This window comes from Paenibacillus sp. S28, from assembly GCF_016624415.1.
Taxonomy (GTDB): domain Bacteria; phylum Bacillota; class Bacilli; order Paenibacillales; family Paenibacillaceae; genus Paenibacillus_AQ; species Paenibacillus_AQ favisporus.
Genome location: NZ_JACVTM010000004.1, coordinates 1 through 230686, shown reverse-complemented (window position 1 = coordinate 230686; position 230686 = coordinate 1). Strand labels below are relative to the sequence as shown.

At 48.8% G+C, this 230686-nt stretch carries 216 protein-coding genes, 1 rRNA gene, 3 pseudogenes and 1 riboswitch (1 of these 221 cut by a window edge); of the genes and pseudogenes, 34 read left to right on the top strand and 186 right to left on the bottom strand.

Annotation, left to right across the window (positions count from 1 at the left end; all coding sequences use genetic code 11):
• The 7 genes from IAE55_RS12480 to IAE55_RS12450 form a co-directional block, all read right to left on the bottom strand.
• Positions 1-1142, bottom strand: partial view of an N-acetylmuramoyl-L-alanine amidase family protein gene (locus tag IAE55_RS12480; RefSeq protein ID WP_145164860.1) — the 5' portion only. The gene continues 277 nt to the left of window position 1, outside the view; only the first 1142 of its 1419 coding nucleotides appear in the window; its start codon is at positions 1140-1142; the stop codon falls past the left edge of the window.
• 177 nt (positions 1143-1319) lie between these two features.
• Positions 1320-2141, bottom strand: a complete 822-nt coding sequence (locus IAE55_RS12475; protein ID WP_186382127.1) for a copper amine oxidase N-terminal domain-containing protein — start codon at positions 2139-2141, stop codon at positions 1320-1322.
• Positions 2142-2192: 51 nt separating this feature from the next.
• The gene (locus IAE55_RS12470; RefSeq protein WP_145164864.1) at positions 2193-2708 is read right to left on the bottom strand and encodes a DUF4241 domain-containing protein; all 516 of its coding nucleotides are present in this window, start codon (positions 2706-2708) and stop codon (positions 2193-2195) included.
• Between the two features lie 62 nt (positions 2709-2770).
• Positions 2771-3370, bottom strand: coding sequence for a zeta toxin family protein (locus tag IAE55_RS12465; protein ID WP_145164866.1), 600 nt, complete (start codon positions 3368-3370; stop codon positions 2771-2773).
• Positions 3363-3542, bottom strand: a complete 180-nt coding sequence (locus IAE55_RS12460; protein WP_116233705.1) for a hypothetical protein — start codon at positions 3540-3542, stop codon at positions 3363-3365. The genes IAE55_RS12465 and IAE55_RS12460 overlap by 8 nt, the downstream gene beginning before the upstream one ends.
• A 285-nt stretch (positions 3543-3827) precedes the next feature.
• On the bottom strand, positions 3828-4712 hold the full coding sequence (locus IAE55_RS12455) for an SDR family oxidoreductase (protein ID WP_200632557.1): 885 nt from the start codon (positions 4710-4712) through the stop codon (positions 3828-3830).
• A gap of 89 nt (positions 4713-4801) precedes the next feature.
• Positions 4802-5560: a glucose 1-dehydrogenase gene (locus IAE55_RS12450; RefSeq protein ID WP_200632550.1), complete on the bottom strand. Its 759-nt coding sequence runs from the start codon at positions 5558-5560 to the stop codon at positions 4802-4804.
• A gap of 184 nt (positions 5561-5744) precedes the next feature.
• Here IAE55_RS12450 and IAE55_RS12445 point away from each other — a divergent pair, with 184 nt between their 5' ends.
• Positions 5745-6383, top strand: a complete 639-nt coding sequence (locus IAE55_RS12445; protein WP_200632548.1) for a TetR/AcrR family transcriptional regulator — start codon at positions 5745-5747, stop codon at positions 6381-6383.
• Positions 6384-6542: 159 nt separating this feature from the next.
• Here IAE55_RS12445 and sigJ read toward each other — a convergent pair whose 3' ends face one another.
• The 8 genes from sigJ to IAE55_RS12405 form a co-directional block, all read right to left on the bottom strand.
• Positions 6543-7448 carry an RNA polymerase sigma factor SigJ gene (sigJ, locus tag IAE55_RS12440; protein ID WP_200632547.1) on the bottom strand — a complete coding sequence of 302 codons (906 nt, stop codon included), beginning with the start codon at positions 7446-7448 and terminating at the stop codon, positions 6543-6545.
• Positions 7426-8733 (bottom strand): phytoene desaturase family protein, encoded by a 1308-nt coding sequence (locus IAE55_RS12435; protein WP_442793331.1) that lies wholly within the window; start codon positions 8731-8733, stop codon positions 7426-7428. Before IAE55_RS12435 ends, sigJ begins: the two co-directional genes overlap by 23 nt.
• A 205-nt stretch (positions 8734-8938) precedes the next feature.
• Complete coding sequence (locus tag IAE55_RS12430) at positions 8939-9631, bottom strand: aspartate/glutamate racemase family protein (RefSeq protein WP_200632542.1); 693 nt, start codon at positions 9629-9631, stop codon at positions 8939-8941.
• Between the two features lie 197 nt (positions 9632-9828).
• Positions 9829-11550, bottom strand: coding sequence for an outer membrane protein assembly factor BamB family protein (locus tag IAE55_RS12425; protein ID WP_200632540.1), 1722 nt, complete (start codon positions 11548-11550; stop codon positions 9829-9831).
• A 175-nt stretch (positions 11551-11725) separates the two neighbouring features.
• Entirely contained in the window at positions 11726-12559 is an 834-nt protein-coding gene (locus IAE55_RS12420) for a carbohydrate ABC transporter permease (RefSeq protein ID WP_145028565.1), read from the bottom strand.
• 3 nt (positions 12560-12562) lie between these two features.
• A complete protein-coding gene (locus IAE55_RS12415; protein ID WP_200632538.1) occupies positions 12563-13513 on the bottom strand; it encodes a carbohydrate ABC transporter permease in 951 nt (316 codons plus the stop codon).
• Between the two features lie 76 nt (positions 13514-13589).
• Positions 13590-14903 (bottom strand): ABC transporter substrate-binding protein, encoded by a 1314-nt coding sequence (locus tag IAE55_RS12410; protein ID WP_200632536.1) that lies wholly within the window; start codon positions 14901-14903, stop codon positions 13590-13592.
• Positions 14904-15036: 133 nt separating this feature from the next.
• A complete protein-coding gene (locus IAE55_RS12405; protein WP_145164882.1) occupies positions 15037-15963 on the bottom strand; it encodes a helix-turn-helix transcriptional regulator in 927 nt (308 codons plus the stop codon).
• Positions 15964-16059: 96 nt separating this feature from the next.
• On the opposite strand from IAE55_RS12405, the gene IAE55_RS12400 reads away from it, so the two are divergent.
• Complete coding sequence (locus IAE55_RS12400; RefSeq protein WP_200632534.1) at positions 16060-17256, top strand: acyltransferase family protein; 1197 nt, start codon at positions 16060-16062, stop codon at positions 17254-17256.
• Between the two features lie 189 nt (positions 17257-17445).
• Here the strand turns inward: IAE55_RS12400 and IAE55_RS12395 are convergent, their stop codons facing one another.
• The 5 genes from IAE55_RS12395 to IAE55_RS12375 all read right to left on the bottom strand — a co-directional run bounded on the left by IAE55_RS12395 (position 17446) and on the right by IAE55_RS12375 (position 20852).
• Positions 17446-18291 (bottom strand): hypothetical protein, encoded by an 846-nt coding sequence (locus tag IAE55_RS12395; protein WP_200632532.1) that lies wholly within the window; start codon positions 18289-18291, stop codon positions 17446-17448.
• Positions 18288-19370, bottom strand: a complete 1083-nt coding sequence (locus tag IAE55_RS12390) for a Gfo/Idh/MocA family protein (protein ID WP_200632530.1) — start codon at positions 19368-19370, stop codon at positions 18288-18290. The genes IAE55_RS12395 and IAE55_RS12390 overlap by 4 nt, the downstream gene beginning before the upstream one ends.
• 216 nt (positions 19371-19586) lie before the next feature.
• The gene (locus tag IAE55_RS12385) at positions 19587-19970 is read right to left on the bottom strand and encodes a DUF302 domain-containing protein (protein WP_145164890.1); all 384 of its coding nucleotides are present in this window, start codon (positions 19968-19970) and stop codon (positions 19587-19589) included.
• Between the two features lie 64 nt (positions 19971-20034).
• Positions 20035-20424 (bottom strand): rhodanese-like domain-containing protein, encoded by a 390-nt coding sequence (locus tag IAE55_RS12380; protein WP_200632528.1) that lies wholly within the window; start codon positions 20422-20424, stop codon positions 20035-20037.
• Between the two features lie 116 nt (positions 20425-20540).
• Entirely contained in the window at positions 20541-20852 is a 312-nt protein-coding gene (locus tag IAE55_RS12375; protein ID WP_200632525.1) for a rhodanese-like domain-containing protein, read from the bottom strand.
• A 281-nt stretch (positions 20853-21133) separates the two neighbouring features.
• Here IAE55_RS12375 and IAE55_RS12370 point away from each other — a divergent pair, with 281 nt between their 5' ends.
• Positions 21134-21979 (top strand): alpha/beta hydrolase, encoded by an 846-nt coding sequence (locus IAE55_RS12370; RefSeq protein WP_200632523.1) that lies wholly within the window; start codon positions 21134-21136, stop codon positions 21977-21979.
• A gap of 130 nt (positions 21980-22109) precedes the next feature.
• Here IAE55_RS12370 and IAE55_RS12365 read toward each other — a convergent pair whose 3' ends face one another.
• Entirely contained in the window at positions 22110-23087 is a 978-nt protein-coding gene (locus IAE55_RS12365; RefSeq protein WP_325168632.1) for an AraC family transcriptional regulator, read from the bottom strand.
• 207 nt (positions 23088-23294) lie between these two features.
• On the opposite strand from IAE55_RS12365, the gene IAE55_RS12360 reads away from it, so the two are divergent.
• Positions 23295-24248 carry an SDR family NAD(P)-dependent oxidoreductase gene (locus tag IAE55_RS12360; RefSeq protein WP_200632521.1) on the top strand — a complete coding sequence of 318 codons (954 nt, stop codon included), beginning with the start codon at positions 23295-23297 and terminating at the stop codon, positions 24246-24248.
• A 73-nt stretch (positions 24249-24321) separates the two neighbouring features.
• Here the strand turns inward: IAE55_RS12360 and IAE55_RS12355 are convergent, their stop codons facing one another.
• The 7 genes from IAE55_RS12355 to IAE55_RS12325 form a co-directional block, all read right to left on the bottom strand.
• Positions 24322-25224 carry an AraC family transcriptional regulator gene (locus IAE55_RS12355; protein WP_200632513.1) on the bottom strand — a complete coding sequence of 301 codons (903 nt, stop codon included), beginning with the start codon at positions 25222-25224 and terminating at the stop codon, positions 24322-24324.
• Between the two features lie 198 nt (positions 25225-25422).
• Positions 25423-26370: an aminoglycoside phosphotransferase family protein gene (locus IAE55_RS12350; RefSeq protein WP_200632511.1), complete on the bottom strand. Its 948-nt coding sequence runs from the start codon at positions 26368-26370 to the stop codon at positions 25423-25425.
• A 377-nt stretch (positions 26371-26747) separates the two neighbouring features.
• Positions 26748-27968 (bottom strand): multidrug effflux MFS transporter, encoded by a 1221-nt coding sequence (locus IAE55_RS12345; protein ID WP_200632509.1) that lies wholly within the window; start codon positions 27966-27968, stop codon positions 26748-26750.
• Positions 27969-28216: 248 nt separating this feature from the next.
• The gene (locus IAE55_RS12340; RefSeq protein WP_186382128.1) at positions 28217-28591 is read right to left on the bottom strand and encodes a chromosome partitioning protein ParB; all 375 of its coding nucleotides are present in this window, start codon (positions 28589-28591) and stop codon (positions 28217-28219) included.
• Positions 28592-28669: 78 nt separating this feature from the next.
• Entirely contained in the window at positions 28670-29455 is a 786-nt protein-coding gene (locus IAE55_RS12335) for a copper amine oxidase N-terminal domain-containing protein (RefSeq protein ID WP_200632507.1), read from the bottom strand.
• 189 nt (positions 29456-29644) lie between these two features.
• Positions 29645-30565 (bottom strand): GNAT family N-acetyltransferase, encoded by a 921-nt coding sequence (locus IAE55_RS12330; RefSeq protein WP_200632506.1) that lies wholly within the window; start codon positions 30563-30565, stop codon positions 29645-29647.
• Positions 30566-30650: 85 nt separating this feature from the next.
• Positions 30651-30995 carry a winged helix-turn-helix transcriptional regulator gene (locus IAE55_RS12325; RefSeq protein ID WP_105444161.1) on the bottom strand — a complete coding sequence of 115 codons (345 nt, stop codon included), beginning with the start codon at positions 30993-30995 and terminating at the stop codon, positions 30651-30653.
• A 105-nt stretch (positions 30996-31100) separates the two neighbouring features.
• Here IAE55_RS12325 and IAE55_RS12320 point away from each other — a divergent pair.
• Positions 31101-31482 (top strand): annotated as a pseudogene (locus IAE55_RS12320) (RidA family protein).
• Positions 31483-31749: 267 nt separating this feature from the next.
• Here IAE55_RS12320 and IAE55_RS12315 read toward each other — a convergent pair.
• The 17 genes from IAE55_RS12315 to IAE55_RS12235 all read right to left on the bottom strand — a co-directional run bounded on the left by IAE55_RS12315 (position 31750) and on the right by IAE55_RS12235 (position 55066).
• On the bottom strand, positions 31750-32796 hold the full coding sequence (locus tag IAE55_RS12315; RefSeq protein WP_200632503.1) for an N-acetylglucosamine kinase: 1047 nt from the start codon (positions 32794-32796) through the stop codon (positions 31750-31752).
• On the bottom strand, positions 32793-34304 hold the full coding sequence (gene argH, locus IAE55_RS12310; protein WP_145164919.1) for an argininosuccinate lyase: 1512 nt from the start codon (positions 34302-34304) through the stop codon (positions 32793-32795). Before argH ends, IAE55_RS12315 begins: the two co-directional genes overlap by 4 nt.
• Before the next feature lie 158 nt (positions 34305-34462).
• Positions 34463-37000 (bottom strand): NEW3 domain-containing protein, encoded by a 2538-nt coding sequence (locus IAE55_RS12305; RefSeq protein WP_234489530.1) that lies wholly within the window; start codon positions 36998-37000, stop codon positions 34463-34465.
• 211 nt (positions 37001-37211) lie between these two features.
• Complete coding sequence (locus IAE55_RS12300; protein WP_200632501.1) at positions 37212-38954, bottom strand: ABC transporter permease; 1743 nt, start codon at positions 38952-38954, stop codon at positions 37212-37214.
• A gap of 16 nt (positions 38955-38970) precedes the next feature.
• Positions 38971-40053 carry an ABC transporter ATP-binding protein gene (locus tag IAE55_RS12295; RefSeq protein ID WP_200632928.1) on the bottom strand — a complete coding sequence of 361 codons (1083 nt, stop codon included), beginning with the start codon at positions 40051-40053 and terminating at the stop codon, positions 38971-38973.
• A gap of 329 nt (positions 40054-40382) precedes the next feature.
• Positions 40383-41462 carry an extracellular solute-binding protein gene (locus tag IAE55_RS12290; protein WP_183585929.1) on the bottom strand — a complete coding sequence of 360 codons (1080 nt, stop codon included), beginning with the start codon at positions 41460-41462 and terminating at the stop codon, positions 40383-40385.
• A gap of 297 nt (positions 41463-41759) precedes the next feature.
• Positions 41760-42929 carry an ROK family transcriptional regulator gene (locus IAE55_RS12285; protein WP_200632499.1) on the bottom strand — a complete coding sequence of 390 codons (1170 nt, stop codon included), beginning with the start codon at positions 42927-42929 and terminating at the stop codon, positions 41760-41762.
• Between the two features lie 530 nt (positions 42930-43459).
• Positions 43460-45973: an Ig-like domain-containing protein gene (locus IAE55_RS12280; protein ID WP_200632497.1), complete on the bottom strand. Its 2514-nt coding sequence runs from the start codon at positions 45971-45973 to the stop codon at positions 43460-43462.
• 334 nt (positions 45974-46307) lie between these two features.
• Positions 46308-46739, bottom strand: coding sequence for a universal stress protein (locus IAE55_RS12275; protein ID WP_200632490.1), 432 nt, complete (start codon positions 46737-46739; stop codon positions 46308-46310).
• A gap of 5 nt (positions 46740-46744) precedes the next feature.
• The gene (locus tag IAE55_RS12270) at positions 46745-47974 is read right to left on the bottom strand and encodes a CynX/NimT family MFS transporter (RefSeq protein WP_200632488.1); all 1230 of its coding nucleotides are present in this window, start codon (positions 47972-47974) and stop codon (positions 46745-46747) included.
• Positions 47975-48203: 229 nt separating this feature from the next.
• Positions 48204-48764, bottom strand: a complete 561-nt coding sequence (locus IAE55_RS12265; RefSeq protein WP_200632486.1) for a helix-turn-helix domain-containing protein — start codon at positions 48762-48764, stop codon at positions 48204-48206.
• Positions 48765-48978: 214 nt separating this feature from the next.
• Positions 48979-50142, bottom strand: coding sequence for an epoxide hydrolase family protein (locus IAE55_RS12260; RefSeq protein ID WP_200632484.1), 1164 nt, complete (start codon positions 50140-50142; stop codon positions 48979-48981).
• 177 nt (positions 50143-50319) lie between these two features.
• On the bottom strand, positions 50320-52251 hold the full coding sequence (locus IAE55_RS12255) for a fructose-1,6-bisphosphatase (protein WP_200632482.1): 1932 nt from the start codon (positions 52249-52251) through the stop codon (positions 50320-50322).
• A gap of 287 nt (positions 52252-52538) precedes the next feature.
• Positions 52539-53429: an alpha/beta fold hydrolase gene (locus tag IAE55_RS12250; RefSeq protein ID WP_200632926.1), complete on the bottom strand. Its 891-nt coding sequence runs from the start codon at positions 53427-53429 to the stop codon at positions 52539-52541.
• A gap of 32 nt (positions 53430-53461) precedes the next feature.
• A complete protein-coding gene (locus IAE55_RS12245; protein WP_200632480.1) occupies positions 53462-54076 on the bottom strand; it encodes a DUF2239 family protein in 615 nt (204 codons plus the stop codon).
• 169 nt (positions 54077-54245) lie between these two features.
• A complete protein-coding gene (locus IAE55_RS12240; protein WP_200632478.1) occupies positions 54246-54521 on the bottom strand; it encodes a hypothetical protein in 276 nt (91 codons plus the stop codon).
• 95 nt (positions 54522-54616) lie between these two features.
• A complete protein-coding gene (locus IAE55_RS12235; RefSeq protein WP_200632476.1) occupies positions 54617-55066 on the bottom strand; it encodes a MerR family transcriptional regulator in 450 nt (149 codons plus the stop codon).
• Between the two features lie 173 nt (positions 55067-55239).
• On the opposite strand from IAE55_RS12235, the gene IAE55_RS12230 reads away from it, so the two are divergent.
• Entirely contained in the window at positions 55240-56091 is an 852-nt protein-coding gene (locus IAE55_RS12230; RefSeq protein WP_200632474.1) for an aldo/keto reductase, read from the top strand.
• A 414-nt stretch (positions 56092-56505) separates the two neighbouring features.
• Here IAE55_RS12230 and IAE55_RS12225 read toward each other — a convergent pair whose 3' ends face one another.
• Both IAE55_RS12225 and IAE55_RS12220 read right to left on the bottom strand, forming a co-directional pair.
• Positions 56506-56994, bottom strand: a complete 489-nt coding sequence (locus IAE55_RS12225) for a GNAT family N-acetyltransferase (protein ID WP_200632472.1) — start codon at positions 56992-56994, stop codon at positions 56506-56508.
• Positions 56995-57239: 245 nt separating this feature from the next.
• Positions 57240-58163: a DMT family transporter gene (locus tag IAE55_RS12220; protein WP_200632470.1), complete on the bottom strand. Its 924-nt coding sequence runs from the start codon at positions 58161-58163 to the stop codon at positions 57240-57242.
• 117 nt (positions 58164-58280) lie between these two features.
• Here IAE55_RS12220 and IAE55_RS12215 point away from each other — a divergent pair, with 117 nt between their 5' ends.
• Complete coding sequence (locus IAE55_RS12215) at positions 58281-59180, top strand: LysR family transcriptional regulator (protein ID WP_200632468.1); 900 nt, start codon at positions 58281-58283, stop codon at positions 59178-59180.
• A 173-nt stretch (positions 59181-59353) separates the two neighbouring features.
• Positions 59354-59758, top strand: a complete 405-nt coding sequence (locus tag IAE55_RS12210; RefSeq protein ID WP_200632467.1) for a VOC family protein — start codon at positions 59354-59356, stop codon at positions 59756-59758.
• 78 nt (positions 59759-59836) lie between these two features.
• On the opposite strand, the gene IAE55_RS12205 is transcribed toward IAE55_RS12210, so the two are convergent.
• From IAE55_RS12205 to IAE55_RS12160, 10 genes are all read right to left on the bottom strand, one after another.
• The gene (locus tag IAE55_RS12205) at positions 59837-62077 is read right to left on the bottom strand and encodes a helix-turn-helix transcriptional regulator (protein ID WP_200632458.1); all 2241 of its coding nucleotides are present in this window, start codon (positions 62075-62077) and stop codon (positions 59837-59839) included.
• A 104-nt stretch (positions 62078-62181) separates the two neighbouring features.
• A complete protein-coding gene (locus IAE55_RS12200) occupies positions 62182-63816 on the bottom strand; it encodes an extracellular solute-binding protein (RefSeq protein ID WP_200632455.1) in 1635 nt (544 codons plus the stop codon).
• 29 nt (positions 63817-63845) lie between these two features.
• Positions 63846-64757 (bottom strand): carbohydrate ABC transporter permease, encoded by a 912-nt coding sequence (locus IAE55_RS12195; RefSeq protein ID WP_200632445.1) that lies wholly within the window; start codon positions 64755-64757, stop codon positions 63846-63848.
• Positions 64758-64768: 11 nt separating this feature from the next.
• Positions 64769-65701, bottom strand: a complete 933-nt coding sequence (locus IAE55_RS12190) for an ABC transporter permease (protein ID WP_076176627.1) — start codon at positions 65699-65701, stop codon at positions 64769-64771.
• Positions 65702-66148: 447 nt separating this feature from the next.
• Positions 66149-66664 carry a hypothetical protein gene (locus IAE55_RS12185; RefSeq protein WP_200632444.1) on the bottom strand — a complete coding sequence of 172 codons (516 nt, stop codon included), beginning with the start codon at positions 66662-66664 and terminating at the stop codon, positions 66149-66151.
• 121 nt (positions 66665-66785) lie between these two features.
• Positions 66786-67307, bottom strand: a complete 522-nt coding sequence (locus IAE55_RS12180; RefSeq protein WP_200632443.1) for a hypothetical protein — start codon at positions 67305-67307, stop codon at positions 66786-66788.
• Between the two features lie 52 nt (positions 67308-67359).
• Positions 67360-67863, bottom strand: coding sequence for a hypothetical protein (locus IAE55_RS12175; protein WP_200632442.1), 504 nt, complete (start codon positions 67861-67863; stop codon positions 67360-67362).
• Positions 67818-68264 carry a copper amine oxidase N-terminal domain-containing protein gene (locus IAE55_RS12170; RefSeq protein ID WP_200632441.1) on the bottom strand — a complete coding sequence of 149 codons (447 nt, stop codon included), beginning with the start codon at positions 68262-68264 and terminating at the stop codon, positions 67818-67820. Before IAE55_RS12170 ends, IAE55_RS12175 begins: the two co-directional genes overlap by 46 nt.
• 138 nt (positions 68265-68402) lie before the next feature.
• Positions 68403-68927: a hypothetical protein gene (locus IAE55_RS12165; RefSeq protein ID WP_200632439.1), complete on the bottom strand. Its 525-nt coding sequence runs from the start codon at positions 68925-68927 to the stop codon at positions 68403-68405.
• A 370-nt stretch (positions 68928-69297) separates the two neighbouring features.
• Complete coding sequence (locus tag IAE55_RS12160) at positions 69298-69492, bottom strand: hypothetical protein (RefSeq protein ID WP_200632437.1); 195 nt, start codon at positions 69490-69492, stop codon at positions 69298-69300.
• Between the two features lie 587 nt (positions 69493-70079).
• Here IAE55_RS12160 and IAE55_RS12155 point away from each other — a divergent pair.
• Both IAE55_RS12155 and IAE55_RS12150 read left to right on the top strand, forming a co-directional pair.
• Entirely contained in the window at positions 70080-70556 is a 477-nt protein-coding gene (locus tag IAE55_RS12155) for a hypothetical protein (protein ID WP_145948512.1), read from the top strand.
• A gap of 50 nt (positions 70557-70606) precedes the next feature.
• Positions 70607-71269: a hypothetical protein gene (locus IAE55_RS12150; protein WP_200632435.1), complete on the top strand. Its 663-nt coding sequence runs from the start codon at positions 70607-70609 to the stop codon at positions 71267-71269.
• A gap of 576 nt (positions 71270-71845) precedes the next feature.
• On the opposite strand, the gene IAE55_RS12145 is transcribed toward IAE55_RS12150, so the two are convergent.
• The 7 genes from IAE55_RS12145 to IAE55_RS12115 form a co-directional block, all read right to left on the bottom strand.
• Positions 71846-72448, bottom strand: a complete 603-nt coding sequence (locus IAE55_RS12145; RefSeq protein ID WP_325168631.1) for a hypothetical protein — start codon at positions 72446-72448, stop codon at positions 71846-71848.
• Positions 72429-72716 carry a hypothetical protein gene (locus IAE55_RS33800; protein WP_234489498.1) on the bottom strand — a complete coding sequence of 96 codons (288 nt, stop codon included), beginning with the start codon at positions 72714-72716 and terminating at the stop codon, positions 72429-72431. Before IAE55_RS33800 ends, IAE55_RS12145 begins: the two co-directional genes overlap by 20 nt.
• Positions 72717-73845: 1129 nt before the next feature.
• Complete coding sequence (locus IAE55_RS12135) at positions 73846-74442, bottom strand: hypothetical protein (RefSeq protein ID WP_200632433.1); 597 nt, start codon at positions 74440-74442, stop codon at positions 73846-73848.
• A 209-nt stretch (positions 74443-74651) separates the two neighbouring features.
• Positions 74652-75491 (bottom strand): hypothetical protein, encoded by an 840-nt coding sequence (locus IAE55_RS12130; RefSeq protein ID WP_200632432.1) that lies wholly within the window; start codon positions 75489-75491, stop codon positions 74652-74654.
• 193 nt (positions 75492-75684) lie between these two features.
• The gene (locus IAE55_RS12125; RefSeq protein ID WP_200632430.1) at positions 75685-76572 is read right to left on the bottom strand and encodes a type I restriction enzyme HsdR N-terminal domain-containing protein; all 888 of its coding nucleotides are present in this window, start codon (positions 76570-76572) and stop codon (positions 75685-75687) included.
• Positions 76573-76705: 133 nt separating this feature from the next.
• Complete coding sequence (locus IAE55_RS12120; RefSeq protein ID WP_200632421.1) at positions 76706-77422, bottom strand: nuclease-related domain-containing protein; 717 nt, start codon at positions 77420-77422, stop codon at positions 76706-76708.
• Positions 77423-77452: 30 nt separating this feature from the next.
• Positions 77453-77848, bottom strand: coding sequence for a restriction endonuclease (locus IAE55_RS12115; protein ID WP_234489497.1), 396 nt, complete (start codon positions 77846-77848; stop codon positions 77453-77455).
• Positions 77849-79027: 1179 nt separating this feature from the next.
• Here IAE55_RS12115 and IAE55_RS34120 point away from each other — a divergent pair.
• Positions 79028-79183, top strand: coding sequence for a helix-turn-helix domain-containing protein (locus tag IAE55_RS34120; RefSeq protein ID WP_267918278.1), 156 nt, complete (start codon positions 79028-79030; stop codon positions 79181-79183).
• 674 nt (positions 79184-79857) lie between these two features.
• Here the strand turns inward: IAE55_RS34120 and IAE55_RS33795 are convergent.
• The 22 genes from IAE55_RS33795 to IAE55_RS12005 all read right to left on the bottom strand — a co-directional run bounded on the left by IAE55_RS33795 (position 79858) and on the right by IAE55_RS12005 (position 106148).
• Positions 79858-80346, bottom strand: a complete 489-nt coding sequence (locus IAE55_RS33795) for a hypothetical protein (protein ID WP_234489496.1) — start codon at positions 80344-80346, stop codon at positions 79858-79860.
• Positions 80347-80372: 26 nt separating this feature from the next.
• Positions 80373-82283, bottom strand: a complete 1911-nt coding sequence (locus IAE55_RS12105) for a DUF2357 domain-containing protein (RefSeq protein WP_234489495.1) — start codon at positions 82281-82283, stop codon at positions 80373-80375.
• Positions 82252-84399 (bottom strand): McrB family protein, encoded by a 2148-nt coding sequence (locus tag IAE55_RS12100; RefSeq protein WP_200632419.1) that lies wholly within the window; start codon positions 84397-84399, stop codon positions 82252-82254. The genes IAE55_RS12105 and IAE55_RS12100 overlap by 32 nt, the downstream gene beginning before the upstream one ends.
• A gap of 854 nt (positions 84400-85253) precedes the next feature.
• A complete protein-coding gene (locus tag IAE55_RS33790; protein ID WP_325168630.1) occupies positions 85254-85343 on the bottom strand; it encodes a hypothetical protein in 90 nt (29 codons plus the stop codon).
• Positions 85344-86547: 1204 nt separating this feature from the next.
• Entirely contained in the window at positions 86548-87153 is a 606-nt protein-coding gene (locus IAE55_RS12090; protein WP_200632410.1) for an HNH endonuclease, read from the bottom strand.
• Between the two features lie 4 nt (positions 87154-87157).
• Positions 87158-87826: a hypothetical protein gene (locus tag IAE55_RS12085; RefSeq protein ID WP_200632403.1), complete on the bottom strand. Its 669-nt coding sequence runs from the start codon at positions 87824-87826 to the stop codon at positions 87158-87160.
• Positions 87827-87840: 14 nt separating this feature from the next.
• The gene (locus tag IAE55_RS12080; RefSeq protein ID WP_200632401.1) at positions 87841-90135 is read right to left on the bottom strand and encodes an ATP-binding protein; all 2295 of its coding nucleotides are present in this window, start codon (positions 90133-90135) and stop codon (positions 87841-87843) included.
• Between the two features lie 9 nt (positions 90136-90144).
• Positions 90145-91578 carry an Eco57I restriction-modification methylase domain-containing protein gene (locus tag IAE55_RS12075; RefSeq protein WP_200632399.1) on the bottom strand — a complete coding sequence of 478 codons (1434 nt, stop codon included), beginning with the start codon at positions 91576-91578 and terminating at the stop codon, positions 90145-90147.
• 24 nt (positions 91579-91602) lie between these two features.
• Positions 91603-91806 carry a hypothetical protein gene (locus IAE55_RS12070; RefSeq protein ID WP_200632393.1) on the bottom strand — a complete coding sequence of 68 codons (204 nt, stop codon included), beginning with the start codon at positions 91804-91806 and terminating at the stop codon, positions 91603-91605.
• 944 nt (positions 91807-92750) lie between these two features.
• Positions 92751-94025: an alpha-L-fucosidase gene (locus tag IAE55_RS12065; protein ID WP_200632392.1), complete on the bottom strand. Its 1275-nt coding sequence runs from the start codon at positions 94023-94025 to the stop codon at positions 92751-92753.
• Between the two features lie 45 nt (positions 94026-94070).
• A complete protein-coding gene (locus IAE55_RS12060; RefSeq protein WP_200632391.1) occupies positions 94071-95168 on the bottom strand; it encodes a mandelate racemase/muconate lactonizing enzyme family protein in 1098 nt (365 codons plus the stop codon).
• Positions 95169-95198: 30 nt separating this feature from the next.
• Positions 95199-95960: an SDR family NAD(P)-dependent oxidoreductase gene (locus tag IAE55_RS12055; protein WP_200632390.1), complete on the bottom strand. Its 762-nt coding sequence runs from the start codon at positions 95958-95960 to the stop codon at positions 95199-95201.
• A 45-nt stretch (positions 95961-96005) separates the two neighbouring features.
• Positions 96006-97175 carry an ABC transporter substrate-binding protein gene (locus IAE55_RS12050; protein WP_200632388.1) on the bottom strand — a complete coding sequence of 390 codons (1170 nt, stop codon included), beginning with the start codon at positions 97173-97175 and terminating at the stop codon, positions 96006-96008.
• 22 nt (positions 97176-97197) lie between these two features.
• Positions 97198-98868, bottom strand: a complete 1671-nt coding sequence (locus IAE55_RS12045; RefSeq protein WP_200632380.1) for an extracellular solute-binding protein — start codon at positions 98866-98868, stop codon at positions 97198-97200.
• Between the two features lie 51 nt (positions 98869-98919).
• A complete protein-coding gene (locus IAE55_RS12040) occupies positions 98920-99822 on the bottom strand; it encodes a carbohydrate ABC transporter permease (protein WP_200632371.1) in 903 nt (300 codons plus the stop codon).
• Positions 99823-99836: 14 nt separating this feature from the next.
• Entirely contained in the window at positions 99837-100760 is a 924-nt protein-coding gene (locus IAE55_RS12035; RefSeq protein ID WP_094597065.1) for an ABC transporter permease, read from the bottom strand.
• Between the two features lie 110 nt (positions 100761-100870).
• The gene (locus IAE55_RS12030; protein WP_234489494.1) at positions 100871-101524 is read right to left on the bottom strand and encodes a GntR family transcriptional regulator; all 654 of its coding nucleotides are present in this window, start codon (positions 101522-101524) and stop codon (positions 100871-100873) included.
• A 175-nt stretch (positions 101525-101699) separates the two neighbouring features.
• A complete protein-coding gene (locus tag IAE55_RS12025; protein ID WP_200632369.1) occupies positions 101700-102605 on the bottom strand; it encodes a fumarylacetoacetate hydrolase family protein in 906 nt (301 codons plus the stop codon).
• A gap of 23 nt (positions 102606-102628) precedes the next feature.
• Entirely contained in the window at positions 102629-103402 is a 774-nt protein-coding gene (locus tag IAE55_RS12020; RefSeq protein ID WP_200632367.1) for an SDR family NAD(P)-dependent oxidoreductase, read from the bottom strand.
• Positions 103403-103861: 459 nt separating this feature from the next.
• The gene (locus IAE55_RS12015) at positions 103862-105043 is read right to left on the bottom strand and encodes a DUF4317 domain-containing protein (RefSeq protein ID WP_163880824.1); all 1182 of its coding nucleotides are present in this window, start codon (positions 105041-105043) and stop codon (positions 103862-103864) included.
• 194 nt (positions 105044-105237) lie between these two features.
• Positions 105238-105807 (bottom strand): SF0329 family protein, encoded by a 570-nt coding sequence (locus IAE55_RS12010; protein WP_200632366.1) that lies wholly within the window; start codon positions 105805-105807, stop codon positions 105238-105240.
• 71 nt (positions 105808-105878) lie between these two features.
• Positions 105879-106148 carry a hypothetical protein gene (locus IAE55_RS12005; RefSeq protein ID WP_200632364.1) on the bottom strand — a complete coding sequence of 90 codons (270 nt, stop codon included), beginning with the start codon at positions 106146-106148 and terminating at the stop codon, positions 105879-105881.
• Between the two features lie 134 nt (positions 106149-106282).
• Here IAE55_RS12005 and hcp point away from each other — a divergent pair, with 134 nt between their 5' ends.
• Positions 106283-107971: a hydroxylamine reductase gene (gene hcp, locus IAE55_RS12000; protein ID WP_234489493.1), complete on the top strand. Its 1689-nt coding sequence runs from the start codon at positions 106283-106285 to the stop codon at positions 107969-107971.
• A 649-nt stretch (positions 107972-108620) separates the two neighbouring features.
• Here the strand turns inward: hcp and IAE55_RS11995 are convergent.
• Complete coding sequence (locus IAE55_RS11995) at positions 108621-109376, bottom strand: SDR family NAD(P)-dependent oxidoreductase (protein ID WP_200632362.1); 756 nt, start codon at positions 109374-109376, stop codon at positions 108621-108623.
• A gap of 217 nt (positions 109377-109593) precedes the next feature.
• Between IAE55_RS11995 and IAE55_RS11990 the strand changes: the two genes are divergently transcribed.
• A complete protein-coding gene (locus IAE55_RS11990; protein ID WP_145948539.1) occupies positions 109594-110481 on the top strand; it encodes an AraC family transcriptional regulator in 888 nt (295 codons plus the stop codon).
• Between the two features lie 266 nt (positions 110482-110747).
• Here IAE55_RS11990 and IAE55_RS11985 read toward each other — a convergent pair whose 3' ends face one another.
• The 4 genes from IAE55_RS11985 to IAE55_RS11970 all read right to left on the bottom strand — a co-directional run bounded on the left by IAE55_RS11985 (position 110748) and on the right by IAE55_RS11970 (position 115850).
• Complete coding sequence (locus IAE55_RS11985) at positions 110748-112784, bottom strand: DUF5054 domain-containing protein (RefSeq protein ID WP_200632360.1); 2037 nt, start codon at positions 112782-112784, stop codon at positions 110748-110750.
• Positions 112785-113218: 434 nt separating this feature from the next.
• Positions 113219-113905: a hypothetical protein gene (locus IAE55_RS11980; RefSeq protein ID WP_200632359.1), complete on the bottom strand. Its 687-nt coding sequence runs from the start codon at positions 113903-113905 to the stop codon at positions 113219-113221.
• Positions 113906-114467: 562 nt separating this feature from the next.
• A complete protein-coding gene (locus tag IAE55_RS11975) occupies positions 114468-114842 on the bottom strand; it encodes a MerR family transcriptional regulator (protein ID WP_200632357.1) in 375 nt (124 codons plus the stop codon).
• Between the two features lie 27 nt (positions 114843-114869).
• Entirely contained in the window at positions 114870-115850 is a 981-nt protein-coding gene (locus IAE55_RS11970) for an aldo/keto reductase (RefSeq protein WP_200632356.1), read from the bottom strand.
• Positions 115851-116200: 350 nt separating this feature from the next.
• Between IAE55_RS11970 and IAE55_RS34255 the strand changes: the two are divergent.
• Both IAE55_RS34255 and IAE55_RS11965 read left to right on the top strand, forming a co-directional pair.
• Positions 116201-116428 (top strand): annotated as a pseudogene (locus tag IAE55_RS34255) (hypothetical protein); the annotation flags it as partial.
• Positions 116402-117127, top strand: a complete 726-nt coding sequence (locus IAE55_RS11965) for a cyclase family protein (RefSeq protein ID WP_325168638.1) — start codon at positions 116402-116404, stop codon at positions 117125-117127. The pseudogene IAE55_RS34255 and the gene IAE55_RS11965, both read left to right, overlap by 27 nt.
• Here IAE55_RS11965 and IAE55_RS11960 read toward each other — a convergent pair whose 3' ends face one another.
• The 6 genes from IAE55_RS11960 to IAE55_RS11935 form a co-directional block, all read right to left on the bottom strand.
• Positions 117128-118030, bottom strand: coding sequence for a LysR family transcriptional regulator (locus IAE55_RS11960; protein WP_200632352.1), 903 nt, complete (start codon positions 118028-118030; stop codon positions 117128-117130).
• A gap of 415 nt (positions 118031-118445) precedes the next feature.
• The gene (locus IAE55_RS11955; protein ID WP_200632350.1) at positions 118446-118985 is read right to left on the bottom strand and encodes a GNAT family N-acetyltransferase; all 540 of its coding nucleotides are present in this window, start codon (positions 118983-118985) and stop codon (positions 118446-118448) included.
• A 365-nt stretch (positions 118986-119350) separates the two neighbouring features.
• Positions 119351-119887 carry a hypothetical protein gene (locus tag IAE55_RS11950; RefSeq protein ID WP_200632348.1) on the bottom strand — a complete coding sequence of 179 codons (537 nt, stop codon included), beginning with the start codon at positions 119885-119887 and terminating at the stop codon, positions 119351-119353.
• 663 nt (positions 119888-120550) lie between these two features.
• Positions 120551-120976, bottom strand: a complete 426-nt coding sequence (locus tag IAE55_RS11945; RefSeq protein ID WP_200632346.1) for a hypothetical protein — start codon at positions 120974-120976, stop codon at positions 120551-120553.
• A 294-nt stretch (positions 120977-121270) separates the two neighbouring features.
• Positions 121271-122536: a stalk domain-containing protein gene (locus IAE55_RS11940; RefSeq protein ID WP_200632344.1), complete on the bottom strand. Its 1266-nt coding sequence runs from the start codon at positions 122534-122536 to the stop codon at positions 121271-121273.
• Between the two features lie 285 nt (positions 122537-122821).
• Complete coding sequence (locus IAE55_RS11935; protein ID WP_200632342.1) at positions 122822-123721, bottom strand: LysR family transcriptional regulator; 900 nt, start codon at positions 123719-123721, stop codon at positions 122822-122824.
• Positions 123722-123917: 196 nt separating this feature from the next.
• Here IAE55_RS11935 and IAE55_RS11930 point away from each other — a divergent pair, with 196 nt between their 5' ends.
• Complete coding sequence (locus IAE55_RS11930) at positions 123918-124385, top strand: DinB family protein (protein ID WP_200632340.1); 468 nt, start codon at positions 123918-123920, stop codon at positions 124383-124385.
• 287 nt (positions 124386-124672) lie between these two features.
• On the opposite strand, the gene IAE55_RS11925 is transcribed toward IAE55_RS11930, so the two are convergent.
• From IAE55_RS11925 to IAE55_RS11870, 12 genes are all read right to left on the bottom strand, one after another.
• Positions 124673-125209, bottom strand: a complete 537-nt coding sequence (locus IAE55_RS11925) for a dihydrofolate reductase family protein (protein WP_200632338.1) — start codon at positions 125207-125209, stop codon at positions 124673-124675.
• Positions 125210-125382: 173 nt separating this feature from the next.
• Positions 125383-126051 carry a Type 1 glutamine amidotransferase-like domain-containing protein gene (locus tag IAE55_RS11920; protein WP_200632336.1) on the bottom strand — a complete coding sequence of 223 codons (669 nt, stop codon included), beginning with the start codon at positions 126049-126051 and terminating at the stop codon, positions 125383-125385.
• A gap of 24 nt (positions 126052-126075) precedes the next feature.
• Positions 126076-126717, bottom strand: a complete 642-nt coding sequence (locus IAE55_RS11915; RefSeq protein WP_200632327.1) for a dihydrofolate reductase family protein — start codon at positions 126715-126717, stop codon at positions 126076-126078.
• A 189-nt stretch (positions 126718-126906) separates the two neighbouring features.
• On the bottom strand, positions 126907-127521 hold the full coding sequence (locus tag IAE55_RS11910; RefSeq protein ID WP_200632325.1) for a YdcF family protein: 615 nt from the start codon (positions 127519-127521) through the stop codon (positions 126907-126909).
• A gap of 198 nt (positions 127522-127719) precedes the next feature.
• Positions 127720-128712, bottom strand: coding sequence for a hypothetical protein (locus IAE55_RS11905; protein ID WP_200632318.1), 993 nt, complete (start codon positions 128710-128712; stop codon positions 127720-127722).
• Positions 128713-128731: 19 nt separating this feature from the next.
• Complete coding sequence (locus IAE55_RS11900; protein ID WP_145164597.1) at positions 128732-129433, bottom strand: RNA polymerase sigma factor; 702 nt, start codon at positions 129431-129433, stop codon at positions 128732-128734.
• A gap of 249 nt (positions 129434-129682) precedes the next feature.
• Positions 129683-130138: a ParB N-terminal domain-containing protein gene (locus IAE55_RS11895; protein ID WP_200632316.1), complete on the bottom strand. Its 456-nt coding sequence runs from the start codon at positions 130136-130138 to the stop codon at positions 129683-129685.
• A 106-nt stretch (positions 130139-130244) separates the two neighbouring features.
• Positions 130245-130742 (bottom strand): AAA family ATPase, encoded by a 498-nt coding sequence (locus IAE55_RS11890; RefSeq protein ID WP_200632315.1) that lies wholly within the window; start codon positions 130740-130742, stop codon positions 130245-130247.
• A 199-nt stretch (positions 130743-130941) separates the two neighbouring features.
• Positions 130942-131193, bottom strand: a complete 252-nt coding sequence (locus IAE55_RS11885) for an amidase domain-containing protein (protein ID WP_200632308.1) — start codon at positions 131191-131193, stop codon at positions 130942-130944.
• 318 nt (positions 131194-131511) lie between these two features.
• Entirely contained in the window at positions 131512-132504 is a 993-nt protein-coding gene (locus IAE55_RS11880) for an NADP-dependent oxidoreductase (protein WP_234489491.1), read from the bottom strand.
• Between the two features lie 39 nt (positions 132505-132543).
• Positions 132544-133443: an oxidoreductase gene (locus tag IAE55_RS11875; RefSeq protein ID WP_200632306.1), complete on the bottom strand. Its 900-nt coding sequence runs from the start codon at positions 133441-133443 to the stop codon at positions 132544-132546.
• Between the two features lie 93 nt (positions 133444-133536).
• On the bottom strand, positions 133537-134295 hold the full coding sequence (locus IAE55_RS11870) for a glucose 1-dehydrogenase (protein ID WP_200632297.1): 759 nt from the start codon (positions 134293-134295) through the stop codon (positions 133537-133539).
• Between the two features lie 220 nt (positions 134296-134515).
• On the opposite strand from IAE55_RS11870, the gene IAE55_RS11865 reads away from it, so the two are divergent.
• Positions 134516-135100 carry a TetR/AcrR family transcriptional regulator gene (locus tag IAE55_RS11865; RefSeq protein WP_200632296.1) on the top strand — a complete coding sequence of 195 codons (585 nt, stop codon included), beginning with the start codon at positions 134516-134518 and terminating at the stop codon, positions 135098-135100.
• A gap of 252 nt (positions 135101-135352) precedes the next feature.
• Here IAE55_RS11865 and IAE55_RS11860 read toward each other — a convergent pair whose 3' ends face one another.
• The 15 genes from IAE55_RS11860 to IAE55_RS11790 all read right to left on the bottom strand — a co-directional run bounded on the left by IAE55_RS11860 (position 135353) and on the right by IAE55_RS11790 (position 150563).
• On the bottom strand, positions 135353-136153 hold the full coding sequence (locus tag IAE55_RS11860) for an SDR family NAD(P)-dependent oxidoreductase (RefSeq protein WP_145164609.1): 801 nt from the start codon (positions 136151-136153) through the stop codon (positions 135353-135355).
• Between the two features lie 94 nt (positions 136154-136247).
• Positions 136248-136580: a chaperone CsaA gene (gene csaA, locus IAE55_RS11855; protein ID WP_076176553.1), complete on the bottom strand. Its 333-nt coding sequence runs from the start codon at positions 136578-136580 to the stop codon at positions 136248-136250.
• Positions 136581-136625: 45 nt separating this feature from the next.
• Entirely contained in the window at positions 136626-136949 is a 324-nt protein-coding gene (locus tag IAE55_RS11850; RefSeq protein WP_076177137.1) for a putative quinol monooxygenase, read from the bottom strand.
• 117 nt (positions 136950-137066) lie between these two features.
• Positions 137067-138161, bottom strand: coding sequence for an FAD-dependent monooxygenase (locus tag IAE55_RS11845; protein WP_145164611.1), 1095 nt, complete (start codon positions 138159-138161; stop codon positions 137067-137069).
• 11 nt (positions 138162-138172) lie between these two features.
• Positions 138173-139024 carry an SDR family NAD(P)-dependent oxidoreductase gene (locus IAE55_RS11840; RefSeq protein ID WP_200632294.1) on the bottom strand — a complete coding sequence of 284 codons (852 nt, stop codon included), beginning with the start codon at positions 139022-139024 and terminating at the stop codon, positions 138173-138175.
• Between the two features lie 343 nt (positions 139025-139367).
• Entirely contained in the window at positions 139368-139943 is a 576-nt protein-coding gene (locus IAE55_RS11835; protein WP_145164615.1) for a TetR/AcrR family transcriptional regulator, read from the bottom strand.
• A 192-nt stretch (positions 139944-140135) separates the two neighbouring features.
• A complete protein-coding gene (locus IAE55_RS11830) occupies positions 140136-140705 on the bottom strand; it encodes a dihydrofolate reductase family protein (protein ID WP_076177072.1) in 570 nt (189 codons plus the stop codon).
• Between the two features lie 242 nt (positions 140706-140947).
• Entirely contained in the window at positions 140948-141649 is a 702-nt protein-coding gene (locus IAE55_RS11825) for an SDR family NAD(P)-dependent oxidoreductase (RefSeq protein ID WP_200632287.1), read from the bottom strand.
• 155 nt (positions 141650-141804) lie between these two features.
• The gene (locus IAE55_RS11820; RefSeq protein ID WP_200632278.1) at positions 141805-142590 is read right to left on the bottom strand and encodes a sugar phosphate isomerase/epimerase family protein; all 786 of its coding nucleotides are present in this window, start codon (positions 142588-142590) and stop codon (positions 141805-141807) included.
• Between the two features lie 512 nt (positions 142591-143102).
• Positions 143103-143465, bottom strand: a complete 363-nt coding sequence (locus IAE55_RS11815; protein ID WP_105444790.1) for a Rieske (2Fe-2S) protein — start codon at positions 143463-143465, stop codon at positions 143103-143105.
• Positions 143462-144556 carry an amidohydrolase family protein gene (locus IAE55_RS11810; RefSeq protein WP_200632276.1) on the bottom strand — a complete coding sequence of 365 codons (1095 nt, stop codon included), beginning with the start codon at positions 144554-144556 and terminating at the stop codon, positions 143462-143464. Before IAE55_RS11810 ends, IAE55_RS11815 begins: the two co-directional genes overlap by 4 nt.
• Before the next feature lie 32 nt (positions 144557-144588).
• Entirely contained in the window at positions 144589-146151 is a 1563-nt protein-coding gene (locus IAE55_RS11805) for an extracellular solute-binding protein (protein ID WP_325168629.1), read from the bottom strand.
• Between the two features lie 63 nt (positions 146152-146214).
• Positions 146215-147075 carry a carbohydrate ABC transporter permease gene (locus IAE55_RS11800; RefSeq protein WP_200632274.1) on the bottom strand — a complete coding sequence of 287 codons (861 nt, stop codon included), beginning with the start codon at positions 147073-147075 and terminating at the stop codon, positions 146215-146217.
• Between the two features lie 13 nt (positions 147076-147088).
• The gene (locus tag IAE55_RS11795; RefSeq protein WP_084204339.1) at positions 147089-147946 is read right to left on the bottom strand and encodes an ABC transporter permease; all 858 of its coding nucleotides are present in this window, start codon (positions 147944-147946) and stop codon (positions 147089-147091) included.
• Positions 147947-148241: 295 nt separating this feature from the next.
• A complete protein-coding gene (locus IAE55_RS11790; RefSeq protein WP_200632272.1) occupies positions 148242-150563 on the bottom strand; it encodes a helix-turn-helix domain-containing protein in 2322 nt (773 codons plus the stop codon).
• Between the two features lie 682 nt (positions 150564-151245).
• Between IAE55_RS11790 and IAE55_RS11785 the strand changes: the two genes are divergently transcribed.
• On the top strand, positions 151246-152088 hold the full coding sequence (locus IAE55_RS11785; RefSeq protein WP_200632270.1) for an oxidoreductase: 843 nt from the start codon (positions 151246-151248) through the stop codon (positions 152086-152088).
• 252 nt (positions 152089-152340) lie between these two features.
• Here the strand turns inward: IAE55_RS11785 and IAE55_RS11780 are convergent, their stop codons facing one another.
• A complete protein-coding gene (locus IAE55_RS11780) occupies positions 152341-153192 on the bottom strand; it encodes a helix-turn-helix transcriptional regulator (protein WP_200632256.1) in 852 nt (283 codons plus the stop codon).
• 148 nt (positions 153193-153340) lie between these two features.
• Here IAE55_RS11780 and IAE55_RS11775 point away from each other — a divergent pair, with 148 nt between their 5' ends.
• On the top strand, positions 153341-154135 hold the full coding sequence (locus IAE55_RS11775) for an SDR family NAD(P)-dependent oxidoreductase (protein ID WP_234489490.1): 795 nt from the start codon (positions 153341-153343) through the stop codon (positions 154133-154135).
• Positions 154136-154253: 118 nt separating this feature from the next.
• Here the strand turns inward: IAE55_RS11775 and IAE55_RS11770 are convergent, their stop codons facing one another.
• The 5 genes from IAE55_RS11770 to yidC all read right to left on the bottom strand — a co-directional run bounded on the left by IAE55_RS11770 (position 154254) and on the right by yidC (position 158457).
• Positions 154254-154706 carry an NUDIX domain-containing protein gene (locus tag IAE55_RS11770; RefSeq protein WP_200632255.1) on the bottom strand — a complete coding sequence of 151 codons (453 nt, stop codon included), beginning with the start codon at positions 154704-154706 and terminating at the stop codon, positions 154254-154256.
• 170 nt (positions 154707-154876) lie between these two features.
• Positions 154877-155452, bottom strand: coding sequence for a GNAT family N-acetyltransferase (locus IAE55_RS11765; protein ID WP_200632254.1), 576 nt, complete (start codon positions 155450-155452; stop codon positions 154877-154879).
• 301 nt (positions 155453-155753) lie between these two features.
• A complete protein-coding gene (locus IAE55_RS11760; RefSeq protein ID WP_200632253.1) occupies positions 155754-156257 on the bottom strand; it encodes a hypothetical protein in 504 nt (167 codons plus the stop codon).
• 93 nt (positions 156258-156350) lie between these two features.
• On the bottom strand, positions 156351-157286 hold the full coding sequence (locus tag IAE55_RS11755; protein WP_200632252.1) for a phosphotransferase: 936 nt from the start codon (positions 157284-157286) through the stop codon (positions 156351-156353).
• 328 nt (positions 157287-157614) lie between these two features.
• The gene (yidC, locus tag IAE55_RS11750) at positions 157615-158457 is read right to left on the bottom strand and encodes a membrane protein insertase YidC (RefSeq protein ID WP_200632251.1); all 843 of its coding nucleotides are present in this window, start codon (positions 158455-158457) and stop codon (positions 157615-157617) included.
• 830 nt (positions 158458-159287) lie between these two features.
• Here yidC and IAE55_RS11745 point away from each other — a divergent pair.
• Together IAE55_RS11745 and IAE55_RS11740 are read left to right on the top strand one after the other, a co-directional pair.
• Complete coding sequence (locus IAE55_RS11745; protein WP_234489489.1) at positions 159288-160235, top strand: helix-turn-helix domain-containing protein; 948 nt, start codon at positions 159288-159290, stop codon at positions 160233-160235.
• Between the two features lie 209 nt (positions 160236-160444).
• Positions 160445-161395 carry an aldo/keto reductase gene (locus IAE55_RS11740; protein WP_200632250.1) on the top strand — a complete coding sequence of 317 codons (951 nt, stop codon included), beginning with the start codon at positions 160445-160447 and terminating at the stop codon, positions 161393-161395.
• A 59-nt stretch (positions 161396-161454) separates the two neighbouring features.
• On the opposite strand, the gene IAE55_RS11735 is transcribed toward IAE55_RS11740, so the two are convergent.
• From IAE55_RS11735 to IAE55_RS11660, 16 genes are all read right to left on the bottom strand, one after another.
• Positions 161455-162096 (bottom strand): HAD family hydrolase, encoded by a 642-nt coding sequence (locus IAE55_RS11735; RefSeq protein WP_145028370.1) that lies wholly within the window; start codon positions 162094-162096, stop codon positions 161455-161457.
• A gap of 325 nt (positions 162097-162421) precedes the next feature.
• Positions 162422-163606, bottom strand: a complete 1185-nt coding sequence (locus tag IAE55_RS11730) for a serine hydrolase domain-containing protein (protein WP_200632249.1) — start codon at positions 163604-163606, stop codon at positions 162422-162424.
• Positions 163607-163816: 210 nt separating this feature from the next.
• Positions 163817-164494 carry a pentapeptide repeat-containing protein gene (locus IAE55_RS11725; protein ID WP_234489488.1) on the bottom strand — a complete coding sequence of 226 codons (678 nt, stop codon included), beginning with the start codon at positions 164492-164494 and terminating at the stop codon, positions 163817-163819.
• Positions 164495-164608: 114 nt separating this feature from the next.
• Positions 164609-165274, bottom strand: coding sequence for a TetR/AcrR family transcriptional regulator (locus tag IAE55_RS11720; RefSeq protein ID WP_145164658.1), 666 nt, complete (start codon positions 165272-165274; stop codon positions 164609-164611).
• 238 nt (positions 165275-165512) lie between these two features.
• The gene (locus IAE55_RS11715; protein ID WP_200632248.1) at positions 165513-166046 is read right to left on the bottom strand and encodes a GNAT family N-acetyltransferase; all 534 of its coding nucleotides are present in this window, start codon (positions 166044-166046) and stop codon (positions 165513-165515) included.
• Positions 166047-166158: 112 nt separating this feature from the next.
• Positions 166159-166881, bottom strand: coding sequence for a nucleotidyltransferase domain-containing protein (locus tag IAE55_RS11710; protein ID WP_145164664.1), 723 nt, complete (start codon positions 166879-166881; stop codon positions 166159-166161).
• A 69-nt stretch (positions 166882-166950) separates the two neighbouring features.
• Complete coding sequence (locus IAE55_RS11705; protein ID WP_105444906.1) at positions 166951-167226, bottom strand: hypothetical protein; 276 nt, start codon at positions 167224-167226, stop codon at positions 166951-166953.
• Between the two features lie 154 nt (positions 167227-167380).
• Positions 167381-168364, bottom strand: a complete 984-nt coding sequence (locus tag IAE55_RS11700) for a tRNA dihydrouridine synthase (RefSeq protein WP_105444907.1) — start codon at positions 168362-168364, stop codon at positions 167381-167383.
• A gap of 410 nt (positions 168365-168774) precedes the next feature.
• Positions 168775-169416 (bottom strand): peroxiredoxin-like family protein, encoded by a 642-nt coding sequence (locus IAE55_RS11695; protein ID WP_200632246.1) that lies wholly within the window; start codon positions 169414-169416, stop codon positions 168775-168777.
• Between the two features lie 100 nt (positions 169417-169516).
• Positions 169517-170032, bottom strand: coding sequence for a hypothetical protein (locus IAE55_RS11690; RefSeq protein WP_200632244.1), 516 nt, complete (start codon positions 170030-170032; stop codon positions 169517-169519).
• 515 nt (positions 170033-170547) lie between these two features.
• Entirely contained in the window at positions 170548-171126 is a 579-nt protein-coding gene (locus IAE55_RS11685) for a TetR/AcrR family transcriptional regulator (protein WP_105442496.1), read from the bottom strand.
• A 310-nt stretch (positions 171127-171436) separates the two neighbouring features.
• Positions 171437-172975, bottom strand: a complete 1539-nt coding sequence (gene rlmD / locus IAE55_RS11680) for a 23S rRNA (uracil(1939)-C(5))-methyltransferase RlmD (protein ID WP_200632243.1) — start codon at positions 172973-172975, stop codon at positions 171437-171439.
• A 418-nt stretch (positions 172976-173393) separates the two neighbouring features.
• Positions 173394-174275 (bottom strand): diacylglycerol kinase, encoded by an 882-nt coding sequence (locus tag IAE55_RS11675; protein ID WP_076176778.1) that lies wholly within the window; start codon positions 174273-174275, stop codon positions 173394-173396.
• A 48-nt stretch (positions 174276-174323) separates the two neighbouring features.
• Positions 174324-175103, bottom strand: coding sequence for a sirohydrochlorin chelatase (locus tag IAE55_RS11670; protein WP_200632242.1), 780 nt, complete (start codon positions 175101-175103; stop codon positions 174324-174326).
• A gap of 1 nt (position 175104) precedes the next feature.
• The gene (locus IAE55_RS11665; RefSeq protein ID WP_076176780.1) at positions 175105-175395 is read right to left on the bottom strand and encodes a YerC/YecD family TrpR-related protein; all 291 of its coding nucleotides are present in this window, start codon (positions 175393-175395) and stop codon (positions 175105-175107) included.
• 567 nt (positions 175396-175962) lie between these two features.
• The gene (locus IAE55_RS11660; protein WP_105442491.1) at positions 175963-176199 is read right to left on the bottom strand and encodes a hypothetical protein; all 237 of its coding nucleotides are present in this window, start codon (positions 176197-176199) and stop codon (positions 175963-175965) included.
• 238 nt (positions 176200-176437) lie between these two features.
• On the opposite strand from IAE55_RS11660, the gene IAE55_RS11655 reads away from it, so the two are divergent.
• Positions 176438-177031 (top strand): hypothetical protein, encoded by a 594-nt coding sequence (locus IAE55_RS11655; protein WP_105442490.1) that lies wholly within the window; start codon positions 176438-176440, stop codon positions 177029-177031.
• Positions 177032-177456: 425 nt separating this feature from the next.
• On the opposite strand, the gene corA is transcribed toward IAE55_RS11655, so the two are convergent.
• The 4 genes from corA to IAE55_RS11635 form a co-directional block, all read right to left on the bottom strand.
• Complete coding sequence (gene corA, locus IAE55_RS11650) at positions 177457-178416, bottom strand: magnesium/cobalt transporter CorA (RefSeq protein ID WP_105442489.1); 960 nt, start codon at positions 178414-178416, stop codon at positions 177457-177459.
• Positions 178417-178635: 219 nt separating this feature from the next.
• Positions 178636-179625: an inorganic phosphate transporter gene (locus IAE55_RS11645; RefSeq protein WP_105442488.1), complete on the bottom strand. Its 990-nt coding sequence runs from the start codon at positions 179623-179625 to the stop codon at positions 178636-178638.
• A 16-nt stretch (positions 179626-179641) separates the two neighbouring features.
• Complete coding sequence (locus IAE55_RS11640; RefSeq protein WP_076176785.1) at positions 179642-180256, bottom strand: DUF47 domain-containing protein; 615 nt, start codon at positions 180254-180256, stop codon at positions 179642-179644.
• 229 nt (positions 180257-180485) lie between these two features.
• Positions 180486-181598 (bottom strand): DUF3048 domain-containing protein, encoded by a 1113-nt coding sequence (locus tag IAE55_RS11635; RefSeq protein WP_145164670.1) that lies wholly within the window; start codon positions 181596-181598, stop codon positions 180486-180488.
• Positions 181599-182075: 477 nt separating this feature from the next.
• On the opposite strand from IAE55_RS11635, the gene IAE55_RS11630 reads away from it, so the two are divergent.
• The gene (locus tag IAE55_RS11630; RefSeq protein ID WP_200632241.1) at positions 182076-182621 is read left to right on the top strand and encodes a DoxX family protein; all 546 of its coding nucleotides are present in this window, start codon (positions 182076-182078) and stop codon (positions 182619-182621) included.
• A gap of 242 nt (positions 182622-182863) precedes the next feature.
• Here IAE55_RS11630 and IAE55_RS11625 read toward each other — a convergent pair whose 3' ends face one another.
• The 3 genes from IAE55_RS11625 to IAE55_RS11615 all read right to left on the bottom strand — a co-directional run bounded on the left by IAE55_RS11625 (position 182864) and on the right by IAE55_RS11615 (position 185259).
• Complete coding sequence (locus IAE55_RS11625; RefSeq protein WP_145164672.1) at positions 182864-183646, bottom strand: DODA-type extradiol aromatic ring-opening family dioxygenase; 783 nt, start codon at positions 183644-183646, stop codon at positions 182864-182866.
• A 184-nt stretch (positions 183647-183830) separates the two neighbouring features.
• Entirely contained in the window at positions 183831-184661 is an 831-nt protein-coding gene (locus tag IAE55_RS11620) for an alpha/beta hydrolase (protein WP_200632914.1), read from the bottom strand.
• A gap of 121 nt (positions 184662-184782) precedes the next feature.
• A complete protein-coding gene (locus IAE55_RS11615; RefSeq protein WP_200632240.1) occupies positions 184783-185259 on the bottom strand; it encodes a hypothetical protein in 477 nt (158 codons plus the stop codon).
• A 244-nt stretch (positions 185260-185503) separates the two neighbouring features.
• Between IAE55_RS11615 and IAE55_RS34115 the strand changes: the two genes are divergently transcribed.
• A complete protein-coding gene (locus tag IAE55_RS34115; protein WP_256992987.1) occupies positions 185504-185626 on the top strand; it encodes a hypothetical protein in 123 nt (40 codons plus the stop codon).
• Positions 185627-185706: 80 nt separating this feature from the next.
• Entirely contained in the window at positions 185707-186372 is a 666-nt protein-coding gene (locus tag IAE55_RS11610; RefSeq protein ID WP_200632239.1) for a DUF1129 family protein, read from the top strand.
• A gap of 168 nt (positions 186373-186540) precedes the next feature.
• Here IAE55_RS11610 and IAE55_RS11605 read toward each other — a convergent pair whose 3' ends face one another.
• Positions 186541-187752, bottom strand: coding sequence for a chromate transporter (locus IAE55_RS11605; RefSeq protein ID WP_200632238.1), 1212 nt, complete (start codon positions 187750-187752; stop codon positions 186541-186543).
• A gap of 278 nt (positions 187753-188030) precedes the next feature.
• Between IAE55_RS11605 and IAE55_RS11600 the strand changes: the two genes are divergently transcribed.
• Positions 188031-188972, top strand: a complete 942-nt coding sequence (locus IAE55_RS11600) for a hypothetical protein (protein ID WP_200632236.1) — start codon at positions 188031-188033, stop codon at positions 188970-188972.
• Positions 188973-189220: 248 nt separating this feature from the next.
• On the opposite strand, the gene ilvA is transcribed toward IAE55_RS11600, so the two are convergent.
• From ilvA to IAE55_RS11555, 9 genes and pseudogenes are all read right to left on the bottom strand, one after another.
• Positions 189221-190453, bottom strand: a complete 1233-nt coding sequence (gene ilvA / locus IAE55_RS11595) for a threonine ammonia-lyase IlvA (protein ID WP_234489521.1) — start codon at positions 190451-190453, stop codon at positions 189221-189223.
• Positions 190454-190886: 433 nt separating this feature from the next.
• Positions 190887-192374: a PH domain-containing protein gene (locus tag IAE55_RS11590; protein WP_200632231.1), complete on the bottom strand. Its 1488-nt coding sequence runs from the start codon at positions 192372-192374 to the stop codon at positions 190887-190889.
• A complete protein-coding gene (locus IAE55_RS11585; RefSeq protein WP_200632229.1) occupies positions 192364-192828 on the bottom strand; it encodes a PH domain-containing protein in 465 nt (154 codons plus the stop codon). The genes IAE55_RS11590 and IAE55_RS11585 overlap by 11 nt, the downstream gene beginning before the upstream one ends.
• Positions 192825-193457, bottom strand: a complete 633-nt coding sequence (locus IAE55_RS11580) for a TetR/AcrR family transcriptional regulator (protein WP_200632227.1) — start codon at positions 193455-193457, stop codon at positions 192825-192827. Before IAE55_RS11580 ends, IAE55_RS11585 begins: the two co-directional genes overlap by 4 nt.
• Before the next feature lie 565 nt (positions 193458-194022).
• Positions 194023-194580, bottom strand: coding sequence for a flavodoxin family protein (locus IAE55_RS11575; RefSeq protein WP_200632225.1), 558 nt, complete (start codon positions 194578-194580; stop codon positions 194023-194025).
• Positions 194581-194618: 38 nt separating this feature from the next.
• Positions 194619-195722 carry a GerAB/ArcD/ProY family transporter gene (locus IAE55_RS11570; protein ID WP_105442480.1) on the bottom strand — a complete coding sequence of 368 codons (1104 nt, stop codon included), beginning with the start codon at positions 195720-195722 and terminating at the stop codon, positions 194619-194621.
• A gap of 18 nt (positions 195723-195740) precedes the next feature.
• A complete protein-coding gene (locus IAE55_RS34250) occupies positions 195741-196016 on the bottom strand; it encodes a Ger(x)C family spore germination C-terminal domain-containing protein (protein ID WP_325168637.1) in 276 nt (91 codons plus the stop codon).
• The gene (locus IAE55_RS34245; RefSeq protein ID WP_200632223.1) at positions 196013-196894 is read right to left on the bottom strand and encodes a Ger(x)C family spore germination protein; all 882 of its coding nucleotides are present in this window, start codon (positions 196892-196894) and stop codon (positions 196013-196015) included. The genes IAE55_RS34250 and IAE55_RS34245 overlap by 4 nt, the downstream gene beginning before the upstream one ends.
• Before the next feature lie 9 nt (positions 196895-196903).
• Positions 196904-198333, bottom strand: a pseudogene (locus IAE55_RS11555) (spore germination protein).
• Positions 198334-198501: 168 nt separating this feature from the next.
• Here IAE55_RS11555 and IAE55_RS11550 point away from each other — a divergent pair.
• Entirely contained in the window at positions 198502-198927 is a 426-nt protein-coding gene (locus IAE55_RS11550; RefSeq protein ID WP_105442477.1) for a VOC family protein, read from the top strand.
• 81 nt (positions 198928-199008) lie between these two features.
• Here IAE55_RS11550 and IAE55_RS11545 read toward each other — a convergent pair whose 3' ends face one another.
• The 20 genes from IAE55_RS11545 to IAE55_RS11450 form a co-directional block, all read right to left on the bottom strand.
• Positions 199009-199632, bottom strand: a complete 624-nt coding sequence (locus IAE55_RS11545) for an alpha/beta hydrolase (protein ID WP_145164696.1) — start codon at positions 199630-199632, stop codon at positions 199009-199011.
• A complete protein-coding gene (locus IAE55_RS11540; RefSeq protein WP_200632221.1) occupies positions 199632-200576 on the bottom strand; it encodes a ring-cleaving dioxygenase in 945 nt (314 codons plus the stop codon). Before IAE55_RS11540 ends, IAE55_RS11545 begins: the two co-directional genes overlap by 1 nt.
• Before the next feature lie 271 nt (positions 200577-200847).
• Positions 200848-202131 carry a phosphoribosylamine--glycine ligase gene (purD, locus tag IAE55_RS11535; RefSeq protein WP_200632219.1) on the bottom strand — a complete coding sequence of 428 codons (1284 nt, stop codon included), beginning with the start codon at positions 202129-202131 and terminating at the stop codon, positions 200848-200850.
• Positions 202132-202448: 317 nt separating this feature from the next.
• Positions 202449-203996: a bifunctional phosphoribosylaminoimidazolecarboxamide formyltransferase/IMP cyclohydrolase gene (gene purH / locus IAE55_RS11530; protein WP_116233584.1), complete on the bottom strand. Its 1548-nt coding sequence runs from the start codon at positions 203994-203996 to the stop codon at positions 202449-202451.
• A gap of 510 nt (positions 203997-204506) precedes the next feature.
• Complete coding sequence (gene purN, locus IAE55_RS11525; protein ID WP_200632216.1) at positions 204507-205124, bottom strand: phosphoribosylglycinamide formyltransferase; 618 nt, start codon at positions 205122-205124, stop codon at positions 204507-204509.
• Entirely contained in the window at positions 205124-206164 is a 1041-nt protein-coding gene (purM, locus tag IAE55_RS11520; protein ID WP_200632215.1) for a phosphoribosylformylglycinamidine cyclo-ligase, read from the bottom strand. Before purM ends, purN begins: the two co-directional genes overlap by 1 nt.
• Positions 206165-206312: 148 nt before the next feature.
• Positions 206313-207794 carry an amidophosphoribosyltransferase gene (purF, locus tag IAE55_RS11515; RefSeq protein ID WP_105442469.1) on the bottom strand — a complete coding sequence of 494 codons (1482 nt, stop codon included), beginning with the start codon at positions 207792-207794 and terminating at the stop codon, positions 206313-206315.
• Positions 207779-210022 (bottom strand): phosphoribosylformylglycinamidine synthase subunit PurL, encoded by a 2244-nt coding sequence (purL, locus tag IAE55_RS11510; protein ID WP_200632214.1) that lies wholly within the window; start codon positions 210020-210022, stop codon positions 207779-207781. Before purL ends, purF begins: the two co-directional genes overlap by 16 nt.
• Entirely contained in the window at positions 210000-210689 is a 690-nt protein-coding gene (gene purQ / locus IAE55_RS11505) for a phosphoribosylformylglycinamidine synthase subunit PurQ (protein ID WP_200632213.1), read from the bottom strand. Before purQ ends, purL begins: the two co-directional genes overlap by 23 nt.
• A 5-nt stretch (positions 210690-210694) precedes the next feature.
• On the bottom strand, positions 210695-210940 hold the full coding sequence (purS, locus tag IAE55_RS11500; protein WP_076176812.1) for a phosphoribosylformylglycinamidine synthase subunit PurS: 246 nt from the start codon (positions 210938-210940) through the stop codon (positions 210695-210697).
• Between the two features lie 110 nt (positions 210941-211050).
• Positions 211051-211938, bottom strand: a complete 888-nt coding sequence (locus IAE55_RS11495; RefSeq protein ID WP_200632212.1) for a phosphoribosylaminoimidazolesuccinocarboxamide synthase — start codon at positions 211936-211938, stop codon at positions 211051-211053.
• Positions 211939-211961: 23 nt separating this feature from the next.
• Entirely contained in the window at positions 211962-212159 is a 198-nt protein-coding gene (locus IAE55_RS11490; protein ID WP_200632210.1) for a hypothetical protein, read from the bottom strand.
• Positions 212160-212228: 69 nt separating this feature from the next.
• Positions 212229-213524: an adenylosuccinate lyase gene (purB, locus tag IAE55_RS11485; protein WP_076176814.1), complete on the bottom strand. Its 1296-nt coding sequence runs from the start codon at positions 213522-213524 to the stop codon at positions 212229-212231.
• 3 nt (positions 213525-213527) lie between these two features.
• The gene (gene purK / locus IAE55_RS11480; protein WP_200632209.1) at positions 213528-214700 is read right to left on the bottom strand and encodes a 5-(carboxyamino)imidazole ribonucleotide synthase; all 1173 of its coding nucleotides are present in this window, start codon (positions 214698-214700) and stop codon (positions 213528-213530) included.
• Complete coding sequence (gene purE / locus IAE55_RS11475; RefSeq protein ID WP_076176816.1) at positions 214697-215182, bottom strand: 5-(carboxyamino)imidazole ribonucleotide mutase; 486 nt, start codon at positions 215180-215182, stop codon at positions 214697-214699. The genes purK and purE overlap by 4 nt, the downstream gene beginning before the upstream one ends.
• 164 nt (positions 215183-215346) lie before the next feature.
• Positions 215347-215448, bottom strand: a riboswitch (purine riboswitch).
• A 219-nt stretch (positions 215449-215667) separates the two neighbouring features.
• On the bottom strand, positions 215668-216102 hold the full coding sequence (locus IAE55_RS11470; RefSeq protein ID WP_076176817.1) for a universal stress protein: 435 nt from the start codon (positions 216100-216102) through the stop codon (positions 215668-215670).
• Between the two features lie 99 nt (positions 216103-216201).
• A complete protein-coding gene (locus tag IAE55_RS11465; protein ID WP_076176818.1) occupies positions 216202-216465 on the bottom strand; it encodes a DUF1294 domain-containing protein in 264 nt (87 codons plus the stop codon).
• A 311-nt stretch (positions 216466-216776) separates the two neighbouring features.
• Complete coding sequence (locus tag IAE55_RS11460) at positions 216777-218915, bottom strand: DNA topoisomerase III (protein WP_200632208.1); 2139 nt, start codon at positions 218913-218915, stop codon at positions 216777-216779.
• 168 nt (positions 218916-219083) lie between these two features.
• Positions 219084-219224: a hypothetical protein gene (locus tag IAE55_RS11455; RefSeq protein ID WP_163880674.1), complete on the bottom strand. Its 141-nt coding sequence runs from the start codon at positions 219222-219224 to the stop codon at positions 219084-219086.
• Positions 219225-219303: 79 nt separating this feature from the next.
• On the bottom strand, positions 219304-220047 hold the full coding sequence (locus tag IAE55_RS11450) for an acyl-[acyl-carrier-protein] thioesterase (protein ID WP_145164708.1): 744 nt from the start codon (positions 220045-220047) through the stop codon (positions 219304-219306).
• A gap of 275 nt (positions 220048-220322) precedes the next feature.
• Here IAE55_RS11450 and IAE55_RS11445 point away from each other — a divergent pair, with 275 nt between their 5' ends.
• The 7 genes from IAE55_RS11445 to IAE55_RS11415 all read left to right on the top strand — a co-directional run bounded on the left by IAE55_RS11445 (position 220323) and on the right by IAE55_RS11415 (position 227384).
• Positions 220323-221030 carry a response regulator transcription factor gene (locus IAE55_RS11445; RefSeq protein WP_200632207.1) on the top strand — a complete coding sequence of 236 codons (708 nt, stop codon included), beginning with the start codon at positions 220323-220325 and terminating at the stop codon, positions 221028-221030.
• A gap of 6 nt (positions 221031-221036) precedes the next feature.
• Positions 221037-222266 carry a sensor histidine kinase gene (locus IAE55_RS11440; RefSeq protein WP_145164709.1) on the top strand — a complete coding sequence of 410 codons (1230 nt, stop codon included), beginning with the start codon at positions 221037-221039 and terminating at the stop codon, positions 222264-222266.
• A 255-nt stretch (positions 222267-222521) separates the two neighbouring features.
• Positions 222522-223796, top strand: coding sequence for an ArnT family glycosyltransferase (locus IAE55_RS11435; RefSeq protein WP_200632206.1), 1275 nt, complete (start codon positions 222522-222524; stop codon positions 223794-223796).
• Positions 223771-224523, top strand: a complete 753-nt coding sequence (locus tag IAE55_RS11430) for a glycosyltransferase family 2 protein (RefSeq protein ID WP_200632205.1) — start codon at positions 223771-223773, stop codon at positions 224521-224523. The genes IAE55_RS11435 and IAE55_RS11430 overlap by 26 nt, the downstream gene beginning before the upstream one ends.
• Positions 224513-225181 carry a DUF2304 domain-containing protein gene (locus tag IAE55_RS33775; protein WP_234489486.1) on the top strand — a complete coding sequence of 223 codons (669 nt, stop codon included), beginning with the start codon at positions 224513-224515 and terminating at the stop codon, positions 225179-225181. The genes IAE55_RS11430 and IAE55_RS33775 overlap by 11 nt, the downstream gene beginning before the upstream one ends.
• A 1-nt stretch (position 225182) precedes the next feature.
• Positions 225183-225527, top strand: a complete 345-nt coding sequence (locus IAE55_RS11420) for an EamA family transporter (RefSeq protein WP_105442455.1) — start codon at positions 225183-225185, stop codon at positions 225525-225527.
• A gap of 51 nt (positions 225528-225578) precedes the next feature.
• Positions 225579-227384, top strand: a complete 1806-nt coding sequence (locus IAE55_RS11415; protein WP_200632204.1) for a copper amine oxidase N-terminal domain-containing protein — start codon at positions 225579-225581, stop codon at positions 227382-227384.
• Between the two features lie 71 nt (positions 227385-227455).
• On the opposite strand, the gene IAE55_RS11410 is transcribed toward IAE55_RS11415, so the two are convergent.
• From IAE55_RS11410 to rrf, 3 genes are all read right to left on the bottom strand, one after another.
• Positions 227456-228652, bottom strand: a complete 1197-nt coding sequence (locus IAE55_RS11410) for an MFS transporter (protein ID WP_325168628.1) — start codon at positions 228650-228652, stop codon at positions 227456-227458.
• Positions 228653-228961: 309 nt separating this feature from the next.
• The gene (locus IAE55_RS11405) at positions 228962-230059 is read right to left on the bottom strand and encodes a DUF3626 domain-containing protein (protein WP_234489485.1); all 1098 of its coding nucleotides are present in this window, start codon (positions 230057-230059) and stop codon (positions 228962-228964) included.
• A gap of 360 nt (positions 230060-230419) precedes the next feature.
• Positions 230420-230536 (bottom strand): 5S ribosomal RNA (gene rrf, locus IAE55_RS11400).
• Between the last annotated feature and the right edge of the window lie 150 nt (positions 230537-230686).

Genomic DNA, 230686 nt, shown 5'->3' with positions numbered 1-230686 from the left:
GCTTGCGGCGATTCCAGTACGCTGTTGCCATGGATCGATACAAAAACGTCCGCATTTAATGAATTGGCCAGCTGCACGCGTTCTGTCCGGGTAGGGTACACGTCGCTGTCACGGGTCATGATGACTTCAATTTCGGGTTCCTTAAGAAGAAGTTCCTGCACTTTCAGAGCAAGCGCGAGGTTAAAGTCTTTTTCGTGTTTGTTGCTGATGCTCGTCGTTCCCGGATCGCTGCCACCGTGTCCCGCATCAATGACTACGATTTTTCTTTCATTCTCGTCGCCTGAAGACACTGGAGTCTGGGGATCGCTGCCCGTCCCAGATAGATCTATAATGAGCTGTTCGCCGATAAACTCCTGGTGATAGGAAGCCGGGTTACCCTGGCTTAACTCCACCACGACCCGGACTTGCTCGGGGTCCCTGCTAAATAGAGAATATCTGACTTCGGATACATCCGGCTGTCCGCTCACGTCCAATTTCCCCATCATGGCCGAATCCAGCGGCTGAGTCAGAGCCCCGAAGGTCGTATTAGGTAAGTCAACAACGATTCGGGCGGGGTTGGCTAAAGTTGAAATCTTGGGTGTCACTTGGCCATCCATACTAATAACGAGCTGTCGGTTTAAATAATTGATCTGACTCACATGCGTCAACGGCTCTGTATTGTCTGCTTCGGATTCGGAGTTCGGATCTTTGCTTTGATCCGGGTTTTGAGGCGGGCTTGTCAGGTATACCGTTTTACTGCGGTTGTCCCAATTGACAGCCAGTCCCATTTGTTCGGTGACGAACCGGATCGGAACGACCACGCTTTGATTCATATTCCGGGGAGCCGTATCCAGCCGTACTAGCTGGTCCGCGACCTTCGCCTCTTTTTTGCCGACGGTTAACAACATGGCTTTGGCGTTTTGCTGGATTGTAACGCTGTGGGACCGTTGATCCCAGTTCACCTGAAACTTTAAATTTTCCGCCACCACCCGAAGTGGAATCATCATGGATTGATCAATGATCGAGACCTTCACATCAGCCGGCAGGACCAGTTCCTGGCCGTCTAATACAATTTTGGATGGCTTGGATGCGGCACTGATTGAATTGGGGAGCAGGATCAGCAGAAACAAAGACAGGAACAGCAAAGACAAAAATTTCTTCATTGGGCACCTCTGTTATCGTTTGAACTTTCTATCGGATTCTAGTAAAAGCGACAAAATACCATTTACAATATATAACAATAAAAACGGAAGATAGTTGCGCTTGAAGTGAAAATGAAGTGAGTTCCTTCTATAGAATAAAAAAAAGATGACCCTCGAGAGAGTCATCTACCTGTAAATCTATTTAAAAACTCTAGCAACCGTAATGATATATTCGACATCCCGTAAAGGGAAGTTTTGCTGTATGGTAACATCCTCCCCAGCTTTCACTCCTGGAATAGCAGGGAATGCTGGGCGGCTGTAGGAATCGGTAGCAAAACCGCCATACATTTTTCCGTAAGAAACGAGCGGATGAATATCTGCTTTTCCCTTCGGAATATCCTTCCCTGATTTATTATTAGCTGTAATTTTCAGAGCAAAGGTATCATACTTGGACTTTTCAATCGAATAACTTTTGATTTGGAATACGTTGTCTATGTTTGTACTCTTCAAATCATTCCCATTAAAATCAGTAAACGGCTCGCCCACAAGAATACGCTCATCATCCAGAGCCAGCACCTGAAGTTTATTATCCCAATGATAATTGAGGTCTGTTTCGTCTAGAAACAAGCGGATAGGCAATGAAATTGCTCCATTCTTCATCACTGGCTTCGTATCCATGACGTAACTTTTACCATCAATCTCTGCAAGATTGGAGCCTACAACAAATTTAAATTGATGCTGCAGCCATTCGACCTGAGCGGTTTTGCTCTCGGGTAAGTATGAAACGCTCCCTCCAAATAATTCTTCGAATGATCGAAGAGGAACGAGAAGCCGATTGTTTGAATCTATATAAGGAGCAGTAGGATGAGTATATAAAATATAAAACGGGCCTGCCTTTAAATACACGTGAGCGCTTGAAGGAAGAGGCGGTGCAGCAGATTCAGCCGACACTTGATTTACTGGGGTAACAAAGATCAATGAAATCGCACTTAGAACAAGTAAAAAGGTTTTCTTCAGCACAGAATTCGCCTCACCTTCGAGATCTTTCTCGTACAAAAACCAGCCTTTAAACTAGCCCTTAATAAACACAATCTTCACGCCAACTACCTGATTGTCCGCATTTACAGCCTTGTACACTCCATACGCCCCGTCACCCATGCCTGTCCGTGATACGACGCCGCCATCCATGACACCTGCTTCCTCCCCGCTCTCGGTGAGATCGCAGCAGGCGAAATACCATTTGGTATCTTGGTCCTGTTTACCGTCAGGGGCATCCGCATCCGGAAGCCGGTGCTTGTCGATATCAAAAATCCCTGCCTGCCCGCTGTCCACCCCCGCCACAAAAGAGCACTTGATCCATTCCAGCGACGCTGCCAGTTCCGCCACGGAATGGTGGTAAGCCGTCAGCTTGGCGTTGGCTTCGCCCCAGTCGCGAACCTCGACCTTCTCCACTTCTCCTACCCATGTGCCAGCTAAGGCGGATTCCAATACGCCCATAATAATCGTATCCCGATCCAATTCGTAACAAGGATCCGCTACGACCAATTGCCCGGAATTCACTTCAAAATTGCCTAGTTGAATGACCACTGAGGATACCTCCAATAACTGTGATGATTTGGGTTTATTGTAACATGTGTGGTGGTGGGAGATTAAATCGAGGCAAACTTGTTGATAGTTTCTTTGATGCTTTTAGCCCAAGCTGGAAGATGAGAAACTTCATGAGTGATAACGTTGTTTTTGGCCTGTAACACAATTTCTCCAGACGCTTCGCTATTGTCTATGACAATCAAATAATCGATCAATACAAGATTTAAATGCAGATTCTTCATAGAAGTTGAGTGCCTTCTTATAATGTCTTCTGTAGGAATATGATGTCCCCCATTTCGGACTCTTGCAGCCACACGCTCAATATTGAGACGATAATCCCCAAGTCCAACATAAAACATGGTGACCTCAAATCCCTTATTTTTGGCTTCCTTCATAAGACGTATTGCATTTCCACCAGCCAGCGTTGTCTCAACAGAGAAATCCCTCTTATTTTCTATACAATCTCTAGCAAGCTTAATCGCTTCTTTACCCGCCGAAATTTTTCGACTTTCCGGTTGATCGGCATCAATACTGCGTGCTAATGCATCCGGATCAATATTTACGCTAATGCCTAGTCGATCTATGATCAAATTACGTATCGTACTTTTACCGCTTCCATTGTTTCCAGCGAATACATATATGATTGGAGAAAGTTCATTCATTGGAAGGGGATCCCGGGTTGGTTACTGTCTGAATATCACCATTTGCGAATTCTTTAACAATCCGGCCGCTGTCCGTCTTATATACAATATAAGTCCCATTCGCTTTAGCATCTAATTTTGCACGATCACCTGTAAGCTTAATTAACTTTTGAAGGTCCTGGAAAATATCCATGGTATATCTCCTTTGCGTTAGTCATTTATCTAATCGATATTATATCACACCAACGAATTCAAGACCTTTCTTCCTCATCTCCCCCACCGATCTGTAGTAACAGAATTTCCACCGGCTGGCTTAAACTAATCGTTTCCCTACCAACAAAAGTCTTGACCTGTGCCCGATACTTCCATGAAGGAGGTACAGAGTCACAAGCCAAGACATTTTTACTCTATGTTACCGTCAGGCGATTTCATTAGATAACCTTCAGAAAAACCTCTTCATTCACCCAATCCATCAATTTTAGCGGTTAAAGTAGTGCCCCTGTTCCAGATCCGCGATTAAACCAGGGTTCACGGGCTGCCATCCCAGGCGTTCCTGGGTCAGGGCGCTCGACGCCAGATTGTCGGTCGACGCGGCGAAGGCGAGCCAACCGAAGTAAGCCTCTGCCTCTTCGCGGGAAATGCTGCGCACCGGCAGGTTCAGGTGGCGGCCGATGACCTCAGCGATCTCCCGGAAGGGCACGCCCTCATCGCCGACCCCGTGATACACGGCACCTGCGGCCCCTTTTTCCAACGCCAGTCTGAACAGGCGCGCCGCATCAAGCTGGTGAACCGCCGGCCAGTGGTTAAGCCCCTCATCCACGTACGCCGCAAAACCTTTCTCCCGCGCGATGCCAATCAAGGTCGGAACAAAACCCTGCTCACCCGGGCCATGCACGGACGGTGACAGGCGGACGACCGAAGCTCTCACTCCGCGTCCAGCCAGCGCGAGCGCAGCCTCCTCGGAGCGGCGCGGCGTAGACTGTGTCGACGCCTCTTCTTCCGTCCCGAGCCGCCCCGGCGTAAGCATCAGCGTTCCCGAGGTCGCCACGAATGGCTTTCCAGTACCCTCAAGTGCCGCCCCGATCGCCTCGATCGCCTTGATGTCCGCCTCGGCGGCTGCCGCAAAATCCGCGAAGTCGTGTTTAAAAGCCAGGTGAATCACGCCGTCCGCTGCGGCGGCGCCTTCCTGCAGGCTGGTAAGGTCGTCCAAGGAACCGCGCTGCACCTCAGCCCCGGCAGCCGTCAGCGATGCGGCAGACTTATCCGAGCGGGCGAGCCCGACGACTTGATGTCCTGCGGCAATGAGTTCGCGAACAACAGCGGAGCCGACAAACCCCGTTGCGCCTGTTACAAAGACTCGCATATTTTTTGCATTTTCCATATTGATTACTATCCCTTCCTTGGTTCGTTTATTAAAATCGGATGGTCAGCAAACGGCGGTTTTAGACGTACTTAGATTTGCGAGCCGCCTCCGTCTACGGGGAACTCAGCCCCCGTGGTATAGGTCGCATCGAAAGCGAGGAACAGGACGGCTTGGGCCACCTCGCGGGGCTCCCCAAAACGCAGCATTGGGATCTGCTGTCTCATCTCCGCCTTGGTCTGTTCCGCAGCTTCCTTCGGCATCGATCTGTCCAGAATGCCTGTGTCGATCGGACCGGGGCTGACCGCATTCACACGGATCTTCCGAGGCAGCAGCTCGCGGGCGAGGCTGCGCGTCATGGAGCGGAGCGCTGCCTTGCTGGCAGCGTACGCGCTGATCATCGGAATTCCAAGCACGTTCGCGACCGAAGTCGTGAGAACCACGCCGCTCCCCTCGTTAAGCAGAGGGACGAGCTTTTGCACGGTAAAATACGGCCCCTTGGTATTGATGGCGAGAACTTCGTCGTACACCTCTTCGGTAACGGACTCAAAAGGAACGAAACGCGTCACGCCAGCGTTTACGAACAAGGCGTCGATCGTGCCAAACTCGGCCTTCACCCGGTCTGCCAGGGCGTTGATATCACTCAACGAGGAGGCGTCACTTACGACGGCGACCGCATTGTTCCCCAATTGGTTCAGAGCCGAATCGAGCGTGGACTGGGTGCGGCCAGTAATCAAAACGCGCGCTCCTTCATCCACCAGCTGCTTCGCCGTCTCCAGGCCAAACCCGCTGCTGCCTCCCGTAATGACGACCCGCTTGCCTTCGTATTTTCCTTTTTCCACAGTACTCATCTTTTATTTCCTCCCTTCGCTTAGAAGTTCATTTCCCTTTTGCAAAACCGATTATAACTCGACAAATTAATAAAGTAAACAAAATTAATAAAAATAGTTAATTTATTAATTTTAGTAAAAATCGTTTGTGATCACAGCAAATTCGTTATAATATGTTGTATAAGCACAAAGGAGGCTTCATTTCGTGAGAAAAGCGGTAAGCGCCGATCATTACATCGAGAAAATAAAACCGGTCATCCGAAAGAACAAATTCAGCCAACTTAAAATAGACGATATCGCCAGATATATGGACATCAGCAAAGTGACGCTGTATAAGCATTTTTCATCCAAAGATGACATCATTCAGCAGGTTGTAGAGTATGAGATGAACTACTTGCAGCAGGCCGATGCTGTGGTGAACGACGAAACCGTCTCTTATATCAAGCGTTTTCAGCAAACGTTCCTGCAATCGCTGATCTGCGTCATTTTTATATCCGATTTGTTCCTGGAGGACCTCAAGGAATTCTATCCGCGGTTGTTTGAAAGTCTGGTTATTGCCCAGCAGAATCGGAATAAAAATCTGGAGAGTTTTTTTGAAGCCGGGATGGATCAGGGAATTTTCAACCGGATGAATGCAGTGCTGTCTTTGGTTCAAGACGACGCTACGCTGCGGCGGATCATGGAACCGACGTACAGCATCCAGTGGTACGACCTCACCTTGAAACAAGCCGTTATAGAATTTTACCGTATGAAAAAATATCAAATGATTCGCCCTGAGCATTGGGACAAGGTTGATGAATCCCAGATTGAGGATGATGTCGTTAGAATTTTGCAAACCATATAATTAATCATCTTGTTCATCGTTCCAGCACGACCTGATCCATGAACACCAAAAACCCCGCTGGCTCGCGCCGGCAGGGTCTTTTTCACACTTTCTTCTATTGTTCCTCTAGGTTAACGATAATCGCGGTTGAGTCATCGTTTAGTTTGTTATCCGTGACTGTCACGGCGTGCCAAGTTCATCATCCCGCTGCTCGAATGCTGGCAGGTGCCTTATTTTCTCCGGATTTCCTACGGCATAGATCGATTGAATCTTGTCATCCTTAAAAGAAAAAGAATAAACGTACTGATCCCCATTATCCATCGCAAGCCGGAAGCCCGGTATGCCGTTGACAGAAACGAACGAATACGCAAATTTACCCTCATGCATTTTGAGCAGATTAAGCAGCAGTTTGGTAACCTGCTCGAATCCAATGACAGGCACACGTGCCGCCTTGACCTTGCCGCCGCCGTCGGAGATCATGACAGCGCCCTCGCTGACCAGTTCCAGTAATCGGCTTGTATTTCCTTGCAGAAGGGAACTGACGAAATCCCTCAGCTTCTCTTCGGCTATGTGAACCGGCAGGCTTTGCTCAGGATCTACCTGGATACTCTTTTTGGCCCGGTGGAAAATTTGCCGGCAGTTTGCGGTGCTTTTGCCAACCATCCCGGCAATCTCGTCGAACGAGTAATGAAAAATTTCGCGGAGGAGAAAAACGGCTCTTTCGACGGCACTCAGCTGCTGCAGGAGCAAAAGGTATGCCGTTGATATGGATTCGCGCCGCATATAGATCTCGGACGGGTCGGCCTCGGCGGCATCCAGCAAACCCATCAGAGGCTCAGGAAGCCAGGGACCGACATAGAGCTCCCGTTTCTTCGCCGAGGAACGGAGCAGATCCAGACATCGGTTAGTGACGATTTTGTACAAAAAGGATCGCTCATTCCGTATCGCATCAGGCTCCTCCAGCCGGCCATAGCTTATAAAGGCCTCTTGCACGATATCCTCCGCGTCCATAACGCTGCCAAGCATCCGGTAGGCATAGGATATCAGCGGTTTTCTATAGGCTTCATACAATTCTTCTATGCTCATGGGTCGCCCTTTCCTCGCTCTCCAGGGAGAGGATGTGCCGAACGGCTCTTTTCGCGCTCGCTGTCGCGGCGTCGGTTAGTAATTCCCCGTGCGAAGCCCAATCTCCTGCCACATACAGCCCCTTGATTTCCGGGACGGCGGGCCCCGGGTTCTCCTGACGGTTCAGGTGCATAAAATCTTGGCAAACCGTAATCTTCGGCAAATACTGCCGGACGACCAGCTCATCCCTCCAGCCTGGTTGCACGAGATCCAGCGTTTGTTCGAGGTCTTGCAAATCCCGTTGGGGATCGCTTTCCAGCCCCTTGTATTTCATCACGGAAACGACCTGGTATCCATCGTCGCTAAGATCAGCGGCACGCGACTGGTTGGAAAGAAAGACCGTCCGGTCGATGCCGTACACGAATTGCTGATCCGGCTTCGGCAGACGGCGGAGGGCGACATCCAGGCACGCAGCCGTAATTTCGACCGCCTGCTCCTTCCAGGTATGAAGGGCGGTCGTTTCAGCCCCGGGCACCAGCTGGTGAGCGATCGTGGGCGATGCGGCTACGATGACGGCATTCGCCTTGATTGTCGTTCCATCTTCGCAGAGCACATGCCGTACGGAGCCTTCAGCGTGCCCAATGGACACGGCATTGCTCTTCGAGAGCAGCTTCACACCGTTATCCTCAGCCAGCTTGCCTAACTCGTCGACCATCGCGCCCCAGCCCCGGTCAAGATACAGCACGCCCTTCAGGGAGTTCTGCAGCTGCCGCAGTACTGGACCCGCCGCCTGCAGATCCGGCGCTACCACGTAGCTTGCCGTGCGAAAAAGCGAATAAAATAAATGTCGCAGCATGGGGTCCTTGATATTCCCCTCCAGCCATTCCCGGAGACTGACCCGCTCGTAACGAAGCGTATCCATTTTGCCAAGCTTCGCCAGCCAGGAGGCCAGCTCCACCTTCCCTTTCCAGGACAGCAGCGGCGTGGTAAAGAGCGATTTGACCCCCATCGGCATGGTCACCAGCTTCCCGTTCCAAATGCCGAGCGCATCGGTGGAAGGCTGACCTCCCTGCAAACTTAGTCCCAGCTCGCGGAAGGTCGCAAACGCATCGCCGTGATACAGGGCATGCCCGCCCAGATTGAAGTATGCTCCCTTCTTTTTCACCGTGATGGCTCGCCCGCCGAGGCGCTCCTGCTTCTCGATAAGGACCGTCCGCTTCCCCGCCTTCGCCGCGTAGACCGCCGCCGTCAGACCTGCTATGCCCCCGCCAACTACCGCTACATCGTAATCGTATTCCATCTCCATCTCGATCATCCCTTTCGGTGATTTTACCCGTATGACGGGGAGGGAGGAGGGGATGTGACAACATCGGCCGGGAAATTTCTTTAAATATTTTTTGGCTGTACTGGCATACTCCAAATCCTATATCACATTAAAAAACGCGCCCTGGCGGGCGCGCTGTCGATGAACTCCTATTTTAATTGGTCCGTACGGGATTCAGCTCCAAGTTTCACGCTTTCAAAGACATATTTACAGCCTCGCAAGCATGGATGTAGGTTGTGTCAAACAGAGGAACTTCTGCGTCTTCCGGCTTCACCAGTAGTCCAATTTCTGTACAGCCTAATATAATCCCTTCGGCTCCGGATTCGATTAAGCCCTGAATCACCTTTTTATAATAATCTCTAGATTCATGATGAATCTTGCCTAGGCATAACTCTTCGTAGATGATCTGGTTTACAGCCTCTCTGTCATCCCGATTGGGAACGATCACTTGAATCCCGTTCAGCTCCAGGCGTGATTTATAAAAGTCCTGTTCCATAGTGTACTTCGTGCCAAGCAGCCCAACTGTCTGAATCTGGCTTTCCTTGATTTGGGCTGCTGTAGCATCCGCTATATGCAAAATGGGGATGTTGATCTTGGACTGAATTTCATCGACAACTTTATGCATCGTATTGGTGCAAATGACGATAAAGTCAGCACCCCCTTTTTCCAAAGCGCGTGCGGTTTGGCCTAACACTTCCCCCGCCTTATCCCAGGCTCCTTCCGCTTGGTAACGTTCAATTTCTTCAAAATCAACACTATATAACAGGCATTTCGCAGAGTGCAGTCCGCCTAGCCTACTTCTTACTTCTTCATTGATCATTCGATAGTACAAAGCAGAAGATTCCCAGCTCATTCCGCCAATAAGACCGATTACTTTCATTTTATGCTCATCTCCATTGTCCTTGGTTTGTCTTCAAAAATCAGCTCCGATTAGCCTTCAATTCTGTAAAGTGAATGTGGAAAAACGGCGGTCATCCCGCCGTTTTCAGTATACATTAGGCTGCTTAAGGACAATAGGAATTTTTCCATTCGTTCTGTGTTCCTTACTCCTGCTCTAACCGCAAGGATTCGCCAGCCTTATTTCGCGGCGGCCTCCTTAGTTACCTCCACCGTACGCTTGCCGGCGTTCCATTTCACCTGCACACCCAGCAGATCGCCGAAGTCCTTGATCGGCACGTAGAGCGAGCCGTTCAGCGTCGCCGGGGAGTAAGACAGTGCGGCTTGCTTTCCTTCTATGAGAGCAAAAGGGGAGCCGTCGGCGATCGAGAAAACGCGCGTTCCGTAGGTCACGGTCGTCCGCTTCGTCTTGGCGTCGTAAGCAACCTTGGCTCCGAGCGCTTCCGTCAGCGACCGGAACGGGATGAACATCCGGTTGTCTGCCGACATGACGCCCGCTCCAACCCGCAGCGGAAGTTCCTTCCCATCCAGCGTGACCTTGGCATCCGACTTCGCGAAGGCGCCCGCCGCGCTGCCCCCAGCAGCGGGCGTCGCCAATTCGGAAGGCAGCGGGTACGCATACAACTGGCTCTCCGCCTGGACGAGCAGCATGCCGCCCTCAACCTGAAAAGCTCCGTAACTGCGCGCCTTCGTCTGCGCACGGAACAAAGCCTTACCTGTCGAGACGTTCAGCGCATAGACGGTACCGTCACTCTGCCCTACGTACAAGCCGGATTGGATCATATCGACGCGGCTGGCCGGATTGTCGGGGCCGTTATAATTCACATACGATCGATCCACGATTTTGCGCGCATGAATCCCGCGGCTGTCATCATCGAGGAAAAACAGCTTGCCGTTATAGGGGCCCGCGATATACTCACCCCGATCCGCTATCAATTCCGGCTTCACAACAGTGGGATCGGCGTCGTAATTAAAGCGGAAGACACCCTCGCCGGCAACGGCCGCATAGACGTCATTGCCATTCATCACCACTTTATATGGGGGATAGACCGGGTTATCGTCAGCCTTTAAAGCAACAAACTTCTTGCTTGCCGTAATCTTGCCGGTCTTCACATCCACCTCGTCGATTTTCGCCGCAGTCTCCACATAATCAGCATCCGGCCACTGGTCCTGGAAGTAAAGGATATTCCCTTCCGACTTGAGAAGCCCCGTATGATCACCCGGCAGCCGCCACAGCGTTTTGCCTGTGGCTGGATCGATCCCGTAAGTTGTATAGACGGTAATCGCTCCCGATTCCACGGCGCCCGAGAGCAGCGTTCCGCCGACGCGCTGAGGCAGGGACTTACCGTCCTGATTTCGCCATTTCTCCTTGCCTGTAGCAGGATCGACCGAGATGAGTGAACCGCCGGCAAAGACGTACAAGGTTCCACCGTCCACGGATATCTCGGGCGCATGCCCCGATGGAGTACGGTAGATGCGTGTGCCCTTGCCGGTCGCCTTATCGACCCGGTAAACCGAGCCGTCTTTGGCACCGACGTAGAGTTTCGTTTCGTCGGTACTCGTGAGGGTTGCATTGCCAAGTCCCGTCCCGAACGACCACAGCGTCTTCCCGGTGGCGGCCTCCTTCGCGATCAGCTTGCCGCCCGCGATGTAGTAGACCTTCCCCTGCCCCGCTATAACTACGGAAGGATTGGAGGCGGACGAGTCCTTCGGCGCGTCAAGCGCCGCCGTCCATTTCGGCTTGGCGAGCGGTATCGGATTCGTCAAATAAAATTCCGAGCCCGGGCTCGAATAACTTGCGTTCGGTCCGGAGGTTTGAGCCCACGCGGACGTGCCTGTCCAGGCACTCCCGAGCGTCCCGGCGAGCAGCAGCCCGGCAGCGGCCATAGTCCATTTTCGCATAATCGATATCCTCCCAGCTTTTAACGAAATTTACCTACTGTCTTATGGACGCTGTCAGCCGCGGCAAAGTTACAAGGTTGAACAACCGAAAAAAGGCTGATTGGGGTTTCCAACCAGCCTTTATATATGGGGCACAAACTTGCCTTCCCTTTGAGATCGCCAAGAGGTGCATGAATCATTTGAACCCCGTAAAAGCAGATCCGGATTGCATATAGTACTTCTGCCCGAAAAAATAGAGCAAAATCATCGGAATCGCCATGATCGTCGACGCGGCCATCAGCTTTTCCCATTGCGCCCCGTGATCCTGCTGGAATCCCTGCAGACCGAGCGTCAGCGTCCACTTGGCGGCATCGTTCAAGTAAATGAGCGGTCCCATAAAGTCCGTATAAGCACCCACGAAGGTAAACAACGCCACCGTCGCCAGCGCCGGCTTCAAGGTCGGCATAATAATTTGCGAGTAGATGCGGAACTCTGAGGCCCCATCCATTTTCGCGGCTTCGGACAGCTCCTTGGGGATGCCTAAGAGAAATTGCCTCAGTAAGAAAATGTAGAATGGTGCGCCGAAAAAGGCCCCGATCGTCAGGGGCAGGATGGTGTTGACCCAGCCCAGCTTGGCGAAAATGATGTACTGCGGAATCAGCTGCACCTGTGAGGGCAGGATCATTGTTGCCAGGACGATCGCGAAAATGATCTTGCTCCCCACCCACGGAATCCGGGAGATCGAATAGGCCACCAGCGGGGAGGCAAACAATTGCCCGATAATGCAAACGACGCAGATAACCAGGGTGTTCAGCATATAGTGCCCGAACGGCACCGTTTCGAACGCAGCCTTGTAATTCGACCATTGAAACGATTCCGGCAGGATGCGCGGTGGCAGTTCAAAAATTTCGTTCGACGACTTAAGCGAAGTGAACACGAGCCAAACGAACGGAAAGAGAAAAAAGAATGCGAACAAAATCAGCATCGTATGAGGAAAAATTTTCGTGCGAAACAGCTTGCCAGCGCTCATCCGCTATTCACCTCCGTAGTAGACCCAGCGTTTGGACGTTTTGAGGACCAGCAGCGTAATCAACATGACGATCACGAACAGGATCCAGGCCAGCGCCGAGGCGTATCCCATTTTCAGATTGATAAAGGCTTCCTGGTACAAATTGACGGCATAGAACAATAACGACTGACCCGGCCCGCCGAGAGCGCCGCCGCTTGACTTGCCACCCGCCAGAATGTAGGATTCCGTGAAAATTTGAAAAGCCCCGATGAGTCCCATAATCAGCTGGAACAAAATGATCGGCGACAGCGCCGGTACCGTGATTCTCCAGAACCGGTGCCACCAGTTGGCGCCATCGACCTGAGCCGCTTCGTAGTAGGTTTGCGGAACCCCTTGCAGCGCCGCGAGAAAAATGAGCGCCCCCGCGCCGGAGCCCCATAGTCCCATCAGGATCAGGGAAGGCTTGGTGAACCGGGGATCAAGCAGCCAGGCCGGATCGGGAAGATGCACCCAGCGCAAAAAAATGTTGACCAGGCCGAAGTCCGGATTCAGCATCCAGGTCCAGAGCAGTGCGCTCGCCACGCCGGGAATAACGGCCGGAAGATAAAAGATTGTGCGGTAGTAACGGATGCCCTTCACCTTGAAGTTCAGCAGCAGCGCAATGAGCAGCGAGCTAAACAGCGTTACAGGAACGGATATGAACGCCATGAACAGCGTGTTGCTGATCGATTTATAGAAGCTCCGGTCTTTCATGATCGCCGCGTAATTGTCCACGCCCACCCATTTTGGCGGATTGAACAGATCGTATTCCGTCAGGCTGAAATAGAGGGAGCTGAAGAAAGGATACACGGTAAAAATCAGAAACCCGATGATCCATGGGGAAGCGAAGATCAGCCCCAGCCAAAAATAATGCCACTCCTTCCTCGTCCAGCCCCTTCTCCGCCTAGGCGCCGCTGAGGATATCGTTTCAATCATCTGCACGTCCTCCTCGTGATTGTTAGAATGCGGGCCCGGCCCAAGAGCGGACCGAGCCCGGATGTAAAGAACCGGATTATTTGACTAAGGGCTGGATCTTGTCCTTCACCCGTTTCAACCCCTCGTCCAAGCCGACTTCCCCGCGCAGGATTGCGTTATACTGGTTCGAGAATTCGGTCATGTACTCCGTCGAAAAGGACGTGGCCGGGAAGGAATGCAGGTTCGGGCTGGAGGAATACTGTAAGAACTCCTGGAAGCCCGGCACTTCCTTGTAAATTTCATGTGTCTGCAGTGAGGTTCGGGTCGGCAGATTGCCGATGGCCGCAGTGAACTCCGCCATCTGCTCCGGCTCGGTCATCCATTTCAGGAACTGCCACGATTCTTCCGGATGCTTCACGCCTTTCGGAATGTAAAATACGCTGGTCGAGACGTTGCCCGGGTCCTTCAGGCTCGGGTTGCTCTCATCGTACGGAATGGGCGCAATGCCGTATTTCAGGTTCGGGGCGTACTGCTTAATGAACGTCGGCAGCCATTCGCCGTCGATCGTCATCGCGTATTTGCCTGTAAAGAATGGATTCTGCGGCGACATGTACTGCCCCAAGCCGGACGCAAAGCGATCGAGCTCTTTCGATCCGAATTGGTCCCAGATTTCTTTTCCGAATTCCACGGCCTTCTTGACCCCCGCATCGTCGGGCGTGACCTGCTTCTTGTCCGCATCGTAATAGGATCCGCCGTAAGCGTAGCTGAACGTATAGGCATCGACGCCCGGCCACAGGCCCAGCTGCTGCAGCTTGCCTCCATCCTCTTTGACGCTCAGCTTCGCGATGTATTCCTTGAGCTGGCCCATCGTCTCCGGTGGACCGCTAAAGCCTGCCTTCTCGAGCAGCTCCTTGTTATAGAAAAGCATGGAGACGTGCATCGCAATCGGTAAAGCGTACGTTTTTCCATTCGACTGGGAAGAGCTCAGTGCAGCAGGCACGAAGTCGCCGAGGTCGACGTTATCCTTCTTGATAAAATCGTCCAGCGGCATCATGGCCCCGCGTTCGCCCCACGGCACGACATCCTGACCGAAGTTAGACGCGACGTCCGGCGGATTGCCACCGGTAATCGCCGTCAGCTGCTTCTGGTAATCGCTCTGGGACAGCCCCTTTACCTGAATGTCCGGATTGGCGTCATTCCATTTCTTGATCAATTTCTCGAGGGCTTCCGCCTCCATGCCGGTCCAGCCGTACCAGAAGCTCAGCTGCACTTTTTCTTTCGGGGCATCGCCGCCCTTCGCTTCGCCGCCTTCCTGGCTACCCGTCGCCGCATCTTTGCCGCCGCAGCCTGACAGGACGGCGACCAGCAGGAAAACCATCATGAGCCCCCATGTACTCCCTTTTCGCATCATGTCTCTTCCCTCCTTAATCTTGGGGCGGCAACGCTGCCAATGCGCCTTGCCGCCGTCAACTACCCACATGTTATCATGTAAGCGTTTTAGTTAATTTCACTATTGTCTCTAGTAATTGGATTATCGTTAAAACTTAAAATGGCTTGCCCATCACCTGTTTTCGGAACTGGTTCGGGGAAATGCCCGTGTATTTTTTGAAAATCCGGCAAAAATACGCGAGCTCGTTGAACCCCGTGGCATAGCATACGTCCGTGATGGACATGGATGGCCGCTGCAGCAGGACGAGCGCGTTGGATATCCGTAAATCGACGAGATAGCGGTTGAAGGTCTTGCCCGTCCACTCCTTGAACAGCCGGCAAATCGTCGGCTTCGACATGTTGGATATGGCGCAGATATGCTCCAGCTTGATGTCCTCATGCGCATTCCGGTCGATGTATTCGACGACCTTGTTCATCGTGTCGCGGTACCTTTCGATTTTTTGGAATCCGGCCTTCACCAGCTCCCCGTTCACCTGGCGGATGATGATCGACAGCAGCTGCAGGAGGCTGGCCTTCAGCACGATTTCAAAAAAGGGCGTCCGCTCCTCGTATTCCCCGAGCATATCCTGAAGCAGGCCGCGGATTCTGCCGTCCGTGACGCCGTCGAAGGCGATCTGCGAATGCGGTGTGCAGTCCGACTGTGAGAAATGCTTCAAATACTCAGCGTCGAAAAATCTCCGCTCTCCTGAAGGATCCGCGAAGCGCTCGTTAATGAAGGCCGGCATAAATTCGCAGCCGAGGATCTCCCCTTCTGTCTCGAAGGCCTGCACGCGGTGCAGCGTAAAGGGGGGAACGAGGAACAAATCGCCTTGCCGGATCCGGTACTGCCGATTGGAGATCGTGTGCACGAACTCGCCTTTCGATACGTACCAGATCTGATAATAGTCATGGAAATGGGTGGACAAGCTGACGAGGGTGTTCATCCGGTACATCTTGCAGTGCAGATTCTCCAGCATTTCGAGCTTCGAGTTGAAATAGATGACTCCGGCGCGGGTCAATCGATCGATATCGAGCTTTTTCATTCGGCACGACTCCTCTCATTTGATACGGAAGTACAATCTTTCCCCTCGCGAATCGCCTAGAATGGGATTCAAAAATCGAGGGAGGCTTGCACTTGCATGAAGACTAAAATTGCTTATTTGGATGGTTTAAGAGGACTGGCGGCCTGCGTAGTCGTGGTGTCCCATTTTTTTCAGGTCTTCGCGCCGTCTGTCTTCGAAGGAAAACCGGAAATCGCCCACTTTCCCTTTGAAGGCTTGGCCGCGCGAACGCCGCTGAACCTGATGTTCAACGGCAACTTCTCGGTTTGTGTCTTTTTCGTGCTGAGCGGATACGTGCTGAGCTGGCGCTATTTTCTCACGAAGGACAAAATGCATATTTACGCATCCGCGCTGCGCAGGTTTTTCCGGCTCGCCATTCCGGCTTCGCTGTCCGTACTCCTCGCTTTCGCGGTTATGCGGCTGGGCTGGGGATTTTATGACGACATCCGCCAAACGACCCAATCGTCGATGCCCGATCCGTTCACTGCCAGCCCCCGTGTACTCGACATGATCCGGGAGGCGCTGTACCATACCTTCTTCACTTATGGATCCGCTTACAATCCCGTGTTATGGACCATGACCTACGAGCTGCTTGGTTCCTTCCTTATTTTCGGGTTTCTGCTGACCCTCGGCCGCTTCAGGCTGCGGATCATCGGTTACGCCGCTCTTGCGGTGCTTCTCGCCGATTCCTATTACCTCGGGTTTGTGCTCGGCATGGCACTCAGCGACTTGACGTACAGCGGACGCAACCGGCTGACCGCCGTACTTCCGCCTTGGAGCGCTCCCCTGTTTCTGGGGGCCGGACTGTATCTCGGCTCTTTCCCATACGTGGGGACCGAGAACACCATCTACTCCATCCTGGTATGGAAAGGCTCGTCCACCTTTGCGTTCTTCGTGTTCTACCATACGCTGGGCGCTTGCCTGACCTTAACGGCCCTGCTCATCTCGCCCCGCCTCAAGTCACTGTTCGGCCGGCAGCCCTTCCTCTACCTCGGCACGATATCCTTCTCTTTATACTTGGTTCACTTCACCATCATTTGCTCGCTGGGTTCCTATCTGTTCTATCAGTTCCACCTCCTGTTCTCTTACGGCCTTAGCACAGTCCTCACCGTTATCCTAACAACTCCTTTTATCTTTGCATTAGCCCATCTTTTCTGCCGGTTCGTCGATGCTCCCACGCTGGCAACACTTAGTCCGTGGAGCAGGCGGGTCATGGATCGGCTGGTTCGGAAAAAGCCCGGCGGCATGCCGGTTGAAAAATCGAAGGGGATTTAGCATATGGCTACTGGCGAACCCATTCCAATGCAAAAAAATCTCCGGAGACTCGTTTCCAGCGCCATCGTGCGCTGAGGGGCGAGTCTCCATGGAGATTAAATACCGCGCCCTTTATGAATGTTCAGGCGCAACGCAAAGCAGCCATTCCCGTTCTCCGCGATAATGGCTGCTTTGTTCTGTTCCTGCCGCTTACCGGCTCTCCGGCAGATCGATCCAGCGATACGGCTGTTTGGCGGCGATTTGGCCGTTTTCGATGATCGACATAATGGCGACCGTCTCGGCAGGCGGCACGCTCACTTGTCCGGTCTCGAAAAACGCCACCAAATCCTGAATGAAGCGCTGAAAATAATCCGATGCCGGCTGCATGACGCGGCAGGCACCCGAATCGTAGTTGACGACCATCATGAACGGGCAGCCCTGACCCGGCTGCTGAATTGTGGCCTGCCGGCCGCCCGTGAACTCGATCAACAGTGCCGGCACAGCCTTCGTGCCGACGAACATAACGCGCTTCGCGTCCGTTCCCATGAGCGCGACGATCGGCTCAATCTGGTGAATCGAATAGTTCTCGAACGAGCCCGGACCAAGGCTCGAAATCACCCGAATCCCCGCGCGCTCAATCTCCCCGTATTCGTCGGCATAACGCAGCGCGGACGAGGAATACAGCGGTGTGTGATGCTGCCTGGCCCGCTCGAACAGGCGCAAGGCGGCTGCCCGGTCCGGGGCAAACGTCTTGTCCACGTACGTCGGTTTCCCCGAGGCTAGCGGCAGCTCCGCCAGCGCCTCATGCTGCTCCGGGTTGTCAGGCGACAGCACGATCAAGTAGTCGCTTTGGGCGATCACCTCTTCGATCGTGTCGCACCACGTCACGCCGTGCTTTGCGCACCATTCCCGATTGGTCATCCCATGCTCCGCGTCCTTGACCGCATACGCAAAGGCGACCTCCATCGCCCCGCCCGAGGCGTCCTTGATCCATCCGGGATATTGGTTGGCATGCCATTCGTCCAGGTAATAGTCAATAAAGCCGATTTTCTTCATGCCTGCGCCACTCCAGCTTCCGTTAAGGAAATCTCGCAGCTTTCTTCAGAGGATTGGTAAATGGCCTCGATCATTTGCGCAGTCAAAATCACTGTGTCAATGTGCGACGGCAGCTTTTCACCGGAATGGATACCCGCGATAAAGCCGTCGATCTCCTCCTGGAACGCATTGGTCTTCGGATAGTTCGGCGTGCTTTCAATCAATGCGCCGTGCTTCGCCGAATACAGCTTAAACTCTTGACCATACTGAAGGCGAATGCCCGCCTTGTCACCGAGGAAATCAATGTACGTTTCTTCCACGCCGATGTTTTGCGCCCAGGCGCCGTTGACCGAAATCGACGGGCCTTCAGTCCGAATCATCGCCGTCACGAAGTCGTCGACGTCATAGCTGCCCTCATAGTTTGGAGGACCCGCCCACATGTTCAGGTAAGCGTAATTCTGCATGTCTTTGCCCAGCTTGGAGTACGCCTGCCCCGTCACCGTCTTCGGCCGCGGATCGCCCGCGCAGTACATGACGATATCCAGATAATGAACGCCCCAGTCGATCAGCGCCCCGCCGCCGGCGACCGCCTTGGTCGTAAAATCACCGCCGAGCCCGGGAATAGAGCGATGGGCGCGGAAGCTGACCACGACGTGGTACAGCTCGCCGAGCTCGCCGCTTTCAATCATCTGCTTGATGATGTTGACGCCTTTATTGAAGCGGTTGACGACGCCGATGTTCAGCGTCATACCGGTTTCGTGCTGTACCTTCTGCATCTCCATCGCCTCCCGGTACGTCCGCGCCGCCGGCTTTTCGCACAGCACATGCTTGCCTGCGCGCATGCAGTCGATCGCGATCTGAGCATGAACGTTGTTCGGCGTGCAGATCGATACCGCCACCACGTCTGGGTCCTCCAAAATGACCTGATAATCCTCCACCGCCATGCCGCAAGCGTACTGCTCGACGGCTTTCTCAGCCCGCTCCTTGCGAATGTCGCAGAAATACTTGATCTCGGCATCCTTGATCGCCATGTACGCCGGGATGTGCGCATTGTTGGCAATGGTCCCGCAGCCGATCACGGCTACAATCGTTTTTGACATAATCTGTTCCCTCCGATGGTCCTGAACCCGGTTAGGCAGATCCGGATTGCAGAGAATAGTTTGACCGATATACGATTAATAAAAAAATGCCATCAGCCTTCTCAGCTGACAGCATTTCATTTGTCTATCGTTCACGGCCAACTTACCGACATGTTATCATGTAAGCGGTTTAGTTGATTTTACTATCGTATGGGAAAATAGGATTATCGTATCCGTTTATATACTCTTATCCACACATGCCGTCAGGCGCTTTTCGATATCCGATGCAATGCTCATCAAGGCGTCATTCTCTGCCAACCCGATCAATGCCGTTGGTTTCGGCATGCCGATCTTGGTTGTTCCGTTCTCCACGTACACAGCCAGCTTGCACGGCAGGAAATATCCGACCAATGCATCTTCAGACAATACCCGTTTAGCTTCAACCGGATTACAAACCTCCAGGATCTCATACGGCATATCGAACTCAACACCCTTTTCGTGAAGCTTCGCCTTCATGTCCAACTGCCAAAGGACGCCGAACTTCTCCGCCTTCAGGTTTTCCGTCAGAGCTTCAATCGCTTGTTCAATCGTTTTGTTCGTTTCAACCGTGTAATGAAACATCGCATGTCAGCCTCCCGTTTTTATCTCACCATTAGGTTAACTTAACCAAACATAATCATGGATATTACTTACGCGACAGTTTTCCGTTCCAGGCACCCAGACCGCCCTGTAGATGCCCCAGTTCCTTGTGCCCGTTTTTGAGCAGCATCTTCGCCGCGTTTTTACTGCGCATACCGCTGCGGCAGTAGAGGAGCACCGGTTGATCCTTCGGAATTTCAGTGAGCAATCCGGGCAGTTGGGACAATGGCATGTTTTGCGCCCCGGCAATAAATCCTCCCTTAAATTCACCCGGTTCACGGACATCGATCAGCAGGGGTTTAACCGGCTTTTTCATTTCGTCACTAAACTCCTGTGCGTTCAGGCTCCGGAGTCCCTTAACTGGTTTTAACCTCGTAAATACAAACCATCCAAACAGTACGATGATAACGAAGTTGATGATTGTTCCCATTTGCATAGTTTTCACATCCTTTAGCTTTCGCTTGTTTCAGAAAAGTATGAGCTTGTACCGTACAGTCTGCCGGAACCCACACTTATGCTGAACACGGGCTATTTATATGGTTTTGCCGGAGATCAGCGGACAACATCATTCCAGTCGTTCATGCCTCCCGTCATATTCACCACGTCGAATCCTTTTTCACTCAGCAATTCACACGCAAGGCCGCTGCGATTGCCGCTGCGGCAAATCACGATAATCTCCTTCGACTTATCAAGCTCATGCAGACGTCCAGTAAGCTGCCCAAGCGGAATATGCTTGGCGCCTTCTAAGTGACCCGCAGCCCATTCCTCGGGCTCCCGAACATCCAGCATATACAACTTCTCCCCATGATTCAGTCTTGATGCCACTTCCTGCGGTGTCGTTGCTTTTGGAAATTTGAATGCCATGCTGTTTCACTCCTTATCGATGTTATACACATACCCCTATGGGTATATTAATTGTGATTTTCACCTTTGTCAACTTTGGTCCCTCCCTATGAAGGAATTACCAGTGTTTAGAAAGCAAAATCAAGGCCAGCTCATCAATGAGCTGGCCTTTTTAAGGGGAACCATACGTTTATCAGTAAGGTGTTATCAAGTCCTGTACCTATGACCAATTCATCCATTGGGTTGGATTCATATTCAGTTCATAAAGCTGCTTTATGATCTTCCTACAAGGAGGAGATGAAATGAGTAGGATAAAGACGGATATGTTAACTGTGCCTGGAGCAAGTATCCACTATGAGGTGCGCGGGGAGGGACCTATACTTCTTATGATTCATGGGGGATGCGGTGATGCCGATGTATTTCTGGAGGTTGCGGACCAGCTTGCCAATCAGTATACGGTCGTCACTTACGACCGCCGGGGCCATTCCCGCAGCAAACTCACCAATCCGGCTGAAGATTACCGGATCGAGACGCACAGTGACGATGCTCACCGCCTCTTGGCCGCTTTAACCGATGAGCCGGCATACGTTTTCGGAAGCAGTTCCGGGGCAGTCATTGGACTTGATCTGACGATGCGCTATCCCGGACAAGTGCGTGTGTTGATTCCGCATGAACCGCCTTTGCTGGATCTTTTACGCGGCGATGAACGATTACAGGCCAAGACGATTATGGAGGACCTGATCGCAGATCACCGCAAGTTAGGCTTATTTCCGGCTTTTTTCAAGTTCACTTCATCCATTGGACTTCGAAATGATGACGGCCCCAGCCCTTCTTCGCTGCCGAGCGATGAGCAAAAGGAACGCATGATTGCAAATATGGAGTACTTCATGGCGAAGGAAGCTCCGGGCGTGCTCGGATATGCTTTCAAGCTGGAGCAGCTCCAAACTGCGCTATCTCATTCTACGGCACAAATCCGCCCCGCTGTAGGCAGTACTTCCAGACATTATTTTCCCGCCCGCTCCGCCGAAGGATTGGCAGAACGATTGGAGGTAGACATTGCCGAGTTCCCGGAAAATCACATTGGCTACCAAGTACAGCCAAAACCGTTTGCCGAGCGGCTGAAAGACGTTTTGAGCTCGCTTGGGTAGTGTACGAGAACTTATTTTAAAGCCCGCCCTCTATCGCCACTACGCAAGAAAAGCCAAGAAGGTGATGTTCTCCCTCTTGGCTTTTTCCCATATCTCATAAAAACAGATAAATGTCAGTGAAGAAATATACCTAACGACGAAACCTGTCCTTTTCTATTTCCTCTACACCGGGGCTATTCCTGAAAGCTTTGATATCTTTAGATGGTGAAGATCCAAAAAGCCTGCGATATTCCCGGCTAAATTGCGATACATTTTCATAACCAACTTCCATAGCTGCTGCAGTCACATGAATTGCGCCACCCAGCATAAGACGCCTGGCTTCATAGAGCCGAAGCTGCTTTTGATATTGTATAGGTCCTAATGTTGTTACGGCCTTAAATTTATGATGCAGCCCGGATACGCTCATGTTCGATAATTTTGCTAGTTCCTTTATGGTAATCGATTGAGCATAATTCTCTTTGATCCATGCGATGGCTTTGCCGATCCCCTCGTCTTGCTGATCCATCATGACTTGTTGAAAAAAAATATGCCCTGAATCCCCAGAGAGCAGCCGAAAGATCATCTCGCGTTTCATCAGAGAAGACAAGTAACGATTCGCATCCGGTTTCCCGATTAGCTTAAGCAGACGGTAAAAAGTTTCCACCAAACCTTCGTCGGCTGTCCCGACGTATGCTCCGGTATTCAACTTTTTATTTCTTGGTTTAAAATCAAGACCAGCCTCCATGACCACAGAAGCGATCTCTTCCATCGTAAATTCAACGCGCAGACCGAAATAGGGTGATTGCTCGGTAGCCCCAATAATTTCTGCGGATGCCGGAATATCAATAACAGATACCAAGTAATCCCCAGCATGATAATCGATGACCTCATGGCCAAGATGAAGTTTCTTGGCACCCTGTAGAATCAGACAAATCGAAGGAGTCAAAACACCAGAAATTTCCGAAGTCTGCCGACTATACCGCATCGTCGTTAGAAACGGAATCATCGTCTGGGTACGACCCTCAACAAGGGTAATCTGTTTCGCAATTTCCAGCATTTGATCCAAATACATTTTGGATTGGGGGCTTTCCGTATATAAATGGTAGTACTTGATTTGCCGCTCTCCCACAATACTCACCAACTTTACTTTGATCGTTCCTCAGATGCTCGTTGGAAACCTTTCTTGTAATCGTAACTTAATTTTGGATAAAGGCAAAGAACGGTTTCTATCATTTGCAGTTTTGAGCAAGTTTTAAGCAGAAACAAACTATTTCCATATATCCATTTAAGTCACAATGACCTTGAGATTAGAAAATCAAGAAAGAAGGAAATCACAATGTCGGAGTCCTCATTGATTACAACCCCGTTTCATTCCGAATCGACAGCAAGCGAGGTCGTTGCAGGGATCCATCTTGCGGGTCGCAGAGCTGTCGTGACGGGAGCCACATCCGGAATCGGCCTGGAAACGGCCCGGGCTTTGGCTGAAGCGGGCGCCGAAGTGACACTAGCTGTTCGCAATCTCAATGCGGGAAAGCTCGCAGCCGAAGATATTGCTGTAACCACGGGTAATCCACTTGTTAAGGTGATGCCATTAAATCTTGCCGATCGATCCTCGATAGCCTCATTCGTTGCTTCATGGAGAGGGCCGCTGCACATCTTGATCAACAACGCGGGTATCATGGCAACGCCCGAGACGCGAACTCCTGAAGGATGGGAGCTTCAATTCGCTACCAATCATTTGGGACATTTCGCTCTTGCCACTGGACTCCATGATGCTCTGGCCGCGGCAGACGGCGCCCGTGTGGTCTCAGTTAGTTCCGCGGGGCATCTCCGCTCGCCGGTGGTGTTCGATGATATTCACTTCCTGCGCCGTCCCTATGACCCGTTCCTTGCCTACGGACAATCCAAAACAGCTAATATACTATTCGCCGTGGAAGCTTCAAAACGTTGGATCAATGAGGGGATCACAGCAAATGCTTTGATGCCTGGCGGTGTGCGAACTCCGGGAGTTGACCGTATACAGATCACTCCCGAGCAGATCGAAAAGCTAAACGAGACTAGAACAGGATATCCGGAAATCACCTGGAAGACCCCTCAACAGGGAGCCGCTACTTCCGCGCTATTGGCAACGTCTCCCTTGTTAAACGGTATCGGCGGCCGATATTTTGAAAACTGCAACGAGGTCGGACCTCGTGTTGGAGAGACTCAGTCGGGGCTCGCCTCTTACGCAATCGATCAAGGCGCGGCTGATGAATTGTGGAATGTGTCTATGGAATGGATGAATAGCTAATGAGTCATTAGCCTATTTCATACAAAAAGACCCCTTTACGAGGGGTCTTACGTTACGTTATTACATAATCCGGCTATACCTTTTTTACCGGCCGCAGCACAGCATAACCATATCCTTCAGGGAAATGCCGTTGGTAGTCTTGTTTGATCCCTTCATCCCACTCGTATCCCATACCTGTGGGGTCGAAGTTCCACGCCACTTCTTCAACGGTTCTCATCACAGCGCCATTATCCTTCAAATAGTCGAAAGGCGGGTGAAAAAAGACCAAATACTCCGATTCCGGAATTTCCCTGCACTCCATCCCTTCCGGAATGGGCCCCTCGTACTCCAGTGAAACAGGGATTCCATATAGGTACCCCTTTTGACCATCTTGGTAAAACCATCCCGCCGTCTGCCCCAGTTGTCCAGGGAGGGTGTGATTGGACATGCTCTCCAGCGTGCCGCTGATCTCGTCACAAGAATGTCCCTTTTCCCAGAAGTCCCCATAGTTTGCTGCGGAAAGGTCCCAGATCCCGATAAATTTATGCGCCGGAATGAACTCAACTTTGATCTCCGCTGGTTGCAAATGCACCTTGCTCATCTTATCCCGCTCCTTGATCAAATAATGGTAAGGCGAGAATACCTCCTGACGAATAGCCAGCTTAATAGGGCGGGGAGCTTTTTGGTAGGCTGCGGGGGTGAGTTGAAAAGCTTTGTTGAACGCACGTGTGAACGCCTCTTGGGATGAGAACCCGTACTTTAAAGCAATATCCAGGACCCGCTGGTCCGTGTCACGGAGCTCCAAGGCGGCTCGACTGATTCTTCGAGTCCAGACGTAATCCCTTAATGTTATCCCGGTCAATTGGTTGAATTGCCTGGAACAATAGTAAGGGGAATACCCTAACTGCTCCGACATCTTCAATAAAGACGAGCTCTCCGTTAAATTGGCTTCGATCCAATCCACCATAAGCTGGACCATTTCGTTCCATTCGTACATGGAAGTCCTCCCTCCTTTCCCTTCGATCATAGCACCGGCGATCTTCGCATATTTGATTCGAGTTGCACAATAAAAGCCTGGCGTTACTTGTGATAAGGTTCATCGCGCTGTCTGTAACGGCAAGTTTTTAAGGCCATCCTTTTTCGGGATGGCCCTTTCTTAAAACTATTTGGTACTACTCTTGGTCAAATTACCCAGTCATACATTAACTTGGTACTGACTGTACCACTTAGGGACAGTTAACTCAAAGTTGTTATGATCATCCATTACTTGGTGGATCTTCATCAACATTGAATCTAACTCATCCGGTTTTACCTTCAAGATCCATACGACGGATGAGATCAAAGTCATGGCTAGATAGAGTGAATAAAGTTGCCAGAACTCATCGTCAGGTTCATTGTAATTATTGTATCCCTGGATTTGACCGACTGAAAAAGGCACACTAACTTCTGCACTAAAAATTCCGACTTTCACAAACTCATGAATTGGATCTCCCCAGTCGTACCTGTTGAAATCAATGATACCTGAAAGCTCCCCGTCCTTAACGATAAGATTTCCAATATGGTAATCATCATGTTGGAAAATATTGGGCCTACCCTTCATTAAGTACAGTTTGTCATCAATAAAGGATAACAACTTCTCTTCGTTATTTATTGCAACTCCGCATTTGGTATACTCCATTCGGTATCGATGATGCTTGGCGGCCATTCTTTCATCCCAAGACTTAATGTTATCAGGACAGATAACCTGATGAATCTTCTTTAATTCGAAGCCCGATTGAATACCAATGTTGAATTGCTCTTCTTTCGTTAAAAGTAGTAACTCTTCTGATGCTTCATTTCCCTCAATGAATGAGACGATCATGTAACCGAGTTCTTGTTCAGGTAGGACCCCAATTTCAATAGGTCTAGAGCATTTCACATCATGCTTTTCCATCATCTTCAGTCTGCTAAATTCCAATTTCTTGTTTTCATCCTGATCTATGTTGTAGGTTCTTAATATGTATTGGGGGTGGCCATTGCTATCATGTACGATGTATTTACCATCACTTGAGTATCCCTTGTGAATTTGTTCAAGCTTTGTACTGTTTCTTAGTAAAGGAATGGAGTTGCGAAATCGTTCATACTGATTTATGGAATCACTCATGCTTAACCCTTCTTTCTCTAATTTATCTAACCGAATCAAGTCCAAAATCAGATATATATCATATTCGTGACCTAATGCCAAGGCCCCTTGTTCGAGGGGGCATTTTCATTTTCAGGAGGGATATACAAATGAGGATCATAAAGACACATCAAGACTTCCAATTCCTGCGTCGAGCCGGGGCACTCACAGAGGCACTCCTTGATCAGATCGAGGACTATTTTCTGCAATTAAGGAATGAGCTAGAAGACGATGCTGATAAGGTTCTCCGCGGTTGGTCTTAAAGTACAAATACAGCAGCCGGCTAATTGCCGGCTGCTGTTGGTTGTTTGTGAGCTATTGTTCTCCATAAGCTTTACTAACTCAGTCAGATCTAAAAATCAGGCTCGGATTTGAGCTTGTTGTGATGCACGCGGAGCTTTTCTTACCAGTCCGAAATAAGCGAGCATGGCTGCAGTGCTCGTCGCTAAAATAATCAGGCCTAGCGGAACGGCGGTGTTTTCACCGGCGATCCCAACCATAGGAGCAACCACCGCACCAAGCAGAAAAGGGATAACCCCCAGGAGTGCTGCAGCACTTCCCGCCATATTGGCCTGTCTCTCCATGGCAAGCGGAAAGGCCGCAGTGGATGTAATGCCGATGGAGCAAACAAAGAAAAATAGCGGGATGACCAAGGCGAACAGCGGACCATGGAATACAGCGACCACTAAAACGACGATGCTTGCCGATAAGGCTACCCATAGGCCAAACAGCAGAAAAGTCTGTTCGGATATGCGGTGCGCCATCCGTCCCACTAATTGCGATCCTATAATCAAGCTGATGCCATTCGATCCGAAAAGCAAGGCGAAAACGGCCGGTGTGACGCCATAAATATTTTGATAGATAAAAGGCGTTCCTGAAACATAAGCAAAGACACCGGCGATCATAATTCCCTGTGCCAGCATGTACCCGACGAACTGGCGGTCACGCAAAAGATGTCCGTAGCTGCGCAGCTGGTTTGCAAAGTTGGGTTTCTCGCGTCTTTCCGTGGGGAGTGTCTCCTGCAAACGCCATTTTGTCATTGCCCACAAGTAAATGCCCAGCAGGGAAAGCGCGATAAACACGCCGATCCACGTCGTGAACGAAAGAATGCCGCTGCCTGCAATCGGTGCAGCAAGTGGACCCAAATTACCTACAAGTAACAGCAAAGAGAAGAATTTAGTGAGTTCGTGACCGCTGTACAGGTCGCGGGCTATGGCTCGCGAGATGACGATTCCTGCAGAAGCGGCAAACCCTTGGGCAAACCGGAATAGGATGAGCAATCCAATATTGGGTGCGAATGCGCAAGCCAACGAGGAGATGATATACACGGCCATGGAGATCAGCAGCGGATTCCGCCGGCCATACACATCGCTTAGCGAGCCCATAACGAGCTGACCTATGCCTAATCCAAGCAAACAAGCCGTCAGGCTAAACTGGACGAGTGATGCGCTCGTATTGAAATTCTGTGCGATTTCAGGAAATGCCGGTAAATACATATCAATCGTAAACGGGCCTAACGTCGAAAATAAACCCAGCAATAAAGCCAGGCCGAAAACATTCCCTGCATTATTTTTGCTCATTATGAGTTGAATCTCCAATTCTAGTATGGTTTCTATTTACTGAAAATACATTTTTCAAACATGCTATGTTTTCTCCAATCTCCTTTCCTAGTCTTTGTTAGATTTACTGCGATTCCTTGATGTTTAGTTGAAGTATAAGGCCTAGAGTTAACTGTAAGTCAAGGATTATTGTTTATAAGCATAAAAAAACCTCCTATTAGAGCTTTATTGCTAGCTTGCTTCTAATAGAAGGTTTTAGACATAATTCCTCATTGAATCACATCCGCCGTCGGCAATGTAATATATACGGCATCAATTTCACTTTTTTCATCCATTAATGCTTTTGCAATTCGATGTCCCCCATCAATTAATTGTCCATCTGAACATAATAATATGGGGTACTCCATGTTGGCGTTGATAATCCGCTGACAATGAAGCACAACATTGCGTATCGTTGGAATGGGTGTCCTCCTGCTATCTGCAAACCAACAATCCTGATCCAGTTCCTTTATTGAATCGATACTGATTTTATGAACGGGTAGGTTTTTGGATAACTCCCATAGTTTCTCTACATCCCAGAAATGTCGCCTTCCGTCAATCATCCTTCCGTGAATATGTTTCATTCGTGAAAGTAACTCTTCCACAATAATCACCTCGGTTTTTCATCATATCAATAGACGATAGGGATGTTTAGTTCGTTCAGAACAGGCAAACATACCTCATTATGGCCCAATTATTTGCCTGCCCACATTCACATCGTCTACCTTCCATTGGTTATCAACCAATTTATAGAATACATAACGATCAACGAGCTCGAGATTGATAGGACTACTTTCAAAGTAAGCAGATTGGTGCATTCTCGCAGTTGTAGTGCTGTCGTAGGTAATATTGGCCATTTTTGTAAGTATAGCGTTATTTTTAATGCCATTGCTGTAAATAATCTTGTTTATAAACGAGTCCGTGAAATACGGGCTGAAATAGGTTCGAATTTGCGAAAAGCTTGAGAGATCGGTGGCTTCATTTATCTTTGCATTAAGTACGTTTATTCTCTCCTGACTCATTCTCCAAGGCTTTAGCGGCTCTGTATGGATAAAGACCTGCTGCAGACCGATCGTAATGGTTGCTTGTCGTTCTTGTTCGGACCACAGCGCGGTTCCGCCAAAGGCTTCAGCAAAAACACGTGCTGGAATATAGGTTGTTCCATTATCAATTCTTGCTGGCACATCAAGGCTGAGAGCAGCGTTATTTAATAAAGCCGTACGAGAATTAACATGCAGCAATAGCTCTCGTTTGCCACGAATAATCGTAATGCTTTTTTTGGCCTGGTTCCAAGTCACTTCTGAATTGAATTTCTCTGAAACAGCACGTAGTGGAATCAGCATTCGTCCATTTTCAATTTTCCCATTGTCAACCGTATTTGAAAAATTATTGGCGAAGCTTATCGCTGAATTACCGATTAGTAAGGTACACACTAATGAAAGTGTTAGTGCGATTTTTGTTTTTTTCATAGATGATTACTCCCACGGTTCTATTATACTTTGGACCCTAGCTCCATTCTGTAGTCCAAACTTCTTTGCGATATACTCTCTTCAGTTAGGTAAACGCAATCCAAATGGATAATGTTGCGGATGATCATTAGAAATATACCAACTGTATCATATTCCGCAATACCAAGCCTGCCGAAATAGGGTAATCTGCTAAGGCGAGAAGATCGCTTCATAATGAATTCTTTTATATTCCTCTTGAAAACCAAATTTTGTATAGAGCCGCTTAGCCGCGTCATTTTTACTTTCTACGCTTAACCGCACATCTACCGCACCTGAATGCTGAAGTCTCTGTAATATTTCGGATAACATCGCTTCCCCAATACCACGTCTGTGCCATTCACGCTTTACTGCAATTGTCGGTATTCTAGCATGAGTTCCTCTCAGTGTAGAGCAGAGGAGGCCAACCGCTTTCCCTGTTTCATGTGCACATAGCATATAAAGATTTTGGGAAAAGCCCGTTCCCTGAAATTCGTGAATGACACTCTCAACCGTTTTGTTACCACCGAATGCATTGTTATAAATCTCTGCCCAAATTGGAGCATCCTCTAGCGTAGGGGGACGGAATTTAAATTCTAATGGAGGGCTCGAAACTTTGATGTGGTTTAGGTCGTTTAAGCACAAAATACCCAGGCTGTTTTGCTCCTGCATGCCAAAATTGGCACCAAGAGCGGTTTCTCCAGAAATACTCGTGAGTGCACGATGAATAAAGTGAATTGGATTCCCCTCTTGCCTTGCGATGTCTTCCAGTCGTGTGAAAATGAACTTGAACATTGCCGTACCAATGCCTCGCCTGCGCCAATCCACGTCCACCGTCCCGTAACAATACACGGAAATGTGTGTAATCCGTTCAACGAAACATAAAGAAAAATAACCGACGTTTGTCTGTCCAAGCTCAACAACGAACGTGTTATCCCGGATTCGTTCCCCGGGTTCATCTAAATCCTGCTCAAACGCTTCGGCCGTTAGCCCGTTCAACATATGCAATGGGTCACGATTAATCATGGTTACAATGTTTGCTGTATCTGACCGTTCATGCAGGCGAATTACCAAGTCATCATCCGAAAGCTTCATTCCGTATTTTGCCTCCAATGCATATTTACGATTTATAACAATGCTGCCGGCGTTGAACTAACGTTTCCCGTTAATTAAAAGCCGCTCATGTCTTCGGTTGGTTTTTTACTCCCCACTCGCATAACCCTTCCAAAACGGGTAAGAGTGTCTCCGCTTTCTCTGTAAGACTGTACTCGACTTTTGGAGGAACTTGAGGATACTCTTTCCGTTTCACCATCCCATCCGCTTCCAATTCTTTAAGTTGTGAACTCAATGTTTTAAAAGTAATAGCCCCGATCTGTCTCTTCAGATCATTAAAGCGAACCGTTTGATTTTCTGCCAGGAGGTAGATAATCACCATTTTCCATTTGCCGCCAATAACGGATAATGTGTATCCAAAAGGTGTATCCTGAACATTTTTAACTTTGCCTTTATACTCAGCCATGCTCATATTTGCACTACCCTTTCTGATAGTACCTATCAATAAAGTGCGTACTATATTTTTATTTTTTCTCATCTTATACTTGCCTTACTTTGAAGTAAAGGAGAGAAAAAAATGACTACAGTGAAAACCTACAATCACGATCTTTGGGATCACGGCATCACCCAGGGCTATAGCGTCAACGGCACCATTTACATTTCGGGACAATTTTCCCACGATACAGAGGGAGCGTTTGTTGGCGAGGGAGATATCGAGGCACAGACCCGGCAGACGCTGGAAAATCTGGATCGAGTACTGGCGGGATTTGGTGTCACAAAGTCGAACCTGGCTTATGTTGAGATCTATCTGACAAACGCGCAAGAGCATTTTCGAGCCTTGCATTCGGCTGTTCAAGGAATACATCGGACAACACAGGCCGGCCGGCAGCTGCATCGGCGTAACATACCTGGCGTCTCCCGAGCAGCTGATCGAAATCAGAGCCGTCGCACACACGTAACTCGGTTAACGTGGTTGGCCTGACTGCAAGGGCGCAGCATTTACGAAAAAAGACTGAACGCTCTATTCCGGGCTTCAGTCTTTTATTGACGATCGACAAAGTATTGATTTGCAGTAAGATTTATTAGAGAGGCCAGCGGAGCGCCGGTGAACTAGAGAACGGAGAAAAAGCGCCCTCTATGCTAACAGTAACTGCATTAGCAAAGGCGCTTCAAGCTAAGCCATTGGTTTTTATTAAAGGGTATGGGACAGATCGTTCCTCGGCTCTCTAGAGCAGCCGCATCCCCTGCGCAATCACCCCATAGATCGGCTCCATCTTTGCCTCGTCCACGCTGGCCAGAGGCGAGATGGAACGGATTCGTTCCGCCAATCGGCTTCGCACAAGCGGAATATTCTGCAGCACGCCTCCCTGCAAAATCAGGGTAAATGGCTCTTCCGCTTCAGCCAATCCGATTCTTTCGATCACGGCCCGGGCCCCTAGAAACAACTCGTCGGCAGCAGCCTCGAGAATCATACGCGCAGACGCGTCTCCCTCCTGTTCCGCTTCACTCACGAGTTTGCTGAGCCCGGCTGTTTTCTCCACGCTGTATGCCGCGGAGTAGGCCCAGTTGAACAGTTCCTCTTCCGTGCGCAGCTTCAGATGATGCAGCAGCTTACCCGTTAGCGCCGTGGCACCGCTCCTTCCGTCATATCCACGCAATGCGGCGATGATGGCCTGCTTACCGATCCAATAGCCGCTGCCTTCATCGCCGACACGGTGGCCCCAGCCGCCGGCACGAGCGCTTTCACCGCTCGCGTTAATCCCGTACACGATTGAGCCGGTACCGGCGATGACCAGAATGCCGGGGGCACCGCCCGTGGCACCGAGTAGAGCAGCCACGCCGTCATTCTCCACGATGATGCGGTCGGCCTGCACCTGCGTGTTTCGAAGCGCTTCATGGACAAGCTCCTCAATCACCTGACGGTCATAATCGGTATCCAGGCCGGCGAGGCCGAACACCGCGCAGGTCACATGCAGCGGTGACTCTACTGTTACGGCAGGTGAAGGATCTACGGCCTGAGAAGCGAGAGGAGCAGCATCTCCGTCAAACGCAGACCGCGTATTCCCTTGAACATCCAGATCCGCCAGCTGCCTCTTGGCTTCCTCGATCGCACGCGTAAGCTCAAGCGCCGCGGCTTCGCGCCCTACTCCCTGGTAGTTGCATGATCCCGCACGCCCGCTCGCCAGCACCCGGCCCTCGGCATTCGCAAGCACGGCCAGACACTTCGTCCCCCCGCCGTCTACGGCCAGCAGAGGAATTGTTGCCATGTTCATCGGCTGCCGCTCCAGCCGGCCAAGATGTCATCCAGGTTCTTCAAGGCTCCCTCCGCCTGTTTGCGGGCTGCGTCCAGCCATTGCTCCTGAGTCTGCTGGGCCCCTTTCCGCTTCGCGATCACGCTTTGAATTTCCGAAGGAGCAGGCCCGCCGGGTAGCGTACGGATATCCACAAAATGAACCGGATCCAGCGCCATTCGCAGCTGCTCCTCCGTCAGCGCAAGCTTCCGGCCGATGACCTGCAGCGCGATCTCATTGACCAGCTCCAGCGTAATTTGGTTAGCGGCAAGTCCATCGGCGACGGCACGCTTCACGAGACGGCTTACGATATGATGGGAGCTGCGGAACGACAAACGGTCGGAGCGCACCAGCGTATCTGCAAGCTCGGTCACCGTGGCAAAGCTGCCCTCGGTCCGCTTCCGCAGCACTTCCTTATTGACGTCCACGGTCCCGATGACGCAGGAGAGCAGACGATACATTCGTTCCAGCACCTTTAGCGCCTTCCAGGCATAAGGCTGCATGTCGTCTTCCGTATCGACGATATCGCCGAATGGCGTGTTGTGCATCATGGTCAGCACGGTTTGGGTATTGCCGACGCAGCTGGAGAGCAGCGCGCGCATATGCTCGAACGATACCGGATTTCTCTTCTGCGGCATGATCGAGCTGATCTGCACGTAAGGATCGGCCACGCGCAGCATGCCGAATTCCTGTGTGCACCACAGCAGGAAGTCCTGCGACGACCTGCCCAGGTTAATCGCGGCCAGCTGCACGGCTGTCATCATCTCGCCAACGTAATCGGCACCGCCAATCGCGTCGTAGGAGTTATAGATCAGCTCGTCGAAGCCCAGCAGCTCCTTCACCCGCTCCCTGCTGATGGCGAAGCCGGATGTGGTCAGTGCAGCCGCTCCCATGCTGCTTCGGTTGCAGTTGGCATAAGCCGCCTGCAGCCGGCGGATGTCGCGATCCAGTGAATCGGCCATCGCCAAAATATAGTGGGCCAACGTCGTCGGCTGCGCCTGCTGCGTATGCGTATACCCGATCATGATCGTGCCTTTATGCTCCTCTGCAAACGAAAGCAGTTGACTCTTGAGTGCAAGGGCTCCGCGAAGCGTTACGAGCAGCTTCTCCCGCAGCACGATCCGGTAAATCGCGATGCCCATATCGTTACGGCTGCGGGCGAGATGCAAATTGTCGGCAATGTCTCCGGCCGCTGCATGCAGCTCATGCTCAACCTGAAAGAACAGGTCCTCGAACTGTCCCGTATATTCCGCTTGGCGCAGCCCCTCCAGGTCAAGGCCGCGGATGGCCGACGCGATTTGGAGGGCTTCTTCCCCGCTTACGAGTCCCTGCTCCTTCAACATAATCAAATGCGCTTTGTTGATCGCCATCATCGCCCCGAGCAGGCTGTTCTTCGCTTCATCGAAAGCAGGCTCGAGCACGGCTTCCGTGTAGGTACGTCCCGGAAAATGTCCGCCTTCCCGTTCCAAAATCTGTTCCCGATTCCTCATGTTGCCCAGTCCCCTCCATGGATTGTTTTATGTACGTAAGCCAAAGTCTTTATCCGTTTGAAAAATCCAGGGTCCGGCGCGAAGCCTATCGCTCCGCGCCATCCCCTTTCAAGCTAAATCCTTCAACGATTCATCCTACATTCCGGCCCGATCATCCATTACTTTTGGGGAGTGGTTCCGGTGGAAACCGTCCCTTCTTGCTTCAGGCTGATCATGTTCACGAACATGCGAATCGAGCCTGGAACAAGGCTAGGCATTTCGCGGTACCAGACAATGGAGCTGTACGTGTAATTCCCTTTCCCATAAGGGGCTGTGAGGAACGTGCCCGTAAACTCTTTCTCACCCGGGTCGCCGTTCGAGATCAGCTCCGTGTACTCCTTGCCCCATTCGGATGGGTTGTAAGCCGAACGGTCCTGAATCCAGTTCTCCCAGTCGGCCGATGTTATTTTATTCGGCGTGTTAAAGATCGGATGATCCGGCGCAAGCATCGTCACCTTGGAATTTTCGTCCGTGACGCGCCATTCGATCAGCGGCGCGCCAATCTTGATCGGATACGGAGCGAGATCCGGCGACCATTTGTCTTCCGGTTTGTGATACTGGACTACGAGGTTGCCGCCATTTTTGGCGTAATCGAGCAGACGCTGATTGCTAGGAATCAGTTCCGGCCGGAACGCATAGGCCCGAATGCCGAGCACAATCGTATCGTACTGCGACAGATCGCCGAACTGAATCGTTTTAGCATCCAGATTCGTCACATTGATGCCCACCTGGCGCAGCACCTGATCGATGTTATCAAACCCGCTGGACACATAGCCGACCTTCAATCCCTCCGGCACCTTCAGATCGAACGCTTGAATGGCCAGGTTGGCCGGCTTAACATAATAGGTTTTGCCGATATGCGGATACTGAATAACCTGTACCGTTCTGCTGCTGTCCAGCGTTCCATCGCTCGATACAGCAGACAAGCTGTAGCTTCCCGCCTTCACGCCCTCAGGCGCCTTGACCGTAAATTCAGCCGTCTTGGTTTCGTATTTGGCCGCGAAGCTCAATTCCTGCACCGCGGGCTCTACCGTCCATCCCTCCGGCGTTTTCAGCGAAACTTTCGTCTTCTCCGCGCCTGGCGCATAATTCGTCGCGGTCACCTTGACCGGTACAGCGTCTCCCGGTTTCAGCGTATTCAGAACCGCCGCTTCCGGACTTAGGGACAGCGCAACCGGCGGCAGCACGGCTACCGCATTATCCGGAACCGCATGCAGCGTTGCCGCCGTTCCGAACGCCTCATACCCGATATCCGCGGAAATCAGCGGAAGCGCATAAGGATTGAAGTCCTCCACCTGTTTCGGCACGGTAACCTCAAATTCGGTTTGGACCGTCTTGTTTTTGTCCAGCTTGGCGAAGGTCGCCGCTCCTGACGCTTTCGCATTCCAGCCTTCGGGAACATTCAGCTTCAGGCTGACCTTGCCGACATTCACGTCTCCGCCGTTAAAGGCCGTTACCGTCACCTTCGTCGTTTGCCCTGGAATAAGCTCTCCGGTCTCCGGCTTCACCTTGACGACGACGGAAGTCGCCTCCTGGCTGGCTTTATTGAGCTGTCTTTCCTTCACGTCCAAGCGATGCAGCAGATCATTTTTCGCCGATGAATCTAAAGATGATGACTTGACAAGCTCCACAGCGGTTTGAACGTCCGCTTTCATTTCGTGAACTTCGCGGGCGACTTCCGCAAATGCGGGATAAGCCGCAATCACTTCGTTGGCGTCCTTTTGCAGCGTGTTCAGCTGCTTGGCGACTTTGTTGTCCTTTCCTTTGACATCTATTTCTTTGGCCAGATCGTCGAACGTAAAGGCGATTCCGCCGAACAACGACGCAGCCGGCTTCTCGTCCGCCTTCTTGCCGTCCGCCGATGCCTGCAGTGTGTAATAGGCCGTTCCTTGGCCTTCGTCCACTTGTCTGCCCATGCCCTGGCTCTTATGCATATAGCGGGATTCTTCTCCGAGCTGGGCATAGGAAGCGCCGTACAGCTCATTGTATTCATTGACCGGCAAAGAGACATCGTATGCCTTATCCGTTGCTGGTACAAAAAGCTTCTTCGGCTGCCAAGGCTGCAGCCCTTCCTTCAGTTGCTCCGGGAACACCTGCGGGTTGCCCGCATCCTTGAAGGCACGTACGGTCAGCACGTTGATCGCGCGATGATGCCCGTGCGTCGAAGGCTCGTTCAGGAACGCCGGAATCAGCACATCCGGACGTTTCTCCCGGATTTGACGGATCAGACGTTCATAAGCGACGTCCTCGCCCCATTTTTCCAACGTTTCGTCAGGGCTTTTGGAGAATCCGAAGTCATAGATCGGATCGTCCAGCTTCTGGCTCAGGTTCGCCAGCGTCACATTCGTAATCTTCGACGCTTCCTGCAGCTCCCGCGTGCGGATGATTCCGAGAGCGTTGCCCAGCTCGCTGCCGATTTCATTCTGCCCGCCTTCCCCGCGGTTGGCGATGACACTGTATGTATCCACGCCGAGTCCGAGCGAAAGATACGCAAGTGTCGCACTGTGCTCATCATCCGGGTGAGCACCCGTATTCATCGCGCTGGCAATAGTGGTGAGGGGTTTGATGGCTTTCCATAAATCGACCACCCCCCTGTCAGCAGATGCCTTTCCAGGACCGGCCTGAAAAGCAAGCGTTCCTGCCATCACCAGGCTCATCGATGCCGCCATCCATTTTTTTGCCCTGCGTTTCTTACTCAGTTCACGTTGACTCAAGTTACTTCTCCTCCTTCAAGCGTGAGTGTTGGCCTGCATCGGCAAATGCCGCTGCCTGCCTGTATCATTATCGCAATCGGCTTGTATTGGACAGGTCGCCGCGTAATGAAAAAAAGGTGTTCTTTTACCGCTTCAGGTTCAGGAAAATGGATCGTCAAATCGCGGAGCCGGCATTGCCGCCGGTCAGCCTCCGGGAAACGTAAAGCACGAGAATAATCATGACGATTTGCAGCACGCCGTACGCGCAGGCGGTTCCGAATTCAAAGGCGTACATCCGCTGAAAAATCTCGACTGAGATCGGCGTCGTCTTGTTGGTATACAGCAGAATCGAGGCGACGAACTCGCCGATGCCTTCCACAAGCGCCAGCAGCGTGCCCGCCAGGATGCCGCTCAGCGCCATCGGAAACACGACGCGGCGGAAGGTGTACCACCAGGACGCCCCCAAATTTCGTGCCGCTTCCTCCACCGAGCGGTCGGTTTGCATCAGCGTGGACGAGGTCGAGCGGAAGATTAGCGGCAGATGCCGGACGAAATAAGCCAGCGGCAGGATCCAGAAGCTGCCGATCAGCACCTGTCCAAAGGAGAACGCATTAGGCTCGCTGAACGCCGTAATGAGGTTTACGGCCACGACCGTGCCCGGAAGCGCCCAAGGCAGCATGATCAGAATATCGAGCAGCGTCTTCCCTTTAAAGTTCATGCGCACGATGGCATAGGCGGCTGCGACGCCGAACAACAGGTTGCCGATCGTCGCCGCGATGCTGATTTTGAAGCTGTTGGCGATGGGACGCCATGTTTTGCTGTCGGTAAAGAGATCCTTGAAATGGTCCAGTGTATAAGACGGCGGCAGCACCTGGGTCGTCCACTTCCCGTCTTCGGAAAAAGCGAGCAGCACAATCACGAGAATCGGCAGCATCAGCTCGAGCACCCCGAGAAAAGACAGCACCATTGCGGTGTTTCTGCCCGCTTTGTTTTTCACCTCGGTCCGGTGAACGCTGACGCCTTTGCTCATGTTTTGATAGTTCCGCGCGCCTTGGTACCAACGCATCAGAATAAGAAACAGAATGGACACGACGGACAGCAGCGTCGATTGCGTCGCCGCCATATCCAAGTCGCCGTTGGTGCGGGACAGATAAATCTGCATCGTCATCGTCCGTTCAATGCCGAAGATGAGCGGCGCGGTGTACGACGCCATCGAGATCATAAAAACCAGCAGCGATGCCGCAACGATGGCCGGCGTCAGCATGGGCAGAATCACCCGCCGCCAGATGGTGAACCGGTTCGCCCCCAGATTCGATGCGGCCTCCTCAAGCGACGGATCAAGCCCCTTGATCGCCGAAGACGCCGTCATATAGAAATAGGTGTACATCGTAAACGTATGGACCACCAGCACGCCCCAAATCCCTTTCAGCGTAAAAGGCGGCTTGTCCAGATGAAGCAGATGCTGCAGCCCCCGCGGAATAATCCCGCTGGAACCGTACAAAAATTCAAAGGATAACACCCCGATCAATGGCGGCAGCGCCATCGGCACGAGGACAAGCACCGACAAGATCTTGCGCCCGGGGAACTCGTACCTTTCGAGCAGGAATGCCATGGCCACCCCCACGATGCCGCAGGTGATCACGCTGAGTACCGAAATGTATACGCTCGTCCACAGGGCCTCCAGATTCGCCGTATGTTCCAGGCTGAAGAAACGGGAGTAGTTTTGGAGCGAAAAGCCGCCGTCCAACTGCAAACTCTGCCGGAACGTCTGAAAGAACGGATAGATGACATATGCCAATAGGATAAGAAATAACGGCGCAATCAGCACATATACAAAATGCGGCGATCTCGTCAGCGAATTCCAGCGGCTGCTTGGGCGAATAGACGGCGGTGCCAATTGAGGCTGAGGTTTGTTCATCGCTTCGGGTCACCCCCTATTCCAAAAAATAAATGCTGTCCGGCGCCACGTTAAACAACACTTCCTCGTCCCGCTCCCTCATCCGGTGCCCCTGCCCGACAAACATCGCCTTCACGGACAACGGGCCAGCTTTCGCGATATAATTCACGCTGATCCCGGTGAACTCCGACAGCAGTACCTTCGCAGCCATCGTGTTGTTCTCGCCGCGTTCGGACGCAGCGGCCTCCCGGACCGCTTCCGGGCGTACCGACAATGTGACCTTCCGCCCCACCGCCAGCTTGCATTCGGGCGAGGCATTGTTGGCGAGGCCGGTCAGCCGCAAATCCGGTGCAAGCCGCACGTCCACCATACCGCCTTCCAACCGCTCCACTGTGCCTTCCCACAGATTGGACTCCCCGATAAACGAAGCGACGAAGCGGTTGACCGGACGGTTGTAAATTTCATGCGGCGTGCCGATCTGCTGCACGACGCCATCCTTCATAACCATGATCCGGTCCGACATGGACATCGCTTCCGATTGATCATGTGTGACGTAAATCGTGGTAATGCCCAGCTCCAGCTGAAGCCGCTTGATTTCCTGCCTTGTCTCTTCCCGCAGCTTCGCATCGAGGTTGGACAAGGGCTCATCGAGCAGGAGAATATTCGGTTCGATCACTAGTGCACGAGCGAGTGCAACCCGCTGCTGCTGCCCGCCGGACAGTTGATCGATGCGGCGCTGCCCGTAGCCGTCCAGATGTACCAGCTTTTGGGCGCGCGTGACCTTCTCGTTAATTTCAGCCTTCCCCTGTTTCCGGACTTGAAGACCGAAAGCGATATTCTCGAATACGGTCATGTGCGGAAATAAAGCGTAGTTTTGAAATACCATGCCCGTGTTGCGCTTATTGGGCGGCATGTTGGTGACATTATGCTCACCGAACAAGATTCGTCCGTCGCTGGGGTAATAGAAACCGGCGATCATGCGCAAAGTGGTCGTTTTGCCGCAGCCGCTCGGACCCAGAAAGGTAAAAAACTCGCCTGGATTGATATGTACGTCAACTTCCTCCACACCCTTGGCCCCACCGAATGTTTTGCTGACGCGGTCCAGCGTGACTCCGATCATCATTCGTCCTCCTTCAAGTCCATTCACGTATAGATGCAAGCTTAATTGCCTTCGTGCAACAAGTATTTTTCTTAACCATTCGAAAGGCAGACAACCTAGTAGATATATAAGTTCAAACATTGAAATGGATGATGGGGCAAGTACGTAAACTGTTCCTATGATCGCTCTTGTTTTCGGATTTCTTGATTGTATTGACCTTTAAGGTAGAAATCCGAAAGCCAAATGCGACCGCTCCGCTTCTTCGGAATCATTTTACTCCCTTGCCTGCATCGTATTCTTTGATTTAACTTATATGGTTGCAGAACTTTGCCCATCAAGCCGCAATCCCGTTATTTGCCGCCCTTGCCTTTGATATTCTCATCCCAATACTGCATCCATTCCTTCTCTTTATCCGCAAGAACCGTCCAATCCAGGTCCAGTGGCTTGGTATCGAGGTTTTTGTACCAGTCCGGGAACTGGCTTTTATCGATATCGGTCCGGGTTGGAATCTGGAACAGCTTGTCCGCCTTTTCCTTAAGCTGGCCTTCATCAAAAATAAAATCAAAGAACTTCTTCGCCGCGTCCAGATTTTTGGCACCCTTGATAATGCCGACACCATCCACCAGAATCGGTGCACCGCTGGTCGGATAGATGTAGTCAAACGGCTGCTTCTGCAGCTCCTTCTGGATCAGAATGTCCTGCAGGTTCCACAGCGACAGCTTTCCTTCCTGACGGGCCAGCTTCAAGTACAATTGGGTCGGGTCCTGCGTATACTCTTTCGTGTTGGCATCGAGCTTTTTCAGCCACTCGTAGCCTTTTTCCGGATTCGCGGGATCTTGGCGGTATATCATGGCATCATAGATCGTTCTCATCGTGCCGGACGCCATGACGCCGCGGATCAGAATTTGATCCTTCCATTTCGGATCGAGCAAATCATCCCAATCCTTCGGCGCATCCTCTTTCTTCACTGCCTCGGAGTTGTACATGATGACCTCGGGCAGCAGCATCTCCCCGTACCAGCGGTCCTGCTCGTCTTTGTATTCGGCCGGAATGCTGTCCGCATAGCTCGGCTTATACGATTCCAGCAGCCCTTCATTCGCCGCCGTGATAAAAGAGGACTGCGTGCCGCCCCACCAGAAGTCAGCCTGCGGGTTGGCCTTCTCGCCGCGCACCCGCTCCATGATCTGCTGGGCGCCCATCGTCATCACTTCGACGTCGATATCCGGGTTCAGCTCCTCGAACTTCGGCAGAATCTGCTCAACGACGTTTTTGTCGCGGGCGGTGTAGATGACCAGCTTCTGTGATCCTTTGTCCCCGCTGGCTTCACCAGAGGCTGCCTGTTCCTTGTCTCCGCCGCCGCAAGCGGTCAGACCAACCGTCATTGTCAGAGCGATGGACATCATGCCGAGCTTGAACCATTTCTTTGCCATTGGTAATCCCCCTAATTTTAGGCTCAACATTGAAATGATTAGTTCTTAGTATGGTGCAGGGTGGCCGCTGCGGTTCCGGATCGTTCTTCCGATCGCTGTTGTTCCCAAATTTCTTGATTCACCTTCCCAGCAAGGTAGAAATTCGGTCACAGCTATGCTTCCGGAGCCAGCTTTCCTTCGGAAAGCTTTTAGGCGACCGCTGCCGCTTCTCCAGATCGATTCCGGCCCCTCCGCTACTCTGCTCATGATTAAGTACTAAATTAGGATGTTGAGCTAATTTATAATTCAAAATGTTAACTACCTGGAAGCGAACGAATGCGCTTCAAGCACGCTGTGCACCGCACCCATGAGCCCCGCGCGCTCTCGCAGCGCCGCCAAGCGGATTTCCGGCATCACCGGCACCCAATCCAGCAGCAGCTCGCGGATCCGGTTCAGTCCGGCTTCGTTCAAATGGACCATCTCGCCGCTCAAGACCAACATCTCGGGATCGAGCACGCTGACCGTATTGGCGATTCCCGAAGCCCAGCCGTGATACACGTCATTCAGCAGTCCCTCCGCCTGCGAGCTGCCTTCCTCGCTCAGCTGGATTAACTGCCGGAGAATGCTCGTCTCTGCGTCGACCTCAAGCCCAAGCGCCTTCGCTTTACTGTGTATGCCGTTCACCGAGAAATTTTTCTCGAACACACCGAATTCGCCTTTGCGTCTTCCCGGCGAGTCACCGATCCGCATATACCCGATTTCTCCGGAGGCCTCCTTGCTTCCGCGGTACAGTTGCTTGTCAAGGATAATGCCGGCGCCGATCCCGGTTCCGACGTACATATACACCAGGCTGGATACGCCAGACCCGGCCCCGCCGAAAAATTCGCCCTGCGTCATCATGTTGACGTCATTATCCAGCACCACCGGCAGCTGAAGGCGCTCTTCAATCTCCTTGCCTACGGGGAGGTCCATCCAGCCCGTGCTTGGAGCGTGGCTGACGGTGCCGCTTCGGCGCTGCGTAATGCCCGGAAGCCCAACGCCGATTCCGATCACCCGGCCCCGGTCCGTCCCGCTCGCATCCAGCAGACGCTCCAGCGTCTCTTCCAGCGCCTGAAGCGCGGATTCCCCATCCACCGGCTTCTTCAAACGGGTATGCATTTGGGCGATCAGCTCGCCCTTCATATCGGCTACCGCCATTTCAAGCTCGCTGCCTTCAAACACGGCGCCTACGACCGCATACGCCTGCACATTGTATTCCAACAGGATCGGCCTGCGCCCCCCTCTGGATTCTCCTGTACCCACCTCACGAATGAGCCCTTCATGAATCATCTCTTCCACCAAGGCCGAGACACAAGGACGGCTAAGCTTCGTTTTTACTGCCAGTTCGGCTCGTGACAAGCGGGGCTCCTGCCGGAGCTGATGCAATATGCCTTCCCGGTTCATCTGCTTGACGAATTTGGCGTTCCCGGTTTTCCCCCTACCGATCACGATGTCATCCACCACCTTACTTTGTTAAAATAACTAACAAATCCAAATTTAGGCTCAAGTATATGAATGCGCTTTTAATCAGTCAATGCAGTTTCCCGAAAATGAGGAATCATGCCTAGTCGTCGAAAAAACTCGAAACTCATGCTCACCTACTCCTCTTTCCAAACGTACAAATTCTCGCCTGCCCCGAAATGATGCGCCTTTTCCAGTCTCCACCATCTGTGGAATATCCCTTTTCTTAGGATCGAATCAGAGTTAAACCGTTTTTGTGGGATATGACTTTCTTCCCGCACCCTTTTTTCCTATGTTGAAATTAAATTCCCACTAAATAACGAGAATAAGCCGGGCGAAAATCAGGCGTAAATACCTGGGTATCGACCGGCTCCTCTTCGGGTAACTCTTACAAACTTTTATCACGAATACCTTCTGATAGAAAATCATTTTTCAAATCGTCACAAAAAAAGGCCCCCAGCGTTTTATGCCAGAAGCCTTCTTTATGACATCAATCGTTCATAGGGTTAAAATTTCATCTACCCTCGAAGTGCAAACATATTCAGCAGGACCGTCACAGCCTCAGCTCTTGTAGCAGCTTCTTGGGGAGCGAATCGGTTGCCGTCTTTCCCAAGCATAACTCCGTTTTGTTTCAGAAATTCGGCGCTGCCTTTGGCCCAATCTGGAATTTCGCTGTCATCCGCGAACCCTGCTTCCGGAGTGTCCTTGCTGATCTGGCCCACAACATTGGTAATGGTGACGGCTATCTCCGCGCGGGTGATTTCTGCTTTGGGACGGAAAGTACCGTTTTCGTATTCTTTCATCATGCCTAGCTGCACCACTTGTGCGACCGCATGGTGTGCCCAGGCACCGATACTGGCTGAATCGATAAAGGTCAGCTCAGCTCCTGGCTTTTTGAGGCCTAGCGTATTTATGAGCATTACTGCGAACTCTGCGCGGGTGACCGTCTTGCCCGGTTTAAACGTGCCGTCAGGATAACCGGTGACGATTCCGGTGCTTGCCGCCTGCTTGATGCTGGCTTCTGCCCAGTGTCCGGAGATATCGGCAAATTCCGCCGGGTTGCTGATGACGGTTAACCCGGTTACCTGATCAATGGCGAGTACTGCAAACTTTGTGAAGTGATCGACAGTAACAGCAATGCGGTTTTCCTGTACCCTGCCGGCCGGAACCATGATCCAAATTTTCTTCGCTTCATCATAATAAAAAACAGCCGCCGTTTGATTGCTTTTCAAACTTGCCGGGTCAAATGCAAAAGTTAATGTTATCGGTTTATCGAAGTATGCCGGTACATTTTTTGAAAGCTCAAATACCGGGCTAAGGAAAACTTCATGATGAGTTATAAATTGATGCGTGTCCGGTACTTTTTGGATCGCTAATTTCAGCTCTTGCTTTGTCGCACATGCTGGAACAGAGATCGTGATGGCATCTCCTAATCGAACCTCTCCGGCTTTACCTGGAGGAAGGATTAATTGACCATCCGTAGAGATTATTTTGTTATGGCTCGGGATTACCGGTGTTGTTGAACAGCCGCTGCTTACACTGCCACTGCCACCGTTTCTGCCGCTACCACTGCTACCATTGTCGCTGCTCCCGCCCTCATTTGTCTCGCGATTAGCACGTGTCACGGAGATCGTGTAGGTCTTGGTCGAAAGATCCTCAGCTAATACAACCACTTTAATGGGGTTTACACCTACGTTTAATGAAATATCCTGACTTGGTTGCCCGCTGGCTACCGGACTTCCGTTCACGGTCATCGTGGCGCTGTTATCCTTCATTGTCGCGTTTACTTTTATGCTGGATACAGCATAAGGAACATTGGCGGTATAGCTTGTCGTTTCGGGTACAAAAGCAGGGCTTAATGTGCCGCTCGATATGGTCAAATGGCTCAATGCCGCAGATGGCAGCACCGTATCGACAGTATAGGGATTGGATTTTGTCACTCCCTCCCCCAATGAATTGCCTGCCGCATTATGCACCATGCCGTTGTCGAGCGTAACGAAATTATCAGCCGCATTAACGTTGGCGTTAGGCGTCAGCGTAACGTTCCAAGTCGTTCTCCCGTCCACCGAAATGAGATTGCTTAGTGTCCCGTTACTCGCCGTCAGGCTGGATAAGTTGAAGTCTGGCACCGCCTCCGAGAAAGTGATGGTCACAAGTGAAGTTTCGCCTGTCTTTAGCTCATTGTCGGCAACCACAATGGTGACCGTTGGGCGTACAGTATCAATCTCGTAGTTGGCGGAATTGATAGTTCCTTCACCCGCATTGCCGGCGAGATCCTTCACTCTTGTATTATCTAGCGTGATGATATTGGTGTTATCCTGTATACCCGAAGCCGGCGTCAGGGTCGCCGCCCACGTCTTGCCGCCGTCACTCGAACTGAGGTTACTTAATGTGCCATTAGCCACCGTCAGGTCAGATAAGTCGAAACCCGTTACTGCTTCCGAGAACGTAAACGTCACGGTTGTAGTCTGGCCGGCCATCAGTTTGGAATTGGCAATCGCAATCGTGGCCGTTGGCCGCTCTGTATCAATCTCGTAGTTATTCGAATCGATAGTTCCTGTTCCTTTGAGTCCTCCGGCATAAGTTACCCCTGCTAAGTTAAGCGTTATGACGTTATTCTTGGCATTGATGATCGCAGTGGGCGTCAGGGTCGCCGTGTACGTGATGTTGTCTGAAGTGCCGAGGCCACTTAAAGTGCCGTTCTGCGGAGTCATGTCGGACAGATCGAAACCGGTCACTGCTTCCGAAAATGTGATCGTTACCGTTGTTGAAGTCTGATCGATCCCCAGCTTATCATCGTCCACCACAACGGTAGCCTTTAGCGGTTCCGTGTCAGATTCGCTCGTTCCCTGAGAGGGGGATTCGGCTAAACTAGCCGCTTCGTCGCTGGGTGGTGTGTTCGCGTTCCCCGCCATCTGGGCAGCAGTTACCTCATCACTGGCGGAAGCTTTATTGATTGTTGTTAAAGGAAGTGCGCCCGCAATAATGATCAAACACAGAAATAACCTCCATATTTTTTTCACATGGTACACATAAACCTCTCCTTGTTTTTCGATTCATCTATCAAACTGTTATTTTATTCCTTCTATATCACTCTCCATTATAGGTTTAGGCAACGAATCTAACAATCTACTTACCTGGAATCTAAAAAATAATATTTTGATAGAATCGCCTCGGGCAGTCCCATGACTGCACCAAAAAAGCCAAGAAGGTGATGTTCACCCTCTTGGCTTTTCCCATATCCCCTGCTGACAGATGACATTAACCGACGTTTCATAACCAATGGCTTCATAAGAGCTACTTGCCCTTCGGGTTGCAAGAGCAATCCATTTGGTGTCACGTTTCTTCCCTGCATCTTCAATTGAGTTAATGCATAATGAGGACTGGACAATTGGATAGCTGTGAAACCTTATGGCTGACGCTTCCAAGCATCATTTCTTTGATGCCCCTTAGACCACGGCTTCCGATAATAATAAGTTGCTGCTCGGTATCCCTTGCATAATTTAATATTTCATGTGCAGGATCACCCTTAAGATGAACGGTTTCCGGGTTAATCCCCGCAGATTTCAATTTAGATTTGGCTTGCTGCAGCTGTTCCAAACCTGCTTTCTCCATTTCGTTCAATATTTCTTCCAAGAAATTTTCTGGTACATATGTCATGCCATTCGACACATATTCCTGGCTGACATGAACCAAGGTAACTTGCGTTTGTTTGTTTTGGGCTATTTCAACGGTTGCATCAAGGAGCTTGTTCGTTATTTCAGCTTGATCAATGGCCACCATCATTTTGTCAAACATTCTAATCATCCTTTCCGTGGCATCTCGTAACGATTTCGGCTACCTACATAACGGTTTTTTGCTGCGCCTAAACCGACTAAAAGGAGTAAGACCGAAGCGCCAAGCAGAATGAAAAGCGGCAGGTTCCAACTATTTGTCGTATCATGCAGATATCCGATAAGGGCAGGACCGATTGCGGCAAGCAGATATCCGATCGATTGTGCCATGCCGGACAGTTCCGCTGCCTGATGCGCATTTTCAGTACGTAACCCGAAAAACATCATGGACAAACTAAAGGCGAAGCCTCCACCAATTCCGAGTAAGATGATCCACAACAGAATGATATCGGAGCTACCGTAAAGGATCCCGAGCGTTCCCGTCAAAAGCAAAATGGTTGTGATGACTACTAACAAACGTTGGCTAGACATGCGCCCAGCAATAACGGGGACAATAAAGGTAAATGGAAGCATAGCCAACTGCATGATCGAGAGGTACCATCCGGATTGGCTGGAGTCAATTCCTTGCTGCTTTAAAATTTCAGGCAACCATGCGATCAACACATAGAAAACCATGGACTGTATCCCCATAAACAAGGTTACTTGCCAGGCAAGCGGGGATCTCCAAACATTCACCTCGTTGCCGGCCACCTGTTGACTCGTCGTGGCAGTTTGCTTCGTTTGATTTCTTAATTGGGGTAACCAACAGAGGACCGAAACAAAGCTTAGCATCCCCCATATTCCCAATGCTCCCTGCCATTTTAGACCTGCGTTCACGGCTACCGGTACACTGATTCCCGATGCGATTGCTCCACATAAACTCATTGAAATGGAGTAAACACCTGTCATGGAGCCAATTTTATTCGGGAAATCCCTTTTGATTATACTTGGCAATAATACATTACACACGGCAATGGCGAATCCAAGAATGGCTGTTCCAATAAACAGATCAACTGCGCCAGACAAAGAACGTATTACAATACCAACTGTCAGGAAGATGAGGGCCATCAAAATGATACGTTCAACCCCATATTTTCGTCCTAATTTCGGTACTAGAGGAGATAATAAAGCAAACGCAAGCAAGGGTACCGTTGTGATCAGGCCCGCTAATGTATTTGAAATATGAACGTCATCCCTTATGAGACTCACTAAAGGACCGACAGAGGTTAAGGGAGTACGTAAATTAGCTGCAATAACAATAATGCCGAGAATGATCAGCCCTATAGAGGATGGTACCCCTTTTATATTTTGTTTCGGCATTCTTCAATTCTCCTTCCTGAATTCATGCCTATGATTTGTTTCCTATCGATTGAAAAAAATGAAAAAACGATGCAATAACATTCGCGCGAACAACAAAAGTATATTATAGTATACTATTTTTAACAAGAAGTATTTTATAGTAAATCAAAGCTCATCTAAAAACAAAAATACAACTCTGAATCCCATCATGGAATTCGGAGTTGTATTTAATAAGAGGAATTTTCGATTTTTAGAAACCATACTTTAAGGATATATGGAGTACGGTTTCACTATTCGTATGATTCGTATAAGAGTGAGCATAATCTGCACGAAAACTCATCGTATCGTATTGATTCAATGTGTAAGTCTCTCCGTTGACTTGTATTTCAATGGAACCCGTCATGACTGTCGCAATTTCCGTTGTATTCACATGATGACCTTCAGGGTAATACGAGCTATTTGGCTGTAAGTATGCCCGACACATTTCAATATCGTTGCTTTTAAAAACAGGTTCAATGATCCAATTTTTTTGACCATTAGAAAATCGCAGTCCTTCCCCAGCTCGATACAAACTAACAGGTTCTTCTGATTTGAACAAAGCCAATAGCGGTAAAGATATGCCTTTTGAAATTTTCCATATCATCCCCAAAGTTGGATTTGTCTCGCCACGTTCGATATTCCCCAGAGTAAGTTTGCTGACGCCCGTTAACTCCGCTAAGTCGTCTAAGCTCATATTTTTTTCTTTTCTGTACTTTTTCAAGGCACCGCCGATTTGTAATACAATTTGTTTTGAATCATCGATTTCTTCCATTTGATATTCACCTCAATAAAAAACAGTTATAGTGATATAGATCTATGACATTCATTTCTTTAGTTCATTCTATACAGTATATTGTTTATCTGGATTCTTTTCCATACGGCTAACTGGAGCAGCCCAAGCTGTTTGCCGAGCAGCTGAATGTCGTTTGATGAAAAAGCCAAGAAGGCGATCATCCCCCTCTTGGCTTTTTCCCATATCCCTGATATCAGCGGTATCGGCTGAAAAATGACCGGATGTCGGGAATCAGAAGATCCGGCGCATCCATAGCCGCAAAGTGGGTGCCGCGCTCAAACTCCGACCACTGCACAATATTGGTATTGTCGCGTTCGGCAAACCGTTTTATCGATTTGAAATCATCTCCGAACACGGCCACTCCTGTCGGAGTCGTATTCGGTCCTTGCGGCTCCTGCTGCTGATGCGCGTTCTCGTAATATAACCGGGCGGACGATTCCGCCGTATTGGTCAACCAGTACAGAGTGACATTCGTCAGGAGTGCATCCTTGTCAATAAAATCCACATGATCGCCGAATCCGTTAAATAACTCCGCTATCCAAGAGAGCTGACCTGCCGGCGAATCCGCAAGCCCATAGGAGAGCGTCTGTGGCCGGGTGGATTGGATCGAATTAAAGCCCGCCCGTTCATGAAAGTTCGCCAGAAATTGAAGCCGCTTCTGATCATCTTCCGATAAACCCGCCATCTCGGCAGGATCTCCAGAAGGGAAGGAAAATAACTGCAGCACGTGTATGCCGCGAAGACCTTCCGGCTTTTGTATACCAAGCTCTCTGGACACGAGTGCACCACAGTCGCTGCCGTGTGCTCCGTACTCGGTATATCCCAAACGCTTCATTAACGTATCCCACGCCCTTGCAATGCGGGCAATATTCCAACCGGAGCCGAGCGTCGGACCCGAGAAGCCGAATCCGGGAACGGAAGGGATGACGAGATGGAATGCGTTCGCCGGATCGCCGCCGTGGCTGCGCGGATCGCTTAGCGGTCCGATCAATTCCAGGAATTCGACAATCGAGCTGGGCCAAGCGTGGGTAAGCAGTAAAGGAAATGCATCTGGCTCCGGTGAGCGAACATGCATGAAATGGATCTGGGCTCCATCGATCGTCGATGTAAACTGCGGATACTCATTCAATTGCGCCTCATATTTCCGCCAATCGTACTCATTCTGCCAGTAGGACGCCAACTCTTTGATGTACTCGAGCGAAACGCCGTATTTCCAGCCGGCCCCATTCATCGTTTCAGGCCACCGCGTCCGGGATAAACGATACCGAAGATCATCAAGATCATCCTGTGGCACGGCGATATGGAAAGGATGGATCGCTTCACTTACCTCGTAACAATTCGGGTTAACTGTGGTCATTTTATTTTCCTCCTCGAATGGGTTGGCGTTTGTGTTGCTTACATTATTAATATTAGACCACCTACCTTGACAGCATTATGTCAGGGTGAAGCAGGAGGCAAAACATTTTCAAAAATAGAAAAGCCGCCCTCGGGCGGCCCATTAATATTTAGCAGTCGGTTCGTTTTAGCAGCAATTTCATTTCATATAGCGATATTCCAGGAGATTCTTCAAATTGGATATTTTCTGCTGCAGCTTCTCCCCGACATTGGTTTCCCTCACCAGCTTCCGCTCCAGTTCTTTGTCCACCAGTCTTTTTACAGACAATACGTCCGTTCCGTTACATAACACATCTTCTCTGGAATTGAATTTCTGATGGGCGACAAGCTGCATGCCAAAAGAATTATACAGCAAAGTATACCCGGCAATGCCCGTTGTAGACTGATAAGCTTTGGAAAATCCGCCGTCGATGACGACCATTTTCCCGCCTGCTTTAACCGGGTTCTCTCCACGAATTTCTCTAACTGGCGTGTGCCCGTTAATGATATGTCCATGATCCGGATTCAGTCCGAAATCCAATAGGATTTTCCGGCAAATCTCCTCATGTTCACGTAAATGGTAATAAGGGTTCTTTCTCTCCTTATGGGTTTCTTTATCTTGGATAAAGTAGCGTTCAAAGGTGGTCATTTCTCTTTTTCCAAAGAGCGAGGAGCATTCCCCTGACCAGATGTACCATACCATATCCGTAGCCAGATCGTCCGTCTCTTCCGGATGCGCAAAGGCGTAACGTAAATAATATTCAAAAACATCGAGCAGCTGACGGCCTGAATACAGTTGGTCTTCGATCTGCATTTCTTCCATGTTTCCTTCTTCGTCCAGAGGAATACAGCCGTGGATTAACAAATTCCCGTTGTATTTTAAATAAAGGCTGCCCTTTTTCATCAGAAAATTCATATGTCTCGCCAGCTTTTCGGAATGCTGAACGGAGAACAGCAGCTTCTCCAGCACCTGCTGCTCTTCCTCTAACAATTGTTCAGGCTGCTCCGGGTTTACGGTAGCGAAACAGGTGTTTTCCAGAGGGTAAGTTTTCCCGCCAATGTTAATTTCATTCTTCTCGTAATCGATCTTCTCCAGCAAAAGCCTCTCAGACATATTAAAGTAAGGGCGTCTCTTAATAATCGGGATTTCAAGCTTAAACTGGATCATGGCAATGGCTTGATGAATTTTGGTAATCTGCAGAATTTCCGACTCCGATACGTTGTGGCCCGCTTGCAGCTTCGGTCTGAAGGCCGGATTGTCATCATAGTACTTTTCCGCCAAATTCAGCAGTGGGCGAAGATTGATCCCGTATACGTCCTCGATGATGTCCAGATTGTCGTATCTGGCGCAGATCCGGATAATATTCGCAAGGCAGACCAGGGAACCCGAATAGGCGCCGATCCATAAGGCATCATGGTTCCCCCACTGGATGTCTACTGAATGGTAGTTGATCAGGGTGTCCATAATTTTATCCGGTTCCGGCCCGCGGTCATAAATATCTCCGACCACATGAAGATGGTCAACCACCAGGCGCTGGGTCGTATAAGCAAGGCCGATAATGAGCTTGTCCGCCTGCCCCAAGGAGATAATTTGCCGGTATATTTCCTCATAATAAGGATCCTTATTGTGGGTCAAATCCGTTTTGTACAGAAGCTCTTCGACAATATATACAAACCGCTCCGGCAGAGCTTTACGCAATTTCGAGCGCGTGTATTTGGAAGAAGCATAAGAAATGAGCTTAAGCATGTGTTCAATCGTTTGTCGATACCACCGGTTCAAGGCTTGTTTATTGCACAGGTCTCCTTTAACCAGCTGTATTTTTTCTTCCGGATAATATACTAACGCCGCAAAATCACTGATTTCTTGATCCGTCCATTCCTCACGAAACAAATCTTTGATTTTCTCTTTGACGGTACCCGAACCGTTTCTGAGCACATGCTGAAAAGCCTGGAACTCTCCATGCAAATCACTGACAAAATGCTCGGTTCCTTTGGGGAGGTTGGAGATCGCTTCAAGGTTGATGATCTCGGTGATCACTTTTTCTTCCGTATCATATTGCTGGGCCAATAAATCTAGAAACTGCGCATCCAAAACAGATGTCCCCCTTCAAGGAAAGATGGTGATGTATAAGTTTTTTAAGCTAGTGGCGTACCGTTATGCTTAGTGTAGACAATAAAAGGAAAAACATGACGTTTCCTTGTTCCCTTGGTATTATGCTAACAGCTTCGCCTTTGGTGAATCAAATTTGCATTAAAAAGAAATAGACCGCCCCCTGCAAAGGTTTACGGTCTATCTCTTGTGATCAGCACTGCGTCCCTGAGCCTGCACAGCCCTCTGGGCACCGCCGACTCCGGTTGGTCGCTCTTCAGAAACGCGTGTCAATTGCGGCGAGCCGTCCGCTCTATGCCATCAGCGATTTCTTCGTACAGTTGATGCGGCAAGTCGTGTCCCATGCCGTCAACCAACATGAGTTCGGCGCCAGGGATGGCCGAAGCCGTATCCTCGCCACACGCCGGCACGAACATGGGATCGTCCACCCCATGAATGACAAGTGCGGGTGCTTTGATCGTTGCCAGCCGCGGACGACGGTCACCGGAGACAGCGATCGCAGCAATTTGTCGTCCGACACTGCCTGGATCGTAGGCTCGCCGGACTTCCTCCAGAATAAGCGCCCGATAAGCGTCCTCTTCAAACGGATAGCCTGTGCCGGCAATGCGTTTGGCAAAAGAGAGGCTGTGCGCCAAAAATCCTGCTTCATCCTCAAAGGGGTTCGGCGCCGGTTGAGTCATCATCGCCATGACATCCGGGGAAGTTGGCGGAAGGGCGGGATTACCGGAACTGGACATGATGGAAGTGAGTGATAAAACCCGTTCAGGGTACTCACTGGCAGCAACCTGGGCGATCATTCCGCCCATCGACCGACCAACGAAATGGGCCCGGTCAATGGAAAGGGCGTCGAGCAGTCCGACAGCGTCGTTGGCCATGTCGTCGAGAGTGTAAGGGATGTCCGGCCGCCGTCCCGACATGAGAGCAGCCGCCAGCGCGTCAAAATCCAGCGTCTGGTAATGGCTAAAGTGTGTCGAGCAACCAACGTCGCGATTGTCAAAGCGGATCACGCGAAAGCCCCGTGCTGCCAATAGTTCACAAAACGGAACCGTCCACCGGATCATCTGGGTTCCAAGCCCGGCGATTAAGATGATCGCCTCGTCATTTTCGTTGCCAAAACTGTCATAGGCCAAATCAATGCCATTGACTGTCAAAGTGTTCATCATCATGTTCTCCTCCATCCACATGCTTTCATTCAGAAGCTCTCTTCAGGGAATGCATTAGCGGATAATTTTTTGATATGGTCTCTGATATCAGGTGCCCAGTCATCGATAAAGTGGTAAAAACGATCCACATCACCAGCATACATTGCCCGCAGAGCTTCCTCGTAATGATGAAAGTTCCCGGCCATGGCTGTCATAAAGTGATATGCCGCTTCTTGGGACTCTCGTCTTTTGCTCTGTTCTCCGCCAGCATGGCGAGCCTCATCAATGAGTTTTCGTAATGTTACCGAAGCCCCTCCAGGTTGACTCTTGAGCCATTCCCAATGCCGCGGCAATAACGTAACCTCACCGGATACAACCCCCAGCTTGGGTCGACCGACCCGCCGTGCAGGCTGATGATCCACTTCCGTATCGGGAGGCAGGTCACCGAACTGTTCTCCTAATCGATTGAGCACGTCGTCTGTCTTCCCGCGAAAATCAACATCGATTTGCTTCCCCGAGGTATCGTCAAATATAAGCAGCTGTGTGAGGTCCCTGTCATCCAGAGTATCCTTTACCGTAGAAACAACGTGCTGTAGCGAACCACTGGCGACGACTCTCACTCCCAAAAATGCCGTGCAGTAAAGTCGCGTTAGGTCATTTCCCATGCCTGTATCTCCTTCTCTGATTTCTCCACTAATTATACCCGGGTAAAAATAGATAAGTCAATATTACCCGGGTAAAATAAATTTTGCCGCTCGCCCTGGTCGTATATCCAAACACGAAGAAGCCAAGAAAGGTCAAACTCCCTTCTTGGCTTTATCCATTTTTTAAGCATTATCTGGTTTCAGATTTCAACTTATCAATATATTCTTTACCTTCTAACAGGGAAAGGCCTAAAGTTTCTCTTGCTTTTTTAATGGCTTTTACGTCTTCACCCTCTTTTATCAACAGACGAAGTTCATCATTTATTGGATGTTCAGGCAGTCCCGATTGTTGGGTTAACTGGTTTATGGTATATTGCATTCCTTTTATGCGACCTTCTAATTTACTCACCTTAGCCCATAAATTTATGATGATCAGGAGAGATATGATGATTAGAATGTATTCCACTTCCTAAATTAAACCTCCAAACTTTATGGTTTATTTGTAGAACTGACAACGTTTTGCCCCTCCGCTAAAGTCTTTGACCCGCTCACGAATATCTCTTACGCCTTCCGAACCGAAGGAGAGTAGAATACGTCGCCATGCATATGGTGAATGTTGTCCCAGTTGCCCGGATTGGTCGTGTCTGGAGAGCAGTGCTCCAAAATGGCCTGATAGAGTTCCGTTTTTTGTTCCAAATGGGCAATGTGCCGCTGGGCTTCTTCGAGCTTAACACGCGCGGCTTCTTTATGTTCCATGATGAGTTTGTAGCGCTGCGGAATAGACGAGTCCCCTTCGAGACAGAGATCGATGTACGTTTTGATGACTTCAATCGGCATCCCGGATTGCTTAAGGCATTTGACGCCAAGCAGCCAGTTGATCGATTCTTCGTCGAACATCCGGATGTTATTTTTATCGCGCTGTACGCTCGGCACTAGGCCTTTATCCGTGTAAAAGCGCACAGCGTGCTCGGTAAGTCCCGTGATCAAGGCGGCTTCTTTGACCGTATGCATGGTAATCCCCCTTGGAAAATAAATTTTTGATAGAGGCTTGCCTTCGTGTTACACGAAGGTAGTAGGCTTATTGTAAAGCAAACCGGCCGTAAGCGGAAGCCCCGCTGAGGTGCCCGATTCCAGGGATTCGCGGCCGTTTGCCGTTTTACACTTAAACCATGGGAGGAATTACAATGCAAACCGTGACTTTAAATAACGGAGTACAAATGCCGATCATCGGCTTCGGTGTCTATCAAATTCCCGATGCAGAAGAATGCGAGAATGCGGTATATGAAGCGCTGATGGCCGGTTACCGCCTGATCGATACCGCCGCCGGTTACTTGAATGAGGAAGCTGTCGGACGCGCGATCAAGCGCAGCGGCGTACCGCGTGAGAAGCTGTTCATCACGACCAAGCTCTGGGTTCAGGATGCCAACTACGAGAGCGCCAAGCTGGCGTTTGCCAAATCCTTGAGGAAGCTGCAGCTCGACTATCTCGATCTGTACCTGATTCACCAGCCTTTTGGCGATTATTACGGCGCTTGGCGTGCGATGGAAGACCTGTACCGCGAGGGCAAAATCAAAGCGATCGGGGTCAGCAACTTCCAGCCCGATCGTCTAATGGACCTTATCGTGCATAACGAAATCGTGCCCGCCGTCAACCAGGTCGAAACGCACCCGTTCTACCAGCAAATCGAGAACGCCGCTTTTATGAAAGAGCAGGGAGTGCAGCACCAGTCATGGGGGCCGTTCGCTGAAGGACGCAACAACTTGTTCGGCAACGAAGTGCTAGCCTCGATCGCGGAAAAACACAATAAGTCCGTCGCCCAGGTCGTGCTGCGCTGGCTTGTTCAGCGTGAAGTCGTTGCCATTCCCAAATCGGTGCGCAAGGAACGGATCGTCGAGAACTTCGACATTTTCGATTTTGAGCTGAGCGCGGACGATATCGAACAAATTTCCACCCTCGATACACGGGAAAGTCTTTTCTTATCCTACCACGATCCGGAAGTCGCCAAGATGATGGGCAACTGGGTAGTCGATCTGTAAACCTTTTTTCAAGGCCCCCTCTACCGCCACTACACCACAAAAGCCAAGAAGGTGATGTTCACCCTCTTGGCTTTTCCCATTCCTCTTACGGACTCCCAGTCAATTGTCAAATCAACCTGCTGCTCAAGTATTCAGTGATTGATCAATTTCCACAAAAATTATTTTTGCCTTAAAGGGGGAGTACCCCATGCCTTTCAAGCTAAGGAAAATACTACACCCACAACGATGTAAAGAAGCACTTTAGCTTGAGTTTGGCCCGACTGTCCAGAAGCATTTTTTGAACCGGCCCCTTCCGCCAAGACCCCGGCAATCTTTTACATGCAAACGTCTACTGCCCGTTAACGTAACGACGGCAGCCGATTTGGCCGGCTGCCGTCGTGTCATGATTGAGCTATCGTTCCCGTTAGTTCAAAGTCATTTATCAGCTAGGACTAATTCAAAAATTAGTGAATCTCTATCAGGGTAATCATATTGAATTGGCAAATCCTCTTTAGCAATTTCCTTAAATCCAACCTTCTTGTAAAAACTGTGTGACCTAGTGGCTTTGGAAGGAGTGTCCAAAATCACCTTAGAAAACCGATGTTTCTGCGCAAAATCAAGCAAAGCTTCGTAGAGTCCTGTTCCTATCCCAAGCTCTTTACCACGGTAATCTTTATAAACAAAAAATTTCTTTAGTACGGCAACCTCGCTGGTTTTCTTTTGCAAACCGATAGAGCCTACAACCTCGCCGTTATCGTTTAACGCTACCCAAAAGTTACCCCCATCCTTAATATAATTCGATTGAATATCTAGTATATCTGGTTGTTCTTCGACACTAATCCCTACACCATATTCAACATTCTGTACATGCAATATCAGTTTAATGACTTCTTCTTTATACTTATCAGCATAAATCGTAATCATTTTAATAACTCCTTCAAGTGTTTTTATAACAGAATACTACTTTAGTTTTATAAATGAAACTATGAGCTAAACTGCCCGTTAGCTTAATGGCAAGCTAATAGAAATTCAATAATTGTTGCGCAGTCTTGTCCCATTTGCTTAATAAAAAAAAATGGAGCAGCTGCGGCAGATTGCTCCACGAATTCTTTAATTAGCGTTCTCCGTTAGTGCTGCTTTGAGTGCTGCCCTTCACCTTGTACAAATTTTTAAACCACGCTTGTACGCTGCTCGCCCACCGGTTTCGTTCCGGCTTTTCCCGATCGGATGAGGTTAGCGGACAGCAGCATCCCCGCAATCACGATAACACCGCCAACCATCTGGGAGACCAGTAATGCCTGGCCTGTCATCACAGACAGGATCGCCGTGAAAATCGGCATCAGATTCATCGTAATCCCGGCTTTGCCCGGTCCAAGCACCTTGACTCCCTGGTTCCAGAACAGGAACGAACCGATGGAGGGACATAGACCCAGATAGATGACCCCGGTAATGCCGATTGCAGTAATATGCCCGGTTTGCAAAGGCTGCATAAACAGCAGCGGAACCATACAAATAACGCCGATCAAGGCTGTAAAGGCTACAAAAGTAATCGGGGGCAGATGCTGCGCCCTTTTGTTGACGATGGAATAGATGGCCCACAGGAACACGGCTATGAGCAAAATGCCGTCTCCTTGATTATAATGCGTGCTGAACACGCCAAGGAGGTGCCCCTTCGTCAATACCGTTAATACGCCCAGGAAAGATAAGACGAGTCCCACTCCCTGCCACACCGAGATCTTGTCCTTCAGGAACAACAGCGACAACACGATCATAACTGCCGGAGTCAAGCTGTTGATCAAACTGCCGTTTGTCGATGAAGTATGCTGAAGTGCTGTATAGGTAAGGAGCGTGTAGAACACAACGCCTACTAGCGAAAAGAATAATAGAAGACCCCAGTTATTTTTCCACACCTTCAGCCAATTGGGTTTCTCCACCAGCTGGGCCATCGGGATTAATACGACAGCTGCAATCGCCCAGCGCAGGAAGGAAGCCCAGACCGGTGGGAAATCGGCTGTAACCGCTTTGCCGAAGATCAAATTCCCTGCCCAGAACAGATTAGCCAATACTAGAAAAAGCCATGCTTTAGCTTTCATTACTAAACACCTCTCCCCACTCTATTCCAAGTCTTTCTCTTGTTCTATAGTCATGTTACAATAAACCATATCATAAATAAAATGAATATAAATCATGAGGAAGATATCAAATTTGGTATGAACAAATCACTTCTTCAATTGATTGTTGCGATCTCGGAGACCCGAAGCTTTACGTCCGCCGGGGAAAAGATGAATATGACACAGCCTGCCGTCAGCCGTGCGGTCACCGCTCTGGAACGCGAGCTTGGGGTAACGCTGCTGATTAGAGACCGGCGTCTCGGCGTTGCCCTCACACCCGTTGGAGAACGAATCGTGCGGATCTTCCGGGAGATTCTTCAAGGGTTTGATAAGGTTGACCAGGAAATCGCCAGCGAAAAAGGAATGGAAACCGGCAGCGTCCGAATCGGCGCATTTCCGGTTGCCGCTTCTTATTTTGTTCCGAAGATCATCAGCCATATCAAACAACAATATCCAAAGCTCGAATTCAGCATTCTTGAAGGGACCATTGTGGACATACAGGAATGGCTGGATAACCGGGTCATCGATGTCGGGTTTCTGATCCCTTCGGATAAAACGACTCACTCTCATCCACTATATCGGGAAGGCATTTATGCCGTTATGAGAGATGATCACCCTTTAAGCGAAAAGTCCATCATCAGCCCGGAAGATTTGCGGGAGGAGCCTATGCTGATCTGCAAAGCCGGTTACGAGCCTCCTGTCCTGCAATGGTTTGACAGTGCCGGGGAAGAGCCTAATATTAAGTACATTCTCTACAACTACAGAACGGCTCTTCAAATGATTGCTGCAGGCGAAGGCTTGGCCGTCATGTCTGAGCTGTCCCTGTTGGACCTGCCTCCTGGCCTTATCCTCAAACGCATCTCACCAGCGGCCTACCGGGATATTCACATCGTCTCGGGTCCTGTGGAGGACTGTACTATTGCGGTAAAAACCTTTATCGAGACCGCTCAGAAGTTGTTTCCCATCCAAGCTGAGCATGATCCCTTGATTAAACTATAGTTAACCTGCCCGTTAGTTCTAGCAAAAACGAATGTTAAAACGCTACTGACATACTGTTGTCAGTAGCGTTTCTTTATACTCGGAGTATGTAACCGTGAATGAATGCGAAGTATTTTGACCCAAAATGATAATATACGGTACTGTATCATGGATTATAGGAAGGATGGTTTTTCATGAATTTTGCTTCTGTACGCATCATTACCGACGACGTGGATCGTCTTGTCGGGTTTTATGAGAAAGTCATGGGTGTATCGGCGGAACGCCCCGCGCCCGTCTTCGCTGAAATCGTTGGGTCATCGTGCACCCTGGCGATCGGCCACTCCCAGACAGTGCAGCTGTTCGGTGCTGGTTCCGCCGTGGCGGCCGACAATCACACGGTCATCCTCGAGTTCCGTGTCGACGATGTCGATGCCGAATACGAGCGCTTGAAGCCGTTTGTCACCGAGTGGGTCAAGGAACCAACCACGATGCCGTGGGGGAACCGTGCTGTGCTGTTTCGGGATCCCGACGGCAACCTGATTAACCTCTTCACGCCGGTGACGGAGGAAGCGATCAAACGGTTCAGCGGCAGGTCATAAACGGATAGTTGAAGTGAGTGAGGCAGCAAAGACCATAGCAATGAGCTATGGTCTCTTTATTTTATCTAGGTATATTGTTCACCGGCATTCCGCCGACTCCGCGTACTCATCAGGCTTGATCCCTTCATATCGCGCAAAAGCGCGTTTGAAGGAGTACACATTTTCGTAGCCCACTGTGCGTGCGACATGATCGATGCCACAACTTCTCTCCCGGAGCAGCTCTTTCGCCTTCTCCATGCGCAGACGGCATACATAATCATAGAAGTTGATACCGGTCACCTCTTTGAATATTTTGGACACCTTCGATAGGGACATATGGTACATCTCCGCCAGCTGCTTTAACGAAATGTCCGCGCTCGAATAGTTGTCGTTCACATATTGCAGCAGCTCGCTGCCGGTCGACATAGCCGAGGACGTATTGGCATACCGCTTCCGCTCGCAAATGAGCGTGCCGACCTCAAACATATAGCTCCACATCTCTTCGATGTTCGCCGCTTTGGCCCGGCTGCAAAATTGCTTCGTGTAGATATCCGTATCCAGATTCAGCTCATGCAGCACCCGCAGCATCGTTTCCATCAGCAAGGAGAGCAGCCGGCTCACACTGGCCTCGGCCAGCTCGCGCTTTTCGTTCTCGGCATGGATTTCATGCAGAATTTGCAGGGACGTATCCAGGTTCCCGATCTTGAGGTTATTGATGAGCTGCACTTCCCAATCCGTCGGATAATAGTAATCGACACTGGCCTGCATCGTCTCCTCCTGCAGCACCTGAAAATGCTCACGCGAGAATATGGTGTAACGCAATCTTTCATTGGCCGTATAATACGATTTACTGATGCCGACCAGCCCTTGCTCAACCCCTCCGTATAAAATATCGGGATGAAATCCGCTCAGCCGCTCGATTTCGCCCGCCATTTCAGCAGCGATACGCTCGAGCATATCATCGTCCCCAAACGGCTGCCCGGAGGACACGATCATCGCCTTGTCCGCATTCGTGACCTCGAACAGCGCATAGTCCAGCCCGTAACGGCTCATCGCTTTCTCCACGATCACCATCATCAGCATTTCGATCTTCCGGATTTTCTCAAAGTCGGAAAAATCGCGAATGGCGTGGAAGCTGACCAGCATCGTGCAGTAATACATCTCCTCGGTATAACCGATCCCCAATTTCCCCAGCTCGTTCTTCTGCTGATCGTCCATAAAGTATCCCTTGAGCAGACGAAGATACAAATTCGACTTGGCGGCATTTTCGTAATCCTGCATCGACTGCTGAAGCTTGCGGTTTTCGTGCAGCAGCCGGTCGAATGATTTTTCGATAAAATTGTATTCGGAACCCGTCACCTTGCCGTTTCGGGAATCCTCAACCCGCGCCGCGGCGCTCAGCTTGCTCAGCAGAGCTCCGAGAGGACGGTAACTGATTTTAGCCAGCAGATAAGCCATTAACGCGCCGATAACGATGGAGATCAGGATGGCTGCCAGCGAGCTGAACAAATTGCCGATGCCGATGACGCTGCTGTCCGCATAGGAGATCGCATACTGCACATCACTGGCCTCCGAAGACAAATGAATGGGGTAGGAAGCCGCGCCGCTGCGAGCTGCCGGGGCATTCCGGGCTTGGCTATAAATCAGCGCATCCCGGGACGTCATGACGATCTCCTGCGATTCAATCCCTCCAAACCGGTGCATATACTCTGAAAAGTAAGCGCTATCAATAAACAATACCAAAACCGCGCGCGGATGATTCACCACCTCCAGGCTTTGCAGCACAGGGATCACGCGCTTGTCGCTGCCCCACAGCTTCATGCTGGCCGGCGGCAGGATGGTAAAATACTGCTGCTGCGCAAAGGAGCTCTGCAGCTGCTGTTCGGCAGCTTCGTCAAATGCGACAATCGATTGGAAAAATTCCTTCAGCGGGAACATCCCCCATGAAGTCATCGCCTTCTGCTGCTCCGGGAACACCACCATGCCAAAAGAAAGAATCCCCTGCGAACTCACGCTATTGCCAAGACTGGTGCGAATGTCCAGCATCTTGGTAATATCGAATTCCTGCTCGTATACGTTCGTATCCTGCATCAGCTTCTTCACCCAGGATTCATTGCTCAGCGTTTTGCCCAAGGTTTTGAGCTCATTCAGTTTATTGTCGACCAGATCGGCGATCCGCTTGGCGTCCAAAGCATGTGCCTCATGCTGCCGGCGCTTCTCCTCGACGATGTTCCGCTGCACGTTTAATGCACTGAACACAATAATCGGGATGATCAAAATCGCGGTATAAGACAACAGAATTTTACGAAACGTGCCGCTTCCGAAGCTGCCATTGCGCACAGACTACCCCTCCCCCATTAGATAAGCAAAAACAGGAAAACAGCAGAGCCTCCAAAGCGAAATGGAGCCTGCCATTTTCCAAAGTCATACGGTTACAGTCAACGTTACTGGATGCTGTTGTATCTGTCGAGCAATTGCTGGTCGATTTCCAGAAGCTGGTCCAGCCCCAGCTTTTTCAGATCAGCCATATATTGATCCCAGTTGTCGAGCGATTTTTGCCCCAAAGCCAGCTTGGTTGCAAGCTCCGTGGAGTACGTGTTCAGGTTGGTCAAAATCTTCGTTTTCGCTTCCAGCTGCTGATCGTCCGGAATCGCCAAATAGTTGTCATTCATATTAACGAAATACGGCTTGTATTTCAGAATATTGAGCTCGTTGTCGGCTTTGTATTTCGGTACGCCGGACAGCTCAAACTCGAGGTTGGCGAACTGAACCCGCGGGAACACCGTATCGCCGAACAGGCGGAGTCCGGGAACCTGGCCCGTTTTCGCCAGTTCTTCGTCCGAGGCGTTGTTGATGAATACATTCGCGCCGCTCTCATCCTTTTTATAGGTTTGTCCTTCAATGCCCCAATACAGAAGCTCCGCATACTTATCCGAATAGATCGTGTCAAAATACTTGATCGCCGCTTCTACGTTTTTGCTGTCTTTCGTAATCGCGTATTTCTGCCACACCAGAAACGGCGGCTCAATTTGGGCTGCTGGGGCAATACCGTCTACCGCTTGGAGCGGCATGAGCGGAAGATATTCCCCGCCCCCCTTGATCGTCGGCTCCAGATACGTCTCCAGATTGTAATCTCCTGTTGAAGCAACCTGGTTCTCCGTCATCTTCTGCTGCTTCTGCTCCCCTGTCGCCCCGATCAGGCTGGTGTCGAGCACGCCTTCCTTCACCAGCTGCTGCAGGTAGCGGAAGTAATCCTTGATGCCGTCCTGGTACCACGGGGATACGACCTTCTTGTTCTCCACATCCACGGAAGAAATGCTTGTCCCGAGCCCGAACCACTGCGCGATCGGTCCCGAGAAGGAACCCGGATCGTAGACAAGCACCTCATCCTTTTGCCCGTTGCCGTTGGCGTCTTTATCGCGCATCGTCTTCAGCGTTTGCAAGTATTCCTCCGCACTTGTCGGAACCGGAAGGCTCAGCTTATCGAGCCAGTCCTTGCGGAGCAGCATCGTTAAGGAGACCGGGGCCGGATCGGTACCTTTGTACGTTTTTTTATGCAGATCGCTGAACCAGTACATTTTCCCATCCGACGTCGTTGTCGTCTTTTTCGCATACGGGAACTCCTGCTCATACATCTTCTTGATGTTGCCGTTGCTGTACTTCTCGATCAGCGGATTCAGGTCCAGCAGTACGCCCTGCTTCGCCAGATTGAGCACCGTCGTATTGTCCAGCGCCGAAATGTTGACGATATCCGGAAGGTTGGAGCCCGACGCCATGCGCGTTTTGATGACCACGTTGTACTGCTCGTTCGGAACGAGCTCGTAATCGAGCTGCAGGTTCGCATCGGTCAGCATCTTGTCGACTTCCTTCCAGACCGGGTACTTCTCCCTTTCATCGAATTTGATAAACTTGTTCGAACCGGTCGGCCCGAGAAGCTTCAGCTTGGCGGACTGCTGTCCGGCCGGAGCTTTGCTGTCGGCTTCCTCCGGTTTGCCGTCTCCACCGCTGCAAGCGGTTACAGAAGCAATGAGAACAACGGCGACAATGGCGGACATGAACGGTTTTTTCCTTTTTTTCATACAACTCTTCCCCCTTTGGATGGCCTAGCCTATTCCTTTAATGAACCCAGCAGCGCTCCCTTGATGAAATACTTCTGAAAGAACGGATATGTAAAAATGACGGGTAACGTCGTAAAGACGATAATGGCATATTTCAGCTGAATGTTTGAGAGCATGTTGGCGACCGCATTTTTCGCATCCTCCATCGACAGCATCTTCAAATCGACCGACTGCTGGACCACGACCCGGTACAGGTACATTTGCAGCGGATGCAGCTTCTCATTCGGCAAATACACGAGCGCGTCGAACCAGCTGTTCCAGATCCCGACGACCGAATAAATGGCGATGACCGCCAGGATCGGCTTGGATATCGGGATAATGACCCGGAACAGCAGCTGCAAATGGGAAGCGCCGTCGATAAAGGCCGACTCCTTCAGCCCGTCCGGAATGTTGGCAAAGAACGTTCGCACCAGGATGATATTCCAAATGCTGACCATCCCCGGAATGATGACCGCGAACATCGTGTCATACAGTCCGAGCTTGTTCACCAGCAGGTAAGACGGAATGAGGCCGCCTCCAAAATACATCGGGATCAGCAGGTATGACACGACCCACTTCCTGCCCATCAGATTGCGAACGGTGAGCGGATAGGCGCCGAGCACGGCCGTCAGACAGTTTAAAATCGTACCCGCACTCACATAGATCAACGTATTGGAATAAGCCCACCACATTTTCGTATCGCTGACGATCAGCTTGTACGAATCGAGGAACAATCCTTTCGGGTACCAGAACACATTCATGGCCGCGACTTCCGTCGGATTGCTGATGGACATAATGATCACGAAATAAAAAGGATACAGCGTAATTAAGCAAAGGGCGAGCGCCAGCGCGTACAATATCACGTCGACGACAACCGAGCCTTGCTTGATGGTGTTCGGATTTCTTTTGACCAAGGCGGCCATGGGACTCCCCCTTACCATAAGGCGTAATCGGAATATTTACGGCTGAGCGTATTGGCTGTATACAGCAGCGTGAAATTGATGATCGAGATAAACAATCCCACGGCCGTCCCTGCGCTGAAATTGCCGCCCAGCAGACCGTCGCGGTACAAGTACGTGCCAATAACGTCGGCCGTCTCATACACCATCGGGTTATAGATGAGCAAAATAAACTCGCTGTTGGCCGATAGCAAATTGCCGATCGCAAAAATCAGCAGGATAAAAATCGTCGGCCGAATGGCCGGCAGCGTAATATGAAGCATTTGCTTGAAGCGGTTGGCCCCGTCCATCTTCGCGGCTTCGTACTGATGCGGGTCCACGGAAGACATGGCGGCCAAATATAAAATGCTGCTCCACCCAAACGACTTCCAGATGCTCGTAATCGTATAAATCGCCGGAAAATACCCCGGCTCCGTGTTCAGCGCCACCGGCGTGCCGCCGAACAGCTTGACGATGGCGTTCACGATGCCGTCCGTATTGATAAAGGACAACACCATCCCCGCCACGACGACGTTCGAAATAAAATGGGGCAAATAGCTTGCCGTCTGCACGTATTTTTTAAATACGCCGCTTTTGAGTTCATTCAGCAGCAGCGCAAACAGGATCGGCACCCAGAAGCCAAACACCAGAAAATAAAAGCTGAGCAAAAACGTGTTCCGCATCAATCGCCCAAAATACGGGCCGTTAAAAAAGTCGATGAAATGCTGAAAGCCGACCCAATCCGTTCCGTGAAGGGATAGAAAGGGTTTGCCCGGGTAGTAATTCTGAAACGCGATCAGAATCCCGTACATCGGAATATAGCTGAAAATAAAAATGTGAACCAGAACGGGAAGCATTATTAAGTACAGCTGGAGGTTGTCACGCACTCGAAAAGATTTTCGCTGATTCGGCTGACGGATGGCTCTCATGATCTTCCCCTTCCCTGATGATCTCGACGGAACTTGCAGGCCCGCTTCCGCATGGACTCATGATATGCCGAGCCCCGGATTTCAGGCAAGCAACATTTTTTGATGGGGTGCGCAATATTTTCGGGGGTGGGGGAAGATGGGTGGTGGGTAAGGGAAAGGGTGTCTTGGGGCGGGGGGAGGCCAGGATGTGAATGGGCTTTCAGGGAAGCGTAAAAATTGGATTACAAGTAAGGCGCATTATTTGATTGGTTGCGCAATGTTTGCTGGTGGATTGAAGAGGAGGGTCTAGGTTAAATCATGAATAGGTATTACTTCAATTACAAATTTGAGGATTGGTTTAGGGGGATTGGAAGTTGTTCCGAAAGAACGTGAAGCGAGAATCTTTACATAAAATTCTTAAAAAAGACCATGCCAGCACATAGCCAGCAGGGCCCTTTAATCTGCGAATTAGAGATCGCTATTAATTATAGCAGACACTCCCAAAGCTTCACCGCTCAAAATGTTCCCGTCAGCTCGGTATGTAACAACATAATCCCCACTGTAGACACCCTGTGGGTTATCAGTAAAACTTCTCCAATCTAAAGGTGCTGCACCTGGAGCTATAGTCGTGGCAAGATAAATTCTGCCTGTTTCTCTATGCTGTACACTAACTGAGATGGTTGATGACCCAGTGTTTTTTACGTATATTTTTATATGACCATATCCCTTGTTAACAGTAAAATTAGAGGTTGCATTTGTTCCAGCAAGAACAGTGCTAAATAAAGGATCAACTGCAAATGGAGTGATTATAGGATCGTCAATATCGTTACCTCCATCCCTTGTTTGCACGCTATTGTCATTTACCGTAGCTTTCACACTTGGAGATTCTTTATTACTTGGAGAAGCTGGCGCAGCTGACGCTGCCAGAGCTGCTAATAAAACTAGCGAGAGAGATAATACGGAAATTAGAGCAAGTTTGTTCATACATAGCACGTCCTTTTAGGAAAATTTCAAAATAACGATACTTGGTTTAAGCAGCAGTAATTAATGTGAGTATTGATGAGCTAAATGAATCCGTTCATTTCCTTATATCCCATACATTTTGTTAACCTTGAAAAACTTTAACTCCATCGACATACCAGGATTTCGAGTTATTTCCTTTAGATTTTAAATCCATGACAACATAAGAACCATTGGCCTTCTCCCAATAAACTAAAGCTCGTGACTTTTCTGGATTTATCAGTAATGCCGACATATAATCGCCTACGTCAAGATTAGCTCTCCGCTCCTCACTATAAAAAGCCTCTAGAAAAGAAGAACGTTTTTGCATAGAAAAAGTAGCCAACATATCATAAAATTGATCAGAATCGATAAACGTCCATTTTGACAAATCTTCGTTTTTGCTGTTGATTCCAAATGCCCTTCCCTCACTGCTCAGTATGATCTCACGACCTTGGGTCCACGATTGAGTTAAACGATCTTGAACGGCTTGCGCAAGAGCCTCCTCTTCGGGACTTACATTTGGAAAAAGAGAAGGAAGAGCATCGCTTGCATATACACTTGTCCCTGTGATCAAAACAAGAACAGCAAATGTAAGGATTATAAATCTTCTATTTATTTTTCTCATGATTAGCCCCTTTACTTAAAAATATGAACTCGCCATCAATTCAGATAGCCATTTAATGTTTCATATAGTTCTTTTCCTCAGGGATATCTATGATTACCCCCTTGTTACCGTCTGCTTCACCTAGCTGTATGGCCTTCCCTTGCTCATTGATAATGCCATAAAATACAGCTGCGATAGCTCCAAAGTTTTTATAATATACAAAAGGCCCCTTCACGCTTGGCCGCTCCCCTATTTCTTGAACAATTTTATACGGAAAGAAAGGAAGACTCTTATTCTCAACAATATCGTTAGTTGTTTTAGCAGCCCATATCTGAACCGCTTTTCCTTGCTTCACTTTATAATAATCAATTCGGCGTTCCTCTTTCACAAAATACTCATCCGCTCTTCCTACAGGGAAATAGCAGACCACCGTCATTAATCCACCCGCATTAATCTGTTCCTTTAAGCTCACACGATGTAGAGAGAGGACCCGGATTCGCTCCAAGGTTAGAGCACTTTTAGCATGACTACTTACCGTTGAACTCCCAACGGTACCGTTTGAGTCTTTGCATCCCATGCCACCGGCTCACCCAACGCCTCTCCAACGAATCTTACAGGAACCATAACCCTTCCATGCTTCATCTGGGCTGGCTGCGCTAATGGAATCCTCTCATCCCCGATAATCCCATATTTTTCGTTAACCTTGACCGTGATCATTACTTTTCGATATGAGATCCTAACCTGTTTGCGGGTATTGTCCCAAGACATATTGAGATTGCTTAGACCAAAATTTCCAATGATATTGATCGGTACCAGCACTGTGCCCTTCTTTAAGTAAGGTGCAACTTCAGAGGAAATGGGGCCGTTCTTCCCGACCACCTTGATGCTAGAAGCCAATGCCTGATTATGCCCACAAAAGACCATGGAAATACCCAGTGCTGCAGTTGCGAATAGTGTTAGTGTCTTAAACTTTCTCATTACGCTCTCTCCTTTCCTAGCCGAGTCCTTGTGAAATTACCTCTCATTTTACCAACACCGCTTCATATGGATACACGATCCATTTCAGGTATGCTGCCTGTTCGGCTGCGGGATGGTGCCAAGCCATTCTCAACCTATTTATTTAGGCACAAAGTTTATCCCGAATTTCTCCCTCATCATTTTTTGCATATTAATAGCTTGTTCATAATTAGATTTAGTGACGATAAATACATTTTCATCCCTTTTGGTGTCCCCCCATGGAGTCGTAGGCCAGATGTTGATATTTTCAAACTCATTATCAAACCAAATTAATGCTTGCTCAGTACCGAGAAAATTTGGGGTTGTTTGTTGATAAAATAAATTCCCCATACGGATCCCATGAGTTTTCTGAGTAACATATATTTCAACGCTTGAATCCACCTTTGTAAATGGATATGAGTCAACAATGACTTTACCTACAAACTTTTCTTGATGAAAGATCGGCCTATAAAGAGTGCCCTTTATCATTACCTTAGTATTAATAGATGGAGAAGGGTTATCTTTAGTGAAGATTACCGCAGCACGATCAACATTGATCTGTTTTGGAAAGTCATAAAAATAAAGAAACAAACCAATACAAAGTAAAAACACCAAACTCAGGGCAATAGTTGATTTAATTCTCATCTTGATCTCCACCTTTATGGCACAAGCAAAAGTTTCGGAGAATAAATCTTCCTCGTTATATAGAACGTTTGTCCAGAATGGATGGTTACTCTATTTTTATAAATAGAATTGCTGAAGAATGGAGACCGAAGGCTACCACGCTTCCTCATCAACATGACCGTCTGGGATAAAAATCCCCTCTGCACACGCTTCGTGCAACCTCCACTGTTGGAATAGTTCATCGAGCTGGCTGTGTCCATCATTCATACTTCCCTCTATGTTTTCAAATCTATCATTCTTCTTCAAACTGAAAATGTTCCGTAAGACGTTCAATCGTAAACTGGTTTCTCAACTTACATGCAGAATTCTGGAACGCAAACATGCCTTTCTCCTAGACGGCCTCCTGCTTAGGAACCGTCTTGAGCCATTCTACGCGTACGACGTATTCACACAGATCGGGATCATCGACGTCCTTATCCATTTTGACATGTAAGTCCGTTTCCAGCAGCGGCACGCTTTCGCCATCGATCTCGACCTGAAAATCCTTGATCGGCACGACTTCATCTGTAACGATACCAACGCCCACATAACCCACCTTGGGAATACACACATAAACTCTGGCGCCTGGCATCAGGAGGTTCAGCGTATTGCTTTACCACTTCCCTTGCCCTGCCGATATAAAGCCATATTTTCTGCAATCCCCCCAGTTACGGTGAATACCGTCTCCTAAGGACACATAATAATCTTTGCCGTTCCTTGGGGCTTTTCCCGTTTTCCGAGTGGTCACGCTGGAAGACTTAGCCTCCACTTTGTGGGGATCAATGAGCCAATTCCTGGCCAACAGGACAGCGTACGGCATTATTCACTATATAAGATATGGATAATTCATAGAGGGTAGAATTGAACAGCTGATAATACCTGTTGGTACGACGAACGTAATCAGCTTTTATAAGACGACAAGAATATAACCGCCTAATAGCCCGTAACTGGCGGCTTTTTATGTTTTAAAGAAACTATTGCAACGCTCCAAGTTAAGAAAGGTTACAGAAAAAACCAAAATAAATTTATATTTATTTTGGTTAATTCTGTATAATTCATCTCATATGTGTGATATATTTTTCCATGGTTGGCCAACCAATATAAATCAAATCTTCTAGAAAGTGGGATAAATAATTGATTAAGAAAAAGCATTTTATACTATCGTCTTTAATAATTGCTTCTTCTCTCTTTATTTCAGCAACAAGTTTCGCTGAATCTAATCTAAATTCCACAGAATCCAGTAGAGTTGAAGTTTCAGACTCCATAATCACTCCCCAAGTAGTGGCAGGCTATTGGGGTGACACTAGGTATGATATTGACGGAAGTGTGGGTACACTTTGTGAATTTACAATCACAACTAAATCTACTGTTTCAATAACAGGTAGCCAACAATCGACAAGTAATCTTTCGGATTTTATTTACACACTTGTTAGCACTAAGGGAACTACATTTGGTGATGATGCAGTCTTTAGGGGGAATAATTCCTCTATTCAAAAATCTTGGTACAATGTCCCACCGGGTACATATAGAATAAGAGGTCAAGCCAAGATATTTGATGATTATGGCATTATGATTACAAGAGGTAATGCTTACACTACTTCTTCTAATTAATTTTAATTATTTTTCGTTTTAGTGAAATACAACAAAAAAGGAGTTTTAATATGAAAAAAGTTTATTCATTGTTTATTGCTATGACACTTATCTTTGCTTTTGCAGTGTCAGCTTCAGCTAATGGCTCTGATGCTCTCTCTGCTTCTGCACAGGGGAACTCGGAGGGAGGCTTTGACTTAAAGGGGCTGTCTAGTATCGGCAACAATTCCGATTTTGAAATGAGTGATGTTTTAACCTTTGACGAAATTGCCCAAGTTTATGCTGATGACCATAATATCACTCTAACAGAAGCAAAAGAAGTTTTTAATAGAGGGAATTCTTCACAAAAATCCTTAGCTTTAGCTACTTATAGAACATTTACCGGTTATTTGGGAGACTATGGCGGTTTTAAACCAATCTTGAGATATTATTGCAGCACAACAGAAGGTGGAGGGTATATAGCCATTCTTAAGATTGAAACTTGGGAATTGGTTAGATCAGATGGTAATGTGACTAAACAATTTGTTGGAACAGTAAAATCCTATTTGGAAAATGCTTCTAAAATCCATTATATCGTAAATGGAGATTGGTATAATAATGGTGCTACAACAACTGAAGTTGGTGCTAGCATAAATGTTGGGGGTTTTGCGACAATAACCTATAAAAATATATCATCAGATGAACATTATTGGTATGGATATTATGAGGGTAATGTAATATTATCTCGGCAATAATAAACAACAGTTAATTTCTTAATATAGCCCCTTTATCTTCCCTAAGTGATGATAAAGGGGCTTTGTCTTAAATTGTAATTAATGTACTATATATATTGGAGGTGATTATCAATGGATAAATCTAGTTATAAATATGGCATCTTGTTTAGGGTAATAGTAGCTGTTTTAATAATTTTTTCTCCTGCAATAATTACTGGAAGGTTCAGTATTGATTCCCTATCTGGGAACCTGTTAATCACTGAATTTATTATTCGGACTGTCGCATTAATCATAGGCTTATTGTTAATATATTTTGAAGTAAAGAATTATATTGATAAATGAATCAATTTCATAATTCATAAGCCTTAATTAAATAAGGTTCTTCAAGTTATCGTCACATCAGATAACCCGCGTACGGAGAATCCTGAACAAATCTTGAAGGATATTGGGGAGGGTGACACACAAGAAATACGAACTCATAGAAGATCGAAGGCATCTGATGATCTGAAGATCAGCTGCCGTCTTTATTGATGAGGAGCTTTTATTCTCTGTTGATTGATAAGAGGTATGCAGATGGTATATGACAAAAATGAATATTTAGTAACTCAAGGTCGCCAAAAGGCGGCTTATTTTTTTTGGGAAAGGAGAAATGAAATGGAATGGAAGAAAAAGTGAAGAGTGATGCCAACTAAACCAAAATCCAAACCGTAAAAATCCATCACCCGTGCGTGCAGCCTCTATTGCTTGCATAAACGAACCATCTCTTCGTACAAATCGACGGTCGTCATATTCAGGCCTTGCTCGCACTTGCTCGTACTCCTCTGCCTTCCAACCTTCCAGTTCGGATGAATTTCTATGGTCTGCATGATTATCGTAGGACTGCGCGAGGATGGTTTTGATATCTGAAGCCCCCGTATTATCGGCATCCGATCTGGGGCTCGAAAGTTCTTCCTTATCCATTAACCTATTAACGAATGAGACATCTGCCGGCGCGAATGTATATTCATCAAGCTCATCCTGCTTCACCCAACTCGCTTCGTCGTGATCGGCCAGCTTGATGAATGCCGCTGATACAACGGCCTTGTATGCGATTAACCGGATATGCTTCTCACCATAACAATGGTCGTTTGTTCTGAAGTATGCGTAAGGTTCAATGGCGATTTGCATCTCCTCACGCAGCTTACGCTTCAAGCATTCCACCGGGGTTTCGCCCTCCTCCAACTACCTCCCGGAAGGAAATTCCCACTGTCCGGCCTGCGGCTTTCCTCCCTTTTTTCGGGCCGTCCATCTTTGCAGCTTCGTACTGATGCAGGTTCATGGAGGACATGGCGGCCAAATATAAAATGCTGCTCCACCCAAACGACTTCCAGATGCTCGTGATCGTATAAATCGCCGGAAAATACCCCGGCTCCGTATTCAGCGCCACCGGTGTGCAGCCGAACAGCCCCTCCAATCCACTTTCTCCCATGTATCTAAAATTACTCTCTCTATTTATTTTTTCTTTTTATGGATTCTGAATTATTTTGCATTTTTTCAGCCAATTCTTTAGAAATGCTATTAACTTCATATAACGATATCCATATAGTAAAAAGAGCCATTTTAAGTCTCCCTCCTATATCAGTAACTGATTCTCCCCCCAAATATGATACATATTCAGTACGCTGTTTAGCTGAAAAGGAATCTATCAATTTATCCAAGTGATCTTCAGAAAAGTCATATTCCAACTTATGTGCAAATGCATTTGATGAAAGATCGGCCTATAAAGCGTACCTTTATCTTTACCTTAGTATTAATAGATGAAGAAGGGTTATCTTTAGTGAAGATTACCGCTGCACGATCAACATTGATCTATTTTGGAAAGTCATAAAAATAAAGAAACAAACCAATACAAAGTAAAAACACCAAACTCAGGGCAATAGTTTATTTAATTCTCATCTTGATCTCCACCTTTATAGCACAAGCAAAAATTTCGGAGAATAAATCTTTCTCGTTATATAGAACGTTTGTCCAGAATGGATGGTTACTATATTTTTACAAATAGAATTGCTAAAGAATGGAGACCGAAGGCTTTATTTTTCAAAAACAAAATGGTATGTTTCAGGGGGTAAGTGAAGTCGATGCGACAAGCTCATAAAATTTATTTTAACTATCCAATAAGGGGTTATAACCTGGCCAATCATAGTGAGAAATCCATAAAATTGCTTGCATTCGGCAGAGCTCTGCGTAAAATCCGCAAAGAAAAAAGCTCACTCAAGATGAGTTGAGCGTCTATTCCCGCGTCGACCGGTCTTATATTAGTGAGCTGGGGAACGGAGACAGCATTAGCAAGGGCGCTCTTCAGGTAAGGTGGATTTTCAGGCAAGCAACGTTTTTTGATGGGGTTCCCAATTTTCAGGGGTGCGGGAAGAGGGGTTGGGGATAGGCAGGGAGGGGGAAGTACTAGGATGCCAGAACTGTACCATCGGTGCGGGGAGGTTTTGAGGTGGTGGGAATAGAATAGAACCCTGAAAATAGGGTCCTCCGGCTGTCGACTTTATTAGTTACGTCATCTGTCTTTCTGTTCATTTTCACTCGGCAATCCTAACTAAGAAAAAGCCTTATACAACATTAAACATTCGATCGAATTTTTCTCTCATTTCATAATTATTCTCATCTTTTAAATCCAGCATGTAATTTTTAAAATCCTGTCGGATTATTTTTAAAAATAGTTCCTGATTAATTTTGATTGTATTGGAATCAATAAATTGTATTGGACTATCAAAATGTGAGCTAATGATAACCTTGGTTCCACTCATGCCGTTATGAAATAAACCACATCTTACTTCTTTGTAAAACTCATTCAAATCATTATCGCTTAAATTTAATGAAAAAATCCGATTTAAACCTTGTATAAACACTTGCCTACTTTGATTCCTGCTATCACGCCCATTAATATATTGTTGAACACCTTCTATATAGGAAATACATATCATTAACACAATAAATCCATTATTTTTACCTTGTAAGAGTCTAGATGCACGGCCCAGAAACCACTCATTGACTTGTCTACTATAGATTTCAATCTTATGATCAACTAAGTAGGGATCAAGCTCTCGCTGTGATATTTCATCATATATCTTTGGGTATCCACGGTCTAAATAACCAGAGATATTCGGGGCAATATAAATTGGGTAGTTTCTTAACTTTTTTGGCATTATATCTTCCTCCAAACATAATTACGAAGTAAAAAGAGATTATTAGTTTTTAGATGTTACTTTTTGAAGATTTCAGTTAACGTTCTTTGTATTTACGACCCCGAGAGACTTAAGGAAGTGCATTCGACCGCGTCTGACAGACTTGGCCACGCAGGGTTGTGAGCTGATTCAACTTCCGATGCGTGAATATAATGTTAGGCTATATAAGGTTATTCTGGACTAACTCTCTTTTTATCCAAATAATTTAATACTACATTCCTGGATATTTCCTCGCAAATAATCAATTGTTCATTAGTTATAGGAACAAACTCTACTTTCCCATGAGCAACATTATTTCTAAGATCGGGTAACGCACTAATTTGTTCTTCATATTCTTTCAGTTCTAATTTCCTTAATACAATGCTTAACTTTCTTTTAGCTTCAATAAAACCTAGACTATATATTTGCTTAATCAGATTATTAATCTTTTTTTGCTGCATATTTAATATAGCTTTCTCAAGTTTTTCAATTAGCTCATGTAATGTTTCTTGAACTTCTATCGCTTTTTCTTCTTTAGCTTCATCTATATATTCATTAGAAATTAGTTCAATTGACTTAAAAAAATTAATGAAAGACTCATTATTATGCTCTTTGATGCCAAAACCATCTATAAAAAAATCAAATGCAGCTTTTCCTATGCGATCTGCATTATCATACTTATCTAGAATTAAATTAATCTCTTCTAAACTACTTACCGGAAAATCTTTTACAACAGCGAGTGTAGCCTCAATTTCTGTAAATCCTTCTTTCAGCGTGTTGCCTTCTGTAGTCTCGTTAAGCGAATGTATAGAACATTCAAATTCTGATTTCAGCACAAATTTCATAGCCTTTAATATAGAACATACTTTCTCTAATGCAATTTTCTCAGCAAATTCTAAGCAAGAAGATTCGAAATCCAGAACTGCGTAATTTTGATTATCTTCTCGAAAAAACCTGACATCTTGTATTACTACTTCCTCCACAAATTTATAGTAAGCATGAACTAGAATTTTAGCTTGCCATGTTTTCACTTTAAGTCCCTCTTTCGCTTTTAATTTTGCCTAACGTTCTAGTATTCACGAAGCCTGGCAAGTGCCATCCGGCCATCTCTGCCGCCCCGAAATTATCCTTCCGGACCGAGGGCGTATGCCAGATGCGTGAATCTAATGTTATCGTAAGTTATTGTCTTCTTTGAATTTCCTCAAAATAATTTCTTTTTGAACGTCACAAGAATTTATTAATAACAAGCGGTAGAAAAATTTCTTCATTATTTTCCTCCATATTTTCACCTAGGCCACAGCTTACATTCACAAAATATCGCATATCAGGAAACCTAATATTTATCATCGAATCTGTTAAAGGTTCTGCAAGTTTAGCATAAGCCTCGTCCGGGATCTTCCCCTTCAATTCCAAGAATACTGTATGGTTGAAGTCAAAAGAAACACAATAAGCATCTTCTTCTTTAATATTTGTTGCAAATGTATATAGATCATCTTTTAATTTCGCAATAAATGTAATAGGGACTTCTAAAAAATGAAGGCCATTGAATGTGTCAAACCCTAAACGCTTAAGATGCAGTCCAAAGTCTTTATTTAAGGGATTAAACTGATTGCAGTTATTTAATAATTGAGTAGGAGACAAGAACCGCATTAAGTCTTCCCAGTAAAATGGCAACTGTTTGATATCAAAATGTAATAAAGGTTTATACTCGCTAACATGATATAAAACAAACTCTTTTCCATTACATAAGGCGTAATACCAAGCTTTAATTTCACTATGCATAGCATATGAATAAGCTTGTTCTAAGTACTTAGAATCCAGTATATTCTTCTTTGGCCCTTTTGCTTCCATAATCCAACACGGTCGACCATCTATCTCCATCACATAATCTGGAATAATATTAATTTTCTTTTGTTGACTGCCAATTGAAACAAATGGATGCACTAGATTACGACTACGAATTAGTTTATTTTCCCCATACGAACTATATCCAAGTGACTTAATAATCGGAAATATAATTTCTTCACGAACTGAATCCTCACCAAATTCCGAATCTTCGAGAGCATTATAATTAAAGTCTTTAAGTGGATTAAAAAGTTCCTGTTTATCCATAAGTCACTTTCACCATCATTTCTATCATTTTTGAATTTTTAACATTTTTGAAAGGCTCTCTTCTTTAATCAAATCAAATGTTTATTCATAATAACTCGAATATTCGAATCCATAGGAGTGTGCATTTTACTCCTTACTCCCTATTCCCCTTCCCCATACTTTCGGCCTTCTCCACATGCTCAGCCCGCATTCTCGGATCGCTAATATTCGCATCATTCAACGCTTGATAAATCTTCTGAATATCCGAATCCAGCAGAACCAAATCGTTCTTCTCCGCTTGAATCCGATTTATTTTACGCTGGATATATTCGGACAATTCAACATCATACACAATCAGCTCATCTGACTGGATTTTTCTCAACTCAGAATCCACGCTGAACCGGCAACGCATCGTAAAGGAAACTAGCGAGATGTATCGGCTGCTTTGGTAGTCGGGGAGGAAGCTTTTAATCGCTTGAATATGACCGTAATTTTGCATAAAAGGATTGTACATTTTAAATCGATTGCTCACCGTCCAAGACTTATTCTCGCGCGTTCCCTTAATCTCTCCAGTGTAGTTCTTGGTCTCGATGACAAATAAACCTTGCGGAGTGACGACCACGTGGTCGATCTGCGAATACCCCGTGCGCGATTTTGGATTGCTCACCAATAAATCACTCAAATACTTGCATCCTTTAGGGAGTTGATCTAGCTGAATATTAATTTTATGTTCGCCGAGCTCTCCAATTCGAGTCGGTTGAACTTTAGGCTTCGTGCCGCTTCCAGATGGTTTGGGGTTACTCTTTGCTTGCGCTGGTTTCTTCTTTGGCGCCTCAGAGGGTTTGAACATGGATATTAATTTCTTCAACATACGAAAGCCCCATCCTTATGTAATGTGGTTTTACTGAACTCGCTTTTTCTTCTTCCAAGCATCAAGTTTATTATCAAGTGCAATCCCGTTAATCAATTGAACGTTTAATCGCTCTGCGTCTCTTCTAGCATCCCTTGTAAAATTACTCGTCGTGACGATCCATGCGTCATAACATCCATGCACTTGCTTTCCTGCTTTTAATCTAAGAACCGTATTGTTGCCAACATCCTTCTTCCAACGCTTGCACTGAACCGCGATCTTGTATCCCTCTTTACCTAGAAGTATAAGATCTACCTCACTATCGCCTGAGCCACCCACACGCTCAACAGAATACCCTTGATCTTTGTAGTACAACTCCATCAATCGTTCAAAATCCGTTCCAGATAGACTATGAATATCCGCTGTAATCAGCTGAGCATCTGTCAATTTCCCTGAAATCTTTGCCGCGATTTGCTGTATTTTATTACTTTTTGTAGCTGGTGCACTCCGAGTGACAGTACTTTGTTTGCCCCCGGAGTTCTTCTAGGCTCTCTTTTTTGACCCATTTTTCCCCTACCCAAGGACCAATAAACAGACCTGCGACAAAAACGCCAACAAAAACTCCACAATGCATTTTGTGGAATAACAGAAATAAAGACAGTGCAATAATTGCGAACAAAGCCCTCAAACCAGTTGCGATTTGTTGCCCTTCCGTTTTATAAGTTTTTGCCATAACCTTTTGAAGTTCTCGGCGCGGTCATCCTTGCTCATAAAACCGGTTACCAACATTTCCCTTAAATATTATATCATTAAAAATTGCACTTGAGAGAATTGATCTAGTCCTAATGTTACAGATCAACCTTTATGAGTGGATCCACAGCCCTACTTTATTTATCGAAAACAGAATGGTATGTTTCAGAGGGTAAGTGAAGTCGATGTGATAGTCGAAGAAGCAGGTCATCCGCTCGCTTGATTAGGTTCATGAGATGGGTTGGCTGCATTTTGCTGATCAACAGCCTCTCTTGCGTTAAATAGGATACAGACTGAATAAAAGTGATGGATTCCATATCCATCTCATCCGAAAGGCCCAGAAGGATATCGTTCAACAGCATAGTTGTAGTATGCAGTCGGTTCTGCTGGTTGATATGAATTGCATGTAACATGCACTCCAGTGCCCTGTTGCAAAGTAATAAGCTGACATGAAGTAAGCTTTCTTCCAAAAAATGCACGGATAATTGCATATATTCTTGAGCGCTGCTATTCAGACGATGGATCGTTCCCTGGTAAATGAAGCCAGCCCGGCTTCTCCTGCTTATGTGACGTTTGCCTAGTAACTTCGGTTTCACTATTCGCGATCGATTTCATGATTAGCTGCAGCTCCCATTTGATCTAAGAATACATGCTGGTTCTCCTGTTTCATATTTTCCAGTATCTGTATTATATCATTCACATCAATTTGTAGGCAGTAGCCTACAAAAATTCCCTTATAGAACCGCATAAGATTATTTTAACTATCCAATAAGGGGTTATAACGTGGCCAATCATAGTGAGAAATCCATAGAATTACTTGCCTTCGGCAAAGCTCTACGTAAAATCCGCAAAGAAAAAAAGCTCACTCAAGATTAGTTGAGCGTCTATTCCTGCGTCGACCGATCTTATATTAGTGAGCTGGAGAACGGAGAAAAAGCGCCCTCTTTGCTCACGATTACTGCATTAGCAAGGGCGCTTCAGGTTAAGGCTTCGGTTTTGGTTGAGGGGTATGAGAGGGAGTTGGAGGAATAGTTAAGCTGCCCCGTATTTTCTGGTTCAGAGAAGCTTCTGAATTTCTTTCATCAGTTAAGTGTAAGACATCGCTCTAGGAAAATAGGTGTTTGGGTGATGATAACGAACAGACATGCCTGCGCGTCTTCCAACCAAATATAGTCCAGTCCTTCGTATTTCCAAGATCCCGTCTCTTTTAGTACCTTTGGACACGATAGAAAATCACATCTCCACTGCATCGGACTATATGTGGATTCAGGATCCTGATTTGTTGAAGGAGGAGCGGCCCGGTCGGCTGGATATGACTTTCGATATCCGTGTGTACCGCTTGCGAACCACCCGCAATCTTCTTCACGTTGGCAAAATAAACCTAACGTAAGAATTGATCCGCCTCTTCCTTAATATTCGCATAACGATTTTCAACTTCGAGGAATTCAGGATACCCATGCAGGATCCCTTACGTCCACCGAATGAGCGTCGGCCAAGTGCTGCTTTCCTTGAGAAATCCCTTTTCTCTAATAAGCCGCTGCAAATTCCATTCTGCGTCAGAGGAGTTTACTTCTTTCAGTAATACCATCAGTTTGAGTCGAGAATCGGACCACGCTTCCTCGTCCACATTACCATCGGGGATAAAAATCCCCTCCACACACGCTTCGTACAACCTCCACAGTTGAAATAGTTCATCAAGTTGGTTATCAAGCATCCTTCTCTTTCACACCCATTACAATCGCATCGTCTATATGCACACGATCTAACTTCACCTCTACACGACCTCTTCGACGTGTTTCGCGCCATAAAAGCAGCTCTTCTTCACCCTCTAGTTTTAATTCGGCTATTTCTCTTGCCCGATCGAAAATATATTTCGACGAGAAAGTAATGCTTCTAACACCATGTCCCCCGGGGAGAATAACTTGGTCTCTTATTTTCCATTCCTCGATATCGAATACAACATACAGTTTATCCGGAGGGTTATGCTTGGAAGGAATCACGGTAATTTCTCCACGCTTTACAATCTTCCAATCTTTTATTTTTCCGAAGTATTTGACACCGACGATCTCGTGTGTTTTTTCAAAGAATTTTTTCGATTGATAGAGAGCCACGTACTCTAGCTGTGTTAGCAGCTTATGATCAGTAATGTTCTCAAGTGGCGTGTGATAAAAATGATGTTCTAGCGCAATATCCAACTGCTCGGCTCGACTCATGCAGCCAACTAATATGTTTTTGCCGTTATATTTATTATCGTAATACTCTTTAACTCTTTAGATCCTTTCGGCCGAACCGCCCGTTCATATGCATTTTCAGGGCTATCCAAAATAATTTCGTTAAGGAACTCTTCTAATAAATTCGTAGAACCCGGTAGGAACGGAAATGCTCCTACATTAACAGCCTTAATGCTCTTGTAAAATCGATGCTCCTTAAACGCCTCTTCATTCGGATAAGGAAATAATACGTATGCTCCAAACATCGTTCGTTCGAATTCCTCCGAATCCTTTTCTGCGTAAACGATAGCATCTCGGTAACGGTGCATCGTGTTAATGTCGCCTTCTTCCGGCCCTGGTAGTCCATCATAGGTTCTGTAATAAGGTGTACCTGGCTCTGCAGGATTCAAGCGATATTTTGCATCAAATACGTATTTATACTCCGTAGATGTCTCTACTTTTTTCAGAGTCAGAACGTTATCTGGCTTTTGTGTAAGCGTCGGACCTCGAAGGGTCTGATTGTAATACAATTTAAATACTTCACCGTTCATAGGATTTCGATAGGTTACTGTCGAAGCGGCAGATTTCTTTAATTTCACGAAGATCCCACTATAATCTAGCTTGATGATATCCTGCCTTACTAACTCGTATTTCTTGCTGAGCAGTTGATGTATCTTGAGAAAACACCAATATTCATATAAGGTGGCTAAATCCTTCAAAGATAAATGAAATAAATCCTCTTGAGTAGCAAGGCCTTTCATTAACATCAAATGATGCTTATAGATTTCTCGATATCCCGGGGCCATTTGCATGACCAACGAAACGGACATATGTTTCATGACTCCAACTTGTAAAAAATCGAGCTTCAGTACTCTTCGAGCTTCTCTTTCCATATGCGCTATTATCTGACTTAATATGGGATCTAGGCGTTTATTTGGAGCTTTTAACAATGCCTTTAATCCTTTTAGTTTCCGTTCAATGTTGAGTAGCACCCAACGAACGAATCGATTTTCCTGCGTATCGTAATTCAAGATCCTTCTCGTATCCAACACATGCGTAGGAGATAACCGTTCACCTTTAACTTGTAACATCCCATTCACATGATCCCTGTTTAGTAACTGCGAGTTTTTACTCAAAAACTGCAAAGTGTTGTGATTTATTTTCTTTGCTTTCTCTGCAGGAACAATACGAGACTTTTGATGCATTTTAGTATGTGGAGAAGCTTGAATTCGCTCGACAGCTTTTATCAATTGGTCAAAAAGGGATCTAAGAATAGTAAAGTATTCGGTCATGCTTTGTTGGTTCGTCTCTCTTATACCAGTGAATTGGTATGTCTTTCGCATAAAATCAAAAGTCAGATTATGAAGTTGCCGATTAACATCTTGTAGAATGGCATGATAATCCCTTTTGTAATCTATTTTCACAGGAAAAACTTCTAGACGAATCTTTAAGATAGTTGAACTGCTTGAACGGAGCTCAAGTTCCGTAAGACCAATCTCATTTTGAAAATTAAGATTACCTGACAAGATACGCTTTCCCTTCGGCATTACCGCTTCTCGTAGCGCATAATTATCGTGGTAAAAGGTGAGATTGAGTTCCTTACCCTTTTTCTTTTCAATCAATAGCTCATAGGTTCGCGTCTCATAGAAAATGGGAAAGCTAGCTTGTTTATTTTGCCAAGGCTCAAGCTTCCCAGTTGTGGGATTAAAGACTTCTATCGCGAGAATTTCCATTTGATCCGAATATGAAGACACATGAAGATCAGCTTGTTCCCATTCCTTTTCATCTGTTCGATGTAACTGAAGGATATCCACCGTTGGATGAAACGGCTTGCCTTCAAGGTACAAATCAAACAAATTCGATTCTATTCGGAGAAGAATGACACTTTTCTTAAGACACCCAGAATGAAGTAAATCCATCATTATCGAGCCTCCGTAGCATTTCGATTAGCTTTCTAGCCGATTGAGGATACTTTAATTTGTTGTCCTTTTGGTACTTTTCCCAATCCTTAAACATATCCTTTTCCCCATCTATATAATCTTTGCTATTAGAAGTAGACTGTCCCACAGACAATAGTAAGAGCTTCATAATTACATTTCTAATTTCAAAATTATTTCCTTGGATACGCGGTAAAATTTTTTGCATGATTTGTAAGTCCATTGCTTCTGCTTCCTTCATAAGAGAAAACCGATTGTTATATATCATATAGAAGCAGAACAAATCTCTAACTCGAAATCCGACATGCGCATGGACACTTTCTAAAATCTGATTGATTTCAACAAGCTTAGCAACCGTTTTTTGGACAATATCTTTATAAGCAATATAGGCATCCTTCAATTGTATATAGTTGCTAATCAAAAAACTTGCAGCAGGATATTGCGACTCTATCTCTTCATCGCTCTGCTCTTCCAATTCTTCAAAACCGGTAAAATTATCGAGCTCTATATGGTTAAATTCGATGGTATTTGCTCTGTCCAGTACCTTCTTGCTAAACGGATGCGTAGTTTCGTCCATATTTACCGTGCCAATAAAGAACACATTTTCGGGAATTCCGACATTTCGTCCAACCTGTTCTTCAGCCACTACCGCATCAGTCACAATATGCCCGTCCTGCCATCGCTGAGTTTCCAAGAGGCTAAGCAAATCGCTAAAATAATGCTCCACTCTTGCAAGATTCATCTCGTCCAAACATATAAAATATGGCTTCTGGCGATTCTCTGGCGCAGATGCACTTTCTAGCACATAAGTTAATTTGCCTCTTCGGAATGTTCCACCAAGATCCTTATATCCAATTAAATCGGATGGATCATTCCAATCTGGGCGAACCGGAATAAGCGTAAATTGTCCGTTGCCCTCTGTCGCTCCTAATGCTTCGGCAAATTTCTGAATCAATTTCGTTTTGCCTGTGCCGGATATTCCAGCCAGGATAACGAAAGGTTTGGTCTTTAATGATAGAAACAAATTCTCAATCATGAGCGAAGGATAAGTAAAACCTTGTTGCTGAATATAATCCTTAACTGTTTGAAGCCTCTCACTTATCTGCTCATCATTTAGTGTCACGAGCTCGACTTCCTGTCCTAATTCTTCAACCTCAGAAAGCAGCGTATATTCCGGCCATGGTATGTCCTTCGATTTATTCTGGACAATACTTAATCCTTGCGGCGTGAAAGGGAATAGATAACCCTGATTAACCCCGCCCTTTTTGTTAATTGGCCCTTTCGTAATATGCAACTGAAGCAAATCCTGAGAGATTGCTTCTAGCAAAATGGGCGGATTCAGTTCATGATACTCTGTAACGATCAGGCGTCCTTCTTCCTCCCACGGTTGATCCGACAAGCTTGTCGGTTTAGGCATCTCGATAGCCGCTTGTTGAACCTGACTAACAGCGCGTATAGCTCCTGTAGAATAATGAAGGATTAGATCGTTTACTTTTACATCCTTCATTGTCTCCCAGTGATGCTGCGTTGCTCCTCTAGTATTTTTAAGCGGTGCCCATAGGACTCCCTCTTGTTTTTGAGCTTGATAAGATGTCCCTTGGCATACCCACCAGATTGATGGTTGATCCTGAGGAATAGGGGTATCATTCGTAATGAATTCCACCTCATAGATGAAAGGCTTGTCTGTGGCATAAAAATCTAAGTATTCTGCAAATTGCTCCGGAACAGTAATCGGTACTTTGGTGCTTTCCGCAATGCTTCGCTTATGAGACAAATAATGATATGTAGCGTTAAATTTAGCAATCATGTAATCTTTAAGTTCTTTGTGCGTGTCGTACCTAATCTGTAATGCCTCTCTATTTTGTTTCTTTTGATTAATTCGGCTAAGATTACATTCAAATTGTTTACCTTTGTCAATAAGGATGATTTTATGGCTTTGGCCTAGAGGAATTTCAATATTATGATTCGCTTTAGCAAAATCCTCATGAAACTCCAACGGGATATGAGTTCCATATTCAAAAATAGACCAATCTATTTGCTTGCGTCCTATGAGGTTAGGGATGTTGTCATCTCTCCACCAGCTGCGCTTTATTCTTTTCATTGGGTACCCACCTAGAATTTAGTAATAATTGAATATCTAATAAATCAACTGTAGTTTTACATCTACACCTCTAAATAATCGTTCCGTCATTTCTACATATTCCTCGGAACGTAGTGCCTCTCCCATTGTTAAAGAATATTTATGATAACTACACTATACATACCTTTTTACATATAATAGGAGATATTAACTCAAACGCTTATGGGTAATTCTACCTAATATAATACCAGAAAGAATAATCCAAAGAATGAGGAAAATGATATTGTTAGTTGTAATAATTAGTATCGTACTCTTATCATCAGCTTGTAGTAATTCACAAGGCCAATCAAATGTATCCCAATCGCCGGTGATTCTTTGATCGATGAATGCATTTGGGTATACCTCCTTTACAACGGTTGGGGACTTAAAAAAGAATCCTATTAAGCACGGGCTTGCAATTACCGGGCAGTCATATATAGAGCTTGATAGTAAGGAACTCTTAGTCCCATACGGATCACTAGGGTTATTCGACTCTTATAAATATGTAGATAAACAGTTTATGCAACCCGTATATTAAAGTTTAATTTATTATTGTAATAGTCAAAGACCTGATATATCTATCGCACCTCTTCGAAATATCTAGATTCGGATATCCGGAAGATTTATCAGGCTTTGGGTGATGTGAATATTACTGATCCAAAAGTTCGGGCGGGGAGTGCGGTAACCACAAGAAAATAAATAGCAAAAGCCATGACTTGGCGCTTTACCATTAAAGGATGGTAAAGCGGCATTTCTAAGAAACGCACCAACCTTCTCCGCTTGAATCCTGATCATTTTACGCTGGATATACTCAGATAGCACCATATCATACATAATCAGCTCGTCCGAATGGATTTTCGCGCACCTTTAATCTCCCAAGTATACTTCTTGGTCTCGATAATAAATAAGCCTTGCGGATTGATCACCACATGGTCGATCTGTGTTTAACTCTGCGCGCGATTTTGAATTGGTCACCAATAAATGTTATGCTTACTACTGTCACCTTTATAAAGTAAAAAGGAATTTCTGATGAAAACTTCATTGGAGATAGGTGTATACAAAGTGCCCTCCAAGATTTATAGAAACCTTTCGCAATTTCCCAAGTAAGGAAGGACTTCTTCGCCGTCAGTATCATGAGGCGATAAATAGTCAATCAGCTTCTGGCAGGCATCTTTATCAGTTATATACCTATTCACATTCCAAGTCGTGTTCCAGGAGGGGCAAATACTAACACCTACGTGTTTTGAACTTTTGTAACACGCATAATATGGGTATTATAGTCGTCATATTGTTCATGTTAAATTGCATGTTTTCAGTAAATTATTTGATTTGATCATGGTTATAAAAAGACGACCTATGCTAAATACGACTAACTTGACGAGTTTAGCAACCTTGCCTCAAATATTTAAAAGCCTAATTCTCTTATCTGAGAATTAGGCTTTTGCATCATATGCGGGAAATTATGAGGTTTGATCGAAATTTTGTTAATTGGTTATTACAGGGGTTTAACCATGTCAATTTGTGCGTTTTTTTGCTTGTTGACGCTGTTCGTCAACAAGTCTGTAAAGGTACTCAAAAACAAAAATCCCTCCTCCATGCTTGTTGAACAATTTGTGGAAGAGTCCTGTGTATCTATCAGATACTACAGGACTCATGATATTTTAGCATTGAATGCCGAGGATGGGAATCACGCACGGTGGTCATCCACTGCAGGTTTTAAGTCCTGAAGTAGTCCCTCTGTATCTTTTATAAGACTTGGAAAACTCTAGCATAAATCTTTTAACCATGCGAATTAAAGGCACTTTTGCTCTCTTCACCCTCTGCTTCTGAGATTTAAATATGCAGCCATGTTAGCATGAATGTTAGCAAAATTATAAAACGTACATTGGGCCATATCCTAATTTATTTAATACTTTTAGTTAGGAATACCTATCTAATTAAACCTTTATGTGTTGAATAAATCATAGGAGCACTTTCCTTTCGCTCTTAAGTCATCAAAACTTAGTAACAAGCCTGCTGCTCTGACACCTAAATAAAAATTAAAATATGGATTTACGGGGATCGAATGCTTGTATTAAAGTAGTGCTTTACAAAATGGGGCCTTAATAAAAAGTATTAATAATTTTACAATCAGCACTCATCATCCATCAAAAAAAGCTCATAATAATCACAAAGAACCACAGAAAGCATATCACTTATTTTTTTTAAATGGTTTACATTCTCTCCTCTCTGAGTTTTCTCATTTATCTTGGCTTTTAAGGCAATTCGTCTCATCCTTAGTTGATCTAAATTGTAAATAATGGAGTGCCTTTTTAAATAAAATTTAAGCTCAAAATATATATACTTGCCTAGAGGAGTCTGATATCTGATATTTCCGAAATCATCTCTCGTAAAATGCTCATAATAATCATCAGTACAAGGGTCAATAAATCCCTCATTGCCGACTATGCATTCATCTGCAGTTGTACCCACCCATTTATCGGATTTCGATATATTACAATAAGGACAACTATATAATAAGTTATCGTATGTATGCCTTAAATGGTTGAATCTTTCCTTAGGAGCAAAATGTTCAACATGATAAGCATTATATCCTCCGCTATAACGGTCCCAATCGTCACAGTAACCGCACCTATTCTCAAAATCTTTCGCTAGGTATTTTTTATTTGTGGTATTAGTAATCCACTTTTCACCAGTATAGCTTCTAACGGGCTTCTTTATCTTAATTGCTTTCAACTTCTTACTCCTTCTCTAAAATTTCATCAATTTTAGCAAGTAGATCTGATATTTTATTAGATGATAAGTCTTTTCGTATACCTTCGGGGAGTGCATTTACTCCATCTATGGATCTTTCCAGTTTTGAGTCCAATTCTAAGATTTTTGAATCGATATAATCAGACTCCCCTGCCTGTGGCAATAGACGCTTCAACTCTTCTTCCCATTGCTCTTTTTGTTTCACCGTTTTTAAAATCTGCTCAATAATTTTAAAGTGAAGTTCGACTCTTTCAGGATCTTCGTTTTGATATCTATCAAAATCAAATACTTGATAGGCATTATATATTTCATTTGTAAACAGATCGTCGTCGTAAGATGTTAAGACAAAAATAGGAAACTCAAAAAGTGCTTCCTCTAATGCTTTTGCCAATTCCACACCACTGTAATCAACATTCTGATAAGACGAAAGCTTATAGTCTACAAGAAGACAATCGAGTTTATTCTTAATAATTTCTTGAACCATAACAGTTAAATCCTCACTAAGTTCAATTTCAATCGGTTCAAAGCGGTATTGTGAATACTTCTGTTTTTTCTCTGGAGAGGCACCTTCGATTCCTTGCATTAATCTAGTCATAATTTGCGTTACTTTTCCAGTGTCATCATCCACAATTCCTATTTTGAATTTTCTCGTCACAGAAGTGCATCCTTTCACAACGGAAATTTGATGTCTAAACCAAAACCATTATTTGTTTCTGTAATAATACATTGTGCGTTGTATTCCCTTGCAGTTGAAGCGACTATATACATCCCTAAACCTGTACCAATAGCCTCGTTGTCTTTATCATATTTACTCGTAGAACCAAACTTAAAAATATCGTATGGGTTCTTGAATTTTTCCCCAAGGCCACATCCATTATCTCTATAATGTATCGTAAAGTCCTTGTCGGTTGTTAGAAATAATGAGATAGTTCTTTCGGAGACTTTCGATCTTTCAAAGGCTTCTATTGAATTGATTATTAGGTTATAAATTATACTCTCAAAATCTGTAACAAATATTTTTTTATGAACTTGTTTTTCATCGGCATTAAACATAATGGTAATTTTTTTTTGGTCAGTAATAGGCTCCATTACCAATATAATGTCTTCGATCATTTGATATAAATCATGCTTTAATCTTTTTCTTTTATCTTTCTTGATTTGATTTGTAATAACTGTTATCCACGACTTTAAAAATGTGTCGCTCTTCTGAAGATCATCTAAATGACGGGGTATCATTCTTTCCTGCTGATTATCAATAACATATTTTAAAGTATCGACTCGATTAACAAGTCTTGCATTTATACCTTTCAGGTCATGAACGATTGAAGTTGTAATTAATCCATTCGTAGCCAATGATCGTAGAAGTTTAATTTCGCTTATAAGTTCCTCTCTTTCTTCTTCAAGATACTGAACTGTCTTAGCTAGTTTTTTCACCTCTTCTGTATTAGGAGGAGATGTATTTACGGTACCTTCCGCCTCCTCCTTCTCATCAAGTATTTTATTAGCAATTTCCTTCCCCTCTTGCTTGGTGGATTCTCTTTCATTTGTAATATCAGCATAATCTTTCATAGCTTTGCCTATATAAGCTCGATCTCGCTCGAAGACTGCAATAATATTTTTTATTACATTTCGAAAAACAGAAAAGTGTTCATTTTCTATTATTCCTTCTCGACTAGATTTGTCCAGTATGCAAGAGTTAGTCACCCTTGAAATTAAAACAGTTCCTTGTCCTTGTCTATTCCGAACATGCCAATTTCCACTTTGATGTGAAATCGCAGCTGGGTTTGTTGCACGTCTTGCATCTAAGCCTAACCAATCATAAGCCTCCGCATTGGGGTCTCCATAAGGCCTAACTAAAAAATGATCCCGGTAGATTTTAACTCCACCGTGACTGTCTAACCATAACCTCCTTTTCTTACTTATTTCTTTATAAAAAAATGTTTCTTTAGAATCTTCTTGTAAGGTCAGTTTCATAAATGTGTAATTGAATTTAAATTCACCAAGTTCTTTGACATACTTAATAGTTTGGGGTTGTTCTGTGTTCATTAATTGAGGAATTGTGAAGGTAAATTCGAAATTCCCTTTCTTAAAATCCTCGTATCGATATGGAAATTTTTTGAATTCATTCATTTCGAAAACTTCAGATGGTATTTTATTCAAATCAAATTCGTTGCGATCTAAAGTAACCGTAAACTTATTATCTCCATCAAAACTTGCATTAATTTTATAATCATATTCTTCAGAAATCTCATTTTCTATAATCATGTACTGCTCTTCAAGAGACTTTTTTATGCAAATAACATAATCCTTTTGCTCAGCAGGTGGAATAAGAAAGCCCATAGAGTTTGTAATGTTATTAATTTCTCTTGTTGTCCAACGATCTCTTAAACCGCTTATTTTTAAAAATGTACCTGTCTTAATCAGTAATTCTTCATTCAAAACATCTTTCTTATTAAGGTCTTCTATATCTGATAAAATATTTTTTGGAATGATATCTCTTAACTGACTATTTAAATATCCTAAGCGAGCATTAATTTGGTCGAGAGTTTTTCCGGTTTGTTCGAATTTTTTCCAATCAGTTTCCCAATAAATAAGGCTATCACTATCTCTGCTTTTAGTATACATTTCACATTTACTGCCTAATCTGTCAAGAGCAAATCTCCCAATGCCCTTTTCTCCGGATTTAATTCGATCTCGCTTTGATTGATATTCACTTCTTTTATTATCAGTACCAATTAACATCCAATAGTTTTCAATAGTTTCCCTTGTCATCCCAGTACCATTATCCAATATATAGATACAATCGTGTTTTATATCAAAACAAATAAAGCACATCAAGGCGTCAGCATCGTAAGTGTTTTTTACAAGCTCAATCACAGCGCCATCAACTTTTGATACGCTTTCTCTACCTAATAAAATAGTTGCTCGAGAAGAAATTTTGTAACTCAGTTCTTCAAATTCCATAATAAATGTTCACACCTCCTCTAAATTAAAAACATAATTATTTATATCTTTTGCAGTTATTCTTAATGAAGAACCATTAGCATTTATACCAATCCCAGTGGCATATTCAAAAAAATCCTTGCTTTCCAATATTCTTACAGCAAAATCCAAATCCAAATTTGAATTTTTAGTAATGTATATTCCTGAATATGGAATTATCTCTTTGTCAAGTTTATAAACATTCACTTGATTAGTGACAACTGTAGAAACTAGCAGCTTCTCTTGGTTAAGATGTGCAAGAGCTTGTGTTCTTCCATATTCAAACCACCTGACACTTTTATCTGAGTCCCTCTTCTGCAATTTATTATAAAAAGATTTTAAATATTGAGTCCCTCGAGGAAAGTATTCTTCAAACTCTTTTGTACTGTATCTCTCCAAAAGTCCATTTTTGTATGAATAGGGAAAAATAATCAATTCCTTCTTATTATATCCCAACGATCTTGGACTTACAGCTTCTTTTAATAAACCTCTTTCAATTAAGAATGAATTTGCTTTAACATATTTTTTCCCGTCTTCTAATTCAAGTAGTTCTGAATATTTTTTCAAAATAAAAGCTTCATTAAGCAAAGTCGCAATTGTAATAGCCGCATTAAAATAATCGCCAAATTTGAATAGTTTAGCTTTATTTTGATTTACAGTAAAATTCCATTTCCCTGTTAAACTGGTCTTTTCTATTTGATATGAACTTTTTTTATCCAGGTTAATGTAATCTATTTTTTCAAGCATACTTCCTCTATCACATACTATAATTGCTGAGGAAGTGAGTACGTTAAATAATTTAATTGTTTGATAATCGTAGATTTGTGTTAATGATGGCAATAAATAATTTCGAAGATTATTCGCAAATACATTTTTAAAAATACTACTTGGAATCAAATAAGAAAGTTTACCGGTACTACTTAACAACTTAATGCTCGCTTCAATAAAAGCATAACAGTAATCAAATTTCCCTTCCCTGCAAACTTCAAATTTCCCCTTAACAAAATTTCTAGTTTCTATATCTAAATCTTTATATGTAATGTAAGGAGGGTTCCCAACAACAAAATCAAACTTGATTTGCAGGCTCTCTTTTAGAATATCTACATTTAAGATATTCCACGTTACATTAACAATTTTATATTGCTTCGCTATTTCGTCTAAATTAAGGATACATTGTTTATAGTGACCTTCATCGATCTCCGCCCCATATATATCTCTTTCCAAACCCTCCTTAATCATTTCAATACTATATCCTTGATTAATGCAATCGATTATATACCGTTCAACAACTACGGTAAGTATATTACCATCTCCGCAGGCGTTCTCAATAACTTTTTTCCCATATAAATCATTTGTATATCCTACGACATCTAAAAGTTTAATAACAGCATCTTCAGGAGTAAAAACTTGGCATTTTTCAATCATTGAATCAATCCTCTTTTGACTTATTTATATTTGCTTCTTATGATTCTGAAAATCCTTCAGTTGATTTTTTTCATATTCCTCAAACTTATCAAACGTCATTAATACAAACTTGGGTTTGCTGTTTTTCAATATAGTGAGTATTCCATGGAGTTCTGTTAGTCGTGAAGCTTCTGAAAAATTTTGATTCACTTTCGAAATACTAATCATCTTATCAATATCAACTTTCATTTTATTAAATCCTCCATTCTCGAGGTTACACAATACCTCTATTACGAATATTGTATTTCTGCACATAGTGAGTATATCCCTAAATTAGCTAAAATCCAAGCTATTATATATCTATAATGTGCACTTGAAATGAAGCTTTAAAGATACGGAGCATCTCTAAAATTTATAGCTTTTTAGCAAGCCTCTAATGCTTAAAGAATCCCTATGAATTTTAATCTTAACAGTAGCATTTTGCTCAGCAGGGCGAAGGCTTACTATAACATCCTAGAGAATTTTTTTATGAAACTATTTTCTACTCTGCGCCTTGCTATAAAGCTCGTTATACATCGAAATCGAATATAATAAAAACTCTTTCATCGAGCTACTATATTTCTCAACCTGTTCCTCATAACCGGCATTATCAATATTTAAAACTCCTGCCCACTTTTTTGGCGCGACAGAAACTATAGGTGCCGAATGAGTGGGTAAGTCGCAACATAAAAATGCTCTCTTCACGCTAGACAGGTCAAATCAATCCCGACTTCGTTAGGGGAGCATCTCTCTAAACTACTAGTATGAAATATAAAAAACCCGGATCTCCCGTCTGTATAGCTTGGTGAAGCAGCACCTTCGAAGGGTCTTCCGCTTCCTCCTGAAATTTGAGCTCGAACAGCTTATGATCCAATTCATTCCCATTCCAACAAGACAGCCTCAACCGTTATTCCGCCAGTATCTAGGTGTATCAGTCCCAAATGGATGATTCAACGTTACCGGCTTCATGGAGCCGTAGAAAAAATGACCACCCGGGATATTCCCGATTGGTCATAACTTGCTTTGGATCTTGGTTATTAAGATCGAGCTCATTTCATTAAAGATCTCGAAACCATTACAATAAATTAAGATTATAACTTTGCTTAAACGATAAACTCCCCTCCGTATTAAACCATGAAGGGGAGTTTTTCACCCTATTTGCGCACAGGCCAAATGGGTTCTTGATCAAATTCCACAGCAATGACCGTGTTCCATTCGTCGCAGAATTCGGCGGGGACATCGATCCGGATCCGATTTACGCTATACCTTCCTTCTGTCCCGCTCAAGTGCCCGGATATTTCTTCTACTTCGTAAGCGAGTTCTTCTCCCGTCTTCAGCAGCTTCACAGACTTCACTTGGCCTCCCAGTTCACGCACTTCCACGGGGAATCTCGGAATCTCTCTTACATGCAAATAAATCGTATTTCCCTTTCGGGTCATAGGTCCATAAAAACAAGGAGGATAATGTTCTACAACGCGTTTGGTTCCATAAATACTGTCACCCGAGTGGCCAAGCCACGCTCCGATTTGCTGTAATCGTTCGATCCCTTCTTTGGGCCAGGTGCCATCGGGCCCGGGACCTACATTTAACAGCAGGTTCCCCCCTTTGCTTGACACTTCGAGCAATGTATCTAGTAGTCGTACTTCGCTTTTATAGGTTGAAGCATCGGAATGATAAGCCCATTGATGATTCATGGTCATGCAGGTCTCCCACCATCCATCCGGCGGATGTGTCGGTACGAATTGTTCTGGCGTCTCATAGTCACCCACGTCCGGCAGCCGATCGTTAATGACGAGATGCGGCTGCAAGTTCAACATCATTTGCTTCACTTCACTGCTCCGCCAGCGATCCGCGCCAAATCCCGGAACATCGAACCATATCAGATCAATTCGACCGTAATGGGTTAGTAATTCACGCAGTTGTTCCATAAAGCGCTTATGGAATTGCCACCATCTCGCAGGATCATATGTATTCGGCTTGGGCGATTGAATCCCCTTGCTAATGGGGATGGTAGCGAAGTCAGGATCATGCCAGTCAATGGTCGTAAAATACAACCCCACTTTTAACCCTGCTTCTCTCACAGCCTCGACGTAAGGCGCGATCAAATCTTGCTGCGGTCCTCTCTTCGTTGCGCAATAGTCGGTCGTTGCCGTGTCGAAGAGGCAGAATCCATCATGATGCTTCGCGGTGAGCACCACGTATTTCGCACCGGCTTCTTTCGCATGCTGAGCCCATTCTCTAGGATTATAGTTCGTAGGATGGAACTCATCCGCCAGACTTTCATAGGTTTCAACATCCAGATGCTGACTGCTATGGGGCATTAAAGGCCAAGAAGCCTCAATTTCGCGTAATGCATACGGACCCCAATGAATAAAAACGCCGAATCGAGCTTCATCGAACCATTGGGCTTCGGTATGAACTGCTTTCATGTACATTCAACTCCTCTTGATTTATTCGTGAAAATAGCATGCATGCTACTGAACTCGGTATTCATCAAAATAACGCGGAATGATTTCGGTCGATGCTCCCGGCATCTGCGGCAGCACATAGAACCCGTCCTTTACCGTTGCTGGCTCTTCGAAAATATGACGAATCCAAGGAATATACTCTAACAGAACCGCATTCGGTGTGGATGCAACCAGATGCTGATGAATTTGCCCCATATCGCCGACATGCGGACATATCGGTAAATCGTATGCGGCGGCTAATCCGGCAATTTGCAGCCATTCGGTAATACCCGCAACACGCGTGACATCCACCTGCACATATTCGACTGCCCCCTGATGGATGTAATCACGAAACGCATATTTGGAATACACATGCTCGCCGAGTGCAATCGGAACGTTCAGCTCATCTGCTAATTTCCGGTGACTCATGATGTCATCCGGATTCAGCGGTTCCTCGAGCCAGAGAAGGTCGAACTGTTCCAATTTCTTGCCCCACGTCATCGCAGTCGTGATGTTCCATTGCTGGTTCACGTCAATCATCAATCCGGCTTGATCCCCGATCGCGCGGCGTACCGCCTGTACCCGCGTAAAGTCCTCACGTGGATCTGGCTTGCCGACTTTCATCTTGACTGCGGTAAATCCCTCTTCAAGAATGCTGGTCATATCGGCAATGAGCCGATCCTGACTCCAATTCAACCAACCGCCATTCGTATTATAAGCTTTAATCTTCTGTGATTTATGTCCGCCGAGGAGCTGCCACAACGGTTTGTTCAAAGACTTCGCCATGATATCCCATAAGGCAATGTCTACTGCGGCCAAGGCCATATGCGTGACCCCTGCGCGACCAATCCAATGCATCTCTCCATATCGCAGCTCATCCCAAATTTGCTTCACCATGAACGGGTCCTTGCCGATCAGCTTCTTTGCATAATAGCGATCAATGGTCGCTGCGATCATCTCGTCTCCTTGTGCGCATGTGCCTGTATAGCCGTAACCCGTTATTCCTTCATCCGTATAGATGCGAATGCCTGTCACGCCCCAATGCGTAGCGACATTAATCGCATCTGTAATCGGCGGAGTAATGGGAACGTGCAAAATAAAGCTCTCTGCCTTTATGATCTTCATGATTCAATCTCCCCTGTTCCCTCGATGTCTTCAATAGCCTAACGATGCGCCGCCATCTACCGGCAAGGCAATGCCTGTTATGAACTGCGATGATTCCGAAGCCAGAAATACGACGGCATCAGCAATTTCCTCTGCACGTGCCGGTCTGCCAAGTGCATGCATCTCATTAAGTGAGGTGCGTACCTGCTCTGGATCGGCCTGCTCCATCGTCCATTTCTCAAGAAGCGGCGTCATCACGCCTGCTGGGCAGATACAGTTCACCCGTACCCTGGCAGGGGCATAATCGATTGCAAGAGCTTTCGTCATGGCAATAATGGCGCCTTTGGTCGCGACGTAGACGGCATTCTGCTTCTGTCCAACCAAACCATTCAACGAGGCCATATTGACGATACTCCCACACGTGTTCCTTAAATAAGGTATCGTATATTTAATCATCAGATATACGCTCTTCAGGTTAATGTCGATTACCCTTGTCCATTCGTGTTCCATTACCTCTTCCAATGGTTTAGGCAAGATGGTTGCGGCATTATTGAATAAGACATCGATCCGGCCGAATTGCCTGACAACATCCGTGACAAGCGCTTGAACCGCCAAACCATCGGATACGTCCGTCTGTATAGCCACTGCTGATCCGTTATTGCGAATGATCTCATGTACGACCCTTCGCGCCTCTTCTTCATTAACATCTGCAATGACCACGATTGCGCCTTCGGAGGCGAATCTTCTGGCTGTCACTTCACCGATACCGGATCCGCCACCCGTTACAATGCATACTTTCCCTTCAAAAGACAACGCACTTCCTCCTCTCACCCCTTATCATGAATGCTTGCTTCTTGCCTAAGAACGGATAAGCTCTTGAATTTGCTCCGATGCGAGGGCTAACGCTTGATGTTCCGACAATTCACCTATGATGCATCTGCGAAGCGCTTGCCATAGAATGTCCTCAGCCATAGGGTACGTTGGAAACTTGGGGGGTATAATGACGCTCGTAGCGATTGTCTCCTCTAGTAGAGACCAGCGTCTAGCGGCAATGGAATTCGGTAGAGCCTCCCGTTTCAGGCGTTTCATGATCGATTGTCTTACAGGAACATGACCTTGATCCGCATCCATGGCTTGCGCTTCCGGCGAAGTTATAAATTTCAGCAATAAAAGTGCCTCTTCCACATGCTCGCTGGACGCTGGAATCGCGAACGAATGACTTCCGCAGTAGACCGCACGACGGCCGCTTGCCGATTTCGGGGTCAACGCAAGATCGAATACGTTAGCGACGGGTGATTCGGAGAGTAAGCCGAAATAACCTGGCCAATCGGTAACCATCGTACTCTCCCCCTGTCGAAAGGATGCCGATACTTCATCATAATGCATATCCGGCAGCCCTTTCGGTGTCCACCCCCATTGATACCATTGTCTGAGCTTCTGAAGGGCTTCGACTCCCGCTTCACTGGCAAACATAGGCTGTAATTGTTCATCGAATAGCTGTCCGCCGCCACTGATCAATAATTCGAAGAAGGTCCCGAATAACCCGGATTCCATCCCGGGGAATACGAATCCCGTGTAGCCGGCTTCAGTTACACTGGACGCAACATGAGCTAGCTCCTCCCAGGTCTCCGGAACGGATAACCCCAGCTCCTCCAATCGATCGCGACGGTAGAACAGCAGCCTAGCATCAAAATTACGCGGAATACTCATCAATTTACCTTGCACGCGAGCAAGATCCAGAAGAACGGGAGAGAAATCCTCCAGCTCTTCTGCGGTGAATTCTTGATCTAATTCATATAAATAACGGGCTTGCGAGGGAGCATATTTCGTATGCGTCGATATCAGATCATAGGATGGTAAGCCGTTCTCCATACATTCTTGTACATGGCGATTCAGCTCAGGATGTGTTCCCTTGAACCCAATATCCACTTGAATCCCGAACTGCTGACTGAATTGCGGCAAACATGCGTATAGCGGTGCATAGGCAGGACCGTCAATGAGCGCAACCCGAAGCGTCTTGGAATTCATGTCGTACGTACACCTCCGTGGTTTATTTCAGGGATGACAAGAACTCAACCGTCTTCGGATCGGACTGGAATGCGGATGTATCGAACGGCTCGGTCATCGCTTTCTGTGCCATCTCCAGATACTGCGTCAAGCCTAATTTCTGCAAGTCGTCCACATAAGTCTGCCAGTCGTTCTCGATAGATTTCGTTCCATTAATAAATTGGGCCATGGATTGTTTGACATACTGTTCAATATTCGTCTTCAGCAAGGCGAAGTTCTGGTACTCCTGTGGTTGAATCCAAATCACCCCTGGATACACTTGCTTCGGTTGATGACCGGCATAATTCTTCATCGTCTCCAGCATCAGGAGAGATTCCAATCCATCTGCCGAAAATGGCGCTTTCGCTTCTACAAATCCGTTTCTCCACGTCGTATTTTGGAAAATGGGCCCCATTTGGTTCCAGCCTTCATTCTGCTTCGCGCCAGCAGAGTAGAATTTGTCAGACTGCGTAATGAACAGCGCTTGTTCTCCGCTCAGCCCCTTGACCCCGTCTCCTGCTTTGGTCCAATACTTCCCTTCCTGCCCGAAATTCATCATTTGGGTGCCTTCAGGCGTATAGATGAAATCGACGAGTTTGATCATTCGTACAATTTGCTCTTCCGTAGCGTTTTTCGTAACGACGAACGTCAGGGATTTAGGCGTATTACCGCTGAATGCTGCATATTGGGTACCATCCGGCCCTTTCAAAGGGGGTACAGTACTCCAGTTCGGATAATTGGGGTTCGCGGTATCAATGAATCCCGCGCTGTACAAATACGGTACGACGCCTACTTTGTTCTGCGCAGCCAGCTGCTTGATGACCTCACCCTTTTGGCTGAAAGCTTGCTTATCAAGGAGTCCTTTCGCATACAAATCACGGATATAGGTAAGGCCCTTCTTCCATCCTTCTTGTACAGGCGCATAGCTCACTTTCCCATCCTCTACGTTGAAGAAATCGGAGCCATTGTCATAGATGAAGGCGTTCATGAGGAAGATTGTCGGATCAAACCCGTCAGAGGTGCCGGACAACGGTATGAGCCCATGATCTTTAAAGGTCTGCAGGACATTCGTCAGCTCATCCGTCGTCGTCGGCATGGACAAACCGAATTTATTCAGAGCATCGGTATTAATCCAGAATTTCTGTCCCCAATAGCAATGAATGCATGAATTATAGCTTGGGACGCCATAAATATTCCCGTCCGGTGCGGTCATCGCTTGCTTCAGACCAGGTGCGGTCTCCATCGCTTTCGTCAAATTAGGAGCATACTTCTCGATATAAGCGTTGAGCGGGACGATGATTCCTTGCTTTGAATATTTCAGAATATCTGACGGTGAAAAGCTGCCCGACCAGAAGGCATCCGGATAGTTGCCGCTGGACAGCAGAAGGGATTGCTTTGCTAAATAATCACTGGATGGTGCGATATTCCATTGGATGTTCAGTTTGAAGGTTTCTTTCACATAACCGGTGAACCAGTTCGTTTTGAGGTCTATGACATCGGAAGAAGGAACCGCGAAGAAAGAAACATCGACCACTTTGTTCTCGTCAACCGCTCCATTGCTATTCGTCGATGCATTCTTGTTCGTAGGTTCTGTCGAATTGCCTGAGCAAGCGGATAATATGATCATGATGGATGCCATCATGACCGCCAACACCGTTCGATTGATACGAATCATGCATACCCCTCCAAAATTCGAAATGAAAATCACCCGAATGCCCCTCCGTGCTCATTCCTTGATGGAACCCACCATCACCCCTTTGACGAAATATTTTTGAATGAAAGGATACAGGATCAACACCGGAATGCTAGCAATTACAATCACGGAATATTTCAGGAGTGTCTTCATATCTTCGAACTGCTTGAGTTGTTCCGGAGATAACGTAATCGAGTTCGTCGAGACATTGTTTAAGACCAGAATCTCGCGCAAGATGAGCTGCAGCGGGTAGAGATGCTCACTGTTCAGGAAGATCAGCGCGTTAAAATAGGAGTTCCAATTGCTCACGGCAGCCCAGAGCAGCAATACCGCAATAACAGGCTTGGATAGCGGGAGAACGATTCGTGTTAAGAACTTCGTATCATTGCAGCCATCGAGCTGAGCAGCTTCATACAAATCATTTGGGATCGAGCTTTGGAAGAATGTTTTGGCGACAATAATCGAGAAGATGTTAAGCGCGCCTGGAAGGATCATCGCCCAACGTGTATCGAGCAGATGAAGAGATTTAATCACGAGATAGTAAGGAATTAATCCCCCGCTGAACAGCATCGCGAACAACAGCGCCCACATGAGGACTTTCCTGCCCATAAACGTCTTACGTGATAAGGGATAGGCCATCATGATGGTTAGAGCAACGCTAATGATCGACCCCGATACGGTATAGATGACGGAATTGATGTAACCCGTCCAGATTTGCTGATATTGGAACACGGCTTGGTACCCGTACCACGTAGGTTCTACCGGGAACAACCATACTTTACCGGACATGACGGCAGCCGATGAACTGAACGATGAGCTAACAATATAGATGAGAGGGTACGCGACGCATAATAGAATGATACTTAGAAAGATATAAATAACGACGATGCTCACCCGGTCGCTCCAAGGCTCGCGAATGTGTTTGGCTTTCTCCATGGCTATCCCCCTCATCAGAACAGACTCGAATCCGAAAATTTTCTAGCGAGCACATTCGTTGTGAAGATCAGAATGAACCCAACAACGGAGTTGAACAAGCCGACGGCGACCCCGAAGCTGTAGTTGGTGTTCACTAACCCAATTTTGTACACATACGTGGATATGACTTCGGACGTGCTCAGGTTCAACATGTTCTGAAGCAGAAAGACTTTCTCGAATCCTACGCTCATCAGCCCGCCAACGGCTAAAATGAATAGCACGATGATCGTTGGGCGAATCGCAGGCAAATCGATGTGAATGATTTTCTGAATGCGGGATGCACCGTCAATTTTAGAGGCTTCATAGAGCTCTGGGTTCACGTTCGCTAATGCTGCAAGATAAATGACGGCGCCATAACCCGTCTCCTGCCAAACGCCTGACCAGACATACAGAGATGAGAATGCTTTCGATTCGCCTAGAATATCATAGACATTTTCTACGCCGAAGAGATGGGATAATTGACCGTAAAGTCCTGTTGTGGGGGATAAAATAATGTTAATCATGCCGACTAACACCACGGTGGAAATAAAGTATGGGGCATACGTAAACATTTGCACGATTTTCTTAAAACGTTGATTTTTCACTTCATTGAGCGCAAGTGCGAGTAGGATGGCGGCAGGTGTTCCGATACATAATGCGTAGATACTAAGAAGGAGGGTGTTTTTGATAATTGGCCAGAAGTAAGGTGAACTGAAGAACATCTCGAACTGCTCCCCCCCGACCCATGGACTGTGCCATATGCCTTGTGTGGGGTTGAACTCTTTAAATGCAATCTGGATGCCGATCATCGGGACGTAATTAAACGTGATGAGGAATAGAACGGGTAATGCCACGATACAATAAAGCTGCCAATGCCGATAAATGTTTTTCCTCCACAAACTCACTGTGCGAACAAACATGATTATCGTCCCCTCCGCTATTATGTAACCGCATTCAAAACTATAAATCGTGTATGATTTATTTTGAATAATATCATACACGATTTATGGTGTAAAGCGGAATATGGAAGTTACTTAAAGTTGTCTCGCAACCGTTGATATGCCTGGTGTAGATGGATTCTGGAAGCTTCTACGGCTTTTTCTGTATCCTTCTCGAGCAGAGCTAACACGATTCTTCGATGTTCTGCGATCTCCGCGCTCATGTCGATCTTGTAATGGGCCAAGTTCAAGTAGCGGTGAACCCGTTCGATTAAAGCCGTGACCATCTGTTTCAGGTTCTCATTGCCTGCATAAGCAAGTATCGTTCCATGCAGATCATGGTTCATCTTGGAGATGATATTCTCTTCGTGGCTCGCTTCCCACATTTGTTCTACAGCATCGAGCTCTTGCAGAATTTGTTCGAGTCGAAACTTGGGGATATGCGGAGCAGCCTTTCGAACCGAAAGTTCTTCTAACGCATAACGAATTTCGAAGATCTCGTCGATATCCGTCATGTTCATTTCTGCGACATACATCCCTTTAAACGGTACGACTTTGACAAATCCATCGGAAGCCAAGCGGAACAACGCCTCTCGAATTGGGATATTGCTGACGCCCAAATCTCTCGCTAATTGATCGATATTGATTTTGTTTCCTGCGGATATGTCATGGGACAGGATTTTTTTCTTCAACAAATCGTAGAGTTCATCCGTTAATACATGGCGGCTCAATCGTTTATCTGCCAAAGGGCTCATCTCCATTTTTACGAGTTGCCTCAAGTATATCATGTATCATATATGAAATGTACGATAGGAATGGCAAATTAACCCAATACTTGATTCAAACGTTTAAAAAACGACATCGGAAGCATGAGCTCCGGTGCTGAAACCGACCTTTTTAAGCACGAACCTTTACGGATATTTACGACTCGGCTACCATCGTATTGGTGATGGATCCCAGCTTTTCGATTTGTATGGTGACTTGATCGCCGTCTTTCAGATACACCTGCTGCTCTGGGGGATAACCGAGCACAACCCCTTCTGGCGTTCCAGTCAAGATAATATCGCCGGGAACAAGGGTCATATGCTGGGAAATATAGCTGACGATCTCATCGCAGTAAAAGATCATATCCGACGTATTGGAATGCTGACGCACTTCTCCATTGACAAGGCATTGAATATCCAGATCATTCGGATTGCCGACTTCATCCGCCGTGACCAAATACGGCCCCAAAGGCGAAAACTTATCGCAGGATTTGCCGAGCAGCCACTGATGGGTGCGAAGCTGCAAATCACGAGCGGATAAATCGTTCACATTGCAGTACCCGAATACATGGGAAAGTGCGTTTTCTTTGGAAACATACTTGGCCGTTTTGCCCATGACGATAACCAGTTCTGCCTCATAATCTACTTTCTGTGAAACTTTCGGAAGCGGAATCGGTTCGCCGGCTCCTGCCAGAGTGTTGTTAAATTTATTAAAAAGAATCGGGTATTCCGGAATCGGTGCATTCGTTTCTTCCGCATGCTTCCGGTAATTCAAGCCCACACAGATGATTTTATTCGGATGGGTCACACAGGGCCCAAGCGTTAGTGACGACTCCTGAAGCATAGAAGTGCGGATTACATCATCGGATTGCAGCACATAATCCACATATTCGCCAAGGGCAGCCAGTGCTATATCTCCGCCATCCAGCACCTCATGGATCGTTGTCGGAATCGCCTTTCCAGATGGGATCAAGGATAGCGCCCCTAGGACATCCAGGACTCCATCATCCGTTTTCACTCCAAGCCGATATTGGTCATTATGAATAAACGTTAGTAATTTCAAGAGATCATCCTCCTATTCAAATGTTAAGCATTCTTGCCGAATACGACGCCACCATCGATATACAGCGGAGAGCCCATCATAAACTTCGATTCATCCGAGGCAAGGAACAAAGCCGCTTTAGCGACATCTTCCGGTCTGCCCAGTTCGCCGCTAAGCTGGCGTTTTTTAAGGGACTCAATCGCAGCTTCGGGATTCTCGTAACTGTTATTTAAATAATTCTCCACAAATGGTGTCAGAATGGTTCCGGGGAGCAGTGCATTGACACGAATATCATAAGGCGCATAGTCTACCTGCATCGATTTCGTCAGTGCCAAAACAGCACCTTTCGTCGCCGAATAGGAAGCGCGCTTCGCCAAACCGATTTCCGCGATGCACGATGACATATTAATGATAGAACCCGATTTGCGCTGCATCATATGAGGCAGAGCATATTTGCTTGGCAAGTAAACGCCGCGAATATTCACGCTCATCACCCGGTCCCATACATCCGGTTCAACCTCATGCAAAGCGCCGACCCCGCTAATTCCGGCATTATTGAACAGAACATCGATATGGCCGAAAGCAGCAATAGTCTGCTCCACCATCGCTTGGACTGAGGCCGGATCCGTCACATCCGCTTGTATGAACATCCCTTTACTACCCATTTCAACGATCTCCTGTACGGTTTCTTCTCCCTTCTGCGCATCCAGGTCGTTGACAATCACCGTTGCCCCTTCTTGGGCAAAGAGCAGTGCGGCAGCTTTTCCGATTCCGGATCCGGAACCCGTAATAAGCGCTATTTTTCCTGCCAGTCTCATTTTGACTCCTCCTATTCAATTTTCTTTGCCTAAAACAATCGCAGACCCGGGAATAAGCTGGATGGATGACTCTGATGAAGGATGATCCGATAAGAAAAACGCCTATCGACGTACTTTCAAAGAAGACAGACCGCGTTTAAAGGAAGTTTTTCTTGCAATATCAGGAAGCAATGGCTCTGGTGTTTATACTTTCTGATATTATAAAAAAGTTATTCCTTTCTTATCATCAGAATCTAATATCACGTTCTCTATTTCAGTACTCCAATCCTTCTCTTCTTAGAAAAAAATTACACTGTTCAATGCGAATTGACCTGGAACGATTTGCTTCGGTCAAACATAAAAAACGCTCCCCTCACGGCAGACAGGTGAAATCATAAAACCTGTCTCCGTGAGGGGAGCATCTTTACTAAGTTTCTGATGTGACGTATGCGATGTCCAATGCAAAGACTGTTACTCGCTTCATTCTGCCTTTTCCAACAACGTCTCTGTGGTGAGCGTAAAGCCCTCAATAACAGCATCTTCGTCAACCTCAATCATGATGCAGCGTTTGCCTTGAAAGCTCACCTGTTTGATATACCTTAAATCCTGCGGACTGATGGTAATCGTGGCTACCTTGGTATCGATCTTGATCGATTTGGACGTGAATTTCGGGATCACGCTGTTCGCCTTCAGTTCATAGTTCTTATCGTCAACGATGGTCTCAAATGCCCGTTCCACGGCTTCCTTGGTCACGTTATCCACGCCGCTTGCGGTCAGCACGCGTTCCACATCGGTATAATCCAGCTTCGCCGGTTCTTCCTCATCCTGGTGGGATTCAATCACTTGGTGGATCTCCTCGTACACATGTGCGATCGTGGCTGAGTCCAGCTGTTCGCCTGCCACTTCCTTCACGATGTCTTCAAAGATCTCTCGCTCTTCCATGGCCGTCACAGAGCGTTCCGCATTCAACACATCAGAGATAAAACGCTCATTCGGATCGTTCGATTTCCCCGTAGCATAGAGAACCCGGTTCACGTCGGAATAATTGTCCGTCACACTGGGATAGAAGAACCCTTGCTCCGGTGTGCTGAGCTTGATAATCGGATCGACAATGACATTGTACTTAAACTCTCTCTCCACATAGTCGAACAAGAGCGCCTTCCGCTGCTTCTCCGTAGAGTTCACGCTGCATAGAATGAACGGATGCCCGAACACTTCGTCGTTCCCGGTCTCCTCCGCTGCATCATTCCTCGCCTTGGTCGGCCGGTAGTATTGTCCGCGTACGAACGTGATGACCGTATCCCGTTCATACGTCGTGTCCGCCAACATTTTGTTCACGAGCAGCATCATCAGATCCTGCCACTCCTCCGGATCTCCCGTCTGGATCGCTTGGTGAAGCAGCACCTTCGAAGGGTCCTCCGCTTCCTCCTGAAACTTAAGCTCGAACAGCTTATGATCCAATTCACCGGTCAGCAGCTTCTTGAAATTGCCCATGTACAGCTCCTGCTTCTCCCGGTCCACTAACTCAAAGGGATTCCGCTCCCAGTGATAAACCTCGTTCGTTTCTTTCATAATGTACACGTTCAGAATATCGAAAATCTTCATCAATTCATTATCCATCTTAAACTGCTTGCGGATGTGCGCGATTTCTTTCTTGTTCATAGTTCGTCAGACAACTCCTAGAAAGTAAAATTGGCTATATCAGTATAAACGAAACAAAAACCCTTCGCTATATCGAATGAACTAAAGCCATGTTATAGTCCGCGATCGGGCGATTATAACAGGAAGTTCGATGCCAAACTCTAGTTCAAATCGATATAGACGGGGTTTTCGTCAAATACGAAAGTTATAGATTCTCAACATGTGCTGCGCCGCAGCTCATAAAAATACTGCACAATAGGATGCTTTAACTTCATTTTCTCGGACATGTTCAAAATCCGCTTTTTCCCAACGCGTCTATCTACCAAAGCCAGAATATTCAATAAAATATCTTTGCTCTCGATGTTTTCTTCTATAGAAGTAGATAAAAATTGATTAGCTAGAGCGACAAAATTGGATTTACTTAATGAAGCCTGTGCTGACATAAGCTCCTTGGCATATCCTGTTATTTTTCGGTTTCTGGCAATAACTTTTAGGCGATCCTCCGGAACGGTTCCTTTGGTCTCCTTTCGGACCGCTTCCATTTCTTCATCGCTGATCGGAATCTGGATATCGGGATCATTCTTAATTTCCAGCTCCGTCTGATACCACCGGATTGGACTCGCTTTATCATTCATCCGGAGGACGTCCTTTTTATCTACCGAAATATAACAAAGCCCTGCTTTATCCGGTAAATAACGATAACCTGTTGCACGGTATTCAACCCTTCCAACTAACGCAGGACTGAGAAAACTCTCCAGCTGCTGCTTCAATTTACTCCAGGACATGGTTCCTCCTCTATTCTCAAACCAAGCTATCTTTCATTTAAAAATAACCTCTCGTTTCATTGCGCCTCTGTTCAGTATGAATAACCCCCTGCTAAAAAACAACCCACAAAGTCTGCACTTTCATTCTCCGTCGTTTCGGTACCAGACTTTTTCCGTACGAACTGGAACAAATCATTGAGTCCCTCGTTTTCAAAATCAGCCAACGCCGCTCTCCACTTCTTTTTCAAACTCGCCAAGCATTTCTTTATTTTCTTCCTTAAGCAGGGGTCTTGATTGCCCGTATATTTCGGCCAGTCGCCGATCGGTAGCCGTTTGTTCTTCGCCTCCGGGTCGTATGTCATGTTCGTTTGTCCCTTAGTGATGTTCATCACTTTTTCGGTGATCGCAGCGGAGTATACTGTTCCTGACAGTCCAATGACAACGCGGAGGTATGTTGACCTTAGGCGACAAATCACTCACGAAACGGGGGAGAATCATGAATAACAACGCGACAGAGCCGTCCTTGAATCATCAGTCGTCCATGTTCTGCTTTCAATGCCAGGAAGCATCCAAAGGAACCGGCTGCACCCTTGTCGGCGTATGCGGCAAACCGCATGACGTGGCGAACCTGCAGGATTTGGTGATATATCTGCTGAAAGGGATCTCTTATCTCAGTCTGGATGTCCGGCTGCCGGCAGTGCTGGAACAGCGCGTATCGCTGTTTATTATGGACTCCTTGTTTGCCACCATTACGAACGCCAACTTTGACCGCGAGGTTTTTGTGGGGAGAATCCGGGAAGCGATCGCGCTCCGCGGCGAAGTGCGTGCCTTTTATAACGAACAATATCCGGAAGGATCGGCTCATCTCCCTGATGCAGCCGTCTGGGAAGCGGATCATGAAGCCGCAATGGATGAAAAAGCTCGTACGGTTGGTGTCCTCTCCACCCGCAACGAAGACATCCGCTCGCTGCGCGAATTGATTACGTACGGCTTGAAGGGGATGGCTGCTTATACGTACCATGCGCTTCATCTGGAGCGAGATGACATCGAATTGAACCGGTTTATGCGCCGCGCGCTTGCGGCTACGCTGGACGACAACCTTGAGGTGCAGGATCTGGTCGCTTTGACGATGGAGACCGGCAAATACGGTGTAACCGCCATGGCGATGCTGGACGAAGCGAACACATCCGTGTACGGACATCCGGAAATCACGAAGGTTAATATCGGGGTTCGAAACCGGCCCGGCATTCTCATCAGCGGCCACGACCTGAAGGATTTGGAGGAGCTGCTGAAGCAGACGGAAGGAACCGGCGTGGACGTGTACACGCACAGTGAAATGCTGCCTGCCCACTATTATCCGGCTTTCAAGAAATATGAGCATTTTGTAGGCAATTACGGAAACGCCTGGTGGAAGCAGAACAGTGAATTCGCCTCTTTTAACGGACCGATTCTGATGACGACCAACTGTATCATTCCGCCGAAAGACAGTTATAAGGACCGTATTTATACGACGGGCAACACTGGCTTTCCTGGTGTCCGCCATATCCAGGAAGGGACAGACGGCGCTGCCAAGGACTTCTCCGCACTGATCGAGCAGGCGAAAGGATGCCCGGCCCCAACGGAGCTTGAAACCGGCGAGATCATCGGCGGCTTCGCCCATGCCGCTGTGATGAACGTGGCTGATCAAGTCGTCGATGCCGTGAAATCCGGCGCGATCCGCCGATTCTTCGTGATGGCCGGCTGCGATGGACGGATGAAATCCCGGAATTATTACACCGATTTTGCGGCTCAGCTTCCGAAGGATACGGTCATCCTGACTGCAGGCTGTGCCAAATACAAATACAATAAGCTTGCCTTAGGCGACATCGGCGGAATTCCGCGGGTTCTGGACGCCGGGCAGTGCAACGATTCCTACTCCCTGGTCGTCATTGCATTGAAGCTGAAGGAAGTATTCGGCCTTGAGGATATCAACGAACTGCCGATTTCCTACAACATTGCCTGGTACGAGCAAAAAGCGGTGATCGTGCTGCTTGCCCTGCTTTATCTTGGCGTCAAAAATATCCACCTGGGCCCTACGCTTCCTGCATTCCTGTCGCCTAACGTGGCCCAAGTCCTCGTGGACAACTTCGGGATCGGCGGCATTACCAATGTGGAAGATGACATGAACATGTTCCTGGGTGCCTGATTTCTGCAATCTGAGGACCCAGGTTCTCCTGGGTCCATTATTCTAGTCTCTAATGAAACTTTTTTCCTCAGGTATGTCTACAATTACATCGGCTCTCGAGAAAATAATCACCTTCAGAGGTACATATACCAGATGTTTATACCAACAGCAATGGCTCCCTCCCCAAGAATCTTGTTGTATTTGATAGCATGCTTTTTAAACACAAAAAAACCTTACTTCAGACGAAGCAAGGAGAGCCTTTGCAATCAAACCATTAAACATAATCTTCCCTAGATTCTTCTTAGGGAACCCCTATTTACATACAACCCAACCATGAATTAGATAAAATACACTATCATTAAAGTTCCAGATCCACTGTTTTGAGAGCAATCGATTGTTTACAGGAATATATTTTTCAATCATTTCATTTGTTATTCGACCATCATCAACGTCATTCATCGACGTAATCGACTGCTCACCATTTTGATTTGGATTTTTATTACGCTGGGATTGGTTTCCAATCTATCGGCCGAAGGCCCTGGCGACTCTGCCAGAGCATTGCTTATCACCGGCGGGTTGATGGGCGCCTCCTTACTGTGCTGTACGTTAAAAAATGGCTTCCCCAGTTGTTTATCTCTACTGATCCTTATTGCTCAAATGAACAACCTTCTTAAAGCAAATGTCCGCCAGACACTTCAATGTCCTGGGCTGTAACCCAGCTGAAATCATCGGACAATAAGTTCACAATGACCTTCCCAATATCTTCGGGTTGGCCGATTCTGCCAAATACAGATTGCTCAGCCAGCGGCTTAATGAATTCAGGATGTTTATCGAATGCTCCATCACCAAAATTGCTGTGCGTAGGACCAGGAGAAACGGCATTAACCCGAATTTGGCGAGGGGCAAGTTCTTTGGCGATGTAGCGAGTCCAAGTTGAGAATGCTGCTTTTAACGATCCGTAGGCAGAGTAGCCTGGAAATGATTGGTTCTTTGATGAACTTGTAGTATTTACAATGGCTCCAGCATCATCCATGAATCTGACAAGCTGTTGTGTTAAAAAAATCGGTCCTTTAAAGTTCGTATTAAGAATCTTGTCGAAATATTCTTCGCTCATCTCAGAGAACATCATTGGCCCGCCAATACCGCCATTATTAACTAAGTAATCAAAAGTCGTTCTGTTCCAAATTTCTTTGAGGCTCTTTTTCACTTCTAGAACGAAACCCTCGAATGAAGATAGTTGAGTCAGATCCAACTTCAGTGCTACTGCCCGAACTCCACTATTCTTCTCAATTTCCTTAACGACAGCTTCCGCCCGGTCCTTATAGGAATTGTATGTGAGAATGACGCTAATTCCGCGCTGGCCAAGCCCAAGAGCCGTCGCTTTTCCAATGCCATTACTTCCGCCTGTTACAATTGCAATTTTCATAAGTTCACTCCTTTTTTGTGTTCGATCTGGATTTAATTTTAGTCGTATCTGCTGAGATAATATAGATCTAATCATGCCTTCTTATTGCCTAAAAACACCATGGACCTGTTCGAACAACCTCGATTATCCCTAATATTTATCATAAGGAGAGCCTAAAAGTGCCGAATCATTTCAGAGTGGTGTTGAGGAATAAGAAGTCGTGTAATAAAATAAGTGTATGAATAAAATCCTTGATGAAATAATTGATCTAATGAAAAGTGCAGGCACTCGGCCAATTGAAAGCGGAGTACCCGGGCTAAGTATGATTAAGGGAGATATTCCCGCACATCAGCTTGCAGCGCTTTACGAGCCGATGATTGGTTTTACGGTTCAAGGAACAAAGATTCTTTCCATCGGGGAGCGTTGCACTGACCTCAAAGGGCCATCCTATTACGTGTTACCGGTACATGTTCCTGCAACGGCGAGTGTACACCCAGATCATGAAGGCCGTCCTTACATGTCCCTTGGTCTTAGGTTAAATCAGGATGTCCTTCAGAGTTTATTAAGAGATCTGCCTGAGAATCTAATCCCAACTGCTTCCGAGCATTTCGCAGCTTGTGAAATAGACATTGAATTTATGGCGGCATGGCTGCGCTTATTGCGATTATCGAAGACACCAAAAGATATTCCAGCTCTTGCACCAGCTTATGAGCGCGAAATCCTTTATCGCGTTCTGATGGGACCACAAGGATGGAATCTGAGGCAATTTGGTCTTCAGGAAAGTAATTTATCTAAGATTTCCCAGATTGTAAAATGGTTTCGCGCAAATTTTATGAGGCCAATAGACATTGGTGATCTGGCATCAAAATCTGGTATGGCTGTAAATACCTTTCACCGTCAGTTTAAAAGGGCAACCGGTTTAAGTCCTATTCAATTTCAAAAGCAATTAAGGCTTTTGGAGGCTAGAAACCTCATTGCATTTGAGGGCTATTCAGTAACCAGTGCCGCATTTCATGTTGGCTATCAGAGTCCTTCACAGTTTAATCGAGAGTACTCCCGCTTCTTCGGTTCATCTCCAGCCCGGGACACGGAGAAACTAAGACGAATCGAAAGCACGAGGGATTAGATCATTGGGTCTTTTTTGTACATAAATATTTCAAACGATAGCAACCACAGATTATCATGTGGCTTTAAAACAAATAAAGTGCTCAAACTTGCTACATAGCAAGGTTAGGCACTTTTATTTGTGTGACCTGTTGCCGTCATGTAGTCGTTGTACTAACGTCTCCATTTTAATGGCACATACCGAAATCACCAATGTTTTTCCATGGTCGAGAACTTTCACGACAGCCTGCACAGGAGGATCCTGTTGTCTTCTTTTCTTTTGGATTTTTAACCCAGCACTAACTCAAAACGAGCGAAAATATCTTCTTCATACCACATCGTGAAATTCGTTCCCCATGTTGTGTTCAATAGTGTAAACGTAAATTTATGGTTGTCTGGATGGTATTTGTTGTTATAACTTAGATTGTTATTTGTTCCGATTCCCAACAGAGGGGCATCCATAGGTTTAATATTGATTTTTTTATCGCTGCCATCGTAAATTAACTCTTCAATCATGTGCTGCAGCTTGTTTCCGTGACCTACCACTGCAAAAGGTGAAATCACGGTATCCATTTTACGAATCTTCGTTAAGTATGGCGAATTCAAACGTGGTGTCATGTCAAAAGAATAAATTTCCGGATAACGAATGGCATCTTTATCCTGTAATAAAAGTGCAATTTCAACTTTATCTCCAAATTGATATTTAACCTTTACTACTCTTGGAGCACCATACTCCTCCACAGCTCTTTGGCTATACTTTAAAGTGGCAATTATCGAATCATTTTCCTTAACTAATTTAATAACATATGGTGTGAAATGTTCATTCAATTGAATGCGTTTTTGAATCTCCATTCCTGGCTTTAAGAAGTCAATGGCCCACCAATTATGTTGCAATTCACGCAAATAGTTGTAACGCAGGTTATCATAGTCATTTTGCCCGGCAATGGTATAGCTCAGCACCCCGAGTTTGTTGTCCTGATCAAAGTAAAGGATTCCATCCTTTTCTAAGTGATTGATAGAACCATCGCTGGCAAACATCACTTGATACCCGTTGATCGAAATCAATTCTTCCAAACCACATTCAATCCCTTGGTTTTCAAAGATATGATAGGGAACTTCGATCCGTTTTTTAATGTGATGTTGATCTTCAGGCTCCAAACAAGCGATTGCACGATCAATGTTCTTGCGTTGTTCTTTCCATGAAGACTCATAAAATTTGTACGAACGATCCGTCCACTCATTATAAGTGAATTTCATTTCGCCAACCGTTGCATCTTTAACAATGCCATAAGCGTAGGTTAAATCAGCGTCGGTAATTTGGTCTAAACTGCGCGCTCGCTGGAAGTCTTTCTTTTCATAATTCATATAGTCACTGAAATAGCGTTTGATATCCATTCCCCAAGTATGCTCTGGAACTAACATCGCATAGAAATTAGCATCGTCATTTTCTATTTGTTGATCAGACATGTAATTCGTTAAAATCCGGTAATCACGAATGATTTTCGGATCAGACATCGTTCCGTGAATCCATGTGTCCCCAATCTCCTCTGTGATCACTGGCAATTGGTCACGTACTTCCCAAAGTTCATTGGCAAACTGATCCATGGAAGTCATTTCAAGCTCATAGTCTGGATACTCATTCGCCATTTTTGACAAATACGCGTTAATTTTCTCTTGAGTTCCTGGACCACTATTATCATGCGTATGCATAAACGCCAGCTTGTTATCCAGGCAATCCACTCCGATGACGCCGCCATAGTCGTCTGAATAAGACACAATGATCTCACTTTCGCCATGCTTCCATAGAAATGTATCTGGAACTTCTGGAATGGAGCTCGAGCCATTTACACCAATGTGCAGGAATTTAACTCCTTGACGATATAACTCATCAACAATCCCGATCGTATGTCCTGGGACGTCCGTCATTTTTGCGCTTGTTGTTGTGTATCCATAACGAGCATCTAACTTCTTTGAGATGGAAATGATGTAATGTAACGTTTGAGGTGTCATCGCTTCAGAGTGAAACGTACACGGGATGGCGTGCCAGCGTATGTAACCTTTCTTTATGGCGTCGTCCAGCTTTTTACAAGCTTCTTCATCCATGGTTTTGAAATAATATTCAATAATAAAGCTGCCTGTTGTCCAAACAAAGTCTTTGCCCTCTTTTCTTAAGTCTTCCGCTAAAGTGATTGCGTTTTGAATGTAATCATGGCAATACTTGTGCAGGACATTTTCTGCCAAATCGGTAAAACCAATGTCCAAATGAGTTTTGTTGACCACATAGATTTTTTTCATTGCTATCATCACGCCTTTCTTAGTCATCATACGTCGTGAATATCTACTAACGAGAAAATGAATTTGGATCGTGTTATCTGATATGATAAACGCCCAAACGTCATCATTCTTTGAACGAACGAGACAACATTTTGTATGGTGTGGACATGATGATGAATAAAGGATCATCGTAATGGCGATTTGCTCCGCATATGCTGCCCGTTTACTTTAATTAAAAAAAGGAACAGCTGCCGGCCCACGGCATGCTGCTCCCTTATGTTGAATTATCGTTTCCTGTTAGCGCAATGAACCAGCTATTTATCTTGTCCTCCAGGAGAAAAAGTGTTTCCTCAACTCTTCCATTCGGTTTATATCCAGGAGCCAATGTCCTCCGATGATCTTTACCATTCGCCGCCTGGTTCGTCAATAGCCCCCATACACCGCTCGGTGGATGGGCGGCAGCCGGCGCAACGGTCCACATGCGCCTAATAAGCTTTGAAAGCGACGAAAATCGAACCGATCATCACGACAATGCCGCCGACCTTGCTAATGAAATAATAGAAGTCACTCGGTTCGGGGTTCTCGTACATGAGCCGCTGTGGAGATAGACGGAACATTAAATTCTGGAAGGCTTGGTACCGGAAGCTGCACCAACCAAAGATCAACAAGCCGAGGGCAAGAACCAGAAACCCTGGCATGCCTCGTTTGACATGATAATCGGAGTAAGCCGCGCTTACGAGCGCCGACGGCGGAAAATCTTCTTCCCCTTCCTCCTTGATCCGCTCGCCGTTGACGTACGTCTGAATAACCATGACGATATCGCCTTTGTCATCGTAGCTCAAGAGCATGCCGTTATTATCCTCGACGCTGTAGACATGGCCGTTCGGATAGGTCACGCGGAACTTGGTCGAGTATGGGACGCTTTTATCCGCAATCGCATAGGACTGCTCGCCGATGATCAAAGTGCGGTGCAACTCGTCATCGGTGCGTACTTGGATGGGACCGGCTGTGCTGCTATGATAGGTGACTAGACTGTCTTGCTCCCTTGAGAATTTGTATGTATCCCCATTCAGGTAGAAAACGCGGTCCGTGAAATAGGGTCTAGAAAAGAAGCCCGTCAAGACGGACACGAGGAGCACGGAGACGAAGAAAATAGAACTAGGTGTTATCATTTTTCGGAATAAAACCGCTCGGGTAGAAATATGCGCTCATCCTTTCTGCTTTATCCCTTTTACGTCCTAATAAGAGAGGCGGTTGCAAGCATTTATGCAAGGATATAACGTGCTTACGTTTTACAATCAAGCTTACGGCAGCTGACCATCATGCCAGCTGCCATCTTAAACAAATGTCTCCTGATAGCGTAACATAAAGGGTTATGGCAACTGACAACTAATTGTTCTGCTTGCCTTTGTATAACTTATTAATGAGTATCATCACAATATGTATTATTGTGATGATTGCGGAAAACTGAATGGATTTTACAAAACTCATATCCACAAAGTAATAACTCATCAGAAATATCGCACAAAAATAAATACCCAAACTAAGAATCGGTTTCATTACTCGACTCAGCATCCTTCTAAACAAATTTTACCATTAACCTCAACTTCTGTATTCGGCATAACTGCCCGTTAGCTTAATAAAGCTGCCGATCAGCACCGGCAGCTTCTCAAATGTTTGTTTATTCAACTATCGTTTCCCGTTAGTTCAATCATCACTTTCTTGCTAAGAATCTTATTCACGAATGTGCACGCTCATCATTGACTCATATATTAACAGTTTTTTGTTTACAACCTCGTTCGCTCTGTCCAACTCTACTTGTTTTCTTTGAAGTTCAAGCTTGTGTTTTTCCAATATTGCTTTTCTCTCCGGTATCGTTACATCGCCTTTAACGGTTAGATCAACCATCTTCCTTACAGTTACAACGGACATGCCAGTTGCGCGCAGACGCATCATGATGTCTATCCAATCCACATCCTTTTGTTCAAACATCCGGTTCCCATTAGGGTCTCGTTGAATATTAGGAAGTAATCCTTCTTTCTCATAATAGCGGATCGTGTGAGGAGGAATCCCGAGCCGTTCTGAAACTTCTTTTATTGAAAAATTCAATATCAACACCTTCTTATGGTCGCTATGCTATAGGTTTACGCTACTCATATCAGGATAACGGGTTCCGAAGGCCGCTCCTTTGGGAGCTGCTTCATCGATACGCGCCAAATCCTCTTTCGTCAGTTCGATCGCAATAGCGCCGATATTCTCCTCCAGGTACTCTCTGCGTTTCGTTCCCGGAATTGGTACAATGTCGTTTCCTTGTGCCAATAACCAAGCTAAAGCCAACTGGGAAGGCATTACGCCTTTCTCGGCGGCTATTTCTTCCACTCGTCTAACGAGTTCCAAATTCTTGATGAAATTATCTCCTTGAAACCGGGGTGAGAACCGTCGATAATCATCATCCGCCAAGTCTTCAAACTTTTGGATTTGACCAGTAAGGAATCCGCGTCCGAGCGGACTGTATGGCACAAAGCCAATACCGAGTTCGCGACAAACCGGCAAAATCTCATCCTCCACATCGCGGCTCCAGAGTGAATACTCCGTCTGCAGCGCCGTGATCGGGTGTACGGCGTGCGCTCGCCGAATAGTCGTTTCAGCGGCTTCGGATAACCCGAGATAGCGGACTTTGCCTTCACTCACCAGTTCGGACATAGCGCCGACCGTTTCTTCGATCGGCGTAAGAGGGTCTACCCTGTGCTGATAGTACAGATCGATATAATCAACGCCAAGACGGCGAAGACTGGCGTCACACGCTGCTTTTACATATTCCGGTCGGCCGTTGACGCCCAGGAATTTACCATCTTCACTTCGCATATTACCGAATTTCGTTGCCAGAATGACTTCGCTGCGGCGCCCTTTTACGGCTCTGCCGATAAGCTCTTCGTTTTTTCCTACGCCATACATATCGGCCGTGTCCAATAAAGTAACTCCAAATTCTATTGCTCTGTGTATGGTCCGGATGGCCTCTTCTTCATCACGCCCGCTGTAAAAGTCGGACATGCCCATGCATCCGAGTCCAAGTGCCGATACTTCTAAGCTGCTGTTGCCTAACGATCTTGATTTCAATGTCACCCACACCTTTCTATCCAATAATTGGTCAAATAAATATTTATGTATTCGGCCCGTTTTCATCATACATCTTAAAGTATACTTTAAGGCAAGCGTTATTTATCTTCCGCTCTCTTGACATGATTTACGGCGAGAAATGAAAACGGCAGCCGAGTTCATCTGACTAGCTGCCGTCTTGTCACGATTAAGCTATCGTGTCCCGTTAGCGTAACAAATTGCATCGAGAGTCCATTTCATACAATTCATTTATTCCGAATAGGAAATTCGGAATATTCGTACGAAAATGATTCCTGCTTAATCTATGATAGAAACATATCCTGCATAACTTTTGAAAGGAAGAATCGGCTATGACAGAAACTGAATATGTGAACGATAAGAGGGTACAGTTCGATTTCGAAGTGGACTTCACCAATGGAGGGGGCATTCAAGGTCAAGGCTTTCGACTTGACATCGATGGCGACGATATTTCGGATCTCGAGTTGGCCGAATATATCATTAAGGATCTGCGCTTGCTCATGGTGGGAGAGGTGCGGATTATCAACAAGAAAATCATCCATGAGCGTCATAAGCGCAAATCGACTATTACAAGCAATACTGGAATCAAATCCACTCTTATTGATCTCAGCCATTTGATCGTGAACGACATGGAGACCTATCCGGGCTTTCCGAAACCGCAAGTCTCCGATTATCTGACCTATGAGGAGTCTGAAGGTCGTTACGCCCCCGGTGTGACCTTTCACATCAGCCGAGTCGATATGGTGGCGAATACCGGTACGGCCATTGACAGTCCTGCTCACCGTTATGCCGGTAAACCGGATATTTCGGAACTGTCTATCGATTCGGTTGCCGACCTTGACGGAGTCGTCATCCGGCTTGAAGGCATGAATGGAATAGCGGTTTCCAGACAAGCGTTAAGCGCGTATAATGTCCGTGGCCGAGCCGTACTTATCGAAACCGGACATGCGAAATTGTGGGGCACACCTGCTTACTTTACAGCCCACCCTTATCTGGCTCGAGATGCTGCGGAATACCTACGTGACGAGGGAGCAAGTCTAGTAGCCATTGATAGTCTTAATATCGACGACACTGATGATCCGCATCGTCCAGCGCATTCGGTTCTTCTGGAAGCGGGAATTCCGGTCGTAGAGAACCTCTGCAATTTGGATCAGCTTCCGACCGAAGGGTTCCGATTCTCAGCGGTTCCGATGAAGCTTCAAGGCATGAGCGCTTTTCCTGTTCGCGCATGGGCTCGATTAGTCTTATCCTCTAATTAGTTAGAATTCGCTCAGAGCAGTTTGGGAAAAGAACTTTGTAGTAACGTCAATAAATGCTTGGACGGCCGGAGACTTCCACTTCCGCTTATGCCATACCAATTGGGTAAATAGCTGATGCTTAGAGAAATCCATATTTAAAGCAACCAACCGGCCATCTGAAAGTTCTTCCAGAACAGCCATCTCGGGAAGAACGGCAATTCCCAACTTATTGATCGCGCATTGCTTGATCGCTTCGATGCTGGAAAGCTCAATTCGTTTGGAAACAGAATTAAGGCTGAGATCGGCGATCGATTGCTCAAACACTTTGCGATATCTGCATGTGGGCTCGGTCAACAGGAAGGTTTCTTTTTCAAGAGCTGCAAGGTCCAAGTCGGTACGCGCCAGCATATGCCCAGGATGGGTAAGCAGGAGCACCTTTTCCTTAAGCAATGGCATTGCATTCAAGCTATTTGAATAAATCCGAACATCAGTTATTATTGCTAGATCGAGATCCTCCAATAGAGCGCGATGCAGATCCGAATAGGTACTTGGTTTTAATTGAGCCTCAACTTCAGGGTACATGTCATGAAATTGCTTCAATACAAGCGGAAACCGGTAGATGCTCAAGCTTTCTAGCATCCCGACTCTAATGATTCCGGATGAATCGTTCATCCCAAGAGCAGCAGATTTTGCTTCGTTCATCAAGCTCAATATCTGATAAGCAAACGGAAGAAACCTCTCGCCGGGACCGGTCAAGCCTACGGTTCTTCCGTTTCGTTCAAACAGGGTAGCCCCCACCTCTTTCTCAAGATGTTGAATCTGTGCAGTAACGCTTGATTGGGCGTAATTCAGCTTTTCAGCAGCTTTAAGAAAACTTGATTCTTGAGCAACCGTGCAGAAGGTTTCAAGGTATTTAAAGTTCATATATGACTAACCCCACTACGCTCTAGTTTTATTTTTTTAATTTCAACATTATATTTAATTATACTTTTTCAACTACACTCCTCATAGTTAATAAAATGATGGAGTAGCTGCCGCGGCATGCTGCTCCACTATCTTTGTCGTCGGGTTTTGACAAGAACATATATCGTTTAAACAAAAGAAGCCGCAGCTACGCGGCAGTTAAGCATATATGATGAAATAACATGCAAGCTAGTAATTACAGCTATGTGAGGGCTGGTGATACGAGAAAGTTTAAAGGGCCTGAAGAATACGAACATTGATTTCCTTTTTGGGAGGGTTTTTATTTACTTTCAATAACTGATATCAAAGCCTTTTTAGTTTTGATTGGACACAACAAATCGCTTATGACTGATTGGGAGCCATCGGAAACAAATGCTTATTTTCTGTAGCTTCTGTAATAAAAGTAACTATCATTTTCCATATAAAATTGGTTATCCCCTATAGGCGTTCGTCTTTCAAGCAATTTAAATCCACATTTTTCAGCCAATTTGTTCGAGGGAACATTGGCACAATTAATTGTCAGGATTAAATACTTAACATCAGATACCTCAAAGCACCATTCTGCCAAGGCACTTATCGCTTCTCTGGTATATCCGTTCCTTTGATGTTTTTCCGACATGAAATATCCCAGTTCGATTTCATTTAGCTTCTCTTTAAGCCCCACTCCTATGCTACCAATCATCTCATCGGTATTTGGCAAGGCAATCGCGTAGGAACGGCCAATGGAAATATCCGTATTATCCGATTGCTTTTGATACTGATCAATCAACTCATAATAATCCTTCGGATGTGCGCGTCCGTCAGCCCAATCTGGCATATAACGGTATACAGCCGATTCCCTGGCAATTGAATAAAATCTTTTAGCATCTTTTTTTTCCAATGTTCTTATAACAACATTTTGAGTTTCTATGCGCATGGCAGATACTCCTCCTAATACAAATTTTGTTCGCTGCTCATTTGTTTACCTATTAACATACACACAATTGACAGGGGGACACGTTACATTCACTAACGGCTTTCGTCTTCAAGTCCCTTCGCCAATTCTTGTTTCAATTCTGCTGGACTCATGTGAAGTAAAGAAAAGAGCTTCTCATCGTTTAAAACGTCATCCGCAGTATAGTCAGGCTTGTGCTTCAAACAGTTTATCACACACTTTTTTGGAAAGTACGTTTATAACTAAACTATACTGCCCGTTAGCTTAATGACATGAGCAGGCTGCTACAGCCTGCTCAACATTAAGTTTTATTCAACTAACGTTTCCCGTTATTCAACATGTGACATTTATTTTTTAGTTTTTCCATGATAGTATTTTCCATCATAAACCCCATCTTTCCATACGATATCACCATTACCTGCTAAAGCCTCAATTTTTAGGTGGTCTGAGGATTCTTCCAAATTATCGAAATAGGTAAACCAAAATCGTCCTTGATCTGTTGAAACAATTTTTGCTTGTTGATTTACTGTCGTTTGTCTTACGATCACATTTTGTATTTCGTCATCGATAATCAACCCTGCGAATGTCAGTTTTGGAATGTTAGGGTCATTTGTCATTCCCCAAGTAAAACCATCTATTGGGTTTAGCTCGGCGTTTCCACTTATATTCCAGTATTTTGTTTTATTAGAAAAGTAAGCATGCCGGAATCCCGATTCGTCTTTATACAAGACAATCATTCCATTTTCTACTTCTTCTTGATACAGTAACTCAAATGGTTTACCTGTCTTCTCTAATAATTTGTCAATTTTATCCTCAGTCGATGAGCAACCTGTAATAAGAATCATTAGTAAAATAAACAAAAAAATCCTTCTCACCAAAATCACCACCATACCTTCTTATGAAGTACAAATTCCAATAAACAAACTTCACCTGCATGTTTTATGTATTTAGACGTTATCAAATGATTAAAGTTCCATATTTTAACAAAACACCAAAGCTACCCTTATTACACTAACCTGCCGGTTAGCTTAAGGCGATAATGCCAAATAAATTAATGCCTTACCTTCAACCCTTCAGTTTCTGCTCTTGCCCTTCCTGACTCGCCTGCCCTCTATGACTCGTCGGTATAAAGTTGTCCTTTTCATTTCGATCTGTCGCATAGCCTCGGTTGCAGTTATCAGTCCGCCTTCCACTCCTGATACACCCGAAGAAAACGATCATCGATCTCCTTCTGTTTGTGCAACCTCAATACCTTCCGCCTGTCATTGCCAGTTTTTCTTACGCTCCTGTTAAGCTACATATGCCAAGAGGCTTAAAACTGATCCTCTATCCTCTAACCGAAGTCACCCATTATTTTAAAATTCCGTCTGTCGAACAAGATTTCATTATCCAGGCAGACAATGTCCGCCAACAAGAACTTAAATGAAGCAACAGATGGAATGGGTGGACAAATATCAATTGAGTCTGATTATGTTACTTATGTTACTCATGAAAAAATAAGCCATTGTTTTGCCGGATCGAGGCAATAACAATGACTTATTATATTATTATTTCGTTTCATTGATATATTCTTGAACAAAACTGTTAATCTGTTTTTTGGTAACTAGTAAACATAATGCCGGTCCAGTTTCAGTAGCTATACATTGATTTATTTCTCCTGCATCTAGTACAAATATTAGCCTAAAGAGAACATCATCTATACCGTTTCTTGGTGATTCAGGAGTGTAATATATAGATAGGCCAGGATCTTGTGTTGTAAATACCTTTGGAGTGATTGTATCTATATTTTTCATATCCAAAAAAGCAGATATTAGCTCCTTCTGTAAACAAGAAATATCGGCTTTCAATTCTGGAAAGCTGGTACCAAAACGAAAAAAGACGGTGCTGATTATCCCTTCTTCTTCTTTTTCTTTTAATATAATCTCAAATTCACAACCATTAAATTGGTACGCTGCATCCTTTAAGATTGCCATACTTCTCCTCTTCTCTCGATAAATTTACCAACTTCAATTACTAAGTTGCCAAACTACCGTTTGGAGCGTTTTGAAAGTATACAGTCGAAATATATAAACCCGTAGATTATGGAATAGTTTTATTTTTATTAAAAAAGTATAGTCTTTTGCTTTGGCTTCTGCCTTTGCCAACCTCCATACAAATCCAAAAGCCTTTTAAATTGCTCAAAATCCTGTTCGCCAAAAGATCTGACGACCACTGCACGGGCTTATATGAGTTAAAAAAAAATACGTGATTAAAAGTAACTTTGGTTATCAATTGTCTGTTTTATTTTCCAAGATGCCTGTCCAAATATCCACCGAACGAGTGGTAGGATTATATTCTACCTCATAGCCAAACGTTTCCGATATAAAGCGAAGTGGAACATAGGTGGTATAAACAAAGAGGTGCGGTGGACTTTCTAATTGCACAACCTGTCCATTGATATAAGCTATGGGGCTGTCGATGGTCATTTTCAGGGATAGCTCATCCTTAAAAGCTGTGATGGTTTGGGTGGCTTGGTCCCATTCAACTCTCGCCCCAAAAAGTTCAAATAGATAACGCATCGGCACTACCGATCGATCATTAATAACATTCAGTTGCGGTGCCTTTACAAGCGGCATATCGTCGATGTTCAATTCATACAAGAACGGCGATGTCCTGAATGTCCACTGCTTTGTTAATGTTAAGCCGCCAGATTGGAAGGAGACCTCTGCCATGTACTCCCGGTCGCCTCTTAGCTGCCTCAGTGCGGTCAGCACATAGCCGTATCCTGAGTTCAGCCTTTTCACGCCAAGTGGAATACTAATATCGCGATTACCTGCCTTAGTAGTTAGTGATGCCTTCATGTCGGACACATCCGGTAAATTGCTAAAGATCGTAAGAGTCATACCTTCTCCCTGAACTAGCTTCTGCGCATTCACAGATTCAATGTAACCAGGCCATGTCTCTTTCATCCCATCGTAAGGATATACACTTACAGCTGCTGGCTCGGCAGCTTCTCCCAGCACAGCTCCCACAATAACGGTAGCCTTTCCAACTCTCGCAATCCCGAGCTCGGTTACCGTTGGAGTCAACATAACCTCCCTTCGATTATCGACTAGAGACAGTTCTCGAATTTCTTCCGACATATCGAATTCATCGTAAGCCCGTTCCTTCATATATACCGTTTCCAGTATTTCTTTCCCTCCCTTATACCCTGTCGCAGCAACCCGTCCATCAGGTGTAGATGCTGTATAATATTCCTTGCCTTTCACTTCGGTGGAGAGATTGCCTTCCGTCCCTATCGTATAATGAGCATTGGCATAATTGGCGTGGTTGATCGCGGCTTTGACTAGAGTAGGATCAAGCTTTACTTCGGTCAAGCCCATTTGTTTGCGGAGATTGTTAATAGAGGTCAGTGCTTTCTGCTGTTCAGCACTGCTTGTCCCATCATATGATACCGGACCGGCATGAGCCTTTGGACTTGCGGTGATTAGGGAAAAGCATACAAAGAGAGCACAGGTTATGAATAACAGTCTTTTAAGCAATCTTGGTTCCATATTTCACCTCCAAGAAATAAAATTATATAGCAAATATCCTCCAATTTATTGAGCTATCCTGCCCGCTAGCTTAATGAAAAAAGCAGCCGATCAGAAAGCCTACTGCCTTGAAATATCCTCATTGAGTTAACGTCTCCATAAGCTAAATTTCTGATTTTGCCAATTCAATAATTGATTTAATAAATGGAGCCTCTAACTTAAAGATATTATCTACTATTAAGGGCTTTCGATAACCTCAGGTGGGCTATTCATCGTAGGCCGGATCAGGTCAAACCCTATGTTGCATTAGGACTTCGAATCATTGATAGCCGTCTCGATGTAGGCTCTCAAAGTCTTGATAAACGTGCGCATGGCGTATCCGACATATCGGTCGTTGCGGTAAATCAGACAAAAGTCCTGAGATGGCGTAGGATGCCTCAGGTCCAAGACTTTGATGTCTGAATTGTGCAGATTGTCCAGCAGCATTTTCGGCAAAACACAGGAGCCAACTCCGCTCTGCACCATCTGGAGTAGGGAGGATAATGTTGTCGTCACCATATGCGGCTGCAAAGTAAACCCTTGGTCCATGCAAAAGCGGTCAATCAGCATGCGGTATTGATGATCGGGCGGGAACATGACCATCTTCAAGGTCTGTAGTTTGTTTAAGGGGATGAAGCACTCCGTGGCAAGAGGATCATTCATGCTTACCGCCAATGAGAACTCCTCGTGATACAGGGGAATAGACGTGATACGTGTATCGATAACAGGGCCAACGGTTACGCCGAAATCGATGCTTCGGTCCAGAACTTGTTCTGTTATTTTCATTGTTTCCAGAAGGGACAGTGAGATGGTGGGATAGGTCTGATGGAAGTTCAGTATAAAGGCTTTAAACATGAATTCCGCGTCACCGGGTAAGACGCCGATGGATAACGATCCGCCTTGCATATGCTTCAAATCAACAATAGCGTCGGTCGCTTGTTGTAGATGCCCGAACATGGCAGCAGCATGTTTTTGAAGAATCGCTCCGGCTTCAGTTAGTACTATTTTTTTCCCCACGCGATCGAATAATAGCACCCCTAACTCTTCTTCCAATCTCCTGATCTGCTGGCTGATGTTGGGTGGGCTGACTCCCATCTTTTCGGCTGCTCTCGTAAAGTGAAGCTCCTCACAAATCGCCATAAAATACTGTAGCTGTTTTAACTCCATGGCTAACACCCGCTCTCACATTGCATGGCTGAATGAATGTTCAATGATTATTGTCATGCCATCTTATTTGTCTGTCAATGAATAATCGTTAACTCATACTTAACGTTTCGCTAATGCCCACTGCATTGATGGTAAGCTCCGTGAGACCTACACTTGGAACGTATCAATCGTTCTCATTATAAAGGAGGGAATCAACGTGTCTGAAATGATTATCAACACGGCAAAAACCGGACGTCAATTGGTGCTGCAGCAGGTAACAGCTATCTCTGAGGAATTGTTCGACATTCAAGCGGCAGGTTTCAACAATACAATCCGTTGGAATCTCGGCCATATGATTTATTGGATGGATAAGTATTCTCCTTTAATTTATGGCTCCCCATCGGCCATACCGGACTCGTATGAAGCGCTGTTTAACACAGGAACAAAACCCTCGGACTGGACGTTTGATCCTCCATCGAAGGAAGAGCTGGTCGAAATGTTAACAGCGCAGCTGTCCCGCATATCTGATCTGGTACCTGAAATGCTGGGCGAGAAGCTTTCTAATCCGTTTTCCTTGGGGCCGTTCCAATTCAGCACCCCAGGCGAGCTGTTAAACTTCACTCTGATTCACGAAGCTTTTCACCTTGGAACGATATCAAGCCAGTTAAAGGTCCTGTCGCGCTAACCAAGGAATTTTTCCGTCATTGGTATCCCGACTTTTGGAACCCCTCTATCTTTGCTAACCTATAGGTTGTTGAACAAAAAATGTAAGGAGCACTTCACCGTAGCGAAATGCTCCTTACTGATTGAACTATCGTTTCTCGTTAGGTCAATCGTCAATTCCTTAAATAACTATGTCATTTCGCATAACTGAACAAATTTTAAAGAATAAAGGATCCTCTGACTGCCTCTACAGCCGGAGAATCCCTATTAAAGTAACGTGCCCTTTAGGCCGCTGGGCCAACCTCACAACTAAACTGGAACGTAGGTCAACCTGATCACGTTCTCGCCAATTCGATCGCTTGCCACGAGGCGCAGCGGCGGACGCGGACCGGCGAAGAATGGCTTGCCGCGACCCAGCACGACTGGATGGAGATAGAGTCGATACTCATCAACGAGACCGAGCTCCGTTAGACTGTGGGCCAACTCCGGCCCGGCAACTTCAATCTCCCCTTCATGCTGAGCCTTCAGCCCACGTATGGCCGCTGCGAGGTCGCCCTCGATCAGAGAAGCGTTCGGGCCGACGGTTTTTAATGTCCTCGACACCACCCACTTCGGTTTGCTTTGCCACGCCGCTGCGTATTCCCGTTCCGGCGCATCCCATTCAAAATGGTCTCCGTCCCAATACCGCATGGTCTCGTACATGCGGCGCCCGTACAAGCAGCCCGCCAGGCCGCTTACGTCGTCAATGAAATGACGGAATAGCACGGGGTCGGGCTGAAATGCCGGGTGGTCGTGGTCGACGAATCCGTCCAGAGACTGGTTCAATGCGAAAACGATCTTTGCCATGCGACTGACTCTCCTCCCTGGTTTTCTCGCACATTCATCATCAAGATTACACGTTCCATATGCAGCCACCTTTATGTCTGCATTTTATCATCCAACAGCATGTCCAGTTTCTCATGGATTGCTAATGTGCACAGTCCTGGCCTGACCGAATACAAATTTAATTTAATGAAGGATCAGGGTGAAAACAGCTTCCAATGCCCTTCGGAGACAACTTCGACTGCTCCGTCAATCACTTTGATGGCTGTCTGGTCATCCATCGCGTATGCTGGCCCTTGCATCCCGGCGGCCCATCTCTCAGCAGCAGCCATGGTGTTGCCCGGCAGCATCTCGTGATCCAAGTGCGGAAACATGGAAAAATCAACCAGTCCCAGCGTTTCATCACCACCGTTGGGTGGGGTCCAGCCAACGAAGTCTTCCCCAATGTTAGGGGCCATCACCATGCTCCCCGCACTCATTCCCACATAAACTGCGTGCAGCGACGGCAAGAGGTCTGCCAGCCCGGATTGCCGCATCCAGTGGCAAAGGTAGAGGGCGTCGCCGCCCGCAACCAGAAGTACGTCCGTCTCCCGGACCAGCGGCACCCAGCGGTCTTCGGCGATGCTTGGCAGCGCTGTGAGCTCCAGCACGCCGACGGACTTCCAGCCCAGGTCGACCAAGGGATTCTCGGAATTCCCGCTGATGAACTGCCAGGCTTTCACACCTGGGCCCACCCAAGGGTGTCCGTACATTGCGGTGGGGATGCACAGGGCATTGGAGTCGGCGATCGGCTTGCCCAGCATGTCAACCAGCGCGTCCTGTATGCTTTTATTATTGATGCCTGCAGATGTGAGCAGAAATTTCATAACCTCACTCCTTTGTGTATCATCTCAAGCCATGCTGCCAAAAGACGGTTTTCCCGCAAGCGCGTAGCGCAATAGAACCGTGCCTTTGGAGAACGCTCTGGATTCAAGTAATTCCAGATTCGTCGGTATCGTTCCATCGCCGAAGAATCGTTTTCCCTCTCCGAGTATTACTGGAAACTGCCAGATGTTCATTCGGTCAATCAGCTCGTGACGCAACAATGTCTGGACCAGGTCGCTGCTGCCGACGACATGCACCTCCTTGTAACGCTCCTTCAACAAAGGCACACTTGTGGTCACATCCGCGTCGAGCAGTTTTGTATTATTCCAATCGACGTTGGTCAATGTCCGGGATGCGACATATTTCGGTTTCTCGTTCATCAGCTTGGTGAACGGGTTGGTGTCAGGCGCTTGCGGCCAGTACGACGCAAAGATTTCGTACGTTTTACGCCCGATCAACATAGCGTCGAGGCTCGCATAATCAGCCGCGATCAGTTGTCCTGTCACCGGATCCCGAAACGGTTCCTGCCACCCGCCGTAGCCGAAACCGCCTTCACGATCTTCATTGGGCGACCCGGGAGATTGGACTATGCCATCCAAGGTCATGAACATATGCACAACAAGATTTCCCATTTCGCTTTTCATTCCTTTCAAATCAAATTTGTTCACAGGTGGGTTGTCTACTTAAACTCATTTTAGGGCATTTCAGTTCGGATTGTTTCTTGCGGATTGCTCATCTAATCGCCGTTGGCTTAATAAATAAAAGAAGCAGCTGCCGCCGGCAAACCGCTTCTTCATTTAGTTACATTAACGTTTACGTTAGTGAAATTCTCGCTCGTTTAGGTGACTTCAAAATAATCAACGATCTAACTCCACTTCGTCGTCTACGAAATATTTCCCTTTCACACCGTTGATGACTTTATGCAGTTCAGCTCTGACCCTAATAACTTCCTGCTCATCCTGCCACCAGTTGTTAGCCTGCCCTATAACTCGATCATCAGGGCACCACACATATTGATACCATGGAGGCATAAATGTTTTTAACATCAGAAGGCATCTGCGCATGTGCCCAGGCGAACTAACTAACAACAAACGATTGATGTTTTCTAAGCCGATTGCTCGATCAAGAACGGTGAGTGAACACAGTATATTTTCTTTCGTATGATTAGACTGTGTCTCTATTAAAATTGATTCATTAGGCACGCCCAGTCTTCTTGCCTCGTCCTTCAGGACAATTGCCTCTGGCGGATTTATTTGTCCAAATTTATCTCCACCAGTAAACAAAATATAAGGGGCTCGACCATTCTTAAACAATCCAGCCGCCTTTACCGCTCTTGATAAATACGACCCACCAAAAACAAATATGCAATCTCCCTTCGCAGTTCCGTCATCGGTGTACTTACCATCACCAAACACCACTTTGGTAATTTGATCTATAGTTAATTCTGCTGGGTTAATCTTAGAAATAAGCATGGAACTAACCCCCAATGTAAGCTGTACCATTTCAGATTTCATTACTCCTTTTGAAATGGCTATGACCATTTTAGCAGCAAAAAAACTGCTGCCTTTGAAATGTTTTCATTGAGTTATCGTTCTCTGTTAGGCTAATTGCAGGTAACCAAACTTTAATGTTGAACCTGATTAATTAAGTCTATTAGATCGGATTGATTGTTAACCCATTAGTTTCGCCGAAAGCAGTTCACGCATAGCCTCAAGCTCCAACAAGCCCTTCTCTTCGGCTGCTTTTGCCGCATTCAGTTGAGTAATGGCTCGTTCGGCATGAACGGGATCGTTGGGAGTTCCTCCGTCCGGGAAAGGAAACATTTCGTTTAATGCCGCTAGCGATTGTTCAACATCCGCGTAATGTTCAGCCGCACATTCCGCGCGTTTCCGCACTTCTTTTTCCAAAGTGGATACTCCGTTCCAATCCATGGCTAGACCGCGCAAGAAGCGGTAAGCATGCTTACGGGCATCATAGACAACCGAGGTGTTGTAAGAGTTACCAAAGGCATCTACAGTCCGGTTTGTAAATGCTTGAATCCATGCGTCGTAAGCTTTAAGACCGTTTTCGTATTTCGGTAATTCGTATTTGTGCTGACGCCTACGGGCATGGTCAATGATCATATCGAGCGCTCCGGAAAGCATCAATTCTTTGCTAATATCAAACGAATCTGTGAGGGTGAGCACAAACATCTCGGTAACCTGTCCTCGACCAAGCTTTTCATAGGTTAGCTTTCCATCCCCCCGTGGATCCTTCACATGAAGTACACTCTCGCCGTCATCATATCCGTATATGATCCCGAACTCCGGTATAAGCAAATCCCATCCGACAGCAGGTATTCCCCGATCAATGCTGTCTTGGATCATTTCAAGTGCTTCGGTAAGCATCTCTGGTGTTGGCGGTGTAAAATTTGGAGTACGCAACCATTTACAACGGAATCCTAGATTCAAAAATCCCTTCGGCAAAATGTCTTCCCATTCATAACCGGTTGGACCGGCGACATCGACATTGTCTCCATTGATGTTAATGCGGAACGCATGACTCGAGTATCCCATAAATTCGGTGAGGCTTAACTCTCTTTTCTTTACTATTGCCCAATGCGCTGCCCGCCCCGCAGATGTCCACGTCCCTTGCAGTTCTGTCTTCCAATTCTCTTTGGCCAAGACACAAAACTCCTTTTCCTTAAAATCGCTTTCCGAATTCGTCCAGTATCCGTTTGTTGGGCTTTCCAAGAGCTTGACGGAATTGCACGTATCCGGCAATATGGACTCGGATGTGCTCACGTTGAAGTTTGGTACGAGAACGGAAGAGATGGTTGTTTACGTTCGTGACGGTCATTCCAAACAATTCGGCGATTTCTTTCGGTTTCAGCTGCCGGTAAAAGTGCGCCTCGAACACACCCCGCTCTCGTGGGCTGAGACAATGTAACATATCCCATAGACCGCGAAGCATTTCCTCACGAACAAGACGCTCCTCTGGGCTTAGATCCTGTCTTTCCGAGACCGACCGAGTCAGGTGAAGCAACACGGCTTCTGCGTCTCCCCAGTTGCTTTCACTGGTAGATGGTTTATAACTAGAAAGAGGCTGTTCTTTGCCGTAAGGACCACCACGGCGCAGGCGCATGTATGTCTGGTTCCGAACAATACGTCGCAGCCACGGCCCGAAACGTGAGGGCTCGACTAAGCTGCTGAGATGTATAAATGCACCGACCAAAGCTTCCTGGACTATATCATCGGCTAAATAAGTGTCCTTCGACATCGAATATGCAAAGCCGTAGGCTTTGGCTCGGTGACGGCGTACCAGTTCACCAAAAGCTGCTTGATCGCCTTCCCTAGCGCGACAGACAAGCATATCGTCCGCTTCATTGCTTTGTTCGGCTCTCATCTTTTCATGTACATCTCCTACGCTCTCCCGCACGTTATCCCTCCATTTCCCGTACCTCTTATGCGTTCCTCACCGGTGTATGCCTTAATGATGCCAATCCTAGCCAAAACATATCTGTCTTGTAGAAAAAAATATTCAGTTTCGTGCTGCAACTCGATTCCGTTATCCTGCCCGTTTGTTAGAAGACGGCAGTCATTTCACGGCTGCCGTCTCTTCTTTCTTATAGAGCTATCGTTCTCCGTTAGCGAGTCATCCAAGGTTCATTCCCATAGATGAATTATGCTCGATCATATAACGAAAGTCTTCCTCAGTATCGGTCCAAAAAATAACCGGTACTTGTTTTATTTTCATTTGTCGAAATGCTTCATTGCGGTGACGCCCATCAGCGATTTCATATTTGCCAGCGGAATAAAAGACAATTAGCGGCGGAAAATCCCAATCACCGTATGCGTCCTTCATTTTATCGACGACATGGAAAAACCATGCTATATCATTCTCCTTAGTCAGATATGATGGAGCTCCCTCTTCAATTCCAAACTTCGATATATCCGTTATGACAGGACCGATATAGTATCTCTTCTCCTCCAATAACCCGTCTGCCAATGCAACATTGTCTCCGTCATTTCTAAGAAATAACTGAATCCACTCATCAATGGCACCACGTTGGGCATATTCAATTGCACATTTTGTACTGCCGTATATCATTAGGTTTACACTCTCCTTGATTGGGCTAGTACAACCAATTGTATACCACTTCCAAATGGGACAAAATGGTACTTAACAGATATAACTAAACTGTCCGTTACTTACTTCAAGCGTATGGGAGAACCCACCCTTTTATCCTAGAAGCAACTTCGGTTACATCAGTATCCGTTGTATCAATAGTAGGCATAGGCGGGTCATAGACCTCATCAGCAATTTCAAGTAATCGTTTAGCAAAGTTTTTGTGGTTTTGGATCTCTTCCTCTGACCAATTCCTTTCACGTAGACGTTTCTCGCGAGTCTCTTCATCACAATGTAGGTTCAGGTAATATACATGCTTAAAAAAAGGATAGTCCGCACATTTTTCAATATCCCAAGGCATCATGGTTCCGCATATGATAGTCATGCGTCCACTTTGAGCGATATTTCGTGCAACCCGAAGCCAAATATTTCGAATTTTCTCCCAATCATGCCCAAGAAATTCAACAAGATCATCAGGGTTAAGAATATCAAAGTCAGGCATCATTCTCCGTAGCTCCTTAACGACATATGTTTTCCCTGACCCACTTGCACCTGTTACGATAAACAAAGGAATTTTATGATCCATTAGTTGTCCCCCCGCCCATTTGCTTATTTTCTCAATTATAGCAACAATCCTGAATAAGGCTGCGGTACTTCCCACATGCTTATTTTGCCGCAAAAAAACCGGAAAGCCCCAATAAGGCCTTCCGGTTCATTATTCACCATATCATTCGCCTAATCCTCGGTGCCAGTAAGCTTCCCGCCCCTCTAGCCCCTAATATGAATCAAATATACTTCGTCGTACGATCCCAGCCCAAATCGAATGGGACACGGTACCGGTCCGCCGTATGCGAGTTCACAAGAGGGTAGCCGTTGGCATCCTGCCCGACGACGATCGAGAAGTGATCGGAGAAGTGATCGGTGTCTCCTTTCAGCTCGTAGCCGATCAGATCTTCAGGCTGTAGCCTGGCCACAGCACCACGCGGATGCTTGTCGCTGGGTCGCGTGATTTCTTCAAAAGTTCCCTTTGCAATCATGCGGCCGTATCAGGAGTACAGCAGAAAGCGTTGAAAGGCTTCCGTCTGCTGGCCTCGATCATCGTATACCTGCCTACTATCGTTACGGCCGCATTATCTTATACGGTTGCGCCTAAACTGTGCGCCAGCTGGCAAAATCACGACAGGAAGGATTTTATGGAAAGCTCGAACTTTTGCCTGGAAATCGGATGGTTATGGGGGATAAGCTCTGCCCTAATCCTGTTCTTTCATGCGGACGAGCTTTCCGCGCTTATATTCGGAAATGAAAATGCCGCTCAGGCCATTCAATGGATGTCCTCTGTCCCAATCTTCTCTACATCAGTCGCCGGCAGGTAGGAGGATCAGTTTGCCGCGGGCATGTCCGCTCTGGCTAATGTCGAGTGCTCTACGCCAGTCATCAAGGGCGAAAGTCTGGGCGACCGGAACGGTGAACTTGCCTTCTGCAGCATACTGGGCGAACTCGCCGAGAACATCATAGCGTAAGGTCTGGTCTTCTCCGCTACTGGCGCGGACGCCGAGTTTGGCAGCTGCGCCGAAGTCGCTGATGGTTAGAACACGGCGGGGATCACCACCGGCGATCCGGATAAGGTCGGGCAATATGCCGCTGACCGGAGCAGTGTCCAGAACCAGGTCCACCGGCTGTCCGGCCAGCTCGGTTACCCGCTCGACCATTCCGTCACCGTACGAGGTCACCGCCGCTCCCAACGAACGGAGCCGGTCGGCGTAAGTGTCACCGGCGGTAGCGATCACGTTAGCACCGTCCATGAGGGCGATCTGGACGGCAGCGAAGCCCATCATTGTGCCTGCTCCGTGCACCAGCAGGGTGTGGCCCGACTTAACACCAAGTGCTTTAAGGTGGTTGTATGCAATTGTGACCGCCATTGGAAGCGCCGCTGCTTGCACGAACTCGAGTCCTGCAGGGATGCGGATCCAATAGTCCATGATCGCCCGATCCGCAGCGCCGGCACTCGGGGCGCCGACAAAGTCGGCGGAGCCCAGGACGGCGTCACCGATAACGACATCGGTGACCCCCTCACCGACCGCTTCCACAATCCCGGACACTTCCAGCCCGATACCGCGGGGCAGCTTACCAGGATATAACCCTTTGCACAAGACCCAGTCAACCGGATTCAGTCCGCAAGCTCGCACCGTTACACGAATGCGTCCCGGGCCTGGGGAAGGGATCTCGACCTGTTCCATGCGCAGGACATCAGCCGGTTCGCCGTAGTCGTGGAGGCGGATCGCCCGCATAGTAGCAGGGCTGGACGTCTGATTGTTCACATTTTTGCTTGACGTATCTAAATTCTCCAATTGGATATCCCCTCCCGTTTGTTATAGCAAATCGTGTTTTTACATAAGTGTATACTTCACTTGTGTCAACTCCTCGGAAACCGTCCACAACCGCCGCGCAACGGCTTCGTCATGTGAGCTCGCACTCGAAACGACCTTCTTGGGGTAGCCGCGCAATTCGAGACTCGTTGGCCCGTAGTAATCTCCACCTCGGACGCCTGGCGCAGTGGCTGCATACAGGGTCGGCAAAACACCCATTTTCGGGGACTGCGCGAAAATCGGATTCAGGCTCCGCATCATGCTGGAATGCCGCAGCGCATTGGTCGCGGACCAGCCCGGATGCGAAGCTACCGCCAGTGTTGATTGGCCTGCTGCAACAAGCCGGCGCTGCAACTCATAGGTAAACAGCAGATTCGCCAGCTTGCTCTGAGCATAGGCGCGCGCTGGATGGTAATTCCGCTCCCAGTTCAGATCATCAAAGCGAATCACTCCCGAGCGATGCGACAAACTGCTTACGGTCACAATGCGTGCGCCCGGCGTCGCATCGAGCATATCCAGCATCAAACCGGTCAGCGCAAAATGCCCAAGGTGATTGATCCCAAACTGCTGCTCGAAACCCCGCGCTGTCTTCCCGTAAGGCGGCTTCGCCACACCGGCGTTGTTGATCAGGAGATCCAGCCGATCGTAGTGCTGGCGAAAGGCCGCCGCAAAAGCGTGGACGGACTCCAGATCACCCAAATCGAGCTTCATGACTACGACCTTGCCCGACGGCTTAAGTGCTTTAATCTGGTCAGCGGCCGTGTTGGCGTTAGAGATACTGCGGCAGGCCATAATGACCGTCGCCCCTTTGGTGGCTAGCACCCGTGCTGCTTCCCAACCAATCCCGCTGTTTGATCCGGTTACAATGGCCACTCGACCGGTCTGATCTGGCATGTGGTCTTCTGTCCATGGTGTTGTCATGTGGTTTCTTCCTTCCTCTGTTCAATCCAAAAACTAGTGGCATGCTCTGATCAGGTACAACATGTTTATCCAGCTGCGAGCTTGGACACGAACTTAGATCTGAGAGCCGCCTCCGTCCACGGGAATTTCGGCTCCGGTTGTGTAAGTCGCGTCGAACGCAAGGAATGCGGCTGCTTTGGCAACCTCGATGGGGTCACCGAAACGCAGCATGGGGATCTGCTGACTCATCTGTGCCTTGGTCTGTTCTGCAGCTTCCTTCGGCATCGACTTCTCCATGATGCCGGTGTCGATGGGGCCGGGACTGACCGCGTTGACACGAATCTGCTTCGGCAACAGCTCACGGGCCAGACTGCGCGTCATGGAGCGCAGCGCTGCTTTAGTGGCCCCATACGCATTAAGCATCGGGATACCCACTGCGTTCGCGATCGAGGTGGTGAACACCACGCTGCTTCCTGCGTTTAGCAACGGGGTCAGTCTCTGCACGGTGAAGTACGGGCCTTTGGTGTTGATTGTAAATAACTCGTCGTACACTTCCTCGGTCACCGACTCGAAGGGAATAAAGTGCGTGATACCGGCGTTTATGAACAGGGCATCGATCGTTCCAAACTCAGCCTTTACCCGTTCAGCCAATTTATCGATATCCGTTAAAGACGCGGCGTCGCTCAGCACTGCGACCGCGTTGCTTCCAATTTTTTCACGAGCTGTATCAAGCTTATCCTGGTTACGACCAGTGATCAGAACACGCGCTCCTTCATCCGCCAGCAGCTGTGCTGTTACGAGGCCGATCCCGCTGCTGCCTCCTGTGATCACTACATTCTTGCCTGCGTATTTACTTCCTGTATTGTTTTCCATCTCCATCGTCCTCCCTTGGTTTATGTGCTATACTAACGGTCAAATGTTGGATAAAGGTCCTTTACTTTGAACCTATGATTGACCCAACAGTGTAGTAAAAACAACACTGTCTGTGCTAATCTTATCTAAGCGGTTTGGCTTATACAACCAGTAAAAAACCGTTTTTGTGGGTTATCCAACACACGTACTTATTTGTCCTTTAGAGAGGGTGGAGCATAGCATGTTGACTAACACAAACGATCCCCGTGTGAAACGGACGCGTCAACTATTGATGCAAGCTTTTATGGAATTGCTTGAGCAGAAGAGGAATGTCACTTCTATTACCGTACAAGATATTACGGCTTACGCGACCGTAAACCGCTCCACGTTCTATGCGCATTTTGAAGACAAATTCGCATTTCTTGAGAGCTGGATGCGGGAAAAATTTCTAGAGAAGCTGAAGGATGAGCTGCCTAATGCTGCTTTATCCGATATAGGGAGCCTGCGAACGCTTATTTTAATCGTTTTTGATTTTCTTTTCTGTACTCGTCCGTATATGACTTTAGCTGATCGTCAGTATGAACCGTTATTTGAGGTCGCGATGCAAAAGGAACTGTATGACCTATTATTCAACTGGTTAAGTGAACAATCGGAACCATCCGTTTCACGAGAGACGGTAGAGACCGCTGCCCGGATTGCTAGCTGGGGCATATTTGGATCAGCCCTCGAGTGGAGCAGACATCCGGAATATCGATCGGCGGAAGACATGGCGCGAGAAGTTTTGGTGGTCGTTGCTGCTGGTATAGCACCCGTAATAGGGGAATAATTAGTGCCGCTTAAAGGCGGCGCGGTCAAATAGAGTGCCTGAAGCAAATATTCGTCAAAATGCAGGGCGCCTTGAGAGTCGGTCTGTAACCTTTTGATCGAACCGTAGATTTATGACGCGTTTCTCTCATACAATTAAAAAAGGACAGGCGAGCCTGTCCTTTTTGTGTTGATCCACAAAGAGTAAATTTTGTTCGTTCCTAATTGTCTATATGGCTTGAATACAAGTACCTGTTTTTTCGTCAATTTCGGATTAAATCGTTTTAATCATATTTCCATCAATAACATAATCCGCTCCGGTAATCATTGAAGCTCGCTCCGATGCAAGGAACACTGTAAGGTTCGCAATATCTTCGGCTTCTGCAAATTTTCCCAATGTTATACCAGCCATTTTAGGTAGCTCTTCAAAAACTTTTTCCGAATCCATCGCTGCAACTGAACCGATCGTTTTGGCCATTCCGTTTTCAGGGTCTTTCCACAAAGGGGTTACTACCGGTCCAGGTGAGATCGAGTTCACTCTAATATGACGAGGCCCAAACTCACCAGCCAGCATTTTCGTCAAATTATTAAGTGCCGCTTTGGTGGTGCCATAAATAGGCAATAACAATTCGGGCATCCGTGCATTTACTGAAGAGATATTTACAATGGCACCCTCATTGTTCTCTAGGATATGCGGTAATGCTGCTTGAGTAAAACGAACAACGCTAAACAGGTTTAAATCATAAAGTTGTTCCCATTCCTCATTTGGCGTAGCCAAAAAACCTTCTCCTCTTCTCTTGTCAACCGCCCCGATACTATTGATTAAAATGTCGACTCTGCCGAACACTCCACCGAGTTTTTTAGAAAGTTCAGCTGTATTGCGTTCCATATTGACATCAATAGGTAGATGTTTGACTGAATTTTTTTCAACAAGATCAGCCAATTCCTCCGTTAAAGTCCGACTTACCGCGACGACACTTGCCCCTTCCTCGACAAATTTTCGAACGATAGCGAGTCCAATTCCTTTACTTGCTCCGGTAACGACAGCTACTTTGTTGGCTAATTTAAGATCCATGTTTACCTCCGAAAGCTAACGCTTTTAAAATTTAAATTCCTTTATTTCCAAGTATTATTCCTTTGATGAAAACAATTTAGGTAGATCCTTATTTTTACGCAATAGGCGTACCATTAGGCATTTCAGTATCCGGCTTTAAAAGAATAACATCTCCTTTTTCCGGGACTCCTCCCAACACTAATACCTCCGATTTGAATCCCGCAATGCGCCGAGGAGGAAAATTGACGATCCCTATAATTTGCTTCCCTACAATTTCCTCAACCTTGTAACGCTTAGTTATTTGTGCACTTGAGGATTTCATCCCGATCTCCGGTCCAAAATCAATCTTAAGCTTTATCGCAGGGACCTTTGCTTCTTCAAAAAACTCCGCTTCCTTAATCGTTCCGACACGAATATCTAGTGCTGTAAAATCATCGATTGTTGCCAATGTTTTGCCTCCTCCACTAGAGTCTTTAACCCCTCGGTGTTGCTCTTACTGCGCTGGGCGGAACGGCTGCAGGAGTCGAATCCCTTCCTCAATGGATCCCTCCATCAACTCTAAGAGCTGGGGTACCAGTTCCTTCATTCGGGGGGCGTTCAGGTGCCGATCAAGGGCATCCCGGTTTTCCCAGCGCTCGTAGATGATGAATGTGCCAGGCTGGCCTTCTACTTCGTGAGCCTCGTAGTCAATGTTACCCAGGTCGTTGCGCGACGGGGTGACAGCAGCAGTCATGAATGCCTTCATCTCGGCTTCTCTCCCTGCTTTAGCTCTCGCCTCCCAGAGTACAGTAACGTAACGGTTCTTTGTATCGTTCATGCTAATTCCTCCTATTTTATAAATACTTCGTATTTTTTGTTTTACCGTTATCTCAAATGGGCAAATTCCCCGTTTATGTTTGAAATTCCAGTGCATCAATGGCTTAGTTTCATGCTGTTACAAACGTCCAAAAGAACGATTAAAGCCTTGGCCCGCAAGAACATCTTGACGAACTACATCTAATCGGCCTATTTGGTATTCACTCAAAGCATTTATGATCGAATTCGGATACTGTTTAATAGAGTCTATAATGGCAACCGTATCATCAAGTGAGTCATTAAAGCCTGCGCCCGTCATTGGTGACATCGTATGAGCTGCGTCGCCAATCATGGCTATTCTTCCTTTTGACAATATATTAGGGATGTATTCATTAACAGGTGCCCCGATTAAGCTGCGGTCCTTAATCGCGATTTGCAAAATGGCATCATCTTCTTTGCTCCAATGGGCTTGGCTGGTTTGTGATAGTTCTTCCAGCAGCGAATCCGGAATAGCTTCACCGTATAAGGAATGCTGGGCAACCCCGTCCTTTAACACCCCTAATTCAGACAGCAATGGATTATGCGAATGATCAAACCAGCAAAAACCTATCCATCGCTGGCCAGGATGGGTTCCCCCCTCTTTCCCTGGCATCACCGCAGTTGTCAATTTACCGGCAGCACTATCGTTGAAATAAGCGCTCGAAAGCTGCCGTTTTTTCCAGTCTTTCTTGGGCAGCAAATTTTCATCCACTTTCCCTACCCAAGCCAGATAGCCAGCATAATCTGCAAATGGTTTGTCAGGGCTTAAATAACGGCGAACAATACTGCGATATCCATCTGCGCCAATTAAAAAGTCTCCTCTAAACGTCTGCTCCTCTTCACTGGTAGCCCAAGCAGATGATTCATTTTGCCCAACACTAACAATTCGTGTTTGGTGCTGAAGGGTGATGCCAGGTTCTTTAGCGACCGCATTGCGCAAACGTTCTTGAATGGCTGACCAAGCTTCAACATGGTTGCTACCATTGGATGCCAAGTGTCTTAATTCACGTTCAATTTCACTGTTACGATAAGGCTTTGTGTGTAAACGAATAAAAGCGCCATTTCTTAATGATGAATCTGCACGTTCAAGAATGGTCACTGTATAACCAGAACGGGATAACGCAAGCCCCATCATTAGACCACCTAAAGATCCACCTACAATAATGGCATGTTCAAATTGTTTTTGTGACATCATTCATTCTCCCGTTACTGCAATTTCATCTGGCTGCGGAGCATCCGATCGAGGAGTTTGTCTGGGAGAATACGGACCAGTCGGGTCAGCATCGCGGAATCGCGACCGACCGTATAGCGGGTGCGCGGCTTACTTACGTGGATGGCTCGTGAAACCACTGCTGCCACTTTCTCGGGGCGGGTACCGTCCGTTGCCCATGTTTCAGCCTGAGCCTTCACGGCATCAAAAAGACGATCATGGCGCCTGTGCTGGTCCGGTGTCATTAACTTGGCCAGCCGCTCCGCTGTCGTAATCCCTTGTTCCGACAGGCCCGTGCTGACGCCTCCCGGCGTGATCATGATGACCTTGAGGCCAAACGAGGACATCTCCCTGCGGAGACTGTCATTGATCGCTTCCATAGCATACTTTGCAGCCGAATAAATTCCGAACCCAGGCATGGAAACCTTGCCCCCAAGCGAACCGATATTGACCACGCGCCCGCCGCTGTTCAGCAAGGCCGGGGTAAGTGCCTGAATAACCGCGACCTGCCCGATCACGCTGACTTCAATCTGGCGGCGAAATTCATCCAGCGGAACCATCTCGAGAGGAGCATTAACCGCGATGCCGGCATTGTTGACCACGGCCCGCAAAGGGCGACCAAGTGAATCTTGCTCCACCCGTTCGGCCAGCGCCTTCAGGGTGTCGATATGGGTAACATCGATGATCACCGGTTCGATATTTTTGTGTTTGATTTTGTCGGCGTCTTCCTGACGACGAACCCCCGCCAAAACATGAAATCCTTCAGCGGCGAGCTGCTCCGCAGTAGCCCTGCCGATGCCGCTGGACGTACCTGTGACGACGACCAGCTCTTGAGTTTTAGATGGCATAGTAACCCTCCTAGGTTTGATAAAATGTGGATCACTGTCACGTTATAGCACTGCTATACGGGTATTATAGCACCGCTATACAAAACTGTCTATAGCGGTGCTATATATTTTCTAGAAGTGTTGTCCTGCGGTTCGAACATCGTTTGACGGACGTTGGTGATGCACTCGGCGTACCACATTTCACCTGTCACACAACAGGAATCCAAGAGAACGAATGCTCGCATCCTCCAAACATAAAAAAGATCGCCATCCTCCTGGAGGTCCAGGTTGGATAGGCGATCTTTTTTATGCGTCTCTAAATTAGGGCTTTGCCTGGGGTCGCCAGGCTCTGTCATCGAATTCCTCATTCTGAATCGTCTTCCGGCTTTTGGATCAAAATGATCTGCATTACGCTCTCCCGAATGAGATCAACGACGTCGGGCTGGGGTGGGGGTGTCTTACGAACCTGGGCCGTCACATACAGCCAAGAGGCCGTATTCGCAGAAGCCCAGACCAGATCTGCCGCGGCCTGGACTGACACTGCCAGTTTGCCTTCGTCGGCGACTCTCTGAATATTTTGCACCAATGCTTGGTACGACTGATCTGCCGCCTCGATATGGGCTCCCTCGAGCAACCGCCCCATCATCGCCGCATAAATCCGAGGACGGGCTGCCGCGAAGCGGACATAGTCATCCCATCCTTGACGAAGAGCCATCTCTGGAATGGCGGACTCCACAGCGGCAATCTTGCTTTCAAATAACTGTTTGAACGCTTCCACTATAGCTGCACTCAGGAGTCCATCGGCACTGCCGAAATGATGGTAGAGCGTAGGAGCCGTAACCTGTGCGATCGCCGTTACGGCTCGCGTCGAAAATTGGGCTCCGCCCTCCTCTTCGAGTACCTTAAGAGCAGCTGCCAATATTTTGTCATATGTGTTCATACGCCCATTATAGCAGTGCTATATACGAATGTCCATAAGAAAGGTTGTACGCTTAGGGCTTTTATTGTTTTAACGATATATGTAAACTGCTCTATAGCTAAATAAAGACAGCAGCCATGCTTCTTGGCCGGCTGCCGACTTGTATTTTAAGCAATCGTTCCCCGTTAGAGCGGAACACCTTGTACGGCACGACTATTTCTCCAACTCATAGCGGGTCGCGATAATACCCGACTTGAACGTTCGGCTGGACAGCAGCTTGAGCCTGATTTTCTCGACGCCGCCGTCGAAAACCGAATTTCCACCGCCTAGGACAACCGGACAAATCGTCAGTAGAAATTCGTCGATCAGGCCGAGCTCAAGCAGCGTCTTCGCAGCCCCCGGGCTGCCGAAGATAACGAGATTTTTGCCAGGCTCCTCCTTGAGCGCCTTAATTTCCTCCGCGATATTGTCCTTGATCAGGATCGTATTGTTCCATTCCGCCTTATCCATCGTGCCGGAGATGACGATCTTCTTAACATCCTGCACCCATTTGGCATGCTCCATATCGTGCCTCGACGCATTCGGATTATCCAGCACCGTGGGCCAGTAGCTCTCCATCATCCGATACGTCGTGCGTCCGTATACGGGAGAGCCGACTTCGGCTACGACCTCCTCGGCGTACTTCTCGAATTCCTCGTTATACGGAATCCAATCTAGTCCTCCGTTCGAATCCGACGCATACCCGTCTAGCGACACATGCATGAACAATACGAGTTTCCTCATGTCTGTTTCTCCTCCGTTTTCGAATTTATCTTGTTCTATTTTTGGCACTTGTCCTGTGTTTGTTCTGCTGTTAGGTTCACTATAAATCATTACGTAACGTAAGGTTCAAGGGAGAATCAGAATTTTTTTCAGACAGTCATGTTGCTCAAAACTGCCCGTTAGCTTAAATGCTTACTTCTTTAGCCATTTTCATCCCCCATTGCTGCTAACTGTCCTTAGCTTATGTATCATCAATATTTGTTTTAAGATTGTGAAGCTAAAACCCTTCTAACAATTTTTTTCGCAGCATCTTCCGCAGATTTCAAAGCACCTGTTTCTTTGGCTTCCTTAAAAAAATTCGCAACTGCTAGTCCTTCTTGGTTCCGTGCCACCTCCTGCATAGAGGTATCAACCATACCCGGATCTACTTTGTTTATGGTTAACGATTTATGATCCTCCAATTGTATGCAGGACGTGAACATATTCAAAGCAGCCTTTGAAGCACAGTACAAGCTCATGCTGGCCGCCGCATCTTTAGCGGAACCAGAGGATATATTTACAATGATTCGATGGACATTCCTCTCATCCGTTTGGTTTATTAAAGACTGGGTTAACAAGATCGGCGCTAACAAGTTTGTTTGTATACTTTTTACTGCATCTTCAGGCCTACAATCGTCTATATTCCCTAAAGGTGTTACTTGAGCTGCGTTATTAATCAATGTAATCGACTCTATTTCGTCATGAACTCGTTCCATTATTCCTCTAATTAATTCTGATATGCCATCTGTGTTTTGCAGATCATATTTCACAAAATGTAATTTACAATCGTGTTGAGCTGCAAATTCGTTCAGAGAGTCATTATGGTTCCTTGCAACTGCGAAGATAAGATGATTACGGTTAATAAGCTGTTTACAGATCTCATAACCCAAACCACGAGACGTACCTGTAATAATAAATGCTCTCATATTTTTCCCTCTTTCCATTTGTTTGGAGAATTTGTTTGGAGATCATCTATTGCTTCGATTCGTCCTTAGATATACCTGCTCGTTAATGGAGAAAAGACAGCCGATCCCAAGTATGCGGCTGCCTTCCAAATTCTTTATTGAGTTATCGTTTCCGGTTAGCGTAATGCTTCCAGCCTTTTTGCTCGTTCAAACGCTTTATGTAAAAACTCTTCAGCCGATAAATTCTCATAATCCCAAGTCATGGCCTCTATTGCAGTCGCGCCTGAATAATTCGTTTCAGCTATTTTTTTCATGGTTGTAGACCAATCAATCGTGCCGTCAAAAGGTAACCCATGTTGAGCATAACTTCCGTTATTATCATGTAAATGTAGCGCCATCAGTCGGGAACCGTACATGGTTAATAAATCATCGCTTGGATAGTGTCGGTAGTGATGTCCGCTGTCATAACAGAATCCGATTCGCAGAGAATCGACTTGCTGCAGCACATATGACAAATTAGTAAAGTTCCATAAATTCTCCATCGCAACATTGACACCAAGCTGTTCAGCTTTTTCTGCAATTCTCATGACTCTATCCAGTCCTAACACGTTATATGGATGGTTTTCGTTGGGAAGGTGCACCACCATTGTCGGAATTTCAATTTCGGCGCAATCCGCTACACATTGCAAATAGATATCGGTTAAGGCTTCACCGTCCAGATTGTCTAGCCAGAGGTTGTTTTCGTACTGGATTGGTGTGTGAATATTTTCTATAAACAGACCCGCGTCCCGCGCAATTTGTGGTCCGTTGCGATAATCGCCCCGGCCAAAACCATCACTCCACCACATTAAAACACCGTCAAATCCGGCTTCTTTTATTAACTTATAACGATCTTTAACCGGTAATTCATAGCCAAACCAATCATAAATGGTAAACATATGCCGATTTCCTGGTAAATTCATAGTTATGACCTTCCCTTTTCCCAATAATTAGTCCCCGCGAAGCTATGTTATGATACTATTGATTAATTGACAAACCTTAAAAACACACGTTCACTTTCTGAATAGAAACGTATCTTCGCTCTAGATGGCCGATTATGGGATTTTCAGAAAATAAGATCTTTGTTTATCTTTATATATCTCATTTTTTGAAGGAGAGCCTATTAACTAGATACCTCTATAGAAGGGTTGACATCAACTGCCCTTTAACGGAGCGTTAGCTAAATTAATAAGGGCACTAAAAATTCTTAGATACTTATCTGTTCAAATCGGATAAGAAGGTAGGAATGAAATGACCGAAATCAATCGCAACCAAAGACCTGGTTCATTACAGGTTGTTCCACCGGATTTGGCCGAGGAATCGCCAAAAGGGCCATTTCTACAGGATATAACGTCGTTGCCAGACGCGGCTGTTAAGCATGTTTGTTCTCGAAAAAAACGGCTAAGGAATCATATCCTTAGCCGCAAACCAAGCTTCAATTCCTCTTACGTAACACAACATATACCCCGGTATCGTCGGTTTCCACCGGATAACCACGCAGCTTCGCGTCGCTGCCTGGAGCCAGGTGATGACCGCTCTTCAGGTCGAATTCCCAGCCGTGCCATGGGCATCGCAGCACTCGATCTTCCAATCCGTAACAATAATCGTAAACATCGGAAGGAAGCCGGGTCCCTCGAATCGCCCCCGCGCATACCGGCGCCGCCGCATGCGGGCAAACGTTACGCCACGCATAGTATTTACCTTCGATCCGAAACAGGCCGATTTCCATCTCTTTCACTTTTACGATAAGTTTGCCGCCGTCGCTGATCGCATCTGGCTCCGCCACTTTCACTCTCATGCAGGACCCGCCTCCTTAGACCTCTCCGGAATCGGGAAGCCGTACAGCTCTGCCGCGTTATCCCCTAGAATACGCTCTTTCAACTTCTGAGGAAGGTTTCTCAGCACGACTTTTGGATTGTCGAAGTCCCAATGCGGGTAGTCGGATGAGAACATGGCGATCTGTTCAGCATGCATCATCTGAAAGATTTGCAGCAGATGTTCCGGCTGCTTCGGTTCTTCGATCGGTTGCGTTGTTACCCGCACATGTTCCACAATATACTCCGATGGTAGACGCTTGAGCCATGGCGTGGTATCGCGCAGCGCTTTATAGTTTTTGTCCATGCGCCACATCAAATGGGGCAGCCAGGCTATACCGCCTTCGATCGCTACAAATTTAAGCTTCGGATATTTTTCGAACACCCCTTCGCATACCAGGCTATTGATATGAGTCATAAAATTCGCAGGTAGAATATTGTGCCATTCCATATACCGGGTCGGGTACCCGGCCGGTGTCGGGGCGCCGGATATCCCCTTCCCTTCCGTGCCCGGATGAATGGCGACCGGCAGTCCATTCCGTTCTGCTGCTTCATAGATCGGATGGTAAAAGCGGTTGCCGTACGGCATACGCGCTCCGCTTCCCATAACGACCTGCACCATGCCCGGATGCGGCCCCATCCTGTCGATCTCTTTGACGGCTTCGGCCGGATCGGAATGGTTAATCTGAATGGAGCCTTTGAATTTTGGGCTGACGCTAAGCCAATGATCCGCCAGCCAATCGTTGAAGGCGGCAGCGACGGCATTCGCATAGTCCGGATCGGCGTGAAGAGAAAGGCCCTGTTCTCCCCCACCCGTTAGGATGCCGTAATCGATTCCGAACGGTTCCATATAATGCTGCAGGACAAACTGCGGATCGCTTCCGGGCGTGGCGCCATTGTCGGGCTTTGCATCCTGACGCAATACACCTACGGGCGAATAATACTGCCCGTGCACACCGATACCACTTTCGAGCCATTGTTGGTGCCATACTTTCGGTAAATAAGGCAGCAAGTCCTGCAGTTTGTCGATCGCATTGTGGATGTCAGCATCAACGATAAACGATGCGGATCGCATTTCATGCCCTCCTTTGACTTGAATCTTACCGCTTACTTAGAACCATACGTGCGCTGATATGCGGTATTGTACATATCCAACAGTTCATCGGAGCCGAGTTTCTTCAATTGATCCAAGAACTGCTGGTAGTTCGCGTCGGTAATCGGTGTCTTGCCTGTGACGAATTCGGTAATTTTCTGCTCCAGAAACTTGGTGAGCGGGGTCAGCTTTGATTTTTCCAGATCGAGCTCTTCCGTCGTCTTCACGAGCGCCTTAGGCGCGGGAATGATGAACTTTTCGTAGCTGCTGTTGATCGCTTTGCTTTTGTCGTCGAGACCTCTCTCCCACGTTTGACGTGCCAATGCGTTGTTCAGCGAAATGTTGTCGTACCATACGCCGAAATCGCGGCGCAGCGGCACATAGGGGCTAGCTCCGAACTCTTTCATGTAGACCGGCTTCCCGTCCTCAAGGGTATACGATTTGCCTTCAATACCGAGCGACAAATAATTGGTGCCCTCTTCACTCACTAGATAATCAAGAAATTTGACGGCTCTTTCCTTATCTTTGACTTTCGCCGAAATGGCCCGCCCCACCGATCCTACGACCGGACGGGAAAACTGGTAGTTCTTTACGCCGTCTGCGGCAAACTCGGGAAGCGCATCCAGATCGTAATCCGGCGTGCCGGCTTGCTTCGCTTTGTCGATCGTCGGGTTCACTTCCGCCTTCCAGTAGTAGGTTACGGACGACTTCCCTTTTAAGAACCGTTCTTCCCACTGATCCGGAGTCAACAAATAAAATTCGGGGTCGAGCAGCTGTTCCGTATACAGCTTATTCATAAATACAAGTGCATCTTTATATCCGCTATTGTACGGCGCGAACTCGTACTTATCTTCCGTCGGACTTTGATTGTAAAAGCCTGTAATACCTGTGAAAATCTTTCCGAATACGGTATACATTCCGGTATCCGCCGTGACCGGAGTATTGAAGCTGAGCGGGTAGCTGTCCGGCTCTTTAGCCTTCAAGTCTTTCAGGAATTGATAAAATTCATTAATATTTGTCGGGGCTTTCAAGTTGTATTTATCCATCAAATCTTTGCGCGCCATCCAAATATAATTGAAGCCTTTCCCAGCAGGGTCACCTTCGAGTACAGGAACGTCGTAGATGCCGCCATCCGCTCCAGTTGCCACCGCTTTCGCTTCGGGATAGGTTTCATAGAACTTTTTGAGATTGGGCGCGATATCCAAATAATCGTTCAAATTCAGGAACACGTTCTCCGGCCCGTTCTCCCTAGCCTCTTGATTTGTCGGCTGACTAAAATCAGTGACCGTGTTGGTAGCGATCATAATCTGCCGCTTCTCCGTCAGGCCTTCTTGGCTGACGACCTGCCAATCCACTTTGACGCCCGTTTTCGCTTCGATTTCCTTGAAAATCTCCCAATCATTCTTTACCTTTCCTTCCGGGCGATCGTAAACTAGCCAAGAGAACGAAATTGGCTTTTGCGAGTCTGTCCCTCCTCCATTTGCCCCTTCTTGCTTCCCGCCTTTTCCACTGCAGCCTGCGGTAAGAACGCTCAGCATAACGGCAGAAAGGATGATGGCCATCATTCTTTTACTCACTTGTTTATACCCTCCTTATATTGACATCGGATATATAGGAATAAGTTCCGGTGGAATCTGCATCTACCCTTTGATTCCGCCGATCATGGTGCCTTGTACGAAATATTTTTGAATGAACGGATACACGCATAAAATCGGCACTGTAGCGATTGTGATCATGGCGTATTTCAGCGTCTCTATATAGTCCGTGTTGCCTTCGCCCTGCACATTCGAGCCGGCGATAATAATGTTGCGCAGCATGATTTGCAAGGGGTACATGCTCCGATCATTCAAATAGATCAGCGCATCGAAGAACGAGTTCCATTGATTGACGGCCGTGAACAGTCCGATGGAGACGAGTACCGGAAGCGAGAGCGGAAGTACAATCTTTAGGAACACCTGCATCGTGCCACAGCCATCAATGGTGGCGGCATCTTCAAGCTCTTCCGGCAATCCCTCGAAAAAGGTGCGCATGATGAACAGATACCAAGTGCTGACTAGCGACGGCAGTACGATCGCCCACATCGTATCAAGCAGTCCCAGTTTCTGTACAACAAGGAAGGTCGGGATCATCCCTCCTCCGAACATCAGCGTGAAGGCCGCCAGGAACAGGATCAGCGGACGGCCAGGGAGCCCTTTTTTGGCAAGCGGATAAGCCATGGCAGATGTAACGGCGAGCGATAAGAAAGTTTGAACGGCGGTATAGCGAATCGTGTTCCAATAGCTGATCCATAGATCCGGATTGCCGAGGAGCCGTTGATAAGCAATGAAGTTGATCGCTTTGGGCCAGAGAACGACCCGCCCGCTCATGACCATGGCGTTATCACTGATGGAAGCGGAAAACACATATACGAGTGGATAGACCATGACGATAATGAGAATGGACATGAGGAAGATATTTACAGCGTCAAATAACTTCGAGCCGAAGCTTTCCTTGATTTTCATTTCTCGGCCTCCTTCACCAGAGACTTGTGTCCGAAAATTTCTTGACGACACGGTTCGCTGAGACGACTAGCACGAATCCGATCACCGACTGGAACAAACCGACAGCCGTAGCGAAGCTGAAGTCGGCGGATAGGATGCCGCGGCGATAAATGTATGTGTTGAGGACATCCGCGGTTTCATAGGTCATCGGATTGTACAGCAAAATAATTTTTTGGAAGCCGGTTTCCATAAAGTGGCTAAGCGTCAGGACAAACAGGACGATCATAACAGGAATCATACCGATAAAGGTCACATGACGCATTTGTTGAAAGCGATTGGCGCCATCGATTTTAGCAGCCTCATACAAGGTCGGATCGACGCCGGCAATAGCCGCCAAATACAAGATGGTGCCCCAGCCGATCGTCTGCCAAATTTCCGAGCCTACGTAGATCGTACGGAACCAACCTGGCTCGCCGAGAAACATAATTCGCCCGAAGCCGAGCCAGTCGAGTATATGATTGACGATTCCGGTCTGCTGCGACAAAAAGGTAACCATAATGCCGGCGATCACGACGGTTGATAAAAAGTGAGGCATGTAGCTGACGCTCTGCACGAACCATTTGAACTTCCGGCTTCGGATTTCATGGAACAGCAAGGCAAGGATGATTGGTGCCGGAAAACGAAATATCAGGTCGTATACATTGAGCATGACCGTATTCCGGACCAGCTTCCAGGCATCCGGCGTGTTGAGGAAAAAATCAATAAAATGCTGCAGGCCGACAAACTTGCTGCCCATGATACCACGGCCGATCGAGAAATTCTGAAACGCGATGATCACCCCGTACATCGGCGCGTACTTGAAGAGGATGTAATACAGAATGCCGGGCAGCATCAGCAAATATAACGTTTTGTATTTCTTCAGCTTGAATCGGAGAGAAGTGCCCTTTCCACTTTGATATCGGGCTGGTATTTGTGCGTTCGCGGCGTCGCTTCGATCCAATGACAACGGTTTCACCTCCTTTGGCAGGCGTTTGAACGCCAACCGAATCTTTGCTCTGACTATAGGTGGTGGCACGCCGCGGGTAAAGCACCATGTTTTCGGGATGTCTCCATTTTTACAAACCGCATGACAACGCCACTCGCATGATAAGCAGGTGAAAAAAATGAGACTTCGAAAAAAAGAAGACTCATGATTGATGGATCGTGCGATATTTAGCCGGGGTAATTCCTTCGTAACGGCGAAAATTACGGATGAATGAATTCCTTCCCCAATAGCCAATTTGTCCGGCAATATCGTCGATCTTCATATCTGTTTCGAGCAAAAATTGCTTCGCTTTGGAAATCCTGTACTTGGCGATGTATTCCACATACTTCTCACCCACCTCTTCCTTGAACATGCGGCTGAAATGCCCGGCGGACATGTTCATTTGCTCCGCGAAATGCTCAATGGAGAGTTCTTCGTTATAATGGGTTCGAATATAGTCCAAAATTTCGGCAAACTGTTGTTTCCGATCTGGCGCTTCGGTCGTCCGGAACAGTACGCCGTGAATTTCCCGAAATGTTTGCCTCATTTCTTCCCAGGTTACACAGCGGTTGATGGAGGCAAACAACTCGGAATAGACCGAGATGTCAAAATCGTTTTGCTCACTTTCGATGGCCCTGGCCCAAGTATTCAGCACATCGGTGCCCAAGTTCTTCATCTGATCTGCGTTCGCATTACTTCGCATTCCTGCGTCCAGCAAGTCGAACACGGACTGAAGCAAGCTTGTGCAATCGCCAGCTTTGTACCTATTGAAGATCCGGTTCACTTCTTGAGAAGACAAGAAACTGTCTCCCGACGATCGCTCCTTCCACACCCTTTGTTCGCTGCAAATCTCGGCACCAGGGTGCAAGCTCTTATAATGAAGCAGCGAAAGCGCATGGTTGTAAGACTCATGGAGGGCGGCGACGGAATGGACTGTTTCCCCAATTCCAATGGAAGCTTTGTAATAAGGATGCTCCAGGAGAAGCTTTATAACATTCGCCGTTTCCTTGGGGTCGCAAAGCCGATTCTCCTCGTGATGCAACACACAGGACAATTGTTCGGAACGTGTTTGACATACCCAAATCATTGCCGGGGACAGCTTGCGAATTTTCTCCTTCAACTCGGCCAGCATAAATGATTTGGACGTTTCAGACAGCTGTTCTGCGAGTGGCGAATAGTATTGGATATCAATGCAGAGGACGGTTGCGGCTGATACCGGCTTGTACGGGAAGGCAATTTCTTTCGCGTAATATTCGATGGACAAGCTGTCGCGGTATTCACCAAACAACACTCGAACAATAAATTGCTCCTGAACGATCGGGAACATGCCGTTTACGGTCTGTGTCAGCTCTTTGTTCTTAGAGATTAGCAAATGCGAAAACCGTTTTATTGTATCGAACTCGTTGCCGCTGTGGGAGCCGGGTGCGTCGTCCACATGCGGATGCTGCGATTCCAGCCCCGTTTTAATTTCGCGAATCGGGTTGTACAACCTCCGGCTCAAATAATAAGAAACCAAGCCGCCTACGATGATAAACATGCCAAGCAGTACGAACGTCATCGTGCGGATCGTGCTTGCCGGCTTCATTAGGGTGGGCAGATCGATCATGCTTACGTAATACCAAGTATCGTTGAACCGGGATTTGGTAAATGATAGCGCTTTCCTATTCTCGTTTAAAAATAAAGTCTGTTCCGGATTCATACGGATCATCGCTGCAAATGAATCAGGCTGTAGCTCGGACGATCCGTTAGAGATCAGGACGGAGCCGGACGAGTTGACCAGCATCGTATCCGTTACCCACTTCTCCTGAATGCCCAATCGCTCGCGAAGCTTATCTAGATCAAGATTCACGACCAAATAGACTTCTGGATTGCTATTGTTGAAAGGATAGCTCATCAGCATGGCGGTGTTCGAATGGGCTGAGACGATGTCCCGAGTAAATGGCGGCCTTTCAAATACGGTATGCGGTTTTGTAAAAACCATCGATTTCTTGCCAGCAAAATTGGCAAAGTAGGATGGCATATCCGTATCTTTAATCAGATACTGTTCCCGGAAATACTCGTCTTTGTTGTTGTATGTATTGCCGTCGATGACAAGATCTTCGCTCGCAAAGTACAAGAACGATTTGTACACCAGATCTTCCGAATCCAGTTTATTCATTTGTTGCATGAGCGAGTGAATCCATTCATAGCGCTGAGTGAGGTCGGCCGGATCACCGGACGTTCCGGGAAAGTTCTTGAGGCTTGCAGTTGACAGCATGTTCACCATATCACGTTCGAGAGTGACGAATGTGTCATCGGTTTGCTCCGAGAAATGCTGCATGATGGTATTGTTCAACCTTTCCGCATCATGCTCAATCAACCGGACGACAAAAAAATTGGTCAGTACGGCGGCTACGATGACTGGGGTAAGAATCAGTGCGAAGTAGTTGGCGAATAACCGACAAAACAGCACAGTGCGATACGTTTGCCAGAAACGGTTCACCATGACAACCCTCCTAATAAAATTTCATAAATATAATTCAATTGCAAAATATTTTTTCACCCCTATCTTAAACTATTTTCATTAAATTTGTACTTGTTTACTTTGCAAAAATGTCACTGCTTCTTCCTGAAAGGCAGCCGGATCGCGCTTTTGGGTTACATGCCCATGAGTGCAACAAAAAAAGACTGGAGCACTTGCCCCAGTCTAGCCATTATTATTGTATTTATTGTTAGCCGTATGTCTTATTTGGGGTATTACCACACCATCTGCGAATCTGTTGCTCACAATTGAGCCATGCATCGATTCGCATAAAAAGCGATTTCATATTTGCTAAAGTTATAATTGAGATTACGTCGTAGTTGCTCAATTGGTTTATCTTTTTCAATTTCTTACGTAGTCAAAAATGCCTCAGGATTTTCCTTCAGAGACTTTAACCTCAACTCACGATATATTTCAGCATCTTGTAAATCCAATATACGAATCTCCATTTTTTCACCTCTATATTCTCACATTTAAAACCATATCCAACACCATTTTTGTGTTCCGCAATATTTTATCTACCTTTGTAGGATTAGGCAATAACGAACGAGTATTAGGCTACCCGAACAAGCTGCTGATCCAATAAAATGAGAAAAGTAATGGCGACTCACGAAGAGATCAAATCGGATAAGAAAGTAGGAGTGAAATGACCCAAAATCAATCGCAACAAAAGACTTGGTTCATTACAGGCTGTTCCACCGGATTTGGCCGAGAAATCGCCAAAAAGGCCATTTCTACAGGATATAACGTCGTTGCCACCGCTAGAAATCCGGCTCAAATCGAGGATTTGGCTGCAGAGCATCAGGAGCATGTTTTGATACTTCAACTGGACGTGACGGACAAAGCTCAAGTCCGGGCTACCGTGCAGAAGGCTTTGGAGAAATTCGGCACAATAGATGTCCTGGTCAACAATGCCGGCATCGGCTATTTCAGCACGGTTGAAGAAAGCGTTGAAGAAGAAGCGCGGAGAATGTTCGAGATCAACTTCTGGGGATTGATGGCGGTAACTCAAGAGGTCCTGCCTCATTTCAGAAGTCAAAACTCCGGCCACATCATTAATTTTTCATCCGTCGGAGGCCTGGCGGCATTCCCGTCCGTTGGCTATTATAATGCAACGAAATTCGCGGTCGAAGGCATTTCCGAAAGCCTTGCAAAGGAAGTAGCGCCGCTCGGAATCCATGTTACGCTTATTGAGCCTGGGGCGTTCCGAACCGATTGGGCCGGACGATCTGCAAACCGCACGCAAACCGCGATAACGGCGTATATGGAAACGGTGGGACCAAGGATCAACAGGCCAAGCGGCCAGGAGCTGGGAAATCCGGCCAAGCTGGCGGAAGCGGTCATTCAAGTTGCCGAGCTCCCTAATCCGCCATTGCGTTTATTGCTGGGTAAAGACGCATATGCGGTAGCAACCGCAAAATTGGGTGACATGCTTAACGACATTGAAAATTGGAAAGAAACAACGATGAGTACCGATTTCGAGGAATAAGAGGGGAGATTATGGCCGCAGGCACTGATTTGTAGTAACATTTTCAGCGCCAACCTCGTAATTGATAATTCATCGGTTAACCATTCTTGTCCAGGCTTACGATGCAAGTTCATGTCCCTAGCTGAGGGCAAGAACTTGCATCGTTAAAACAAAAAAAGCCGCGGATCCCGCGACTTCTTATGCGTGTTACGTTCTTGTCCTCCGACTTTATAAAACTCCCACTTCGAAAGCCCCCCTTTTAGGATAATGATGTTATCCCTTACTTTCTTTTGCAGGTGATCCCTTTGCCAAATATTTTTCTAGCTTTGATCTTGTTGCTGGTAGAGGCATGTAAATCATCACTCTCATATCAGGATCATTGGGGATTTGCAGGGTAATATGATCAAACTCAAGGTGCCCCATGTAGGGATGCTCCACTTCTTTAAATCCTTCAAGAGAGCCGGGCGTTTCATGCTGCAGCCATAGCCGGTCAAATTCAGGACTTATTCGTTTAAGATCTTCTATTAATTCGGCAAACGACGAATCTTCAACGTAGCGGGCTGATGCCGTGTGGAATTCCGCAATCATTCCCGTAGCCTTTTGATCGAAATTTTTGAAGCGCCCCTTCCATACCGGGTCCGTGAAAAACCGCCAGATTAAATTGAATTCATGAGGCGGTGCTGCCGAGGAAATGGAGAAAATCTCATTTGCAGCATCATTCCAGGCCACAAAATCCCAGCGTCTTCCCAGAATATATACAGGATTCGGAGTAAGGTCATCCAGCATCCTTTGAAATGCTGACCCGATACTTTCTTTATGAGGAGACAAGTAAGGAGGAAGTGATTCTCCTGCAAGAAAAAAAAGATGGCGTCGTTCATTGGGATTAAGCTTTAGTGCCGCAGCTAGACTTTCCAACACTTGTACTGACGGACGGACATCACGTCCCTGCTCCAGCCACATATACCAGGATGTGCCGATATTCGACAGCTGTGCGACCTCTTCCCTGCGCAATCCGGCTGTCCGGCGGCGCGACCCAGTCGGCAAACCCACATCCTCTGGAGAAAGGCTTGACCTCTGTTTACGCAAAAAATCACCAAGAGCCGAACGGCGCTCGCGATCGTTCATCTCAATCCCTCCTAACCTATTACTCGGAAACCTATGATTAAGCAACCTCTCGTTAAAAGTGTATTAGAAAATTATACTCAATCATAGAAATCGCTTCAACTCAGTTTGAAACGTTTCAAACCATTACCGACTTTAAAGGAGACAGGCCATGCAATCAATAACACAGCACAAAAATTACAATTCTCAGGGAATGCTTATTGATAAAGTAGCTCTGGTTACAGGAGCCAGCCGCGGCATCGGAGCAGCGGCAGCCAAACTCTTCGCCGAAGAAGGAGCGGCGGTTACTCTCGTCGCAAGAACAGAAGCAGCTCTACGCTCTGAAGTTGAGGAAATTATCGCGAAAGGCGGTAAAGCCGATTACATTGTAGCCGATCTAGCCGATTCCGCCAGCATCGAACGGGCGATTCAAACGACCGTTGAGCGTCACGGTCGCCTGGATATAGCATTCAATAATGCTGGAATTGGGGCTCCCCTTTCGCCCTTAACAGAGGTCACAGAAGAGGATTTCGACCTTCTTCAAGCTGTAAATTACAAAGGAATCTGGGTGGCAATGAAAGCGGAAATCAAGGCAATGATCGATACTGCAGGTACCGGTGCCATTGTCAATAACAGCAGCGTCGGCAGTTTCAGAGGTAATCCGGGGTTGTCTGTCTACGGAGCCGCCAAACGGGCTGTTAATAGTCTGACCGAGACGGCTGCCATTGAATACGGGCCTTCGGGTATCCGCGTAAACGCTATTGCACCTGGCACCACCATGACCGAGATGATCGAGGGGTTAGTTGCACAAGTTCCAGATATAATCGAAAAAAGCAACTCTGTGACGCCTCTTAGGCGTCCTGCCGATCCTCATGAGATCGCGCAAGCGGCTGCCTGGTTATTGAGCGATCGCGCTTCTTACGTGACAGGCGTCGTTCTGCCGGTGGACGGCGGAGCAAGAGCGTAGTCCCTAACGGAGGGATTATCCCATAGGGTCCATTGACCCAGGATACTCCCTCCACATGTTATGAAACGCTCTGAGAAATTGCTGTCGCCCCTTATGTGCTAGGCATGCTTCTTTCGAGTTAGCTGAATAGCTCTTCTAAGTAGCTCTTTATAATATCTCTTCTAAATTCTTCATCTACTAAATGAATTTCATCTTTAGTAATCCACTGGTATTTAAATTTGCTCCCTTGATCCCCTCCATCTCCTGTGCCAATATATTCCCACTTTTCTGGAGGTTTTCTATCTGGTACTACAAGAAAATCATGTCGTTCCACATTTGAATCTATAAATGCTTTGTAATAATATTGAACTCCAAGTTTCTTCGTCATCAGTAAATAAGTCAGCCCAGACTCTTCCAACATCTCTCTATATAAAGCCTCTTCAGCCGTTTCTCCAGGCTCAATATTTCCACCAGGTAACCTAAACTGTACACCTGGCTCATTCGAGTAAACTAATAATTTTTTTCTTCCCATCTGATCAGTTTGTACGATAAAACCGAAGGATTTTCTCTTTAGGGGTTTATTAGCCTTCATAAATGTTCTTCCTCATAATTAGATTTTATCGTTGCATGCTTTTCACATAACGACTTATTCACCAGGCTGCCTTCAAATGATTTCATTGAGCCGTCTTATGTAGTGGAATGATCCGTTCTCAATGCAAGTTTATAAAAAATCCGTCCCTTACAGGATGGACATTACTCCAATCATATTTCTGCCTGTTTGCGAAATCGTTCCTTTGTGAGAACATGCAATAACTCACCGTTACATTCCTCGTAATCACCTGTCAAACCCATAAGTTCGCGTTCAAATACAAAGCCTAGTTTCCTAAAGACTCCTATTGATGCAGTGTTCTGTGAATTGGCCTTAGCGAACAATTTGTCTAATCCAATAACATTAAAGGCATAGGCTGTCAACGCGGAGGCTGCTTCAGTTGCATAACCATTCCCCCAATAGTCTCGGCCAATCAAATAATACAGTTCTTTATCAGGAGCACTTAAATCAAGTACGCCCACACCACACCAGCCGATGAAAGCGTCTGTTGCTTTGGTTCGAATCGCAAAGGAGTATTTAAATGGCATGTTAAAGGACGTATTGTAACTGTCGATCAGCCACTTGAATAGTCCTTTATATTCTTCGAACGATAAAACTCCCATATGCATATAAGTGAACAACTCTGGGTTTTGCATCAGCTCAAACGCTTCCATCAAATCACTTTCGATGTAAGGGCGAATGATTAGACGCTCTGTTTCTAATCGCATCATAGATAATTCGGATTGCATGTTGATTCTCCTCTTGTCTGTATTTGTTATACATCATGTATCAGACTAGAGTGAATAATATGGCATACCCACCCCTCATTTTCCACGCATTTTTATCTATTAGCATAATCTGTTACCCAGGAAAGATACAATGGATAATTTGATTTTAATCGAAGTTACCCTCTGGATAATGCCACACTTTACTGCCCGTTTAGAAAAGGCAGCCGATTCCAAGTAATCGGCTGCCTTCAAAATCTTTATTGTGCTATCGTACCCGTTAGCGTAATGCGCTGTTGATGATTAGGAATCTGTTCACTAACTCTTATTTATTAGCTAGAAATGAAGAGGTTTTCATATTTACTTTTTTATTTTCAGACTCAATCTTAAAATACAATTCTTTTTTAGCTGCTGTTAAAATTCGAATTGGGTTACGCATTGACACGAATAATTCACCTTCTGAATTCGGCTTAAACATTACCTCATCTTCCAGAGATCCCACCCTTAATTTAACATTCTCAATTGGACCAAACATCACTCCAAGGGAGGCTCCATTATCTCCTATTAAAGAAATTCTATATTTTACATTGGAATCTAACCCCTTCGCATAAATAAGAAAGTCAGCAGCATCGTCTTCGAAAATGATAATTGCTCGACTTATCCCATCTTCAAAGGAAAGTTCTTGCAACTGCTGTGACTTTGTTATTTTTAAGACTTCATCTTTCGCTGTGTTCTCTTGCATAAATGACTTTTCTGAACACCCTGCGAAGAAGATAAATAATGCTACTATAATGAATAGCTGATTTAACTTTTTAAAGCGAATTGGCATATATTGCCCCTCTAGCGGGCAACTTCTGTTCGTTCCGTTAACCTACCCGTTCTCCACTCTTGGTTTAAATGAGTTATAATGCCATCGCATCTGCTAATCCATAGTAATATCTACTACTTGTTTCGCGAAAGCAGCATAGGGTCTGACCAGATCCGGCCTTTGATCAATAGCCCACCTAAGGTTATCAAAAGCCCGTAATAACAGATAATTCCTTATGCCAGAAAGGTCTTCTCCACTTATTCCGTATCCATCTATAAACGCCTCGAATTCTTCAGCATTTGGGCTTTCATCCAGCCCTAGGATTTGGTAATGCATCAATTGAGCAACAGTTGCATGGGGCACCACGCTTACTTTTGCATTCCAATCCAGCAAGATCACTTGGTTTCCCTGATTGACAATCGTATTCTTTAATGAGATATCTCCATGGTTTAATCCGAAACGGAACGGTTCACTCTTTATATCCTCAAACCGTTGTTTTATTCTCTGCGATTCCACCTGATTGATTACTCCAAGTTCAATCAAGGGATCATGCTCAGTTAAACTATTTATATTATGCTGTACATACCCTTGCCAAGTACCGTCTGATCCAGCATGAGGCGGTGACTGAAACTCCCCATGGACAGGATCAATCAGATTTTCCCCGTATCCTTTCACTTGAATAGAATGAATAAGCTTGGCATATTCGCCCAGTCTTCTCCAAATAATAGACTTTGGTACAGTACTGTCTACCCCGTTGACTCCCTCAATAAAGGCTTGAATCATATATACTGTCTCATCAACTATGCCAATGGACAACACCTCAGGTCCAGGAACGCCTTCAGCTGCTCGCTCGATACACCATTTCTCTTTGATAAAGCTAGGATATTCATCTTTTCCGTTCATACGGACAACCACTTTATGAAGCTCTGTTTCAACTACGCATACCTGATTTGTGATGCCTTTACCTTTGATCTGATAAGAAATTTTAACTTTTTCCTGAAGAAAATTGCCTGCAATTCGTGCTGCTTGTTTAACTAAAGAGTCGTCCATTGTGAGTTTTATCCTCCCTCAAGTACCTTGCTTTGAATAGTTTACCACGACTTTTTTAGGAGATCGTTTATTAAACTAACCTGCCCGTTAGCTTAAGGCGATAATGCCAAATAAATTAATGCCTTGCCTTCAACCCTTCAGTCTCTGCTCTTGCGCTTCCTGACTCGCCTGCCCTCTATGACTCGTCGGTAAAAAGTTGTCCTTTTCATTTCGGTTTGTCGCATAGCCTCAGTTTCCCCGTTAACGAGCCACCAACAAAAATAACAGAGCATCTGAGGTTATGCCTCAGATGCTCTGTACTTAGTATTATTTTATGACTGGTTCAATTTTATAAATCATCTGCACCAGTAGGTAGGTTTTTAATTGCTGACTTTGGCTTCATGTACATTTTATTGAGTATGATCGTTTGCACGATAATGAATATACCGCCAACAGCCCAATATAATGGTAACGCGGCGGGCATCCCAAAAGAAAATACACCCATCATGATCGGTGATAACAAACCGATGAAAGCCATTTGGTTATTTTGATTTTGCTGATACTGCGCTGAAACGGATTGAGACACGCGGAACTGAAGGTAATACACCGCAGCGGCAATAAACGGCAAAATCATATCTGTTTTCCCCAAGCTAAACCACAAAAAATCGTGAGCTGCAATCTCTGGGGTACGACGTATGGCGTAGTAAAATGCTAGGGTGATTGGCCATTGGAGAAGCATCGGTAAACACCCCATGTTTAAGGGATTAAATTGATGCTTCTGGTAGAGCTGCATCATCTCGGCTTGCTGTTGTTTTTTTGCATCCGCACTGACGTCGTTCTTATACTTTTCCTTAAGTGCAGTTAACTCCGGTTGGAGGACGGCCATCTTTTTTTTCATGTCCATTTGTTTCTTGGTTTGATTCATCATGAGTGGCATGATCGCAAGTCTGATGATGAAAGTCATCAGCACGATCGATAATCCGTAGTTTCCGTGAAATGCATTCGCGAAGAATTTGATCAAGATCGAAAATGGATAAATAAAAAAGTGGTTAAATATCCCTGATGAGTCGGCATTAATCGAGTTTGATTGGGATGCTGTCGAACACCCGCTGAGCACAATGATCGGAATAACTCCAATCAACATGACGAGAATGGACTTGGCCCATTTTTGGAGCAACAAAATCTTTTTCATCGTTGTCCTCCCTATTTGAAAGTATGGAATATCAATGTGGGGAAGGACTATTGTCGTCTTCATCAGGTGCTTCTCTTCGTCTGGCGATACGTACGATCCACCGCAGAATGCTGCTGGGTTGTGACAGTCTGACAGCCACAAACCAAGTTGAACCGGCTGCAGCAATTTCATGCCCCCAGTGTATCTTTTGTGAAGAAAAATAGGTGAATGGAAGTAACACTACGGAAGAGATGAGAGCAATCGAGAATGCCAATTGAACCAAGTCATAAAAATGCTCCAGTCAAGTTCACCTCCGCATGAGCGATATGGTTTTTTTTATAATAATTATACGCTTAAAAAAACTGTGTAGTTTCACTATCCTCGTTAGCTTAATGCCTGAAGCCAGTTTAGCTTTGTAACTCCCATAGGTTCTAACCGTTGCCCTTTAACAGTCATAACGGCGAAAATTACGAAAGGAGCTGGCGCGCGGCCAACTCCTTGGCTCTTTATCCATTTCTAGTCTAAACGTAGTAATTTACTTTATCATCACTTAACAGGCACGATTCAATCTTTCGTTGTAAACCCCGGTCATCTTCATAGTCGAAAACAGTATCCAGGAAAACTTGCTCGTTTGGAGCTAAATGAATAAGTCGTCTGAGCTTTTCAGCAAAGTATTCTCGCCGGGTTCCAGTTATACTAAACGTATAAGTGTTGAAAAGTTTATTAAGAAACATAGAGGATGGTTCCTTTGAACATCGGCCAAAGCACATCGTTATCAGGTACCGTCCAAACGGCTTTTAATTATTCTACAGGTAAGCGCAGACGGGCATATCCGAAAGGATGATTATGAAATGGAAACTAGAGCAATCGCAGGAACAAGTAAGGCGGGGACGTCCACGACTATGAGATCAAGCAAAATGGTCAAGGTGCCTCATCAACTGGTAAAGTCTCCGAATAAAAAAGGGAGCTTGAAGCTGGATGGGATGTCCGTTATCGAATTCTGTTTTTACACGCAAGGCATAAAAGGAAGCTTTTTTTTGCAGGATCATCTTCTGCTAATCGTCAAGTCGGGTGTCTATACCATTCGCTTCGGTGATCGAGAATACACGATACGGAGCAACGAATTGATGTTTATTCATAAATCAACTGGAGTCGAGTACGAGAAAACGGGTGAACCCGATTCCGATTATATTCTCGACTATACGATGTTTTTCCTGAACGAGAAGATCGTAGATGAATTCCTCAAGTTCGCCGGTTTAAAACCCATTTATCTCGTGAATGATGTTGTTCCGATAACCGTCTTTCCGATCAATGACCGCATTGGAAGCTATATTGAGTCGTTAAAACCCTATTTCGAGAACCCAGACGAGGTCAAAGAAGGACTCGTTCGTGTGAAGCTGATGGAATTGCTGTTTCACATCGCAGATTCGAATGATCGTTTGTTGCATCAAATGATGCAACCCATAAGCAAGGAAAGAGGCAGCATTGCAAAAATCATGGAGGAGAACTTCATGAATCCCGTTTCCCTTAACGACCTGGCCTATTTGTCCGGCAGAAGCCTGGCGGCGTTCAAAAGGGATTTTCAAGCAATATACAACACCTCCCCGCTCAAATGGGTTCGCAATCGAAGGCTGGATAAAGCCAAGGAACTGCTAGCGGAAACCGTGTTATCTGTTACGGATGTCTGTTTTTCGACCGGATTCGAAAATATCGCTCACTTTTCCAAAGTATTCAAGGAAAGATTCGGACTCCCGCCCTCAGAGTTTAGACGGCAGCTGAGGTTGAAGGAGGATGCCTAAAGGGGCTAAAAAATGGCTGCACAGGCACCTGATTTGAAGATACCGTTTCGCGGAACTTACAGCGGAGCGGTATTTTGTTATTTACAGAAACAAAATGAGCTAAATAAACAAATAGAAATGAGCTTGTAGGCAAAGAAAATCATTCGTCTCCTTGATATTCTTATCTCATGCGGTAAACGTTTCACTAATTTAGAAAGGTGTTGAAACTAATGAAAAAAGTAAAATTGCAAAATGAAATGATTCCTCCGATCGCTCTTGGTACTTGGTCATGGGGGACCGGTCAAGGCGGCGGGGATGCTATTTTCGGGAATCATCTTACCGCGGAAGACTTAAAACCGGTTTTTGATGCGGCGATGAAAGCCGGACTCCATTTATGGGACACTGCGACGGTGTACGGAATGGGAGCCTCCGAAAGCATTTTGGGCGAGTTTACCAAAGGCCGCGACGATGTGCTGCTCTCAACGAAATTCACTCCGCAGCTTGGCGGGCCTGTTGAAGACCGCTTGAACAGCAGCCTGAACCGGCTCGGCGCAAACCAGACGGATATCTATTGGATCCACAATCCTCTTGATGTAAAAAGATGGACTCCAGAGCTGATTCCGCTCATGAAAAGCGGAAAAGTAAAATATGCAGGTGTCTCCAACCACACTTTGGAGGAAATCCAGCTAGCACAAAGTATTTTGGCTGAAGAAGGGCTGAAAATCTCTGCTGTACAAAATCATTACAGCTTACTGTACCGTTCGTCAGAAGAAGCCGGAATTATTGATTACTGCAACGAAAACAACATTGTGTTCTTCTCCTATATGGTATTGGAACAAGGCGCATTAACTGACAAATACAACGCGAAAAATCCTCTCCCCAGCGGCACCAGAAGAGGAGAGGCGTTTGATGAAGACGTGCTTGCGAAACTGGAAGGCTTGATCCATGTTATGAAGGAAATCGGCAATCATCACAATGCGAATTCTGCACAAGTTGCCATCGCTTGGGCCATTGCGAAAGGAACCGTTCCGATTATCGGCGTTACGAGAACTTCCCAAATTGCTGATGCTGTAAAAGCCGCCGAAATCACGCTGACAGCACAGGAAATCCATGATCTTGAAGCAGCGGCGAAGGAGACAGGAATAGTCATCAAAGGTGAATGGGAAAAGCCGATGCATTAATTACTATAATCCTTCTTGTGCCGGCCTTACCAGGCCCAAACGAAGGTTCTAGGGTCTCTTCAGGTTACTTTCAGGATAATGTCCTTTAGTTCAATCAGCGTCTTGATTCGATAGCTGGCCTGTGAGAAGTCATGTGTTTTGGTGAAGTCGTTATGGACAATAGCACAGTCGATACCAGCCGCCACGGCTGAGTTCAACCCTCTGTTTGAATCCTCTACAACCAGGGTCTCTTCTTTGCTAGCCCCGAAGCGCTTTAGGCCGGTCAAGTATGGTTCCGGGTGCGGCTTGGTGTGCTCGTAGTCTTCACGTACAAGGACGAATTCCATGAATTGTATGATCTGGCGCTTTTCATGAATAAGTTGAAAATCCGCACGTTTTGAAGTTGTCACGATAGCCATGCGGACGTACTTTGACAGTTCGGCTATAGTTTCAACTACACCTTCAATCTCTATGGCTTCTGTTCTTAGATACTCCTGATAATAGACGTTGCGGACCTCACGCTGCTTGCTGATGGTCTGTTCATCAATACCTGCCGCCCTAGCTTGAGACCAAGTGCCCAATGACTGGGTCATGTCGCGGAGGTATTGATCTTTATCCAAGGTAAATCCAATGTCAGCCAGAGCGCGTTCTCCCGCTTTGTAATACCAGAATTCAGTATCTACCAGAACACCATCATGATCGAAAAGTATGTACTTTTTCATTGTTTCGTTCTCCTTTGTCAGCTGTGGCAACCATTCGTGCCATCACGCGCCGTTGATCCCCCTAAATAGACAGACCTGATGTGTTACTGAAGAAATAAGTTATTAAATAATTTCGGTTCTACAATCACTCTATCCTGCCCGTTAGTTGAATAAAGCCAGCCGATCAAAGTAATCGGCTGGCTTCTTGTTCATTATTGAACTATCGTCTCCGTTAGCGTAACATCGTCCATGAATTTGAGCTTTACTCAACTTGGTCATCCCGGTGAACGCTCTACCCATGCACATCCTGAAGGAATCCAGCCTCAAGGCGTACGTGCCACGGTGCTCAGTCCTGTTTACTGTCCGGCTCGGCCACATCAGCCGACCCGGCCAGCCCGCCGCCGAACACCTCCTCGACGAGCTTTGGAATCGCCTTCTGGAACGCCGCTGCCAGGGACATGGCGACGTCGTCCACATAATTCACGGAGGCGGTCAGGGTCTTGCTACCGTCTGGCGTGCTGTACATCAATGCCGCGTAGCCCGAAATGCCGCCGTTGTGGGTGATGATGGTAACGTCGCCGTTCGGACCGGCGTTCTGCACGAACACCCCCAGGCCATAGCCGATTTTGGGATACGGCTTGCACATCTCGGCCAGCAGCGGGGCCGGGAGGAGCTTGCCGCCCATTAGCGCGGAGATGAACGTGTGGAGATCCTTGGTGGTCGAGATCATGTCCCCGCCGGTGGAGATCCAGGAGGGGTTCTGGCGGGTGATGTCGACCGTCTTCTGCTCGCCGGCGTCCTCGTACCGGTAGTAGGCGTGGGCGTGTGGTTCGGGGATCTCCGGCTGCGTGTCTGGTACCACGGTACCCGACAGCCCAAGCGGCCCCAGAATCAACCGCTGCATCTCCTCGGCGAGCGAGCTGCCGGTGACCTTCTCGATCAGCAGCCTGGCCAGCACGTAGTTGGTGTTGGAATAGCTCCAGTCCGTTCCCGGCTCGAATCGCGCCGGCTTGGATAAAGCCAGCTGTACAAGTTCCTCCGGCCGGTAGGTCTTGAACCGGTTGTCTACCCACTCCTGGCCCTGCCAGTGGATCCCCGGCACGACCGTCCCGTCTTCGTAGTACTCGCCGGTGAAGTTGAACACCCCGCTGGTGTGTTGCAGCAGCATCCGCACCGTGATCCGCCGGTCCAGCCCGAACTCAGGCAGGTAGTCTACCACCGGGTCGTCCAGCCCGATCCTGCCCTCGGCAACCAATTGCAGCACCACGGTCGCGGTGAAGGTCTTGGTATTGCTGCCTATCCGGAAGTGCCCGTTTGTAGGCGGCTTCGCCTCCTCGCCCAACCTGCTCACTCCGGCGCTGCCGACCCACTCGCCCTGCTCATCGTGCACGCGCAGCTGCACCCCGAGGAAACCGGAATCGACGATCTCCTGGATGGCCTTCTGCAGTTCCGGACGATCCTGCCCGGCAGCGAATCCTTTTTCCTTCATATTTTCTGACGAACTATAATTTTCTGTTGTTTTCTTTTCCATTTCGTTTCCCTCACTTTACTTTTTTATCAGTCCAATTGGTTTAAACGACAAACTCTCTCCCGGCTTGGCGTTCTCCTTTATCAAAGAATCCGCTTGTGTTCTTTCACTATAGAAGGCTCCGAAACGTCACCTTTCAGCACTTGGAGCTGCTTGTTGGATTTTTGCAGTCCTTTTGCCAGAGTGGTCTTGGTTTGCATCGGATCCCCTCCCTTAAATGACGGTGACTTTTGACAATTTGGCATCCATGCCTTTGAGAGCAGCAAATGTCAGTTTATCCATCGTCGCGCCGTCAAAGCAGATCGTTTTGATCATGCGATAGTACTTCTTAGTAAAGGTAAACCCCGGTTGGAAAGAAACATTTTTTAATGTAGCGCCCTTGAACGAAGCGTTGCTTAAATCCGCTCTGTCAAACTTCACACCGATAAACGTCTGTCCGTCGAAACGCTGCCCGCTCAGATCGGAGTACTTGAAGTCAACCCCGTCAAACCAACAGCCCTCAAAAATCGTTGTTTTCAGATCCGTTGTCGTTAACGTGACGTCGGTCATCCTTACGCCCGTGAATTTGGCTCCGTTAAGATTCGCGCTGCTGAAGTTGGTTCGTACAAGAATCGACTTATTGAAGCTTGCATTGGTCAGGTCAAGCGAAGACAGGCTGCAGTCCGTCAGATTCGTGCCGTCAAAGTTGGCTTCGCGTACGTCGCTTCTATTAAACGTACTGCCGGTCAAATCCGAGCCCGAAAAGTCGGAACCGGCGAGCGCGCTGCCCTTAAACTGTCCTTTATGGGCCGTAACGCCCGCTAAGTCACTCTTCACCAGGTTGCTTCCACTAAAGTTGGTCACGACTTGCTGTTCCAGCGAGCGGGTGGTCATTGTCAATTTCTGATTCATTACATTCACATCTCCTTATAATTAAGTTTTCTAACAAGCACTTTGAATCCGGGTCACCTATTCATACCAACCGTTGGTATGAATAGGCTTAAAAATAAGCTGCCTCTCGGCAGTTTAGTTTTCTTTGCTGACTTCTCTAGCTGACATACGCAACAGTTCCTCGTACCGTTGAATCATTTGCTCATCGAACAGGTCAAGCCCCAGGCCTTTCAATATTTCATCGAAAAGCTTTACCTTGCGCAACACTACCTCGGGCGAAGCTGGAATGATCGCCGGGTTTAACCAAATGTTGGTGAGTACCATCAGCACTTCGCTAAGCTCCCTAGGATAGTCAGTTTGGATCGATCCGTCTCGCATACCCTGTTCGATAATGGGCTGGATATAGATGGGTACGGCTTTATCGATGATGTTCTCGATCAGTGCCGCCAGCATCTTCGGATTACGCAAGAGGTTTGGTGCCACCGATGCCAATTCGTCTTGGGCGGGATTGTCGAGAGAGACGAGGGAAATCTTGCGAAGCTTTTCCCGTCCGTTCAGCTCCTTGTCGTCCCGGACACTGGACAGCATATCATCAACACCTTGGAACAAATGATCGGTGACAGCCTGCAGGATCTCCTCCTTCGACTTGAAGTGATGGTAAATTGCCCCTTTTGTCAGCCCGCCTAGCTCGTTGATGATATCCTGAACGGAAGTCTGCTCGTATCCCTTTTGAATGAACAGGTTAAGAGCCACGGTTAAGATCTGGTTGATTGTTTCTTCAGGATATTTATTCCTTGCCATACGTCTCCTCTTTTCATACATTCGGTTGGTATGTAACAAATATATCCGATCATCCTTTTAATGTCAACACCAAAAAAACAAAATCATTTGATTTGGGTGTTCGGGCGCGAAGCAGCTCTTCAGTTAGCTTTTCACGATGATTTGAATGTACAAGATGCTCACGTCTCGTAATAATATTTTCATTAGGCTATCGTACCCGTTAGCTTAATTGCTAATGAAATAAATTGGATTTCATCAATTATTTTATGGACCAGGGAATAGGTGTAACCTGATTGTTCTCCCAGTCTTCCCTGATCACCGCGTAACCGACGGAGTCGAACAATAGCCCGGCTTGTCTCCAAGATTTACGATGATACGCTTCCAACACGAACAACGATTTAGTAAACAGAGCCCGCATACCCGTGTTATCCACTCTGGTATGGCCTTCAATGCGGATCGCTGCCGGATATTCAGAGAACACGTGTGAGACGATCCACCTCAAAGCTGACTTTCCGATACCCTTGCCCCGATACTCGCTTCGGATTCTCAGATCGAACATTACAATCGGATCGGAGACGTCAAACAATCGGATCAGCCCGACTTTCTGATGGTCGCCTTTATCAATGATCCAGAACGTTCGAGTATTCTCATTGTGATAGGCGCCATTTTCATAAGCCTTTCTGATGTCGGATTCAGTAGGGTTCTCAACTCCATGATAAGGCCAGCGATCTGATGTGAGGAACTGTACGAGCTCCTCAACTTCCTGTTTAACAGATTCAAAAGTGATACTCACGGTAATAGCCCCTTTCTGTATTCCACAATTTCAAAAAATTCCTCTTATGCCGTCCGCTGCAAAGAGGCTCATTTCATATCACTCAATCATTTACTTCCTAACGGACTCATCTTCAGCCTTCCCAGTAATTCACTTCATTTTCCAGCTGGTCTCCCCATGCCTCATACACTTGATTAAAACCAAAAGATCTCAGCATTTTTTCGGTAGCTCTAAACAATATGATTTGTTCCTTGGGGTTAGCGGATTTGGATATCGCTGCAAACCGTTCACTTAAAGCTGTCTTCTGCATTGGAAGATGCTCCAAACGATCGAGTAAGATATCGACTCTATCCAAATAAGGGGGGATAAGCTTATTCATACTAAACAAGCAATTGATTAAGCACATGATAGACGATGAAGCCTGCAGTAAAGACCCAAGTTCATTATTTCTTCTTACGGCCTTCATAGATCGGTAAAAAGCATTCAGATAGGCATCCAACCATCTCGTGACATGTCTCTCAGATTCTTGATCAGATAGTGTACAGATTTCATGAATAACCGATGGCAGCCATGTGGTATGGTCAACGATGATTTGAGCAGTTAAAAAGGCGTTTGCTCGCCAATCCGATAATTTTTGAAGCCCTTTAATCTCCTTTTCGCTTATGTAGGATACATCCCATTTCCAAGCCGCGTTGGGAAGACGCAACACGGGCTCGGACTGTTGATAGACGACAAGTAAATCGACATCCGAGTGCTGGTCATGAGCGTCAGCTGAAACCGAACCCATTAAAAGTACACCTAACACATTGGGCTGACTACAATTTTCATATACTAACTGTTTGATTTGATCAATCATACGAACACCCCCACGATTGAATACTTTTTGTTGTCACTATGAATACAAGTTCTTTTACACTCCTTGCGCCTACATATCCCGAAGCAGCGAAGTATTCAGCTCCGCTCTTCCCAGGTAACCACTGCAGATGACAGGGCGGTTAATGATTTCATATAATTTTTTAAGATCCGTAATGTACTCCTCGCTCCAGGTTTCAAACGATTCGAATTCCTCCTTGGAAATTTGGTGGTACTCCGGGGTGTCGGCGATCCCCGTTAAGACCTCATACGCATAGATATCGTCGCCAAACTTTCCTACAGATTGGTATCTGCCTGTTTTCAGACGGATGTAATCAGTGTATCTCAAGGTCATCACTCCATAGGGATCATCATTATCGTACAATTATCATAATCTGCCTTTCAGTACAACACAATCGCAACCGTATAAGACTAAGTTCCTCCATCGTAGAACGCAAAAAAACTCCATCCCCTAAGGGACGAAGTTACTCCGCATACCTTATTTAACTGTCTCCGCCCTCATCCATACGCTGTGCAAATTCGTCCAAAAGCGCACGTACTTCATCGGTAGACGCCGTGCTCATCAATTGATTTCTGAGTTCGCTTGCCCCTCTAAACCCTTTGACATAAATCTTGAAAAAGCGATGAAGAGCTTTGAATGGCCGCGTCTCTAATTGTTGGGAATACTGATCATGGAGATCCAGCTGCAATCTTAAAAGATCAAGGTATTCGCTACTACTATGCTCCCTCGGTTCTTTTTCAAAGGCAAACGGATTTTTAAAAATGCCACGCCCGATCATGATGCCATCCACACCATATTGTTCAGCCAGCTTCAGGCCCGTTTGACGGTCAGGAATATCGCCATTAATCGTGAGCAGCGTATGTGGCGCCACACGATCCCGAAGTGCCTTTACTTCAGGAATCAGCTCCCAATGCGCATCAACTTGGCTCATTTCCTCTCGTGTACGCAAATGGATCGAAAGATTAGCGATGTCCTGCTTCAAAATATGGGTCAGCCAGTCCTGCCATTCATCCACCCTTGTAAAACCAAGTCTGGTCTTTACACTTACAGGCAGTCCTCCTGCTTTGGCGGCTTGGATGATTTCAGCTGCAACCTCTGGGCGGAGAATCAATCCGCTTCCCTTCCCGTTGGATGCCACATTAGGAACAGGACAACCCATATTGATATCAATCCCTTTAAATCCTGCCTTCGCCATCCCGATACTCATCTTTTCAAAATACTCCGGCTTATCGCCCCATATATGTGCAACCATCGGTTGTTCATCCTCGGTAAATAGCAAACGGCCGCGCACACTATGATTGCCTTCTGGATGACAGTAGCTCTCCGTATTCGCAAACTCGGTAAAAAACACATCCGGTCTTCCTGCTTTACTCACGACATGACGAAAAACAACATGCGTTACATCTTCCATTGGTGCAAGTATAAAGAAAGGCCGGGGTAAATCAAGCCAAAAATTATCGTTCACTTCAAACTCAATCCTCTCGTAATAATAAAGCTTCAGCCGTTATCCAAAAATATAACGCCTCATATTTGACTTCTTATCCACTTATATCATGCTTCATAACATAATGATTAAATCAAAGTACACTCGGATTTCCAACCCTTCTGACCATATTATATATCAAATTACTCTGAAATTTTTATATTGTCAGATATAAGAAAAACTCTATCGACGTACCTTCCAAGAAGACAGACCGCGTTTAAAGGAAGTTTTTCTTGCAATATCAGGAAGCCATGGCTCTGGAGTTTATACTTTCTGATATTATAAGAAAAAGAACGAACTCCCCAATCAGAGAAATTCGTTCTTTATTCCAATCATTTATTCATGCCATTCCTATGAAACATAGAAGTATAGCGCAATTATTATCGTAGGGTTTACAGCTTTCTCAATTCATGCAAAATATTCTCCGGATCCAACCGCTGCATAAAGTCCGGATTCACGTAGGCAGAACGGATGATGCCGGATTCGTCGATCATAAAGGTGGAAGGAATCGGCAGGATCCAGCGGTTCGTCGCGTTATATTCTGCCAGGTCCATGCCCATTTGTTTCATCATGTTCTGGATGTAATCCGGAACGTCGTAAAGGATGTTATAGAAAGCAGCCACGAGACCGTTGGTGTCGCTCAGCACTTGGAAGGTCAGCTCTTCTTTCTCCTGCTGGGAAAGCGTGTTGTCGGGGCTTTGCGGGCTGACCGCGATCAACTGGCCCCCAAGGGCTTCGATGTCCGGCAGTAGCTTTTGATAAGCCTTCAGCTGACTGTTGCAGAACGGGCACCATCCGCCCCGGTAGAAAGTGAGGACAACAGGTCCTCTGGACAGTTCATCATAAAGGTTCACTGTTTCACCCAAGGCATTCTTGAGTGTAAAGTCTTTGGCCTTCTCCCCCTCCTGCCGGCCGTAAGGAATACCGGATTCCTGCTGCTCCCGGATCTGACGGAACATCTCTGTTTGAATTTCCAAAGGGGTATGCGCGATAAATTGCTGTTTGGCTTCCACTAAAGCTTGAGTTAATGACATGTTTTGCTCTCCTTTTAATTAAAACTTTCTCATAGAAGCGGCTATAAATTAGATAGACTTGCTGGTTATTAGTTCAGGTGAAATCTCAATTCATGAAGCTTCATTCGGCAGAAATCTCGGCTGGTGAGGCGAATCCCGCGAGCCTGCTTTGCCTGCGCAAATGGATGATTTGGGCTGTCAAGCCAACGATAAGAATGACGAAGAGACTGCCTTGAGCGCCGAGGAGAATGGGCGAACTCAGATCGGTGACGAAGGGATGGCCGTTAGGAACACGGGTCAGGGTTTCGGTAATGGTCGGCAACATCAGCAGAAACGCCGTCAGGCTCAGGAAGATGGTTTCGAGGTACTTCCCCGCACGCCCTAAGCTCGAAATAAGCCCGACGCCGTATCCGGCGAGCAGCAGCAGGATCGTTGCGGTACCAATGGCATAGCTAGCGGACTGATGCGCGATGGGGAATACGGTGATCGCGCCAATCAGCATCGAAATAAAGTAGACGACACCGGGCTTTGACCGGGGCACAATCCGTCCGTAGCGAGCAAACATATAGATAGCCAGCGGAATGGCGGGCAAGCTGCTGAGTGTATGCACCCAGCCGAGTGATGAAATTCCAAACATAATTGTCTCCTTCCAGTCCATAAGGACAGGGTTGATTTGTTCTGTCTTGTCGCGAGCCGATACTAGCGGCTGACAGCATTTCTGATAAAAAATTCATTTGGTCGTTATTCGCTACCTACTAATAGGTAGGTTAAAAAGACAAGACTCCGCCAGCTGCTTTAAACGTCCCCCCGTGCCCATCATGAAAAGACACCACGCTCGGACCACTCGACGGGACCGGCCTCAACCGATTTCCCATACTCAGCAGTTCTGGATGTATGTCTGATCCATCAACGGGCAGCAGGAGCCGTTTAGCAATCATTCAGCGCAAATCGAATACGCCGTTCTCACTGTAGACTGACGATATGTAGACGGCATGCCTCGTATCTGCACTTGGCGAATGAAATGCGATTCGTTCGTAATATAGCGGGCTGATCCTCATTAGAACATAGCCTGCTCTCAAGACGGGTAAAGCTAAAGGGTTCACCTCTTTTCTTCTAGATCATGACTACAAACCATCGCCATCGCGGCTTTCATCACGAAGAGAATCGCTCCAAAAGCGAGCTTGTCACGACGCCGAATATCTTCGGATCGCCATAGGCACGCGCCGAGAGCATCGCGCCGTGAACCGTCGCCATAAACGCTTCGGCCTCATCATGAGGGGTACCCATCAGTTGAAGCTCCCCTTGCCGTGCGCCGCGCTCCAGCACGGATGTCAACCAAGCCGACAGGGAGCGGAAATGCGCCCGGACCTCTAGGCCAACTTCCTCAGGCAGGACGGGGAGCTGGCTTGCCAACAGCGCGCAGACACAAAACGGAGCGCTGTCGTCCATAATGCAGGCTTCCCAATAGCCAGTGTAGAACCGAAGCAGTTCGAACGGATCGGATACCTGATGCTCGAGATTCGCCATCCCCTCTTCGGCTTCTTTCCGATACCGTGCAACCAGCGTTCGGACCAGATCGACCTTACTTGGGAAATGGTGATGGATGCTCGCCTTACGAATCCCAACCACATCAGCGATGTCGGCATAACTGAAGCCGTTGTAGCCGCCAGCGATGATCAGAGAACGCGCACAAGCCAGGATTTCGTCATAGGTGTTAGATAAATTGTTCATATCGTCATTCTACCTTCTGGTAGGTAGTTTGTCAAATGGTGGCATAGGGGCAAAGCTGGGCGGAATCATCAGTAGGGTAAAATGCAGGCGGGGCAAGGGTTTTAGCGAGTTCTGGGTTCAGGATCGTGGGGCAGTTACCTGTCCCGCTCCTAAAAATAATATTCCCTGCCCCTGGGTTCCCGCGGCGGATATCGATTCGGTTTAAAAAAGCCGAGGAAAAACAGAAGTGAATACCTGAATTTCGTTCGGCTCTTAGGCAAACTATTTATGCTTTAGGCAGACTATTTAGGCTTTAGGCAGACCTTGATTGCTAATTACAACTATCCTTCAACAACCACGCCACCGATTCTACATGCACCGTATGCGGAAACATATCCACCGGCGTCACTTCCACCGTCTTGTACCCACCATCCTCTAGCACCCGCAGATCCCGCGCCAGCGTGGAAGGATTACAGCTCACATACACCACCCGCTCCGGCTTCATCTCCAGGATCGTCTCCAGCAGCTTTGGATCGCAGCCCTTGCGCGGCGGGTCGACGACGATGACGTCCGCTTCAATGCCCTGCTCCTTCCAGGCAGGAATGACATCTTCGGACGCTCCGACCTCGAACGTGACGTTGCTCATCCCGTTCAGTTCCGCGTTGCGGCGCGCATCCTCAATTGCCTCAGGCACGATCTCGACGCCGTACACCTTGCCCGCATGCTGGGCCAGAAACAGCGAAATCGTCCCGATACCGCAGTACGCGTCGATGACCGTTTCCTTCCCGGTCAGCTGCGCATACTCGACCGTCTTCCCGTACAGCACCTCGGTCTGTGCCGGGTTCACCTGATAGAAAGACCGCGCCGAGATGGCGAATTTCACGTCGCCGATATAATCATAAATGACCTCACTGCCCCACAGGACACGAGTCACGTCACCGAAAATCACATTCGTCTGCTTCGTGTTGACGTTCTGGCATATGCTGACGACCGACGGCAGCTGTTCGCGGATCTCCGAGATCCACTCGTCCGCATGCGGTATCTTGTCTCCGTTAGTGACCAAAACGATCATCATCTCACCGGTGCGGAAGGCCACCTTCACGACAACGTGGCGCAACAGGCCCTGGCCGGTTTCTTCGTCGTACGCCGTGATGCCGAGCTTCCGCCCGATGGCCTTCACGCGCGCAACGACCTCATCGTTGTGCTCGTGCTGAATGAGGCAGGTCTCCATGTCGATGATGCGGTGGCTGCCGCGGGCGTAGAAGCCGCCCACGAGGCCGCCTTCGGTGACGCCGATCGGCACCTGGGCCTTGTTGCGGTAGCGCCACGGCTCGTTCATGCCCCTCGTGGCATGAACCTGGATGCCCTGCTGCGCTGGACCGCCCGCTGCGGCAGCGGGCGCCGGCACAGCAGCATCCGCGCCTTCCGCCCCACCTATGGCCTGCGGCCCGTGCAGCTCGGGCTCGCCGAGCACCTGCAGCTTGCCGATGCGCGTCAGGTTGTCCACGACCAGCTGGCGCTTCCACGCGAGCTGGGCGGCGTAGTCCATGTGCTGCAGCTGGCAGCCGCCGCACTGGTCATAGATCGGGCAGGGCGCCGCGATCCGGTCGGGGCTCGCCTGCACGATGTCGAGCAGCTTGGCGTAGCCGTACTGCTTCTTCGTCTTGAGCACCTTCACTCGGACCTTCTCGCCGGGAAGGGCGCCCGCGACGAACAGGGTGTAGCCTTCTGCTCGGCCAACCCCCTCTCCGTCGTGGTTCATGCCGATGATGTCGATGACGGCCTCATCGTTTTTCGCTACCGGCAGGCCGGCAATCGCTGCAGGCGTGCTGCGGCGGCCGGGGTTCCGGCGGCTGTGTCGCTTGTTCATGCTGCTTGAGTCACTTCTTTCGAGTATATTTTGAAAGGGATAGCCCCGATGCACGGCGGCCTGTCCACTTATATTCGTCAAAGTTATATGAGGAATTGAATACCGATCTATGATTCATCCATGTTCCGCATACTAATCCTTGCTCATTCCTTGCTACACACACTAATCCATCTTTTATCCCGCGGGTCATAAGCCCCACAACCCTCTGGCTTCATTTCTTCCCCGCATCCTTCCCATTATAACAGAAAAGCGCACAAAAAAAGTCAAGATGCCCTGCCCCCATCCATGGCGGATGAGCCGCATGCCGACACCTTAACTCTCCTGCGATGATCCACAGCCTGCTCAGCTTCCCTGCGGCCGGACGAACCATCCTGTTCCTATCCCTGTTGTCTATATCGAAGTATGTCAAAAGCAAGCCTTACGCAAAAATCCGCAAATGCTGCGGCAGCACCGAAAACTGCCCCGGCAGCGTTCCGCCAAGCTCTCCGTCCAGGTTCAGCAGCACCTTGCCCGGGGACGTCACTTCCATCGATCTCGTGCGGAAGTAGACGACCTTCTTGTCGTTGAAATGTTCGCCGCGCAGTGCGAGGCTGACCAGCCGCACGAATTCGGCCAGGTTGCACTTCTTGAGGGCGATCACGTCGAGCAGGCCGTCGTCGATCCGCGCGCCCGGCGCGAGCTTCTCGAAGCCGCCGACGGAGTTCGTGTTCGTGATCAGGAAGATCATGAACTCGTCATGGATCGTCTCCTGGCCCTCGGCATTGATGATCAGCTCCTGCGGAGACAGGCTGACCATCTTCTCCACGCCTTTAATATAATAAGCGAGCTGGCCGATCATCGTCTTCAACCGGCTGGGCACGTCGTATGTCAGCTCTGTGAGCGTGCCTCCCCCAGCAATGTTGATGAAATACCGGTCGTTCGCCTTGCCCACGTCGATCGGGCGGGTCTGCTGGCGGATGACCAGGTCGCAGTAGTCTTCCCAGTTCCTCGGAATGCCTAGCCCCCGCGCAAAATCGTTTGTCGTTCCGACCGGGAACACGCCGAGCGGCGGCAGGTTATCCCGCTCCGCCATGCCGTTGACGACCTCGTACAGCGTGCCGTCCCCGCCGGCGGCGATAATCATGTCGTACCCCCGCTCCACGGCGTCGATGGCCGCCTTCGTGGCGTCCCCTTCGCCCATCGTGGCATGGCAGGAAGCCTCGATGCCGCCCTGATCGAGCCGGTGCAGAATGTCCGGCAGACGCCGGCGCATTTCCTCCCGGCCTGAGGTGGGATTATAAATCAAACGTGCTCTTTTCATACATACGCCACCTAATAAGTTGATAATTTCCGAATAAGCGCCTGTTCCTTACAATGACGCATCAGCATCACGCGCAAGCCAGCTCCGGATCTGCCGCTCCATCCAATGGGTCAGCAGCGGGTGCGGCAGCAGCGCTTCACCTGAATACCGGTAATTTAACCCGTCCAGCCGCTGCGGAATCACCGTCCGGGTGAAATAGCCGTCACTCAAAAACAGCGGAGCTGCAATCACCTGCATTCCGCGTTCTTTCTGCCAGTATTCCACCTTCGCCCGCACGCTGTCGGGCCGAAGCAGGGCATAGTCCGCCGCGGCCAGGCCGCCGATCGCCCGTGCGCTCTCCGCCAGGCGCGAGAGGCCTTCCTCCCAGCGCTCGCGGAAACCGTCGTGGCTGCTGCCGTGACCAACAAGAATAAGAACCTCCTCGTCGGGGTTCTTCGATTCCGTCTTCACTTTATCCCACACCATGCGGGCCACGTCCGGATCGTTGTCGATCGGCTTTCCGTACAGAATATTCGCCCGGATGCGAAATGGCTCCAGGTCCGTGTCGATGGCCGGGGCGTCAATGACGCCAAGCGCATATGCGATTTCATTCACATGGGTGCTGCCCGAAGAGACAAACAGCGGAATCACCAGTATATCCGTTACGCCCTGACGCTCCAGATCATCGATCCCGTCCTGAATCAAGCGGCCTTCCACGATCTCCAAGAACGAAGCCGCCACAGGGATTTCTCCCCGCAGCGGCAGTTGCCCAACGGCATCGTCGACCAGCTGGACCCAGGAGGATTCCCTGGAGCCGTGACTGATAACAAGTACCCCCGGTTTGCGCATATTAACGCCCGAGACGCTCTAACGTCATTTTATACCCTTCGTTGCCATAATTCAAACAGCGTTTCACCCGCGAAATGGTGGCCGTGCTGGCTCCCGTCTCCGCCTCGATCTGATTGTACGTGCTGCCCTTGCCGAGCATACGCGCCACTTCCAGACGCTGGGAGAGGGATTGGATCTCATTGACAGTACACAGATCGTCGAAAAATACGTAGCATTCCTCTACATCTTTAAGAGTTAAAATGGCTTCAAATAGTTGGTCGATGCTTTTATCATTAAGTTTCTTCAGCTGCACTGAAATATCATCCCCTATTGTAACTATTGCCTATTCAGGATTTTGCTCCCGTCACAGGGTCTTTCCACATTTAATATCGGTCAATCCGTGTTCAAATGATAGTCCTCTATGTACTCCCATTGTACCGAGCCGGTATGAACTTTTCAAGCGTTAACGGATTCACGCACTGAAGAGTTGCATGACAGCAGGCCAAATAAAGCGACATGGATCCGCCGCCCGGTCCCCGATGCCCTTCCACGGTTAAAATGCATAGAACACCACCTTCCACTTGAAAGCGCTTAAATTATACATCATCCAGACGGGCTTGTACATGTTTTGGTGGATCATTTCCAATTCCCGGCATTGGACTCCGGGTTGTGATCACAAGTTAGCGATATTCCTTCTCCCGATCTTCCGCACACGCACCAACCGGGCCTCCGCTGAATCTTGTAGGGTAAGAGGTCTGGGATCCTTGAATGCCGACTTTTGTGCAAAAAAAAACCGCCCGATATGGCGGCATGGCACGTCGCTGCAATGTTGCTGTTCATTCATTCCGGTCTCCATGGTCCCTCTCTATGTCGTGCCCATTCATTCCGGATTCGAAGCTCCATCATTGGCTTGTGCGTTCTTCTCCTTATGATAATCCTCCCAGAGCGGGGCGATGTATCGTTCCAACGTGTTTACGATCTCATTTCTCCGGCCTTCTTCGATATTGACCGTGTCATTTAAAATATCGTTCCGAATCCGGATGAGCACAAATAGTGGAGGTAATGCCACCTCACGCAGCGCCTGAATCATGTGTTCTTCTTGGGACGAAATATCCATCACGGCATCTTCCTTTTCTGTTTGGGATGAGCTCATTATAAACCGTGACATTAGTGTCAGGGTCAAGCAAAAATAAGCCGCATTCCAAACGATACCGACCGTTTCATCCGCTGCTTCTACGCCGCCTGGGCGTCCGCCCGTTTCCGCTCCTATCCCTGTCTACCGGGCTAACGTCCATACATTATGTTTGCCCAGCACATACAGTATAGTAAATCATTCCAAAAAGGAAAGTGATACCATGCCTGAGCATTACTACCATAAGTCAAAGGCAAAGCCCAAAGCTGACCACCGCTCGCTGAACGAATTTGCCTCCCCATATCCACAGTCCCCATATCCCGGCATTCAAGGCTATCCTGACTTTGGAGCACCCGGCGGATTACCCGGCGGCGCTCCCGGGTTTGCGCCTTATTACGGACCTGAAGGGTTGGCAGGTACGGCGGAGATCATCCCGCCAGTGTCCGCAGCCGCCTCTGCTGCTCCCGCGGCCGCCGCAGCCGCAGCCGCCGCACCGGTCGCTGCAGCAGCCGAAACCGCCAAAACCGGCTTCTCCCTCGCCCAGCTCGGCGACCTCAAGGGACTGATCGACCGGGTGGGCGGCATCGACGGCATCGTGAACTCCGTCGGCAAATTCCAGAAGGTGATGACCGGTATGCAGCAGATCGCCCCGATGTTTAAGCTGTTCGCTGGTCTCGGTAAAGGGAAAACCAACAGCAGCAATGATGGCGAGTATAGACCGCGCCGGAGAAAGAAGTCCAAGAAATCGTCTTCCAAGAAAAAATCGTCGTCGAAGAAGAGCTCGTCGAAAAAAACATCCAAGAAGAAGCGCAGCTGACGCCAAAAAATCCACCAACATTTCCGCTTAAGCGTCGAACGAAGCCTTCATTGGTGCGATGAGCCGGTGTCATGAACCGGTGCCATATCGTACCTCATGCCCTATCGTACTCATCATTCACAGTATCGATACCCTCATGTCGCCCATTTTACCGAAAGAATAACGATGATTCCCTCTTCGCCACCATATCATACCCAAAGAACATACAAGCGCCAGGTCCCAGCGCAGAAGTCTCTCCACTTCCGTGCTTGGCCTGGCGCATTCCGTTCTACCATACGTTGTCTTGGCATGATGCATTCCGTTCTACTTTAACATTCAATTGGCATAACCCATCCCGTTCCCACTATAACTTTCTTTTGGCATGAGGCATTCCGTTCTTCTTTAACCTCCTCTTAGCCTGACGCACTCCTTTACAGCCCTTACCCCTATTTGAACCATCCGCGCTTCGTGAACCACAGCACCATGCCCGCCCCAAGCACGAACATGAGCAGCATGACGGCGGGGTAGCCGTACTTCCAGTTAAGCTCGGGCATATTGACGAAGTTCATGCCATAGATGCCGGCGATGAGTGTCAGCGGCATGAAGATGACGGTAATGACCGTCAGTGTCTTCATGATGGCGTTCGCCCGGTTGGAGTTGAGCGAGATGTAGCTGTCGCGCAGGTCGGCGGTCATTTCGCGGTCGGCCTCGATCATGTCGGTCAGCTTGAGCAGATGGTCGTAAATATCGGCAAAATACACTTTGTGCTCGCTGTTGTTCTGGACATGCTGGGAGTTGACGACCCGGTACAGCAGATCGCGCATCGGCACGATCGTCCGCCGCAGCTTCAGCAGCCGGCCGCGCAGGTCGAACACCTGGTTCATCAGCTCCTCGACCGACTCTTTGCCGCCGCGGTTCTCCAGGTCGGCCAGCTCATCCTCGATTTTGTACAAACTCGGAAAATAGCGGTCCACCAGGTGGTCCATTATCGTATAGGCACAGGATACCGGGCCGCGCGCCCAGATTTTGCGGTCATGCGCATGCTGGAGGATCTGATTCCAGGCGTCGTCGACGACCGGCAGCTCTTTGAGATGAAAGGACACGAGCAGGTCGTGCCCGAGGAATAGGTCCACCTCATCCACCCCAAGGGTATCGGGATCGAGCGCATGCAGAACGAAGAACTGCAGATCCTCGTACATATCCAGCTTCGGCCGCTGCAGCACATGCATGCAGTCCTCGACCGCCAGCGGGTGAAAATGAAAATACGTATGTAAAAGGGCGGATTCTTCTTCGGTCGGACCGTTGAAATCCACCCACATCCAGGCATAGTCCTCCATCCGGGCTTCTTCCAGCGAAATTCCCGTCAGCACTTCATGGGTATGGGTAATGGCAAGCGTGCGTATCATCGGCGTTCAGCGAAGCTCCCCTCTAGCGGCTTATGTTGCGGCTCCGGCAGAAGCGGAGCACTTTATATGTATGTTCTGATCTATCTTAGTATTGTACAGCATCCGTTCGAGCGAAGTCACGCCGGCGATGTTTTTGCGCAACAAAAAAGCCAACCCTTTGACGATTGGCCCCCACTCTACTCCAAATGTGTACATCTATATATATGAGATTAACGAAGATTAGAAAAAGATTTTAAAGATAATGCCCGCCAGCACCGCTGAAATCGGAATGGTAATGAACCAGGTGATGACGATTCTTCCGGCCAGTGACCATTTCACTTCGGAAAAGCGCTTCGCGCTGCCCACGCCGAGAATAGCGGACGTAATTGCGTGCGTCGTACTGACTGGCAGGTGCAGGAGCGTTGCCGAGAAAATGACGGAAGCGGACGAGAAGTCTGCCGCAAAGCCGTTGATCGGCTCGATTTTGAATATTTTCGTACCCATCGTCTTGATAATTTTCCAGCCGCCGATGGACGTGCCAAGCGCCATGGAGGTCGCCGCAGCGATTTTAACCCAGAGCGGAACTTCGAGCGTCTCCAACCGGCCCGATGTCACCAGTGCCAGGGTGATGATCCCCATCGCCTTTTGCGCATCGTTTGTGCCGTGCGTGAACGACTGCAGCGCCGCCGTAATGATCTGCATAAACCGGAAGCCTTTATTGACCGTATGCGGACTGCGTTTGGCAAAGATCCACTTCAGAATCGTCATGACGATATAGCCGATCACAAATGCAATCAGAGGGGATAACAGCAAGCCCTCCACAATTTCCGTAAAGCCGCTCCACTTGATATGGCTTGCGCCTGCTCCGACGTACACCGCTCCGGCCAGCGCACCGATGAGTGCGTGTGACGAGGAGGACGGAATGCCGAGCCACCAGGTGACCAGGTTCCAAATGATCGCCGCCAGCAGCGTGGCTATGACGACTTCAAGCCCGTTATTCAGCGTCGAGGGGTCGGTGACACTGCCGCCGATTTTCTTCGCGACGCCCGTAAACATAATCGCGCCGACAAAGTTCATGACCGCCGCCAGAAGGATCGCCGTCCGCGGCTTCAGCGCCCGTGTCGATACGGACGTGGCAATCGCGTTCGCCGTATCGTGGAAACCGTTGATAAAGTCAAACGCCAGTGCCAGAATGATGACTATGGTAAGTACAAATAATGATGTCTCCATGTGTCTCCAAAACCCCTTACGAGTTGCTCATAATGATCGATTCCAGCATGTTGGCCACGTCTTCGCAAGCGTCGGTGGTCGTCTCAAGGCGTTCGTAAATTTCCTTGCGCTTGATCAGCTCGATCGGATCGGTCACTTTCGCAAACAGCTCTTTAATACAAATACGAAGCAGCTCGTCGCCCTGGTTCTCCAGGTCGTTCAGGCGGATCGTATATTCACGCATGGCCAGCAGCTTCTTCTGGGACAGCAGGTGGATCGCTTTCTGAATTTCATAAGCCGACTGACGGAGAATTTCCGCAAATTGCACGATATACTCATCCGGATCCGGGAGATGGTACATGTCGAAACGGGAAGCGCAGGCCTCCAGCCCGTCCATCACATCATCCATGGTGGTTGTCAGGTCCATGATGTCGTCACGTTCGATGGGCGTAATGAATGTCTTGTTGAGTTCTGTAATAATCGTGTGCGTGTAATCGTCACATTGCGACTCGAATCTCTTCATTTCGTTGGCAAAAACAAGCACATCTTGCAGATTGTCCACATGCTGGGCGAAATAATCGGCAGCCTGCACAATCGTATCGGCCATATTCTCCAGGGTTTGGAAAAATATGTCCTTTTTCTTCAATCTCATACGATAACCCCTTTACATAAGTTTGCATAAACACCGCAAAAACATGAGAATGACAACCCTTGTTATCTTATCAATCCGTCCTACGGTTTGTAAAGATAAGCGGCTTTCAATTTTAATGCAATGTAAACTCGCTGCCGAATTTATATATTAAACTTACCCATTCCCTGCCAAAATATCCGGTGGAGTGACAATTCCCGCAAGGATTCGCCATCTTTCCCCTATTTTTCCGTCATTTGAGAAGCTGAAGATGGCTGTCGAAAGATGGCGCATTCGGCACGATGTTAAAATACGTGGTTCCCGGGTAGAGCGGCACCTCTTGGCCGTCTTTTACAAAGCGGATGACATCCCCTTTGGCGCGCACCCACTTGCCCTCCAGCACCTTGCCCCGCTGCAGCAGCACGGCCTTCCCGCCGGAAGATACGTCGATGTTCAGCCGGCCCACATCGTCCAGCACCTTCTGGTCGGCACCCAGCACGATGACGTTCGCCGCGGTCAGCTGCTCGTTGTTGTTCAGGTCGATATGCGGCTTGCCGTTAATGAAGCGCTGATAGAGCTTGGTGGCGGCATCATATTTATAGGAAACTTTATAGCTCTGGAGCAAAAAGGTGACGTCGACGCCCGCAGCGTCCTCACCCTCGGGAACGCTGTCGTCCGCCGGATCGTGAAAAGGATACGACTTCAGCTCCACATGCTCCGCGTATCCGCGCTTGTCCGCTCCCTCGCGCAGCTTGTCCGCATTGGAGTACAGATTGTGCGGCGCCTTGCGGCTCTTGTCGCGCCAGAAGTACGGCCCGGCGTTGCTGATCTCGTCCAGGTCCTCCTTGTGCTGGCGCTGGATGATCGCGTAGGCGTCGTTGCTGCCCCCGGCGTGCACCAGCACGCCGCCGTAGCTCTCGCCCAGATCGATCAGATACGGGCGGATGCTGCGGATCGGCCCGATCGTCTCCTCGGCGCCCCGGCTCTGGAAGATGCCGATCAACCGCGTGATGCCGCCCTCAGCCAGCACTTCATAGACGATGTCGGCCTGGCTCAGGCCCGACTGCGGCCGTGCCGCCGGCGCGTTGTTGATCATCACCGCCAGCGGCCTCTTGTCTGCCGGCTGCTCCACCGGCAGACCGGTCAGCGGCGCCGTATAGGCCGCCGGCTCCTGCTCCGCCGCTTCCGGCGGGGCGGCCTCCTCCGGCGCCGGCTCGTCCTTCGCCGGCTGCTGCTCCCCGGCGGCGGGCGGCTGCGGCGCCTCCGCCGCTTTCTCGGTGCAGGCGGCCAAGAGCGCACCGCTCAGCGTCAGGCACAGCAGTGTGCCTGCCAGCCTCCTCCAGCCTGTACTCCACGTATCGTTCATTCGCATGGATTCATCCCTTCATCGTAAACTCCCGGTCGTCGCCTGCTGTCTTCGTGTGGCTCGTCCACACATGCTTTCCTTCCATTTAATCACAAAAGGGCGGCATCTGTCTGTGTTTTCAGGCAGATTGGCGGTCCGATGGACTCGCATTAGCGGGCGTTTGATCTTGATCCCAAGCAGATTGACGGACCACACTGCGGCGGACTACATGCATAACCTGAGAGACACGCGAGGGATTGTACTCCGAGACGGCTACACTGAAGGTTATTTTTTCGACTCCCAAAACATCCCGTTTTTCGGATAAATCCAGCTTAGCGTCCGAAGCTTAAACATAACTGAAATCTTTTTTCGTATTTTGTTGGATGTGTGATATATATCACAGTTGTTGTGAAATTTTTCACTTATAATAAAGACATCAAAGATGATCATCTTCCACAAGCAACACATCCCAAAGAAAATAAAGGAGTGGAACAAATCATGTTCAACCATTGGCTTAGAAATCACAAAGTAGCGAGCTGGCTGCTGACCATCGTCCGGATCTACCTGGGGTACAGCTGGATCAAAGGCGGTATCGAGAAACTGACCGGAGGCTTCGATGCCGGCGGATTCCTGCAGGGGGCGATTGCCAAAAGTACCGGTGATCACCCGGCCGTTCAAGGCTGGTGGGCAGCCTTCCTGGAGCACGCGGCCCTGCCGGGCGTCAAATTCTTCAACGTCCTGATCCCGCTCGGCGAAACGCTGGTCGGCCTGGGGCTGATCCTCGGCACCTTCACCACCTTCGCCGCCCTGATGGGTATGGTGATGAACGCGGCGTTCCTCTTCTCGGGCACCGTAAGCACCAACGCGCAAATGCTGCTGCTTGAAATGTTCATCGTCGTCGCTGCCGCCAACGCCGGCCGTATCGGTCTGGACCGCTGGGTACTGCCTTACCTCCGCGGCTTGTTCCACCGGCATCATGACGGCATGGATCCCACGCCGGCATCCGCACCAGGCATGAATGGCAAGAGCAAGGGCGCCGCTTAACTTCAGGAGCAAGCGGACGGCCCGCAACCAGCACCGTCCACTCGGCTGAAGCGCGAATCCCGCGGACGGCCGGATGGACGGATGCGGACCGCCGCTTTCCCCATATACTGCTTTTGAACGTTCCCCCGTTCAAACAAGAAACGAGCCGGCAAGGATGCCGGCTCGTTTATATTTTACAGGACTTTCGGCGCTTCGCCGGTCCATCTTCAAAATGCAATCTTGCTGCCAGCCTTCCGATCGGTTCAAGACCCGCCGAACATCCAGCAGTTCAGGCTGAGGCTTCCATATTGGTACGTCTGGATCAGCCGTTTGGCCTTCGCCTCGTCGCTCGCTGCGCCCATCGCGTAGAACAGCGGAGCGAAATGCTCGGTCCCGTATGATGGAACGGCTTCGCGCGCATGCGGTGCTTTTTTGTCGTAGTTAAACAGCTCTTTCAGGTTCCAGGTCTCCAGATTCCGGGCAATCCATTCGTCGAATTCGACCGCCCAGGCTTCCGGTTCATCAGTCTGGCTGATCAGCCGCAAGTTATGAACGAGGCCGCCGCTGCCGATGATCAGCACGTTGTCCTGCCGCAGCTCCTTCAGCATCGCACCAATGGCGTACTGCTCCTCAGGTGACCGCCGTGAATCCACGGACAGCTCAATGACCGGGATGTCCGCGTTCGGGTACATTTTGCTCAGGATGACCCAGGCGCCATGGTCCAGACCGCGTCCCAGAACAGGCTCGTAATGCAGGTTGCCCGCTTCGAACAGGCTGGCGATTCTTTGGGTGACGGCTGCCGACCCTTTAGCCGGGTAGCGGAGCTCGTACATCGTTTCAGGAAATCCGTAAAAGTCATGCATCGTATCGTGAGATTCGTCCACTGTCATCGATTGCTCAGGACTGTCCCAATGTGCCGAGAAGACGACGATGGCTTCCGGGGCAGGCAGCTCCCGTCCCAGTGACTCCAAAAACCGCGAGTACTCGTGATCCTCCAAAGCGAGCATGGGTGAACCGTGGGCTACAAATAGTGCTGGTAATGTCATCGATGTCAACCTCCACACGCCAGTATACGTTGCTGTTTCTATTGTACCGTTTATGCAGAGAGATTTCCAATTTCCGCCCGAACATACGGTCCGCCAGCCCGCCTGCCTTGGATCGCCGCCCCGCCTCGTTATCCACGCCTACCATGCCTGGTGTCTGCCTGGGATAACCGAACCTCGTAACGTTCTAGATCATCCAGTGCTGCCATTCCTGTTGAACGGCTTCCTGGTCGTTCAGCCACTCCTTCGTGCAATGGATCACCTGTCTGCGGTGAGGTCCCGAGGAATACGTATGGTCCGCCTGGAAAATAATCTCCTTGTCGCAGCGCCCCTCGTTGCGCATCCAGAACACCTTTTGATACAGGAATGCATAGTCCACCGGGATGGTGTCGTCCGACGTTCCATGGATGATGAGCACGTCGCCGCCGAACTTTACCGCTTCCTGCAGCGGCTGATACTGGCCGAGCGAGTCGAAGAATCCCGGGGTGAAGTCATAGCCAAGGTAATCCGAGTATCCGGATTTCACCGCGGTGTCGTACACGTCTCTGCCGGTGATTTTCAAAATATCGCTGAGCGGATATCCGACCGACGACCACAGCACCAGGCTCTTCACGCGGCGGTCGCGGACAGCCGTCAGGATGGCCACCACGCCTCCCAGGCTGTGCCCGATCAAGGTGACGCGCGTCGGATCGACATCCACGCAGCTCATGCCGTAATCGAGCACCGTCCGGGTCTGGGCGATCATCGACTCCAGCCCTTCCATCCCGTAGCTCCCACTGCTCTCGCCGCATCCGGCATAGTCAAAGCGCAGCACCATGTATCCTTCCCGCGCCAGCTCGCGCGCGCTCTTCACGAACAGCCGGTCCACGCCGATCCGGCTCCCGACGAACCCGTGGCAGATGATCACCAGCGGGACGCGGTCCTTGGACCGGCCTTCCTTGCCTTCCTGTTTCACCGGATAATGCAGGCTCGCAGCCAGCTCCTCCTGTTCGTGCCGGATCGTAATATTCCGCTCCATCATAACTCCTCCGTCCCCGTAAAATTTATATATTGATAATTCCGATAAGTTTAATGTGATATCGGAATTTATCTTATCACCACGGGGTGGAGAGTGTCAATTGAAAAAGCGGCTTATGCCTCTATTCGTAACTGCGGCGGAACATCGAATGGGTTTCCTCCCGGCCTTCCCAATCGGTCAGCAGGCTGTTCTCCGGACTTACTTCCAGCACGTTCTGCGGATGCCAGCTGCCGCGCTCCTCCTTGGACTCGGGCTCATTAAGCCAGCCGTAAGCTTCGATCGGCTCCTCGGCTATTTCGCTCGTGAATGCGCCCCCTGCCCGAGGTCCGATCCCGTTATCTTCGGCTGCCGGACCTACGCCCCGCATGCCGTTGCCGACATCGACCGGGCCAACGCCCCGAAGCTCGTGATCGCTGATGCGATTCGCTTGCCCTGCCTGCTGCCCGGATACAGACAGCTGACCGCCTTCTTCTCCCTTTGTCCGTGCCTGTTCGGCCGCTGCTTCGGACCCGTTCAGTGACCCCAGCGCGGCCATTTCCACGATCCATCCTCTGCTCTTGCTGTCCCACACATACTTCTGCTTAAAGTTGTCGCTCACGACAAGGTCACCCCCTGGTCAGATTAAAAATTTGATGCATATTGACCTATTGTCACGCGCAGCCGGGCGGATTATTCGGGGATATTTAAATGTTCACAAAATTGAGGTGACGGGAGTACAACTGCTGGGATGCGGGGCCGCTGAAGACCATTGCTGCGCCTCATATCCCCCTTGCCTGCATGGAAAACAGACGTTCGGCAGAAACTAGGTCTACTTATCATTTTTGCGAGGGGATGGATCATCCATGTGGGACCATGTCATGACGTTTGCCCAGGAAAAACCGCTGTCGATCGTCCTGATTGTCTGCGTCATTATCGCCATCATCTATGTGGCGGTGCACTATGAAATGCTCTTTTTCAAGGAATAGAGGGGCGGTATCCCTTGAAGGCTGCCTTGCAAACGGCCGGGGCTGTTCCTATACTTGTGGTATATGGAGGAGCGTACAGAATGACGATCAAGCAAATGATTCAAGAAAATAACCGGCTGCGCGAACGCATGACACCGGCGAACCGGGATTACGTGGAGGATGTCATCATCGCGGTGCGCAGCACCCGGGCCGATCGGCAGCAGGCCGAGAAGAAGCTGCTCGAAGTGGCTTCGGACGTGCTGAAGGCCCAGGAAGCCGGCCGCACGGCATCCCAGCTGTATGGCGAAGATCCGGCGGCCTGTGCCCGCAGCATCGCGGATGCGCTGCCGAAGCGTAAAGCCATCGAGGGAGCCGCCTATTACATCATGATTCCTTGGGCGGCGTTCACATTTCTGTTTTTGGTCGAGGCGGTGTTCGGACTGATCGCCGAATGGAGCGGTTATGCAGGGGAACCGATCAATCGGATCAGCCTGCTGGCGCTGATCGTGTTGGCCGTAGGCTCGATTCTGCTGACCGAGCTTGTCACCAAGACCCTGAATAAACCAGGAAGCGATGAGGGCTCCGCCAAGCCCAAGATCGATTTAAAGGCGATCGGAGTGTACTTAATCATCCTGATCATCGTCATGATCATCGGGTTCTCGATGCGGACCATGCTGCCAGTCTTCACTGTCAACCCATGGGTAAGCCTGGTGATCGGATTGATTGGGCTGGCCGGGCTGCGGTTTATCTTTCTAAGAAGAGGCTGATTCGGCAAACGAGGTTGGCTGGACAAAGCGCCTTGGCCCCATATTTGCGGATAGTCCGAACATAGCGAAAATCCCCTTTAAGCAGGCATGTGCTGAATGGCAGCGCTGCGCTTGCTCGAAGGGGATTTTTCGTTTTTGGCTATATATACGACAGCCTCTAAGATCCACTCATATCCATCCGATAATCATTCCGGCTAACGCGCCAGCAAGAACGACAACCCAAGGCGGGAGCTTCCAGAAGACAAGCAGGATAAATAACAATAGAGCCAAGGCAAAATCAACCGGTGCCGTAACAGCCGTCGTCCAGATCGGAACATAGAATGCCGCTAACAAGATGCCGACCACAGCTGCGTTTATCCCAATTAGCGCACCTTGCACCCTTGGGCTGTTTCGAAGGCCGTTCCAGAACGGCAGCGCTCCGGCAACCAGCAGAAAAGCAGGCAGGAAGATCGCCACTGTCGCAACAATTGCACCAGTTATGCCGCCGGACATCGCCCCGAGGTATCCTGCAAAAGTAAACAGCGGCCCGGGAACAGCCTGCGCCGCCCCATAACCGGCAAGGAAATCCTCCGGACTCACCCACCCCGTCGGCACCACCTCGCGCTCCAGCAAAGGCAGTACAACATGTCCGCCGCCGAACACCAATGACCCCGAGCGGTAGAAGCTGTCGAACAGGGCCAGCCATTGGATGTCAAACATTTGTCTTAGGAGCGGCAGCGCAGCGAGCAGGCCGAAAAACAAAACAAGACAGCCGATCGCGAAAGGTTTGCCCACCGGCATCCGCAGACTTTGGCTGCCAGGATCCGAACGCTTCTTGTACATCCACAGCCCGATTATACCCGCGGCGGCAATGATCAGCACTTGAGTATAGGCTGTCGGCCATAGTAACACAAGCGCAGCAGCGCCAACGGCGATCGTGACCCGGGATCGGTCCGGGGTCAGCTTTTGGCCCATGCCCAGCACAGCCTGGGCTACAATAGCGACAGCCACGATTTTAAACCCATGAATCCAGCCTGCATTTGCGATATCGAAGCCTTGAAGCAATAAGGCGAACAGAACCAACACGATCACGGAAGGCAGCGTAAAGCCCAGCCAGGCCATCACACCGCCCCACAGGCCCGCCCGGAGGATGCCAATTCCGATTCCGACCTGGCTGCTTGCCGGACCGGGCAAGAACTGGCAGAGGGCCACAAGATCCGCATAGGCTTTTTCGTCCATCCACTTCCTACGCCGAACGTATTCGTCATGGAAGTAACCCAGGTGGGCAATCGGACCGCCAAAGGAGGTCAGGCCTAATTTGGTGGAGACGCGAAGCACCTCCCAGAGTGAGCCTGATTTTGCATTAGTAGCTTCTAAGGTTTGTTGTGGTTCAGGGTTCAAGCCAATCGCTCCCTAACGTTATTTTTACGGTGCTTGCTGCCGGCAAATCAAATCCATCATAAAGGTTATATGTTGTATGTAGATTAATGGAGTATCAAAAGACTCAAAACAAGTGAGAAAAATACGAATCCCTGATATTAGTTCTATGGAATAGAGTGAAATTCCCCTGTCACCAAAATCAATCGCTAAAAGTTTACAAGTCGGAAACAAGTTGAGATCAAAGCGAAACAACCTTCGGGTAATATGTTCATATACCAAACAGGAGGTTGAACACACCTATGAAAAAAACAGTTACCGCGGCAACAGCCGCTGCCCTTATGATTGCCCTTACCCTGCAAACCGGAGCCGGAGCGGTTCATGCAGCCACCGCGCAGCCTGCCGCAACCAAATCGGCAGTTTCTGCCGCCGTCTCGGCCAAAACGAAGCACGCTAACGCCATTTACAACCACATGATGGAACTGCTGAAGAAACCGGCGAAGCAGGCGGAAGCACTGGCCTACATGGAGAAAAACATGTATCAAGTAACACCATATCAAGCGATGCTGATGGCCCTCAAGATGGAGAATGCCGAAAACGCCAATTTGGAAGCGTGGAACCAGAAATTTTACAAAGACAATGTACAGCGCAGCCTCCTGAAGCTGATGAAGCAAGGCGACGACCTGACTTCTCTGATCAATAAGACGAGCGACAAAAACCTGAAAGCCCTCTTCAAAGGCGCCCGCGATAGCGGCTATCGTCTCGAAACGGCTGAAGGTATGTTCTACCTGGTGCTGGACTACCCGCGCTTCCAGAAGGTTCGCCCTTACGTGACCAACGATATCAAGAGCTATATCGATATCATGACGGCAGAGACGAAAAACCGCTTCGCCAACGACGCGGCGCTGTCGATCAGCTGGCAGGAAGTCATCAAGCGTGCCCAGACCCAGGAAGCTTTCGTGAAGTCGTATCCGAAATCCAACCGGGTAACCCAGGTCAAAGCGCTGTACCAGCTGTATCTGTCCATCAGCATGAACGGCCTCAACAACACGCCGATGTTCGACTATGTCAGCAAGAAAATCGATCCAGAGGCCAAAGCCGCGCTGGAAGCTGCCGTCAGCAAAGGAAACCCGGCCACGAGCGGCTACCTGAAACGCATTAAGGGGTTCCTTGACGTCGTGAACAAAAACAAAGACACCCTGACGCCGGAAGTCCGGAACTACATCAATTCCGCGCTGAAATAATGCCGTTCGTTCATCAGACGAAACTTTTATCGGCTGAATCATCAACCGGATAAAAAATCGTCTATCGACGTACATTCTCCGAAGCTGATCCTTTGTCATATTTAAAAATAGAAAAGGGAGACCGCTGCGATGGTTGCAGGGTCTCCCTTTTTGTAGTTCCAGCTAGCGGAAGCGGATTACTCCCACGTTGGCACGGTGCACCAAGGGGCGAGAATATCAGCATCCGCCGCCGGCGATCGGCCGCTCTATTAAATCAGCATGTTATACAGGCTGGAATCCTTGTTCAGCTCCGTATATTTGAGACCTTTCCGGTTCATGCGCTCGATGAGCGGCTCATAATCCTCGCGGCTGTTCAGCTCGATGCCGACGAGCGCCGGTCCGTTCTCTTTGTTGTGCTTTTTCGTATACTCAAAGTTGGTGATGTCGTCTCCCGGCCCGAGCACGTCCTCCAGAAATTCGCGGAGCGCGCCGGAGCGCTGCGGGAAATTGATCATAAAATAGTGCTTGATGCCTTCGTACATGAGCGAGCGCTCCTTGATCTCTTGCATCCGGTCGATGTCGTTATTACCGCCGCTGATGATGCAGACGACCGTCTTGCCGCGGATTTCATCCCGGTACAGGTCCAGCGCCGCCACCGGCAGTGAGCCTGCGGGCTCAACGACGATTGCATTTTCATTGTACAGCTCCAGGATGGCCGTGCAGGCTTTGCCTTCCGGCACTTTGACGACGTCGTCCAGCAGGCGCGAGCAGATGTCGTACGGGGTGTCGCCCACCCTTTTCACGGCTGCTCCGTCGACGAACTTGTCGATCTCGTCCAAGGTGACAACGCCCTGCTGAGCCAGCGCCTCGCTCATCGATGCTGCGCCTTCCGGCTCGACGCCGATCACTTTGGTCGCCGGGCTGACCGTCTTGATGTACGTCGCCACGCCTGCCGCCAGTCCGCCGCCGCCGATGGTGACAAACACATGGTCTGCAGCCGAATCCAGGCTTTCCATCACTTCCATCGCAATCGTGCCGTTTCCTGCAATGATCTTAGGCTCGTCAAACGGATGGATAAACGTCATGCCCTCGCGGTCGCAGGCCTTGATCGCCTCTGCGTAGGCGTCGTCGAACGTGTCTCCGGTCAGAATGACTTCCACGTTGCTGCCGCCAAAGCGCTTGACCTGCTTCACCTTCTGGTTCGGGGTCGTGCTCGGCATGTAGATTTTCCCGTGAATATTCAGCGCATGGCAGGAAAAGGCCACACCCTGCGCATGGTTGCCTGCACTCGCGCACACGATGCCCTTCGCCATCTCCTCCGGCGACAGGCTGCGGATCATATTGTAGGCACCGCGGATCTTGAAGGAACGCACGACCTGCAGATCCTCCCTTTTCAAAAACACGTTGCATTCGTATCTCGCCGACAGGACCGGGTCCCGCTGCAGCGGCGTCCGTACGATAACCTCCCGCAGCACGTGGTGTGCCCGGACGATATCTTCCATGCTGACGGTGCGGGGCTTGTCTGCCGCGCTTTCTCTTTCAGCGTTCACGACAGTGACTCCTTCGGCGCCAGCTGAAGGCTGGGCCTGCGTTTCCTTACCGGTATCTTTCATCTCTTGTTCTCTCCTCACTCCGCTAACCCTCTTTTTAAACGGACGTTTTTATATTACTCAGTAACTTAACGCTTTTGCGGTTTTTTTTCAAGAGGCTCTCTCCCGGCGGGCGCCTATTTTTGAAGATTATAGAATTTATAAAATTCAGCGAAGCTGAACCATTCTATAATCGCAAGAAAAACTTCAGCTAAACGCGGTCTGTCTTCTTTGAAAGTACGTCGATAGACGTTTTTCTTATGGCGTTTTTCCCTAATTGCGCCAACCTTCGGTTCGATAGCAAATAAAAGCCCTCCCACACGCTTCGAGGTGGAAAGGCCATCAGCTACTGTTTTCCGGAAAGCCAATCGGTGAGCATGTCGACATCGGAGGCTAGGGCATGCCGCAGCGAAACTTTGTCTCCGGATTTACCGGACGCTACTGCCACTTTCAGCGTGGCCAGCTCTTTTCCCGCCTGGAATGGAGTCTGCGAGGTTTTGTGCCACTGTACCTTGGAGATCGGGATCAGCACGGTTTTCTCGGAAAAGCTCCCATAGCGGATGTGAAGCTGGTTCTCCTCCCGGCTCCAGGCCGCCCTCCGGTATTCCAATGATGACGCTGCCCAGGCAAAGAGGGGAAGAACCCATGCAAGCCACCGCCAAAAGCCGGGCGCGAGCAACCAGGCGGCTGCCGCCAGGATGATACAGATGAGAACAGGCAGCACGGTGTAAGAACGGTAAGATTTACGGCTGACCGGGTTCCAGGTCTGCGGTAGGCGGAATCCGGGCAGAAACGCTGCCATCCGCAGAGGAAGCTCGTCATAACGGACAAGCGGAAACAAATCGACGGCCTTTTTCTCCTCATCCGAGCTGCCTGCGATGACCATTCGAACCGAAGCCCGGCGAAGCAGCTTGTGCAGCGGGTTCTGGGTGATGCGGATCGCCTGAATCCGGTGCGGCTTGATGACGGTTCTTTTCTTTTCCAATAAGCCCCGCTCGATGGTTAACGTACGGCCCTCGGCCTCAACCCGAAAGCCGTACTCCAGTAAGAATGCGCCTGCAAACGCGAGCAGCCAGGAAAGGATCGCAAGGATGACGACGAGTCCCGGGATTCCGAGGACCATCAGCCGCGGGGACAGCTGATCCCATACCGGCGTATCCCTCACCCATTCATCCCACAGCTTCAAGCCTCCCCCTACAATCACCATCCAGAGGATCGAGAATTTGCCGCTCGTTGTGCTTAGAATCAGCGTTTGGCCCAGTGACAGCCGCATGCTGTTTGTGTGAGTAGCGCTCGGCTGTTCAGCGTGAACGAGGGAATCGCCGGACGTTTCGGACGCCGCTTTCTCCGGGTCTGCCATGCCGATCTCTCGCTGAATCCGGGCGGCTTCCGCGGCAGAAATCGAACTGAGCACGGCCTCCGGCTCTTCTTCCCCCCCGGACGTCTCCATTTCCAGGCGAACGAGCCCAAACATTCGATCATACAGGCTGACTGTGATATTCAGAGACTGAATGCGTTCATTGGTGATCCATAGTTTTCGGCGGACCCACAGCCCGTGTTCCATATAAAGGACGCCGTCCTCCACCCGGTACACAAAACGGCGCCAGCGCAGCCAAGCGAACACGATCAGCATGACCGCAGCCGCCGCAATCACGCAAACGGTCAGCACGATGCGGTCGATCTCTTTTCCAAATACGCGATGGATCAGAAAAATACAGAATGGAATCAAAGGCAGCAGGCCCGCCAATTCCTTCCCGGAATGAATCAGAAAGTACAGAATGGATACGGGATGCAGCCGCCGGTTGGCCGGCAAGGGTCCTGGATTAGAGTTCACTGTCCGTCCCCCCTGCCCAATCCGAAATCTGCTTGCGAATCTCATCAGCTTCGTGCTCTGACAATGCAGGAATGCGATGGCTCCCGGCTGCGGTGGAGAACGTGACGGTGGACAGTCCATAGATCTTCTGGATCGGCCCTTGCTTGGAATCCACATGCTGAATACGCACCATCGGGATCAACGTTTTCCTGCGCACCCAGACGCCGTGATTCAGCTCTACGTTCTTTTCCGTAATCTCATATCGCCAGAACCGGTACAGCAAACCGGGCAGCACCGCCAGCTCAAGCACGATAAACAGCAGGACGGCGGCCGCACTCCATCCCGCAATCCAGACGGGCCAGCTGTAAGCCATTGTCAGCCATAGAAGCGCGATAATCAGCACGACACTGATCGCGCTGGCGATCCACCCTTCCATTCTTCGCGCTTTCACCGCCCTCGGATCGATCCGTTTCATGGCTGCTCTCCTCCTTCCGTAGACGAATCCGCTGGATGAGAGGGACGGTGGACGGCCGATAGAAACAGGTCGGCAAGTTCCGCCGCGTATCCCGAAAGGTCCAGGCCGGGATTGACGAGCAGCTGGCTTGCGACGCCGTCAATGGCGCTGCGGATGGCCGCTGCAGTAACACGAGCGGAGCGTTCGGTAAACGGCTTGAACTCCCCGGTCTCCTGCCCCCATCGCAATATTTCGATAAGAGGCTCCAGAATCAAATCATCGGCGGCTCCTCCGAACCGAAGCTTTCCGTCCGCCGTGCGCGCATTCGTAACAACTTCTGTTAAAGCTACAATATAATCACGGTGCCCGCCCATAAATTCCAGGTTCGACTCGATATAGGCCTTCAGCATCCCGCCTGGTGTTGTTTGTCCCTCGACTCGTGGAGACATGAAGCGTGCTCCGGCATCAAAGACCTCATGGACGATTTGCTCCATTAACTCATCCTTGCTGGCGAAGTGGTAGGTGAACACGCCCTTGCTTACACTGGCACGCTTGACAATTTGTCCCACCGAGGCCTGGGCGTAACCAAGCTCGGCAATCGTATGGATCGCGACCTCCACGATCTGCTGCCTTCTCTTTGATTGTTCCATGGACTCCTCTGCCCCCTATTGGAAATCACCTGCTTTGTAGATTCCGAGGAATCGTACGACTGTACTAATCATTTTAGTACGGGTGTACTAAGCTGTCAATATCCAAACGGTTGAGGCAGCATGGAACCGCCAGAAAATTGGTGACTGGGGCAACTGAGGGCCTATACAGCTTGAAGAACTCACTATCATGATGCATGAAATGTGTGTATTTGTTTTGATGGGTAAGCATAAAAAAAGCCCCCTTAAATGGGCCTTTTCTAGATCTTTTATTCGCAGGTTAATCGTTACGTTAGCTCAGATGATGCGAATGAACATTTCGTTTGGTGAAGTACTAACCTTCGGGATTTTCCTGGTAGCGTTACTCACTTACATCGATAAACGAAAATAACCCACTCTTAAGGTCGGCACCTAAGTGGGTTATTTTCAAGGTCAAGCTTGATCCTGGAGGGAAATCCCACTCAAGATGTTTGTGCTAGGGAGTAGCCTGGGCCGGCTGCTCCTTATTTATTGTTGTCTTAGCATACGGCAAGATATACCACAAGCTATGCAAATTGAAAAATATGGCTTATTCTTGCACCTGCCGGATCAGACGGTCCCGGAGCTCATCTGCCAGCTTGATCGACGCGGTATCATGGATAACCGCTCCCGGCCGATTCCCCTCGCCCAGGATATAGCCCCCAAACTTCGTTCCGAAGAAGCCAAAGATATACTGAAACTGCTGAATCAGCGGCAGTCCTTTCAGCTGTGGATCGTCGCCACCGGCCGCAATCACATAAGCGGTTTTGGACTTCATCGATTCCCGGAAATGCGGGCGCTGATCGTCCCTGAGCGTTTGGGACCAGCGATCGATAAAGTTTTTCATATGGCCCGACATGCCGTACCAATACACCGGCGTGGCAAAAATCACAGTATCCGCGGCCAGCACGCGGTCAATCAGCCCGTTATAATCGTCGTCCACGTCCTGAAACCCCTGCTCGGTATGTCGAAGATCCTCAATCGGTTGAACGGTATACTCTTTCAGCACAATCCGGTCCACGCCGGCAAATCCCCGGACGACCCGCTCGGTCAGCAGCTCCGTATTCCCTTCTGGACGCGTACCCCCATAAATGACAATGATGCTCATCGTATTTCACTCCTTTTTTAAAATGGAGCCGTCCACATTCAGGTCTGCTCACTCCACCATTTTTTTGACCGTAATCTTAACATGGCCACGATCCCATAATACAGTGGAATCAGCTCTATAAAAATCCACACCAGCACCGTAATAAAGGAAAAATAGTGTTTCTGGTAGACAGACAAGTGGTAGGCGTAATAAAACGCAATCCCCGCCGAAACGAGCGTCAGCGAAGGGACGATGATTCCCTCTCCTTTTCCTTTCGTAAAATAGGACATGCACTTGGTTCCGGCATATATCAAAAAGGAGCAATGGATCAGCATCGAAGCCGTCCATACCCCGATCATAAATGGGGCGGAGTTTTCCAACAGGCCATCGTCTATTTTACCTCGGATAATTTCGAGGAATGGATATTGGATCTGCTTGGCATAATGTGGGCTGAAATTAAGCAGCGTAAACATCCAGCCTGACAACAAGACTAAGGAATTTCCAACCGATGCAACCGCCAGCTTGGCGAACGTCCCTTTGCCGAATGTAAATTCCGGAGCAAGAAACAGGAAGACCACCCACTCGCTCACGACCGAAAACGTAGCCATTGTGTTGCTGAAAAAAGTAGGCTGGTCAAAGTAATGAAAAAAAGCCGGGAGCATCTGCACACTGGCGTTTTCAGCATAAAAATAGGTGATCAGCAGCGTGGTTGCAAAGATCAGCAAAAAAAGGCCATCCGACATGTAGACAAGCGTTCTTGCCCCCAACCGGATGACGTAGAGGATCACGAGGCTGATGATGAGCTGGATGAACCAGGGCGGGGTTCCTTTCAAGTAATTGGTCCCGAAAAACAAGACGAAGCTTTGGATATCGTAGGAGGCGTAGTACACCGTCCATGCAAGCAGCATAACAACGAAGGCTCCATGTATCCCTTTACCCATGATTCGGTTTCCGAAGGTGACCCAGGAGGAAGCCGGCTGAAGCTTGCCGACATAGACCACATAGAACAAAATGATTAAGCCCAGGAGGGAACCGAACACGATGCCCGCAATTCCTTGATAGCTTGACGTGGATACCAGCTCTGGAATAAGGAAGATAGACGCCTGGGAGTTAAAATAGACAAAGGCAAATCGGGCCAACCTCCAGTTGTTGTTTGAAGTCATTTCGCCTCGCTCCCCTTCTCAATATTCTTTCCCGTAATCGTCCAGGCTCAACTTGGTAACTACGCGTACCTCGGCATCCTTCTTATAGTGTTCCGGCCATTTGCCCTTCACCTGCTGCCAGTACTGCGGGGCGTTCCACTCCAGGAGAAACCCGAGCTGAAGCACATCGGCTCCGATTTGTTGAGAGTAGGCAATGCTCTTCCTGAAGTCTTCGGAGACGGTTTCTCTCATTTGGTTCATGATGGTTCCGCTGATGTCCTTCACGAAGCGGTGAGAAGCGTCCTTTTTGGCTATGATGCTGGCCCTGCCTTTGAGATGAACGGTGAAAACCGGGCCGTTTGGGTCATTTTGACCGAAGTTTTACCGTTCGTATAAGTGAATTTAAGATCCGCTTTGCTCTTGCCGTGATCCCATTGAATGGAATAAATCGGAAATTTGAGATGCCCATGGGCCCAGGCGATTGTTTTGGCTTCTTCATAGGGGAGCGTGCCTTTCAATCGGCCTTGCTGAAACAAAGCCGCCCCTTTGATTCCCGTCCACGTTTCGCTTTTATGAGCATCGGCGGCGGAATGGATCTTGTCGTTCTGCAATAAGGTGGCGGCGTATCCCAAGCCTGCCGCGTCCGCGACGAGACAGTCCTTGATGGTCGTATTCAGCATATAACCTTGGGTGGCGAAGCTTAGCAGCACCGTGGTGGGCAGCTGTTCAAAAATCGGCGTCAGGTGTGCGGCATCATCCAGCTTACCGGAAGCAACCAACAAGTATGCCCCGATCGGGACATCGGGTTCCCTCTTGATCCATTCCAGAAGATCGCCGATGCCCTGCTCGCCGTATTGCTCGCTGATCATCACGACTTTGATTTCGGATAGGCTGAGCTGGCGTGACAAATCTTTGTGGATATATTCCAGCGCCTTGCAGATGCTCGTGGATTGCTTGGTGATCAAGGAGTAGGGCTTATCCTTGCCGCCTCCCCCGCCGCTTAACTGGTCCGAATCCAGGCGGTTGGTCAGAGGCGTGCTGATCGAGACCTTCACCGTTCCGGGTTCTTCGCCGACATCGATAAACACCCCGTTTACGAAAATACGCTGATCCAGCTCGACTTTGGACCAGCATCCAGTGACGCTGCACAATATGATGACCATCAGCCCAATTTTCAGAAGTATCGTTTTCATAGAAATGGATTATCTCCTCCGATGCCGGATTCTCGAAAAGGCGCTGCTGCGTTTGTTCATCAAAGGTGATGACAGCCGCAACAGCGTGTCTTTCCAATCGGACAGGACGAGCGGAGCGACCGGCTGCAAATACGGGGCCCCGAAGGACCTTAAGTGCACCAGATGCGCGTACAGAACAAAAGTACCTGCGAATATTCCGATCAGCCCCATCGAACCGCCCAAAATGAGAAACGGGAAACGGAGCATCCGAAAAATAAGCCCCAGCTCCAGATGGGGAATGATATACGATGCCACCCCGGTGATCGAAACGACGATGACCATGGGAGCGGAGACGATGCCTGCCTGAACGGCGGCTTGGCCAATGACGATCCCCCCGATGATCGAGACCGTCTGGCCGACAGGCTTCGGAATTCTCATGCCCGCCTCCCGCAGCGCTTCAAAGGTCAGCTCCATAAGCAGCGCTTCCGTTAATGCCGAGAACGGGATGCGTTCACGGGCGGATGCGATCGTAATCACAGATGAGCCGGCAGGACTTGAGGGTGAAACGTCGTAATCGCTACGTATAATGAAGGCAATAAGATCGACAACATCGAGAAAGCGAACCGGACCATGCGAATCCAGCTGGCTGCAAAGGGACTCTGAAAATAATCCTCCGAGGCCTGCAATAACGAAAACAAGGTGACCGGAGCGATCACAGCATTGGGTGCCCCATCCATCAAAATGCAGACGCGCCCTTCGAGCAAAGAGGCTGCAACGGCATCAGGCCGCTCCGTATATTGAAATATCGGAAACGGCGTGGAGCTTTCCTTGAAATGTTCCACTACATAACCAATGCCGAAAATCCCATCGATGGATAGGCTTTTCAGCTTGCTGTCGATTTCGGCTAACACTTCGTTTTTGGGCATTCCCTCGATATAAACCACATAAACCAACGTGTTGGTATAGTCGCCGACGGTATATTCCTTCAGCTTCAGCTTCGGATGCCGGATCTTATGGCGCAGTAAAGACAGGTTGCTTTGGATATCCTCGATAAAAGCTTCTTGCGGACCCGTAACGACCAACTCATTTTGCGATTCCGCAATCGATCTTTTCTGGTACTGTACAGTGTCAAAATAGTAAAAATCGTCCGTTTGATCCACATGCAGGACGGCCTTCCCTTGTACGATCAGGACGGGGGCCTCTTCTGGGTCGGAAATGGCATGATAGACGACCGGAAAAGCGGTTCCTTGCTGCAGGTTACGGCGAAAAGCATCCCAACTCCCTGTCCGGCTTTCGGCCAGCAAAAAACGGGCGATGTTCTTTTGAATCATCGCTTGGTCTACAATGGAAGGTATATAAAATAACGTACAAGTTCTACCGTCAATGAGAAATGGCTGGCAAACCAGATCAGGGGAATCCTTCAGCTGCTGTTTGAGGATATCCAGTGCGGTTCCCTTCATAGTTTCTCACCTCTTGTGTACGATGATCGGTTCTCATATCATGCCAGAAATGAAGTCAAATTATTCCTTAATGATGACAATCAAGCTGTCACCAATACATTGCTATAATCAAAAGTACAAGCAGAAGACATAGCACACACTTTAATCCAAGAAGGAGGACGTAACACGATGAAGCCAAGTATATCCGTTTTGACCCTGGGAGTAGACGACTTGGAAAGGGCACTGGCCTTTTACCGGGATGGCCTGGGGCTGCCTACGGAAGGCATTATTGGAACAGAGTTCGAGCACGGCGCGGTCGCGTTCTTTGACCTTCAGGCAGGCGTGAAGCTGGCTGTCTGGAAAAGGGACGACCTCGTCCACGATGCCAACATCGAGCGCACGGCCCCCAGCAGCGCGGAGTTTACGATCGGCCACAACGTGACCAGCAAGGAAGAGGTCGATCAAGTGATGGAACAGGCGCGTCAGGCGGGAGCTACCATCACCTCACCCGCGCACGACACGTTCTGGGGAGGGTACTCCGGTTATTTTCAGGACCCCGACGGGCACCTGTGGGAAATCGTCTGGAATCCCGCTTGGGAGTTTCCGGAGGAGTAAAGAGAACGGAATTCCAACGCAACAAAAAAAGGCTGCCGGGATGAGTCCCAAGCAGCCTTTTCCTTATGTTCGATCAAACTATTATACTTTACTGTTAAAATGACGCTCAAACCAGGCGGTCGCCGCATCAATCTCCAGCTTGCTCAGCTGGTGTCCGTAATTTGCCCAATGCAGCTCGGAATCCGCACCGGCGTCAGACAGCAGGGAATGGAGCTCCTCGGTTTCGCTGATGGAGCAGATTGGGTCATTCGTTCCTGCCCCGATAAATACCGGAACGCCGGTTAGATCAGGCAGTTCCTTTCCGCGCAGCGGAACCATCGGATGCAGCAGAACTGCGCCCTGCAGGGCATCGCTGTAATGGAACAGCAGGCTCGCGGCAATGTTGGCGCCGTTGGAGAAGCCGACAGCCACCATCCGGTTCCGGTCGATGGAATACTGTGCGGCCGCCTCATCCAAAAAGGCCTTCAGCTCATGCGTCCGCGCAATCAAATCTTCCTCGTCGAACACCCCTTCGGCCAGTCTCCGGAAGAAACGCGGCATGCCATGCTCCAGAACGTTTCCCCGCACGCCAAGCACGGATGCCCCTGGTGCTATCATGTCTGCGATCGGGAGCAAATCCCGCTCATTCCCACCCGTTCCGTGAAGAAGAACCAATACGGGTGCCTCCGGCCGACTTCCTTGAACAAAAATATGCTTCATACTCATCATTGTACGCCTCCCAACGCACGGACCTGAATGTCCGGCAAAAGTTGTTCTATCACTTCACGCTGCGGCTCATACCACTCGGGCAGCATGAGATGTGTCCCCATTTCTTCTTCCGGCTCATCTCTTGCAAACCCTGGCGGATCTGTGGCGATCTCAAACAAAATCCCGCCCGGCTCGCGGAAATACACCGCATTAAAATACTGACGGTCGACGATCTGCGTCGGACGAAGACCGGCTTCCTCCACCAGACTTCTCCATGCCTCATGATCGGCAAAATCCTTGGCACGCCAGGCGATATGATGCACTGTACCAGCACCGGCGGTCCCCCGCTCTTCCTGACCGATATTCACGTCGATGATATTGCCGATATCGCCGGTGCTGCGGTAACGGACCTGGCCTTGGTCTTCGCCGATTTTGGCCAGTCCGAGGATTTCTTCCAGAACCAGCATCGTCTGCTCAGGGTTATTGCTTCCCAAAACGGCGCCGCCAAATCCCTTAATGGCATGGTCCAATGGAACCCCGCTGAAGGACCAGCGGCTTGGCGCCCCCTCGGCCCGCTCCACCAATTCAATCTGCAGACCGGAAGGATCTTTGAATTGAATGTACGTTTCTCCGAATCTTTCTGTCTTGCCGTACGCCAAATCCAAAGAGCTCAGACGCTGCATCCAGAAATCCAGGCTTCCCGGAGGAACGGCATACACCGTCGTTTTCACCTGTCCGCCGCCAATGGTGCCTGTTCGGCTATTGTCCCTCGGAAAAAACGTAATAATCGTCCCCGGACTGCCGTGCTCGTTGCCAAAGTACAGATGGTACACGTTTGGTGCATCGAAGTTGATCGTCTTTTTGACCAGTCGAAGCCCGAGCACCCCTGCGTAAAAATCAACGTTGTCCTGAGCGTTGTTCACGAATGCGGTAATGTGATGGATCCCTGTCGTCTGCAGCATGGTTTGAAACCTCCTCTGTGCTCTCTGAATTTTAAACCTCTCATTGCATTACGACTTGCCAAACCTGATCTGAATTTATTTTAATTTTAAGATTTATAAATACATAATATATGATATTGAGATTTTTGGCAAGGGGGTATTTGAAGAGTGATGTGCTGAACAACAAAAGGCGCCCCTTCGGTCGTGTGTCGACCTCGGAACGCCCTCTATCTCAGACCCGACAAAATGTACCGGGCAACATCCCTAGGGAAGCATCTCTAGCGAAACATCTTTATTTCCCGCTCTTCACCAACGCCTTGGCGGCGATGTCCGTGCGGTTTTGCTTGCCCTCGAAGGTAATCTTCTCGGCCTGCGCGTATGCCTTCGCGCGGGCTTCAGCGATGTCGGCACCCAGGCCGACGACGCCCAGTACACGGCCGCCGCTGGTAACGATCTCGCTCTGCTCGTTTGTGGAGGTTCCTGCGTGGAACACGAGGGCGTCTGCCGCATCGACCTGATCCAGCCCCTGGATCGGCAGTCCCTTCGGATACGAAGCGGGATAGCCGCCCGAAGCGAGCACGACGCACACAGCGGCCTCATCGCTCCACTCGATGTCGATGTCCGCCAGTGTACCGTTCACAACCGCGAGGAAAATGTCGAGCAGATCCGTCTTCAGCCGCGGCAGCACGACCTGGGTCTCCGGGTCGCCGAAGCGGGCATTGAACTCGATCGTGGTCGGCGTACCGTCCGGCTGGATCATCAGCCCGGCGAAGAGCACGCCGCGGAACGGCCGGCCTTCGGCCACCATCGCTTTGGCGGTCGGCTTGATGATATTTTCGACAGCGGCTTCAACAATCGCCGGATCCACATGCGGCAGCGGCGAATAGGTGCCCATGCCGCCTGTGTTCGGACCCTTGTCCCCGTCAAACACCGGCTTATGGTCCTGCGCAGCTGCCATCGGCCGCACTGTCTCGCCGTCGACAAAGGATAAAATCGACATTTCCTGCCCCTGCAGAAACTGCTCGATGACGACCTGAGCGCCGGATTCGCCGAATACTTTGGCGACCATGATGTCGTGGAGCGCTTTTTCCGCTTCCTCCATCGTAAACGCCACGGTGACGCCTTTTCCTGCGGCAAGTCCGTCCGCCTTAATGACGATCGGTGCCTGCTGCGACTGCAAATAAGCGGATGCTTCTTCGTAATTGTCGAATTTGCGGTAAGCCGCCGTAGGAATGTTATATTTATGCAGCAGGTCCTTCATGAACGTTTTGCTGCCCTCGATTTCAGCCGCCTTGCGGTTTGGTCCGAATACCGGAATATTTTTCGCCTCAAAAGCATCCACGATGCCGTCCGCCAGCGGATCGTCCGGTCCGACGACGACCAATCCCACTTCTTTCGTCAAAGCAAAGTCTGTCAGCTTGTCGAATTCATTGACCTGAATCGGCACGCATTCGGCGATCTGCCCGATCCCCGCATTTCCCGGGGCACAGTAGATCAGCCCCGCCTTCGGGCTCTTATGCAGCGCCCATACGATGGCATGCTCGCGGCCCCCGCCGCCAATCACCAAAATATCCATGTCCGCCTCCCGTTTCTTCGTTTATACACGTTAATTTTCATTAGAAGCCTATAACATTCGCGTCATCTTACCGCCAAGATTACGGTGTCGGCACCCTTTATAGCAGACAGCCGCGTTCAGTGGAGATTTTGATGACGGGAAGCAGCTGCTAGGGGTGACTTTCCGACCACAGCCCGGCTGCAGTCACCCTTCTCTAACTCTCTCCCAAACCTCTTAAACGCGGCTATCTCAGCCTTTTTCACTTTTCAGTGCATAGCGGCAATGACTTTACATATGACGGTAATGATTTTCCCTAGCCAGAACGGCGAGTTCCCGTCTTAGTGTTTAAAATGTCTTACGCCCGTAAATACCATCGCAATGCCGTATTCGTTGGCGACTTTAATGGACTCCTCGTCCTTAATGGAGCCGCCAGGCTGAATGACCGCGGTAATCCCGGCTTTGGCCGCCAGCTCCAACGTATCGCCCATCGGGAAAAACGCATCGGAAGCGAGCACCGCTCCCTTGGCTTTGTCGCCCGCCTGCTCAATGGCGATTTTGGCGGAGCCGACGCGGTTCATCTGACCCGCACCCACGCCAACGGTCATGTTGTCCGCGGCCAGTACGATCGCGTTCGACTTCACGTGCTTGACGACTTTCCAGCCGAACAGCAGCTGCTTCAGCTCCTCTTCGCTAGGCGCACGATCGGTTACGACTTTCAGATCGGCTTCGTCCAGCGAATGCACGTCGCTTTCCTGTACGATCATGCCACCGTCGATCGACGTCACGACAAATTGGCTGGCCCGTTCCTTGGCGGAGCCGAATTCGCCCATTTTCAGCAGACGGATGTTCTTCTTCTTCGTCAAAATTTCGAGTGCCTCATCGGTGAAGCCCGGTGCCAGCACGATTTCCAGGAAAATTTCGCTGAGCAGCGCCGCGGTGTCGCTGTCGATAATGCGGTTAGCCGCGACAATGCCGCCGAAAATGGAGGTCGGGTCCGCGCTGTAGGCTTTTTTATAAGCCTCCAAAATGCTTTCGCCTGTGCCTACGCCGCAAGGGTTCATATGCTTGACCGCCACGACAGCCGGTTCGTCGAATTCTTTGACGATCTGCAGCGCCGCGTTGGCGTCGTTGATGTTGTTGTACGACAATTCCTTGCCGTGCAGCTGCTCGGCGGTTGTGATGGTACCGGATGGAGCGAGCGGTTTGCGGTAGAACGCCGCTTTCTGGTGCGGATTCTCGCCATAGCGAAGGTCTTGGATCTTCTCGTAAGTGACCGTCAAACGCTCAGGAAGAGGATCGCCTGTGACGTTCGACAAATAATCGGAAATGAGGGCATCGTATGCGCCGGTGTGGCGGAAAACTTTGGCTGCAAGCCGTTTGCGCGTCTCCAGCGTCGTATCTCCGTTCTCGCGGATTTCCGCAAGCACGGTGCCGTAGTCGGCCGAATCGACAACTACGCTGACAAACGCATGATTTTTGGCTGCCGAACGAAGCATGGTCGGTCCGCCGATGTCGATATTTTCGATCGCATCTTCATACGTAACGTCCGGTTTGGCAATCGTCTCCTGGAACGGATACAGGTTTACGACCACCAGATCAATGTAGTCCAGGCCCAGCTCTTTCATCTGCTGCTGATGCTCTTCGCTGTCACGGACAGCCAGAAGGCCGCTGTGTACCGCCGGATGCAGCGTCTTGACGCGTCCATCCAAAATTTCCGGGAACCCGGTTACTTCGGAAATGCCGATGACCGGCACGCCTTCCTGTGCCAGCAGGCTTTTGGTGCCCCCTGTCGAAATGATCTCCACGCCCAATGCAGACAGCTCGCGGCAAAAATCCACGATGCCCTTCTTATCCGATACGCTGACCAGCGCTCTTTTAATACTCACGATATGCTCCTCCTTTATGTGTAAAAACGATAACTTTCGCTCGAAGCTCATTTATTTCCCGAGAAATATCGAAAAGATTCCCCGGCATCCGCCGGAAGCGGGCCGAGCCGACAAAACCGTCAAATCCCTCCACAAAGCGCACATTTTGCTCGATATCGGCCGAGGTCTTTGCGGAAACACCGAAATTTATCATTTCTTATAAGTTGAACTACTGAAATGGATGATAGGGGCAAGTACGTAAAAAGTTCCTACGATCGCTCTTGTTTTCGTATTTCTTGATTAATGGATCCAACCTAATGGAGAAATCCGAAAGCCAAATGCGAACGCTTCGCTTCTTCAGAATCGTTTTACTCCCTTGCCCTGCATCCTATTCTTTTAATTCAACTTATATTATACGAAAAAGCCGCTGACAGCCGCCGCCATTCGTGTCGGAACCGCGGCAGTTGTCCCTTATCCCCTTACCCTATCTCTATATCTTTGTGTTGTTACCATTCCAACCACATCAAGGCATCATCCCTTAAGCAGCGTAACTTTCCGGCCCTCCAGCTTCACTCTACCCTGGGCAAAAAGAGCAACGACCTGCGGGTACAGCTCCTGTTCCACAGCATGCACCGCCTGCGCAAAAGACTCCTCCGTCTCATGCTCGGCCACCTCGATCGCCCGCTGGGCGATAATCGGTCCGGTATCCATGCCGCCATCCACAAAATGCACGGTTACGCCGCTCAGCTTGACGCCATAGTCCAGCGCTTGCCCGATCGCGTTTGTCCCGGGAAATGCCGGGAGCAGTGACGGATGAATGTTGATCAGGCGCCCCGCATATTTGTCGACGATCACGGAAGTCAGCAGACGCATGTACCCTGCCAGCACGACCAGGTCGATGTCCAGCTCCTCGAGCTTGGCGACGATTTCCGCTTCATACTCCTCGCGCGATCCGTACTGTTTGGGAACGAACAGATGCTTGGGAATACCGAGGCGCTCCGCCCGGCCGACGACAGGGGCCGCCGGTTTGTCGCAGACGAGCAGATCCACCGTCGCGCCGCCGAGCCTTCCCTCAGCGGCCGCTTCGGCTAATGCCTGAAAGTTGCTTCCCGTTCCGGAAGCAAACACAGCAATCCGGTAGCCGCTCATTAGACATCGGCTCCCGTAAAGGTCACAACCGACTCACCCGGCGTTACCGACCCGATGATGTACGCTTCCTCGCCGCTCGCCTTGAGCAGCTCCAGCGCCTGCTGCGCATCGCCTTCGCTGACGACAAGGACAAGCCCGATACCCATGTTGAATGTGGTGAACATATCGCGGTTGGCAATACTGCCCTTGCTCTGCATCAGCTCAAAGATCGGCAGGATCGGCCAGGAACCGTAACGGATGTCCACGTTGACGTTCGCAGGCAGCATGCGCGGAATGTTCTCGATGAAGCCGCCGCCGGTGATGTGCGCCATGCCTTTCACGTTGACCTTCTCCAGCAAAGCCAGCAGAGGCTTCACATAGATTTTGGTCGGTGTCAGCAGGACGTCGCCCAGCTTGCCGCCCAGTTCAGGGATTTCATCGTGAAGGCTGTAGCCGGACTGCTCAAGCAGGAGCTTGCGCACCAGGGAGAAGCCGTTGCTGTGCACGCCGCTCGATGCGATGCCGATGATCGTATCTCCAGGGGCGATGGACGAGCCGTTGATGATTTTGCTTTTATCGACAACGCCGACTGTAAAGCCCGCGATATCGTATTCGCCTTCAGCATACATACCGGGCATTTCGGCGGTTTCGCCGCCGATCAGCGCGCAGCCGGACTGATGGCAGCCCTCGGCGATGCCGGCCACGATCGCTTCGATCTTCTCCGGCACAACCTTGTCACATGCCAAGTAGTCAAGGAAAAACAGCGGCTCTGCCCCCTGCACCACGATGTCGTTGACGCACATGGCCACCGCGTCGATCCCAATCGTGTCATGGCGATCCATGGTGAAGGCGATTTTCAGCTTGGTGCCGACCCCGTCCGTTCCGGAAACGAGCACAGGCTCCTCATATTTATCCTTGTTCAGGCCGAACAGAGCCCCAAAGCCGCCAAGATCCGTCATCACTTCCGGACGAAACGTCCGTTTCACGTGCTTCTTCATCCGTTCTACCGCTTCATTTCCGGCCGCGATATCCACACCGGCATTTTTATAAGCTTCAGACACTCCCACGACACTCCTTTGTCAGATGCTCCGCCTCTATTTTAAGCGGGTAAAGTATTCATATCCTGAATTGATCCACAGGCACAGCTTACTCAAACCTTCAGCCCGGCAATGTCATCGCGATCCGTAATCGCCCTGCATTCCAAGCCCATCAGCAGCTGCAGCCAAACTTCTCTTCACCGTTAAAATCCAGATGCGTCGGATAATCGTTGTCGAAACAAGCCAGGCACAGCCCGCCCTTGTAATCATCCGCATTGTTGCCTGCAATCGCGGTGATCAGACCCTCCGGGCTAAGGAACGCCAGCGAATCGGCGTTAATTTCCCGGCAGATTTCTTCCACCGACTTGCTTGAGGCAATCAGCTCGCGCCGGTCCGGCGTGTCGATGCCGTAAAAGCACGGATTTTTAAAAGGCGGCGACGTAATCCGCACATGCACTTCCACCGCCCCGGCGTCGCGAAGCAGGTTCACGATCCGGCGGGAGGTCGTGCCGCGGACGATCGAATCGTCGATCATGACGACCCGCTGGCCTTCGACCACGCGCCGCACGGCACTGAGCTTCATCTTGACGCCCTGCTCGCGCAGCTCCTGGCTCGGCTGGATAAAGGTGCGGCCCGTGTATTTGTTTTTGATGAGCCCCATCTCGTACGGGATTCCTGTCTGCTCTGCGTAACCAATCGCCGCGGAAATACTGGAATCCGGTACCCCGGTCACGATGTCGGCGTCGACAAACGATTCGATCGCCATCCGGCTGCCCATCCGTTTGCGGGCGGCGTGCTGGTTCGAGCCGTTCATGTCGCTGTCCGGGCGGGCAAAATAGATGTATTCCATCGCACACAGCGATTTGCGGTGCTTTTTCTCCTCGAACCGGTCTTCATGCAGGCCGTCTTTGTCGAGAATAAGCAGCTCGCCCGGCTCGATGTCGCGGATCAGCTCCGCGCCGATCGTCTCGAGCGCGCATGTCTCGGAGGCGAAAATATACGCCTCACCGAGCTTGCCCATCGTCAATGGCCGCAGCCCGTGCGGATCCGACGCGACCAGCAGCCGGTCGTTCGTCATGATCAGGAACGCGTAGCCTCCGACGATGCGGTTGAACGCGTCTTTGGCCGCGGAGACGAGATCCTTCGACGAACGTGCGATCAGATGCGCGATGACCTCCGTGTCGCTCGTCGTCTGAAAAATCGATCCGCCTTCCTCCAGCTCGCGCCGGATTTGCGGGGCGTTCACGATGTTGCCGTTGGTCGCCACGGCCAGGTCGCCGTCACGGTACTTGAACACCAGCGGCTGCGCGTTCGTCAGCTTGCTGTCGCCGCTCGTCGAATAGCGCACGTGCCCAATGGAGATGTCCCCGGTCAGGGAAGCCATCATGTCTTTGTCGAATACCTCTTTGACGAGACCCATGCCGCGGTGGTAGTGAAACTCTTCGCGGTCGCTGACGCACATCCCCGCGCTCTCTTCCCCACGGTGTTGCAGGGCATGCAGCCCGTAGTAGGACAAAGAAGCGGCGTCCGGGTGTCCATAGACCCCGAACACGCCGCATTCTTCTTTTAATTTGTCGAACAGCCCGTCTTTGCCCGAGCCCTCGTTATAGTAGTCTCCCGTCCACAGCGTTTGCGGTGTTACTTCATGAGACATGGAATCGCATCCTCCCAGACCTGCTTCAAGCCTCCTACACTTTCGTTCACGGCCGAAGCACCGTTGATGTCAACCACCAGACTGTCACCTTCCACGATGCCGATTTCGGCAACCGGCACGCCTTGACCTTCAATATAAGCTTTCAGCTGCTCTGCCTTGTTCCGGGATGCCGAGAGCAGGATACGGGATTGGGATTCGCTGAACAGGGCTACGTCCGGACGCAGGCCGGTTTCGACATGTACCTGGGCACCCAGCGAACCGCTGATGCAGGACTCGGCCAGCGCTACTGCAAGACCGCCCTCGGACAAGTCATGCGCCGACTGTACGAGTCCTTGCTGGATCGCACCAAGCACGGAGGACAGCAGTTTTTTCTCCGTATCCAGGTCGAGCGCCGGAGGACGTCCTTCCGTTGCCCCATGCACGACGTATTGGAACTCGCTGCCGCCCAGCTCCGCTTTCGTGTCGCCGAGCAGGAAGATGACGTCGCCTTCTTGTTTAAAGCCTTGTGTCGTAATATGATCCGTATCATGCACCAGACCGACCATGCCGACGACCGGCGTCGGGTAGATCGCTCCGCTGGCGTTCTCATTGTACAGGCTGACGTTACCGCCGATGACCGGCGTATCCAGCACGCGGCAGGCTTCGGCCATGCCATCCACAGCACGCTCCATCTGCCAGAAAATATCCAGCTTCTCCGGACTGCCAAAGTTCAGGTTGTCCGTGATCGCCAGCGGCTCGGCGCCGGAGCAGACGATGTTGCGCGCGGCTTCGCTGACCGCGATGCGGCCGCCGACTTCCGGATCGAGATACACGTACCGCCCGTTGCAGTCGGTCGTCATCGCGAGGCCTTTACGCGTGCCTTGGATGGTAACCACAGCCGCATCGGAACCCGGACGGACCGCCGTGCTCGTGCGGACCATGTAATCGTACTGATTGTATACCCAGGCTTTGCTGGCAACTGTCGGGGAAGCCAAAACCTGCTTCAGGGCGCCGCCCAGGTCTTTCACTTCTTCATAGCGCAGCGTATCGACGCCGGCGTTTGCTTCATAATAAGCAGGCACGCTCGACGGCTTGTTGTACACCGGGCACTCGTCAACAAGTGCCTTGACCGGCATGTCGCCAACGACCTCGCCATGGTGGAACAGCTTCAGGCGTCCGTCGTCGGTCACTTTGCCGACCTTGGCGCAGATGACGCCCCAGCGCTCGAAAATTTCCATCGCCTGCGCTTCGTCCTTCGGCTCGACGACGAACAGCATGCGCTCCTGGGATTCGGAGAGCATCATTTCGTACGGCGTCATGCCTTCTTCACGCTGCGGCACCTGGTCGAGGTACAGCTCCAGGCCGTTGCCCGCCTTGCTCGCCATCTCCGCGCTGGAGCAGGTCAAGCCGGCTGCGCCCATGTCCTGAATGCCGAGCACGATCCCCGAATCGATCAGCTCCAGGGTCGACTCCATCACCAACTTCTCCATGAACGGGTCGCCGACCTGAACGGCCGTCTTCTTCGCTTCCGACTCTTCGCTGAGCTCAACCGAAGCAAACGTCGCCCCGTGAATGCCGTCGCGGCCGGTAGGAGGGCCTACGTAAAAGACCGGGTTGCCCACGCCTTTAGCCACGCCACGCTGAATTTTGTCGTGGTCGATCAGACCGACGCACATCGCGTTGACCAGCGGATTGCCGTCGTAGCTGTTGTCGAACATCACTTCACCGGCCACCGTCGGAATACCGATGCAGTTGCCGTATCCGGCGATGCCGGCCACAACATGCTCAAACAGATACTTCACGCGGTCGCTTTCGAGCTTGCCGAAACGCAGCGAGTTGAGCAGCGCCACTGGTCTTGCGCCCATCGAGAAAATGTCGCGGATGATGCCGCCCACGCCGGTCGCGGCGCCTTGGTAAGGCTCTACCGCGGAAGGGTGGTTATGGCTTTCGATTTTGAACACGACCGCCTGGTTGTCGCCGATGTCGACGATCCCCGCGCCTTCGCCTGGTCCCATCAGGACCCGCGGGCCGCTGGTCGGGAAGCGGCGCAGCAGCGGCTTCGAATTTTTGTAGGCACAGTGCTCAGACCACATGACGCTGAACACGCCGATTTCGGTATAGTTCGGCTGACGCCCCATAAAGGAGCAGATCAGCTCGTATTCACTGTCCGATACCCCAAACTGCTGATAGATTTTCTGTTCCGCAATCTGTGCTGCGGTCGGTTCCTTAGCGGACACTTGCTGCGCCATGGGTATCCCTCCAAGCCTTCAAAATGGATGTAAACATACGCTTGCCGTCCTCGGAGCCGAGCAGGGAGTTCACTGCGCGTTCCGGGTGCGGCATCATGCCGACGACGTTGCCGCGCTCATTGCAGATGCCGGCGATATCCAGGACAGAGCCGTTCGGATTGCTGCTGTAGGTAAAGACGATTTGGTTATTTTCCTGAAGACGAGTGAGCGTCTCCTCATCACAATAGTAATTCCCTTCGCCGTGGGCGATCGGAATGACGATTTCTTCATTTTCGCTAAAGTCGGTCGTAAACGGCGTGCGGTTGTTCGCCACCTTCAGCACGGTATCATGGCAGCGGAACTTCATGGACGTGTTGCGCAGCAGCGCGCCTGGCAGCAGCCCCGCTTCCGTCAGGATTTGGAATCCGTTGCAAATGCCCAGAATGTACTTGCCTTGCTCTGCAGCCTTGGCAACTTCACTCATTACTGGAGCAAACCGCGAGATTGCCCCGCAGCGAAGGTAGTCGCCGTAAGAGAAACCGCCAGGAACCAGAATGCAGTCGTAAGCGGACAGGTCTGTTGCGGTATGCCAGACGTAATCGACAGGCTCCCCGAGTGTTTCCTCTACCGCTTTGTAGCAGTCGATATCACAGTTGGAGCCGGGAAAGACGAGAACTGCAAATTTCATGGATGTTAGCCCTCCAATTCGTATCGGTAATCCTCGACCACCGTATTCGCCAGAAGCTTCTCACACATGGCTTTGACGCGTTGTTCCGCCTCAGCACGGTCATTCGTGTCCAGCTGAAGCTCCATGTATTTCCCGATGCGGAGGCTCGACACTTCCTCGAATCCCATCGAATGAAGCGCTCCCTGCACCGCAACCCCCTGCGGATCGAGTACGCCCTGCTTAATAGTGACATAGACCGTAGCTTTCATCATGTTCTTCTAGTTCCTCCTCTAGGAATGAGTGAATGAGTGAATCCTTTTCAGGCCTGCATTAGCTAAAAAATCGTCTAAAACCTAAGTTCGTTACTATAGCGGTTTCTATCTTAAACGCGCTTCGTCAGGCGTTCGTAAATATCCACGTATCTGCGGGTCGTTTCGTCTACCACCGGCTGCGGCAGCGGCTCCGGCTGGCTGTTCTTGTCCCATGGTGTTGAGGCCAGGTAGGATCGCACCGGCTCCTTATCCATGCTGTCGATCTCGATGTCCAGCGCGTAGTTTTCCTTCGCCCAGAACCGCGAGGAGTCCGGCGTAAAAATCTCGTCGATCAGGATTACCTTGCCGTCCAGTACGCCGAATTCGAACTTGCAGTCCGCCAAAATGATGCCGCGCTCATCGCAGTACCGCCGCGCGAAGTCGTACAGCTTCAGGCTTTTCTCCTGGAGCTCCAGCGCCAGCTCTTCGCCGATCAGTTCCTGCATGCGCTCCATGGAGATGTCCTCGTCATGGCCGACATCGTTTTTGGCCGCCGGCGTGAAGATCGGCTCCGGAAACGCCTCGTTCTTGCGGATGCCCTCCGGCAGCTTGATGCCGTTCACTTCACCACCCGCCTGGTACTGCCTCCAGCCGCCGCCGGTAATATAACCGCGCACGACGCATTCCATGTCGATCCGCTCGGCTTTGCGGACTACCATGATCCGGTCCTTCAAGAGCTCCTTGTTCTTCGCCACGGCGCCCAGGCGCTCGACGTCCGTATGGACAACATGGTTGTCCATGAAGTCCTTCGTCATTTCGAACCAGAACGCGCTCAGCTTGTTCAGCACGTTGCCCTTCTCGGGCACCGGCGGCTCCAGCACATAGTCAAAAGCGGATATGCGGTCGGTGACCACGATCAGCACATGCTCTCCCAAATCGTAAAGCTCGCGCACCTTGCCTTTGTACAGCAGCGGCGCGTCTACCAGTTCCACCGCGGTCGATACAGCCGGTGATGTCATGCGAATCCTCCCCATTTCTCGGCTCAACACTCGAAAATCCCCTCGTCGCCAGCGAGGCAGCCGCTGCAGTTACGGATCGTTCCGCCGATCGCTGTTGTCTCCAAATTTCTTGATCGGTCGCTCTTAAATAGCGGTTGAAATTCGGAGACAAAGGCGAACGCTGTCGCTTCTTGCGGATCGATTCCGTCCCTTTCGCTGCAATCGCTGAAGATGTGTGCCATGATGTTGAGTCCATCATTCTTCAAGCCTCTAATACGGGTTACTCACGAATAACTTCAAACCGAACGCTCTTATATCAAGCCAAGCTTTTTGAAAATCGTATCCACGTGCTTCAGATGCCACGACGGATTAAACGCATCTTCGATCTCTTCCGGGCTGAGCGCCTCCGTAATTTCCGGCGTCGCTTCCACGATGTCGCGGAACTGGCGCTGCTCTTCCCACGCCTGCATTGCCCGCGGCTGCACGGTATCGTACGCCTGCTCGCGGCTGAAGCCTTTGTCGATCAGCTTCGTCATGACGCGGCCGGAGAACGGCACGCCGTAGGTACGCGCCATGTTGCGCTTCATGTTTTCCGGGAATACGGTCAGGTTCTTCACGATGTTGCCGAAGCGGTTCAGCATGTAGTTCAGTAGCATCGTCGCATCCGGCAGGATGATCCGCTCCACGGAGGAGTGCGAAATATCGCGCTCGTGCCAGAGCGCCACGTCTTCATAGGCGGTCACCATGTGGCCGCGGATGACGCGCGAGAGGCCCGAAATGTTCTCGCAGCCGATCGGGTTGCGCTTGTGCGGCATCGCCGAGGAGCCCTTCTGGCCTTTGGCGAAGGCTTCTTCAACCTCGCGCACTTCGCTCTTCTGGAGCGCGCGGATTTCCGTTGCGAACTTGTCGAGCGACGTCGCGATCAGCGCCAGCGTTGCCATGTATTCGGCATGGCGGTCACGCTGCAGCGTCTGCGTGGAAATCGGAGCCGGGCTCGTGCCGAGCTTCTTGCAGACGAACTCTTCCACGAACGGGTCGATGTTGGCATAGGTGCCGACCGCGCCGGAAATTTTTCCGAACTGGACGCCGTTCGCCGCGTGGCGGAAACGCTCCAGGTTGCGCTTCATTTCCTCGTACCAGAGGGCCATCTTCAGGCCGAAGGTCGTCGGCTCGGCATGAACACCGTGCGTACGTCCCATCATCGGCGTGTCTTTGTAAGCTATAGCCTTGTCTTTCAGGATCTCGATGAAGTTCAAAATATCCTTCTCCAAAATTTCGTTTGCTTGACGGAGAAGATATCCGAGCGCTGTATCCACCACGTCGGTGGAAGTGAGCCCGTAATGCACCCATTTGCGCTCCTGTCCAAGACTCTCCGATACCGCACGGGTAAAGGCGATGACATCATGGCGCGTTTCCTGCTCGATTTCGTAAATCCGGTCGATGTCGAATTTGGCATTTTCGCGAAGCAGCTTCGTGTCTTCCTTCGGAATGACGCCCAGCTCGGCCCAAGCCTCGCATGCGCACAGCTCTACTTCCAGCCATGCCTTGAATTTATTTTCTTCGGTCCAGATGGCCCGCATTTCCGGTCTGCTGTAACGTTCGATCATAAATTATCCTTGCCTCCAGATGTTAGTTTGTTCAACCCAGTCGAGTCCATCCTGCACGTCCTTGCACAGCAGGTTGATATGTCCCATTTTCCGATCTTTCTTCACGTCGCTCTTGCCGTATAAATGAAGCTTCGGCACCACGCCGTATTCGCTGACGGCGATGCTTGGTCTGCCGCTGGCGCGGATCACCTGTTTCAGATGCTGGCCGAGCACGTTGACCATGACGACCGGGGTCAGCAGCGTCGTGTCGCCAAGCGGCATGTTGCACACGGCGCGGACATGCTGCTCGAACTGCGAGGTCGCACAGGCCTCCATCGTGTAGTGGCCGGAGTTGTGCGGACGCGGCGCCAGCTCGTTCACGTACAGCTGACCGTCCTTTGTCACGAATATCTCCACGGCCAGCAGGCCGACCGCACCCAAGTGCTCCACGAGCTGCTCCGCCAGCTTGCGGGCTTCCCGCTGAACCTGCTCCTCGACTCTCGCCGGGACGATCGACAGGTGCAAAATGTTGTTCACATGAATATTTTCTGCCACTGGGAAGCTTTTTACTTCCCCTTTTGGACTTCGGGCGGCAATAACTGAAATTTCGCATTGAAAATCAACGAATTTCTCCAGTACCAGCTCGCGGCCGGTGGCAGCCAGTTCCTCGTAAGCCGCCTCGAGCTGATCCTCCGAGCGGAGAACGATCTGGCCTTTGCCGTCGTATCCGCCGGTGGCGGTCTTCAGCACACCGGGAAGTCCGAGCGCGGCAGCCGCCTCTCTGAGGCTCTCCAGGCTCGTAATTTCGCGGTACGGCGCCACGGGCACGCCCGCAGCTTCGATCGCCCGCTTCTCCCGGAGGCGGTGCTGCGTCGTGTAGAGCAGCGCGCTTCCTTGCGGCACGCTGGATTCCTTCTCCAGCAGCGCCGCGACTTCTGCGTCGACGTTTTCGAATTCGTACGTAATGACATCCGACGCCGCCGCCAGCCGGCGGGCTGCATCAACGTCGTCGTAAGCCGCTTCAATCTGTCCTGCAATCTGCCCGCAGGGCGAATCCTGCGTCGGATCGAGCGTGATGAAGCGGTACCCCATAGCGGTTCCGGCCAGCGCCATCATTCGTCCCAGCTGGCCGCCGCCCAGAATGCCGATGGTGGAACCAGGGAGCCATGTCTGCTGAGATGCCTGATTGCTGCTCATAGCGAATCACTGCTTTCCAGCACTTCGTCGCGGATGGCATCTCTTCGCGCTTGCACCCGCGCTTGAACCTCGCTGTCATAGGCCCCGATGATTTGCGCGGCCAGGAGGCCCGCATTCGTAGCGCCCGCCTTGCCGATCGCCACCGTCGCGACCGGAATGCCGCCCGGCATCTGAACGATCGACAGAAGCGAATCCAGGCCGTTCAGCGCCTTGGACTGCACAGGAACGCCGATGACCGGCAGCGTCGTCTTGGACGCTACCATACCCGGCAAATGCGCGGCACCGCCGGCTCCGGCGATGATGACTTTGAGTCCGCGCTCCGCCGCCTGCTCCGCAAAGGCGAACATCAGGTCCGGCGTCCGGTGCGCGGACACGACCTTTTTCTCATACGGAATTTGCAGTTCGTCCAGGACGAGACATGCATGCTGCATCGTTTCCCAATCCGATTTGCTGCCCATAATGACAGCGACCGCTGCTGACATGTTTCAACCCACTTTCCAAAAGTTTTTTATTCATTCGGGAGAGACCCAAAAAGGCCCGGTGCCCGAGAAATACGTTGACTTTCAGGATACCGGACCGGGTAAGGAATACAGCTGCCGCAAACGCAGCAAGGAGGGAAGCCTTTCCGTCCATCGGAACCGGCGACTCCTCGGCAGTATTCCCTCGTAGTCCGGACATTTACGGTATCCGGGTAGAAACTTCCGGGCCATATCCCCGGCTTTATACGAGATCAATTCATTCGATTATTTGTTCATTCCCTTAACCATCCAGTGATGGTTCTCTGCCTCTTCCAAATCCCTTAAGGCTTTACACCTAACAGTTTAACAATCCCCTACACAACATGTCAACTAAAACACGAACAATTAAAACAGTGTAAAATCGAATGTTCGGATTTTGCCGCTGATCATTCCTAAAACAAAACCAGTGCACCCCATATTCGGGGCACACTGGCTTACAATTCCATCATTTATTTAACGACAAGCACCGGAATGGTCGCATGCTGCACGACGTTGTGGCTGACGCTGCCGAGCACGAACTCCCGGATTCCGCCCAAGCCGCGGCTGCCGATCACGATCAGATCATTGCCTTTTTCCTTGGCATATTCCAGAATGACTTCCGCAGGTCCACCCTGGATCATCTCCGCATTGTAGGCGACGCCTTCGCCGTCGAGGCGTTTCTTCACTTCCGCGACCGTCTGCTCAGCGAGTTCATAGAAGTCCTGGTTAACAGACGCCGGAATCGGAGCCATGCCTTCGCCAATGAATACGCGCGGGAAATCAAAGACGTGTACGACGTCGATGACCGCGTCAGGCGCCGCTTTCGCCAGTTCGATTGCACGTTCAAGAGCCTTATTGGAAGCTTTGGAACCATCATAAGCTAAAAGAATTTTGGAAAATAACATGTGGACCCACCTGCGCTTTCTCTGTATGAAGTGTGAATTGAGATGTTATTAAACCGAATTAGCAAGAAATGAAACCATGTTGTACCATCAAGCGATAAATCAACTCATGAAAAATGCGTACAGAACTGCGTTGACGAACAGCAGCAGCGGTATCCCGACCCGAAAGCTCAGATGCCTGGTCTTATGGCGTTTGCGGTACATGGCAATCAGTACGCCCAGCGCTCCGCCGATGGCGGCAAGCAGAAAGAGCGTTCTTTCCGGCACACGGTCACGCCTGTTTCTTGCCCTTCTTTTATCCTCGGACATGATCAGGTAACCTACCGCGTTGATAAAAATAAACCAGATCAAGAGCGCCGTCCTCACTTACGCTACCACCCCCGTTCTACTGCTTGCTTCTATTATAAAACTTTACTAGCCAAGAGACAAACCGCCAGGCATCCGTCTGCCAGTATTCCCAGCAAAAACGCCTACCTGGCGGAGTTTTCCTAAATATTGATGGAGCAAATCAGCGTCTCCGGCGTAACGCTCCTTTACTATGACGGCTTCCTCTCGTTTGAGAGATTCCAGTGAACTAGCTAGATTTCCTCAATGTCGGCAAGAGGAGATACAGGTTTATGCATGTATGCTCTGTCAGTCCGATCAGCCAGAGCATGCAGCCCAGGTCTTTCAGGCGATTAACCGTTCTTTTTCTCCATCGCAGCTTTCAGCAGCTCGCCGAGATTCGAACCGATCGGCTCCTGCTTCTTGGTATACTGCTGCACCAGCTTGCGCTCCTCGCGCTTGTTGACGTGCTTGCTGTCCTTGTTGACTGTCTCCGTGATGCCGCAGGACAGGCACTGCACATACAAGCCGGCTTTGCCTTCCTTCATCTCCATCTTCTTGTGGCACTGCGGGCAGCGGCGGTTGGACAGGCGCTTCTCGTCCGAACGGCGGTAGCCGCAGTCCTCGCTCGGGCAGACGAGCATCTTGCCGCGCTTGCCCTTCTTCTCCAACAGCCGGGTACCGCAGTCCGGACAGTGGCTGTTCGAGACGTTGTGCGGCTTGTAGTCCGCCTTGCTGTTCTTTACGCCTGCCACCAGATCCTTGGACATGCCGCGGATTCCCTTCAGGAACGGCTCCGGCTGCCCTTGGCCGCGGGCGATCTTCTCCAGCTCGGCTTCCCACTTGGCCGTCAGCTGCGGCGTCCGCAGCTCCGGCGCAACGAGTCCGATCAGCTGCTTGCCTTTGCCCGTCGGATGCAGCGCGTTCCCCTGGCGCTCGATCGTATCGGAGTTCACCAGCTTCTCGATAATGTCCGCGCGCGTCGCCGGGGTGCCAAGGCCGTGCTTCTCCATCTGGGACAGAAGCGTAGCCTCGGTATACCGTTTCGGCGGCAAAGTCCGGCCGCCTTGCATGATGACCCGCTGCACCTTGACGGCTTCGCCCTCGTTCAGCACTGGAAGCTGGGCTCCGCTCTCTTCGCCGTCGGTATCAGCCGACGAATCTTCATCCGATTCGTCGGAGACATCTCCGCCGTATACCTCGCGCCAGCCGCTCTCCTTGATCGTCGTCCCTTTCACATGAAGGGACTCGCCTTCCACGTCGATCGTTACCGCGACCGCGTCATACCGTGCCGGCGGGTAGAACAGGCTGATGAAGCGCCGGACGATCAGGTCGTACAGCTTGCGTTCTTCAGTGTTCAGCTGGTTCAATAGCACTGTCTCTTCCGTCGGGATGATCGCGTGGTGATCGCTGACTTTCGAATCGTCCACGACGCGTTTGGTTATATTCAAATTTTTCCGCAGCAGCGGACGCGCCAGGGAAGCATATGGCCCAATGGCCACGCTCTCCAGGCGTTCCTTCAGCGTGCCGGTCATATCCGACGTCAGATAGCGGCTGTCGGTCCGGGGATAGGTGACGAGCTTGTGCTGCTCATACAAACGCTGAAGTACGCCCGACGTTTGCTTCGCAGAGAAGCCGAACCGGCGGTTCGCATCCCGCTGCAGCTCGGTCAGGTCGTAAGCGAGCGGATGAGCCTCGACCTTCTCCGTCTTCTTCACCTTGACGATCCGGCCGGACGAGCCGTCCAGCCTGCGCTTCAAGGCTTCGGCCGCACTCTTGTCGAAGATGCGGGCGTCGCCGTTGTTCCCCCGCCACACCGCGGCAAATCCGCCGAAGTCGGCCTTGATCGTGTCGTACTCCTCCGACCGGAAATTTACGATTTCATTTTCCCGGTCCATGATCATGCCCAGCGTCGGGGTCTGCACCCGTCCCGCGGAGAGCTGCGCCCCGAATTTGACCGTGAGCGCCCGCGTCACGTTCAGGCCGATCATCCAGTCGGCTTCAGCCCGGCAGCGCGCCGATTCGTACAGCCGGTCGAACTGGTTCCCCGGCTTCAGCGAAGCAAAACCTTCCTTGATCGCCTTGTCTGTCTGCGAAGATATCCAGAGCCGCTTGAACGGCTTGTTCCATTTTCCCATCTTCATGATCCACCGGGCGAGGAGCTCCCCCTCCCGCGCGGCGTCCGTCGCCACGATCAACTCGCCGACGTCCTGGCGGCGGAGCTGCTGCTGCACAACCTTGAATTGCTGGGCGGATTCACGCAGCACCTTCAGCTTTATCGATTCCGGCAGGATCGGCAGATCCTCAAGGTTCCAGGTTGCGTATTTATTGTCGTAATCCTCAGGCTCCGCGAGTCCGACCAAATGGCCCAGCGCCCAGGTGACGATATATTTCGGACCTTCGATATATCCTTTATGCTTGTCGTGGCTTCCCATGACGCGCGCAATTTCGCGGGCCACGGAAGGCTTTTCGGCTAATACCAATGATTTCATGACGTACCACCCTTTCTTTCCGTCCTATTATAACATTGAATCCGGCAGCGGATGCAAAAGGAAGGTAACCCTGTTTTATCTATCGACTGTGCAAAATAAAATCCCCCAGCGGAACCTCGGCAGGAGCCGAGGATGCCACTGAAGGACCTGGGGTGGTGCGGTAAATGCCTAATCCTGTTCCTGCTTCGGAATTTGGTTCAGGCTCGGCGGAAATTTAGCAGCTTTATCCGGATGCAGCGTAGTATATTCCTGTTTCCGGCTCGCTCTGTTTGGCAGGTTACTGTCTTTAACCGGTTTACGATGCGGCATGCTTATCCCCCCTTATCCTTTAACAATCCCCCGATCGGGACGGAATTATCCATGGGGCCCTTGGGATGCCTTCGTTCGTTCAGTTCGTTTCTTTCAATAGAAGATACGCGTCAAAATAATGCGACCCGTCCTCGGCTTGTCCGCTCACGTACACCCGGCCGCCGGACAGCTCTGACCGTTTCACCACCATGTCATCCCCCAATCGGGCCTCGTGATGGTAGGTTATCCGAAAACCAGCACAAGAATAACACGTAAGCTCCTCCTTGGACAGCGTATCCATGCACAGATCGGCATAACGGGAATTGTTCAGATGCAGATTGGCATCGATCCCGCTGTAGCGTACCACGGAGCGGTACGCTTCATGAAGCGGCATATCCTCAGGTATAGTTACTTTATCCGGTGCTTCACCGGCCGAATCCTCTTCATTAATGTAGACGTCAAAGGGGAACTTGGATGGCCGCAGCATTCTGCGTTTCTGGATGTCCACGAGCGCCCAAATGCTGCACGCTTCGCCGAGAATTTCCCCGCCGCTGCCATAAATCACAAAATCCCGCTGCCACAGGGCCCCTCTCGGGCCTTTGTTCCAGGTCTCGACGTTGATTGGCTCCAGCGCCTTCGGCATCCGGCTGATGCGCAGATCCATTGTGATCAGCATCCAGCCCATGCCCGCTTCGATCATCTGGTCCCTCGTCGCCCCAAGCTGCTCCAGATCGGCGTCGGCCGTTCTCTGCGCCAAAGACAGCAGTACCGACAGCCGCGCTTCGGATTTAAAATCGATATCGTTGGAATGAATTAAGTAGGTTTCAGTCCACTTGTTGCCCATGCTATACGCTCTCTCCTCTTTTTACGTTAAAATTATACTCGTACGTTGTTAGCCAGCCTTTCCATTTGGTGAAAAAGCCCTATCTTTCATCGGCTGCGCCCTTTCCCTGTATGTATAAGAAGCAGCGGAACGCTCATCCTAAGGCCACAACATCGGCGGAATTTAAGTTAATGTTAAGAAATTCGTGACCATAATGTTAAGAGTTTCGGTTTATAATGCTATACATCAAGCATACTCCTAGTTTCCACAATATTCAAAGAGGTGTGAATGCCGTAATGTCCAGAGAAGCGATCCTGCTCGTCGATGACGAGAAAGAAATTATCGAACTGATTGAAATTTATTTAAAAAATGAAGGATACACCTTATATAAAGCATCTAACGGACTGGAGGCACTCGAAGCGCTGCAGAGCCATCCGATCGACCTCATCATCCTTGATGTGATGATGCCCCAAATGGACGGGATTCAAGCCTGCATGAAAATCCGGGAAAAGAACAACACCCCCATCATCATGCTGTCCGCAAAAAGCCAGGATATCGATAAAATTTCCGGCCTGAGCATCGGTGCCGACGATTACGTCACCAAGCCGTTCAATCCGCTGGAGCTGGTCGCCCGCGTCAAATCGCAGCTGCGCCGGTACAAGCTGTTAAATTACCGCGATATTACAGCCGAGGACGAAATCGTGATCGACGATTTGGTCATCAATACCGCCACCCATACGGTGACCGTCGGGGAGCAGGAAGTGAAGCTGACGCCCCGCGAGTTCGACATTTTGAAGCTGCTGGCCGTCAATCAGGGCATCGTGCTCAGCATGGACAAAATTTACGAAGAGGTCTGGAACGAGCCATTCATGGAATCCAAAAACACGGTGATGGTCCATATCCGCAAGCTCCGCGAAAAGATCGAAAAGGATACTCAGCATCCGGCCTACATCAAGACCGTCTGGGGCATCGGCTACAAAATGAAATCGGCGAAGGAGGTGTAGAGCACCATGACCACCAAGGTATACATCGGCATCCGCTGGAAGTTCCTTGCCGTGTTTCTCGGCTGCACCGGGCTGACGTTGCTGTTCGTGCTGCTCGGCCGTCTGCTCGCCTCTTATATCATTGTGCGCCCGCCTTATAATGTGCCCGTGATCTGGGTGATCAACCATATCGGCTCCAGGCCGACGATCGGGGTGTTCGGTGTCGTCTTTTTCCTGTCCCTTTACGTGGCTTCCACCCGGCCCCTCGTTCGTTATGCCAAAGAGCTGGCCGGAATCCTGGAGGACATGGCCGGCGGGCGGCTCCAAGCTTCCGTCAGTGTGAAAGCTGCCGATGAGCTCGGAACGATCGCGGAACACATGAACAGCCTGTCCGGGCAAATTCATACGTACCTGGAGGAAATCAGTTACGGGCTGGCGGAGATCGCCAAGGGACATTTCGATTATGAAATTCCGGTTCGGGAAAACCATGAGCTCGGCCGGATTGCCGACAGCATCAACCAGATGAGCGCTCAGTTAAACCGCTCCATTCAAGAGGAGCGTAACGCCGAGAAGACGAAAAACGATCTGATCACCGGCGTATCCCACGACCTGCGGACCCCGCTGACCTCCATTCTCGGATTTTTGGAAATCATCGATAAAGACCGTTATGCCGACGAGGTGGAGCTTCGCTATTACATGAATATCGCTTATGAAAAATCGCTCAGCCTCAAGAATCTGATCGACGACCTGTTTGAGTATACGCGCATCAACAACGGCATGCCGCTGCACCTGCGCAAGCTGGATGTAACCGGATTGATCCGGCAGCTGGCCGAGGAGTTTGTGCCAAGCCTGGAGCAGGCGAACATGATTCTGCAGATTCACGCGCCGGAGCAGCCGGTCATCATTCAAGCCGACGGCGACCACCTCGTCCGGGCTTACGAAAATCTCATTTCCAATGCCATTAAATATGGAAGCAGCGGCAAATACATCGACGTTTATATCGAAAAGGAAGAAGCCTTTGTCCGCATACGCGTCTGCAATTACGGGGAGCCCATTCCCAAGCGGGATCTACCGTATATCTTCGAACGGTTCTATCGCGTAGAGCAATCGCGTTCCAAGGCGACCGGCGGTACCGGGCTCGGGCTGGCCATCACCAAGAGCATCATTGACGTGCACGGCGGAGACATCTCCGTGGAGAGCTCGACGAACCAGACCGTGTTTGAGACCCGGCTTCCCGATCCGGCTGTGCCGGCATAACCATTTACCTTTCACCATACAAAAAGCAGATAACCTCATCCCATCTGGGGAGTGCGGCTATCTGCTTTTTTGGTGCTATTCCGCTCCCCGCCGCATTTTTTAACAGAAAAACTTAAGCGTTTGTTAAGCATTTGGGTAGGCTCCAGTTAAGAACTCTCCTGTAATCTTAGATTCAAGTTAGGAGGACAGCAGGCATCGTCCGTGAGGAGAGCTGTTTGTCTCCCATGTCTGTCAAGGAAGGAGCACGAAATCCGTATGTACACCATCACTTCAAAATTGTTTGCCCATAAAAAAACGCTGCTCATCACGATTTTCGTGCTGATCTTCGCGCTGGCTGCCTATGTGCGGCTGGACTTTCTGCTTTCGGTCAACCATAAGGTTTCGCATGACACGCTGAATTACGACATCATGGTCCGGCAGCTGCTCGAAAAAGGGATCTACGCTTACAAGGATACCCAGCCGAACGCCCAGGTCACGCCGGGGTATCCGCTGTTTATGGCGGCCATCTACAAGCTGGTCGATTACCAGCATCATGATCCGTTCCCTTACATCCGTTACATTCAGGTCGTGATCAGCCTTGTCACCCTGTGGCTCATTTACTCGGTCGCCCGAAAGCTCTCGGGCCGGACCGTTTCGATGATCGTGCTGCTCATCAGCAGCGTGTATCCGCCTTTTATTTGGAGCAACGGTGCGGTTCTGACCGAGACGCTGGCCTGCTTTTTCCTGATGCTGTATATCCGTCTGCAGCTTGAAGCCTTCGAGCGCAGAACACGAACCCTCGCTCTGCTGAGCGGGGCGGCGATGGGCCTGCTGGTGCTGACACGTCCGGAGTTTTTAATTGTGATCGCGCCGGTGTACGGGTTGTATTGGCTCTGGAAAAAGGAATTCCGCCTCACGCTCAAGCTGCTGCTGTTCACCTGCATCGGAACAGGGATCGTCCTCGCTCCTTGGGTGGTCCGCAACATGGTGACCCTGCACGAGGTCGTGATCGCCTCCACCCAGGTCAATCCGTTTGCCGCCGGCACCTATCCGGACAAAAATTACAACGACGGCCTGGTCGACCGGCATGGCAAAACCCAGATGGAAGTCGCCAAAGAGCGGCTGAAGATCGGTTTTACGCAGCACACATGGCAGTTCGTCAAATGGTACACCGTCGGCAAGCTCAAGTACATTTATTCGAATATGTACTTCGGCAGCGGCCACAGCCCGTTATACCGTGTGCTTCCGAGCCCGCTGGGCAGCCTGCTGCATGTGGCGCTCGTGTGGTTCTGTCCCGTGGCCCTGGTCGCTTCTCTTCGGAAATGGAAGCAGCCATTAACGCTGATGACGCTGATTGTAGCGGTCATGACGGTTACCCGCCTGGCCTTCGTCCCTGAGTTCCGCTATAACTACACCGCCATGCCGCTGATCATCATGCTGGATGCGGCAGCGGTGATCGCCATCCTCCGCTGGGCGTGGCAGAAATGGACCCGCTCTTCAAATACACGGAAAGGAGCCGTTACTTATGCTGAATCGACCGGAAAGTCATAACAAGCCGCCCAAAGTGCTCGTGATCGTCCCCGCTTATAACGAGGCGGAGGGGATCGGGCAGGTCATCCGCCGGCTCCGCGAAGACGCCCCTTACGCAGACGTGCTCGTCATCAATGACGGGTCGATCGACGCTACCAGCCGGATCGCCCGGGCCGCAGGGGCCAATGTCATCGACCTGACCTGCAACTTGGGCATCGGTGGCGCGGTGCAGACCGGCTACCGCTACGCGGCGGAGCATCACTATGACTACGCCGTGCAGATCGACGGCGACGGTCAGCACAATCCGTGCGATCTGCGCCGCCTCCTGTCCGCCCAGTTCGATACCGGCGCCGATATGGTGATTGGCTCCCGTTTTATTACCAAAGAGGGCTTTCAGTCGACTTTCGCCCGCAAAATGGGCATCGGTCTGCTGTCCGCCCTCGTGACCCGGCTCACCGGGCAGAACGTGACCGATCCAACCTCCGGCTATCGCCTGTGCGGACGGCGGGCTATCTCCCTGTTCGCACGCGAGTACCCGACCGACTATCCCGAGGTAGAGGCGCTGATGCTGCTCTACAACCGGGAGCTGTCCTTTACGGAAATTCCCGTCGTGATGAATGAGCGTCAGGGAGGCGTCTCCAGCATCTCGGCCATGAAATCCGTGTATTACATGTCCAAGGTCATCCTGTCGGTTCTGCTCATGAAAACCAACAAAAAGAGAGCGTGGGAAAACCGCTATGAATCTTAATATTTATATCATCAGCTTTTGCATCAGCCTTGCTTTTGCCGGCACGATTTTATACTTGATCCGCAAGCGCAGGCTGCGCGAGCAGTACGCCCTGCTCTGGCTTTTGATGAGCGTGATCATGATGGTGCTGTCCCTGTTTCCGTCCCTTTTGGACGAGGTGGCGCAGCGGATCCACATTTATTACGCCCCGTCGCTGCTCTACCTGCTGAGTGTAGTCGCGGTGCTGTTCATCCTGCTGCATTTGACGATGGCGGTCTCCACGCTCACGCACCGGGTCATCGTGCTTACCCAAACGCTGGGCTTGCAGGAACAACGCATTCAAAAGCTTGAAGCCCAGGCGGAGGGAGGCTCAGAGAGCTCTATGGGGCTTGCCTCAGGTCCTGCCTTTGGATCGCGCCCGGGACAGACATCCGACCCGCATTTTGGACAGTCATCCGGACCTCATTCTGAGCAGACATCTAAACAGCATCCTGAGCAGTCATCTAGACAGCATTCTCAACAGCCCCCAGAAGCCCATACCCTGCAGCAATCCGGGATGCCGTCCGGGGAATTCTCCGGACTTCATTCCACGGAACCCTGTCAGCGAATTTCTGCGGCGGCTTCTTCCGAAGAGCAAATTATTGTGCCGTCTTCTTCGAGCACGGAGGTGAACCGCTAGTATGGCTTACTTGATGCTGCTTCTCAATATGCTGCTCCTGGTCGCCGGTCAAATCACCTGGAAAATCGGCCTGCAGCAGCAAGGTGGCATCCACCTTGGCAACCTTTTGCAGGTATTATTTTCGCCGCTGATTCTGCTTGGTATCGCCCTTTATGCAGTGGCCACGGGATTGTGGTTCGTCGTGCTGTCCCGGCTGCCGCTCAGCCTTGCCTACCCGCTGCAAAGCCTGGCTTACGCCGCCGGCATTTTCGCCGCGTGGTATTTCTTCGGGGAAAGCGTCCCGCTGAACCGCTGGATCGGGGCCGCGGTCATCGTACTGGGAGCGGTCATGATTGCCGCCAAATAAAGGCCCCTGTTTGATTATCAAATTTCAGAAAAGGAGTTCCATATCATTCCCATGAAAATACAAAAAACTGCCCTTCTGACTTCCGTTCTGCTTGCCGCCTACGGTGTGGTTCCGGCATCTGCCGCATCCGATCTGGAGCAAGAGCCTACGATCCCGCAGAAAGTGACTACGGCTCAAGCACCCGCAGCTCCTTCCGGAACGACGGTCATCTATTTAAACAGCAGCCGAATCCTAAATAGCGGCACCGAGTCCGCATTAAACCGTCCCACTGTTATCAAAAAAGGAGTCACCTTTGTCAGCCTCCGCTCGCTTGCCGTCTCTTTGGGCTGTAAAGTGACTTACCAAGCCTCTACGAAAGAGACCACCGTATCCCTAGAAGGTACCGAAGCCCGGTACCGCGTACATACCAAGGCATATCAAGTCAACGGGGAGACGAAAACGATGAAAGGCGAAGCGTACGAGGACCGCGGCGTGTTGATGGTTCCCCTTACTTCGCTGACGGCTGCTTTTCATCTCCCTTATGTGCTCCAGGGAAACCAAATTACGCTACACCCTGGCGGTTCCGGATCTTCGGGGACGGACAAGCCAGAAGGTCCGCAAACGAACGAACCGCCGCAGGCCTATTTTACGACGGACAAAGATCAATACCGGATCGGCGAGCCGGTGACCCTGAGCGATCAAAGCACCGACGACGAAGACGCGATCACCAATCGCGAATGGACGAACAACGAACCGGCCTTTTTCGAGCCAGGTACGGTGGAGATCAAGCTTAAGGTCACCGACAAGCACGGCCTGACATCCGAATACAGCAAAAAAATCGAAATCACCTCCGAGGTGTTGTACAGCAAAGAAGAGTATGCCATGCGCTTCACTCCGGCAGGAGGCACATTCCAGGTCAGCGGCAAATCGATCCTGTCCTACAAAGCGCTGCCCTACACCTACACGACCGAGCCGTATTTGCTGTTCCGGGCCAGCGGTCCGGAGACGGTCAACTCGGAAGGGATTTTGTACCAGGACATCCTGTCGGGACCGGCCCGGTTTCTGGTCCATCACAAAAACAACCTGGCCGCAAAGGCACGCTTCTACCTGATCGCCACCAATCCGAATGATACCGCGGCATCAATCCAGGTCAAGAGTTCGGGCGTGGCGGGGCCAACCCCGTATCCTGAGCTATCTGGCAGACTGGCTGGCGTCCGGTATTTGGAGTCCACCTTGACCGGCAGCGAGCAGCGAAGCGTGCAGATCGGCCCCGGCGAGAGCGTGGCCCTCTTTCCCAAGCTGAATGCTACCGCGGCTGCTCCCGGCGATGTCATCACGATGAATGCCGATGTCACCAGCGATGCACCCGTCGAATATACCATGCTGATGGTCCAAGCCGATCATGACCCGATTGCGGTCATGCCGTCCCTGCCCGATTTAAATCCGATCGAGTCCATCGTCCGTGGCACCTTTGCCGATTCGACGCGCGTGTTCGAATACGACGGCACGGTCGGAACGGAAGCGGAGCGCCTGCCGCTCACCGACAATACCACCGATCCTTTTCAGCGGGGGATGGACGGGATGCAGGACAGCGTTGCCATCAATTCCGGCAATTACGGTGTCCTGTATAAAATCATCCTGAACCATGTTGCGCCGGACACGCTCGTCGCCTTCAACCCACGCGGCGGAAGGTACTTCGGCTCGGCGAGGGTGAACGACAGGGTTGTCGAGATCAAGCACGGCGACGGCTCCCAGGACAGCGCCACCGTGCTGTACCGGACGCAGGACCGGGAGGAGAAGGTGGAACTCTGGTTATCCCCGGCCGCCGGCAGCAACCTGCCATTTTCCCTGCTGTTTCTCCCTATTTCGGAAAAATAAAAAAAGACCCGCAAAGCGTTTCAGCGCTTAGCGGGTCTTTTTGGCGGATCAAACCGCAGCTCAGATGCACATTACACATTTTTCTGGACACTTCCCGTATTCGGCGGTCCGCCTGAAGCTGCACTCACCCCAGCTTTTGTATCCGTTCGAATCCACCAAAAAGCGAGCACTCCCGCAGCTAACGCTGCATATGCCGCCAAGCGGAACCCGCCTGCGAGCCCCCATGCCGAACTGATCCAGCCTGCGATAAACGGGCCCATGAACATGCCGATCGCATAGACTGCCTGATAAAAACCCATTGCCGTTGCCCTTTTGGATGGCTCGATATGGGCCACCGATTTGCCCAAAAGAAGCGGAAAGACCAGTCCTTGTGCCAGTCCATTAAATATTTGCGTTACGCACAGCCAGCCAAAACTCGGTGCCGCCGGGATACAAAACGTAAAAACGGCCGTTCCCACATACCCCACGGTTAGCACGACCCTTGCCCCGAAACGGTTAACGAGGGTCCGTCCGGCAAACAGCGTAGCGGCCGCATGCGGCAGCATGAAAGACAGCGTTAGCCAGGCAAGGTCATTTTTGCTTGCACCCAGGTCCAGCGCCTGATTCGGCGTATACCCAAACATCGTGATGAACAGAACGCAGTGCGCCAGGATCGACAGAAAAGAAACCCGAAACAGCGTCCGATCACGCATAACGGGTGCCAAATCCTGAAGCGACATGGGGGTACGCCCGGGATCCGGCTCTTTTTCCCGCAAAAATAAAGCAAGTACAAGGGCTATTACCGCGACGATGCCTCCAAGCCAAAACGGCAGCTGCCAGCTCCAACGTTCCACCAAATACCCGCTGACGAGCATGCTCGTCAATTGGGCGGCCACGGTGGTGAACTGCATCATGCTCATCGCCCGGGTTACCTGATGTTTCGGGAAAAAACCTGAAAACGCGACGGTGAACACCACCCAGGTCGACGCGGCGATTCCTGCCATGGCTCTTGCAGCCAGCGCCCAACCCAACTGTCCGAATGCAGCAAACATCAGCCCACTTACCGCACTGGCGGCCAGCCCCAGCCAAATAAATGGACGGCGCTTTTCCATAAAATCCGATAAAATACCGAGCGGCAGCCTGAACAAAATTTGCATCAAACCGTAGGAACCGAGAACGATGCCCAGATAGGTATAGGATGCCCCCAAATGCTCGATATAAGGCGACAAAATCGGAACATAAATATAAGACGAGAACCAGTACAGGAAAACAACAGAGATAAACAGCACGACCTGTCTTCTGGAGGAGGAGTCGTCCTTTGTTTGAGGTCGCTGTATCTCATTCAAAGCTTCTGATTCACCACGGGCAACGGTTTCATAAGAATCCAGAGGTTCGGTTGAACCCATTTTTTCATGTCGCTTGGATTCCTGCTTTTGAATGCTCAACCCGTCACCGTCCTTTCGTTCTTAGGAATTTTTCCAAGCATGGAAGTTTTTTCGAGTATTAAAAGTCTGGAAGACAAAGAAAGTTATCAAATGGATAGAAAGCAATATAAGTCTGATCCTTTTATATGTTCTTCAATTCAATACTGCGTAACATTACGTAACACAATGATAGGGAGAACCAAATCGGACAAGGACATGCCATAATTGCTTAATGTGCTGTAACGTTTCATCGTATGATCCCCAGTCCTGCCACTCCTCGGGGTGATTGTGCAGCGATGCCGCTGCCAAGCCTAATACTGCCGCGTCAATCCGCCCTCTATCGTTCCCGAACCTTTGGTCGATCCTGAGTGCAAGCGGCTGCATCGCAGGCCCCCGAAAATCGCCCGGTACCGATCCAACCTCTAACTGAAAACCCGAATGCCAACCAAGCCGCAAATCATATTTATAGCAGGTCTCTTCCAACAGGTTCCCCGTTGGCGTGCCTTTGAACGAGGGATCAGCAATCAGGGCCTCCGCGTCATTCGCCAAATCCACCACAGCATGAACCTGTGCTTCAATGTAGTCATCGAGTGACCTTCCTAAGGCTTCGGGTGTAAACTCGCTGGATCTGGTGTTTAGCGATTGAAGCAGCTCCACCAACAGCCGTACGTTGACGTGATCCGAGCCGAGCACCTCCTGTGTGCTGACAGCCGCCTCAAACAAAGGAGCCAACAATGGAGAAAATACGTCGATCGTTCCTTTTCGCTCAGGACCCGTAAAGCTATCCCCAAATGTAAAGGTGCAGCGCTCTGAAACATGGGGGCGAAGGACCAGGTGGCACGAGCCAAACCGCGGTGACGCACCGTCCGCATAATTCATCAGGTTAAGCCCACCATACTTCGGCCGTTCTTCGTTGGTTACTCCGGGCAACTGGTATGATTTTCCAAATAGATGCTCTTCCCAGCGGTCACGATCACCACCCGCAAATGCCGTTCGGCTCCCGTTGGAGATCGAGGTCTCAAACTGTCCTCGGTACACCCCATCCTGAAGCAGCCCCTCAACCACCGAACGGCCGGTAGCGAGCAGACGATCGGGATGAAAATTGAGCGTAACCCGAGCAAAACGGCGAATATGATCAATAAGCAAGTCAACATCAATAGCGCTAAGTCCTTCTGCAGCCAAAATCCGGTCAATTACGCTGCGGGAAAGGCACTGCACATCCAAAGCATCCGTACGTACATACTGTACAGCTCGAGCTTGTGCTTCGGTCAAACTTACTCCTCCTTTATCGATCCCGGGGCAATCATACGAAGAGCCCTTGGCATGAACTTACAAACTTATGTACATGTGAATAACATTTAGACAAAAGTCAACTCAACATCACCACATGAATCATTTATGCCATAAAGCAAACTTCAATTGTGAGTACTGGGGATGAAACTGTGAATTATGGGAATATAATTTATGATTATAATCCAAATTGGGCGGGGATGGTTCTCTTTTTTGTGCATAACCTTTGGAAAATCGACCAGGGAATATGTATTTGTGGATGAACGGACAAAACGGATGTGTTGTCCACATTGGGGATAAGAAATAAAAAACCACTGTCGATGTTATCAACAGTGGTCCTTCGCTTGGCAACGTCCTACTCTCCCAGGACCCTTCGGTCCAAGTACCATCGGCGCTGGAGGGCTTAACGGTCGTGTTCGGGATGGGTACGCGTGGAACCCCTCCGCTATCGCCACCAAACGTTCAAGTGTTTGATCACTTGAAAACTAGATACGAAACGAATCTGCGAATTATTTAAGCATATGCTTCCGTAGCAAGCTTTCTTTCAGAAAGCTTTTAGGATAAGCCCTCGACCGATTAGTATTGGTCAGCTCCATGCATTGCTGCACT

Coding starts and splice junctions, on each gene's coding strand:
- IAE55_RS11440 (WP_145164709.1), top strand. CDS start 221,037: ATGACCACCAAGGTATACATCGGCATCCGCTGGAAGTTCCTTGCCGTG.
- corA (WP_105442489.1), bottom strand. CDS start 178,416: ATGATACGCACGCTTGCCATTACCCATACCCATGAAGTGCTGACGGGA.
- IAE55_RS11990 (WP_145948539.1), top strand. CDS start 109,594: ATGAATAAAATCCTTGATGAAATAATTGATCTAATGAAAAGTGCAGGC.
- purN (WP_200632216.1), bottom strand. CDS start 205,124: ATGAGCGGCTACCGGATTGCTGTGTTTGCTTCCGGAACGGGAAGCAAC.
- IAE55_RS11655 (WP_105442490.1), top strand. CDS start 176,438: ATGCCTGAGCATTACTACCATAAGTCAAAGGCAAAGCCCAAAGCTGAC.
- IAE55_RS12265 (WP_200632486.1), bottom strand. CDS start 48,764: ATGGAAGAAATCGATGATTCAAAACAAATTGTATTACAAATCGGCGGT.
- IAE55_RS12305 (WP_234489530.1), bottom strand. CDS start 37,000: ATGAGCCTGGTGATGGCAGGAACGCTTGCTTTTCAGGCCGGTCCTGGA.
- IAE55_RS12295 (WP_200632928.1), bottom strand. CDS start 40,053: ATGATCGGAGTCACGCTGGACCGCGTCAGCAAAACATTCGGTGGGGCC.
- IAE55_RS11695 (WP_200632246.1), bottom strand. CDS start 169,416: ATGTCATTAACTCAAGCTTTAGTGGAAGCCAAACAGCAATTTATCGCG.
- IAE55_RS11860 (WP_145164609.1), bottom strand. CDS start 136,153: ATGGATCTTAAATTAGCCAACAAAGTAGCTGTCGTTACCGGAGCAAGT.
- IAE55_RS11540 (WP_200632221.1), bottom strand. CDS start 200,576: ATGCTGCAGACGACAGGGATCCATCACATTACCGCATTCGTGAACAAC.
- IAE55_RS12015 (WP_163880824.1), bottom strand. CDS start 105,043: ATGAACAAGAAAGAAATCGCGCACATCCGCAAGCAGTTTAAGATGGAT.
- IAE55_RS12220 (WP_200632470.1), bottom strand. CDS start 58,163: ATGAAAGCTAAAGCATGGCTTTTTCTAGTATTGGCTAATCTGTTCTGG.
- IAE55_RS11995 (WP_200632362.1), bottom strand. CDS start 109,376: ATGAAAATTGCAATTGTAACAGGCGGAAGTAATGGCATTGGAAAAGCG.
- sigJ (WP_200632547.1), bottom strand. CDS start 7,448: ATGAGCATAGAAGAATTGTATGAAGCCTATAGAAAACCGCTGATATCC.
- IAE55_RS11450 (WP_145164708.1), bottom strand. CDS start 220,047: ATGGGCAACAAGTGGACTGAAACCTACTTAATTCATTCCAACGATATC.
- IAE55_RS11785 (WP_200632270.1), top strand. CDS start 151,246: ATGACCCAAAATCAATCGCAACAAAAGACTTGGTTCATTACAGGCTGT.
- IAE55_RS11845 (WP_145164611.1), bottom strand. CDS start 138,161: ATGATGTCACAAAAACAATTTGAACATGCCATTATTGTAGGTGGATCT.
- IAE55_RS11570 (WP_105442480.1), bottom strand. CDS start 195,722: ATGACTTCAAACAACAACTGGAGGTTGGCCCGATTTGCCTTTGTCTAT.
- IAE55_RS12045 (WP_200632380.1), bottom strand. CDS start 98,868: ATGATTCGTATCAATCGAACGGTGTTGGCGGTCATGATGGCATCCATC.
- IAE55_RS12300 (WP_200632501.1), bottom strand. CDS start 38,954: ATGAACAAACCTCAGCCTCAATTGGCACCGCCGTCTATTCGCCCAAGC.
- IAE55_RS12010 (WP_200632366.1), bottom strand. CDS start 105,807: ATGTCCTGGAGTAAATTGAAGCAGCAGCTGGAGAGTTTTCTCAGTCCT.
- IAE55_RS11735 (WP_145028370.1), bottom strand. CDS start 162,096: ATGAAAAAGTACATACTTTTCGATCATGATGGTGTTCTGGTAGATACT.
- purQ (WP_200632213.1), bottom strand. CDS start 210,689: ATGAAATTTGCAGTTCTCGTCTTTCCCGGCTCCAACTGTGATATCGAC.
- IAE55_RS11955 (WP_200632350.1), bottom strand. CDS start 118,985: ATGCGCATAGAAACTCAAAATGTTGTTATAAGAACATTGGAAAAAAAA.
- IAE55_RS11610 (WP_200632239.1), top strand. CDS start 185,707: ATGACGATCAAGCAAATGATTCAAGAAAATAACCGGCTGCGCGAACGC.
- IAE55_RS11940 (WP_200632344.1), bottom strand. CDS start 122,536: ATGGAACCAAGATTGCTTAAAAGACTGTTATTCATAACCTGTGCTCTC.
- IAE55_RS11795 (WP_084204339.1), bottom strand. CDS start 147,946: ATGCTGCCCGGCATTCTGTATTACATCCTCTTCAAGTACGCGCCGATG.
- IAE55_RS12375 (WP_200632525.1), bottom strand. CDS start 20,852: ATGGCATTCAAATTTCCAAAAGCAACGACACCGCAGGAAGTGGCATCA.
- IAE55_RS11920 (WP_200632336.1), bottom strand. CDS start 126,051: ATGAAATTTCTGCTCACATCTGCAGGCATCAATAATAAAAGCATACAG.
- IAE55_RS11625 (WP_145164672.1), bottom strand. CDS start 183,646: ATGACATTACCAGCACTATTTGTAGCCCACGGTTCACCCATGCTCGCT.
- IAE55_RS12150 (WP_200632435.1), top strand. CDS start 70,607: ATGAAAAAAGTTTATTCATTGTTTATTGCTATGACACTTATCTTTGCT.
- IAE55_RS11810 (WP_200632276.1), bottom strand. CDS start 144,556: ATGCGATCCGCATCGTTTATCGTTGATGCTGACATCCACAATGCGATC.
- IAE55_RS11945 (WP_200632346.1), bottom strand. CDS start 120,976: ATGGCAATCTTAAAGGATGCAGCGTACCAATTTAATGGTTGTGAATTT.
- IAE55_RS11675 (WP_076176778.1), bottom strand. CDS start 174,275: ATGAAAAGAGCACGTTTGATTTATAATCCCACCTCAGGCCGGGAGGAA.
- IAE55_RS12120 (WP_200632421.1), bottom strand. CDS start 77,422: ATGTTGAAGAAATTAATATCCATGTTCAAACCCTCTGAGGCGCCAAAG.
- IAE55_RS12330 (WP_200632506.1), bottom strand. CDS start 30,565: ATGAAGCTTTCGGATGATGACTTGGTAATTCGCCTGCATGAACGGTCA.
- IAE55_RS12135 (WP_200632433.1), bottom strand. CDS start 74,442: ATGCCAAAAAAGTTAAGAAACTACCCAATTTATATTGCCCCGAATATC.
- IAE55_RS12460 (WP_116233705.1), bottom strand. CDS start 3,542: ATGGATATTTTCCAGGACCTTCAAAAGTTAATTAAGCTTACAGGTGAT.
- IAE55_RS12245 (WP_200632480.1), bottom strand. CDS start 54,076: ATGGGAAATGACCTAACGCGACTTTACTGCACGGCATTTTTGGGAGTG.
- IAE55_RS11495 (WP_200632212.1), bottom strand. CDS start 211,938: ATGACATCACCGGCTGTATCGACCGCGGTGGAACTGGTAGACGCGCCG.
- IAE55_RS11960 (WP_200632352.1), bottom strand. CDS start 118,030: ATGAACTTTAAATACCTTGAAACCTTCTGCACGGTTGCTCAAGAATCA.
- IAE55_RS11825 (WP_200632287.1), bottom strand. CDS start 141,649: ATGAGAGCATTTATTATTACAGGTACGTCTCGTGGTTTGGGTTATGAG.
- IAE55_RS12005 (WP_200632364.1), bottom strand. CDS start 106,148: ATGACATACGACCCGGAGGCGAAGAACAAACGGCTACCGATCGGCGAC.
- purK (WP_200632209.1), bottom strand. CDS start 214,700: ATGAGCAGCAATCAGGCATCTCAGCAGACATGGCTCCCTGGTTCCACC.
- purS (WP_076176812.1), bottom strand. CDS start 210,940: ATGATGAAAGCTACGGTCTATGTCACTATTAAGCAGGGCGTACTCGAT.
- IAE55_RS12185 (WP_200632444.1), bottom strand. CDS start 66,664: ATGAACAAACTTGCTCTAATTTCCGTATTATCTCTCTCGCTAGTTTTA.
- IAE55_RS11815 (WP_105444790.1), bottom strand. CDS start 143,465: ATGAGAGTGAAAGTGGCGGAGCCAGATGCGATCAGCGACGGCGGCAAA.
- IAE55_RS11820 (WP_200632278.1), bottom strand. CDS start 142,590: ATGAATTTACCAGGAAATCGGCATATGTTTACCATTTATGATTGGTTT.
- IAE55_RS12200 (WP_200632455.1), bottom strand. CDS start 63,816: ATGAAAAAAAGGAAAAAACCGTTCATGTCCGCCATTGTCGCCGTTGTT.
- IAE55_RS12390 (WP_200632530.1), bottom strand. CDS start 19,370: ATGTCAAAAACGATTGTAGCCGTGATCGGCTGCGGGACCATTGCCAAC.
- IAE55_RS11900 (WP_145164597.1), bottom strand. CDS start 129,433: ATGAGAGCCGAACAAAGCAATGAAGCGGACGATATGCTTGTCTGTCGC.
- IAE55_RS12250 (WP_200632926.1), bottom strand. CDS start 53,429: ATGAACACTTTGACAGTCAATGGCATTGATTTGGCCTATGACAGTTTT.
- IAE55_RS11760 (WP_200632253.1), bottom strand. CDS start 156,257: ATGCCAATTCGCTTTAAAAAGTTAAATCAGCTATTCATTATAGTAGCA.
- hcp (WP_234489493.1), top strand. CDS start 106,283: ATGAATAACAACGCGACAGAGCCGTCCTTGAATCATCAGTCGTCCATG.
- IAE55_RS11875 (WP_200632306.1), bottom strand. CDS start 133,443: ATGACAACACCATGGACAGAAGACCACATGCCAGATCAGACCGGTCGA.
- IAE55_RS12370 (WP_200632523.1), top strand. CDS start 21,134: ATGAGTAGGATAAAGACGGATATGTTAACTGTGCCTGGAGCAAGTATC.
- IAE55_RS12325 (WP_105444161.1), bottom strand. CDS start 30,995: ATGAGCATGGCTGAGTATAAAGGCAAAGTTAAAAATGTTCAGGATACA.
- IAE55_RS11755 (WP_200632252.1), bottom strand. CDS start 157,286: ATGGACGACTCTTTAGTTAAACAAGCAGCACGAATTGCAGGCAATTTT.
- IAE55_RS12400 (WP_200632534.1), top strand. CDS start 16,060: ATGAAGACTAAAATTGCTTATTTGGATGGTTTAAGAGGACTGGCGGCC.
- IAE55_RS11890 (WP_200632315.1), bottom strand. CDS start 130,742: ATGGATCATAAAATTCCTTTGTTTATCGTAACAGGTGCAAGTGGGTCA.
- IAE55_RS12195 (WP_200632445.1), bottom strand. CDS start 64,757: ATGGCCGCCTTGGTCAAAAGAAATCCGAACACCATCAAGCAAGGCTCG.
- IAE55_RS11445 (WP_200632207.1), top strand. CDS start 220,323: ATGTCCAGAGAAGCGATCCTGCTCGTCGATGACGAGAAAGAAATTATC.
- IAE55_RS11645 (WP_105442488.1), bottom strand. CDS start 179,625: ATGGAGACATCATTATTTGTACTTACCATAGTCATCATTCTGGCACTG.
- IAE55_RS12405 (WP_145164882.1), bottom strand. CDS start 15,963: ATGAAAAAGCTCGATATCGATCGATTGACCCGCGCCGGAGTCATCTAT.
- IAE55_RS11620 (WP_200632914.1), bottom strand. CDS start 184,661: ATGGAGCGGAATATTACGATCCGGCACGAACAGGAGGAGCTGGCTGCG.
- IAE55_RS11800 (WP_200632274.1), bottom strand. CDS start 147,075: ATGAAAATCAAGGAAAGCTTCGGCTCGAAGTTATTTGACGCTGTAAAT.
- IAE55_RS12065 (WP_200632392.1), bottom strand. CDS start 94,025: ATGAAAGCAGTTCATACCGAAGCCCAATGGTTCGATGAAGCTCGATTC.
- IAE55_RS11790 (WP_200632272.1), bottom strand. CDS start 150,563: ATGGTGAACCGTTTCTGGCAAACGTATCGCACTGTGCTGTTTTGTCGG.
- IAE55_RS12410 (WP_200632536.1), bottom strand. CDS start 14,903: ATGATGCGAAAAGGGAGTACATGGGGGCTCATGATGGTTTTCCTGCTG.
- IAE55_RS11430 (WP_200632205.1), top strand. CDS start 223,771: ATGCTGAATCGACCGGAAAGTCATAACAAGCCGCCCAAAGTGCTCGTG.
- yidC (WP_200632251.1), bottom strand. CDS start 158,457: ATGAAAAAGATTTTGTTGCTCCAAAAATGGGCCAAGTCCATTCTCGTC.
- IAE55_RS12040 (WP_200632371.1), bottom strand. CDS start 99,822: ATGGAGAAAGCCAAACACATTCGCGAGCCTTGGAGCGACCGGGTGAGC.
- IAE55_RS12190 (WP_076176627.1), bottom strand. CDS start 65,701: ATGAGAGCCATCCGTCAGCCGAATCAGCGAAAATCTTTTCGAGTGCGT.
- IAE55_RS11630 (WP_200632241.1), top strand. CDS start 182,076: ATGTTCAACCATTGGCTTAGAAATCACAAAGTAGCGAGCTGGCTGCTG.
- IAE55_RS11865 (WP_200632296.1), top strand. CDS start 134,516: ATGTTGACTAACACAAACGATCCCCGTGTGAAACGGACGCGTCAACTA.
- IAE55_RS11710 (WP_145164664.1), bottom strand. CDS start 166,881: ATGATTGATCAAATCAAACAGTTAGTATATGAAAATTGTAGTCAGCCC.
- IAE55_RS12465 (WP_145164866.1), bottom strand. CDS start 3,370: ATGAATGAACTTTCTCCAATCATATATGTATTCGCTGGAAACAATGGA.
- IAE55_RS12315 (WP_200632503.1), bottom strand. CDS start 32,796: ATGAACATGGCAACAATTCCTCTGCTGGCCGTAGACGGCGGGGGGACG.
- IAE55_RS12020 (WP_200632367.1), bottom strand. CDS start 103,402: ATGAGACTGGCAGGAAAAATAGCGCTTATTACGGGTTCCGGATCCGGA.
- IAE55_RS11985 (WP_200632360.1), bottom strand. CDS start 112,784: ATGATGACTAAGAAAGGCGTGATGATAGCAATGAAAAAAATCTATGTG.
- IAE55_RS12395 (WP_200632532.1), bottom strand. CDS start 18,291: ATGAAGAAAATCGGCTTTATTGACTATTACCTGGACGAATGGCATGCC.
- IAE55_RS12080 (WP_200632401.1), bottom strand. CDS start 90,135: ATGGAATTTGAAGAACTGAGTTACAAAATTTCTTCTCGAGCAACTATT.
- IAE55_RS34245 (WP_200632223.1), bottom strand. CDS start 196,894: ATGAAAACGATACTTCTGAAAATTGGGCTGATGGTCATCATATTGTGC.
- IAE55_RS12345 (WP_200632509.1), bottom strand. CDS start 27,968: ATGAGCAAAAATAATGCAGGGAATGTTTTCGGCCTGGCTTTATTGCTG.
- IAE55_RS12215 (WP_200632468.1), top strand. CDS start 58,281: ATGAACAAATCACTTCTTCAATTGATTGTTGCGATCTCGGAGACCCGA.
- IAE55_RS12050 (WP_200632388.1), bottom strand. CDS start 97,175: ATGAATTCCAAGACGCTTCGGGTTGCGCTCATTGACGGTCCTGCCTAT.
- IAE55_RS12260 (WP_200632484.1), bottom strand. CDS start 50,142: ATGACCACAGTTAACCCGAATTGTTACGAGGTAAGTGAAGCGATCCAT.
- IAE55_RS11720 (WP_145164658.1), bottom strand. CDS start 165,274: ATGGCAAGGAATAAATATCCTGAAGAAACAATCAACCAGATCTTAACC.
- IAE55_RS12385 (WP_145164890.1), bottom strand. CDS start 19,970: ATGTTTCATTACACGGTTGAAACGAACAAAACGATTGAACAAGCGATT.
- IAE55_RS11850 (WP_076177137.1), bottom strand. CDS start 136,949: ATGAACGATACAAAGAACCGTTACGTTACTGTACTCTGGGAGGCGAGA.
- IAE55_RS11740 (WP_200632250.1), top strand. CDS start 160,445: ATGAAAAAAGTAAAATTGCAAAATGAAATGATTCCTCCGATCGCTCTT.
- IAE55_RS11580 (WP_200632227.1), bottom strand. CDS start 193,457: ATGGAACAATCAAAGAGAAGGCAGCAGATCGTGGAGGTCGCGATCCAT.
- IAE55_RS12125 (WP_200632430.1), bottom strand. CDS start 76,572: ATGGATAAACAGGAACTTTTTAATCCACTTAAAGACTTTAATTATAAT.
- argH (WP_145164919.1), bottom strand. CDS start 34,304: ATGAGGAATCGGGAACAGATTTTGGAACGGGAAGGCGGACATTTTCCG.
- IAE55_RS12350 (WP_200632511.1), bottom strand. CDS start 26,370: ATGAGTGATTCCATAAATCAGTATGAACGATTTCGCAACTCCATTCCT.
- IAE55_RS11895 (WP_200632316.1), bottom strand. CDS start 130,138: ATGATATACGGCAGTACAAAATGTGCAATTGAATATGCCCAACGTGGT.
- IAE55_RS11640 (WP_076176785.1), bottom strand. CDS start 180,256: ATGAGATTGAAGAAAAAGGACATATTTTTCCAAACCCTGGAGAATATG.
- IAE55_RS11840 (WP_200632294.1), bottom strand. CDS start 139,024: ATGCCATCTAAAACTCAAGAGCTGGTCGTCGTCACAGGTACGTCCAGC.
- IAE55_RS11435 (WP_200632206.1), top strand. CDS start 222,522: ATGTACACCATCACTTCAAAATTGTTTGCCCATAAAAAAACGCTGCTC.
- IAE55_RS11600 (WP_200632236.1), top strand. CDS start 188,031: ATGAAAAAAACAGTTACCGCGGCAACAGCCGCTGCCCTTATGATTGCC.
- IAE55_RS12105 (WP_234489495.1), bottom strand. CDS start 82,283: ATGATGGATTTACTTCATTCTGGGTGTCTTAAGAAAAGTGTCATTCTT.
- IAE55_RS11770 (WP_200632255.1), bottom strand. CDS start 154,706: ATGAAGGCTAATAAACCCCTAAAGAGAAAATCCTTCGGTTTTATCGTA.
- purB (WP_076176814.1), bottom strand. CDS start 213,524: ATGATCGAACGTTACAGCAGACCGGAAATGCGGGCCATCTGGACCGAA.
- IAE55_RS11775 (WP_234489490.1), top strand. CDS start 153,341: ATGCAATCAATAACACAGCACAAAAATTACAATTCTCAGGGAATGCTT.
- purD (WP_200632219.1), bottom strand. CDS start 202,131: ATGGATATTTTGGTGATTGGCGGCGGGGGCCGCGAGCATGCCATCGTA.
- IAE55_RS12100 (WP_200632419.1), bottom strand. CDS start 84,399: ATGAAAAGAATAAAGCGCAGCTGGTGGAGAGATGACAACATCCCTAAC.
- IAE55_RS12420 (WP_145028565.1), bottom strand. CDS start 12,559: ATGAGCGCTGGCAAGCTGTTTCGCACGAAAATTTTTCCTCATACGATG.
- IAE55_RS11660 (WP_105442491.1), bottom strand. CDS start 176,199: ATGGATATTTCGTCCCAAGAAGAACACATGATTCAGGCGCTGCGTGAG.
- IAE55_RS12035 (WP_094597065.1), bottom strand. CDS start 100,760: ATGTTTGTTCGCACAGTGAGTTTGTGGAGGAAAAACATTTATCGGCAT.
- rlmD (WP_200632243.1), bottom strand. CDS start 172,975: ATGAACAAGCGACACAGCCGCCGGAACCCCGGCCGCCGCAGCACGCCT.
- IAE55_RS11575 (WP_200632225.1), bottom strand. CDS start 194,580: ATGAGCATCATTGTCATTTATGGGGGTACGCGTCCAGAAGGGAATACG.
- purF (WP_105442469.1), bottom strand. CDS start 207,794: ATGTCTCATGAAGTAACACCGCAAACGCTGTGGACGGGAGACTACTAT.
- IAE55_RS12180 (WP_200632443.1), bottom strand. CDS start 67,307: ATGAGAAAAATAAATAGAAGATTTATAATCCTTACATTTGCTGTTCTT.
- IAE55_RS12270 (WP_200632488.1), bottom strand. CDS start 47,974: ATGCCGAAACAAAATATAAAAGGGGTACCATCCTCTATAGGGCTGATC.
- IAE55_RS11910 (WP_200632325.1), bottom strand. CDS start 127,521: ATGCTTATTTCTAAGATTAACCCAGCAGAATTAACTATAGATCAAATT.
- IAE55_RS11885 (WP_200632308.1), bottom strand. CDS start 131,193: ATGATTGCAAAGGGAACTTTTGAAGAAATCACGCGACCCAGCGACAAG.
- IAE55_RS11415 (WP_200632204.1), top strand. CDS start 225,579: ATGAAAATACAAAAAACTGCCCTTCTGACTTCCGTTCTGCTTGCCGCC.
- IAE55_RS11685 (WP_105442496.1), bottom strand. CDS start 171,126: ATGAACAATTTATCTAACACCTATGACGAAATCCTGGCTTGTGCGCGT.
- IAE55_RS11455 (WP_163880674.1), bottom strand. CDS start 219,224: ATGCCGCATCGTAAACCGGTTAAAGACAGTAACCTGCCAAACAGAGCG.
- IAE55_RS11730 (WP_200632249.1), bottom strand. CDS start 163,606: ATGGAAAAGAAAACAACAGAAAATTATAGTTCGTCAGAAAATATGAAG.
- IAE55_RS34115 (WP_256992987.1), top strand. CDS start 185,504: ATGTGGGACCATGTCATGACGTTTGCCCAGGAAAAACCGCTGTCGATC.
- IAE55_RS12290 (WP_183585929.1), bottom strand. CDS start 41,462: ATGGCAAAGAAATGGTTCAAGCTCGGCATGATGTCCATCGCTCTGACA.
- IAE55_RS12435 (WP_442793331.1), bottom strand. CDS start 8,733: ATGGAGATGGAATACGATTACGATGTAGCGGTAGTTGGCGGGGGCATA.
- purL (WP_200632214.1), bottom strand. CDS start 210,022: ATGGCGCAGCAAGTGTCCGCTAAGGAACCGACCGCAGCACAGATTGCG.
- IAE55_RS11725 (WP_234489488.1), bottom strand. CDS start 164,494: ATGAATCAGAAATTGACAATGACCACCCGCTCGCTGGAACAGCAAGTC.
- IAE55_RS12425 (WP_200632540.1), bottom strand. CDS start 11,550: ATGCGAAAATGGACTATGGCCGCTGCCGGGCTGCTGCTCGCCGGGACG.
- IAE55_RS11925 (WP_200632338.1), bottom strand. CDS start 125,209: ATGGCAAAGATCGTTTTCGCATTGAACCAGTCTCTGGACGGATTCGTC.
- IAE55_RS12380 (WP_200632528.1), bottom strand. CDS start 20,424: ATGCAAATGGGAACAATCATCAACTTCGTTATCATCGTACTGTTTGGA.
- IAE55_RS11470 (WP_076176817.1), bottom strand. CDS start 216,102: ATGTTATTTTCCAAAATTCTTTTAGCTTATGATGGTTCCAAAGCTTCC.
- IAE55_RS12070 (WP_200632393.1), bottom strand. CDS start 91,806: ATGAAAGTTGATATTGATAAGATGATTAGTATTTCGAAAGTGAATCAA.
- IAE55_RS11980 (WP_200632359.1), bottom strand. CDS start 113,905: ATGATAACACCTAGTTCTATTTTCTTCGTCTCCGTGCTCCTCGTGTCC.
- IAE55_RS11670 (WP_200632242.1), bottom strand. CDS start 175,103: ATGCGCAAACCGGGGGTACTTGTTATCAGTCACGGCTCCAGGGAATCC.
- IAE55_RS12235 (WP_200632476.1), bottom strand. CDS start 55,066: ATGCATACGGTCAAAGAAGCCGCCTTGATCACGGGACTTACCGAGCAC.
- IAE55_RS12230 (WP_200632474.1), top strand. CDS start 55,240: ATGCAAACCGTGACTTTAAATAACGGAGTACAAATGCCGATCATCGGC.
- IAE55_RS11545 (WP_145164696.1), bottom strand. CDS start 199,632: ATGAGTATGAAGCATATTTTTGTTCAAGGAAGTCGGCCGGAGGCACCC.
- IAE55_RS11585 (WP_200632229.1), bottom strand. CDS start 192,828: ATGAAACGGATCGATCCGAGGGCGGTGAAAGCGCGAAGAATGGAAGGG.
- ilvA (WP_234489521.1), bottom strand. CDS start 190,453: ATGGAAGATATCGTCCGGGCACACCACGTGCTGCGGGAGGTTATCGTA.
- IAE55_RS12360 (WP_200632521.1), top strand. CDS start 23,295: ATGTCGGAGTCCTCATTGATTACAACCCCGTTTCATTCCGAATCGACA.
- IAE55_RS12170 (WP_200632441.1), bottom strand. CDS start 68,264: ATGAGAAAGTTTAAGACACTAACACTATTCGCAACTGCAGCACTGGGT.
- IAE55_RS12225 (WP_200632472.1), bottom strand. CDS start 56,994: ATGATTACGATTTATGCTGATAAGTATAAAGAAGAAGTCATTAAACTG.
- IAE55_RS33800 (WP_234489498.1), bottom strand. CDS start 72,716: ATGGGAGAAAGTGGATTGGAGGGGCTGTTCGGCTGCACACCGGTGGCG.
- IAE55_RS33775 (WP_234489486.1), top strand. CDS start 224,513: ATGAATCTTAATATTTATATCATCAGCTTTTGCATCAGCCTTGCTTTT.
- IAE55_RS11935 (WP_200632342.1), bottom strand. CDS start 123,721: ATGGAGTTAAAACAGCTACAGTATTTTATGGCGATTTGTGAGGAGCTT.
- IAE55_RS11635 (WP_145164670.1), bottom strand. CDS start 181,598: ATGAACGATACGTGGAGTACAGGCTGGAGGAGGCTGGCAGGCACACTG.
- IAE55_RS12430 (WP_200632542.1), bottom strand. CDS start 9,631: ATGAAAGTAATCGGTCTTATTGGCGGAATGAGCTGGGAATCTTCTGCT.
- IAE55_RS12175 (WP_200632442.1), bottom strand. CDS start 67,863: ATGGGATGCAAAGACTCAAACGGTACCGTTGGGAGTTCAACGGTAAGT.
- IAE55_RS11460 (WP_200632208.1), bottom strand. CDS start 218,915: ATGAAATCATTGGTATTAGCCGAAAAGCCTTCCGTGGCCCGCGAAATT.
- IAE55_RS12165 (WP_200632439.1), bottom strand. CDS start 68,927: ATGAGAATTAAATCAACTATTGCCCTGAGTTTGGTGTTTTTACTTTGT.
- IAE55_RS11690 (WP_200632244.1), bottom strand. CDS start 170,032: ATGTTTGGAATTTCATCACTCGGCTGGGTGCATACACTCAGCAGCTTG.
- IAE55_RS12075 (WP_200632399.1), bottom strand. CDS start 91,578: ATGATTGAAAAATGCCAAGTTTTTACTCCTGAAGATGCTGTTATTAAA.
- IAE55_RS11765 (WP_200632254.1), bottom strand. CDS start 155,452: ATGCAATCCGAATTATCTATGATGCGATTAGAAACAGAGCGTCTAATC.
- purE (WP_076176816.1), bottom strand. CDS start 215,182: ATGTCAGCAGCGGTCGCTGTCATTATGGGCAGCAAATCGGATTGGGAA.
- IAE55_RS12060 (WP_200632391.1), bottom strand. CDS start 95,168: ATGAAGATCATAAAGGCAGAGAGCTTTATTTTGCACGTTCCCATTACT.
- IAE55_RS12450 (WP_200632550.1), bottom strand. CDS start 5,560: ATGAGTACTGTGGAAAAAGGAAAATACGAAGGCAAGCGGGTCGTCATT.
- IAE55_RS11830 (WP_076177072.1), bottom strand. CDS start 140,705: ATGAGGAAACTCGTATTGTTCATGCATGTGTCGCTAGACGGGTATGCG.
- IAE55_RS12275 (WP_200632490.1), bottom strand. CDS start 46,739: ATGTTTGACAAAATGATGGTGGCCATTGATCAAGCTGAAATAACGAAC.
- IAE55_RS11745 (WP_234489489.1), top strand. CDS start 159,288: ATGGAAACTAGAGCAATCGCAGGAACAAGTAAGGCGGGGACGTCCACG.
- IAE55_RS11870 (WP_200632297.1), bottom strand. CDS start 134,295: ATGGAAAACAATACAGGAAGTAAATACGCAGGCAAGAATGTAGTGATC.
- IAE55_RS11835 (WP_145164615.1), bottom strand. CDS start 139,943: ATGAACACATATGACAAAATATTGGCAGCTGCTCTTAAGGTACTCGAA.
- IAE55_RS12455 (WP_200632557.1), bottom strand. CDS start 4,712: ATGCGAGTCTTTGTAACAGGCGCAACGGGGTTTGTCGGCTCCGCTGTT.
- IAE55_RS12355 (WP_200632513.1), bottom strand. CDS start 25,224: ATGTACGAATGGAACGAAATGGTCCAGCTTATGGTGGATTGGATCGAA.
- IAE55_RS12210 (WP_200632467.1), top strand. CDS start 59,354: ATGAATTTTGCTTCTGTACGCATCATTACCGACGACGTGGATCGTCTT.
- IAE55_RS11550 (WP_105442477.1), top strand. CDS start 198,502: ATGAAGCCAAGTATATCCGTTTTGACCCTGGGAGTAGACGACTTGGAA.
- IAE55_RS11780 (WP_200632256.1), bottom strand. CDS start 153,192: ATGAACGATCGCGAGCGCCGTTCGGCTCTTGGTGATTTTTTGCGTAAA.
- IAE55_RS11420 (WP_105442455.1), top strand. CDS start 225,183: ATGGCTTACTTGATGCTGCTTCTCAATATGCTGCTCCTGGTCGCCGGT.
- IAE55_RS12335 (WP_200632507.1), bottom strand. CDS start 29,455: ATGAAAAAAACAAAAATCGCACTAACACTTTCATTAGTGTGTACCTTA.
- IAE55_RS12415 (WP_200632538.1), bottom strand. CDS start 13,513: ATGATTGAAACGATATCCTCAGCGGCGCCTAGGCGGAGAAGGGGCTGG.
- IAE55_RS11490 (WP_200632210.1), bottom strand. CDS start 212,159: ATGGCACACATCTTCAGCGATTGCAGCGAAAGGGACGGAATCGATCCG.